At 64.2% G+C, this 230,686-nt stretch carries 193 protein-coding genes, 1 tRNA gene and 2 riboswitches (2 of these 196 running past the window's edge); of the genes, 65 read left to right on the top strand and 129 right to left on the bottom strand.

The genetic code is table 11. From position 1 onward, the window contains the following. Nucleotides 1–369 carry the final stretch of a hypothetical protein gene (locus LVJ94_50520; GenBank protein WXB05118.1) on the top strand. Its footprint begins 381 nt before the window's first position, so the window shows 369 of its 750 coding nt (coding positions 382–750); its start codon lies off the left edge, out of view; the stop codon is at nt 367–369. 17 nt (nt 370–386) lie between these two features. Here the strand turns inward: LVJ94_50520 and LVJ94_50515 are convergent, their stop codons facing one another. Both LVJ94_50515 and LVJ94_50510 read right to left on the bottom strand, forming a co-directional pair. Continuing rightward, nucleotides 387–860 (bottom strand): GyrI-like domain-containing protein, encoded by a 474-nt coding sequence (locus LVJ94_50515; protein WXB05117.1) that lies wholly within the window; start codon nt 858–860, stop codon nt 387–389. A 14-nt stretch (nt 861–874) separates the two neighbouring features. Then, nucleotides 875–1,828: an AraC family transcriptional regulator gene (locus tag LVJ94_50510; GenBank protein ID WXB05116.1), complete on the bottom strand. Its 954-nt coding sequence runs from the start codon at nt 1,826–1,828 to the stop codon at nt 875–877. Nucleotides 1,829–2,004: 176 nt separating this feature from the next. Between LVJ94_50510 and LVJ94_50505 the strand changes: the two genes are divergently transcribed. The 3 genes from LVJ94_50505 to LVJ94_50495 all read left to right on the top strand — a co-directional run bounded on the left by LVJ94_50505 (nt 2,005) and on the right by LVJ94_50495 (nt 7,522). Then, nucleotides 2,005–3,270, top strand: coding sequence for a serine/threonine protein kinase (locus LVJ94_50505; protein ID WXB05115.1), 1,266 nt, complete (start codon nt 2,005–2,007; stop codon nt 3,268–3,270). Nucleotides 3,271–3,347: 77 nt separating this feature from the next. After that, on the top strand, nt 3,348–4,511 hold the full coding sequence (locus LVJ94_50500) for a hypothetical protein (protein ID WXB05114.1): 1,164 nt from the start codon (nt 3,348–3,350) through the stop codon (nt 4,509–4,511). Next, nucleotides 4,508–7,522, top strand: a complete 3,015-nt coding sequence (locus tag LVJ94_50495) for a TonB-dependent receptor (protein WXB05113.1) — start codon at nt 4,508–4,510, stop codon at nt 7,520–7,522. Before LVJ94_50500 ends, LVJ94_50495 begins: the two co-directional genes overlap by 4 nt. On the opposite strand, the gene LVJ94_50490 is transcribed toward LVJ94_50495, so the two are convergent. The 4 genes from LVJ94_50490 to LVJ94_50475 form a co-directional block, all read right to left on the bottom strand. Further along, nucleotides 7,505–9,019 carry an Ig-like domain-containing protein gene (locus LVJ94_50490; protein ID WXB05112.1) on the bottom strand — a complete coding sequence of 505 codons (1,515 nt, stop codon included), beginning with the start codon at nt 9,017–9,019 and terminating at the stop codon, nt 7,505–7,507. The genes LVJ94_50495 and LVJ94_50490 overlap by 18 nt on opposite strands. A 146-nt stretch (nt 9,020–9,165) precedes the next feature. Continuing rightward, nucleotides 9,166–9,894: a hypothetical protein gene (locus LVJ94_50485; GenBank protein WXB05111.1), complete on the bottom strand. Its 729-nt coding sequence runs from the start codon at nt 9,892–9,894 to the stop codon at nt 9,166–9,168. A 63-nt stretch (nt 9,895–9,957) separates the two neighbouring features. Then, entirely contained in the window at nt 9,958–10,584 is a 627-nt protein-coding gene (locus tag LVJ94_50480; protein ID WXB05110.1) for an RraA family protein, read from the bottom strand. A 196-nt stretch (nt 10,585–10,780) separates the two neighbouring features. Beyond that, complete coding sequence (locus tag LVJ94_50475; GenBank protein ID WXB05109.1) at nt 10,781–12,124, bottom strand: DNA polymerase domain-containing protein; 1,344 nt, start codon at nt 12,122–12,124, stop codon at nt 10,781–10,783. Between the two features lie 64 nt (nt 12,125–12,188). Continuing rightward, nucleotides 12,189–12,443, top strand: a riboswitch (cobalamin riboswitch). An 86-nt stretch (nt 12,444–12,529) separates the two neighbouring features. Here LVJ94_50475 and LVJ94_50470 point away from each other — a divergent pair. The 5 genes from LVJ94_50470 to LVJ94_50450 are packed head-to-tail and all read left to right on the top strand — an operon-like array spanning nt 12,530 to nt 18,427. Beyond that, nucleotides 12,530–14,488 carry a TonB-dependent receptor gene (locus tag LVJ94_50470; protein ID WXB05108.1) on the top strand — a complete coding sequence of 653 codons (1,959 nt, stop codon included), beginning with the start codon at nt 12,530–12,532 and terminating at the stop codon, nt 14,486–14,488. Continuing rightward, on the top strand, nt 14,482–15,720 hold the full coding sequence (locus tag LVJ94_50465) for a hypothetical protein (GenBank protein WXB05107.1): 1,239 nt from the start codon (nt 14,482–14,484) through the stop codon (nt 15,718–15,720). Before LVJ94_50470 ends, LVJ94_50465 begins: the two co-directional genes overlap by 7 nt. Nucleotide 15,721: 1 nt before the next feature. Next, the gene (locus LVJ94_50460; GenBank protein ID WXB05106.1) at nt 15,722–16,711 is read left to right on the top strand and encodes an iron ABC transporter permease; all 990 of its coding nucleotides are present in this window, start codon (nt 15,722–15,724) and stop codon (nt 16,709–16,711) included. Next, nucleotides 16,704–17,474 carry an ABC transporter ATP-binding protein gene (locus LVJ94_50455; GenBank protein WXB05105.1) on the top strand — a complete coding sequence of 257 codons (771 nt, stop codon included), beginning with the start codon at nt 16,704–16,706 and terminating at the stop codon, nt 17,472–17,474. The genes LVJ94_50460 and LVJ94_50455 overlap by 8 nt, the downstream gene beginning before the upstream one ends. Then, nucleotides 17,471–18,427 (top strand): ABC transporter substrate-binding protein, encoded by a 957-nt coding sequence (locus tag LVJ94_50450; protein WXB05104.1) that lies wholly within the window; start codon nt 17,471–17,473, stop codon nt 18,425–18,427. Before LVJ94_50455 ends, LVJ94_50450 begins: the two co-directional genes overlap by 4 nt. A gap of 2 nt (nt 18,428–18,429) precedes the next feature. On the opposite strand, the gene LVJ94_50445 is transcribed toward LVJ94_50450, so the two are convergent. Then, nucleotides 18,430–19,527, bottom strand: a complete 1,098-nt coding sequence (locus LVJ94_50445; GenBank protein ID WXB05103.1) for a glutaminyl-peptide cyclotransferase — start codon at nt 19,525–19,527, stop codon at nt 18,430–18,432. 121 nt (nt 19,528–19,648) lie between these two features. Next, a riboswitch (cobalamin riboswitch) is annotated at nt 19,649–19,771 on the bottom strand. Between the two features lie 73 nt (nt 19,772–19,844). On the opposite strand from LVJ94_50445, the gene LVJ94_50440 reads away from it, so the two are divergent. Together LVJ94_50440 and LVJ94_50435 are read left to right on the top strand one after the other, a co-directional pair. Next, nucleotides 19,845–20,657, top strand: coding sequence for a hypothetical protein (locus tag LVJ94_50440; GenBank protein ID WXB05102.1), 813 nt, complete (start codon nt 19,845–19,847; stop codon nt 20,655–20,657). A 158-nt stretch (nt 20,658–20,815) separates the two neighbouring features. Beyond that, nucleotides 20,816–21,277: a hypothetical protein gene (locus tag LVJ94_50435; protein ID WXB05101.1), complete on the top strand. Its 462-nt coding sequence runs from the start codon at nt 20,816–20,818 to the stop codon at nt 21,275–21,277. Between the two features lie 13 nt (nt 21,278–21,290). On the opposite strand, the gene LVJ94_50430 is transcribed toward LVJ94_50435, so the two are convergent. From LVJ94_50430 to tgt, 29 genes are all read right to left on the bottom strand, one after another. Then, entirely contained in the window at nt 21,291–21,932 is a 642-nt protein-coding gene (locus tag LVJ94_50430) for a tetratricopeptide repeat protein (GenBank protein WXB05100.1), read from the bottom strand. Then, nucleotides 21,929–24,073 (bottom strand): urea transporter, encoded by a 2,145-nt coding sequence (locus tag LVJ94_50425; protein ID WXB05099.1) that lies wholly within the window; start codon nt 24,071–24,073, stop codon nt 21,929–21,931. Before LVJ94_50425 ends, LVJ94_50430 begins: the two co-directional genes overlap by 4 nt. Beyond that, entirely contained in the window at nt 24,070–25,437 is a 1,368-nt protein-coding gene (locus LVJ94_50420) for a hypothetical protein (protein WXB05098.1), read from the bottom strand. The genes LVJ94_50425 and LVJ94_50420 overlap by 4 nt, the downstream gene beginning before the upstream one ends. Next, nucleotides 25,434–26,498, bottom strand: coding sequence for an ATP-grasp domain-containing protein (locus tag LVJ94_50415; protein WXB05097.1), 1,065 nt, complete (start codon nt 26,496–26,498; stop codon nt 25,434–25,436). The genes LVJ94_50420 and LVJ94_50415 overlap by 4 nt, the downstream gene beginning before the upstream one ends. Further along, nucleotides 26,495–26,752: a PqqD family protein gene (locus LVJ94_50410; GenBank protein ID WXB05096.1), complete on the bottom strand. Its 258-nt coding sequence runs from the start codon at nt 26,750–26,752 to the stop codon at nt 26,495–26,497. The genes LVJ94_50415 and LVJ94_50410 overlap by 4 nt, the downstream gene beginning before the upstream one ends. 59 nt (nt 26,753–26,811) lie before the next feature. Continuing rightward, on the bottom strand, nt 26,812–27,963 hold the full coding sequence (locus tag LVJ94_50405; protein ID WXB05095.1) for a tetratricopeptide repeat protein: 1,152 nt from the start codon (nt 27,961–27,963) through the stop codon (nt 26,812–26,814). A 47-nt stretch (nt 27,964–28,010) separates the two neighbouring features. Then, complete coding sequence (locus LVJ94_50400) at nt 28,011–28,919, bottom strand: hypothetical protein (GenBank protein ID WXB05094.1); 909 nt, start codon at nt 28,917–28,919, stop codon at nt 28,011–28,013. Further along, nucleotides 28,916–29,536 (bottom strand): RNA polymerase sigma factor, encoded by a 621-nt coding sequence (locus LVJ94_50395; GenBank protein WXB05093.1) that lies wholly within the window; start codon nt 29,534–29,536, stop codon nt 28,916–28,918. Before LVJ94_50395 ends, LVJ94_50400 begins: the two co-directional genes overlap by 4 nt. Before the next feature lie 33 nt (nt 29,537–29,569). Then, nucleotides 29,570–30,769, bottom strand: coding sequence for a hypothetical protein (locus tag LVJ94_50390; protein WXB05092.1), 1,200 nt, complete (start codon nt 30,767–30,769; stop codon nt 29,570–29,572). Between the two features lie 91 nt (nt 30,770–30,860). After that, on the bottom strand, nt 30,861–31,937 hold the full coding sequence (locus LVJ94_50385) for a hypothetical protein (protein ID WXB05091.1): 1,077 nt from the start codon (nt 31,935–31,937) through the stop codon (nt 30,861–30,863). A 192-nt stretch (nt 31,938–32,129) separates the two neighbouring features. After that, on the bottom strand, nt 32,130–32,732 hold the full coding sequence (locus LVJ94_50380) for a hypothetical protein (protein WXB05090.1): 603 nt from the start codon (nt 32,730–32,732) through the stop codon (nt 32,130–32,132). 268 nt (nt 32,733–33,000) lie between these two features. Next, entirely contained in the window at nt 33,001–34,224 is a 1,224-nt protein-coding gene (locus tag LVJ94_50375) for a glycoside hydrolase family 88 protein (protein ID WXB05089.1), read from the bottom strand. An 86-nt stretch (nt 34,225–34,310) separates the two neighbouring features. Continuing rightward, nucleotides 34,311–34,760, bottom strand: a complete 450-nt coding sequence (locus tag LVJ94_50370; protein WXB05088.1) for a GNAT family N-acetyltransferase — start codon at nt 34,758–34,760, stop codon at nt 34,311–34,313. A 29-nt stretch (nt 34,761–34,789) separates the two neighbouring features. Beyond that, the gene (locus LVJ94_50365; protein ID WXB05087.1) at nt 34,790–35,932 is read right to left on the bottom strand and encodes an efflux RND transporter periplasmic adaptor subunit; all 1,143 of its coding nucleotides are present in this window, start codon (nt 35,930–35,932) and stop codon (nt 34,790–34,792) included. Beyond that, nucleotides 35,929–39,036: an efflux RND transporter permease subunit gene (locus tag LVJ94_50360; GenBank protein ID WXB05086.1), complete on the bottom strand. Its 3,108-nt coding sequence runs from the start codon at nt 39,034–39,036 to the stop codon at nt 35,929–35,931. The genes LVJ94_50365 and LVJ94_50360 overlap by 4 nt, the downstream gene beginning before the upstream one ends. Then, nucleotides 39,012–40,391 (bottom strand): amidase, encoded by a 1,380-nt coding sequence (locus tag LVJ94_50355; GenBank protein ID WXB05085.1) that lies wholly within the window; start codon nt 40,389–40,391, stop codon nt 39,012–39,014. Before LVJ94_50355 ends, LVJ94_50360 begins: the two co-directional genes overlap by 25 nt. Next, nucleotides 40,379–41,818, bottom strand: a complete 1,440-nt coding sequence (locus tag LVJ94_50350) for an MFS transporter (GenBank protein WXB05084.1) — start codon at nt 41,816–41,818, stop codon at nt 40,379–40,381. Before LVJ94_50350 ends, LVJ94_50355 begins: the two co-directional genes overlap by 13 nt. After that, nucleotides 41,815–42,282, bottom strand: a complete 468-nt coding sequence (locus tag LVJ94_50345; GenBank protein WXB05083.1) for a hypothetical protein — start codon at nt 42,280–42,282, stop codon at nt 41,815–41,817. Before LVJ94_50345 ends, LVJ94_50350 begins: the two co-directional genes overlap by 4 nt. Continuing rightward, nucleotides 42,279–43,466, bottom strand: coding sequence for an ATP-grasp domain-containing protein (locus LVJ94_50340; protein ID WXB05082.1), 1,188 nt, complete (start codon nt 43,464–43,466; stop codon nt 42,279–42,281). The genes LVJ94_50345 and LVJ94_50340 overlap by 4 nt, the downstream gene beginning before the upstream one ends. A gap of 2 nt (nt 43,467–43,468) precedes the next feature. Further along, nucleotides 43,469–44,473 carry a TauD/TfdA family dioxygenase gene (locus tag LVJ94_50335; GenBank protein ID WXB05081.1) on the bottom strand — a complete coding sequence of 335 codons (1,005 nt, stop codon included), beginning with the start codon at nt 44,471–44,473 and terminating at the stop codon, nt 43,469–43,471. Continuing rightward, nucleotides 44,470–45,588: a ThiF family adenylyltransferase gene (locus tag LVJ94_50330; protein ID WXB05080.1), complete on the bottom strand. Its 1,119-nt coding sequence runs from the start codon at nt 45,586–45,588 to the stop codon at nt 44,470–44,472. The genes LVJ94_50335 and LVJ94_50330 overlap by 4 nt, the downstream gene beginning before the upstream one ends. A gap of 7 nt (nt 45,589–45,595) precedes the next feature. Beyond that, on the bottom strand, nt 45,596–46,963 hold the full coding sequence (locus LVJ94_50325; GenBank protein WXB05079.1) for a hypothetical protein: 1,368 nt from the start codon (nt 46,961–46,963) through the stop codon (nt 45,596–45,598). Between the two features lie 17 nt (nt 46,964–46,980). Continuing rightward, complete coding sequence (gene ectB, locus LVJ94_50320) at nt 46,981–48,288, bottom strand: diaminobutyrate--2-oxoglutarate transaminase (GenBank protein WXB05078.1); 1,308 nt, start codon at nt 48,286–48,288, stop codon at nt 46,981–46,983. Nucleotides 48,289–48,304: 16 nt separating this feature from the next. Beyond that, nucleotides 48,305–48,460, bottom strand: coding sequence for a hypothetical protein (locus LVJ94_50315; GenBank protein WXB05077.1), 156 nt, complete (start codon nt 48,458–48,460; stop codon nt 48,305–48,307). Beyond that, nucleotides 48,457–49,617 (bottom strand): iron-containing redox enzyme family protein, encoded by a 1,161-nt coding sequence (locus LVJ94_50310; protein WXB05076.1) that lies wholly within the window; start codon nt 49,615–49,617, stop codon nt 48,457–48,459. Before LVJ94_50310 ends, LVJ94_50315 begins: the two co-directional genes overlap by 4 nt. A gap of 24 nt (nt 49,618–49,641) precedes the next feature. Beyond that, on the bottom strand, nt 49,642–50,523 hold the full coding sequence (locus LVJ94_50305) for a cupin-like domain-containing protein (GenBank protein ID WXB05075.1): 882 nt from the start codon (nt 50,521–50,523) through the stop codon (nt 49,642–49,644). A gap of 147 nt (nt 50,524–50,670) precedes the next feature. Then, nucleotides 50,671–52,404: a sigma 54-interacting transcriptional regulator gene (locus LVJ94_50300; GenBank protein WXB05074.1), complete on the bottom strand. Its 1,734-nt coding sequence runs from the start codon at nt 52,402–52,404 to the stop codon at nt 50,671–50,673. 39 nt (nt 52,405–52,443) lie between these two features. Continuing rightward, entirely contained in the window at nt 52,444–53,262 is an 819-nt protein-coding gene (locus LVJ94_50295) for a methyltransferase (GenBank protein ID WXB05073.1), read from the bottom strand. After that, entirely contained in the window at nt 53,259–54,431 is a 1,173-nt protein-coding gene (gene tgt / locus LVJ94_50290; protein WXB05072.1) for a tRNA guanosine(34) transglycosylase Tgt, read from the bottom strand. The genes LVJ94_50295 and tgt overlap by 4 nt, the downstream gene beginning before the upstream one ends. A 266-nt stretch (nt 54,432–54,697) precedes the next feature. On the opposite strand from tgt, the gene LVJ94_50285 reads away from it, so the two are divergent. Continuing rightward, complete coding sequence (locus tag LVJ94_50285; GenBank protein ID WXB05071.1) at nt 54,698–55,903, top strand: efflux RND transporter periplasmic adaptor subunit; 1,206 nt, start codon at nt 54,698–54,700, stop codon at nt 55,901–55,903. Between the two features lie 12 nt (nt 55,904–55,915). After that, nucleotides 55,916–59,080, top strand: coding sequence for an efflux RND transporter permease subunit (locus tag LVJ94_50280; GenBank protein ID WXB05070.1), 3,165 nt, complete (start codon nt 55,916–55,918; stop codon nt 59,078–59,080). Between the two features lie 64 nt (nt 59,081–59,144). Here the strand turns inward: LVJ94_50280 and LVJ94_50275 are convergent, their stop codons facing one another. The 13 genes from LVJ94_50275 to LVJ94_50215 form a co-directional block, all read right to left on the bottom strand. Next, nucleotides 59,145–60,719 (bottom strand): long-chain-fatty-acid--CoA ligase, encoded by a 1,575-nt coding sequence (locus tag LVJ94_50275; protein WXB05069.1) that lies wholly within the window; start codon nt 60,717–60,719, stop codon nt 59,145–59,147. Nucleotides 60,720–60,852: 133 nt separating this feature from the next. Further along, on the bottom strand, nt 60,853–61,506 hold the full coding sequence (locus tag LVJ94_50270; protein WXB05068.1) for a hypothetical protein: 654 nt from the start codon (nt 61,504–61,506) through the stop codon (nt 60,853–60,855). Then, complete coding sequence (locus LVJ94_50265; GenBank protein WXB05067.1) at nt 61,503–62,120, bottom strand: hypothetical protein; 618 nt, start codon at nt 62,118–62,120, stop codon at nt 61,503–61,505. The genes LVJ94_50270 and LVJ94_50265 overlap by 4 nt, the downstream gene beginning before the upstream one ends. 58 nt (nt 62,121–62,178) lie before the next feature. Beyond that, nucleotides 62,179–63,084: a hypothetical protein gene (locus LVJ94_50260; protein ID WXB05066.1), complete on the bottom strand. Its 906-nt coding sequence runs from the start codon at nt 63,082–63,084 to the stop codon at nt 62,179–62,181. Nucleotides 63,085–63,276: 192 nt separating this feature from the next. After that, the gene (locus LVJ94_50255; GenBank protein ID WXB05065.1) at nt 63,277–64,164 is read right to left on the bottom strand and encodes a hypothetical protein; all 888 of its coding nucleotides are present in this window, start codon (nt 64,162–64,164) and stop codon (nt 63,277–63,279) included. Nucleotides 64,165–64,766: 602 nt separating this feature from the next. Beyond that, nucleotides 64,767–65,768, bottom strand: coding sequence for a hypothetical protein (locus tag LVJ94_50250; protein ID WXB05064.1), 1,002 nt, complete (start codon nt 65,766–65,768; stop codon nt 64,767–64,769). 73 nt (nt 65,769–65,841) lie between these two features. Continuing rightward, nucleotides 65,842–66,732: a hypothetical protein gene (locus LVJ94_50245; GenBank protein ID WXB05063.1), complete on the bottom strand. Its 891-nt coding sequence runs from the start codon at nt 66,730–66,732 to the stop codon at nt 65,842–65,844. Between the two features lie 103 nt (nt 66,733–66,835). Next, nucleotides 66,836–67,276, bottom strand: a complete 441-nt coding sequence (locus LVJ94_50240) for a hypothetical protein (protein WXB05062.1) — start codon at nt 67,274–67,276, stop codon at nt 66,836–66,838. Beyond that, a complete protein-coding gene (locus tag LVJ94_50235; GenBank protein WXB05061.1) occupies nt 67,273–68,271 on the bottom strand; it encodes a hypothetical protein in 999 nt (332 codons plus the stop codon). Before LVJ94_50235 ends, LVJ94_50240 begins: the two co-directional genes overlap by 4 nt. Further along, nucleotides 68,268–69,257: a hypothetical protein gene (locus tag LVJ94_50230; GenBank protein ID WXB05060.1), complete on the bottom strand. Its 990-nt coding sequence runs from the start codon at nt 69,255–69,257 to the stop codon at nt 68,268–68,270. Before LVJ94_50230 ends, LVJ94_50235 begins: the two co-directional genes overlap by 4 nt. Further along, entirely contained in the window at nt 69,254–69,916 is a 663-nt protein-coding gene (locus LVJ94_50225; protein ID WXB05059.1) for a sigma-70 family RNA polymerase sigma factor, read from the bottom strand. The genes LVJ94_50230 and LVJ94_50225 overlap by 4 nt, the downstream gene beginning before the upstream one ends. Before the next feature lie 13 nt (nt 69,917–69,929). Further along, nucleotides 69,930–70,895, bottom strand: a complete 966-nt coding sequence (locus LVJ94_50220) for a hypothetical protein (GenBank protein ID WXB05058.1) — start codon at nt 70,893–70,895, stop codon at nt 69,930–69,932. 60 nt (nt 70,896–70,955) lie between these two features. Continuing rightward, entirely contained in the window at nt 70,956–72,164 is a 1,209-nt protein-coding gene (locus LVJ94_50215; protein WXB05057.1) for an alginate lyase family protein, read from the bottom strand. 160 nt (nt 72,165–72,324) lie between these two features. Between LVJ94_50215 and LVJ94_50210 the strand changes: the two genes are divergently transcribed. Further along, nucleotides 72,325–73,311 (top strand): Xaa-Pro aminopeptidase, encoded by a 987-nt coding sequence (locus LVJ94_50210; GenBank protein WXB05056.1) that lies wholly within the window; start codon nt 72,325–72,327, stop codon nt 73,309–73,311. 13 nt (nt 73,312–73,324) lie between these two features. Beyond that, nucleotides 73,325–73,909: a CGNR zinc finger domain-containing protein gene (locus LVJ94_50205; protein WXB10823.1), complete on the top strand. Its 585-nt coding sequence runs from the start codon at nt 73,325–73,327 to the stop codon at nt 73,907–73,909. A 172-nt stretch (nt 73,910–74,081) separates the two neighbouring features. Here LVJ94_50205 and LVJ94_50200 read toward each other — a convergent pair whose 3' ends face one another. Both LVJ94_50200 and LVJ94_50195 read right to left on the bottom strand, forming a co-directional pair. Beyond that, entirely contained in the window at nt 74,082–74,672 is a 591-nt protein-coding gene (locus LVJ94_50200; GenBank protein WXB05055.1) for a TetR/AcrR family transcriptional regulator, read from the bottom strand. 98 nt (nt 74,673–74,770) lie between these two features. Next, the gene (locus LVJ94_50195; GenBank protein WXB05054.1) at nt 74,771–76,804 is read right to left on the bottom strand and encodes a neutral/alkaline ceramidase; all 2,034 of its coding nucleotides are present in this window, start codon (nt 76,802–76,804) and stop codon (nt 74,771–74,773) included. Nucleotides 76,805–77,431: 627 nt separating this feature from the next. Here LVJ94_50195 and LVJ94_50190 point away from each other — a divergent pair. Continuing rightward, the gene (locus LVJ94_50190) at nt 77,432–77,707 is read left to right on the top strand and encodes a GNAT family N-acetyltransferase (GenBank protein WXB05053.1); all 276 of its coding nucleotides are present in this window, start codon (nt 77,432–77,434) and stop codon (nt 77,705–77,707) included. A gap of 94 nt (nt 77,708–77,801) precedes the next feature. Here LVJ94_50190 and LVJ94_50185 read toward each other — a convergent pair whose 3' ends face one another. From LVJ94_50185 to LVJ94_50165, 5 genes are all read right to left on the bottom strand, one after another. Further along, nucleotides 77,802–78,395: a TetR/AcrR family transcriptional regulator gene (locus LVJ94_50185; protein ID WXB05052.1), complete on the bottom strand. Its 594-nt coding sequence runs from the start codon at nt 78,393–78,395 to the stop codon at nt 77,802–77,804. Between the two features lie 112 nt (nt 78,396–78,507). Next, nucleotides 78,508–80,934 carry a hypothetical protein gene (locus LVJ94_50180; protein ID WXB05051.1) on the bottom strand — a complete coding sequence of 809 codons (2,427 nt, stop codon included), beginning with the start codon at nt 80,932–80,934 and terminating at the stop codon, nt 78,508–78,510. Nucleotides 80,935–80,982: 48 nt separating this feature from the next. Then, complete coding sequence (locus tag LVJ94_50175) at nt 80,983–83,421, bottom strand: hypothetical protein (GenBank protein WXB05050.1); 2,439 nt, start codon at nt 83,419–83,421, stop codon at nt 80,983–80,985. A gap of 43 nt (nt 83,422–83,464) precedes the next feature. Beyond that, the gene (locus tag LVJ94_50170) at nt 83,465–84,217 is read right to left on the bottom strand and encodes an SDR family oxidoreductase (GenBank protein ID WXB05049.1); all 753 of its coding nucleotides are present in this window, start codon (nt 84,215–84,217) and stop codon (nt 83,465–83,467) included. A 170-nt stretch (nt 84,218–84,387) separates the two neighbouring features. Next, nucleotides 84,388–85,275 carry a LysR family transcriptional regulator gene (locus LVJ94_50165; GenBank protein ID WXB05048.1) on the bottom strand — a complete coding sequence of 296 codons (888 nt, stop codon included), beginning with the start codon at nt 85,273–85,275 and terminating at the stop codon, nt 84,388–84,390. Between the two features lie 98 nt (nt 85,276–85,373). On the opposite strand from LVJ94_50165, the gene dkgB reads away from it, so the two are divergent. Genes dkgB through LVJ94_50150 form a run of 3 tightly spaced genes read left to right on the top strand, consistent with a single transcriptional unit; the run spans nt 85,374 to nt 88,089 of the window. Then, entirely contained in the window at nt 85,374–86,180 is an 807-nt protein-coding gene (gene dkgB / locus LVJ94_50160) for a 2,5-didehydrogluconate reductase DkgB (GenBank protein WXB05047.1), read from the top strand. A gap of 14 nt (nt 86,181–86,194) precedes the next feature. Continuing rightward, entirely contained in the window at nt 86,195–87,091 is an 897-nt protein-coding gene (locus tag LVJ94_50155) for an NAD-dependent epimerase/dehydratase family protein (GenBank protein ID WXB05046.1), read from the top strand. Continuing rightward, a complete protein-coding gene (locus tag LVJ94_50150) occupies nt 87,088–88,089 on the top strand; it encodes a cyclase family protein (GenBank protein ID WXB05045.1) in 1,002 nt (333 codons plus the stop codon). Before LVJ94_50155 ends, LVJ94_50150 begins: the two co-directional genes overlap by 4 nt. On the opposite strand, the gene LVJ94_50145 is transcribed toward LVJ94_50150, so the two are convergent. The 3 genes from LVJ94_50145 to LVJ94_50135 all read right to left on the bottom strand — a co-directional run bounded on the left by LVJ94_50145 (nt 88,086) and on the right by LVJ94_50135 (nt 92,058). After that, nucleotides 88,086–88,466 carry a hypothetical protein gene (locus LVJ94_50145; GenBank protein ID WXB05044.1) on the bottom strand — a complete coding sequence of 127 codons (381 nt, stop codon included), beginning with the start codon at nt 88,464–88,466 and terminating at the stop codon, nt 88,086–88,088. The two genes, LVJ94_50150 and LVJ94_50145, sit on opposite strands and share 4 nt — an antisense overlap. A 229-nt stretch (nt 88,467–88,695) precedes the next feature. Further along, complete coding sequence (locus LVJ94_50140; protein WXB05043.1) at nt 88,696–90,108, bottom strand: hypothetical protein; 1,413 nt, start codon at nt 90,106–90,108, stop codon at nt 88,696–88,698. 42 nt (nt 90,109–90,150) lie between these two features. Then, nucleotides 90,151–92,058: a hypothetical protein gene (locus tag LVJ94_50135; protein WXB05042.1), complete on the bottom strand. Its 1,908-nt coding sequence runs from the start codon at nt 92,056–92,058 to the stop codon at nt 90,151–90,153. A gap of 168 nt (nt 92,059–92,226) precedes the next feature. Between LVJ94_50135 and LVJ94_50130 the strand changes: the two genes are divergently transcribed. The 3 genes from LVJ94_50130 to LVJ94_50120 all read left to right on the top strand — a co-directional run bounded on the left by LVJ94_50130 (nt 92,227) and on the right by LVJ94_50120 (nt 98,103). After that, complete coding sequence (locus LVJ94_50130; protein WXB05041.1) at nt 92,227–93,903, top strand: VCBS repeat-containing protein; 1,677 nt, start codon at nt 92,227–92,229, stop codon at nt 93,901–93,903. 185 nt (nt 93,904–94,088) lie between these two features. Beyond that, a complete protein-coding gene (locus LVJ94_50125) occupies nt 94,089–95,300 on the top strand; it encodes a family 16 glycosylhydrolase (protein WXB05040.1) in 1,212 nt (403 codons plus the stop codon). 79 nt (nt 95,301–95,379) lie between these two features. Then, nucleotides 95,380–98,103, top strand: coding sequence for a serine/threonine-protein kinase (locus LVJ94_50120; GenBank protein ID WXB05039.1), 2,724 nt, complete (start codon nt 95,380–95,382; stop codon nt 98,101–98,103). Here the strand turns inward: LVJ94_50120 and LVJ94_50115 are convergent, their stop codons facing one another. Continuing rightward, nucleotides 98,104–99,012: a glyoxylate/hydroxypyruvate reductase A gene (locus LVJ94_50115; GenBank protein WXB05038.1), complete on the bottom strand. Its 909-nt coding sequence runs from the start codon at nt 99,010–99,012 to the stop codon at nt 98,104–98,106. It lies immediately after the preceding gene. A 212-nt stretch (nt 99,013–99,224) separates the two neighbouring features. On the opposite strand from LVJ94_50115, the gene LVJ94_50110 reads away from it, so the two are divergent. Continuing rightward, a complete protein-coding gene (locus LVJ94_50110; GenBank protein ID WXB05037.1) occupies nt 99,225–101,624 on the top strand; it encodes a hypothetical protein in 2,400 nt (799 codons plus the stop codon). Between the two features lie 7 nt (nt 101,625–101,631). Continuing rightward, entirely contained in the window at nt 101,632–101,985 is a 354-nt protein-coding gene (locus LVJ94_50105; protein WXB05036.1) for an MmcQ/YjbR family DNA-binding protein, read from the top strand. Here the strand turns inward: LVJ94_50105 and LVJ94_50100 are convergent. The 9 genes from LVJ94_50100 to LVJ94_50060 all read right to left on the bottom strand — a co-directional run bounded on the left by LVJ94_50100 (nt 101,982) and on the right by LVJ94_50060 (nt 110,521). Beyond that, entirely contained in the window at nt 101,982–102,296 is a 315-nt protein-coding gene (locus tag LVJ94_50100) for a hypothetical protein (protein WXB05035.1), read from the bottom strand. The genes LVJ94_50105 and LVJ94_50100 overlap by 4 nt on opposite strands. Nucleotides 102,297–102,467: 171 nt before the next feature. After that, nucleotides 102,468–103,214, bottom strand: a complete 747-nt coding sequence (locus LVJ94_50095) for an ABC transporter ATP-binding protein (protein ID WXB05034.1) — start codon at nt 103,212–103,214, stop codon at nt 102,468–102,470. Then, nucleotides 103,211–104,953, bottom strand: coding sequence for a branched-chain amino acid ABC transporter ATP-binding protein/permease (locus tag LVJ94_50090; GenBank protein ID WXB05033.1), 1,743 nt, complete (start codon nt 104,951–104,953; stop codon nt 103,211–103,213). Before LVJ94_50090 ends, LVJ94_50095 begins: the two co-directional genes overlap by 4 nt. Next, nucleotides 104,954–105,853 carry a branched-chain amino acid ABC transporter permease gene (locus tag LVJ94_50085; protein ID WXB05032.1) on the bottom strand — a complete coding sequence of 300 codons (900 nt, stop codon included), beginning with the start codon at nt 105,851–105,853 and terminating at the stop codon, nt 104,954–104,956. Next, on the bottom strand, nt 105,850–106,932 hold the full coding sequence (locus LVJ94_50080) for a branched-chain amino acid ABC transporter substrate-binding protein (protein WXB05031.1): 1,083 nt from the start codon (nt 106,930–106,932) through the stop codon (nt 105,850–105,852). The genes LVJ94_50085 and LVJ94_50080 overlap by 4 nt, the downstream gene beginning before the upstream one ends. Before the next feature lie 225 nt (nt 106,933–107,157). Next, entirely contained in the window at nt 107,158–108,186 is a 1,029-nt protein-coding gene (locus LVJ94_50075; GenBank protein WXB05030.1) for a GNAT family N-acetyltransferase, read from the bottom strand. Beyond that, nucleotides 108,183–109,199, bottom strand: a complete 1,017-nt coding sequence (locus tag LVJ94_50070; GenBank protein WXB05029.1) for an LLM class flavin-dependent oxidoreductase — start codon at nt 109,197–109,199, stop codon at nt 108,183–108,185. Before LVJ94_50070 ends, LVJ94_50075 begins: the two co-directional genes overlap by 4 nt. Before the next feature lie 19 nt (nt 109,200–109,218). Next, on the bottom strand, nt 109,219–109,977 hold the full coding sequence (locus LVJ94_50065; protein ID WXB05028.1) for a metal-dependent hydrolase: 759 nt from the start codon (nt 109,975–109,977) through the stop codon (nt 109,219–109,221). Between the two features lie 67 nt (nt 109,978–110,044). Then, the gene (locus LVJ94_50060; protein WXB05027.1) at nt 110,045–110,521 is read right to left on the bottom strand and encodes an Lrp/AsnC family transcriptional regulator; all 477 of its coding nucleotides are present in this window, start codon (nt 110,519–110,521) and stop codon (nt 110,045–110,047) included. Between the two features lie 102 nt (nt 110,522–110,623). Between LVJ94_50060 and LVJ94_50055 the strand changes: the two genes are divergently transcribed. Then, a complete protein-coding gene (locus LVJ94_50055) occupies nt 110,624–111,241 on the top strand; it encodes a glutathione S-transferase family protein (GenBank protein WXB05026.1) in 618 nt (205 codons plus the stop codon). Between the two features lie 646 nt (nt 111,242–111,887). On the opposite strand, the gene LVJ94_50050 is transcribed toward LVJ94_50055, so the two are convergent. Continuing rightward, nucleotides 111,888–112,682, bottom strand: coding sequence for an AraC family transcriptional regulator (locus LVJ94_50050; protein ID WXB05025.1), 795 nt, complete (start codon nt 112,680–112,682; stop codon nt 111,888–111,890). Between the two features lie 7 nt (nt 112,683–112,689). Further along, nucleotides 112,690–113,907, bottom strand: a complete 1,218-nt coding sequence (locus LVJ94_50045) for a VWA domain-containing protein (GenBank protein WXB05024.1) — start codon at nt 113,905–113,907, stop codon at nt 112,690–112,692. Between the two features lie 281 nt (nt 113,908–114,188). On the opposite strand from LVJ94_50045, the gene secA reads away from it, so the two are divergent. The 5 genes from secA to LVJ94_50020 all read left to right on the top strand — a co-directional run bounded on the left by secA (nt 114,189) and on the right by LVJ94_50020 (nt 120,694). After that, nucleotides 114,189–117,272 (top strand): preprotein translocase subunit SecA, encoded by a 3,084-nt coding sequence (gene secA, locus LVJ94_50040; GenBank protein WXB05023.1) that lies wholly within the window; start codon nt 114,189–114,191, stop codon nt 117,270–117,272. A gap of 146 nt (nt 117,273–117,418) precedes the next feature. Next, entirely contained in the window at nt 117,419–117,889 is a 471-nt protein-coding gene (locus LVJ94_50035; GenBank protein ID WXB05022.1) for a DUF1772 domain-containing protein, read from the top strand. A 48-nt stretch (nt 117,890–117,937) separates the two neighbouring features. After that, nucleotides 117,938–118,465 (top strand): hypothetical protein, encoded by a 528-nt coding sequence (locus LVJ94_50030; GenBank protein ID WXB05021.1) that lies wholly within the window; start codon nt 117,938–117,940, stop codon nt 118,463–118,465. Between the two features lie 22 nt (nt 118,466–118,487). After that, a complete protein-coding gene (locus tag LVJ94_50025) occupies nt 118,488–119,204 on the top strand; it encodes an SDR family oxidoreductase (GenBank protein ID WXB05020.1) in 717 nt (238 codons plus the stop codon). 8 nt (nt 119,205–119,212) lie between these two features. Then, nucleotides 119,213–120,694: a hypothetical protein gene (locus LVJ94_50020; GenBank protein ID WXB05019.1), complete on the top strand. Its 1,482-nt coding sequence runs from the start codon at nt 119,213–119,215 to the stop codon at nt 120,692–120,694. Here the strand turns inward: LVJ94_50020 and LVJ94_50015 are convergent, their stop codons facing one another. Next, entirely contained in the window at nt 120,695–122,020 is a 1,326-nt protein-coding gene (locus LVJ94_50015; GenBank protein WXB05018.1) for a peptidylglycine alpha-amidating monooxygenase, read from the bottom strand. 262 nt (nt 122,021–122,282) lie between these two features. On the opposite strand from LVJ94_50015, the gene LVJ94_50010 reads away from it, so the two are divergent. After that, complete coding sequence (locus tag LVJ94_50010) at nt 122,283–123,620, top strand: family 43 glycosylhydrolase (GenBank protein WXB05017.1); 1,338 nt, start codon at nt 122,283–122,285, stop codon at nt 123,618–123,620. Between the two features lie 5 nt (nt 123,621–123,625). On the opposite strand, the gene LVJ94_50005 is transcribed toward LVJ94_50010, so the two are convergent. Further along, nucleotides 123,626–124,504, bottom strand: a complete 879-nt coding sequence (locus LVJ94_50005) for a hypothetical protein (protein ID WXB05016.1) — start codon at nt 124,502–124,504, stop codon at nt 123,626–123,628. Nucleotides 124,505–124,571: 67 nt separating this feature from the next. Here LVJ94_50005 and LVJ94_50000 point away from each other — a divergent pair. Next, a tRNA-Arg gene (locus LVJ94_50000) sits at nt 124,572–124,645 on the top strand. Between the two features lie 284 nt (nt 124,646–124,929). Here LVJ94_50000 and hemB read toward each other — a convergent pair. Then, nucleotides 124,930–125,928 carry a porphobilinogen synthase gene (hemB, locus tag LVJ94_49995; GenBank protein WXB05015.1) on the bottom strand — a complete coding sequence of 333 codons (999 nt, stop codon included), beginning with the start codon at nt 125,926–125,928 and terminating at the stop codon, nt 124,930–124,932. Nucleotides 125,929–126,599: 671 nt separating this feature from the next. On the opposite strand from hemB, the gene LVJ94_49990 reads away from it, so the two are divergent. Both LVJ94_49990 and LVJ94_49985 read left to right on the top strand, forming a co-directional pair. Then, nucleotides 126,600–130,271 (top strand): protein kinase, encoded by a 3,672-nt coding sequence (locus LVJ94_49990; GenBank protein ID WXB05014.1) that lies wholly within the window; start codon nt 126,600–126,602, stop codon nt 130,269–130,271. Between the two features lie 162 nt (nt 130,272–130,433). Further along, a complete protein-coding gene (locus LVJ94_49985; GenBank protein WXB05013.1) occupies nt 130,434–131,027 on the top strand; it encodes a hypothetical protein in 594 nt (197 codons plus the stop codon). Nucleotides 131,028–131,168: 141 nt separating this feature from the next. Here LVJ94_49985 and LVJ94_49980 read toward each other — a convergent pair whose 3' ends face one another. Continuing rightward, entirely contained in the window at nt 131,169–132,056 is an 888-nt protein-coding gene (locus LVJ94_49980) for a LysR family transcriptional regulator (GenBank protein WXB05012.1), read from the bottom strand. A 238-nt stretch (nt 132,057–132,294) separates the two neighbouring features. Between LVJ94_49980 and LVJ94_49975 the strand changes: the two genes are divergently transcribed. Then, the gene (locus LVJ94_49975) at nt 132,295–132,708 is read left to right on the top strand and encodes an OsmC family peroxiredoxin (protein ID WXB05011.1); all 414 of its coding nucleotides are present in this window, start codon (nt 132,295–132,297) and stop codon (nt 132,706–132,708) included. A 35-nt stretch (nt 132,709–132,743) separates the two neighbouring features. Further along, nucleotides 132,744–133,553 (top strand): alpha/beta hydrolase, encoded by an 810-nt coding sequence (locus LVJ94_49970; protein ID WXB05010.1) that lies wholly within the window; start codon nt 132,744–132,746, stop codon nt 133,551–133,553. Here LVJ94_49970 and LVJ94_49965 read toward each other — a convergent pair. The 3 genes from LVJ94_49965 to LVJ94_49955 form a co-directional block, all read right to left on the bottom strand. Beyond that, entirely contained in the window at nt 133,546–134,334 is a 789-nt protein-coding gene (locus tag LVJ94_49965; GenBank protein WXB05009.1) for a nucleotidyltransferase domain-containing protein, read from the bottom strand. The two genes, LVJ94_49970 and LVJ94_49965, sit on opposite strands and share 8 nt — an antisense overlap. A 141-nt stretch (nt 134,335–134,475) precedes the next feature. After that, nucleotides 134,476–135,447: a zinc-binding dehydrogenase gene (locus LVJ94_49960; protein WXB05008.1), complete on the bottom strand. Its 972-nt coding sequence runs from the start codon at nt 135,445–135,447 to the stop codon at nt 134,476–134,478. A gap of 66 nt (nt 135,448–135,513) precedes the next feature. Beyond that, nucleotides 135,514–136,131: a TetR/AcrR family transcriptional regulator gene (locus LVJ94_49955; protein WXB05007.1), complete on the bottom strand. Its 618-nt coding sequence runs from the start codon at nt 136,129–136,131 to the stop codon at nt 135,514–135,516. A gap of 180 nt (nt 136,132–136,311) precedes the next feature. Here LVJ94_49955 and LVJ94_49950 point away from each other — a divergent pair, with 180 nt between their 5' ends. The 5 genes from LVJ94_49950 (at nt 136,312) to LVJ94_49930 (ending at nt 142,131) form a co-directional block, all read left to right on the top strand. After that, nucleotides 136,312–136,806 (top strand): PaaI family thioesterase, encoded by a 495-nt coding sequence (locus LVJ94_49950; protein WXB05006.1) that lies wholly within the window; start codon nt 136,312–136,314, stop codon nt 136,804–136,806. A 24-nt stretch (nt 136,807–136,830) separates the two neighbouring features. Continuing rightward, complete coding sequence (locus LVJ94_49945) at nt 136,831–137,253, top strand: hypothetical protein (protein WXB05005.1); 423 nt, start codon at nt 136,831–136,833, stop codon at nt 137,251–137,253. A gap of 410 nt (nt 137,254–137,663) precedes the next feature. Beyond that, nucleotides 137,664–138,779: an isocyanide synthase family protein gene (locus LVJ94_49940; protein ID WXB05004.1), complete on the top strand. Its 1,116-nt coding sequence runs from the start codon at nt 137,664–137,666 to the stop codon at nt 138,777–138,779. Next, entirely contained in the window at nt 138,776–141,061 is a 2,286-nt protein-coding gene (locus tag LVJ94_49935) for a hypothetical protein (GenBank protein WXB05003.1), read from the top strand. Before LVJ94_49940 ends, LVJ94_49935 begins: the two co-directional genes overlap by 4 nt. Then, complete coding sequence (locus tag LVJ94_49930) at nt 141,058–142,131, top strand: ketoacyl-ACP synthase III family protein (protein ID WXB05002.1); 1,074 nt, start codon at nt 141,058–141,060, stop codon at nt 142,129–142,131. Before LVJ94_49935 ends, LVJ94_49930 begins: the two co-directional genes overlap by 4 nt. 29 nt (nt 142,132–142,160) lie before the next feature. On the opposite strand, the gene LVJ94_49925 is transcribed toward LVJ94_49930, so the two are convergent. Then, nucleotides 142,161–143,513: a hypothetical protein gene (locus tag LVJ94_49925; protein WXB05001.1), complete on the bottom strand. Its 1,353-nt coding sequence runs from the start codon at nt 143,511–143,513 to the stop codon at nt 142,161–142,163. Nucleotides 143,514–143,864: 351 nt separating this feature from the next. After that, nucleotides 143,865–144,449 (bottom strand): hypothetical protein, encoded by a 585-nt coding sequence (locus LVJ94_49920; GenBank protein WXB05000.1) that lies wholly within the window; start codon nt 144,447–144,449, stop codon nt 143,865–143,867. Between the two features lie 2,215 nt (nt 144,450–146,664). Between LVJ94_49920 and LVJ94_49915 the strand changes: the two genes are divergently transcribed. Together LVJ94_49915 and LVJ94_49910 are read left to right on the top strand one after the other, a co-directional pair. Continuing rightward, entirely contained in the window at nt 146,665–147,282 is a 618-nt protein-coding gene (locus LVJ94_49915; protein WXB04999.1) for a TetR/AcrR family transcriptional regulator, read from the top strand. Nucleotides 147,283–147,357: 75 nt separating this feature from the next. Next, nucleotides 147,358–148,107: an SDR family oxidoreductase gene (locus tag LVJ94_49910; GenBank protein ID WXB04998.1), complete on the top strand. Its 750-nt coding sequence runs from the start codon at nt 147,358–147,360 to the stop codon at nt 148,105–148,107. Nucleotides 148,108–148,138: 31 nt separating this feature from the next. On the opposite strand, the gene LVJ94_49905 is transcribed toward LVJ94_49910, so the two are convergent. Then, nucleotides 148,139–148,840: a class II aldolase/adducin family protein gene (locus tag LVJ94_49905; GenBank protein WXB04997.1), complete on the bottom strand. Its 702-nt coding sequence runs from the start codon at nt 148,838–148,840 to the stop codon at nt 148,139–148,141. Nucleotides 148,841–148,961: 121 nt separating this feature from the next. Between LVJ94_49905 and LVJ94_49900 the strand changes: the two genes are divergently transcribed. Next, nucleotides 148,962–149,891 (top strand): LysR family transcriptional regulator, encoded by a 930-nt coding sequence (locus LVJ94_49900; GenBank protein ID WXB04996.1) that lies wholly within the window; start codon nt 148,962–148,964, stop codon nt 149,889–149,891. On the opposite strand, the gene LVJ94_49895 is transcribed toward LVJ94_49900, so the two are convergent. After that, a complete protein-coding gene (locus tag LVJ94_49895; GenBank protein ID WXB04995.1) occupies nt 149,874–150,410 on the bottom strand; it encodes a hypothetical protein in 537 nt (178 codons plus the stop codon). The two genes, LVJ94_49900 and LVJ94_49895, sit on opposite strands and share 18 nt — an antisense overlap. Continuing rightward, the gene (locus tag LVJ94_49890) at nt 150,407–150,904 is read right to left on the bottom strand and encodes a DinB family protein (GenBank protein WXB04994.1); all 498 of its coding nucleotides are present in this window, start codon (nt 150,902–150,904) and stop codon (nt 150,407–150,409) included. The genes LVJ94_49895 and LVJ94_49890 overlap by 4 nt, the downstream gene beginning before the upstream one ends. A 235-nt stretch (nt 150,905–151,139) precedes the next feature. Between LVJ94_49890 and LVJ94_49885 the strand changes: the two genes are divergently transcribed. Continuing rightward, a complete protein-coding gene (locus tag LVJ94_49885) occupies nt 151,140–153,083 on the top strand; it encodes a peptidoglycan DD-metalloendopeptidase family protein (GenBank protein WXB04993.1) in 1,944 nt (647 codons plus the stop codon). A gap of 70 nt (nt 153,084–153,153) precedes the next feature. Here the strand turns inward: LVJ94_49885 and LVJ94_49880 are convergent, their stop codons facing one another. After that, complete coding sequence (locus LVJ94_49880; protein WXB04992.1) at nt 153,154–154,791, bottom strand: discoidin domain-containing protein; 1,638 nt, start codon at nt 154,789–154,791, stop codon at nt 153,154–153,156. Nucleotides 154,792–155,112: 321 nt separating this feature from the next. Here LVJ94_49880 and LVJ94_49875 point away from each other — a divergent pair, with 321 nt between their 5' ends. The 3 genes from LVJ94_49875 to maiA all read left to right on the top strand — a co-directional run bounded on the left by LVJ94_49875 (nt 155,113) and on the right by maiA (nt 158,982). Then, a complete protein-coding gene (locus tag LVJ94_49875; GenBank protein ID WXB04991.1) occupies nt 155,113–156,537 on the top strand; it encodes a hypothetical protein in 1,425 nt (474 codons plus the stop codon). Nucleotides 156,538–156,645: 108 nt separating this feature from the next. Continuing rightward, on the top strand, nt 156,646–158,235 hold the full coding sequence (locus tag LVJ94_49870) for a carboxylesterase family protein (protein ID WXB04990.1): 1,590 nt from the start codon (nt 156,646–156,648) through the stop codon (nt 158,233–158,235). A gap of 90 nt (nt 158,236–158,325) precedes the next feature. Further along, on the top strand, nt 158,326–158,982 hold the full coding sequence (gene maiA, locus LVJ94_49865; GenBank protein ID WXB04989.1) for a maleylacetoacetate isomerase: 657 nt from the start codon (nt 158,326–158,328) through the stop codon (nt 158,980–158,982). Nucleotides 158,983–158,989: 7 nt separating this feature from the next. On the opposite strand, the gene LVJ94_49860 is transcribed toward maiA, so the two are convergent. The 3 genes from LVJ94_49860 to LVJ94_49850 form a co-directional block, all read right to left on the bottom strand. Then, nucleotides 158,990–160,708, bottom strand: coding sequence for a protein kinase (locus LVJ94_49860; GenBank protein ID WXB04988.1), 1,719 nt, complete (start codon nt 160,706–160,708; stop codon nt 158,990–158,992). Between the two features lie 262 nt (nt 160,709–160,970). Further along, nucleotides 160,971–162,509, bottom strand: a complete 1,539-nt coding sequence (locus tag LVJ94_49855) for an ABC transporter substrate-binding protein (GenBank protein WXB04987.1) — start codon at nt 162,507–162,509, stop codon at nt 160,971–160,973. A gap of 12 nt (nt 162,510–162,521) precedes the next feature. Next, a complete protein-coding gene (locus LVJ94_49850) occupies nt 162,522–163,334 on the bottom strand; it encodes a soluble NSF attachment family protein (GenBank protein WXB04986.1) in 813 nt (270 codons plus the stop codon). An 837-nt stretch (nt 163,335–164,171) separates the two neighbouring features. Between LVJ94_49850 and LVJ94_49845 the strand changes: the two genes are divergently transcribed. Beyond that, nucleotides 164,172–166,613 (top strand): serine/threonine-protein kinase, encoded by a 2,442-nt coding sequence (locus LVJ94_49845; protein WXB04985.1) that lies wholly within the window; start codon nt 164,172–164,174, stop codon nt 166,611–166,613. Nucleotides 166,614–166,697: 84 nt separating this feature from the next. Here LVJ94_49845 and LVJ94_49840 read toward each other — a convergent pair whose 3' ends face one another. Continuing rightward, nucleotides 166,698–168,260, bottom strand: coding sequence for a M28 family peptidase (locus tag LVJ94_49840; protein ID WXB04984.1), 1,563 nt, complete (start codon nt 168,258–168,260; stop codon nt 166,698–166,700). 370 nt (nt 168,261–168,630) lie between these two features. Between LVJ94_49840 and LVJ94_49835 the strand changes: the two genes are divergently transcribed. Then, nucleotides 168,631–170,139 carry a S41 family peptidase gene (locus tag LVJ94_49835; protein WXB04983.1) on the top strand — a complete coding sequence of 503 codons (1,509 nt, stop codon included), beginning with the start codon at nt 168,631–168,633 and terminating at the stop codon, nt 170,137–170,139. 49 nt (nt 170,140–170,188) lie between these two features. On the opposite strand, the gene LVJ94_49830 is transcribed toward LVJ94_49835, so the two are convergent. After that, entirely contained in the window at nt 170,189–170,464 is a 276-nt protein-coding gene (locus LVJ94_49830) for a hypothetical protein (protein ID WXB04982.1), read from the bottom strand. A 491-nt stretch (nt 170,465–170,955) separates the two neighbouring features. Between LVJ94_49830 and LVJ94_49825 the strand changes: the two genes are divergently transcribed. Both LVJ94_49825 and LVJ94_49820 read left to right on the top strand, forming a co-directional pair. Continuing rightward, nucleotides 170,956–172,512, top strand: coding sequence for a hypothetical protein (locus tag LVJ94_49825; protein ID WXB04981.1), 1,557 nt, complete (start codon nt 170,956–170,958; stop codon nt 172,510–172,512). A 5-nt stretch (nt 172,513–172,517) separates the two neighbouring features. Beyond that, nucleotides 172,518–173,939 (top strand): alkaline phosphatase family protein, encoded by a 1,422-nt coding sequence (locus LVJ94_49820; protein ID WXB04980.1) that lies wholly within the window; start codon nt 172,518–172,520, stop codon nt 173,937–173,939. Here LVJ94_49820 and LVJ94_49815 read toward each other — a convergent pair. The 3 genes from LVJ94_49815 to LVJ94_49805 form a co-directional block, all read right to left on the bottom strand. Continuing rightward, the gene (locus LVJ94_49815) at nt 173,907–175,013 is read right to left on the bottom strand and encodes a trypsin-like serine protease (protein WXB04979.1); all 1,107 of its coding nucleotides are present in this window, start codon (nt 175,011–175,013) and stop codon (nt 173,907–173,909) included. The genes LVJ94_49820 and LVJ94_49815 overlap by 33 nt on opposite strands. Before the next feature lie 57 nt (nt 175,014–175,070). After that, nucleotides 175,071–175,802 carry a hypothetical protein gene (locus tag LVJ94_49810; GenBank protein ID WXB04978.1) on the bottom strand — a complete coding sequence of 244 codons (732 nt, stop codon included), beginning with the start codon at nt 175,800–175,802 and terminating at the stop codon, nt 175,071–175,073. A gap of 456 nt (nt 175,803–176,258) precedes the next feature. Beyond that, on the bottom strand, nt 176,259–177,161 hold the full coding sequence (locus tag LVJ94_49805; GenBank protein WXB04977.1) for a DMT family transporter: 903 nt from the start codon (nt 177,159–177,161) through the stop codon (nt 176,259–176,261). 113 nt (nt 177,162–177,274) lie between these two features. Between LVJ94_49805 and LVJ94_49800 the strand changes: the two genes are divergently transcribed. Continuing rightward, nucleotides 177,275–178,711, top strand: a complete 1,437-nt coding sequence (locus LVJ94_49800) for a M20 family metallopeptidase (protein WXB04976.1) — start codon at nt 177,275–177,277, stop codon at nt 178,709–178,711. A 53-nt stretch (nt 178,712–178,764) separates the two neighbouring features. On the opposite strand, the gene LVJ94_49795 is transcribed toward LVJ94_49800, so the two are convergent. After that, nucleotides 178,765–179,283: a zf-TFIIB domain-containing protein gene (locus LVJ94_49795; protein ID WXB04975.1), complete on the bottom strand. Its 519-nt coding sequence runs from the start codon at nt 179,281–179,283 to the stop codon at nt 178,765–178,767. A 168-nt stretch (nt 179,284–179,451) separates the two neighbouring features. On the opposite strand from LVJ94_49795, the gene LVJ94_49790 reads away from it, so the two are divergent. Next, entirely contained in the window at nt 179,452–180,648 is a 1,197-nt protein-coding gene (locus LVJ94_49790) for a beta-lactamase family protein (protein ID WXB04974.1), read from the top strand. 376 nt (nt 180,649–181,024) lie between these two features. Here LVJ94_49790 and LVJ94_49785 read toward each other — a convergent pair whose 3' ends face one another. Then, complete coding sequence (locus tag LVJ94_49785) at nt 181,025–181,441, bottom strand: hypothetical protein (protein WXB04973.1); 417 nt, start codon at nt 181,439–181,441, stop codon at nt 181,025–181,027. Between the two features lie 34 nt (nt 181,442–181,475). Here LVJ94_49785 and LVJ94_49780 point away from each other — a divergent pair, with 34 nt between their 5' ends. Continuing rightward, nucleotides 181,476–182,342 (top strand): hypothetical protein, encoded by an 867-nt coding sequence (locus LVJ94_49780; GenBank protein ID WXB04972.1) that lies wholly within the window; start codon nt 181,476–181,478, stop codon nt 182,340–182,342. 46 nt (nt 182,343–182,388) lie between these two features. Beyond that, nucleotides 182,389–182,814, top strand: a complete 426-nt coding sequence (locus LVJ94_49775; protein ID WXB04971.1) for an ester cyclase — start codon at nt 182,389–182,391, stop codon at nt 182,812–182,814. A 3-nt stretch (nt 182,815–182,817) separates the two neighbouring features. Here LVJ94_49775 and LVJ94_49770 read toward each other — a convergent pair whose 3' ends face one another. From LVJ94_49770 to LVJ94_49755, 4 genes are all read right to left on the bottom strand, one after another. After that, nucleotides 182,818–183,198: a VOC family protein gene (locus LVJ94_49770; protein WXB04970.1), complete on the bottom strand. Its 381-nt coding sequence runs from the start codon at nt 183,196–183,198 to the stop codon at nt 182,818–182,820. Between the two features lie 23 nt (nt 183,199–183,221). Next, nucleotides 183,222–183,755 (bottom strand): DUF1097 domain-containing protein, encoded by a 534-nt coding sequence (locus LVJ94_49765; GenBank protein WXB04969.1) that lies wholly within the window; start codon nt 183,753–183,755, stop codon nt 183,222–183,224. A 158-nt stretch (nt 183,756–183,913) separates the two neighbouring features. Continuing rightward, nucleotides 183,914–184,516, bottom strand: a complete 603-nt coding sequence (locus tag LVJ94_49760; protein ID WXB04968.1) for a TetR/AcrR family transcriptional regulator — start codon at nt 184,514–184,516, stop codon at nt 183,914–183,916. A 90-nt stretch (nt 184,517–184,606) separates the two neighbouring features. After that, complete coding sequence (locus tag LVJ94_49755; GenBank protein WXB04967.1) at nt 184,607–185,113, bottom strand: hypothetical protein; 507 nt, start codon at nt 185,111–185,113, stop codon at nt 184,607–184,609. Between the two features lie 659 nt (nt 185,114–185,772). Between LVJ94_49755 and LVJ94_49750 the strand changes: the two genes are divergently transcribed. Further along, complete coding sequence (locus LVJ94_49750) at nt 185,773–186,555, top strand: hypothetical protein (protein ID WXB04966.1); 783 nt, start codon at nt 185,773–185,775, stop codon at nt 186,553–186,555. A 38-nt stretch (nt 186,556–186,593) separates the two neighbouring features. Here the strand turns inward: LVJ94_49750 and LVJ94_49745 are convergent, their stop codons facing one another. After that, nucleotides 186,594–187,343, bottom strand: coding sequence for an NPP1 family protein (locus LVJ94_49745; GenBank protein WXB04965.1), 750 nt, complete (start codon nt 187,341–187,343; stop codon nt 186,594–186,596). 144 nt (nt 187,344–187,487) lie between these two features. After that, nucleotides 187,488–187,952, bottom strand: a complete 465-nt coding sequence (locus LVJ94_49740) for an Lrp/AsnC family transcriptional regulator (protein WXB04964.1) — start codon at nt 187,950–187,952, stop codon at nt 187,488–187,490. A 77-nt stretch (nt 187,953–188,029) separates the two neighbouring features. Here LVJ94_49740 and LVJ94_49735 point away from each other — a divergent pair, with 77 nt between their 5' ends. Both LVJ94_49735 and LVJ94_49730 read left to right on the top strand, forming a co-directional pair. Further along, nucleotides 188,030–188,977: an EamA family transporter gene (locus tag LVJ94_49735; protein ID WXB04963.1), complete on the top strand. Its 948-nt coding sequence runs from the start codon at nt 188,030–188,032 to the stop codon at nt 188,975–188,977. Nucleotides 188,978–189,038: 61 nt separating this feature from the next. Then, nucleotides 189,039–190,004, top strand: coding sequence for a threonine dehydratase (locus LVJ94_49730; GenBank protein WXB04962.1), 966 nt, complete (start codon nt 189,039–189,041; stop codon nt 190,002–190,004). Between the two features lie 26 nt (nt 190,005–190,030). Here the strand turns inward: LVJ94_49730 and LVJ94_49725 are convergent, their stop codons facing one another. The 5 genes from LVJ94_49725 to LVJ94_49705 form a co-directional block, all read right to left on the bottom strand. After that, complete coding sequence (locus LVJ94_49725; GenBank protein ID WXB04961.1) at nt 190,031–191,029, bottom strand: CHRD domain-containing protein; 999 nt, start codon at nt 191,027–191,029, stop codon at nt 190,031–190,033. Between the two features lie 164 nt (nt 191,030–191,193). Further along, on the bottom strand, nt 191,194–192,255 hold the full coding sequence (locus tag LVJ94_49720) for a hypothetical protein (GenBank protein WXB04960.1): 1,062 nt from the start codon (nt 192,253–192,255) through the stop codon (nt 191,194–191,196). Between the two features lie 99 nt (nt 192,256–192,354). Next, nucleotides 192,355–193,914, bottom strand: a complete 1,560-nt coding sequence (locus LVJ94_49715; GenBank protein WXB04959.1) for a hypothetical protein — start codon at nt 193,912–193,914, stop codon at nt 192,355–192,357. Nucleotides 193,915–194,697: 783 nt separating this feature from the next. Next, nucleotides 194,698–198,342: a protein kinase gene (locus tag LVJ94_49710; protein WXB04958.1), complete on the bottom strand. Its 3,645-nt coding sequence runs from the start codon at nt 198,340–198,342 to the stop codon at nt 194,698–194,700. Between the two features lie 324 nt (nt 198,343–198,666). Further along, complete coding sequence (locus LVJ94_49705) at nt 198,667–198,879, bottom strand: hypothetical protein (GenBank protein WXB04957.1); 213 nt, start codon at nt 198,877–198,879, stop codon at nt 198,667–198,669. Between the two features lie 736 nt (nt 198,880–199,615). Between LVJ94_49705 and LVJ94_49700 the strand changes: the two genes are divergently transcribed. Next, on the top strand, nt 199,616–200,131 hold the full coding sequence (locus tag LVJ94_49700; GenBank protein WXB04956.1) for an EF-hand domain-containing protein: 516 nt from the start codon (nt 199,616–199,618) through the stop codon (nt 200,129–200,131). Between the two features lie 57 nt (nt 200,132–200,188). On the opposite strand, the gene LVJ94_49695 is transcribed toward LVJ94_49700, so the two are convergent. From LVJ94_49695 to LVJ94_49680, 4 genes are all read right to left on the bottom strand, one after another. Further along, entirely contained in the window at nt 200,189–201,220 is a 1,032-nt protein-coding gene (locus LVJ94_49695; GenBank protein WXB04955.1) for an NAD-dependent epimerase/dehydratase family protein, read from the bottom strand. Between the two features lie 122 nt (nt 201,221–201,342). Then, a complete protein-coding gene (locus LVJ94_49690; GenBank protein WXB04954.1) occupies nt 201,343–202,941 on the bottom strand; it encodes an AMP-binding protein in 1,599 nt (532 codons plus the stop codon). After that, the gene (locus LVJ94_49685; protein ID WXB04953.1) at nt 202,941–203,852 is read right to left on the bottom strand and encodes an SDR family NAD(P)-dependent oxidoreductase; all 912 of its coding nucleotides are present in this window, start codon (nt 203,850–203,852) and stop codon (nt 202,941–202,943) included. The genes LVJ94_49690 and LVJ94_49685 overlap by 1 nt, the downstream gene beginning before the upstream one ends. A 38-nt stretch (nt 203,853–203,890) precedes the next feature. Next, nucleotides 203,891–204,535: a TetR/AcrR family transcriptional regulator gene (locus LVJ94_49680; protein WXB04952.1), complete on the bottom strand. Its 645-nt coding sequence runs from the start codon at nt 204,533–204,535 to the stop codon at nt 203,891–203,893. A gap of 232 nt (nt 204,536–204,767) precedes the next feature. Between LVJ94_49680 and LVJ94_49675 the strand changes: the two genes are divergently transcribed. Further along, nucleotides 204,768–206,060, top strand: coding sequence for a lipase family protein (locus LVJ94_49675; protein WXB04951.1), 1,293 nt, complete (start codon nt 204,768–204,770; stop codon nt 206,058–206,060). 25 nt (nt 206,061–206,085) lie between these two features. Here LVJ94_49675 and LVJ94_49670 read toward each other — a convergent pair whose 3' ends face one another. Together LVJ94_49670 and LVJ94_49665 are read right to left on the bottom strand one after the other, a co-directional pair. After that, on the bottom strand, nt 206,086–207,534 hold the full coding sequence (locus LVJ94_49670; protein ID WXB04950.1) for an amidohydrolase family protein: 1,449 nt from the start codon (nt 207,532–207,534) through the stop codon (nt 206,086–206,088). Between the two features lie 63 nt (nt 207,535–207,597). Next, nucleotides 207,598–208,926 carry an epoxide hydrolase 1 gene (locus LVJ94_49665; GenBank protein WXB04949.1) on the bottom strand — a complete coding sequence of 443 codons (1,329 nt, stop codon included), beginning with the start codon at nt 208,924–208,926 and terminating at the stop codon, nt 207,598–207,600. Between the two features lie 241 nt (nt 208,927–209,167). Here LVJ94_49665 and LVJ94_49660 point away from each other — a divergent pair, with 241 nt between their 5' ends. Next, nucleotides 209,168–209,593: a hotdog fold thioesterase gene (locus tag LVJ94_49660; protein WXB04948.1), complete on the top strand. Its 426-nt coding sequence runs from the start codon at nt 209,168–209,170 to the stop codon at nt 209,591–209,593. A gap of 29 nt (nt 209,594–209,622) precedes the next feature. Here the strand turns inward: LVJ94_49660 and LVJ94_49655 are convergent, their stop codons facing one another. Both LVJ94_49655 and LVJ94_49650 read right to left on the bottom strand, forming a co-directional pair. Further along, on the bottom strand, nt 209,623–210,075 hold the full coding sequence (locus LVJ94_49655) for a response regulator (protein WXB04947.1): 453 nt from the start codon (nt 210,073–210,075) through the stop codon (nt 209,623–209,625). Nucleotides 210,076–210,270: 195 nt separating this feature from the next. Then, nucleotides 210,271–211,191, bottom strand: a complete 921-nt coding sequence (locus LVJ94_49650) for a DUF6268 family outer membrane beta-barrel protein (GenBank protein WXB04946.1) — start codon at nt 211,189–211,191, stop codon at nt 210,271–210,273. A gap of 454 nt (nt 211,192–211,645) precedes the next feature. Between LVJ94_49650 and LVJ94_49645 the strand changes: the two genes are divergently transcribed. Beyond that, nucleotides 211,646–213,940, top strand: a complete 2,295-nt coding sequence (locus LVJ94_49645) for a DUF4139 domain-containing protein (GenBank protein ID WXB04945.1) — start codon at nt 211,646–211,648, stop codon at nt 213,938–213,940. A 9-nt stretch (nt 213,941–213,949) separates the two neighbouring features. On the opposite strand, the gene LVJ94_49640 is transcribed toward LVJ94_49645, so the two are convergent. The 10 genes from LVJ94_49640 to LVJ94_49595 form a co-directional block, all read right to left on the bottom strand. After that, nucleotides 213,950–215,245, bottom strand: a complete 1,296-nt coding sequence (locus LVJ94_49640; protein WXB04944.1) for a hypothetical protein — start codon at nt 215,243–215,245, stop codon at nt 213,950–213,952. A 101-nt stretch (nt 215,246–215,346) separates the two neighbouring features. Next, nucleotides 215,347–216,975: a sulfatase-like hydrolase/transferase gene (locus tag LVJ94_49635; protein WXB04943.1), complete on the bottom strand. Its 1,629-nt coding sequence runs from the start codon at nt 216,973–216,975 to the stop codon at nt 215,347–215,349. 197 nt (nt 216,976–217,172) lie between these two features. After that, on the bottom strand, nt 217,173–218,003 hold the full coding sequence (locus LVJ94_49630; GenBank protein WXB04942.1) for a phosphodiester glycosidase family protein: 831 nt from the start codon (nt 218,001–218,003) through the stop codon (nt 217,173–217,175). An 11-nt stretch (nt 218,004–218,014) separates the two neighbouring features. Next, on the bottom strand, nt 218,015–218,521 hold the full coding sequence (locus tag LVJ94_49625) for a DUF1097 domain-containing protein (GenBank protein ID WXB04941.1): 507 nt from the start codon (nt 218,519–218,521) through the stop codon (nt 218,015–218,017). A gap of 152 nt (nt 218,522–218,673) precedes the next feature. Next, nucleotides 218,674–220,080, bottom strand: coding sequence for a tyrosine phenol-lyase (locus LVJ94_49620; protein ID WXB04940.1), 1,407 nt, complete (start codon nt 220,078–220,080; stop codon nt 218,674–218,676). Nucleotides 220,081–220,084: 4 nt separating this feature from the next. Beyond that, nucleotides 220,085–221,584, bottom strand: a complete 1,500-nt coding sequence (locus LVJ94_49615; GenBank protein WXB04939.1) for a tryptophan 7-halogenase — start codon at nt 221,582–221,584, stop codon at nt 220,085–220,087. 29 nt (nt 221,585–221,613) lie between these two features. After that, nucleotides 221,614–223,119 carry a gamma-glutamyltransferase gene (locus LVJ94_49610; protein ID WXB04938.1) on the bottom strand — a complete coding sequence of 502 codons (1,506 nt, stop codon included), beginning with the start codon at nt 223,117–223,119 and terminating at the stop codon, nt 221,614–221,616. Beyond that, the gene (locus tag LVJ94_49605; protein ID WXB04937.1) at nt 223,116–223,766 is read right to left on the bottom strand and encodes a hypothetical protein; all 651 of its coding nucleotides are present in this window, start codon (nt 223,764–223,766) and stop codon (nt 223,116–223,118) included. The genes LVJ94_49610 and LVJ94_49605 overlap by 4 nt, the downstream gene beginning before the upstream one ends. 183 nt (nt 223,767–223,949) lie before the next feature. Next, nucleotides 223,950–224,303: a GFA family protein gene (locus tag LVJ94_49600; protein WXB04936.1), complete on the bottom strand. Its 354-nt coding sequence runs from the start codon at nt 224,301–224,303 to the stop codon at nt 223,950–223,952. An 85-nt stretch (nt 224,304–224,388) separates the two neighbouring features. Further along, nucleotides 224,389–225,279, bottom strand: coding sequence for a LysR substrate-binding domain-containing protein (locus tag LVJ94_49595; GenBank protein WXB04935.1), 891 nt, complete (start codon nt 225,277–225,279; stop codon nt 224,389–224,391). Nucleotides 225,280–225,359: 80 nt separating this feature from the next. On the opposite strand from LVJ94_49595, the gene LVJ94_49590 reads away from it, so the two are divergent. Next, a complete protein-coding gene (locus tag LVJ94_49590; GenBank protein WXB04934.1) occupies nt 225,360–225,803 on the top strand; it encodes a VOC family protein in 444 nt (147 codons plus the stop codon). Nucleotides 225,804–225,817: 14 nt separating this feature from the next. Here LVJ94_49590 and LVJ94_49585 read toward each other — a convergent pair whose 3' ends face one another. Continuing rightward, the gene (locus LVJ94_49585) at nt 225,818–226,132 is read right to left on the bottom strand and encodes a DUF4177 domain-containing protein (GenBank protein WXB04933.1); all 315 of its coding nucleotides are present in this window, start codon (nt 226,130–226,132) and stop codon (nt 225,818–225,820) included. 58 nt (nt 226,133–226,190) lie between these two features. Then, nucleotides 226,191–227,606: an MmgE/PrpD family protein gene (locus LVJ94_49580; protein WXB04932.1), complete on the bottom strand. Its 1,416-nt coding sequence runs from the start codon at nt 227,604–227,606 to the stop codon at nt 226,191–226,193. 115 nt (nt 227,607–227,721) lie between these two features. On the opposite strand from LVJ94_49580, the gene LVJ94_49575 reads away from it, so the two are divergent. Then, nucleotides 227,722–228,015: a hypothetical protein gene (locus LVJ94_49575; protein WXB04931.1), complete on the top strand. Its 294-nt coding sequence runs from the start codon at nt 227,722–227,724 to the stop codon at nt 228,013–228,015. A 61-nt stretch (nt 228,016–228,076) separates the two neighbouring features. On the opposite strand, the gene LVJ94_49570 is transcribed toward LVJ94_49575, so the two are convergent. The 4 genes from LVJ94_49570 to LVJ94_49555 all read right to left on the bottom strand — a co-directional run. Next, nucleotides 228,077–228,616 carry a hemerythrin domain-containing protein gene (locus LVJ94_49570; protein WXB04930.1) on the bottom strand — a complete coding sequence of 180 codons (540 nt, stop codon included), beginning with the start codon at nt 228,614–228,616 and terminating at the stop codon, nt 228,077–228,079. Between the two features lie 61 nt (nt 228,617–228,677). After that, nucleotides 228,678–229,274, bottom strand: a complete 597-nt coding sequence (locus tag LVJ94_49565; GenBank protein WXB04929.1) for a cysteine hydrolase — start codon at nt 229,272–229,274, stop codon at nt 228,678–228,680. A gap of 147 nt (nt 229,275–229,421) precedes the next feature. After that, the gene (locus tag LVJ94_49560) at nt 229,422–229,679 is read right to left on the bottom strand and encodes a hypothetical protein (GenBank protein WXB04928.1); all 258 of its coding nucleotides are present in this window, start codon (nt 229,677–229,679) and stop codon (nt 229,422–229,424) included. A gap of 382 nt (nt 229,680–230,061) precedes the next feature. Further along, nucleotides 230,062–230,686, bottom strand: the end of a protein-coding gene (locus tag LVJ94_49555; protein WXB04927.1) for a beta-lactamase family protein. Its footprint extends 1,262 nt past the window's final position; 625 of the gene's 1,887 nt are visible here — the last part of the coding sequence; the start codon falls outside the window, past its right edge; its stop codon occupies nt 230,062–230,064.

Here is a 230,686-nt window from a genome sequence, read left to right as displayed (position 1 = left end):
GAGGACATGAAGGCCGAATTCCTGAAAATCGGATTCACCCAAGGCGTAAACCTGGTGATCCTCGTCTTCAGGAACAGGTTGTTCGTATCGCGTCGCGCGGCAGGGCATTACCTCGATTGCGGGTCGCTGGGCGAGATGCCGGACGGGAGCCAGGATCATTGGGCACGGGTCGAAATCGTCCTCGAGGCGGGCCCGCCACTCCGGCTGAAGGGCCGTCGGGATCGATCCGACTGGGTCCCGCTGGAGGCGTGTCCCCTGGATTGGCCCCTCACCTCCCCGACACTGCACATCGGCATGCCCTATGCCAAAGAGGGCCCAGGGTCATGGATCGTCCGCTACGACAATGTCGTTTTCGACTTTTCGCCCTAATGGATTTTGGGGTCTGATCAGGGCGCTACGATGGAGATGAACACGTCGACGATCGCGTTCGCGGGGTCGCGCGCGCGCTCGTCGTAGACTTCGAAGTCCGCGACGAAGGCACGGGCACCCTCGTTCCAAGTCCAAATGCGCTTCCACACGTCCGGGACGACGTGGGCGGTCGGGCCTTGGTTCGATTCGAAGATGGCATACTTCGCTTTGGGGACCGCCCGTGCCACGAAGCCTTCGGGGAGACCATCGACCGACGTTACCTCGGTTCCGAGCAAAAGCGAGTAGGCGCCGTGGATGCCATTTTCGTAATTCGAATAGACGGCCAGGATGGGCGCCCCGGGTTTGCGGTGCGGGATCGCTTCCAGGAGGCCCTCGGCGAAGAACCGTTGCCATAGTGCCGGGATTTTCCCGCGGGAGGAAAGCTCGTCGGCGTTGGTCGTGCGGATTTCGATCCCGACGACCTCGAAGGCGTCGCGTTCGGCGTATTTCATATATATTCACCTCTTCACAGGGAGACGACGGGGACACACATCTTGCAACGGAATACACCTTTGCCCGGATCCAGTATGGGTTGCGGAGGATACCATTCGAGGTTCGGTCCGTTGGCGGGCTGGTAGCCACTGTCGAGCAGTGCGCGGTACACGGCGTCCCATGCAGGGTCGACGTCGGACGGCGCGCCCACGAATGGGAATACCAGGAAGTCGCCGCCCGGCAACACCAAGGACGAGGCCTGGGCGTCGGACATGGGTCGCGTGACGATGACGCAGGCGTCGTACCGACAGAGTTCCGGCTCCGTGATGGCCGGGTCGTCATGGAGAATGCCGACGCACTCGGTGTCGGCGTCCACCATGCCCATCGCGTCCGCATGCGCCATGAGTCGCATCCAGAGCTTCGTGATCGCGTCGCTGCCGTAGGTGCCCACGTAATGCATGGCCACGGCGTCGACGCGCGGCAGTCGTTCGATGCGTGGTCGTGCGGGTTCGGCGGCGGGCGGCATGCTCGTTCCTCGAAGGGTGAGTTTCTCCCACACGGGGTCGCTCAGGTCTGTGCCGATCTTGCCATCTTTGCTCCGGGACCTCTCTTTTTCGCCGAGCAACCGCGCACGCCGCGCCGCCGCCGCACTTCGCCGCCACTCGGTCGCACTCGCGCCGAATTGCCTGCGAAAGGCCCGAGAAAACGCGGCCGCATTCTCGTATCCGTACCGATTGGCCACTTCGAGGATCGTCGTGTGCCTCTGCACATGGATCTCGCGCGCCGCATGCTCGAGGCGCCTTCGCTGCACGAACGCGTTCACGCTTTCGTTCATCATGGCGCGAAACACGCGGTGAAAATGAAACGGCGACAGGCACGCCACACGCGCCAGGTTCTCCAGCGCGAGCGCCTCCGCCATGTGCTCTTCGATGTACACGAGCACGCGATGGATACGGGTCCTGTACTCGGCCCGAGAGCTGTCGCGCATTCCGTCAGTGTACCGCGATGGTGGGGAGATGTGTCCAATGGACATCCCACGCAAGGCCCCTTTGTCGCGACGTCGCGAATTGACTTCCACCGGGGTATTGGGAGAAAGGAAGGTTCGGGAATTTTCGGATGCCAACCTACGCGCGCGACTCACTTCATGAAAGAGCCTTGACGCGTGTGGGGACGACGGTTCAGCAGAAGTACCGGATCACCCGGCTGCTCGGCGTCGGAGGGATGGCCGCGGTGTACGCCGCCGTGCATCGGAATGGCCACTCGGTGGCCATCAAGTTTTTGCTTGATTGTCATAGCTACGATTCGGTCGCGTATCGACTTTTCCGGCGCGAAGCGTACGTGGCCAATCGGGTAGGCCACCCGGGTGCCGTTCCCGTATTGGACGACGACGTCGACGAGGACGGCTGCACATTTCTCATCATGCCACTGCTGCAAGGGCAAACGCTCCGCGCGCGTTGGGAGCGGGCGGGCAAGCGCCTGCCCATGGTCGAAAGCATCGTAGGCATGCTCGATGTGCTCGACGTGCTCGCGAGCGCGCACGCCAAGGGCATCGTCCACCGAGACATCAAGCCGGACAACCTGTTCGTCACCGCCAAAGGCGAGGTGTGGGTTCTCGACTTCGGCATCGCCCGTCAGAACGACGCAAGCGTCGCGACGATGACCGGTCGCGTGATGGGGACACCCGCGTTCATGCCGCCCGAGCAGGCCCTCGGAGACCGCGAGGCCGTCGGGCCATCCAGCGACTGTTGGGCGGTGGGGGCGACGCTCTTCGCGTTGTTGTCGGGGCAACTCGTGCACGCGACGAATGGCCCGGGCGTGCAGCTGGCCGCGGCGGCGACGCGACGTGCACGTCGTTTGGCGGACGCCATGCCCGATGTCCCCGCGCCGGTGGCGCGCGTCGTCGACAAGGCGCTGGCCTTCGAGCCGGCCAATCGGTGGGCGTCCGCGCAGGAGATGCGCGATGCACTGGTGAATGCGTTGGAGGAGGTCACGGGCGAGTCGGCCGCACGGATCATCCCGCGCATCCGCGCCGACGTCGCGGTGCAATTGTCTCCCGATGCCGCGGATCAGGAGGAGACGCAATCGCCCGATCGCGATGTTCCCGATGGCGCGACGTTGCAGCCACTGCGGCTCGGTACCGCACCGCCTTCGCGCCAACTAGGTTGGTTGGTGGCCCTTGCCGCCCTCGCATCACTCGCCATGAGCATCCTACTCGCCCGCACGCACCCCGCACCGACGGAACGGAGGCCGAGCGTTTCCGTGGAACAGCCCCAGGTCGAATCGGACTTTGGCCCTCCGGGGGCGGCCGTTCACGTGAAAACGGGACTTCAAAATTGGCGCGATGCTTCGAAGCTCGGTGCGCGCAAAAGCTTCGCCATCAACTCAGCCCACGTGACCGCGCCTTGCTCGATGCATTTACGCCGCTATTGACGATTCCCATCGATCACGAGCTAAGCTTGCAACGCTTGCTCGCGATTCGCGAAAATTTCCCGAACGATTGGCTCGTCATGACGGGTCTGGCACACGTGTACGCGGCGAAGGGTGACACGGCGAAGGCGCTCGAAACTACGGACGACTATCTGCGACACGATCCTTCGCTTGGACTAGCCTGGGTGGAGAAAGGGATCGCGCTCCACAACCTCGACGACGTCGACGGCGCACGGGATTCGTTCAAGGAATGCGTGCGGCTGTCGGCCTATGCCGATCGGTGCCTCGAGCGGCTCATGATCCTCGAGGGAGCACTGGGCCGATGCACGGATGCGGAGCGGTACGCACGCACCCTGATGAGCTTTCCTTCCACGCGGCGCTGGTGGGCGGTGCGTCTCGCCGGGGCCATTCTGGGGCGCGGAGGGTCCATCGAGAGTGCCCGCGAGGCGGTCAAGCACCTTGGTGCCAAATCTCCAATAGAGCCCGAAAACGGGACGCGGTTCCACGTCCTGGAGGGCGCGTTGTCCGAGGCAGAACGCGGCTTCGACGAGATGGCTCGGGCAAGCGTGAATGCGAAATACGAAGATGTGCACGCATCGATCGCAGAGCCATCGTTCAACCTCGCCATGGAGCTCGGGGAGCTCCCACACGCGGTTCGCATGGCATCGGAATACCTCGCCAAACGCGAAGCGTGGATTCCCGTCCCCACCGTCGAAGGGGAAATGCTCGCGCTTCGCGTGCAGTATCTTGCCGGCGGGCTCTCGCGCGAAGCGTTCGCCAAACGACGCGAGGATTGGCTTGGCGGCCAGGGCAAGACGCTGGAGATGTCCACGGACAAGATGTACGTATGGACCGTCGCGTACGCCCAGGCGAGCAAGACACCCGAGGACGCACAGGACGCCCTTCGCGCGCTCCCTCGATTTGGGACCCTCGGGGCCAATGTCGGTGGCGTCGCCGCCCCGAACGCGATCGGCCACATGTACTCGTTGGCCGGCGACGACGAGCGCGCCTTACCCTACCTTCGAGACGCCACCGCGGCGTGCGACATCGTGGACAACCCTTTCGAGCATACGTGGGCTCATTTGCATCTGGGAACCGCCCTCGAGCGGACAGGTGACACGCCGGGAGCCTGCACCGCGTACGGCGTCGTCTTGAAGCGATGGGGCAAGGAGCCCCGCAGCGTATCCGCCAACGCGGCACGCGCGCGCTACCGTGCACTGCGCTGCTCCACCACGCTGCCATGATCCTGCGTTGGGGGCCGTGGGCCATTTCAGCGGTGACCCTTGCCATCTCGGTGCCGGCGCGGGCGCAGCAGGGCGACTCGATGATCGCGGGCAAGATCACCAATGGAGAGTCCCGAGCGGCGGTGCGGGATGCCATCGTCTCCATCACGTCGCCCGAACTCCAGGATGCTCCGGTCGTCGTGACCGATGCAACGGGAACGTACCGCGTGCCATCCCTTCCCCCGGGGATCTATGACATCACGGTGCAGGCGGAGCCGTTTCGAGACTACCGCCGCGAGCACATTCAGGTTCATGCCCATACGACGGTCCGTCTCGACATCGCCCTTCTTCCCGAGAGCTTTTACAATCCGGAAGTCGTCATCCCGTCGCGCACGCCGATCATCGACACGGCGTCGACCATGTCCAGTACAAACGTCGACAGCGAGTTCCTGTCCCGCGTTCCCATCACCAGCCCCGGTGCACACGGTGGTGCGCAGCGCACGTTCGAGTCCGCCGCAGAGGCGGCGCCGGGTGCCGGTGCGGATCTTTACGGAACATCGATTTCCGGCACCTCGTCGCCGGAGAACGCGTACATCGTCGACGGGCTGCGCACGAACAATCCGCGGTATGGCACCAACGGCTCGCCGCTCTCCATCGAATTCGTCAAGGAAGTGAGCGTTCTCTCGGGTGGCTACATGCCGGAATACGGGCGCGCGACCGGGGGCATTCTGGACGTCGTCACCAAGTCCGGTAGCAACCAGTACCACGGCTCCGTCTGGGCCAACTGGACTCCGGGGGCCCTCGAAGGTTCGCGCAGGAACCCCTATTTCGTGAACACGGCCATCCAAACGCGCCGCTCGTTGGGAAATATTTACGATATCGGCTTCGACCAAAGCGGCCCGCTCGTGCGGGACAAATTATGGTACTACGCCGGCTTCGACGTCGCGCGGGCGATGTATGACTTGAATCGCACCATATACCGCGTCGACGGCACGGAAGTCGACGGATCGAGTCGTACGTACCGGGCTTCATTCACGTCGTACCAGGTATTCGCCAAATTGGATTACCGCCTCGACGCGAACGACAAGGTCGCATTGACCTTCGCCGCCACGCCGACCACGTCGGGCGGTGAAGGCGACTACTCGGTGAGTCCCCGCACGGGGCTGGTCGAGAGCGCGCCCCGCGAATTCAACCTCACGGGCGCGTACGGCGCCTTGGCCCACACCCGGCGCTCGGGCGCGTACGACACCGTTTTCAAGTGGACTTCCCATTCCCAGAACAAATCGCGGATCCTCGAGACCACATTGGGTTGGCACCACGAGGTTGGCGGCAGCCTCGGCGCCGACGGCTTCGGCGTGGGGAGCGGCTTGGGACTCGCGGCCTTGCCCGCCATCACCTACGGCCGCATCACCAACATGCGCGGGATCAACGATTTCGAACGGGTCCCCGGCTGTGAGACGGCGGCACTCTGCCCCGTACCGCAATACCGTAGCGGCGGGCCGGGATTCATCGAGCAGCATCTCTACGACACCTATGCCCTCAAAAGTGTTCTCACGCTATTGGGACAGGCGGCGGGCCACCATGTGATCAAAGCAGGGGCGGAACTCGAATGGGCCACGTCGTGGGCCAGTCGGGGGTGGTCCGGTGGCGGCAACCTTGGGGAACACTACACGGGGAAACGCTTCAACGGGACGAGCACCGGCTACTTGAGGGGCCCCGATCAGGCCGTCGTTTTGGATCGCTACGTGACGCGCTCGAATGGCATCAGCGCCGGCGCGTTCCTTCAAGATAGCTGGGCCATCGCCGACCGCGTCACCCTCAATGCCGGTGTGCGCTACGATAGCCAATTCCTCTTCGGCAGCGACGGCAAGATCGCGCTTGCACTGCCCCATCAGCTCTCGCCAAGGGTCGGGCTCGTGTTCGCCCCGTTTCACGACGGGCGCTCGAAGCTTTTTGCGAGCTATGCGCGGTACACGGAGAGCGTACCGCTCAACCTGGCCGATCGCGGAACGGAATCGTCCACGACGACGTCCGTGCGCACCGATGGCTCCCGTTTCATCTTTCCGGCGGCGGGCGGCCGGCTCGGTTACGGGATTCCCGATCGCGCCTACACCCCGGTCGGGGGTGGCAAAATACTCGTCGACCCGGATCTGCGCGCTCCGTCCTCGAGCGAGATCAGCGCGGGCTTCGAGTTCGAGCTCTTCGCCAACGCGCGCATCGGCGCAAGCTACCTTCGGCGCTGGATGAACCAAGCCGTCGAGGACATGAGCAACGACGAGGGCATGACCTACTTCATCGGCAACCCGGGGCGGGGCATCGCCAAAGACTTCCCCGAGGCCCGCCGTGACTACGATGCCGGTACGCTCTATTTCACCAAGCTTTTCGCCCAGGGTTGGTTGGCGCGGGTGAGCTACACGCTGTCCTGGTTGCGCGGAAACATGTCGGGCCTCTATCGAACGGACACGGGCACGCTCGAGCCGCATACCAGTGTCGATTTCGATTTGAAATCGCTGCTTGTGAACCAAACGGGCGATCTGCCAGGCGATCACCGGCATAGCATCAAGGTGTACGGGGCGCGCGATTGGGTGCTGACACGCTCCGGGACACTGCAGCTCGGCGCTTCGTTGCAGGCGCGCTCGGGTGGGCCCACGAATTATCTCGGCGGCCATATCATCTACGGACCCGATTCGGTCTTCATTCTTCCCGGTGGAAGCGGCGAGCGTCTGCCGTGGAGCAGCTCCTTGGGCACGCATACCGCCTACGTTTGGCATTTCGACAACGGAATCTCGCTTTCGTTCACCGTGGACGTCTTCAATTTGCTCGACCTCCACGCCATCCTGGCCCGCGACGAGCAGTACGTGCAGACGGACGTGCTGCCCATCCCGAGGGGTACGGTGGCGGATCTCCCGGGCAAGCTCCAGCGCTCGACCGGGGAGCCATTTTCTCCGTCACAGCTCAATCCCAACTTCGGAAATGCCACCTATTATCAGGAGCCGCGGCAAATCCGATTTGGCCTACGCGGAAGCTTTTGAAGCGCGCCGCTTCTTTCGCAGGACGAGGCCGCCGGCGAGAACGGCGAACGTCAACGTTACGCCCCCCATCGGAACGGTACCCGTCGAACTCTGGCATCCGGATGACTCGGCCTCCGACGGTGTGCTCGGATTGCCCGGACCAGGTGGCGCAGCGTCGGGCGCGCCGTCCGGGCCAGCGTCCAGCGGTGTCTCGCCGGAGCCCGCGTCAGGGCTTTTGCACGCGCCGGTGTAGGGCCCTGCATCGGAATCTCCACCTAGCACCTCGTGATCGAGAAAGACCCAAGGCACCATGGGCTGCACGCCTCCGTCGTGATTTCGATACCGTGCCCTGAGCGAATGCATACCGGGCGAGAGAACGCACGTCGGATACTCACCCCACATGACGGCTACGTGGGTTCCAGGCACGGGCCGTTGAAAGGAATAGCTGGTTCCAAGGAGTTGCTCGCCATCGAAGTACTCGTACGTTCCCTGCGGTACCTGCAAAATCGACTCGCCGGTCCGGAGTCTAACGGACTCGCCATACGAGGTACGGGCAGGCTGATGACCCACACCGGAACCGGGCTCCCTGTCATTCATGACTTCGACGAAGAGAGTGGTCGACAAGGAGCCATGGGTGCTGTCGCCAACGTACTCGACGGAAATGCGATGGGTGCCAGGTGCGAACCCATCAGATACACTGTGCCAGACGAGCCCGGAGGGATTGGGTGGCCCCTCGAACAAGAGACGACCTTCTTCGCTGAATCGAACGGTCCCCGACAAGGTGCCCGCAGACGCCACGATACGGGCCGCGAGTGACACGTATTGCGCACGCGAGGCCAAGACGTGTTCAACGGAAAGGGTCGTTCCGCCTTCGACGACGTTCTGAACGACCGTTGCCGTGCTCGGATTGAAATCGTCCGAGCCAACGTAATTCGCCGCGACGGGGTACGATCCTGGTGAGTTTGGACGACGTACGGGAAAGCGACCATAGGGCCACGAGTCGGGGTATGGCTTGACCTCCGGCGGATTGGCGCCTCCTTGAACCAAAACGTCCCCGGAAACGAATCCGCGCCCGGGGGCTACCGGCTGGACGAAGACCAAAAGGCCCTCGTCCCGATTTGCGGTTGCGGGGTTGGCATCCAGTACGACGGTTGTGATCGTATCGGCTTTGTTGATCACCTGTTCGAGAACGGTGGAGCGAGAGGCTGTGGCCTCCGCGTTGCCAACGAACTCCGCAACGAGCTCGTGACGTCGCGTCGTGAACGTCGACACGTGAAACTCGTGCTCGGCGGGATATGTGGCCGTGTACACGTTGGAGGGGCCATCGTGTATTTTGATGACCCCCGACGGCTCTTTGCCATCCGACGTTTCCACGTGCACCGCGAGAACGACCTCTTCGCCGTGAACGGACGAGGGGTTCGACGATGTCAGGGTGGTGGTGGTCGAGAGAGACGCCGCCGAAGCAGAACTGGAAGCAAGAATGACAATGGACGCGCAAAGAAAGCCAAGTCGGTTCAAACGACCCCCCTTTCAAGGAGGTTCAACGTAGCGGAATACGCGTCATCGCCCAGCACAATACGCGCCTTCGGCAGCACGATTTGCCACGCAACTTCGGGACTCGGCTGGCCGATTGCAGTCGAATCGGGTTCCGGGCAAGCGAGGCCTTACAAATTGCTGCAAAGCGGATCGCCCGGGTGGCACGGAGCCTCTTCCGCAGGACGCGGGGGCGGCGGTTTCTCTTGTTCGTCGGCGGGCGCGGCCGGCGCGATGAGCGCTCGACGCGGTGCGGTCACGACGGCCATCGTGGGTGCATTCGGCATGCGCGCGGGTGGCTCGTGTCGTTCGCGCCGCACCGCCGAGAGCTGGCGTTCGAGCTGCGCATTGTTCGCGTGCACTTTGGCCAGTTCGATCGAGAGTGCGGCCGATTTGGTTCGCTCGTTGGCCATGGCGCGCTCCATTTGCGTCAGTGCGGCACTGCGCTCTTCGAGCATACGATGCGAGGCCTCGGTCCACCGCCCCACGCGCGCGGGTGAGACTAGCCAATAGTAACTCGACCCGAGCAACACCAAGGCGAACACCGCCCCCATCAGCGCAGCCAGCGCCTTGGTGTACGTGTCATTCTCTATTTCGGTTACGTAAGTAGGCGGCGTAGGCGAGGCCCGCGTGCGCTCGAGGCGGGCGGCCTCGGCGCGCTGCCGCCGCCATTCCCATTCGCGTTCATCCGCGGCACGTCGCTCGTTGGCGGCCTGCGCGCGGAGGATCTCGTCCTGCCTCCTACGTTCGCGCTGTTCTGCGCGAACGATGAGCTCCTGCAGGGTGGTCGATTCCGAGTCGTCGTGGATTCCAATGGAGGGGCACGGTGGCGAGCCGTTTTCCTCGTGCACGGGAAACATATCCGTCTCTGATGGCCCGGCCGACGAGCGTCCGTCGCACGAAATCAACAGAGCCGAAAAAGTTTAGCCCGCGAAGCCTTTGCTGCGCAAAATCGCCTCCACGCGGGTGCGGTGGGCGGCTTCCCACGCCTCCAACGTTTCGCTGGCCTCTTTGGCGGCACCCTTTTGGGCGGCGGCGAGAATGGAGTCGGCTTCGCCGAGGGGGATGACGACGATGCCCTCTTCGTCGGCGACCACCACATCGCCAGGGGCCACATGCACGCCGCCGCATCGCACGGGTGCGTTGAGGGGAGCGAGCTTGTCTTTGATCCCGGGAATGGGGATGACGCCGCGGGCGAAAACGGGAAAGCCACATTCCCGCACCTCGGCGAGGTCGCGGATGACTCCGTCCACGACGAAGGCGGCAATCCCGTGCTTTTGGGCAATGGCGCAGACGTTTCCTCCGGCCACGGCGTAGTTCGTGTCACCGCCCGCGTCGACCACCACCACCGAGCCCGGCGGGGCGCGGTAAATGGCAGCGTGCAGCATCAAGTTGTCGCCCGGCTCGCACCGGACCGTGTACGCGGGACCGGCCACGCGCGGCATCCCCGCCCACAAGGGACGGATGGCCATATCCATGACGCACTCGCGGGTCACCACATTGGCGAAATCCGTGGGGGACAGCGTTTGGAACAGCTGGTAGTCGCTCATGCCCCGGCATGTTACCGGCCGGGTCGCCGCTGCGGTATGCCGTCTCGACGCGCCTACGGCTGAAGAGGGATTTGAACAAGGAGATCGGGAGATCGGGAGATTCTGATTTTCATGAAAAACCTCCCGATCTCCCGATCTCCCTGTCAAATCATCTCTGGCCGTCTTCATCCGGCAAGGGGGTACGGCCGATGGCTGTCTAAGACGATTTCCGGCGTGTGGCTTCGCGCCAGGCGCGGGTCGGGTCGTCGTCGGGATCGGGCGTCTCCTGCGGCGGGCGCGCGTCCTCGGGGACGTGGCGGAGGTTGACGCGGATACGCGTCCAGGTGGAGGAGCGGCCGCGCATCGCGTCGATGAGGACGTCGTCGATGGCGAGGTGCGGGACGACGTCGGGGTACTTCGCCTTCCATCGCTCCAGGCCGGCGAGCGCGGCTTCTTTGTCCGGCGAGTGCGCGATGATGAGGAGCGGCATCTTGGGCGCTCGGCTGCGCGGCGCCTTGCTCGTACCTTCGCTGGCGGCCTTGACGCCTTTGGCCCGCGACGGGGCGACACGCGTGGTCTCGCTGTCGCCCTTGCGGAAGTGCGGAGGCCATGGGGCGTCGCCGAGGCCCGCGGCCTCGTCACGCTCGGCGAGCTCCAACAGCGGCTCCAGCGAACCGGGGAACTCGTCCATGCGCGCGTGCGGATCGCCGCGTTCCGCAAATCGTGCCGGCACCGTCAGCACGGTGAAATCGGCCGGATCGCAATCGGGCACCTCGCTCCACTCGAGCGGCGTCGACACGCGTGCATCGGGTACCGGGCGCACCGAATAGGCGGAGCAGGTCGTTCGGTCCTTCGCATTCTGGTTGTAGTCGAGGAAGACGCCGTGGCGCTCCTCCTTCCACCACTTCGACGTCGCGAGTGCCGGCACCCGCCGCTCGATGGCACGGGACAACGCCAGCGCGGCGCGCCGCACGTCGGAGAAGGACCACCGCGGCTCGATGCGCACGTTGATATGGATCCCACGTGAGCCGCTGGTCTTGGGCCAGCCCACGAGGCCGTGCTCCGCCAACAGCGCCCGCACCTCCAGCGCCACCCGGCGCACGTCGTCCCAGACGACGCCGGGGCCCGGATCGAGATCCACGCGCAGCTCGTCGGGATGCTCCATCGCGGTCTCGCGCACCGCATGCGGGTGCAGCTCCAGGCAGCCGAGGTTCACCACCCAGGCGAGCCCCGCGGCGTCGTCCACCACGATCTCCTGCGCGGTGCGCCCGGAGGGAAAGGCCAAGGTCACCGTGCGAACCCACGGCGGCCTCTTCTCGGGGGCGCGCTTTTGGTAGAACGCCTCCCCCTCGGCGCCGTCGACGAAACGCTTCAACACGATGGGCCGCCCGCGGATGCCGCCCAGGGCGCCGGGCGCCACCGACAGGTAGTAGCGCACGATGTCGAGCTTGGAGAGCTTCGTTGCCTTCGTGAAGTAGGGCTTGCTCGGGTGGGTGACGGTCACGTCGTGCCCGCCCACCGAGAGCACCTCCGATTCCTCGTTCTTCGCGTTGGTGGCCACCCTACGACGCTACACGAAACACCGGAAGGAGCAGCCTTCCTTGACGGGCTGAGTCTTCCGGGGTACTAGCCCGTCTGCTTTCGGTGCCGATTCGGGCCATCGCCCGGGCGGCTCAAAAGGGAATCCGGTGAAAATCCGGAACTGCCCCGCAGCGGTAAACGGGAACGAACATCGCCAACGACGCACTGGGCCCTCCCTCTTCAAGTCATACCCCAACAGCGGGGTCTCGGGCCTGGGAAGCGGCGATGCATAGGAAGACGGCTCCACCGAGCCACCACGCCCGTGAGTCCGAAGACCTGCCGAAGGTGGCGCGACGCCGATGTTTGGCCCGCGCTTTGACCTGAGTCTTCGTGGGGAAGGCGGGCAACGTGGATGCGGTTTCGGGCGGTAATCAAAGGCGGAACGATGGCGGCGCTCTCGATGGGCGCGGCGCTGGGCTCCATGCCCGCGTATGCCGAAGAGCCTGTCGCCGAAGTGCACGTGACCGGTGATGCCGTGCGTGATCCCATCGCGCCAAAAGACCGCAGCGTCGCCAGCTCGGTCGTACCGCGCGAGCGGCTCGCCGGACCGGGCCTCGAGGCGCAGGACGTACTGCGCACGCAACCCGGCGTGGCCGTCAGCGAGTCCGGCGGCTTTGGTGCGCCCGCCACCGCCGCCATCCGAGGCGCCACGGCCGCCGCCACGCCCGTGTACCTCGCTGGCGTTCGCCTGAACGATGACGTGGCCGGCACCGCCGACCTGTCCATGGTGCCACTCTGGCTGATCGATCGCATCGAGATCTACCGCGGCAACGCCCCGCTCGAAGCCGATCGGCTCGCGCCCGGCGGGGCCATTTTTTTCGAGCCTCGGCGGCCTCAATCGAACCAAGGCGGCTTTGGCTATTACGCCGGCTCCTGGGGCACGAGCAAAGCGTGGGTGCATCAAGCGCTCCACGCCGGGTCGGTGCAGGCACTGGTCGGGGTGAGCGCGGATCATGCCACGAACCGCTACCCCTTCGTCGATGACCACGGCACGCTGTTGAATGGAAGCGAGGGAACCTCCGCGACCCGCGAGAACGCGGACCAGCGCACCCTCGAAGGCTGGGGCCTCGCCCGCGTGGACCTCGGCAAGGGCGCCTATGTCGACGTGCTTGCCAACGGCATCCGCCGCGAGCAAGGCGTGGCCACCCTCGCCGTGCTCCAATCGAGGCGCGCGCGCGGTCGCACCGAGCGTGCCCTCGGGGCCATCGCCCTGCATGTGCCGCTCGATGCGCGCGATCGCTACGCGCTCGATGCGCGCACCTCGTTTCTCGTCGGCTCCACCTCGTACGACGACCCGTTGCGCGAGCTCTCGTTGCAAACCACGAAGCTCGACATCGTCGGCCGCCGCATCGAGCAGTCCGTCGCCGCGCGGCTCGAGCTCGGCGACCGCTTCACCCTTCGTCCCATGGTGAACGTCGCGCACGAGCGCATCGAACGCGATCCCGACGATGTGCCCATCGGCCGCGCGCACCGCGAATTCGGCCGACTCGCGCTCGGTGCGGAGGCGCGCCTCCTCCCCGGCGTCACCCTGCGCGCGCTCGGCAGCGGTGAGTGCCACCACACCGGTGCGACCGATGCCACGTGCGACGTGCTCGAGCCCACCGGCCGCGTGGGGGTGCAGCTCGGCGATGGGCGGGTGCGCATGCTCGCCAACCTGGGGCGCTACGTGCGCGTGCCGACCTTGGGCGAAGTTTACGGCGTAAACAGCACGGTGCACGGCAACCCGAACCTCCGGCCCGAAGACGGCTACACGGCGGATTTGGGGGTGCGCATCCAAACGAAGCGCGGCGTCTTCCTCGAGGGCGCGTTTCTCGATGCCTTCGTCTTCGCGCACTCGGTGGACGGGCTCATCGCCTACCAGCGCGCCGGCCAGGGCTACGTCGTTCCGTACAACGTCGGCCGCGCGCGCGTGCTCGGCGCGGAGCTTCTCGGCGGTGTTGCGCTCACCAAGATCGTGCGCGCCGAGGTGGCCGCCACCTTCATGGATCCCCGCGACACCTCGCCGGAGCGGACCACGGTGAACGACATTTTGCCATTCCGCTCGCGGCTCATCGCGGTGCCGCGCCTTCGCGCGGATTGGAAGGGCGCGAACCAAAAGGGGCCGAGCGCCATCGGGGGCGAAGCGCGCGCCGTCTACCAGGCGAGCCGCTACGCCGATCCTGCGGGGCTCGGGGTCATCGACGAACAGGTGTCCTTCGATCTGGAGGCGTACGTCGCATGGTTCGACGGCGTGCTCACCACGCGCGCCCGCGTGGCCGATCTCTTCGATGCGCGGCGCACGGACATCATCGGTTATCCGCTCCCCGGACGGAGCGCGTATTTCGGCGTGGAGGCCTCATGGTGAAGCATTCGTTCTTCGCGCTCGTGTTTCTCGCAGCCTGCAACGTCTCGCCCGCGCCTCAGTCCACGGGCGGGATCTCGGTGGGCGATGCCGGCACCCCCGATGCGGGGTCTTCCTGCGAGCGCGCCGTGGCCGTCGTCACCAGCGATTACAAATCGACGAACATCGTCGTCTCCTCGCTCGACGGCGTCACGCAATCGCAGTCGTTCGTCTCGAGCGGCGCGGCCAAGCCGGGCCTCGCCCTCGCGCTTTCCGGCGACGTCGACGTGCCGGCCACCGCGCCAGGCTCGAAGCGCGTGGTCATCCTGGACCGCTACGGCACCAACGTCATCACCTGGATGGACCTCGGCACCGCCCGCGTCCTCGCGCAGCTTCCCGTCGGCACCGGCTTTCAATCGAACCCGCACGATTACCTCGACGTCGACGCGCGCCGCGCCTACGTCTCGCGCTACGGGACCAACCCATCGCCGGGCGCGCTGCCCCTCGACCAAGGCGGCGATCTCCTGATCCTCGACACGGAGAAGTACGCCATCACCGGGCGCATCCCCATGCCGGAAGACGATCCCGGGCTCCAGGCCTGCCCCGACGCGATGACGTGGCTTCGCGGCCAGGTCGTGGTGAGCCTCGGCCGCTGGGCCGCCGACTTTTCGCGCACCGGCGACGGGCGCTTCGCGGCGATTTCCCCCGCTACGAACCGCGTCGTGTGGACCCTGGACATCCTGGGCCTTCAGGCGTGCGGGCGCTTGGCCGTTTCGCCGTCCGGCGATTTTGCCGCGGTGGCGTGCTCCAGCAAGTTGGACATGTCCACGCAGAAGTTCGATCCCAAGGGCAGCGACATCGTCCTCTACGACACGACGGTGCTTCCGCCCAAGGAGATCCGCCGCTTCGACCTGGGTAAGAGGCTCGACGTTGGACTTCAACCGAGCCTCACGTTCGCGAGCGAAGATCGCATCTTGGCGCTCTCCTACGGCGGCAACGGCAAGGTTGGCGATGCCGCCTTCGCGCTGAATACGACCAACGGTGAGGTCACGCCGCTGGCCGAGGCCCCCAAGGCATACGTGCTCGGTGGCATGCACTGCGCGCCCGGTTGCGGCGATGTCTGCCTCCTCGGGGACGCGCAACGCAACCGTCTGCGACGATGGCACGTCTCCGCCGAAGGCCGATTCGAGCCGCTCGACGACGCCGTGCTCGACACGCTGATCGGCCTGCCGCCGCGCTCCATCGGAGGACTGTGACGTGAGGCTCGCCCTCGTATACGGCGTGCTGGCCGTCGCGCTCGTGGGGCTCGTTCTGGCCTCGCTTCTCGTGGGCGCGGGCAACCTCGACGACGCCACGCTTCGTACGACCTTGCTCACCCTTCGTGCATCGCGACTCGGGGCGGCTCTCCTCGTGGGTTCAGCGCTCGCCGTGGCGGGGTTGGTCATCCAGGGGCTGTTTCGCAATCCCTTGGCGGATGCATCGGTGCTGGGCACGTCGGCCGGGGCCACCCTTGGAGGAAGCGCCGCGGTGCTCGGCCTCGAGGTGCTCTTGTCCGGGCGCGGTCCGCGCGGCGTCTCGCCCGATGCGGTGCTCCCCGTGGGGTGCCTGCTCGGCGCGCTCGTGGCGCTGGGCATCATCCTCGCGCTCCTGCGGCGGGCCGGCGATCTGCTGTCGATCATCCTCACCGGTTTTCTCCTGTCGTCGCTTTTTCTCAGCCTGGAAAGCCTGGTCACCAGCCTCGCGCAGGAGCGCTGGGAGCTCGGGCGCGCCGTCGTGGCGTTCACCTTGGGCGGCCTCAGTGCCACGGGGCCGCTGCACCTGGCGCTCGCCGCGCCGTTGGTCGTCGCGGGCATCGGGGCAGCATGGTTCTGGGCGAAGCCGCTCGATCTGCTCCTCTCGGGCGACGAGGAAGCGACGTCGCTGGGCGTGAACGTCGCCGAGGTGCGCCGCTATTGCGTGCTCTGGATCGCGGTGCTCACCGCCGGCGCGGTTTCTCTGGGCGGGAATCTCGCCTTCGTGGGGTTGCTCGTGCCGCACGCGTTGCGGCCGCTCCTCGGCGTGGAGCATCGCCGGCTGGTGCCGGTCACCGCCCTCGCGGGCGCCGTCTTCGTGGCCGCGTGCGATCTGCTCGCGCGATCCCTTCCCGCCCGCGGGGAGATCCCCCTGGGCGTGCTCACCGGGCTGCTGGGCGCGCCCGCGTTCCTGGCGATCCTCGCGCGCCTGCAAAAGGGGGCGCCGCATGCCTGACGCCTTGCGCGTGTCGGATCTCCGCATCGTACGCGGCGCGCGCACCGTGGTGGACGGCGTGACCTTCGCCGCGCAGGCGGGGCGCATCCTCGGCGTGCTCGGGCCGAACGGCGCAGGCAAGTCGTCGCTGGTCAAGGCCATCGCCGGCATTTTGCCCTACGAGGGCGACGTCGCCCTCGAGGGGACCTCCGCCGCGCAACTCGATCGGGCCGGGCGGGCGCGGCGCATGGCGTACGTGCCGCAGCAGTCGGAACTGCGCTCGCCCCTCTCGGTGCGCGAGGTCGTCGCCCACGGTCGCTACGCGCACCACGTGGGCCGCGTGCGTGGAACCGACGGCGATCGCGCGGCCATCGAGCGGGCGCTCCACTTGGGAGAGGCGGCATCGCTCGCCCATCGAGCCTTCACCGCGCTCTCGCAGGGCGAGCGGCAGCGTGTACTCCTCGCACGCGCCCTGGCCACGGAGGCGCGGCTTCTCCTTCTCGACGAGCCCACCGCCGCCCTCGACGTGGGGCATGCGCTGCGCCTCTATCGCTTGCTGCGCACGCTCGCGAAGGCCGGCTACGCCATCCTCGCCGTGCTGCATCCGCTGGAGGAAGCCCTCGACTGGACCGACGACGCCATCCTGCTGGAGCAAGGACGCATCGTTCTCTCGGGCAAAACCCGCGACGTCATCCGTGCGGGCTCACTCGAACGCGTCTACGGCGTGAACCTCGTGCCCAACGGCGCCCTTGGTTTCCGCCTGCCCAACGAGGAGCCGTCATGAGGGCGGTCACCACCTGGAACGTGGCGGCCTTCGTCGCCGCGCTCGCGCTCTCCACGTCGGCCGCGTGGAAGCCGCACCACGATACCGCGGCCACGCCCGAGACGCACGCCGCCGAGACCGCGACGACGTGGACCGATCATGGCGGCACCGCGTTGCCGCGGGCGCACTATGCGCGCATCGCCTCGGCGAGCTTGCTGACCGACCACCTCCTCTTGGCGCTGTGCGAACCGGAGCGCATCGTCGCGTTCACGCAGTACAGCGCCAACGAGCATGCCCGTGGCTTTCGCTTCCAGGGCAAGGCGACCATCGCCGCGACGAACGACATCGAGGCCATCCTGGCACTCCACCCGGACTTGCTCTTGGTGAGCAGCCTCGGCGATCCGCGCCCGGTCGCACGCCTGCGCGAGGCGGGGCTCGCGGTCTACGATTTGGGCGAGATGCACGGGATGTCCACCTTCGTGCCGAACATCCGCGAGGTGGCGGCCATCGTCGGGGCACCGGAGCGCGGCGAACGACTCGTGGAGTCGTTCGTCGCCTCGATGAAAGCCGTCGCCGCCGACGTGCCCCCCGCGTCGCGCAAACGCGGAATGTACCTCGCCGTCTATGGCGGTCGCTTCTTCGGCGGCGCCACCGGCACGAGCTACCACGACGTGATCTCCGCCGCCGGCTTGCTCGATGCGGCGTCGTCGTACCGCGACTGGCCGGATTACTCCTCCGAGCAAGTGCTGGCGCTGGATCCGGACGTCATCCTCACCAACGACGACATGCGCCTGCGCATCTGCGAGCACGCGGGCCTCGAGGGACTCCGCGCCTGCGCGTCCCCCGGCGGGATCGTCGAGCTCGATCGGGATCTCCTGGTCGACCCCGGCCTGGGCATGCTCGAAGCGGCACAACGCGCGCGCCGCGCCGTCTACGGTGACGGCGCGGCGACAGTTACGATGGGTGCGCCGTGAGCTCAGCGAACGAGCAGCGCCGAGGTCACACCGTAGGGCGATGCCGGAACCACGCTCTGGAACGGATGGGTCACGATGGTGGAGAGCTGCGAGGTCGCGACGTTCCACGCGACCACCGACCATGTCGTGGAGCCGCCGCTTCCCTGCGACTGGAGCCCGACGACGCGCCCCGCGCCGTCGTAGACCGGCGCCTGCGGGAAGTTCGCGAGCGCCGACCCGAGCGCGGTTTGCGTGGGGTTCCACGCGTACCAGCTGCTGCCTTTGTTCACGAAGGCGTGCGTTGCATCGGCCCACACGAGGGCGGACAGGCGATCTTGATCCGCGGTCTGATAGAGCCACGTCTTGGCGCCATTGGCGAGCGAAACCGACTCGATGCCGCGCCCGCGCCTCACGTTGCCATCGCGGCAACCCGTGTCGACGACGATGAGGCGATTGGCCGCGAAATCCGCGGTGACGGTTTGCGGATTGTCGCCCAAAAGGTCGATGGCCGCCCCCACGACGGTGTTCGTCGCCACGTTCACGGTGACGATTTGCCCACGCCAGCCGAGGCACTTCCCCACGTAGTCGGGCGCCGGGCCGAAATCGAATTGGTCGATGCGCTCGAGCAGGAAGTACGCGCGGCCGGTGGACGGATTGTACACGGCATCCTGCACTTCCACTTTGCCGTCGGGATCTCCCGGCGCGAGAAACGCCGAAAGGTCGATATTGCCCGATGCGGCACCGGTGGCCACGTCGATGATCTTCACCGTGTTCGTGGCATATCGCGCAACATAGGACTTGGTGCCCGCGGTGACGACCACGGTGCGCGGGTTGGAAGCATAGGATCCCGCGTCGGGCGAGTCGTTGACGTCGAGGGTGCGGCTGGCCGTCCAGGGCTTCGTCCCATCGAGCACGATGGCCTTGCCCTGCGCGCGCTCGAGGACGAAACCGTATCCTCTGTTGGCGGCCGCCACGGAATCTTGGTCGGCAATGGGCAAACGCCCGGCGACCGAATCGGGGGCCAATTTCACCACGGAGAGTTCTGCCTTGGTGAAATCCGTCCCGACGAACAGCGCATACGTCGTGCTCGCTGCGAGCGACTGCTCCTCGACGGGATCCATCGCGCCATCTTGGGCGCACGCTGCGACCGAAATCGCCAAAAGGGTACTACCGAATATCCATGTATGACGCATGACCGGCTCCAATGCCCCGCCGCTCCGCGGGGCTTAGGGGATCGGGGCACGGCAAAGCGACCATCGCCGCCGATCCCGGTTACCGTGGCGGGGGCCGTGCCGGATTCACACCGGCTTCCGATTCCATCGCGCGCGGATATCCGCGCACACAACGGCGACGCGAATATCGACTTCGCTGTTACTTCGCTCTCCCGAACAACGTCAAGCTACGCTTTTCGAATGTCGTAAAAAGGAGTCTTTTCCCCATGCGCGCTCTTTCCATTTGGTTATCCATCGTTGCCGCCAGCACCACGTGCGTCTTTGCCGCGTGCGGCTCGGATGACACGGTGGCGATTCCCCCGCCCGACAGCGGCACCGATGCCCGCACGAGCGATACCGGCACCGGGACGGACTCGGGATCCGATACCGGCACCGACTCCGGCGCCGACACGGGGACGGATTCCGGCTCGGACGCGAGCTTCGATGCGGGGCCGACCGACGGCGGGCCGAGCTCGCGTTTCGTGACCCGCGTCGTCTCATTCAATCCGGGCCCGTGCGCGGGTTACGGCGCGGACAAAATGCCGGGCGAGGTCATGGGCCCCCCGAGGGGCGGTGGCGACGGACAGGGCGGCCTGGAAGTCGTTTCGCTGGGCGTGAAGGGCGAAATCGTCTTGGCCTTCGAACCCAACGCCATCGTCGACGGCCCCGGCACGGACTTCCTGGTGTTCGAGAATCCGTTCAACGTCGCCGGCAATCCACAAAACCCCTACGCCGAGCCTGCAGAGGTCAGCGTGAGCGACGACGGCACCAATTGGAAAACGTATCCGTGCACAGCCACGGCGTACCCCTACGGGCCGTGCGCCGGATGGCACCCCGTGTATTCGACCCCCGACAATGGCATCTCGCCAACCGATCCCTCGAAGGCCGGGGGCGATCCCTTCGACCTCGCCGCCGTGGGCCTCTCCCATGCAAAGTACGTCCGCATCGTCGACAAGAGCACGCAAGCGTGCAGCGGCGGGGCCATCGCGGCGGGGTTCGACCTCGATGCGGTATCCATCGTGAACGCCGAAATCCCATAGAGCTCATTCGCGCGAGGCGCCCAGCGCGTCCGTAGCAAGGCCCATCCGCATCCGTTTATCCTTCGCGGCCAGCAAGCACGCACGCGCATTACGCTCGCAGCTGGATCATCGTTGCCTCATCTCGACATCGGCCATCAATGGCTGCATCCTTTTGGGCAATGAGCCACGTCGATGACTTGCTGGCCCAGGCGTTGGCGCTCCCCGACGAAGAGCGGGTCCAGTTCGTGAGCAAATTGCTCCTCGAACCTGGGCTCGAATCGACGGGGCGAGGCGCAGGCATTTGGGGCCTTCTCACCTTGCTTGAAAGCCTCGTCGATCCGGTCCGGCTTGACGCTTTTCGTTGCAAAGCGACCGCCGCACGCATCGAGCGCATTTTTGGGCAAGATGCCGCGCTGCTGGACATCTATGCCCAACAGCTGGGCCGCTGGAAAGACGAGCCACTGACCGAAAATCAGTTCGCCGAAGTGGAACGACTGACCGGTGTCATTGCCAAGTCCCGCAATGTCGTCTCGGCCATTCTGGAATTGGCACGAGAGCTCGAGACCGGAACCACCGCACAAACCCTCGAGCACATCGACCAAGTCGTGAACGGCGCGGGCTTCGACCCAACTGTCTCCTGAGTCTCGTAAGTCCTCACTCGCTGGCGCCGGCGGCCGAAAGGCCTTCACGGGCCAACGCATGCTTGGGCGCCACCTCGAGGATGCGCCGGAACTCGCGAATCGCATCGCCGGCCTTCGATGCCTTGAGGTACGACCACCCTAGCCCCGAGCGGATCTCGACGTCCGCTGGGTACGCGTCGGTGATCTTTTTGTATACGGCCGCCGCCTCGCCAAAACGACCGAGATTGTAATAAGCATAGGCCAACTTTGCATTGGCCGAGTAATTGTTCGGATCGAGCTTCAACGTTTCGCGCGCCGCACTCTCCACGTCGGACCAGCGGCGCATCGCGATTTGCGGTGCCAATATGCCGAGGCGGGATTCGACGGAGCGGGGCTCGAGTGCACTCGCCTTGGCGTACGCATCGACCGCTTCGGCGTGGCGCCCCAGCTTGTACAGCAGCCACCCGCGCCGAACCTGCGCAACGTAGCCATTGCGGGCCGCGCCCGGAAGTGCGTCCATCGGAGCGAGGGCATCCTGCAATTTGCCAACGGCCTCGGCGTCGTACGATCGCTGGAAAAACTCTTGGGGATTCGGTTGCGGGTCGGCCCCTGCCGGGACGACGCCACTGAACGCGCACCCGAGCAGCATGAGGGCAAACCACTTTTTGGCGCTCATGATGATGTCTCCTTCTTCAATAGAGGTTCTTCGTAGGGGGAAAGGACGCATGCATCGTTCGGCGACACGCGCTCGGCGCGGCGGGTGACGCCGCGAACGGTGAGCTCGATGGCCACGGGCCCCTCACCGCGCGCGAGCCGAACGCGCGTCCGCAATCGCGGAACACCGTGCCGATCCCGGCGCTGCGATTCACCGGCGATGATCCAATCGCGGCCCTCGCGGTGCATGCGGTAAAGCATTTCGATGCCGTCGCGGCGAAGGAATGGCGCCACGAAGTCGGCCAAGATGCGCACGGGAAGCGAACGCCATCGTTGCGCAGGCAACCGATCCGTCCAGAGGAGTGACGCGTTGCACTCGAGCGGCACGCGCGGGAGAGCCGCTCGCAGCAAATGCACCACCGAGTGCGCATCGCCCACGGCATCGAAGGCCGTAAAGAAGTCGTCCGCGCCTTTTCCATAAAAGAGGGTGGCCTCCCGGTCCTTCGATTGAATGCGCAGCCTGCCGTACACGTCGGCGTCGCACACCACCTCCTCGACGTCGCCTCGCGTGCGGAACGACCAACATGCCCCATGGGAAAGTCCGAGGTACGCGGGCATTTCCTCGTCCGGCTCGAGATTGCGCGCGGCCGTGCCTTCGCTGGGAAGGAGCGTGCGCTCCAAGCGGAGCCCGTCGCCTGCTACGGTCACCACGTCGTCGAAGCGGCATGGGAGGGTGGGCGCGCCAAGCTCCGGCTTCGCTTGCAATTGGAAATGCAGGTGCGGCTCTGGAGAGCGCCCCGAATTGCCGGCGAGCCCCACGACTTGGCCGCGCATGACCCATTGCCCCACGACGACCTTGACGCTGCCGCGGGCCAAGTGCCCGACCAGCGAATAGAGCCCCGGCCCATGGTGAACGAGCACGTGATTGCCCCAATTGCGCTCCAGATTCACCTCGCCAATGCCATTGTCGACGATGTTCGACTCGGCCGAGACCACCGTCCCCTCGGCCACTGCGAGGACGGGCAATCGGTGGCAGTGGAAATCCTCCGGTGCCGTTCCCGCGCCCGCATGAAAGCGGCCCTCGTCATCGACGACCTGGAAATCGAAGGCGTGCCGCCACGGCCCCTTGTGGGTGAAGGCACCATCGACACCTTGCGTACACACCCACGTCCCTCGGTAGGGAAGCCGAAACGAGATGGGATGAAGCGAATCGAAGCGCTCGAGCCGCGTACGCACATAGGCGAGGTTCTGCTCCGGAGTGCCTGGCAGAAAGTCCACCGACTTGGGGCTCGCATCGTGGGTGCGCCGGCGCATGGCCAGTAGAAAACCGAGCAACGTCACATTGAACGGCAGAATGAGCGCAGGCACGCCGAGGCGCGCGAGTGGCGCGATCAGCCCCACGGCCACCAATGCCGAGACGGCGGCCCCCAGCAGCGCGAGCCCGAACGACGAGGGCGACGGAACGAAAAACACGCCGCCCAGCGCCATCGCCGTGAGCACGGCATTGTAACCGAGTACGCTCATGGCCACGCCGCCGAGCCACGGCATCGCCCCATGAAGGACGTAGACCATGCCGAACGAGAGCACCGCGAGCAACGCCGCCACGCGGCTGTGAATCAACAGCGCGAGCAGAATGAGCAGCCCTGCATCGAGCCGAGGCAGGAAAAAGAGCCCGCCCAGGCTTCGTGCAAATTGAGCCATCACGGAATCACCGGCGTCCGCCGCGTGGACGGCCGGTGCAAGGCCAATGAAGCCCGCCGAGTTCAAAATGAAATAGAAGACCAGGAGAAACGGGATGGAGAGCGACGGCAAATTGGCCAACCCACCGAGCAGCGACCGCAGTGCGCTCGTGAAGAGCACGCAGGCGGCCGCGGCAATCACCGTGATGAGCCACGCCGGATCGGTCGCCTCGAACGATTGCCCAATTCCGAGGCCGACCAGCAGCGCATTGTACCCATAGGAGCCATCTTCGACGGCGTCCTTCTCCAAATCGAAGAGCAGCGCAAAGCCATTGGCCGCGCACGCGGCGATGCCGCCGAAGACGAACGCGCGCGGACTGACCATCGTTGCCAGCACCACCAGCAGACCCACCACGGGGGACCGTGAAAAGAGGATATGCGCATAGATTCTTGCAAACGATTTGGCCATGTCCTTCGTCGTCATACGATCCAGTCCGGCACGGCTTCGACCGTGGTAAAATCTTCGAGCTTCTCCGCCCGGCGAATGGCGCCCACGCGTCCGCCCTCGCCAATCATGATCACCGCCGGGCGAAGGGCGATGAATTGATGCCACTGGGTCAGGTTGTAAGCCCCCACGTTGCGGAACACGACCTTCTCGCCTACCGATACGGCGGGGAATTGAATGGTGTCGCGCACCACGTCGATGTTCATGCACAATGGGCCGAACATCACGGTGGGCTCCAACATGGCGCCGAAGTCTTGCGCCGGCACGACGTCGTGCTTGTACCAAAACGACGTAAAGAGAAGGTTCACTCCGGCGTCGAGCACCAAGCCGCGGCGGCCGTCGGGTAGGCGCTTTTGCGCCTCCACGCTGGCCACGAGGTAGCCCGCGTCGTCCACCAGGGCGCGCCCCGTTTCCAGCACCAACGTGGGCAGCTCTTTGGCGGGGCCGTCGAGTTCCGCCAGGCCGTCGCAGATCGCGTCGGCGTAACGGGCAAACGACGGGGACGCCTGCTCGCCGTGCAGGTACTGCGCCTTGAGCGTGTTCTTCGAGGCAAACCCGCCGCCGAGGTCGAGAAAGGAAAGGCGAATCCCGTGTTCCGCGCGGATCTCGTTGGCCAGGCGCGCCATTTTCGAGGCCGCTTTGCCATACGCGTCCGGGTCGAGGACGAACGTGCCGATGTGGCAATGCAACCCTACCAAATCGAGCTGGTCACCGCTCACCAGCCGCGCCACGGCCTCCTTCGCCTGGCCGGACTCCAGGTTCAAACCGAATCGGCTCCACGAGGAAATGCCCTCGATGGTCATGTTGACCCGGATGGCCACCTTGGGGCGCAGGTTCATCTTGCGCGCGAGTCGTTCGATGCGTGCCAATTCATCGAAATTGTCGATGTGCACGATGGACTTGCCCGCCAGCGCACGCTCCAGCGCCGCGTCCGGCTTGTAGGGCCCGTTCCAATGGATCCGGTCGGCGGGCACCCCCGATTGAAGGGCCTTGTCGTATTCGAACGGCGAGACGACCTCGGCAAACGCCCCCTCCTTGTGAAACGTGCGGCAGATGGCCTCGAGGTAATTCGTTTTGTACGACCATGCGATGCGCACACGCGCCCAACGCCGCGCGAACGCCTCGTGCAGCTCGCGGTAACGGTTCACCAGGGTTCGCTGGGAAAAGACGAACAACGGCGAACCGTATTCGCGCACCAAGTCGTCGACGTTGACCCCGTCGATGTGGGTGAGCGGGCGCATGCCTTGCGGATGCAGACGTCCGAATTTGTTCATGGCCCCCATTTGGTGGCGCACGATGGCCGGGGGTTCGTAAATGGGCTGCAGCGATGCGGACTGGGTCACGGTACTCCTCCTGAGCGAACGATTTCACCCGTGGTGACGATGCTCTGAAAGTCGCCGATGCGCGCCACCTGGTCGATGGAGATGCGCACGAACATGGTGCCGATTTCATAATCGTGAATGGGATCGACGCGTCGACCGAGCGCGAGCTCCACGGTTTTTCGCGGCAGGTTCATCCCTGCGGCGACGCTGAGGTAAACCCACGCTGGGAAGCGCGGATTGATCTCGATGACATGGTATTGCCCTTTCGCGTCGCGCATGGCCTCGATTTCGAACGGCCCGCGCCACTTCGTCGCACGCACGAACGCGCGACCGATGTCCACCAGATCCGAATCGCCCACGGTGATGCCTGCCCACCCCTTCCCCTTTTCGGTGAGCAGCATTTTCTTCATGGGAACGGCGCCCACCAAGTTGCCCTCACCGTCGCCCACGCCGACGAGGTCGAGCTCCTCCCCCGCCACGTACTCCTGCACCAGCACGGGCACGCCCCACGTGGCCACGGTATGGTAATACGCAGAGAGCGCCTCGTCGAACGTCGTGGCCAGCGACGCTCCGTAGAACGTCCCCTTGACGTAGAAGGGATAGGGCACCCTCTCGTGAATGCGGTAAAGGTCGTCGGGGTCCGAGATCAGCGCCGAACGTGGAACTCGAATGCCCGCACGCTCGCGCAGCGTGGCCAGATTCACCTTGGACCGAAGCTCGAATTGCTCGCGTGTGGGCAGGCACATGGAGATTCCCATCGCACGAAGGCGCGGCTCGAGCGCAATGAACGAGGGCAGCTCTGCGTCGAGCGTGGGGATGATCACGTCCAGCTCGAAGCGCCGGTGCACGTATTCGAGCCGCGACAAGAAAGCTTCGATGCCCTGCGACGGATATGGAATCATGAAAACGTCGCCCACGATGTCGCGCGCATAGGCGCCGGGGTCGAGCGCATCGTAGGCCAAACCGACGAGCCGATCGTGGCCCCCGGCCGCGCGCAGCGATCGGATGACGCCCACCCCGGGCGCGGGATTGTCCGTGGCATTGAGTCCGGTAACGGCGATGGTGAGGGGGCGCGCGCTCATGGTCCATTGCCCTCGGCAGCCAGGCCGTGCTGGAGCAAAAGGGCCATGAAGTCGCCCACGTCGCGGGCGGGGTCGCCCGACCGCACGTCGAAGTTCTCGCTCAGTTGCCGCGCGATCTGCTCGCGCGAGAGCCCGTCCTTCAAGGCGCGCAGCACGCACAATCCCGTTGCATTGACGGTGAACGTCGACCCCGAAACGGGGTCGAATACGAAACCGGTATCGCTCGTGGCAAGCTCTTTGATTCGTGATCCCACGTGATTGATCCTTTCGACCAAAACCCCCTCCCCCTCCGGGGAGGCGGGGCTTGAGGGCCTCAAAACGACTTCGAAAATGACAAAGTGACGAAGTGCGCATCGCTCGAACCGACGTCCACGAGTTGGAGGCGGTTCGTCGCGTATGAAAGGTGGACGCGCAGCCCCCGCCCCGCATTCCACGTTCCTCCAATCCACCATCCCCACGAAATCCGCTCCGGAATGTTCGCGACGATGCGTGCACCCAAATACGCTGGGCGCACCTCGTCTCCATATTTACCTCCAGCCGCGAGGCTTCCCCATGCGCGCTCGAGCATCAGGGTCAGCGAGGGGGTGGCCAGCCACTGTGCATTCGTCCTTTGCAAGGCCGTGCCGGGTTCGACGCTGAATCCCCACAGCAATGGAATCTTCCACGAAGGGGCTGCGCGAAACACGTTCATATCGTGGTAGACGCTCAGCGACGCCTCGAGACGGACGTCCCCGAAAGCACTCCATCGTGCCGAAAGGCCCATATGGTGCGATGTACCGGAGAATCCGCTTCGGTCGAAGACGGCAGCGTAGTGGGCTATCGCGCCCGTGTTTTTTCCGGCATAACCGAAATTGAAGTACGCGTCGTGTTGCTCCCAGGACGCGTAGCTGCGCTGCGCCCCGAAGGTGTACCGGTAGGCTCCCCCCGCCGTCCATCCCGCGCGGTGCGACACGTCGAGCGATGCGATGGCGCTTCCTCCGTAATCCCGAAACGCATGGTTCGGATAGAAATACGCCGAGACCCCGAGGCCGGCCGCGGCGCCGAAGGCCGGCGTTTCCCTGGAGGTGCAATACGAAATACCGTCGCGCGCGGAAGCGTGCTCGGGTTCGAGCTCCAGGGCCACGAGGAACTGTTCGCGGGCGAGGCCGCAAGATCCGAGGTACGCGAGCGCCCAACCGAGTCCCGCCCGCGCCCCCGCCGCACGCGGCGAGCGCTCGAGGGCCATTCGGTAGGCCTCTTTGGCTTTGGTGTAATTTCGAAATCGAAGGGCAAGGTCCCCCATGCGTGCAACGACGGCATAGTCTTGCGGGTACGCCGCCGCTGTGGATTCGAGGGTGCGAAGGGCCGCGTCGAGATCTCCGCTCCGCTCCTGCGCCGTGGAGCGTGCCATGGCCTCGTCGTAGGGGTCGAGGGGGTTCGCTCCGACGGCCATCGCGGAGGCGAGAAAGACGATGCCTGCATTCACGACATGCGAGTGCCAGCGTGGGCGAAAAGCGGGTCAATCGATTTACGTTAATTCGATTTAATATTTTCGAGGCGCGCGCGCAGCGGCTCTGCATGAACGCTGTCGCCGTGGCGCGCGAGAAACTCCATGATGGCCGCGCGCTCGTCGTCGTCGCGCGAGAGCTTTTGCAGCGCGCGGATGCGCCCGTACCGAGCTTCAGCCTCCAGAGAACCGCCGCCGCCCTCGAGGTATCGATCGAATTCACCGAGCGCCGCCGCGGCCTCGTTGCGCGCGAGCGACAATCGACCGAGCGTCACCCGCGACGCACGCGCCTCGACGCTCTGGGGATAGCGCTCGATGAGAACGCGGTATGCGACCATGGCCTCGTCGGTTCGCCCTGCCGCAACCAACATTTGGGCATCGTTCAACAGAGCCTCGGCGCTCCGTTCGGAATGCGCCTCCGCCTTCGCAGGTTGATGACGCGTGCCTTCGCGATGGGATGCAGCGGGCTCCGGTGCCGGTTCGGGAACGAGCTCCGGCGCGGCGCTCGACATCGGCTTTCGAGCCGGCGGTGGAGGCGTGGCGGTCGCGGCGTCCTCAACCTGCGGCACCTGCATGCGCTCGCGGCGATGCATCATCTCGGCCGCGAGCACGACCAACGTCGCGGCAATGGCCACGGCCGCAAGCAAGGTCGCCACCGCGCGCCGCACCGTGGCGCGACTCCAGCGCGGCGACGGACGCGTGTGCTCGTTCATCGACAGGATTCGCTGGGCCATCGCCTCGTCGGACATCTCGCTCGCTTCGCGCGCCGAGCCAAGGCGCCCGAGGTCGGCCCAAAATGCAGCCTCTTCGGCCACCTCGGGGACGTTCGCCGCCTCGTAGCTCCGGCGAAACTCCGCATCGTCGGGACCGATCCGCACCCCGCGCGCCTCCGCCGCGACGATGGAGATCCATCGTTCCTCGTCCATCGTCCTCACGGCTCTTTCCTCCGAACGATGCGCTCGCGCAGCGACGCAATTCCCACACGGATGCGGCTCTTCACGGTATTCGGACTCGCCTCCGTGATTTCGGCAATCTCCTCGACGGTGTACCCCAGCGCATGGTGCAGCGTGATCGCCTCGCGCTGGAGCTCGGGCAGCGAATCGAGGTAGACGCGCACATCGTGCCCGCTCGCTTCGTGCGAGGGCGCGGGTGCGGCCACCGCGGCCCCCTCCAACACGTCACCGCCCAGAACGTGCCCCTCGTGCTGCCGGCGTGCGCGCAGGTACTTGAACACCGTCCGCGCGGTGATGCGGCGAGCCCACGCTTCGAGTTCCGCCTCCCCGCGGTAAGTTCCCGCGCTTCGTAGAATGGCCAACATGGCGAGTTGCGCCGCGTCGTCGGCATCGGCCGCACTCCGCAGCACCGCACGCGCCACACGGCGCACCCCCGGAAGGAGCGCGGAGACCATCCACGCTTGCGCATCGCGATCCCCCGCCCCCGCGCGCCGGACGGCCTGCAGCGGCGTCGATTCGCCCTCGCGCGAATCCCGCGAAGAAAGCTCCTCCGGGATCGAGAAGACCCGGCTGGCCGCGGCTGCGTCGTCGACAATCACCGTCGTGATGTGTCCCTGCGCACCAAAATCGGGTCACTCCATCTTCGAGCGGCGCGGCCCCGCCGCCACGGCCGCGGGGGCTCTCGAGCCCGGCAACGCCAATTGAAAGCCGACGCCACCGAGAAAGCGCACGGCATCCGTCTCCACGGCCATGAAGGGCGCTCCGTTCGAAGGGAGGCGATTCAGCGGAACATCGAGCCCGCCCCAAAGTGCCAATGCGATCTGCTCCGTGAGCCGAAATCGCACACCGGCCGTGGGCGCGACACTCACCAGGAGATTCGTGGCGCTGGTGGACCGCTCGAATCGGCCGGACGGCCCGGGCGCGCCCGGCCCAGCCGCGAACATGGGGCCATTGGGTACATCCGCCGTGCGCGTCACGGCGTCGAAGGTGACGCGCGCACCGACATCGAACGACCCCAGGCCACCGCCGAAGTCGATGCGGTACCCGGTCATGGCAAACACAGGATGCCGCGAAAGTTCCAGCGATGGCTGCTCGCGCAAGGTCTGAATCGGCATGATGTCGTAACCCACGCCGACGTGCAGACGCGGAATCGGCAGCCATGCCGCCGACAGCGAAATGGCATGTTGCCATGGCACCGAACGACCGAAGGTGCCGCCCGCATACCCCGCCGACAGCGAAAAGCGCTCCGCCTCCGGGCCGCGAGGCGACACCACGCCCCGATCCGGCGCACGCGCCTCGCCCCCTGCCGACACGACCGACACGGAAGGTGCCGGCACCACGACTTCCTCGGATTGCGCGGCCACCGGCACGATGTCGGTCGCGGCGGCCTCCACCGGCTCCATGGCCACGGCACGCCCTTCGAGCACGTCCATCGCGCTGGACGCCGCCACATTGGCCACGCTTTCCAGCGCCGCCGCCGTCTGCCCATCCGGGGCCGCCACTTCGCGGCGAAACGTGCGCTCGTTGTCCTGCACCAGCAGGTAAACGACGAGCTTGTCCGCCGCCTCGGGTTGAATCCACAGCACACCGCGGGCCGTCCATTTCCCCAGCAGTGCCCGAGCCTCCGCGCGCCGCGCCTCGAGCGATGGCTGGGCGGATCGAACGACATGGATCGCCGCCCCACCTGCACGGATGTGCGCCGCGGCCAGGGTGGCGGCCCGTGCCTCGAGCGACCCCGTCGCTGCCTCGGGCGCCATCAGCACGAACACGGGGCGCTCTGACGGATTTTTCTGCGCACCGCGAATCGATTCCGCGTGCGGCGCATCGGCCATCGCTATTCGGGAATGAAATGCGATTGTCAAAATGACCATCGCGGGTTGCCCCCAACGACCGAATCGCACCCACGCCATGGGAGGCAGCTTGCTATGTTCCCCCCAGCGTGTCCACCTCCGCCGGTTGGTCGAAAATGCCTTGACCCATGTATCCCATCATGATTGCGAGCGTGCGAAAAGCATTGGCCACTTCGCGTGCGCGGCGGCATCCCGGGATGGGAATCCATCCCAGGCTCTTACATCGGAGAAAGACGTCCTCGCGATCGTTCGAAGCGGGGTGCACCTCGGTCACGTCGGACCAAGGAAACGATCGATGCACGCTGCTGCCATCGGCGAACTCGTAGCGAAGGAAGGCGCGCGTGGTCGTGAGGACGAGGATCTTCGTGCGCGAGAGTGCGCCGGCGCTCCCCAGGACACCGAGGATTGGAGCGTCCGCCCCCGATGCGGGCAAGGCCTCCTCCAAAAGCTTCGCACGCTTCGCGGAAAGCTCACCCAGCGTCACCTCGTTGCCCTGCAGCGAAGATAGGACGCTCTCCAACACGCTGCCCACCTGATGTTCCGTGGAGGAATCGAACCACGGCCCGTCGTCGTGCAGCCGATGGCATGCGCGATCGCCGAACGCCGTCGGATACGCCTCGTACGCGGGAGCGGCGTGGGGAGCTTGGTGCAGCGCCGTCTGAATCGCCCACGCCATGCGGAGAAAGGACGATATCCCCACGATGGTGGCGGCATCGAAGGAGCCACCTTGAAGGCCTCGCACGGCAACGTGGGCCCCGCTCGCAAGCGGGCGCAGTTGAATGCCCCAATCGGCGGGGTAATACTCGCGCCGGCGGCGCGTCGGATACCAATTCCAGTCCAGATGGCATAAGCCCAACGTCGCTTCGAGCTGATCGAGCGTCCACGCAAGCGTCGGATCGCTCGACCACCACGACCCATGCGCAGGGAGAAACGCCGCCGGGGCGGGCACGCCGCACGGCAAAATGCCATGGTGCTCGCCGCGGTGGACGCTCAATCCGCCGGGAGGGTCGTCGCCATGGACTTCGCCATAGAAATGGCGGCCCGTCCCATTGCGGAACAAATATTCCACGGCGTCCGCACGCTCTTCGTCGACCGACACGAGTTCCGCACCAAAACGCTCCGCTTCGGCGATGACTGCGAACTTTCGCACCAATCGTTCTTCGAAATACATGGACTCCGTACGCGCGATTCTTTCTCTTGGAAAGGGATCGTACGCGTTGGATGCCGCGGGTGCTGCATTACTTTTCATCGTGCAGCACCCTTTCGTCCATGAGAAATGTACCTTCTCACACGACAGCGGCGCGCGCTGACCGATAGGATCGAGCGCGCGCCGTTCTTCCCTCTACTTCTTCGGTTTTTTGCCTTTGGCCCACCCCACGTACTTGTTGAAGAAGTCCAGGCTATTTTTGTGACCAATCTTGCCGTTGATGCCCGAGGAGTAGAAGCCTCCGTCGCCGTCCGAGATCCCCACGTGGCCCCATTGGCTGATATTCCAAAAGACGAAGGCGCCGTACGGAGCATTCTTGTTTTTGTGGATCTCCACGCTCTGCCAATGCTCCTTGGCGTCGGCGTACACGTATCGGGTGCCATAGGCAACCTCGACTGCCGTTTCGCACTTGTGCTCATACTCCGTGCTGCCGACGTGGTTCTTCATCCACTTGACCGCTTTCTTCTGCGCGTCGGTGGCGGCGGGCGCGGCCTCGCTATCGACCTCCATCGAGTCTTCGGAGACGAGGGGTTCAGGGTCGTAGTCGCTGGTGTTCGGCTCCTGCGGCGAAAGCCCGAGTTCGGCAAGGGCCTGCTCCATGGCGAGGTCCGACGACTCCGTGTCCTCGTCACCAGTCGCTGCGCAGCCAGGTGCAAAAGCAAGAACACAAGCCCCTGCGAGCATCGTAACGGCCAGCCATTTCGACGTTTGTTGCGTCAGTCTCGTGGGTCGTTTCATGTGCGCCTCTCTCCTGTTTAGGGGGAACGTTGGGGTGTCGTCTTCCGGAGATAGTGCACGCGATATGCCGTTATCCAACTTTCCGATCATCCACCTATTTTCTCGAATATCGTGATTACGCGACGCTATTGCGCAAAATAGCGCTCATGTAGAACTGCACATTTCCGCGTCCACGGGGTGGATCGCCCAAGCGAGAAGGAAAACCGCCAAGACGCCCAACCCTTGGCGGTCTTGGCGTCTTGGCGGCTCCAAATGCCCCGAAATGTCGTCACATGGGCGATGCGCCGTGGGCCAATTGCTCGTTCATGATGAGCACGGCGCCGAGGCCGTGGAGATCGTTCGTCGCCCGCGGTCGGTTGAAATAGTACGACAAGCTGCCACCCGCGCCCGTACCCACACAAATCTGCGTGACGTTGGTCAAGCCATCGCTTCCCACGTTCATGCGCGCCAGCACGCCCTGGTAGCCTTTGCTCGCCACGGTGCCGAAGCGACTGGGCACGTAACCGCGCTGCACCGCGCGCGAGGTCACGTACGTGTACATCGCCGAACACGACGTTTCCGTCCAATTGCCGGAAACACTGCCCTTGTCCACGACTTGGAACCAGCGGCCGCTCGCCGGATCTTGGTAGCGTTCGAACGCGCTCACCAGATTGCTCACGTTGGTGAGCAATGGCGCCCGGCGCGGATGGTCCGCGGGGAGGATCTCCAAAATGTCGATGCTGGCCATCGCATACCAACCCACGGCCCGGCACCACTTTTCCGGGGACAGGCCCGTGGTGGGATTTGCCCAGCTTTGCGCCTTGGCCTCGTCGTAGGCATGATAGAGAATCCCGTCGGCCGCAATGAGGTGCCGGCCGTAGAGGGCGAGCTGGTTCGACGATTCGTCGTTGGCGTAGGTGGATTCACCCACCGTCTGCCCGTACCGCGCCACGAAGGGCGCCACCATGAAGACGCCGTCGGCCCACAATTGATGACGCAGACTCGTCGAGTGCCAAAAGGCAGCATCCGACGTGCGCGGATAGGTCTTCAGTCGATTGCGAATTTGCGTGGCGGCCGTGCGGTATTTCGCCTGGCCCGTCTCCTGGTACAGGGCCAAAACGACATTGCCCGATTCCATGCTGTCCAAGTCGTTGAAGCTGTTGGAGATGTGCCCATTGGCGTCGACGAAGCGATCGACCCACTGCTTGATGTACTCGAGGTAACGCGGATTGTGCGTGCGCTTGTACACCAGGTATTGGCCCCACAAATACAGGCCTTGCGTGTATCCCCATCCGCCGAACGACGATGGGGTGAAGCGCTTCATCGTGGATTCGACGATGGCCACCGACCAGTCTTCCGGCGGCGCGAGATCCTCGGATAACTCGGAAAGCGCGGCGGGCTCCGAAGCGGGGCTCGCCGGCCCTTCTTCCTCCGCAGGAAGCGTACAGGCCGCGACCCCGAACGATGTCCCCAACGATGCAAAGAGCGCGAAGTGACGAAGACGCACGTTCATCGAATACCCTCCCGGTCATGACACCGGGGGCACTATAATGACGCACGTCATCGCAATCAAGACGCTCGCGGCGCGTCGAGCCCTTCCTACCGATTCGCCCCCCGACTGGAGAGCTCCTTCCGCATGAAGAGGCGCGCATTCCCCGGTGGAAGACTCTCGATGCGGCCAAATACCTCGTAGCCGGCATTTTCGTAAAACTCGGGCGCGTGAATCATCATGGTAAACAGAACCGCTTTGGCACAACCCCGCCGAACCGCCTCGGCCTCCGCCATGGCCAATGCGCGCTTTCCATGGCCTTGCCGGCGCAGCGATTCGGGCACGAAGAAGTAATCGACGAAAAACACGCCCAGCGACGTTCGCCCCACGAGGCCGCCGATGACCTCTCCGGTCGCCTCGTCCACGATGTGCACGTCCAACGGCGTCACGTCGGACATTCCCGTGCGCGCATCGTTGTACCGATCGAGCCGGTCGTTGATGAGGGTGCGGGCTTTTTCGTCGGCGACGTCCGTCAGGTTCAGGGAAACAGAGAGACTCATTTCGAAGTTCCTATTCGTTGGGATTCCATTTACGGCACGACTTCCACCACTTCCCCGTCGTGAAGATCGGGCCGGGCGATTTTGACGATGCGTTCACCCCCGTCAAGTCCGCTCGCAACCTCGATGGTAGCACCGGTGTCGCGTTCGATGACGATGGGAATGGACCGGATCGCGTCGTGGGCACAAACGGTGGTCACGCGCACGCCTTTGGCGTCATTGAGAAGGGCCGTGGCAGGGATCTCGAGAACACGGTGGGGCGTGGGCAAGGAGAGGGAGACTTGCGCGTACATTCCCACCAAGAGCTTCCGCGCCGGGTTGGGCACGCGAACCACCGTGGTCATGGTACGCGACGCCGGGTCGAGCGCATGCGCGGAGCGCGCAATGACCCCGTCGAAGGACTGCCCGGGAAACTCGCGCACGGTGACCTTCGCACCGAGGCCCGTCTGCACGCTGAGGGACAGGTCCTGCGGTATTTGAACGAGAACGCGCACCGGATCGGTGGCCGCAATCTTGAAAAGGGGAACCGCATTTCCCGTTGTCACCAAGGCACCGCGTTCCACGGTCCTCGAAACGATGGTGCCGTGGAACGGGGCCACGACGCGCGCAAACGACTTGAGGTGCAGGAGGCGCCGAATGTTCGCCTCGTGCGCGGCCACGTTGGCCCGTGCCACGCCCACGTCTGCCTCGTCGACCAGGGATTGGGCGCGGCGCTGATCGAGATCTTGCTGCGACGCCAATCCCGCCGAGCCGAGCCTCTGGTAGCGATCGAGCGTCGTCTTCGAATAATCGCGGTGCGCGTTCGCCTGCGCGGACGACGCCTTGGCCTGCTCGAGCTGCGCGGCGGCTTGCTCCAGCTCTTGATCGAGCTCCGGCGTATCGATTTCTGCCAAGAGTTGCCCCTCGCGAACGTCGTCGCCAATGTCCGCGAGCCATCGCTTCGTGTATCCGCTCACGCGCGCGTATACCACCGTTTCCTCCAGGGCTTGCACACTGCCCGGAAGGACCATCACCCGCTCGCTGGCGAGGACCTTCGGTGTGACGACCACCACCCGCGGGCGCGTTGGAACCGCGGATTCGGCATGGGCCCGCGTCTTGGGCCCATACCCCGCCGCGAACCCCGCGGCGAGAACGGTCAGCACGCCCAGTGCGATCGGAATCGCGCGCGATCTCATGAGGCCTCCGATTCGGACTGCCGGCGCGGCAAGAGGGTGTACATCACGGGAACGAAGAACAGGGTCGCCAGCGTTGCCAGAACGAGTCCCCCGATGACCGCGCGCCCCAGCGGCGCATTCTGCTCACCGCCCTCCTCGAGGCCGAGCGCCGCCGGCAGCATGCCGAGGACCATGGCCAAGGCGGTCATCAGAACGGGCCGAAGGCGCGTCATGGCCGCCGTCGAGGCAGCCGTCATGGCGTCCAAGCCTTCCTTCCGCAGATCGTTGGCAAAGGTCACCAGCAGGGTGCTGTTGGCCGTCGCCACGCCGATGCACATCATCGCCCCCATGAGGGCGGGCACGCTCAGCGTGGTGTGCGAAAGAAAAAGCATCCACGCGATGCCGGCCACTGCGCCGGGCAAGGCCATCAGAATGACCAACGGGTCCATCCAAGACTGAAAATTGATGACCAAAAGCAGATAGACGAGAATGACCGCAAACACGAGGCCGTAGGTCAAACCTCGGAACGAGGACTCCATGCTCTCGGCTTGCCCTTTGACGACGACCGTGGTGCCTCGCGGATAATCCGGCTTCATGCCCTCGACCACGCGGCCGACGGCCGCCGCGACCGAGCCCAGATCGCGCCCCTCGACATTGACCTGCACGTCGTAGGTGCGCGTTGCATCGACGTGGGTGACATTCTGGGGCCCGGTCGTCCGGGAAACCGAGGCCACGTTGGAAAGGAGCTGCATTGCGCCCTGCGGCGTGGAAAGCGGGGTGCGCTGCAAGGCTGCAATCGAATCGACTTGGTATTGCGGCGTTTGCACCGCAACGGCGTATTGATAGCCGCGCTCGTCGCGCCACCAATTGGGTGAAACCTGCGAGCTCGACGAGAGCGACACCAGAAGATCGCTGGCCACGTCGCGCGCGCTCATGCCCGCCTGGTTGGCCATGGTGCGATCCACGTCGACATGAAGGCGCGGCGCGCGCGCAACCTGGGCCAGGTGCACATCGGCCGTACCGGGAATGTTCGCGATCTCGGTGGCCATCTTTTTCGCGAGGGCCACCGTCGCGTCGTCGTTGCCACCGGCAATTTGCACGTCGATGGGTGCGGCCAGGCCGAAGTTGAGCACCTGGGAGGAAATGTCCGGGGCCAAGAAGAAAAATGTCGAATCGGGGTAGGTCTCGTTCAATGTCTTTCGAAGCTTTCGTACGTAGTCCGCGGTGGGGGCGTGACCCTCTTCCAGTGCAATGAAGATCTGCCCATCGGCCGGCGAAATGAGCGCGCCCTCGCTGAGCGACAGGTTGATTCCGCTGTTGGGCACACCAATGTTGTCGAGCAACGTTCGAATGTCGTCCTTGGGAATGACGGAGCGTATGGTTCGTTCGATTCGGGCAAATTGGATCTCCGTCTCCTCGAGGCGCGTCCCCGGCGCGCCGCGCACGTGAAGCTTGATGAGCCCCGCGTCCACGTTGGGAAAGAAGTCGCGTCCCACCAGCGGAAAAAGCCCGCACGAGAGCGCGACGAACACAGTGAAGCCCCCCACGGCGATTCCGCGGTGCTCGAGCACCCATTCGAGCCACCGGCCATAGCGCGCCCGCAGGCGATCGAAACCGCGCACCTCCGTCCGCGGGAAGTGACGCCTTTCGCGCCGGAGAAAGACATTCATCAACGTGGGCACCAGGGTGCGCGACAAGAAGTACGAGGTCAGCAGCGCGAACACCACGGCCAAGGCCAGCGGCACGAACAGCGATTTGGCGGGCCCGGTGATGAAGCCCACCGGCACGAACACGATGCAAATGCACAGAGTGGAAACGAAGGCGGGGACGGCAACTTCGAAAGCGCCGTCGAGGATGGCCTCGACCAACGGCTTTCCCATGGCGAGGTTGCGGTGCACGTTCTCGATTTCGACGGTCGCATCGTCCACCAAGATGCCCACGGCCAGCGACATGCCGCCCAGGGTCATGATGTTCAGCGTCTGCCCAAGGGCGTAAAGCACGATGATGGACACCAGAATCGACAATGGAATCGAGATGACCGCAATGATCGTGCTTCGCCAGCTCCCCAAGAAGAAGAGAAGCATCGCGGCGGTGAGCCCGGCCGAAATGAGCGCCTCGCGCACGACACCGGTCACGGCCGAGCGCACGAACACGGATTGATCGAAAAGCAGCGCCACCTTCAACTCTTTGGGGACGCGCGCCAAGGTCGCGGGCAAAATTTTTCGAATGCCCGCCACGACGTCGAGCGTGCTGGCCGCGCCCGTTTTCAAGAAGGTGATGAGAACCGAGCGCTTTCCCTCCACGTGCACCACGCTGGTCTGCGGCGCACTCCCATCGCGGACGCTGGCCACGTCGCGCAGGCGAATCGTCGTTCCCTGCACCGCTTTTAGAGGGAGGTCTCCCATGTCGTCCAAGCCGCGCGGGCTGCCGTTGACCGAAATGGGGTATTCACCGTCACCCATTTTGGCGGTTCCCGTCGGCAGAATGACGTTTTGCTGGCTCAACGCGGCATTCACGTCCCGCGGGGAGAGGCCCCAGGCATAGAGGCGCGCGGGGTCGATATCGATCATGATTTGCCGCTGCTTGCCGCCGTAAGGCCAGGGGATCTGCACCCCCGGAACGGTCTCGATGTCGGCGCAAACGAATTTGAGCCCGTAGTCGAGGAGCTGCTGCTCGGTCATGCCCTCACCATCGAGCGCAGCCTGCAGAATGGGAACGTTGGAGGCGCTGTAGCGCAGAACCAGTGGCGGTGTGATTCCCGGAGGCAAACCCGAGAGCGCCGATTGCGACATCGCGGTGATTTGCGCCGTCGCCGCCTCCACGCTCGCACCGGGCTGGAAGTAGACTTTGATCACCGCCACGCCTTGAAGCGACTGGCTCTCGACGTGCTCGATGTCGTTGACCAGGGTGGTGAGCAGGCTCTCGTAATTGCGAACGATGCGTGTCTCCATTTCCTCCGGCGAAAGCCCGCCATAGCGCCAAATGACCGAGATGACCGGAATGTTCACGTCGGGAAAAATGTCGACGGGCATGCGCACGATGGCGATGCCGCCCACGAGCACGATGAACACGGCCATCACCACGAAGGTGTACGAATGCTTCAGGGCCGCTCGAACGAGCCACATGCTTGGCGAGCCTCCATCGATTGGAAATGGCCAGGACGGCACCGATGCCAGGGCGTGGCGCGCTGGTACATGGTGGCGATACGCAGCATCGTCTCTTCGTTTTGCCCGCGGCAGATGATCTGGAGCGAACAGGGCAACCCCTCCGGCGAAAAGCCGCAGGGGAGCGCCATGGCACACAGGCCAAGCAGGTTCACGAACCGCGTAAACAGATTGGGCGGGTTCGCGTCGTCGACCCCGACGACGGGGCGCGCCACCGTCTGCGTGGTGGGCGTCACGATGGCGTCCACCCGATCGAAGAGCCGGTCGAACTGCGCGCGCAAGAGAGGAAGCTCCCAGAGCGCCGCGTCGTAGTCTTCGCGGCTCATCGCGCTTCCGGCCTGCAAGCAGGCGCGCACGCGCTCGTCGAGGGGCACCTGCGGATCGTGCGCCAAACGGCCATAGCGCAAGGCCGCCTCGAACATGGCAATGGTGCTATTTCGCTCGATGTAATAGGCGAGCCGCTTGGGGAATTTTACATCGAGCACCGGGATGCCCAGCTCGGAAAAGACGCCGAGGGCCTCGTCGTACGATTTCAAGAGGGATGGTTCGACGGGTGCGCGCTCGCATTCCGGGAGCCGGCCGATGCGAAACGCGGTCTTCGTGGGGGTGATGCGGCCGCGGCGCATCGCCCGATAGAGCAGCCCCACGTCCTCGACCGTGCGCGCGATCATTCCGACGGAGTCCAATGTCGCACTCAAGGGCACGACTCCGTCGAGGCTCACCCGCCCGAACGTCGGCTTGAGACCAACGACACCGCACCACGCCGCGGGAATCCGGATGGATCCCCCCGTATCGGTTCCTACGGCCCACGGACTGAGTCCCGCGGCCACGGCCACGGCGGCCCCACTGCTCGATCCACCCGGCGCATAGTGGGCATGCTCGACCCAGGGGTTGCGCGGAGCTCCGAAATGCTGATTCGTCCCCGTCGTGCCCAGGCCGAATTCCACGGTGTGCGTCTTGCCGAGCACGATGGCGCCACTGCGCTGCAAATCGGCAATCGCACCCGCGGTGCTCTCCGAGACGCGATGCCGCCAATGCCAGGACCCCGCCGCGGTCGTGCGGCCGGCGATGTGGAAGAGGTCTTTGACCGCGATGGGGAGGCCGTGCAGGGGACCGCGCCACGCACCGCGCGCCGCGAGCGCGAGCTCGGCCTCCCGCCGCGCCTCCTCCTCGTACACCTCGGTGAATGCGCACAATCTGTCGTCCTGCGCGCGTATTTTGGCCAAATAGGCGTCGACCACCTCGACGGGCGACAGCTGCCTCGAGGCGATTCTGCGCCGCAGCTCGCGCACCGTGAGCCAGGTCAGGTCGACCATTTTCTCGCCTCTCCCACAGGAGCCTCCGCACGCCGGTAGGCCATGGCGTGCACGTCACGCACGATGAAACGAATCGTGAGAACGATGGATACGGTGAGCGCCGCGACGATGAAAATCGTGATCGTCATGCGGTCGACGAATGGCACCGTTTCCGAATGGCGCGCCTCCGCGATGAGCGCCCCGAACAATGCGACCCCCACCGCCGAGCCCACCTGCCCCGTGGCCCGTGAGACGCCGGACGCAATTCCGGTGAAGGCCTGACCGACGCTCGACATGAACAGCGACGTGTACATCGGTGCCGCAAGCCCGCCCCCAAGGCCAATGAGGCTGAGCGGAATGATTAAATACATATAATCCGAATGGCTTCGGACCAGCAGCAGGCCGCAAAATCCGGGTATTTTGAGGCTCTCCCCGAGGAGCATCAAGGATCGAGGGCTGAATCGGGAGACGAGCCGCGCGGTGATCTTGTTGCCCACGACCACGCAGCACGAGAGGGGAAACAGCGCGAGCCCGGTTTGCAGCGCGCTAAAGTGACATACCTCTTGGAAATAGAAGCTCAGCACGAAGAGGTTGCCGAAGAATGCCAGGGTGCCGACGAAGAACATGTACGCAATCGCGCTGAAGTTCCGATTGCAAAACAAGGAAAACGGCAGCATCGGCTGCGGGCTGCGCGTCTCGGCCACGCCGAACGCCGTCGCCGACACGAGGAAGACTCCCGCACCGCAAAGGATGGGAAGCGACGTCCACCCCAAAACGGGCCCCTCGATGAGCGACGCAATGAGGGATACCGCGGCCACGTTCGCGGTGATTTGACCGACGAAGTCGATGCGCCGCTGCCGATTGCGAACATCCGCCTGGACGAGCCGCAAGGTCAAACCAATGCCGACGAGGCCAATGGGAACGTTGACCAGGAAGATGCTTCGCCAGCCAAAGAGCTTGATGAACAAGCCGCCCGTGAGGGGCCCCAGCACCATGGCCAGCCCGCCCCAACTGGCCCACGTGGCAATGGCGCGCGAGCGTTCCGTCGCATCTTCGTAGGCGTGAATGATGAGCGCCAGCGAACTCGGGACCAAAAGCGCGGCCCCGTAGCCTTGCAACACGCGGCCGAGCAGCAGCATGTAAATCGACGTGGCGGCGCCGCAGAGAAGCGACGCCCCGACGAAGAGCGAGAGACCCAACATGTAAATGCGACGCGCCCCGAACCGATCGCAAAAGGAGCCCCCCGAGAGGAGAAAGCTCGCAAAAATGACCAGGTACGCATTCACGATCCACTGAAGCCCGGTGATGCTCACACCGATGCTGGCGCCAATGGATGGCAGCGCCACGTTGACGATGGACGAGTCCAAAATCACCAGGATGTAGCTAATGCTCGTTGCCGCCAGCAGCATCGAGCGCTCCTTTTGCGTGACACCATTCATGCTGCTCATGCCGAGCGACGTCCTTTCTCGGCGTTCTCGTTTTCGCGTTCGCCGCCGACGAGGCACATGATGCGTTGCCCCGAGTGGGTGAGACCGTGCATCGCCCGTCCTTGTGCGGCCAGGATTCGAAGTGCCTGGACCACCGCCTGCGCGTGGGAGCGAAACCCCGTACCCAGAATGGTGACGCAGTCCACGTTCGTCTCGTAGGCCGTTTGCCACTGTTTGAATTCTTCGCCCATGGTCTGCACCACGAATTTGACGAGTCCCACATCGCGGCTGGACACCCCGAATGCGATATGGGTGATTCCGCCCTCCTCGTTCACGGTGAGCGCATCGATCGCGACGTCGTTTGCCTCGAGCGACTCGAAAAGCCTCGCGGCCACGCTGCCGTGGGTCAAAACGCCGGCAAGGCGCACCAGCACCCGCCCCGTTTCGAAGCGCACGTCGGTCACCGCCCCATCGTCCTCGATCATGCGGCCTCCCAACGAATCGCGTCGTGCACCCAGGCGCCGAACTCGTCGATCCGGTACTTCAGTTGCTCTTCGCTCGATCCCACGAGCAGCCCACTGAGCACGTCGTCGGTGTAGCTCGTGGCCCGGCGGTATTCTTTGCCCACCACGCCCGTGAGGCAATACGTGGAAACCCATGGAAAAGGGATCATCGTGGGTAGCTTTTTCAAGCGCCCCTCGCGAACCGGAATGCGGACGGACGCGAGATACCGGTGCGGCGTGCGGATCTCGGAGAAGTCGTCGTCCAGCCCGGCCAAGGAGCGAATCCACAGGCGATGAATGTCGATGTCGTACGAATAGCCAATGAGCTCGCCGGTGATCGAACCGGGCGTGCGCGCGGCGATTTCGCAGAGCACCAACTCGTCGTCCTTGGTGTGGAAAATCTCGGCGTGAAATGCCAGCGGGAACGCCGGGGGAAGCGCGGCGATGGCCTTTTTGGTGCATTCGATCAGCCGCTTCGAAAAGGGCGTGCGCGGGTCGATGGCCCGGTCCCCGAAGATGCCGCCGCTCTGAAAATCGAGGCACGTGGTGATGTAGGCGCACGGAACGAAGAAGACCGAACCGTCCTCCTTCAGAACGCCGTTCACGTGGTACATGCGGCCGTCGACGAAGGACTCGATCATGCAATCGCGCCCCGTGGACGTGCGCAGAAACTCGGCGAGCGCCGCGTGATCCTCGATGAGGCACACGTTCTTCGAGCCGCATGCGTCGACGGGCTTGATGACCACCGGAAATCCGTGCTGCTCGACGAAGTGGATCGCATCGAGCGGCGACGTGAGCCGCGCGAAGTTCGCCACCCGGAGGCCCGCGCGGCGGAGGTATTCCTTCATCGTCACTTTGTCCCGGTACGCGATGGCACTCTCCACCGATTGCCCCGGTATCCCGAGGTGGCGCCGGATCCGCGCCGCGCGAATGAGATCGTATTCCGAATGCGGAATGACCGCCTGGAGGGTGACCGACCGTCCGATCTCCACGGCCGCCAATTCGGCCAAGCCGTGCGCGTCCATGTCATCGATGCTCCGCACCAAGCGATACCGATCTTGGTGCGGCATGACATTGGACGTGATGAGGTAAAGGTCGCGTCCCGACTCTTGCAACCACGATGCAAAATCGATCTTGATGCTTCGACCGAGGCACAATAGAGCCATGGCTAACCTCGTTGGCACAAATCCTCGTAATCGGTTCCGCGTGCGAGGAGGGCGGGGACGACGGGCCGGCCATCCGCGACCTTGAGCCACAAACGAAGCAGGTGCCTTCGCTGGGTATCGGAGTCCTCGAATTTGGTTCGAGAGTGCACCGTGGTGAAGTTGTTGAGCAGCAAGATTTCCCCGGGATCCAGGAGAAACTCGAGCAGGAGGTCCTTGCGCGCGCACGTGTCGAAGAAGCGTTGCAGTCCCTCGTCCAAGTCCGGCGGGAAGGTCACCCCCAACTTGTCCGCCGCCATGCGCATGTACGTGTCGACACACATCGAGCTGACCGTCTGGCCCACGCGCGAGAACACCGGTATCGAATAATCCGTCACCGGCCGGCTGCTCACCGTGCGCTCCGCGGTGGCATATGGATATCCCTCGTACAAAGCATCGAGGACGTGCGGGGCATGTTTCAAGAGCTCGTTGTGCACGGCCAGGCTGCTCACGATGTGCGTGAGCCCGCCCGAGGGCGCATTTTGCACGCACATCAAGCCAATGACCTCGAACGCGTCCGAGTGAAACCCGAGCTCGCGATCCGACATGTACCCGCGATTTCTCGGATTCTCCTTTTCGTTCCGCACGTGGCCGATGCGGTTGTGCGCCGCACTCTGCACCGCCGGCGTTCCGAATCGAAGGCCGAACCCCCAAAAGATCCGCTCGAAGTCCGCCGGCTCGAAGGCCTCGGGCGTCACCCCCGAAACGAGCACCACGCCCGTGCCGTGCATGATCTCGTGGCAGATGCTGGCAAAGCACCGCTGCAACTCCGGCGTCTCGAAATCGCTTTTCGCCAGATCGTACGTCGCGCGATGCCGTGTTCGTTCGAGCAACCGTGCGATCGCGGACAATTCGGCGGCATCGAGCGCGTACGTCACCCCCGCCTTGCCGCCGATGGACTCCGCGTTCCACGCCGCACGATCCGTGATGGGACTCCGGAATACCTCGGTTCGATTCTCACCGGTGCTCATTTGCAGGTCCGGCAATCGGGGTGTTGCGGCTTCTCGACGACCTTGGTCGTCAAGGTGGCAAAGTCGATGACCACCAACTTGCCGGCGCTCGCCATGGGCCATCCCACCAGGTGACGGACGATGTCCGACGCCATCATCCCGCTGACCGTCATCGCGCAATGGCTGAACGCCGAGGTGGCCGGAATCAAGTCGTTCTTCTCCCGGTACACGCGCGTGCTGTAGTGATCGGGATTGCGCTCCACCGACCAAAGCTCGTCGCACTTGAAGCACCCGGTTTGGCCGGGCACCTTGGTCCATACGAGCCCGGTCCCCGCGGAGACGCTGTTGAAGACGGCGGGGATCCCGGCGGCGAAGCATGCATCGCTGATCCAGCGGTCGTTGGCGATGACCGGCCTGTCGATGGCCGCAACCACGATGCCGGGCTTGAAGTACTCGATCAAACTGGCAACGTCGGCCGTGCTCTCGAGGCGTTGGAATACCGTATTCACGCGCGTGTCGGGGTTGATGGCCTCGAGCCGCGACTTCAAAATATCGACCTTGCGCTGGCCGACGTCGCCCGAATTGAACAGCTGCCGATTGAGATTCCCCAGTTCGATATGGTCGAAGTCCACCAGCGAAATGGTCCCGCACCCGGCCATGGTGAGCGCCGTGGCCGTGCAGCTCCCCAGACCGCCGCACCCCAGCATCAACACATGGGCACCGAACAATTTGCGCTGCAGGGCCGCCGGCGTCTCGTGGTTCGGGGAGAGCGCGGCGAATCCGTTCAAGTTGCGGGAATAGCGATCCGTCTGGTCCACCCGCAAGGACGACATATCGAAATACTCGGCGTCCTCGACGGCCGCCGCGTCGGCGAGCGCTTCCACGAAGGCGAGCAGCTCCGCCTTGTTGACCGACCGGCCGCGCTCCGTCAACGTGCGATGAATGTCATCTTGGGTATTTTTCCCGGTCAACAGGCCAATCGTCTCGATTTTCCACGAGGCGGGATCTTCGAAGATGAGTCCGGGCTCCGACTGTTTCGTGCCGCGGTGAACCATGAGCCGCTTGTTCGGAAGCGGCGCGACGATGACGGTGGGCTGCAGGATGGGGCGCTGGATGACGGATGAAACGGTATTCATGGTTCGCTCAACCCTTTCTGACGATGACCGGAAGCAAAATTCCTCGTTTTCCGACGTTCATGACCGGGTCGAAGCTGGCACGCGCTTGAAAGCCGGCGAAATTCCCCCCATACACGTACGCATCGACCCCCGACCAGAGTGACGTCACCACGCCGTCCGCGGGATGAACCGCGGATACCTTTCGTCCTTGGACGTATTGCTGCACCACGTACGGCTGCTCGCTCGCGATCGCGGTGGCGATGGTGGCATCCCATTGCGACTGCGGTGTGAACGGCCCCAAGGTCAAACCTTCGCCACGCGTGGCATTGGACGGCTTGAGCACCAGCGACGCACGGTGGCTCGACACGTATTGCAACAGATCCACGCGATGCCCCCCGGGGCTGACCGTCGCGTCCTCCCGGAGCACGCGCGTCCAGGGAATGTGCGCGCGGCAAAATGCCTGCTGCTCCGCCGAAAAGCGCCCGAGCGTCCGCGGATCGCTCAACAGCGCCAAAATGGCTTTGTCCGAGAGAGGCCATTGCCCCACGAGCGGGTTGATCGACGTCACCACACCGTCGGCAATGGCATGGAGGTAATCGCTCACCTCCGGCGCGTCGATCAAATCGCGAACATCGAGCTTGTTGTACACGACGTCCACGCGGCGTCCCTGCCGATCCACCAGGCTTTTCCCATCGCGCCGGAGCTCGCTCGCATCGAGGGTCTCCGCGGCAACGCCCAGGCGATTCAGGCCCTCGACCATCCGGGCCACTTCGTTCTTGAACGAGCCGCGGAACGTCACCACCGCGGCGCGCTGGGGCAACGTGCCCACCCGTTCCCGGTGGGTGGCCAGGATCTCTTGCAGAATGAGATCCGGATCGATGGCAAACGGTTGGAAGAGCGCGTCGTGCGGTACATTTCGCATCAGCGGATTGGGAACTTTCGACCAAATGCGGGCCGCGAGCCCATTCTGAATCACGCCGCCGGGCGCCTCGGTGTTCGTCTCCAGAATGCGGAACGAATCCGTCTCGTCGAACAACCCGTCCAGCCGATACACGCGGATGAGCGGCGAATGCTTGGGCAAGCGCACGATGAGGTGCTCCACGCTCCGGTACGCGGGAAACAGCTTGCGCACATCGGGGTCCTCCACGTAGAGCCTCGCCGCGAAATCGAAGATGGGCGAAAGCTGCTCCGCCGCACGGGCGAGCCACTGCGCGGTCCCCGGCTCCAGAAGCAAAGGCCGAATGGAGACCGGGTAACTCTTTCCTTCGAAGTGCAGACCGGCCGAGGCCAGGTCCTCGAAAAGCCGAGCCTGAGCCTGGGTCAACGCCTGCGCGCTGGCCGAGCTCATTTGTGCGAATTGGGATTCCACGACCGATTCGTCGGCGGCAAAAATCATGGGCGTCTCCTATCGAATCAGGCCGAACACGAGACCGAATCAGGCACGCGTTCGAGCGAGGCATGCAAAACTTTGGAAACAGCGGTGGAGAGCCGAGTCAGTCCTTGCTTGAGGACGATGGGCTCGATGGTGAGCGGGGGAAGAATCTTGACGACGTTTTCCGTCGGCCCGCACAATTCGACGATGAGGCCCTCCCCGAAGGCCGCCTTGGAGACCTCCGCCGCAATGCGCGGATCGTCGAACACGAGCCCCTGGATGAAACCGGCCCCGCGAATGCTGCGCACGTGCGCGGGAAACGACGCACGAATGGCATTCAAGTGGTCGACGATGATGCGCGACTTGAAGGCAACGCCGTGGGAAAACGAGCGGTCCCGCCAGTAATCGAGCGCGCTCGTCGCCGCCTCGAACGCCAAGTTGTTTCCGCGAAACGTCCCATTGTGCTCACCGGGCTCCCACCGATCGAGATCGGGCCGGATCAGCAATAGAGACATGGGCAAGCCGTAACCGGAAATCGATTTGGCCAAACAGACCAGATCGGGCTCGATGCCCGCGCGCTCGAAGCTGAAAAACGTCCCCGTGCGCCCGCAGCCCGCTTGGATATCGTCGACGATGAGGAGCACACCGTACTTGCGTGCCATGGTCGAAAGGCCGCGCAACCACTGCGAGGACGCCACGTTGACCCCGCCCTCGGCCTGCACCGTTTCCAGGATGAACGCCGCGGGAATGTCCACACCGGAGCCGGTTCGAAAGAGCATGGCCTCGATGAAGTCGAGGGTGCTCACACCTTCCCCGAAGTATCCGTCGTAGGGCATGCGCACCACGTCGGGCAGCGAAACGCCGGCAACCGCGCGCTTCGATTGCCGTGCCGAGGTCGCGAGCGCGCCCAGGGTCATCCCGTGAAATGCGTCGGTGAAGGCCACGACGTTGCGCCGCCCGGTGACCTTGCGCGCCAACTTGAGCGCAGCCTCCACCGCATTGGTCCCCGTGGGACCGGTGAATTGAAGACGGTAATTGTATCCGCGCGGCTTGAGGATGACTTCGTCGAAGGCCAGCAAAAATCGCTTCTTCGCCGAGGTATGAAAATCCAGCGAGTGGGTGATGCCGTCGCGAAGAATGTATTCGACGATTTTGCTGCGAATCATCGGATCGTTGTGGCCGTAGTTCAGTGAACCGGCGCCCGACAGAAAATCGATGTATTCGCGCCCTTGTTCATCCTCCAAAATGGCATTCTTCGCGATGGAGAAGACGGCCGGAAATTTCCGGCAGTAGCTGCGCACGACGGACTCGTGTTCTTCGAAGGCGGACGTTTCGGATGAAGATTTCATGACGATCCCTTTCGTGTCAGGCGCCGTCCAGGTAACCGGAGTTCAACGAACCGGAGTCGGTGAAGAAGTCGGTGTGCGACCTCTCGGACTCGTCGTCACGCCCCGGGGGTTCCTCGTGCCCGCCCTCGTCCAGTGCCGCGGGCGAGCGTGATTTGGCCTTGGATTCACTCATCCGAGCTCCTCCCGCAAGGCGATGTTGCCGAGGTTTTGCAAGAGCGGCGCGTTCTCGCATGCCACGTAGGTGCACGAGCCCGTACCGTCGTTGACGTGTTGGTGCGCCGCCCAAACGGGAACGTAAAACGCATCCCCCGCCGTCCAATGAACGACGCGGTCCTCGATGCGAGAGTGCCCCGATCCGGCGATCACGTAAATCACCGTTTCGTAATTGTGCCGGTGCAGGCGCGTCGATTGTCCGGGCTGCAGGCCACCGATGGTGACGCTGAGCGTGTTCGTCGGCAGGTCGATGATATGCACCGCGTGGTTGCGTTCCTCGGTGAACTTCGTCGATTCCGTATCGTGGCCCGACGTCACCCGCGGGTGGTGCAGCCGCTCGGGGACGAACACGCGGGTCTTCGAGCCCACGCGGCCGAAATCGATGGAGGAGAAGCGCGGCGGGGGCTCGGTGATCTTGCGGTGCACGAGCACGTCGTCACCGCCCTGGTCGCGGATCTCCTCGAGGACGGCGTCGAACATGTCGCACCGTTTGGCGATGACGTCCGCCCCGATCGAACGTGCCCGTTCTCGCGCCGATGCGTCCCGAGCGGTGAGCCGCTGGAGAATGTTCAACATGGTGAGCGCGTGGCCTTCGTCCTCCTCGATGTGGATGCGAAAGAACTCCGTCGCGCGATCGCCCACGCCGTGCCCGACCAGGGCATCCAGAATGGGACGGTACACCACGGGCACGATGGCCTCCGCGCCCAGGCAAAGCGCCGCCAGACCCTCCAAGGGGTCCTTTTTGCGGCAATAATCCATGACCGATTGGGTGAGCGCACGCGTGGCTGGAAGGGGGCCTTCGTCGCGCGGATCGGCATTCAACGTATCCAATGTTCGCTGGAACAACTCGGCGTGCGTGACATTCTCGCTGCCGCCGTCCATCCCCATTTCCTCCAGAAGATTCTCCATGATGGCGTGGAGATCGTCGACGTTCGATATATTGCTCATCAGCGCGCACAAATACTGCGTAAAATGCCGCGAATAGTGGCGGTGCTGAATGAGCAATGTTCGTACGCCGTTCAAACCGATGCGCCCCTCGGATAGCTCCGTCAACAGCGGATGCCGCTCGAGTTTGCGCAGGCTATGGGTTTCCAACCACGGTTCCCAGATGGTCATCGTACGTTTGCCCCTTCAAATCAGTCAGACGACGTAACTCAAGTACGGCTTGTAATATCGAAACACCCATTCCTCGGGCACGCGCCCGACAATGCCGAGGGTGGCCAGCGCATTGTAATAGAAGCTCTGGCGCGGCATGCCCCGCAGCGGCCCGAGAAGGCTGCGCAAGGCGCTCCGCCGGGTGTGAAAATCGATGTTGAACGATATCGACGTACCGAGGCCGCGCACGTGATGAAGCGTCCCCGGTGGCAGGTAGAGAATGTCGCCCGGGCCCACCACCACCTCGTAGGGCGTGGCCTGCCGGCTGTGCGGAAGGCTCTGATAATCGGGCTGCTCGGGATCGTGCGTGAACCAGCGCCAGCTCCGTCGCCCGCAATATGCGGCATCGTCGGGCGCGTAAATGGTGAATCGCTTTTTGCCGTACACCTGAAAGAACAGGTTGTGCGTCAACAAGGTGTCGAAATGAAGTGGCGTCAGACTATGCGCCGGCCCCATGAAGAATTGGACGTAGCGCCACCACGCCGGCTGGTAATAACTGGACAGTAATCCCGCCGGAAAGGGCTGGACGTCCTCCACCAGGCGCGGGAGCAACGCGAAGATGGGAATGTCGTGGCAATAGGGCAACGCCTGGCCGCGAGGCCGCGGTGCGCGCTCGTGCTCGCGCAGAAACGCGGCATAGGCCTTCAATGTCATTTTCGATTGGCGAATACCGGATGGCCCATATTCTTTGATGGGCACCGCGAGATCCGGCGCAATGCGACAGAAGTACTCCGGCGACCACAGATCGTAGGCCCTCCCGACGCACGCATCCGCGATGATGACCGGCCGCTCGGGCCGCAAGTACTCGGCGTGGAACCGTGCCGCGGTGAGGCCCGTCTCTTTAGGAACGGACGTAAAGGCTTTCATGTTCGGCCCCACCGCTTCAGCAAGGCGCGCGCCAGGGGTGTGGCTAGGCCATCATTCGAAGAATATCGAGCGGGTCGCTCGCGGTGTTCACTTCATGAACAGTTGCCGTGCTCCCAATCGGAACACTGTTTCAGAAATGAACAGCGGCTACTTCCGATAGAACGTCGTGCGCCCGATTCCGAGAAGCGCCGCCGCGCGGACCTTGTTCCCCCCGGTCACCACCAGGGCGGCTTCTCGATTCTTCGTCTGCAGCGATTCTTCGTTCATCGGCAGCTCGACGACCATCGCGGACGGCGAGGAATTGGCCGTGACGTCGGCGGCGCGCGGCAGGCCGCGAATGGCCTCGGGCAGGTCGCTGGTCGCAATGGTCGGGCCGTCGCCCATCACCAGCGCGTGCTCGATGACGTTGCGCAGCTCCCGCACGTTGCCCGGCCATGGATAGCGCCGGATGGCCTCGAGGACCTCCGGCGAGAAATCGTGCACCCTCCGGCCCGAGCTCGAGGCCAGATCGCTGAGCAGCTTCTTCGCGAGCAGCACCACGTCGTCGCCGCGCTCGCGCAGCGGCGGGATGCTCGCCTTGATCACGGTGATCCGGAAGAACAAGTCACGGCGGAAGGTGCCCGCGGCGACCATTTCGTCGAGATCGCGGTTGGTGGCCACCAGCACGCGCGCCCGCAGCGGAATCGAGCGGGTCGAACCAAGCCGCTCGAACTGCTTGTCCTCGAGCACGCGCAGCAACTTGGCCTGGCTCGCGAGCGGAAGCTCCCCCACCTCGTCCAAGAGCACCGTGCCGCCCTCGGCGGCCTCGAAGACGCCAACTTGATCCGCCGTCGCTCCGGTGAAGGCGCCCCGCGCATGCCCGAACAGCTCGCGCTCGATCAGCGTCTCCGGGATGGCCGCGCAGTTGATCACGCGCAAAGGCTCGTCTTTGCGCGGCCCCGCCTCGTGGATCAACCGCGCGACGAAGGTTTTCCCGACACCGGTTTCCCCGGTGAGGAGCGCGGTGGCTTCCGACGCGGCCAGCCGCGCGATCAGCCGAACCAGTTCCTCGGCCGCGGGCGACGTCCCCAAAAAACGCTGCGCGCTGCCGATGGCCAGCCGTCGAAGCGCGTCGCGGTCGTCGCGCACGATCTGCAACGTGGAAAGGTGCGCGAGTTGCGCGCCCGCCAGCGCGGCGGCGAGCACCAGGAGCCGCCGGAGCGGATCCCCCACGGCGGGCGGAGACACCGTCGTATGAAACGCGAGCCAACCGGTGGGAGCCCCGCGCGAGGGCGCGACGATGGCCGTGCCGCCATCCGGCGTCGCCGTCTCCAGAAGGGGCATCTCGTCCGTCGATCCGAACTGCGCGCGGCCCTCGGCGTGCAAGTCGATCCGTGAGCACTCCGCGTACGTGCGGGCCCACGTTGACAGAATGGTCTCGACCTCCGTCGCCGACGTCGCCGCGCTCAGCGTCTGATTCAGCGCAAAAATGGCCGCAACGCCCACGACGTCCGCCGCCGCGCCGGTGAGCAGCGCCCCGATGGTCGTATTGGCCACCTCCTTCGCGCGGTGCACCTCGCTCGTGCGGCCCCCACTCGCCTCCGTGACCAACAGCAGCGTCTTGCCCACCAAGATGGAGTCGCCCACCTTCACTTCGCCGGCGGTGATCTTCCGATTGGCGTGCACGATGGGCGCAGCGTCCCCGCACACTTGCACGTAGGCCAGCTCGCCGGCCATCGCGTGGATGTGAAAATGACGCCGCGACACGCTCGGATCACTGAGCGACAGATGCGCGTCCCGCGCGCGCCCGACCAACTTGAACTGGCCCCCCACATCGAGCTGGGCACCCGCATCCTGCCCGCTGGTGACCACGAGTCGAATGCTGGGCTGACTCTTCACCACCTCCGCCAAAGTAGCACGTCCGTATGGGGACGCCGGGCCTTACCCGAACTGCGGCAACTCCGAGATGCGTGCCATGGCATCGGCGGGCGCATCACTCGGAAAAGGCGCGGTCGATCGCGAAAGGCGATTCAGCCAGCGCCGGTCGAGCGGGCGCGTGAGATCGCGCGCATCGACGGCGGCCACGGTGGTCCCTTCCTTGTCGCCGATCCCCTCGCCCACGCCGACGGCGAAGCCTGCGAGGAGCAGCGCCGAGCGCGTGGCCGTGGCCGCGCTGTACGTGTGCACGGTGGCCCCGGCACGGCAGGCACGCCGCAGGAGCGCGAACGATGCCACGGTCCACAGCGCCGGGTTCGCGCGCGGCGAAAAGGGATCCCAGAACACGACGTCCGCACGCTCCTCCGGCTCGCGCGCCAGCGTCTCCTGGAGCTCGCCGTAGACGAGCCGCCATAGGGTGCGCGCCGTCGTGAAGCGGCGCGCCGCAAGCATGTTGCGCGCGGCATGCCCTGCATCGCCGTCCAAGCCGAAGTCCGCCGCGTGCTCCTCGGTCAGCGCCAATTCGAGCGCGGCCACGCTTCGATCGAAGCTCACGATCTCGAGACGCCGTGACGACGCCCCCAGCGACTCCGAGAGCTTCCACGCCGCCACGGCATTCGAGCCGGCACCGAGCCCCACCTCGAGCAGCACCAACGGGTCGCCCTCGCCCGACGACAGGCGCGCCGCCAAACGCGATGGCCCCACGTAGAGCCGTTCGGCCTCCACCTGCGGCCCCACCACCGGGTGCATGCACTCGCCCGTCGCGAGGTCGCGCATGGCACGCGCCCCGCTGCGCGTCGTCACCACGTCGCAACGCAACGTCACGATGCCGCCACCGTCCGCTCCGCCGAGAAGCGCTTCGTGCTGTGCTCGTGCCGATCGATCGCCTCGAGCTTCCTCTTCGCGAACGCGGCGTACGCCCCCGCCTCGATGGCCCTGCGCGCCTCGGCCATCAGCGCATGGTAGTGATGCAGATTGTGCAGCGACACCAGCCGCGGCCCGAGAGGCTCGCTGCACTTGAACAGGTGATGCAAGTACGCGCGGCTGTACAACCGGCACGTCGAACAGGGGCACTCCGCATCGAGCGGCACGTCGGCCTGCGCATTCGGCCCGCGCGTCAGACGCACCCGCCCCGTCCCGGTGAACGCCGTCCCTTGCCACGCGAGGTGCGTCGGCAAGATGCAGTCGAACATGTCCACACCCGCCGCAATCGCCTCCAGCAGGTCCGCCGGCGTCCCCACGCCCATCAAGTAACGCGGCCGATCCCGCGGCAAAAGCTCCGCGGAAAAATGTGTCATGTCCTCGCGTTCCGCACGGGCATCCCCCACGGCCAACCCGCCGATGGCGAATCCATCGAACGGCATCGCGGTGAGCACACCGGCGGATTCCTTGCGCAGCTCACGCCGGACGCCGCCCTGCACGATGGCAAACAGTGCCTGCGCGGGGTTCGTGCGTGCAGCCAGGCTGCGCACCGCCCAGCGGTGCGTTCGATCCATCGCATCCCGCAACGTCGCCTCGTCCGAGCGCGAGTCCGCGCACACGTCGAGCACCATCATGATGTCCGACCCGATCGCGGTCTGCACCTCGATGGATCGCTCCGGCGAGAGCATGTGCATGCGCTGATCGGTGTAGCTCCGGAAGTGAGCCCCACGTTCACTCAGGGTGCGATCTTCCGCCAATGAGAAGATCTGGTAGCCCCCCGAGTCGGTGAGCACGGGTCCCGACCACCCCATGAACGTGTGGATACCGCCCACGCGCCGAAACAACTCCGGCCCGGGCCGCAGCATCAAGTGGTACGTGTTTCCGAGCACCACTTGCGCGCCGATGTCCGCCAAATCGGCCGGGGTGAGCCCGGTGACCGTCGCGCGCGTGCCTACCGCCATGAAGGCGGGCGTTTCCACTCTTCCGTGCGCTGTCTGGAGCGTGCCGCGTCGTGCATTCGAAGCCACATCGACCGCGGTGATGTCGAAGGGAAGCCCTGCCGAGAGACTCATCGACCGCCACGCTACTACGGTTTCGGCCTCGTTTTGATATCCACCCAGTTACTTGTGGTCGCGGTTCGGGCCGCAATGTCCAGTTAATTATCGCAAATCGGGCAATGGAACCGATCGTTCTCGGGGATTGTCTCTCGAATACGACTCACCTAGATAGGCCCAGACCCCATCGGAGACCTTTCGATGGGATCGAAAAAGGCCTCTTCGTTCGCCTTGGCGTGGCTTTCGTGCGACGCTGGCGGCCCCTTTTGGAGCGTTGGAACGCGGTGCGCAACAAACCTGGAAGAATAGTTGGGATTCTCGTCTCGATCGTGGGTCTCCTCGCGGTCGTTGGAATCCTTGCCGGCATCAAGGCCGGCCAAATTGGACAGCTCATCAACATGGGCAAGGAAGGCGCAAAAGCAGGTCCGCCCCCTGAGAGCGTCAGCTCCGGGAAGGTCGACGAGCAGACGTGGGAGGGCACGCTGCAGGCAACGGGCAGCGTTACGTCGCTCAAAGGCGTCAGCCTCAGCAACGACGCCGCGGGCATCGTGACCCGCATCAACTTCGAGTCGGGCAAGTCGGTCAAGGCCGGTCAAGTCCTCGTCGAGCTCGATACGAGCGTGGAACGCGGCCAGCTGGCGCAGGCTCGGGCCCGGCAGGAATTGGCCCTTTCGGTCGCCAACCGGACGCGGGCACTCGTTTCGAGCGGCTCGATCGCCCAGGCGCAGCTCGATACGGACGAAGCGGGCCTCAAAGGCTCGAACACCGAAATCGAAACCCTCGAAGCCCAGATCCAGCGCAAGATCGTCAAGGCGCCGTTTTCGGGTCGTCTTGGTATCCGTTTGGTGAACTTGGGGCAGTACCTGAGCCCCGGCACGGCGCTCACCGTTCTGGAAGCCATCGAGCAGGTGTACGTGGACTTCACCTTGCCGCAGCAGCGCCTGCCGGACGTTTCGGTCGGCATGCCGGTCCGTCTCTCGGCAACGGCCTCGCCGAGCGCCGATGCCGACGCGGGCGCAGGTGGCTCTTCGTGGGAAGGGACCATCGCGGCGGTCGATCCCTCGGTCGACTCCAACACCCGCCAGATCAAGCTGCGCGCTTCGTTGAACAACAAGGAGCTCAAGCTCCGCCCCGGTATGTACGTGAACGTCACCGTCGTCCTGCCCAACAAAGGCAAGGTGGTGAGCGTTCCGTCGACGTCGGTCGTGCACGCCTCGTACGGCGAATCGGTCTTCGTCATCGAGGACAAGAAGCCGGACTCTCCCGGCGCGTCGAAGTCGCCGACGGGGCAGCCCATCAAAATTGCTCGACAGCAATTCGTCCGGAAGGGCGAGGCGCGGGGCGATTACGTCGCCATCCTCGACGGCGTGAAACCCGGTCAAGAGGTCGTCACGGCGGGTGCGTTCAAACTCCGCAACGGTGCGCCCATCGTCGTCAACAACGACGTCCAGGCAAAGCCGCAACTGGACCCGCACCCCGAGAATCACTGATCGGGAGACGCCATGAAGTTCACCGACTTATTCATACGCCGGCCCGTTCTGGCGATCGTTCTCAACCTGGTCATCATCGTGGCCGGGCTCCAGGCGATCAAATCGATCAACACGCGGCAGTACCCACGGCTCGATAGCGCCACGATCAGCGTCAAGACCGTGTACGTCGGTGCCAGCTCGGACTTGGTGAGCGGCTTCATCACGACGCCACTCGAGCGCGCCATCGCCGCCGCAGACGGTATCGACTACCTCGAGTCGAGCAGCGTCCAGGGTCTGTCCACGGTCAACGTTCGCCTCAAGCTGAACTTCCCGCAGGGCAACGCCCTCGCCGACATCACGGCGCGCGTCAACCAAGTGCGCGCCGACCTGCCGCCCGAAGCGGAGATCCCCTCGATCAGCATCGAGCCATCGGACTCGCAGTTCGCGGCGATGTATCTGAGCTTCGGCTCGGACATCCTCGAGGACAACCAAGTCACCGACTACCTCGTGCGCATCGTGCAGCCTCGCCTCTCCGCGATTGCCGGCGTGCAGAAGGCCGACATCCTCGGCGGGCGCCAGTTCGCCATCCGCGCGTGGCTCAAGCCCGAGCGCATGGCGGCTCTGAACATCAGCCCGGCGATGGTTCGCGCGGCGATGGGGCAGAACAACTACCTGTCCGCGCTGGGCCAGACGAAGGGCAACCTCGTTCAGCTGAACCTCTCCGCCGACACCGACTTGAAGTCGGTCGAGGAGTTCAAGAAGCTCGTCGTCAAGCAATCGGGCACGACGCTCGTGCGCCTCGAAGACGTGGCCGAGGTGGTGCTCGGCGCCGAGAACTACGACCAAGAAGTGCGCATGAGCGGCGATGCCGCCGTGTTCATGGGCGTCTGGGTTCTGCCGAGCGCCAACTCGCTCGACGTCATCGCCGCCGTCCGCAAGGAGATGGAGGCCATCAAGACGGAGCTGCCCACGGGCATGAACGCCTTCGTGGCCTTCGACACGACGACGTACATCCAGAGCGCCATCGACGACGTTACCCACACGCTCATCGAGACGATCGTCATCGTCATGATCGTCATCTTCTTGTTCCTCGGATCGATAAGAACGGTCATCGTGCCAATCATCGCCATCCCGGTGTCACTCATCGGTGCGATGTTCTTGATGCAGGCCTTCGGCTTCACGCTGAACCTGCTCACGCTGTTGGCCATCGTGCTCTCGGTCGGTCTCGTCGTCGACGACGCCATCGTCGTCGTCGAGAACGTGGACCGGAACATTCAGCTCGGAAAGGGCTCCTTTGAGGCGGCCATTCTCGGCGCCCGCGAGCTCGTCGGGCCGGTCATCGCCATGACGATCACGCTGGCCGCGGTGTACGCGCCCATCGGTTTGCAGGGCGGTTTGACCGGTGCGCTCTTCCGCGAGTTCGCCTTCACCCTCGCCGGTGCGGTGTTCATCTCGGGCATCGTGGCGCTGACGCTTTCGCCGATGATGGCGTCGAAGATGATGTCGTCGGAGCACAGCAACCGCTGGCTCGTGCGGCACGTCGATGCGGTGTTCAACGCCATCCGGCGTGGATACGCGCGCATGCTCGATTCCACGTTGCGCACGCGCGGCGTGGTCTACTTCGCCTGGGGACTTCTGTCGCTCTGCATCGTCCCCTTGTACATGTTCTCGCCGAACGAGCTCGCGCCCAACGAAGACCAGGGCGTCGTGTTCGGAGCGCTCCAGATGCCAGCGAACACCACGCTGGAGCAGGTCATTCCGTACACCGAGCAGGCGAACGAGATCTTCAAGACGACGCCGGAGTTCGAGCACAGCTTCCAGATCACCACGCCACAGCTGGCCATCGGCGGCATGCTGGTGAAGCCCTGGAACGAGCGTCATCGGAGCATCTTCCCCATCCAAACGGAGATCACGCACAAGATGAGCGCCATCACGGGCGTGCGTGCACCGATCTTCGTTCCTCCTTCGCTGCCGAGCCCCGGTCAGCTGCCGATCGAGTTCGTCATCTCGGCGACGGCACCGCACACGGAAATCTTGCGCTTCGCGCAGGACCTCCAGAAGGCGGCGATGGATAGCGGCATCTTCTACTTCCCGCCGATCATCGACGTGCAGATCGACCAAGAGAAGGCGGACGTGATCCTCGACCGCGACAAGATCTCGTCGATGGGTCTGAGCATGCAGAACGTCGGTGCGGATCTCTCGGCGATGCTGGGCGGAAACTTCGTCAACCGCTTCAACATCGACGGGCGCGCGTACAAAGTCATTCCGCAGATGGAGCGCTCTGGGCGCCTGACGCCCGACCAGCTCACGAACATCCAAATCACGGGTCCGAGGGGCGAGCTCATTCCACTGAGCGCCATCGCCACGATCCGCGACGGTGTGGAGCCTCGAACGCTCAATCGCTTCCAGCAGCTGAACTCGATCAAGCTCTCCGGTATGTCCGGGCGTTCGATCGACGAGGCGCTGAAGGTGCTCGAGACGAAGGCGAAGGAAGTTCTCCCGCAGGGCTACCACGTCGACTACACGGGTGAGTCGCGTCAGCTCCGCACGGAGGGCGGCAAGTTCCTCCCGGCCATGGGCCTGGCCTTGCTGCTCATCTTCTTGGTGCTCGCGGCGCAGTTCAACTCGTTCCGCGATCCGTTCGTCATCCTCCTCGGCTCCGTGCCGTTGGCGATGTTCGGAGCGTTGATCTTCACGTTCCTCAAGTACCCCGGCCCGCCGGAGCTGCCGTTCAAGCTCACCGCAGGCTGGACGACGACGCTGAACATCTACTCGCAGGTCGGTCTGGTGACCCTGGTCGGCCTCGTGTCGAAGAACGGCATCCTGATCGTCGAGTTCGCGAACCACAAGCAGCTCGAGGGTCTCAGCAAGCTCGACGCCGTGCGGGAAGCAGCACACACCCGTCTGCGTCCGATCTTGATGACCACGGTCGCCACCATCGCCGGTCACTTCCCGCTGACATTGGTCACGGGCCCCGGCGCCATGGCCCGTAACTCGATCGGTCTCGTGCTCGTCGGCGGCATGTTCATCGGAACGCTGTTCACGCTGTTCGTTGTGCCGGCGGTCTACGTTCTCCTCGCCAAGGATCACAGCAAGGAACGCGCAGAGCGCACCAACGAGTCGGAAGAGCAAGCGCCCCACAGCGGGCCGCATCAAACCGTCATCATCGACGAACCCACCGGCGCCAGCGCCGAATAAGCGCCCCCACCCTCAAGGGCCCCTCCCCCTCCGGGGGAGGCCGGGAGGGGGAGACCGAAACCCGCTACTGCGTGGAGATGCCTGACCGGCCTCCACGCAGTACGTATTTTTGTATCTTGCCCGTGGCCGTCTTGGGCAGCTCCTTCACGAAGTGAAACGCCTGCGGCGCCTTGAAGTGCGCCATGTTGTCCCGTGCGAAGGTGCGCAGCTCGGCCTCCGTCGCGGTCTTGCCCTGCTTGAGCACCACGAACGCGTGCGGCGCCTCGCCCCACTTCTCGTGGGGCATGCCCACCACCGCCACCTCCTGCACCGCCGGATGCCGCAAGAGCACGCCCTCCACCTCGATGCTGGAGATGTTCTCGCCGCCGCTGATGATCACGTCCTTCATGCGGTCGCGGATCTCGACGTAGCCGTCGGGATGGGTCACCGCGGAGTCGCCGCTGTGGAAGAAGCCACCTTGGAAAGCGCGCTCGGTAGCCTCGGGATCGCGGAAGTAGCCGTCCATCACCGCATTGCCACGCACCACGATTTCGCCGATGGTCTGCCCATCGCGCGGCACGTCGTGCATCGCATCGTCGACCACGCGCAGCTCGCCCGACGTGATGAGCTCCACGCCCTGCCGCGCCTTGATGCGCGCCCGCTCCTGCAGCGAAAGACCCGCATCGGTATCGCGCGGCTCGCACACGGTGATGAAGGGCGACGTCTCGGTGAGCCCGTACACGTGCAAGAGCGACCACCCGAGCTCCGACTCGATGCGCTCGATGGTGCTCGCCGCCGGCGGCGCCCCCGCCGTGAGCACGCGCACCCCGCGCGGAGCGCGCTGCCGCAGCTCGTCGGGCGCACTGGCAATCGAGATGAGCACGGTCGGCGCCGCGCACAGCAGCGTGATCTTCTCCCGCTCGAGGTGCTCGAACACCGACGCCGGGTCGACCTTGCGCAGGCAAACGTGCGTCGCCCCCACCGCCGTGTTGATCCACACGAAGGTCCACCCGTTGGCGTGGAACATCGGCAAGGTCCACAGATAATTGTCCGAGCTGGTCATCGGATGGTGAACCAGCGTCCCCACGCAGTTCACCCATGCGTTGCGGTGCGTGATCATCACGCCCTTCGGCCGCGAGGTGGTGCCGCTCGTATAATTGATGGTGAGCAGGTCCTTCTCGTCGATGGTCACCGCCGGGAGAGGCCCCGGGTCGGCCGCCGCCACGAGCGCCTCGTAATCGAGCCACCCCGCACGCGCTCCCTCCAGCGCAACCCAGTGTGTCACCTGCGGACAGCGCGCACGGATCGAGTCGACCGCGTCGAGGTAGTCCGAGTGGACGCACACCACCTTCGAGCCGCTATGCTCGATCATGTACGCGAAGTCGTCGGCGATGAGCCGGTAATTGAGCGGCACCACCACCGCCCCCAGCGCCGGCACCGCGTAGAACGACTCCAGCTGCGCATGCGTGTTCGGCGCGATGTACGCCACGCGATCGCCATGCCGCACGCCGAACCCCGCGAGCACGCGCGACCAGCGATCGCATCGATCGAAGAACTCGGCATACGTGAGCCTCAGCTCACCATCGATCACCGCAATTCTATCGGCGTAGAGCGCCCGCGCGCGGCGCGCGAACTCCATGGGCGAGAGTGACACGTGCATCGGGAAACCTCCGGTGCACCAGCGTAGCTCTTGAATCTGAACAGGGAGATCGGGAGATCGGGAGCAGTGAATTTTTTTCAAAAAACTCCCGATCTCCCGATCTCCCTGTTCAATCCAAATTTCTTCCGACGGTTTAGCGCTTGCGCGTCGAAAGGGCACGATCGCGCGCGGCGCGGTAGGCATCGACATCGACCTCCCCTTCGGGATCGGTCCACGCGGACAGCGCGGGAGCCACCGTGTCGGTCCAGGCCGCGCCGAGCCGCAGCGTGAGAAAGTCGCGGTAAAGCGCCTCGAGGATCTCTTCGACCTCGCGCGTGAGCCGCATCCGTTCGTAGAACGCCTCGTGCCCTTCGTCGCCTTCGGCCTCGGCCTTCCGCCGCCGGCCCTTGGGGCGTGCCTCCGGCGGCGGCGCCTCCTCTTCGTCCTCCCCGCCGAGGACCGTGGGCAGGGTCAGCCCGGAAATGGCCATGGGCTCGGCCTTGAAGATGAAGCCCGCCTGGTGGTCGTGCCACGACAGATGCAGCCCTGCGGTGTCGGGCATCTTGCCGCGCAAAAGGGCCTCTTTCGCCTCGCGCGTGCCGGCGGGGTATGCGCCCTTGATGCGCGTCACTTCCTCTTTGCCGAGCGACAGCGCGATCTGCCGCTCGACCCAAAGCGCAAACTCCCCGTGCGACTTCGTGGAGAGCGTCCCCTCGAAGATCTCCGACTCGAACCACAGCCAGAGCAAAAATTCGCGCCCCACGAAACGGCGCTTTTCGATCCGGTCGACCAGCTGCATCGCGCTCATGGGGTCCCCAAGTTCGTCGCCGACAAATCTTGCCAGGCGCCTTCTTGCGCCTTGCTCAGACCGAGCCTCGCCGCCAGCGTGTACGGCGACTCCGGGATCAACTTCATGCCGAAGGTGCGGTGAAAGAGCTCCATCATGACGCCCGCGGTCTTCGGCGAGTGCGAAAAGAACCGCACCACGCCATCGTTGAGCGACCACGACAGATCCGACATGCGCATCGCCGGCGAGAGCTGCCGCCGCAAACGCCGCGTGACCACCTCTTTCAACTCGTTGCGCTCCTTACGCGAAATGCGCTCGCGGCCCTTCTTCTGCAGGTACGCCGCCTCGGCCTCCCGCATTTTGGCGCGCAAGAGCGAAGGGGGCACGACCCACCGGTCCGTGCGAAACCCGAGGTTCACGAACTCGTTGTAGAATACACTCTCGTAATCGAGCTCGAGCTCGAAGGCCTCCCCGACGCGGCACCATCCGGAGCGCTCCAAATCCTCCTCGTCGGGCTCGAGCGGCTTGAGCGCGCGCAGCCGAATCGAGCGCATGAAACGCTCGCGAAAATCGTCGGGGAGCTCCCCATCGACGAAGAAGCGCGCGTACGTGAGCGATCCTTTGAGTGCCGGCATGTGCCGGCTTTCTCTAAAGGACGGAGCGGGATTGTCAATCCCGCTCCTCCATCCAAGGCTACTCGACGTTCACGGGGCCGGTACTCGCCCGCCCGTTCGCGCGAGATCCACCCGAGTGGAGACGCAGCTTCACGTTCCACGGCGGAGCGGCAGCGATCCCTTCTTCTGCGGTCTGAATGTCGATCCATGCACTCGAGGAGAGCGGGAGATGTTTGAGAACCCGCGCTGAGACCACCCCTTTACCGCTGCTCACCGGAAACGCGCACGTGACGTGGACGCCGCTCTCCATGTATTTGTCCAGTGCTTCGATGCGCACCTTGACGGTTCCGGACGCCACGCCCGACTGCGTCCACGCGAGGTCGAGGTCCTTGGCGCGGTCGAGGGTCAGCCTATCTTGCTCCCACGACGGTGACGACAACGTGATGAGCGATGGGGCCTTCAACGTGGCCTTGATCGCGCCCACCCCATCGCGACTGCCCAAAACGTCGATGCGGATGTCCTCTCCGCCCACCCAGAGGACCGCCGTGTCGCTGAGTTTCGGATAGTAGTTGCTCTTGTCGGGTCGCATCACCGTGTTCGGTGAGATCTTCGCGCCGCTGAAGAAAATGTCACCCGCGCTGACGAAGACCGGGGGACGCTCCGGATCTTTCGCGTCACCGGGCTCGAAAAACGTAGCCGTGCAATTCCCCTCTTCGACGATCTCCCTTTCGTTCCATCCCGGACCGAAAACGCGCCCTTGCCGGAACCAAGCCGCCGAGGAATACCCTTGCGCCTCCTTGTGAATGTAGCTCTGAAGATCGATGGCGGCCTCGCGCACCTCGTCGACGCCTTTGCCATCGCCGTCGTCCGTAGCAAGCGACGACTCTTGCTGCAAACTGCCATCGCCAGCGCTCGCGCCGCAAGCAGCGATGCCGAAAATGCCGACGATGCCTGCTCCCCATCCAACGAAAGTATGAATTTTCATAACTCTCCTTCACGGACAAGTCCGTTACGTCGTGGCAATGTCCGCGAAGGCCAACATGGGATCGAATTTATCTCACTTGCGTTTTTTATACATTTTGGCGTTACACCAACGCCCTTTCGCGTCACGAGTCCATTTCAGAATACAATTCCGCGAAGGACGGAGCGGGATGGCCAGTCCCGCTCGTCGATGCGGCTACAGGAACGTCACGGGGCCGGAGGTGTGTCGTCCGTTCGTCTGAGCTGGCCCCGTACGGAGACGCAGATTCACCTTCCACGACGACGCGGTGATGGTCTGCCGTTCCGCGGCCTCGATGAGGATCGAACCGGACGTGCCAGCCGGAAGCGCTTGGAGGACCGAAGCCGGCACCACAACCGCATCGCGGCTCGCCGGATACGCGCAGAGCACGTCGACACCACTTCGGTGTTTTTCTGCCCATGCGCCAAGTGACACCTCGATCGTTCCCGAAGCCGCCCCCGAGCGGGTCCAGGCCACCTCGAGATCTTTGGAACGGTCGATGGTCGCGCCTTCATCCCAGGAGGGTGTCGTCAAGCTGATGTGCGACGGAGCCTTCAAGGAGGCTTCGAAGGGGCCCACTCCGTTTGGACTGCCCGCGGCCGCGATGCGGACGTCCTCTCCGCCCGTCCACAGCAAATCCGTGCCGTGAAAGTACGGATAGTAGTACGGATGGTAGCTGCCATCGCTATGCCTCATCCCCGAATTGGGCGGTATTTTCCCCCCGCTCAGCGCAATTTCGCCCGCACTCACGAAAACCGGCGGATGCTCGGGATCTTCACGGTCGACGTATTCCCATCTCGTGACCGTGCAGTCCCCCTCCTTGACCTGGGTTTCCCTCCGCCCTGGACCATACGCGCGCCCCCGCATGAACCAGGCCGCCGCGGAATATCCCACGTTCAATTGGCTCCCGTACGTGACGAAATCGATCACCGCGTCGCGCTCCTCATCATCTGTGACGAGCGGCGTTTGCGCCTTCCTGTCGCCATCGTCGCTCGAGCTGCAAGCGGCGATGCCGAAAATGCCAACGATGCCCATTCCCCACCCAATGAAACTATGAATTTTCATATTCTCCCTCACGGACAACAGCGTTATGTCGTGGCAATGTCCGCGAAGGCCGCCTCGGGATCGGATTTATCTCACTTGCGTCTTTTACGCATTTTGGCGTTTTCGCTACGAACAGAATGTCCACGAATAGCGTTTTGGGATCATATTATTTCACGGGTGACCGACATCGTACGCCGTCAGAGGCGTCAAGACACAATCGCCACTTGGTGTCGTCGTGCAGCGAGTTACGTCATGAGCACGACCGCAGGCCGGATCACCTTGGAGCGATTCGATCTGCCATGACGCGGAGCTTGCGCACCCCGCAACGCCGCCGATGCTCGTTGGAGTACATTCGGTGTCGCTCCCGAGGTACGCGCAATACTGATAATCCACGCAAACGGGGGTGCCCACCGTCGAATCGCCTCCCTCGACGAACATGCACCACTCGCCCACCGAGCAATCGCGGCTCGTCACACACGCTTGCCTGCAAAATTCGCTGAAGGGTACACCATCGGGTGCACCGCAACTCCGAAAGTCGAAGATCGGCCGATCCGGGGGCGTGTCCGGTGTGCCGAGACACGCCAGAAGCACGAACGACACGCACGAGGCGAATGCGACCCCCCTCACAACCGCCACCGCATCACCGCGTTCTTTTCGGCAACGTAGAGATGGCATGCATCCGCGGTGAGAAACCGAACCGTACCCGGCAAACGGGCTATCACGGTCGGGGCGGCGTCACCTACCAAGGGCATGCTCATGATGCGCGGCGGTCCCGGATAGCCATCTTTCGGCTCGAAACGAAAGAACACCCGGCCCGCCCCCACCACGAGGTCGAATATCGTACCGGGGGGAAGAACGGCACGGGTCGTGGCCGCTCTCTGCCCCTCCCGCGGGATCCGGTTGATGGCATTCCCATCGACGCAGAGCAGATCCCGCTCGGTGAGGGCGAGCATACGACCGTCGCACCGGCCGGGAAGCGTGACGGTTGGGTCCGAGAACGAGCCCGTCCCTTTGAGGACCGGGCCCTGCCCCCGGCTGACGTAGAGCGATTTTCCATCGTGGGCGATGGACACCGGCAGCAGCGCGCTTTCGAACGTATTGAATCCATTCGAGCCGAAATAGTACTGCCGAACCGCCCCGCCATCGCCCGCCAGCACCCAATACGCCATATTGTCCGATTCCGCCGCAACGAGCGTGTGTACGCCTGGCTGATTGGCCACGAACAGTGTGGTGCTCCCATCCTTCGCGACACGAAACACTTGCGAGCTCTGGGAACAGGCGACGAAAACACTGTCGCGGCCCACCGCGATCGCCTCCGGTCCCACGCCGACGGTGGCCAGGAATTGCACCGAACCGCCGGTCACGCGAAAGAGCGAGCCCGGAATGCCATCGGTCCCCGTCACCACGAAGATTCCGTCATTGTCCGCCTTCATGGCGCGAATGGGACTGCCGTTGGGCTCCACGTTGGCAATTAGCTCGAATTCCTCACTTGCCGGACAGGCGGGAAGCAGGGACGGCGGAGGCCCGTACGACCGAGGATTCCCCAATGAAACCTCGTCACGGCACGCGGGCGCGCCGAGGCTGCAAGCGACGATGGCTGCGATGGCGATGCGGGTCGGCGTCATGTCGATCGGGCGCGCTCCGTGATTCGGGAGTAGCATGAACGTGCGCGCCCTGCCGCTCGTTTGCGCGCCTCCGCTAGTTGAAATTCACTGCGTATTCGCCCGGCTTTTCACCTGCACCGGTACGGGATCCCAGCTCCACTTCCACGTTCCAATCGCCTGCGGTCACCGTCCGCTTTTCGATGGCCGTGATGGACAGCGAAGCCTCCAAGAACGGTTTCAGCCGTTGCAGCACGGACGCGGGGATCGTTCCTCGGTCGCTGCTCGCAGGGAAAGTACACGACGCGACTTGCGAGACGTACTTGATCCCAACATCTGCGGACTGGCCGAAGCGCACGACGGTTTGACCGGAGCCGGCCCCTTCGTGGGTCCAGGTCACTTCGAAATCTTTGGTGGTATCCAAAGCAAATCTCGGCTCCGTGAAGATTGAATTCGTCACCGTGACGAACGATGGAGCCTTCAGCGTGGTCTCGAATCCGGGAACGCCGTCGGGTTGCCCCCCCGCTGCGACGCGGATATCCTCGCCGCCGTCCCAATAGATGGCCGGGTCGCCAGGCAGTACGGAGCTCTGATTTCCGGCAACGCGGTTGATGGCGCGGAACTCGTGAGCCGGCAATCGAGCGCCCGTGAGCGTGATAGGGCCTGCGCCGAGGTAGACATGGGGAACTTCGGGGTTCGGGAGATTGCCTTCTTTGCAAAGGCGGATCGTGCAGGCATCCACGGTGTCGGTCGTGCACTCTTCGCCGTGGGAGCTCACACGCCCCTGGATGAAGGCTGCTTGAAAGCCCCATTTCGGCCCCTCGCCGCCCTTCGTGTTCAGCGCATGAATGGTGGCTTCTTTCACGCCGTCCTTCGGAAGAGCCCCCGTGCCACTCCCGGAGCCTCCGTCGTCACCGTCGCTGCCGCCGCAGGCCACGAGACTCACCACACAAAAAGCCCCCACGCGTACGATATGCTTCGAGCTCATTCCTAATTTACCTCTTCACGATATGCCACGTACGCCATCCAGTCGGCGCAACGTGTACATTCGTGACGATGTCCGGGAATGAGATTCCGGATCGGAATTTATTTCAAGGCGTGCCGATATCGTACGTCGTCATCTCGACCAGGGCGCACCCATCGGGTGTGGGCTGGCAACGACGGACCTGATGGGCTACTCCGCAAGCCGGATCGCCGGACAACAGCCGCTCGCGCCACTGCGCATTGCCCGCGCAACTGGTGGGATCACCGACGACGGCCGGCGCACATTCGGTATCGCTATCGAGGTATCCGCAACGCGGATAGTCGAGGCAAACGCGGTCATAGCGACCCGTGTACGTGCACCATAGATTGATCGGACAATCGTGCGTGACGTTGCACCGCTGGCGGCAACTGTCATCGAAGGGGAGCTCGTTGGGCGCACCGCATTCCCTAGAAGGCCCCATGTACCGGCCCCCGGGGACGTATCCCGGCGGGTCGAGGCACGCTACCAAGAGGAACGAAATGCACGCCACGAACGAGCGAGACGTCATAGCGGCCACCGCATGATGGAGCTTCCCGAGCTCGCATAGAGATGGCATCGATCCATCGCGAGGGATTGACCGCCGCTCGGCAAGGTCGCGAACACCGTGGGCTTGGCGTCACCTTCGATCGGCATGGCCATGATGCGTTGCGATTCAGGCTTTCCGTCGCGCGGCGCCAGACGAAAGAAGACGCGTCCCGCGCCCGCCACGAGGTCGAATACGGTGGCATCCGGAAACGTCGCACGCGTGTTGACCTCGTTGTATCCGCTGCGGGCCATCTGGTTGATCGCGCCGCCGTCGGCGCAAAGGATATCCCACTCCGTGAGGACGAGCATGCGACCATCGCAGCGACCGGGAAGGTTCCCCCTGCGTCGGTAGTATGAAAAATCGTACACGGCGATCGGTCCATCACCGCTGGCGAAGAGCGCCGTACCATCGTAGGCGAGCGAGGTCGGGAACGGCGTGGACATCAGGTCCTGCGGGGGGCTCGAACCGAAGGAGTAATTTCGAACCGATCCCTTCTCGGTGGCCAGGGCCCAATAGACGATGTCAGACGGGCCCGCCGCGATGGCCCGCACGTTCTCCTGACCGGCGAGCGATTCGATTTTGGGCTGGTTCAGAGAGAGCTGAAACACCTGGCCACTCTGGGGACAGGTGACGTAGATGCTGTGTTCGCCTAGGGCCATCTGCGCAGGCCCGATCCCCACCATGCCCATGGGCTCGGCGCGGCCTTCGCGCGCGCGCAAGAGCGTTCCTGGTGCCCCATCGGGCGCCGCAACGACGTACACCCCGTCGTCGGGATTGCCCAGCATGGCGCGGATCGGACCGTAATCCGCGCTCACCTCGGCGAAGAGCCCCGGCTCCGCCGCCCGCACGCACGACCTCGTCGGACTCGGAGGCGGTGGTTCCCCCGGAGGTTGCCCGAGCGACACTTCGTTGCGGCATCCGAGCGCGACGAGACTGCATAGAAGAATCAGCGCGCGGGCAGTGGGGCTCGACGTCATTTCGCCTGGGGCGAGGCCCCCAGGACCCGCTCGCGGGGCCGCTCCTGATCGTTTCGTAAGAGTAGCGCACGAACGCGCGCGGCCTGCGGGCTTTGCGGATGCTGCTCCAAGAACGCGCGGCCCTCGCGTTCGACGGCGTCGCGCTCCCCGAGGCGCACGAGCGCGTCCAGCCGCAAAACCTCGGACTCTTGCATGAGAATGCCCTTCGGAAAGGCGCGCCGGTACCTATCGACGGCATCCAGCGCGTTCGATGCGCGGCCCGCCGCGAGCAAGGAGCGCACGTGATCCAACTCGCTCAACTCCGGTGCGAGCGACCGTGCCGAGGCCATCATCCCGCGCGCCTGCTCCAGAGCGGCGGGGTCTTGCCCCTCCGCCGACGCGGACGGCGCCGCCTCGGCTTGCGCCGTGGCAGGCTTGGGCAACTCGACCATCGGAGCCTCTCGGGGACTCGAGGCAGGACGCGCCGCCGAGCGCACGCGCGGGGGCGTCACCACCGGCGCCGGCAAAGCTTCCTCCACCGCCGGGGGCGCGGGGGCCGGCTCTTCGACCGCGGGCACGACCGGCTCCGCGGTGCGCGGCGGTGACGCCACCTGCACCTTGGGCGATGCCGGGGCAGAGGCCACGGCGGTGGTCGCCGGCGCCTTCTTCGGCGACTCGACCAGCATGGTCCCCACCACCGACGTGGACACGACCAGCACCGAACCCGCGACCCACTTCGCGAGCAGCGAACCGCCGCCCACTTTGGCCAAGAGCCCCGACCCACCCGCCGCACCGGCGGTACCTGCCGCACCGGCAGCCCCCGCGGCCGCCGTCGTCGCGGCTGGCGCGGTGGCGGCGGCCATGGCGATGGCCGAAACACCCACGCCGAGCGCGGCGAGCAGCTTCGTGTCGGCCCCCGTCTCGGGGCCGTCCATATCGGCCGAGCGGAACGCGGCGCCGATGGCGTCGTCCTCGTGCAGTTCACGCAAGCGTCGAAAGTCGCTCATGTTGCACCTCGCCCATCTCGCCCGTTCTGCGCGCGCAGACGCACAATCGTCGCCTCCACCAGCTCGCGGGCGCGCCGCAAACGGGAGGCGACGGTCCCTTCGGGGAGGTCGAGCACGGCTGCAATTTCCTGCTTCGTCATTTGCTCGAGCTCGAAAAGAATGAAAACGCTGCGAAGGTTCAGCGGCAGCGGCGCCAGGATCTTGTCGAGGAGTGCCCGATCGGCGGTGGTTTGTTCAGGACTCGGCCCCTCGCCTCCGTAAACATCGAGATCCTCCGCGCCAGCGTAGCGCTTGCGGCTCTGGGCGCGACGCTCGTTCGCGGCGATGCGCACGGCGGTCGCAAATAGGAAGGAGCGCTCCCGATGCGGCGGTACACCGGCACACTTGCGCGTGACCGCGAGGAACACCTTCTGCGTCGCATCGTCCACGTCACTCGCGATCACCCCGAGCCGGCGGAGCGAGCGCCACACGAAGGCGTGGTGCGCTTGCACGAGGCGGGCGACGCGCACGGGGTCCATGGGCTGGCCCGGCCCATCGCTCGATTCGCCCTCGAAGGCGTCGGGATCGAGCAGGTCGGGATCGAGCGACTCGGAATCCCCTGGATAGTCGGCGTGGAGAACGGCTTGCGACACGGATCTTGAAGACAATGTGTCCGTCATCGACGCCCCCGGATCACGGAAAGAGAAGTCCCGCGAAGATCCCAGCATGACCGATAATCCAAGGTGTTTCGAATATTACATTGCCACCGTACGAGAAGGCTGGACGGGCAATCGGTAGCCCCAGGGCGGCCTCGACCTCGATGAAAAGCGGACGCGTGGGCATCCAGCGGGCGGATGCGCCGGCTTTGAGGACCATCCACAGGCTGGACCCGAGCTCCCCGGACGCCTGCCCTTCCGCGGCGCCTTGCAAGCGCCCGACTTCGAGTGTGCCACAGGGGCGCAGGACCACGGGGGAATGCACCACCTCGGGCGAGGCAAACCGCAGCGGGCAGAACCCGAGTTCGACCGCCTGCAGGGCGTACTTGCCCTTCGACGACATCGACGCGGGGACGGTGAAAATCCCGAAGCGGGCGCGGTAGGCATGCATCCCCTTGTCGCGGCGGAACTCGACGTCGCCGGCCAGGCCGATGGAGATCGCCGCGTTCGGCGTCACGCCGAAATTCACCCGCGTGAGCGCGCCCACATCGAAGAGCAGCTTTTTCTCCGGGGCGGGCACGGGCGCGGGTGGCGGCGGGGGCTCGGGCGCCGGCGGCTTGACCTCCACGGGTGCGTCGGGAAGCTGCGCGAGCGCCAAGGCGAGCGTCAGCGCGAACGAGCTCCACACCTCTTCGCACGACGCCGCGGCGAGGACCCGCACGGCGGGTGCATCGCCTGGCGTCATCAGCACCATGGTTGCTTCGTAGCCAGGTCCCGTGGGACGGGCCTGCACTTTGACATCGGCCCGCGATGTTTCCCCCGGCTCGGCGGGGCGAAGCCCGCGCGCGCGCAGCTCCCGCGCCAGTGCGTCGTCGTCGAGGCATGCGCTGTCCGGCGCGAACTGCACGTGCAACGGGACCTCCGAGCCTGGCGCCGCGTTCGCGTCGAAGGCCAGCAGAACCCCTGCGGCCGCTGTGGCCAATTTCATCCCGAGCCGATGCACGACGTGTCTCCTATCACGTCGCTAGCCCGTGCGGTCGGCCCGCATGCGTCCCCAGGTCGTTCAGTACGGGTTGTTGGCGTGAGTCAACGTTTCCCAACCCACGAAGAGCACATTCGTTCCCGACGGCCTGCGCCCCTCCACATAGCGTTGCGTATTGGGCATGTCGAAGCCAAGCCGGTTGTGCAAGGCATTGAAGCCCACCTCGAAAATGGGCCCCAATCCGCGATGGATCGTGCCGCCGCAGAGCCACGACGGAGGCGCCTCCCCCAAGTCGTACTTGGCATGAAAGCCCATTGCTTGTCGCAAGCGATCCTGGATCTCGGGATAAAGATCTTGCCCTTGGTGGCGCGTCGTTTCGGCAAAGTTGGCAATGGATGCGAGCCCGTAGCCGGTATGGGTGAAATCGCGGCACGTCTCCTGCGACAGGCCATCGACGAACGTCGATTGCCCCTGCCAATAGTTGATGATCTCTTGCCGGGTGTCGATGCCGCTGTTCGGCGGCGCCTTGGGCAAAGCGCCGTCGGAGGCAAGATAGATGTACGCGGGCACGCGCGTGCGGAAGATGCTCACCGCGCGATCGTAGGCCGTGCGATCCTCGAGGAAGACCGCGATGCCGATGGCGGCTTCCATCATGGTCGCTTCCCAATTGCCATTGGTGCTGGGTCGCCCGTTGATGATTTCCGGCAAGTACACGTTGCGCAACATGGTGGCAAATCGGTTGATGCCGGCCTGTGACCAGCCCGCCCCGGTATGCCGGATGATCTCCGCGGCCCGCGACCAGCCTGCCCCGGACCATGCCGTCTGCAGCGGAGCATTGCTGTTCGTATGATCGGTAATCGTGGACGACCAGGCGTCCATGAGGGAGATGGCCTTGTTCGCATATCGGGTGTCACGCGAGACGTACCAAGCGAGGGCATTGGCATAGGCGGCCAATGCGTCCTGGCGTTCGTCCGTGCAGCCGAGGTTCGGGTTGGAATACGGGCCGCATTCCACCACGGACCGCGGGTGCGGCGTCCGCGACTGCGAGGCCAGCGAGTGCGAGAGCATTTGCGAATAGGCGTTCGCCCAGGGCTGCGCGCCTGCGTTCACCTGCTGCCGCACGAAGTCCAGTTGCTGACGACTCACCAAGACACCGGGGTGCGTGAACACGGCCGGTGCGAGCGGAGCCTCGCGGGTTTCCTCGACGGCGCCGTCGTCGCTCTCCGCCGGCGCACAGTTCCAAAACGACGCCGCCACGAGCAGCGCCCCTAGCCACAACGGATTTCGCATCGATGCCTCCTCGGGCGCTCATGGATGCACCGGCCATTCCAATTGACACCGGTATCAATTCGCGCAAACCGCTCATGATCCGTCCGATCGCTGATCATCTGGATCGCGATCGCTGCCGCCCTGCGTTGACAGCGCGGGCCCGATCCCGTACGTCACCAGTATGCGTCGTTTCATAGGTTACGTTGCCCTCCCCTTCTTTCTTGGCGCGTGCCACGCTTCGCCGCCTCCGGGACCGTCATCGGCCCCCGCGAACAAAGGGCCCGAGCTGTACGGAGCGGGGCTCTTCACCACCGGCGCGTGGGACTTCTTCTTGGCCTTCTCCCCGGACCAAACCAACGTTTTTCATTGCCGCGCCGACGACGCCTTCGAAGCCTTCGACATCTTCGAGACCCGTCGCGATCCGGCGGGGCGTTGGTCGTCACCCGTCAAACCGCGTTTCGCCACCCAGGGCAGCAACGCCGACCCGCACATTTCCCCCGACGGCAAAACGGTCTTCTTCATTTCGAACCGGCCGTTGTCCGGCCGCACCGCCGATCCCGTGCGGCCCACCTTCGACATCTGGTTCGCCGAGCGCCAGGCCGACGGCGCGTGGGGCGAGGCCCAGCGCCTCGCGGCGCCGTTCAACGATGCCAAGGTCGATCATTGGTCGCCCATGGTTGCGGCCAATGGCAATCTGTACTTCGGCGGCGAGCGCGCCGGCGGCCGCGGTGGCTCGGATCTCTGGGTCGCGCGGCGTGCCAACGGCAGCTACCTCGAACCGGAGAACCTCGGCGAGGCGATCAACACGCAGGGCCACGAGGTCGAGCCGTGGATCGCACCCGATGAGAGCTACATGATCTTCAGCGCCCTCCGGCGCCCCGACTCCGTCGGCAGCTACGACCTCTACGTGAGCCGCCGCATCGACGGCGCGTGGGAGAAGGCGCGTCCACTCCGTGCGCTGAACACGCCCGCCCGCGAGTTCAATCAAAGCGTCACCCCCGACGGGAAGTGGCTCTATTTCAGCAGCACGCGGCCCTACCAGGGTCCCCTCGGCGAGCGCTTCGACGACCCGCGCGACGAACGCGCCGTGACCGGCATCGGCGATGGCAAGAAGGGCGACATCTACCGCGTGGCGATGAGCGAGCTCGGACTGGCGCCGTCGAAGTAGACTGGCGGGCGTGATGTTTACGTTCGTCGGTGGAGCCCTCTGTCTCGATTTCGTGAACACGTCCTCGTGGAACGGGGACGCGGAGATCAACGACCGGTTGACGGATGCCGGGGCGCTCGCCACCTGGGCACGCGAAGCGAAAATTCCCGAGGCTCGTGCCCTTGCCGCGAGCCCGCCCGCATCGCTGATGAACGACACGAAGCGCCTGCGCCTCGTTTTGCGCCGCGTGCTCGTGCCCCTTGCACACGGGCAGGAGCCGCCCGAGCCCGCGCTTCGCGCCTTCGAGCGCGAGGCCAAGCGCACCCTATCAGCGGCGCAGCTCTCGCCGCGTTCCGCGAGTTCCACGAAACCGCGCCTGGCCCTCGTGTGGCCGGAGGACGCGGCTGGCTGCGGCGTCCTGGAGCGGGTCACGTGGTCGGCGCTCGCCTTCGTGCGCTCGCGGCGACGCCTTCACGCGCTGCGCGAGTGCGAGGGGGATGCCTGCGGCTGGCTCTTCGTCGACACCAGCCGCAACCATCTGCGCCGCTGGTGCGAAATGCGCACCTGCGGCGGTGCCGCGAAAGCCCGCGCCTTCCGCGCCCGCCAACGCGGCGCGTGACAACGCGACTACGTAGAGGAAACGGCTCGAGAAATTTCACAGGAAGACGGGAAGACGGGAAGGGCTATCGGCGCGCGGCAGCGTGGAACGCTTTTTTGTTGGTTGCCAATGGGCCCACTGGGCGGATTGAAAACTCCAAAACTTCCCGTCTTCCTGTGAAGTTCTCGCCTCCTTAAGCCGCGGTTGCCCGCGCCGCGAAGGCGCCGAGTGCTCGGCATGCGCGCAGCACTTCGTCGGAAAGCTCGGTGCTGCGCAGCGCGCGGGCGAGGCTGAGTCCCCCCGTCATGAGGGCCACCAGGGCGATCGCGAGGTGCCGCCGGGAGAGTGGCCCCGCCGGCGGCAGATGCGCCTCCAACTCGCCAACCAACGCCTCCACTTGCTGGCTCAGAATTTCCCCGTGCTCGGGTGCGGTGGTTGCAATTTCTCCGACCACCGCGGGAAACGGGCAGCCCTCCGTCGCCGCATCACGGTGCGCGACCGAGAGGTAGCGCTTGAGCACGACCTCCGCACGGTCCGCCGGAGGCTTGTCCTCCAGCTTCGTGAAGAGGCGCCGCCGCATGCCCGCGGCCGTGCGCCGCAGCGCCGCTTCGATGAGCGCCTCCTTCGAATCGAAGTGAGCATAGAAGCCGCCCACGGTGAGTCCGGCGCCCTTCATGACCTCGGCGACGCGGGCGCCCGCAATCCCCTTTTCCCGCAAGAGCCGGCTGGCCGACTCGAGGATCGTTTCGTGGGACCGTTCCTTTTGCTCTTCTTTGGCGTTCATGCTCCCGACCGTACGCACGAAGTATTGTCGTAATATAACGACAATACTTCGACGGTCAAGGCTCGCGCCCTCGGCAGAACTCCGGGAGAAGCGGCGAGCTAAGGCGAAACGGCGAACTCGCGCGAGGTGCCTGAAATCGGAGTAATGGTTCCACCGATTTCCTTGGCATCGCCTTGGTAGAGAATGCGGTACGTCCCCGCCTCCGCATCGGCCGGTACGTCCCAGGTGATGGTCACGCGCGATGCGGCCACGCCCCACCGCTCCCAATGGTACTTGGTCGACCAATCGCCGTCGTCGGCCACGGTCTGCCAGCCGCTGCCCACCTTGCGCTGCACCTCGAGGAAGGTACCGCCCCGGTGCAGGTTGTTCTTCGGGTGCGCGCCGTCGAAGACCACGCTCACCTGCTGCCCGCGGGCATAGCTCGCATTGGGCTGCGTCACGACGTCGCCGTAGTTGTAGCCAATGGCCGGCGCATCGAACACCACGCCCGCCTGAAACGCCTCGCGCCCCCCCGGCCCGGGCGGATTGGGCCCCGCCACGCTCGGGCGACCGGCCTTCAAATCGTCGGCCAGGCGAGAGACCTCTTGCAGGGCGGCCGGAAGCTGCCAGCGCCCATACATGGTGTGGCCACCTTCGTAGTCCTGCTGATCGTACTCCTCGGGCGTCGTGAGGTACCCGGCATAGTCATTGGCGTATCCGGCAACGACCACGTTCTTCGCGTCGATCCCCAGCCGCTGCGCCACCGTGCGGCGCAAACGCAACCCGGCGACGATGGTGGGCTCGAAGGGCAGCGAGACCACGTAAATCTGCCCAATGCGCACCAATTGAATGGGCAGGATCTTCGCGGTGAAATTCAAAGCGCCGGTGTCGAGCAAAATGTCCTTGGGCGCTTGGCACCGCCGCAGTTCGTCCGAGGCCTTGTAGCGCGCCTTGGTCACCGTCTCGATGAGCGGATTGTTGCCCACGCCCTCCTTGAAGATTTCCGGCCCGGGCCCGTCCTCCGTGCTTCCCGCGGCAAAGGCGGCCCCCAACGTGGCCCCGCACGTGGTGTGCGATTGGCCGTCGCCGGTGAATTCGGGCCCCACCGTCAACTTCTCCATTTCGACGTACGAAAGGCGGTAATCGATGCTTCCGCCAATGGCTTCGGACGGCTGATCGAAGGCCGCGCGCGCCGTTTGGTACTGCCGGGTGCCGATGATGCGCGTGTTGACGAATTGGTCGCTCGTGGGCCCCGTGCCCGGCTTCAAGTCGAGGTTCGGGCTCATGTCGCCGGCGTTCGTCTGCGCAAAGGCGGCCACGAAGCTCGCCCCCCCACTGCGGTAGTTCACCCCATTGACGTCACGCTCCCAGTGGAGAGCGGCGTATCCTTTGTTGTCGCCGGTGATGAAGCCATTGTCGCCGGTCATGCTGGTGCCGTGCGTGGGGAACCAATTGAGCGCGCCCACCGGGCTGCCGCCGCGATCGAACCGCAACACGAGGCTCGTGGGGTCGATCGCATTGGGGAATAGCGATTTTTCACCCGACGGGAGACGATCGAAGGCCAGGCGCGATCGATTGGCGCTGGCGTCGTTGAGCTCCCCGCGCCCCAGGGCCAGGGTCCCCGGCGCCAAGTCGGCATGGGCGCGATCGATCGATTCCACCACACCGTCGACCAGCGCCTGGAACGTCTGCTGGTGAAAGCCGAAGGTCACGATGTTGTACAAACTGTAATCGGCATATCCTCCCGGCGTGCCGTGCGTGTGCGTGACCGCGAGAAGAATATTCCGTTCGTTGTAGGTCGACCCGTATTTGGCATTCAATTTCGCCAGCACGGCCTGACGTACGCTGGCATACATCGACCCGGCATCCGCCGTGACGAGAACCACCCGCTTGCCGGTGGTGCGATCGGCAACGATGAAGGCACGCGACCGCTGGCGAATGTGGATGCCGACCGTCGACTGATCGAGCCGCCCATAATTCGCGCCGTGGCCTTCTGCGGCCTCGCCGGTGATGTCCGCGATACCACGCCCGACCAGGTACGGCTCGTCCAGGGTGGCCGCACTTTCGCTCTTTCCATCGGCCGTCGATGACGCGTCCACCGAACAGCCAAACGCTAGGCTGGCGGGTGCGACCATCAGGGTTGCGAGGACCAATGATCTACCTCGAATGGGATTACGCATCATCATAGTGATTTGCAATATGCTTCCTTCGCAGCCGTTCCAAGCGCGTTCTCTGCTTGAGAAAGCATTTTCTTAGCGAATGCTCGCGCTGCATTTCGGCCGCTGCAACCTTTCCGCGAGCATTACGCGTCCCTACCCTCGGGTAGAAACCAAATGAGTGAACTCGCTATTCGACCTGCCCGACACGACGATGCACCACGATTGTCCACCATCGTGCAGCGCTCGCACGGCTACGAGGCGGAAAAGCGCGACCTCGTTCGGAGTATGACGCTGTCCGTCGAATACCTGGAAGCGCACCCGACCTACGTTGCGCAAATCGAAAATGACGTCGTGGGATTTTACAGTCTTATCGTCGAGCGCCTACGGTATCGGTCGATTGAGCGTACCGGTCTCGAGTCATCCTCGTGCGAGAACCGCGGCAGCGGGACGGAACCGGCGAGACCGGCGCGATGTCCCGGGTCAGAAGGAACGGATCGCCATAACGCCCAGCGATCATCGCACGAAAAGCGGACTAGGGCGCCGGCCCCGCCGGGGTTGTCCCGCTGCCGCTGCACGACTGCACCACAGTGTCGAGACCAGGACGACTCGTCGAATGTTGCGTTGGAGCTCGATCTCTTCTTCGTCGATACGCCCTTCGCGGGTGCTGGAATCGGCAAGAAGCTATTTCTACATATGAAGAGCACGGCGCGCGGGTACGACGCCCCCGGGGTGCTCATCGTCTCGAACCCTGCCGCCGAAGACTTCTACCTGGCCATGGGCGCCGAGCGCACGGGCCTGGTGCCACCCCATGGCAAGATCACATGGGCCCGCCCCCGACTCTGGCTCGCGCTCGGCCAAGAGAATTTCACAGGAAGACGGGAAGGCGGGAAGGTTTAGAGATTTTTCAAAGCGCAAATCTCGGACCGCAGTCCATTCTAAAACCTTCCCGTCTTCCCGCCTTCCTGTGAATCCCCTCTTCGGGAGGGCACAGTTAGGTGCCGAGCTTTTCGCGGCACGATTGAAGGATTTCGTCCGAGAGCGCCGGGTTGGCACCGACCACCGCGCGGGCGAGAACCACGGCGCCGACGATTTCGCTGAGGAGCCGCACGGCGCGTTCGCGGGCGGCGGCGGCGTCGCGCTTTTTGCCCGAGGACGACTTGGAGAGCTGGGCGGCGAAGATGCCGAGCACACCCTCGATGCCGTCGGCGTAGGCGCCTTGCACCTGTTCGCCTTGCCGCCATGCGTCGACCGCGAGGGAGGCCGTGGGGCATCCGCCGTTGGGATCGTCACGGTGCTCGGGCGAGAGGTACTCCTCGAGGTATTGCCAGAACGCGGAACCGGCCGGCCCCGCCTCCATCCTGGCGGTGATCTCGCCGATGACCCCTTCGAATGCGGCCGTGCAAGCTTCCGCCGCCAGCGCCTCCTTCGAGGGGAAATGATTGTAGAACCCGCCGTGCGTAAAGCCGGCCGCTTTCATGAGATCGGCAACGCCCACACCGTCGATTCCGCGCTCGCGAAACAGACGCGCTGCTGCATCGATGATGCTTTGCCGGTTACGGGCAGCCTGTTCCTTCGAAAGTCGCATCTCTTTTGCCGTTCCTCGCCGATTCAGATTCAATGTTAGTCGTCATCAATAGTGTAAGCCGCAGTGCGTGCGAAGGCAAGTCGAGCGGTCGGACCTGATGGTCTCGTGACAATTAGGGGGGTCCGAGCCGAAACACCACGTTCTCCTCATAGGTCGTAAACAGTACCTCGCCGTTCGGTCGAACGGCCAGATAGGCCGGCTTTTTGGGCATGGAAAGGGGTCCCGGGCCGGCAGGCGCCCCGGCGGGGCCGCCCAAAAGGGTGGAAACGGTCCCCGATGGGATGTGGATACGCCGAAGAGCGTTTCCGTCGATGTCCACCAGGTAAAGCAGGTCCCCCTGGAAGGCGAGGCTGCTGGGCGTGAGGAAACGCGCATCGAGAAGGGCCCCGTCGACGTGCTTGGCTTCGCCGCGGTTGCCGGCGAACGTGGTCACCTGCCCGTAGCCACTCGCATCGAGCGCAACGCGCCGAATGACGTGGTTGCCGCTGTCTGCAACGTAGAGGGCGTTGTCGTGGAAGGCGAGCGCGCGCGGCGTGTTGAAGGTCGCCTCGACGTTCGAGCCGTCCGTGTAGCCGAGAGAGCTGCCCGCGACGGGGCTCACGCGGTAGTCCGCCGACGCGAGATCGAGCACGCGAATGCGGTGGCTCAACGTGTCGGCCAAGTAGAGCTTTTGCCCGACGGGATCGAGCGCGATGCCCTGCACGTCCTGAAAGCGGGCGCTCTTCCCAGGACCGTCGATGGTGCCGCGCGACCAGGCCTCACCGGCAATGGTCTTGGTTTCGCCCGTGGCCAGTGCAATTTGGCGCACCAGCTGATCGCCGCTGGCGACGTACGCGAACCCCTTGGCCTCGTCGATGGCAACGGCGTTCGGGTAACCGAAACGCGCGGGCACGCCGTCGATGGGATCGTTTCGTTCGTCGTCGGCACCGGCAAGACGGGTGACGACGTTGGTCTTCAAGTCGACGTGGCGGATGTCGGCGCCAATGGCTTCGGCGATGAGCAGCCTGTCCGAGGCGAGGGCGAGCCCGCGCGGCCAATCGAGAATGGCCTCCTTGCGCGCGTCGCCGTTGGTGGGCACGACGGCCTTGGCCGCGAACGAGGTGACCGGGTAGTTGTCTTTGAGCAGCACACGGCGCACGTCGGTGCCGCCAGCTTCAGTGACATACAACGCCGCGCCCTCGGGGCCCACGACCACCGCCACGTCGTGCGGCTGGAACAAGCGCGCCTCGACTCCATTCACGGCATCGAGCGCACCGAATTTGACACCCGCCGAGGGCGGCGAGCCCACGATCGTGGTCACCGCGCCCGTGTTGGCGTCGACCTTGCGAATGGCGTGGGCCTGGCGATCGGCCACGTAGAGGAAGCCATCGAAATACGTCAGCCCGATGATGGCCGTAAAGCGCGCGGTGGCCGCGTCGCCGTCGACGAACCCGCCCGCGGGCTCGATGCCGGCGGCGCCGGAGACGGTGGACACGGTCTTGGCATCGAGATCGATCTTGCGGATGCGCGCGTTGGCGTTGTCGCTGACATAGAGGGTGCGCCCGTTGTGAGTGATGCCCGTGGGGAACTTGAACGTCGCCGTCGTCAGACTGCCGTCCGCGAAACCCTTGGTGCCGGCGATGCCGGCGAGGGTCGACACCTCACCGGTCACCAGGTTGATCTGCCGAATGACGTGATTGGCATGGTCGGCGACATAGGCCACCTGCCCCGCATCGTCGCAGTCGACGGCGTAGGGCAGATTGAACTGCGCGCCCGCACCCGTACCGTCGACGGCGCCCACCCCGTTTCCTCCCGCGAGAAGACTCACCATCTGTGTGTTGAGGTCCACCCGCTGGATGACCTGACCATTCACGCTCGCCACCAACAACGTGCCGGCGCCTTCGCGCGCCACCCCGAACGGGGTGTTGAACCTGCCCGCGGAACCGATGCCCTGCGTGGTTCCCGAGGCGCCGGTGAAGCCTGCGAGCGTGGTCACCTCGCGCGACACGGGATCGATCTGGCGCACGGTGTGGCCGAGACTGTCGGTGACATACAACTTCCCATTACCGCCGGCGGTGATCCCCAGAACGTCCCCAAAGCGCGCCGCATCGCCGATGCCATCGCGGAACATGCGCCCCACGGGAAGGCCGACGCCCACGGCGAACTGCCAGGGATCCGTCGCGGTGGCGGTGACCGTGGCGGTCACGTCCTCCGACGTGGCACGCAGCTCGTTCAGCGCGGAGGGCCCGAGCACCCAATGGATGCTCGCACGCCCTTGTGCGTCGGTCACCGGAGCGACGGAATCGGTGAAATAGCCGCCGCCGTTGCTGGCCGCAAAGGTCACCTTGCGCTGCGCCACGGGCGCACCCGTCGCATCGCGCACCTCGACGACCACCGGAGCGTCCAGCGCCTTTCCGACGAGCCCCGATTGCCCTGCGCCCGAAACGACGGTGACGGTGTAGCCGGAGCCGGACTGCTCCGGGAGACTATCGATGCCCAAGATGCCAGCGCACCCCACCAAGGAGCCGCATCCAAAGAAGAAGACGAAGCGATGTTTCATCGTCAGGGCGAAACTATACCCTCACGCGAGCGGTCGTGCTCGAAACCGTCACGGACCGAGACGGAAGACGACGTTCTCCACTTCCGACGTAAAAAGCACCTCACCGCCCGGTCGTACCTGGAGAAACGCAGGCTTTTGCGGCATCGTCGCCGGTGAAGGACCGATTCCGCCAGGACCTCCTACCAAGGTGGATACGGTGGCCGATGGAATGTGAATTCGGCGCAACGCGTTGCTGAAGACGTCCGCCACGTAAAGGAGATCTCCATCGAGCGCAATGCTCCATGGCGCTTGGAATTGCGCCTCCGCGGCGCGGCCGTCGATGGTGGCAGCCTTGGTCGGGACCCCGGCGAAGGTGGACACGGTCCCCGAGCCCTTTCCATCGAGCTCGATGCGGCGGATGACGTGGTTGCCTGTATCCGACACGTAGAGCACATTGTCCTTCAACGCGAGCCCACGCGGCAACGAGAAGCGCGCGTCCGCGCCGGGGCCATCGCGGTGGCCGGCGACGCTTCCGGCCACGGTGGTCACCGCGCGCGTGGCCAGATCGAGGACGCGGACGCGGTGGTTGCCCGCGTCGGCGATGTAGAGCTTGCGCGCCTTCGCATCGAGGGCAAAGGCCCCAATGTCGGTGAACCGCGCCGCGATCCCAACACCGTCCGCGAAGCTGCGCTCCCACTCTTTCCCCGCGATGCTGGTCGTATCGCCCGTGTCGACCTTCACCTTGCGAATGCGTTGATCGCCGCCGGACACGTAGACGACGCCCTCGGCCTCGTCGGCGGCCATGGCGACGGGAAACGCGAATTCCGCAACGTTGCCCGCACCATCGCGGGTGCCAAAGTTCTCGTCGGCGCGCCCCGCAATCCGTTGCACGCGGTTGGTGGCGAGAGCGAGCGCGCGGATGTCGTTGCCTTGATCCTCGCCGATGACGAGCTTTCCGCCGATGAGCGCGATACCGCGCGGCGAGGAGAAAATGGCCTCCGTGCGCGCATCGCCGTCGGTGGGAACGACCGCCGTGGCGGCCACGGTCGTCACGTTGTAGGGCGGCTTCAATTCGACGCGCCGCACATCCGTGCCGCCGCTCTCGCCCACGTAGAGCGCGTTGCCGTCGGGGGTGGGCGCGATTCCGTGCGGTCGGAAAAAGAGCGCCTCGGCGCCCGGGCCGTCCTTCGCGCCGAACTTGGGTGCACCGGCGGAGGGCGGCGAGCCCGCGATGGTCGTGACGGCGCCGGTGGCGATGTCGACGCGCCGAATGGAGTGCGCATCGCGATCGGTCACGTACAACGCACCGCCCGCGTAGGTGATGTTGGCCGGCGCCACGAGCCCCGATGTGACCCCGTCGGCCCCATCGACGTAGGTGCACGCCACGCTGCCGCCGCCCGCAAGCGTGGTGACCGTGCGGGAGTCGTGATCGAGCACGCGAATGCGACAGTTGCCGCGATCCGAAATGTAGATCTTTTGATCGTCGTGCGTGATGCCCATGGGGTAATTGAACCGGGCCGCCGTTCCGACGTCGTCGCGGAACTCCGGGGGTGCCCCCGCGTTGCCGGCGAGGGTCGTGACCCGGCTCGTCGTCAGGTCGATCTCGCGAATGTCGTGGTTGCCGTTCTCGAGGACGTAGACGACGTTGCGCTTCGCATCCCAGTCGAGCGCATAGGGCACGTTGAAGTTCGCACGGGACACGTCGGTGTCGCTCGCATTGGTGCCGGCCACCCCCGTGCCCGCGAAATACGTCACCTCGTTGTTGCCCAAGTCGACGCGGGCAATCTTGTTGGCGTACGTGGACGCCACGATCAGCCGGCCGCTGCCGTCGAAGGTCAACCCATAGGGCGACACGAACCGCGCCGCGGAGCCCACGCCATTTTGGGTCGCGCCCACGCCGGGGAGGCCCGCCAAGGTGGTGACCTGCTTGGTCGCAGGATCGAACCGACGGATGGTGTCGCCGAGGATGTCGCCGATGTACACCTTTCCATCGGCCCCCACGGCGAGGGCGCTCGGATCGCCGAAGCGCGCGTCCTCGGCGCTACCATCGCGGAACATGCGCCCCACGGGCCGCCCGGCGAAAATCCCGAGCTGCCATGGATGGGTCGCCGTTGCCGTCGCGGTGGCCTTCGCGCCCTCCGCATCCGCGGTGATCTCGTTGCGTTGCCCCGGGCCCAGCACCCAGCGCGTCTGCGCGCGCCCTTGCGGATCGGTGAGCGCGGTCACCTCGGACAAGAAGTAGCCGCCACCCGCGGTCGCCGTGAACGTCACCGAGCGGCCCGACACAGGGGCACCGTTCGCATCGTGCACCTCCGCGACGAGCGGCTGCGCGAGCTCCTTGCCCACCTCACCCGATTGCGCAGTACCCGATACGAAGGTCACCGTCGTGCCGCTGCCCGACTGCTCCGGCAAGTCGTCGATGCCGAGGATGCCCGCGCACGAAAGAAGCCCTGCGCATGACACCGCGAGCGCCATCCTCACGCGGTACGAACGATGTCCCCTTTTCATTCTGGGGCGGAACTATACGGCCTCTTCCAAGAGGGACGGGGTGCTAATTGAGCGATGGCCCGCCGTCGACGAACACCTCGAGGCCCGTGATGAAGCTGCTCTCGTCCGAGGCCAATACGGCGGCCACGTTGGCGATGCCCATCGAAATGCCGGCCTTGCCCGGAGGCAGTCCGGCCATGAGGCTCGCCTGCTCGGCCAGCACGTCCATTTGGCCGATGCCTTGAAGGCCGTAGGCCTCCGTGGGGCGCGGGCTCACGACGTTCACGCGTATCTGCCGGTGGCTCAGATCCGCGGTCCAACAGCGGGCAAACGAGCGCAACGCCGACTTGACGGCGCCGTACATGCTGAGGGCGGGTACGCCATCGCCGGCGCCGGGCGACGCGTTGAGGATGATGGAGCCCCCATCGCGAAACAGGGGAAGCGCTTTCTCGACGGTAAAGACCAGGCCTTTGACGTTGAGGCCCATGGCCTTGTCGAAGTGCGCCTCGGACACGCCAGACACTGGCGCGAATTCTCCAAGCGCGGCGTTGGCAAAGAGAATATCGATGCGGCCCCTCTCCCGAACGGCTTCGTAGAGCCGATCGAGGTCCGCCACGTTGGCCACGTCCCCCTCGATGCCCGTCACGCTGCCTGGCACGTTGTGGCCGACCTTTCTGACAACGTTGTCAAGTTCGCTCTGACGGCGAACGAGCACGAAGACGTGCGCTCCGTCCGCGGCGAACCGTTGGGCGGTGGCCAAGCCCACGCCACTGTTGCCCCCTGTGACGACCGCGATCTTTCCCTTTAGCTTGTCCATGTGCTCCGCCGCCATTCTCAAAAATACATATTTTGCACAGAACAGTCAGTATCTTGCATAAAAGCATGACCGCTGTCATCCCATTGTCACGCTATTTCGTGGCGCCCACATAACCTGACCCGTTGGAATTTGCGCAAGTGCGGTTCGAACGGAAAATGACGCAGCCGGCCCTAAAGTACGACGCGTGGCGTAATAAAGTCGAGAAAACAGCGGATCCGCGCGATGAACGGGGAGTTCCGATAGTACACGGCGTGAATGGGTTGTCTGTATTTGGCCATCGACGATCGAAGCAGCGGAACCAGGGTTCCTTCTTTGATATCCCGCCACGTCATGAAATTGGATAAGCATGTAATGCCATATCCATTCACAGCCAAGGCCCGAATGGTTTCACCACTCGCCGCTCTGAGGTGCGGTTCGATGGTCATGCGCTCGCTACCTTCGTGAAGGAGCGGCCAATCGTTCAAGGACTTGGGGCTGGTAAATCCAATCAGGCGGTGTTTCTTCAAGTCTTGGGTAGTCTTGGGTGTGCCCTTCGCCTTGAGGTACGACGGGCTCGCCACGATGTTGAGATTGCACGATCCAATGGTCTTCGCGTGCAGTGTGGAGTCGGACAGCGAGGCGATGCGAAAGGCCACGTCGGTGCGCTCCTCCAAAAGATCGACGATGTGATCGTTGCTGGCGACCTCCAGATGGATGTCCGGGTACAGCTCGGCAAACTCGGCGAGGTGGGGTGCGATGCCGTGCAGGATGAAGGGGACGGCCGCGTCGATGCGCAACCTGCCGGCAGGCTTGTTTTTGCGTGAGGCAAGCGCTTCCTCGGCCGCCTCCATCGCCTCGAGGATGGCGCGCGCCCGCTCGAGAAAGATCTCCCCCTCCTCGGTGAGCCCGAGCTTGCGGGTCGTGCGCCGGAGCAGCGTGGTCTCGAGCTTCTCCTCGAGCCGGCTGAGCGCGCGGCTCATACCCGAGGCGGTTTGCCCGAGCCGTTTCGCCGCGGCCGAAAGAGAGCCGGTCTCCACGACGGCAACGAATGCCGCCAATTCTTCGGTGGTGGTCCGCATGCGTGGCCTCATCAGTGGCCGCATCTGTGACTGGCAGTCAAGTATCTTTTACAGATTCAGCGAGTGCGTGCAAGAGTGAAGACCCTTACTACTCCGGCATGACCAACACGATTCCAAGCATGGGTCTCGGCACGTTTCGATTGCAGGGAGAAGTCGTCCGGCAATCCGTGCGCGACGGACTCGAAGTCGGTTATCGCCACATCGATACCGCACAGATTTACGAAAACGAAGCCGACGTGGGCCAAGCCATCGCCGAGAGCGGCGTTTCGCGCAGCGAGCTTTTCGTCACGACGAAGATTTGGCTCGAGAACCTCGGCAAGGAGAAGCTGGTGCCCAGCTTGAAGGCGAGCCTCGATCGCCTTCGCACAGACCACGTCGATCTCACGCTGATTCATTGGCCGTCGTCCGATGGAAAGGTGCCGCTGGCCGAAACGCTCGACGCGCTCGTGCAGGCCAAAGAGGCAGGCTTGACGAAGTTGATCGGGATTTCGAACTTTCCCATTCAGCTCGTCGAAGACACGTTGAAGATCCTCGACCGGAGCCTGGTGGCCACGAATCAAATCGAGGTGCACCCGTTCCTGCAAAACGGCAAACTGCGCGCGTTCAGTGCGCAAAAGGGCATTCATGTAACGGCCTACCTGCCGCTCGCGTATGGGAAGGTGATGAGCGATCCCGTGCTGCAGTCGATTGCGGCAAAACACGGTGTCACACCGGCCCATGTGTCGATTGCCTGGTTGAGGCAGCTCGGAATGGCCGTCATTCCGTCATCGACGAAGAAAGCTCACTTGAAGGCGAACCTCGATGCGCAGAAGCTGGTGCTCGATGCCGGTGATATGGCCCGCATCGCCACGATCGACCGGGGCGAGCGGCTGGTGAGCCCTGATTTTGCTCCCGCTTGGGACTGAAAGGATTTCACATCATGAACATCTTCGTAACTGGAGCATCCGGATTCATCGGCGGCTCGGTCGCTGCAAGCTTGGCCCGCGACGGCCACACGGTTCGCGGGCTCGTGCGCAACGCAGACAAGGTGAAAGCGCTTTCCACCGTGGGAATCCAGGGCGTCGTGGGCAGCCTCGACGATCGCGCATTCCTCATCGAACAGGCGCGCTGGGCCGATGCGGTCATCAATGCGGCGGATAGCGATCACCGGGGCGCGGTCGAGGCACTCATCGAAGGTCTCGAGGGCTCGGGCAAGGTGCTCGTCCACACCAGCGGCTCGTCCATCGTGGGCGATGCATCGGGCGGTGTTTTCTCCGACAAGATCTACGACGAGGACAACCTGCCCGAGCCGACGGCGCACAAAGCCCCGCGCGTGGCCATCGACCGACTGGTTCTCGCGGGCAAGGACAAAGGCATCGCCTCCGCGGTACTTTGCAACACGCTGATTTACGGGCACGGTCTGGGCATCGGGCGCGACAGCGTGCAGCTTCCGCGACTGGTGGAACATGCCAAGAAGGCCGGCGTCGTGCATCACATCGGACCGGGCACCAACATTTGGTCCAACGTGCACATCGAGGACGTGGTCGATGTCTACAAGCGCGTTCTGGAGAAGAAGCCGCGCGGGGCGTTCATGTTCGTCGAGAGCGGCGAGGCTTCGTTCAAGGACATGACCGATGCCATCGGGAGAGCCTTGGGGCTCGGACCGGCGCAGCCTTTCCCCGTCGAGGATGCCATTCGCGAATGGGGCTACGAACACGCCTCGTACGCGCTCGGCTCCAACAGCCGCGTGCGCGGCAAGAGGGCACGCACGGAGCTCGGCTGGCAGCCGAAACACACTTCGGTCATCGATTGGATTTCGAAGGATCTCACCAAATGAACACCGTGACTCGTCCCTTGTTGGGCATGGCCTTGTCGGCGCTTTCGGTGGTGGCCTGCGTGCAAGCGTCGGCCGCGCCGAAATCGCCATCGGGCACCGCGGCGCTGAGCGCGGCCGATCCGAAGTCCGCCGTTCCGGTTTCCAAGTGGGGCGCGGACGACGAGATCGGCGCGGCCAACGAGCTCAAGCCGGCCCTCGTCGTGGCCGCGACCAAGCTGGTCAAAACCGGAAAGACGTACCAACTCGGCATGGAGGTCAACAAGTCGACGCCGGCGTTTCGGCATCGCAACTTCCGCCTCATCACCACCAACCCGGGCCAGGAAGGCGGGAAAACCGAAGGGCCCAACAAGTTCACCTACAACGACGAGCACTTCGAGGGGTGGCTCGGCGTCGGCACGCAGTTGAACGGCCTGGGGCACATTGGAATCGATAGCACGTATTACAATGCCAACCGCGCACGCGACTTCGTGGACATCGAAGGGGTGAAGAAGCTCGGGCTCGAGAAGACGCCACCCATCGTGACGCGGGGGGTACTTCTCGATATGGCCGCTTACTACGGTACGGACGTGGTCAAGGAAGGCACGGCGTTTTCACCGTCGGACATCGAGACGGTGCTCAAGAAAGAGAACGTGACCATTCAGCCGGGCGACGTGGTCATCTTCCACACGGGTTGGCTCGACCTCGCAGGAAAGGACAATGCGCGGTTTCTAGCTGGCGAACCGGGTATCAACCGTGCCGCTGCGCAATACCTTGCAGAAAAGCGGGTGGTGGCCGTGGGCGCGGACAACTGGGCGCTGGAGGCGGTCCCCTTCGAGAAGGGCGCAGGCACGTTCGAGGGGAATCAAACGTTGATTACCAAGAATGGGATTTACGTCTTGGAGAATCTGGTGACCAAAGACTTGGCGCACGACAAAGTGTACGAGTTTCTCTTCGTGCTCGGGCATCCGCGCTACACGGGGACGACCCAATCGATCATCAATCCGGTGGCGATTCACTAGCTGGCGTTGGGGCGGAAGTCGATTTCGACTTCCTCGGTCAGGCCAGGCGCGAGGAATCGACGGTAGAGGCCCTGGCTGCCGTCGTCGCTGACGCTGATCAATTCGCCGGGGGCGATGTCCACGTAAACGACGCGCGGGGCTTCGCCGCTGGGGCCACGAACGAAGACCTTCGTCTGCGCTTCGCCCTGGACGCGGGCGGAGTAGAAGGCGATCTCGCGGTGGTTCTTGGGAACGATCGGCGCGTCGCGGTCGACGGCGGGCGCCATGGCGACGACGGCGTCGCGGCTCTTGGCCTCGTGGTGGCAACCGACGGCTCCCGCCACGAGCGAGACGGGGACGAGGACGGTCGAGAGCAAACGGGCGATGGTGTTGTTCATGATGGTGTTCTTTCGCAGGAGGGGTTGGACAAATTTCAGCGGCCTCTGACGGCGCGTTCGGAAGGGGCTATCGCAACCGCCGTGCCACCGCCCGCGCCCGGGAAAAACCGCGGATTTCTCCGCGCAATCGGTACCGTGGCCGCTCGCCCGTGGGACGGCCATCCCAAATTCGGGAATCGGGACTCAACGAAGGTGCCGCTTCCCACGGTCGAGTTCCCCGGTGGGTGACTCAACGCCAGGTACCGAGCATCGCTTTCTCAGCGTACTCCACCCCGGACGCGGGCAATGGGCCGTCGAAGGTCCCGCCGAAGAACTCGTGATCGAAGGATCGAATCTCGGTGTGGCGCGGACCGCGCAGGCTGAGACGCGCGGTCTCGCGTCCCATGGCGTCGATGCCGTAGAGGAATCCTTGGCCAAGCTCCACCCACATCCCCGTGTCCTGCTGCACGAAGTCGTTCACACCCGAGAAGAGGACGCCGTCGTTCGCGTCGAACTTGCAGTCCAGGGTGTAGTCATTGCGCTTCACATCGATGGCGCCCGACTCGGCGGTGCCGCTCGAAAGGGTGCCGCGCACCCAGCTCAGATCCCACTCCATGCTCTGGTTCGTCGCTTGGAATCGGTCCACGCGCACCGAGCCGCAAAGGGCCACGCGATCGTCGCGCATCGCGATCCCGGAAACCATGGGCGCGGCGCGTGTCTCGCCATGGTGGAACAACTGCATCGTCGCACTCCGTCCGTCGGCCGAGAGGCGTGTGACCATCGTTTGATACGACGGACCGGACCAGGCCCGATCGTCGCGCCCGAAATGCTGCTCGTAGGCTTGGAACACCTCCCCATCGACGGGGAACGCGATGCCAATCCCTCCTGCACCGTCGACCGTAAGGGACTCCTGGCCAAGGCTCACGGTCCACGATCGAACGATGGGCAGGACCTGGCGTGACCAGATCACATGGAGATCCGGCGTCAAGGCATACACCTTGGTACCAAAGCCAAGGGTGCTCAGAATGGCCTCCTCCCCGCGTGCGGCCAACACGAGGTGCCGCAGCGGGCCGGGCACGAAGTCGACATGCACGATCCCGTCGCCCGGCACCGGCAACGGCTGGACCTTGCCAAGCACCGAGGTTCCGTCGGGCTGCAGCTCGAATTCGTACACGAGACGCTCGTGCATCGGCGGTTCGTCGCGCAGCGCCGTTTCGCGAATCAGATGAAGATCGGCGCCGAGACGGCGCAGCCACACCGATTGCAGCACGGGCCCGTCGCGACGAACCTCGACCACCGTGAATTCACCGCTTGGATGCACGACCACGTCGGCCAAAAACGTCATCGGCGGCGAGCCCGCCGACGCCAGCCGGTGCCCTTGCGGGTCGAACGTCTCGAGCGCGCTCGAAACGTAGAAATCGCGCCTGCTTTGTTGCGCGCGACGGATCGCTGCGACGTTCCCCGACGGCGTGACCACGACCCGAGCGATCTCGTCCCGATACGCGTCGCCCACGCGCCGGAGGGGCACACCCGTGTGCCAATCGCCTTCGGCAAACGGCGTATCGTCGCGACCGCCTGGGGGGTCATTCGTGGAATCGCTGGTGTGGTTGCAACCGCAAAGCAAGAAGGTAACGCACGTCAGAACGCGGCGAGTGGCTGTCATGGGGCGGCGCACCCTCGCACAAAGTTCGCGACGGCGCGAACTTCACCAGCCGGAGTTCATTCCGACCTTGCGAAAGAATGAATCGGGGGCGCCGCCGCGGTCCAGACCGCCCTGGCCGCAGCCCGAAACGGAGACGGTGTCGAAGGTGACGGCGCCGCGGTGCGCGCTGTCCACGATTTGAATGCCGTAAGTCGGGGCGTTGGTGACCTTGACGTTCTTCAAGGTCACGTTGCCGAACTTCGCCTGGTCGGCCGCGCTCAGAAGCTCGGGGGAACAGCGATCGCCGTCGGAGACGCAGGCCGTGCCGAAGCCCTGAAGCTGGATACCCGAGTTGGCGGGGGCGTCGACATCGATGTTCTCGAGGGAAACGTCGTTGATATCACCCTCCCGCACGTACAGCTTGATGGCACCATGGCGGAGGGGTTGGCCGTACTTGTCCGTGAACATTTCGCCCCCGGCCCGGGCCAGGGAGATGTTTTTGAATGTCGTCACCGTCGATCCGAAGGGGTACGCGGAGAACTCGTTGGCCATGAGAATCCCTGGGTAGGTGAGCACGTCCTCGCAGGTGCTGTCCTCGAACTGGTTGCCTTGGCCACCGTAGTTGGCAAAACAATTGGCACGCCAGGGCATCTGCACGGACAGATGACGAAACGTATTCCCATGGCCGACACCTTGGTCGGGAGCATTCTTCGCATTGGCCGGGATGTATCCGTCCCCGTAACGGTAGGTCATCTCCTTGACCCATTTCGTCCATTGGATGGACCAGATGGCCGCGGCGTCGTCGCCGGTATTTCGAAAGTGGCAATGCTCGACCAGCGAGTTGGAGGTGCCATTGGCCAGGTTGATGCCATCGGCGTACGTGTTGCGAATGCGCAGGTTGCGGATGGTCAAATTCTGGGTGGGCGCATCCTGGTACGGAGGATCGCTGCCCACCCAGATGGCCGCCACCTCGTGCTCGATCCAGAGATTCTCCAGCAGGGAGCCACTTCCCATCGGCCCGGCGAATGCTTTCTGCGGTCCCGCGGTGTCCTCGCTGCGCGATTTGGTTTCACCGAAAATCGAGAAGTCTCCGTAGGTACACTTCGTGTTCGCGCCGATGCAGAAGAACATCGCCTTTCGCCCGCGCAAGACGGTGTGCCACATGCCCGCGCCGCGTACCTCCACCCCGGGGTTGTCCAGTCCCATGTTGCCGCCGTCGATGCGGTTGGCAAGGTATTCGCCTGCAGGGAACCACAACTTCGTGGTCTGGCGCAGCGCATTCAAAATATCGTTGGCGTGTTCCTTACCGTCGTTCGGCTGAATGCCAAATTCCGTCACCGAGCGGAATCCCGCGGGCATGGGCAACGGCGCGGGTGCCATTTCGAAATCGACCAGATCGATCACGTAAAATGCCGCGGTATCCTGCGCGTCGCGCTGCAGCTTTACCTCCGCACCCGACGGAATTTCGGCAAGCAACGTGCGCGTCTCGTCGAAAAAGGTGTGCGGTTGCTCTGCGGGTGTGTCGGTGCCTGCCCCCATGGCCGACCCCTTGTACGACCACGCGTAGCGCGAGGTGAGTGACAGGGACTTCACCCGTGTCCCATTCACATAGAGGCCGAGCGTCGCATCGATACCGCCACCGTTGGACGCGTCGGGGATGGAAAACCGCACGACAATCGAATTTGCCTTGGCCGTGGTTCGGAAAGACACGTAATCACCTGTCTTTCCAAGGCGCACGGCCTTGCGCCCCACCGCCTCGGCCTCGATGTGATTCGAATCCCACTTGATGCGGCTGGGGCCAAGGATCGTGGCATTCGTCATGCCATCTTCGGCCTGATGCTCGATCCACGGCACCGTCGCGCCGCGGCCCGCGGGAAAGGCCGTTGCACGCGATTCGAGCCGCGCTTCGTCGCCCGGGCGATCGGCGCTGCACGCGGCAAATGCGGCAAATGCGATAGGCGCCACAAGCATACACGAGGTACATCGGAGCTTCGCGCGTTGCGTCCACAACATGGGCTCCCCTTTGGCAAAGAGAACCATTGTGCAGGCAACAATGTCACTTGTCATCAAATTAGTGAGCCCACACCAACCCGGTGTGTCGTTTGGCGATGCGCACGGGACTCATTACGCTTTCGCGGCATGCGCGACATGGCCGTTTCACGCAACGCGGTGTTTTTCCTCGTCGGCGGCAGCATCCTTCACGCCGCGTGCGGCGCGCCCCCCTCGCCGTCTTCTTCATCGCCCTCGCCGTCTCTTTCGTCGTCGTCGTCACCTAGGCCGGCGCAGGAGGGTGGGCAGCCCGCATCGCACGTGAATGGATTGCCCATCGGTCCCCCCCGGGCCGTGACGTTCACCGACGTGGCCACGTCGTCCGGCCTTGCCGCCGTGCGCAAAGACGTTTCGGACTTTTTCGACATTCACTCCGACGATTACGACGCCGACGGCTGGCCCGATATCTTCATATCGGACCACAAGACGCGGCATCGGCTGGCCATGAACGACCGCACGGGCGGCTTCGTCAACCAGCCGCTCCCCGCCTCCGATGCGCAAGTGTGGTCGTTCATGGCGGTCGACTTCAACAACGACGGCCGCCTCGATTTGTCCACCAACTGGGATTCGGCGTCCATCAAAGTCTACCGCAACGACGGGGGTCGCACCTTCACCAACCTATCGGCATCGCAGTCCTACGAGAGCCAAGCCAACGGCATGGCCTGGGCCGATTGGAACGCGGATGGCATTCCCGATTACATGGTCAGCGGTTTCTTTGGGAATCGGCTGTACCTCGGCCGTTCCGGCGGTGGGTTTTCCAAGGTCACGTCGCCGGCCATTCCGACGCAATATGCGCAAGCGTCGCTTTACTTCGCCGATCTGGATGGCGATCACTTTCCCGATGTTCTGATTCAGCCGACGAATGCGGCCGTCGGGGCAGGCATTTTCAAGCCGGAGGTGGAGCACACCACGAAGGTCCTCTTCAACAAGGGCATCGCCGGAGCCGGGGCCGGCTTTCACCCCGGGGTGTCCAATGGACTCGAGGGCTGCCCCGGCCCAGCCATTGCACTCGGGGATTATGACCTCGATGGAGATCTCGATCTCTTTTGCGCAGGCTCGGCCCCCGGTGGCGTCACGCAGCCGCGCAAGACCTTCCGCGTGCGGCTGTTCGAGAATCAGGGCAATGGCACCTTCGTCGACGTCACCGGCGCCGCCGGCCTCCCCACCGGAGACAAGACGGTCAACGAGTACCGCGTTCTCTACGCGCAATCCGTCTTTGCCGATTTCGACAACGATGGGCGCTTGGACATTCTCTGGATCGAGCCCGAACCCGGCGGCATTCGCCTTTTTCAGAACATGGGCGGAGGCTCCTTCCAGAACGTCGGCGCCGCCGCCGGGCTCGATGCGTACCGGCACGATGTACCGCGCTTTATGGTCACCGACTTCGATCGCGACGGGGCGCTCGACATCGTCACCATGGTCGGCACCGCGGCGCCCAAGCTCTCGCTTTTGAAGAACGAGGTGCAAGGCACCTCGTGGCTCGACGTCACGTTGGAGGGGAGTTCGCTCAAGACCGCCGCCAACAGCAAAATCCATATTTACGAAGCAGGACATCTCGGCGACCCTGCCCACCGCGTCGGCTACCGCGAGGTGCTGCTCGCGTACAGCCACCGCGCTCCACTCGCACAGCATTTTGCCGCGCTGCCTGGCACCAAATACGATGTACGCGTTCAATTCTGGCCCGAGCGCACCGTCGTCGACGTGCACGATCTCGCCGGCGGACAGCGCGTGCGCATCCGAGCAACGGGCGGCTGCGACTCGTTCTGAGCGCACTACAAGTTGTCCGAATCGGACAATCTGAATCGAACAACTTGTACGACGGCCGCGTGCCTTCGCGCCGCCAGGCTCCAGTTTCCGCTGTTTTCGCCAGTCGCGCGGACGGCCCGCGCCTTGCTCTATCTCGAGGGCGGCGGGGGCAACGACAAGACAAGACAGCAGAGAAGGAGACTCTCATGGTGAAACGATGGCAGAAGGCGCCCTTTGCGCGGCGTAGCGGAGTGCTGATGCTCCTGGTCCTCGGTGCGGTCGCCGCGTGCAGTGCGGGCGACGACGGTGAGGGCGACACGAAGGCTCAGGTCACCGCCGACGGCGTTGAGGTCACGAATGTCACCATCACCCCCAGCAGTGGCTCGGCGGCGGCTCGCTTCACCGTCAAGACGTCCCAATCGCTTCGTTTCAATCAAATCGTGCTCGCGGTGCGCGATGCCGAGGAGCGCAATTTCGACTTTTCGCGCCAAAACGACGTGACGGTCGATGGCACCCGCACCTTCGAGGGCACCAGCGGCGAGCTGGCCAATGGCGATTACAGCGCGTGGGTTGCCTACACGCTCGATGGCTCGCATTGGAAGAGCGCTTCGGCGCCCATCACCTTCGCCGTCGGCGACACCGGGTCGGAGAAGGACGCGGGCGCAGGCACCGACTCAGGCCCTGGCAAGGATGGGGGCACCCCGACGGTCGACTCCGGTACGACCACGCCACCGCCGCCGCCGCCTCCGGGCAAGAGCCTCGTGTTCGATGCGCCGTTCAATGACACTTCGAACTGGACCGTGGGCCGCAGCTCCTCGTACCCGGGTTCGACGAACCCCGGCGACAACAAGCTCGATTACATCTCGGCGAGCAATGCCCCCGACAGCGATGGGACGTTTCGCGCCACCAAGCGTTCCGACGGCAAGTGGGACGCGGACCTGGTCACCACCGAATACAGCTCCAAGAAATTCGAACTAAAGCCCGGCGATGAACTCGACGCCACCGTCACCCTCGGGCCGGAATTGGGCGCGTGGCCGGCCATTTGGACCTGGGGCAAAGACCTTTCCTCGGGCGTCCAGTCTGGTCACGGAGAGGTGGACCTGTTCGAATACCACCCGGACAACGTGGATCTGCTCGAGCTTTCGAACCACGTTTCCGACGGGCACACGGACTACCGGAACTCGAACAACGTCAAGCCGGGCAAACCCTTCGATTTGAAGGTCATTTTCGGACGTTCTTCGGTGGACTGGTACATCAACGGCGCCTCCATCTTCAAGGACGGCAAGGGTGTTCCCGCCAACTGGACCGCCTACCCGATCGTGAACATCTCGGTCTGCGCGGGGCAATACCACCCGGCGCCGCCGTCGTCCCTCTCGTCGATGTCGTACAAAGTCACGAATTTCCGCGTGTACCGATAATCCGTAATCGTGCAGCGTTGGTGGGGTTCGCTTGATGATCGCATGAGGCGGGATATCATGCGATGGCCGGCGAGCCCCAATGCCATCTGCATGCAACAATTCCGAAGACATCGAAGCTTTTTTGTCGGGCAAGCTCTCAGTGGACGAGGGCCGGCGCCTCGAGCAGCACGTCGACCATTGCAGTGAATGCCGCGTGCTGATCGGGGCGTTGGGCCGCGGCTCGTCGCTCATCACGCAGCCGACGGCCCACGTGAGGCCCGACGCCGCACACGATGCGGCGGCGCCCATTCGAATCGGAGAGCGCGTGGGGCGCTACGTCATCGTCGATTGGCTCGGCGAGGGCGGCATGGGCGTGGTGTACGCCGCACACGATCCGGAGTTGGACCGCACGGTGGCGCTCAAGCTGCTGCGCCAAGGCGCCAGCGACACCGACGTCGATCACGGAGAACGCCTTTTGCGCGAGGCGCGCGCGATGGCGCGGGTGGGACACCCCAACGTGGTGGCGGTGTTCGACACGGGTTTTCACGGAGAGCGCATCTTCATTGCCATGGAGCGGGTCGAGGGGCCGACGCTCCGGGAATGGCTGAAGATGCAGCGGCGAACGTGGCAGGAGATCGTCCGCATGTTCGTGCAAGCGGGGCGCGGGCTTTTGGCGGCGCATGCCGCGGGGTTCGTCCATCGCGATTTCAAGCCGGAAAACGTGCTCATTGGCGCGGATGGACGGGCTCGGGTGACCGACTTCGGGCTGGCGCGGGCCGATGGTCCTTCGCCGCAGTCGCACCGTTCCGGGGCGGACGGCATCGTGGAGTTCGATCGGAGCATCGCGTTCGGAACGCCGGCCTACATGGCCCCGGAGCAACTGCGGTTCGAGCATGCGGATGCGCGCTCGGATCAATTCGCCTTCGCGGTGGCGCTCCACGAGGGGCTCTATGGGAGGCGGCCCTTCGCGGGCACCTCGTTGCCCGAATTGTGCGAGGCCATCATGGCCGGGCGCATCGGCGAGGCCCCAAGGGGCAGCGGTGCGCCGCAGTGGCTGCGCCGCGCCTTGATCCGCGCGCTGCACGGCGATGCGCGCGAGCGCTACGCGTCGATGGAGCCGCTGCTCGATGCGCTGGAGCGCAATCCCTATGCACGATGGCGAGGCCGCGGCATTGCACTCGGGTGCGCGCTGGCCTTGGCCGCGGGCGTTTGGGGCGTCAAAACGACGCGGGCCGCCCCGGAGCCGCGCTGCCAGGATGCGGCGCAAAAGCTGGTCGGCGTTTGGGACGAGGCGCGCAAGCGCACGGTGCACGATGCCTTCGTGGCCACGGGCGCGGATTACGCGGAGCAGAGCTTTCGCACGGTGAGCCAGGCGCTCGATGCCTATGCGCGCGATTGGACGCGCGGGCGCACCGATGCGTGCGAGGCCACGTGGGTGCGTGGCGAGCAATCGGCGGAGCGGCTCGACCGGCGCATGGCCTGCCTCGACGAGCGCCTCAACGAGGCGAGTATGCTCACGGACATTTATGCGCGCGCGGACGTGAGCACCATGCAGAACGCCGTGGTGGCCGCGCAGTCGCTCACGATGCCTGCACTCTGCAGCGATCCGAGCCGGCTCGGGCCGAGCGCCCTTTCGCCGCCGGAACCCGCGAAGGCCCCGCGGGTCGAAGCGTTGCGAAAGCGGCTCGCGGAGATCAAAGAGCTGCGCGACGCCGGCCACCCCAAGGACGCGCTCGGGCCTGCGACCGAGGTGGTGACGGAGGCGCTCGCCGTGGGGTACGCCCCCATCGAGGCGCAGGCGCTTTTCGCGCACGCCGAGCTTCTCGCGCTCACGGGTGCGCCTCCCAAGGAGGCCGAAACGGCGCTTTACGAGGCGGCGTGGGCAGCCGATCGCGCGCACGACGACGAGACCCGCGCGCAAGCGTGGATCAAGCTGGTGTTCGTCGTGGGCACGCGGGAACTGCGCAGCGCCGACGTGCCTCTGCTCAATGCGCAGGCCGTGGCGGCCATCGCCCGGGCGGGTGCACCGCGCGATGCGGAATACGCGCGACGCTTTACGTTGGCCACGGCATACCGCGAACAAGGGCGGTTCGGTGAAGCGCGCACCGAGCTCGAGGCGGCCGTGGAGCTCGCCCGGGGGCACTTCGGCCCCGAAAGCCGGCAGATGGCCAAGGCGGTGGGGGATCTGGGGTGGAGCCACATGATGCTCGGCGAGGATCAGGCCGCGCGCGAACACTTTCAGCGCTCGCTCGAGATGACGGAACGCCTGCTCGGTCCCACCCACCCGGACATGGCCAAAGCGCTGAACGCGCTGGGCGTCCTTGCGGCCAAACAGGAGAATTTCGCGGAGGCGGAGACCTTCGAGCGGCGCGCGGTGAGCATCCTGGAAAAGGCCCACGGCGCCGTTCATCCGGACGTCGCGGCCTACTTCGACAACCTGGCCGACACGCTGCGCGAGGAGAAGAAGTACGCCGAATCCCTCGCCATGCACACGCGCGCTCTCGGCATTTACGAGCAGATCTTCGGGCCGGAGCATGCGGAGCTGGTCTCGTCACTTCTCGGCATCGGGCACACGCAGCTCGACGCCGGTAACCGTCCTGCGGCGATAGCGGCCTTCGAGCGCGCACTCCGGCTCCACGGAGAGGGTGGCGATCCTTTGTGGCGTGCCGATACGCAGCTTCTCTTGGCCGAAGCCCTCGATCGACGCGAACGACGGCGCGCGCGGACCCTGGCCATCGCCGCGCGGGATGTCTACCGCAAAGATGCGACCGGAAACGCGGTGCAGCTCAAAGAAGCGGAAGACTGGCTGGCCAAGAACCCGTAATCACAAGGCGTTCGGCAGCGGAAGACCGGCGCGGAAGGCGAGGATCGTCTCCACGGCACGCTGGGCTGCGCTCGCGGGATCGGTCTGAGCGGCCACGTGGGGAAAGACATCAATCCGCGGGTGGCGCCACGCCGGATGCTCGCGCGGGAGAGGCTCGGTCGCGTGCACGTCGAGCACGGCATGGCGAAGGTGGCCGCGATCGAGCAGCTCGAACAGATCGGCCTCCACGAGGTGCGCACCGCGGGCCAGGTTGATGACCACGGCGCCCTCGGGCAGAAGGCTCAAGGTCTCTTTGCGAAGGATGCCGTGCGTCTCCGGCGTCAGCGCGAGCAGATTGACGAGGATGTCCGCCTCGCGGAGCACGGCGGGCAAGCCTTCGGTGCCGCTTCGAACGACGATGCCCTCCACCTCGCGCGGGGAGCGATTCCATGCGACGACCCGGAAGCCCACGCGCGCAATGGCCTGCGCCACCGCGGTGCCCAAGGTACCCACGCCGAGCACGGCAACCGTGCGCGCGGGCGCGTACGACTGGGGCTGCGGCGACCAATGTTGGTCACCTTGTGCGCGGCGGTAAACATCGTGCTGGCGGTGCGCGGCCAGGACGTGCGCCAGCGCAGCTTCGACCATCGTCGTGGTGAGGTTCTCGTCGACGAGCCGCGTGATGATCGCATCCTTGGGCCGCGTCGGATCGGCCACCAGATGATCGACCCCGGCCCACAGCGAAACGATGAGACGGAGGTTGGAGAATCGCGCCAGCGCGCCGCGTGTCGGTGCGCCCACCACAGCGATGTCCACGTCCGTGGGATCGGCCGCGTCGGCGGCGACTTCGATCCGCTCGCCGGGAAGGCCGGCCACGAGAATGCGCTGCACCGTCGCCAAACTCACGCGTTCGAAAAGGGCAATGCTCATCGTGAGCGGTATTTATGCCTGAATCTGGTCTCCCGTGGGGTCAAAACGCCGGCGCGGCGAGATCGCGTACTTCCCACACGCGCGCGTCATGGATCGTGCGCACGCAAACGCGCCTTTGCAGTGGATCCATGGCGCGCGAAATCGTACCGTACTCTGGATTCCCCTTTATGCCGCCTTGGGGGTCGAGCGGCGCTTACACCAGGAGCTCGACGATGAAGGCTCGTGCCTATTCGCTTTTTCTCGCCACGTGTGGCGCGGTCACCATTTCCCTCGGCGCGTGCGGAGACGACCCTCCCGGAGGACCGACGCAACCCGGAGCAGACTCGGGTTCACCACCCGATGGCGCCGTGGACGCAGGCAACGACGCGTCCGATGGGCGCGATGCGTACACACCGCCCGCCACGTGCCCTCCGCGGTTTACGGCCGCGCATTCGACCTTCCGTGATTGGGATACGGAATTCACACTTGCCGGGCTCACCGGCCAGGATGGATATCGACCTTCGGTCTACGACTTTGCCCGCGACAAAGATGGCAGCCTGCTCGTGGCCGGGTACTTCCGCTGGGCCGGCGCTTTACGCGTCGACGGACTGGCCCGCTGGCGCAATGGCGCGTGGGAGCCGGGGCGCACGAACTGGAACGGGCGCGATCCCGGGTCGGGCGGATTTTACGCGGTCGCGGTGGGTCCTGCGGGCGAACTCGCCCTCGCCGCGAACGCGGGTAAGAGCGGTGAGCTCGACGAGATCTGGGTCGACAAAGGCGCCGGGCTCGAGGTCGTGGGGCGCTATGCGAGGCGCGTTCGCCGTCTGGCGTGGATCGACGGAAAACTCTGGGTCGCGGGCGGAATGGAATTCGAAAACAACGGCCCCAAGAGATTGGCCATCTGGGACGGCATCACATGGATCGGCGCGCCAGGCGGCGATCCCAACGGGTACGTCTTCGACGTGGTGCCCGATGCGGAGGGCCACGTGCTCGTCGCAGGACAATTCGCGACCATCGGCGGCATCTCGGCGCGATTGATCGCCGATTGGGATGGCAAAGTCTGGAGTGCGAAGTACCAAATGCCTACCGACAGCTTCCGCGCGTTGACGCTTGCACGCGACGGCTCGGGCACCCTCCATGCGGGAGGGCTGTTCACGCTCGACGAGGCGCATCGCGCGTCGTCGAGCTTCGCCAAATGGAATGGCACGGCCTGGGAGGTCGTCGGAAACGGGGTGGCTAAAACGTTCGGCACCGGCGTGGTGAGCCACATTCTGGCCCACGACGGAGCACTCTACGTGACGGGTTGCTTCGACCACGTCAACGGCGGCGAGGACGCGCCGAACCGCATCGCATCGGACAACGTCGCCAAATGGAACGGCACCGCGTGGACATCCATCGACGATGGCTCCAAGCCGGTGAGCTCGCACTGGTATTCGCCAAACGTGTGCGGTGTCGAACCGAGCCCGGAGGCCATCTGGGAAATGCCGCGCCATCGGCTCGTCGCCGATGGCACGCGCGTGCTCATGGGCGGCGCCTTCGGCGGCGCCGGGGGCGTGCCGTCGCAGAGCATCGCTGCGTACGACGGCGCATGGCAGGCACTCGGCACAACGCAGGAGGGCATCTCCGGGGAGATCTCCCAGCTCGCATCGTCGCCAAAATCGTGCACGGTCTACGGCCTCGCGCGGGCGAGCCACTCCGGCGGCAAGCCACTCACCTCGCCTGTAACGCGCTACGGAGAGACCGGATGGGTTCCCGCGGCGCCGGCCCTTCCTGCGAACACGCGGTGCGATCGCATGGTCGTCGGCAAGGACGACACCATCGTCCTCGCGTGCAGCGAGCAGGCGCAGCCCGAGCCGGTGGGGCGCGTGCTCGTCCTGAAGAACGGTGCGTGGACGCGCCTCGTGGAAGACCGATTGCCCGAGATCGTCGACGTCGCTTACGCGCCGGATGGCTCGCTCTGGCTCGTGGGCGGAGACGGCGCGCGCGGCTTCCTCGCCCGCTGGGATGGAACGAAGCTCGTCTCGCCGAGCAGCGAGAGCCTCGACGGCGCGGGACTCCGCTTGGCCTTTGCCCCGCATACGGACGACGCGGGCTACGACGTGATCGTGGGCGGCATCTTCGAGCACGTGGGCGCGCTGGCGGCCGATCGCATCGCGCGCTGGAACGGTACCACCTGGAGTGCCCTCGGGAACGGCACCGCTGGCAACGCCGTCTCCGCGATTGCCGCCACCAAGGATGGCATCTACGTCACCACGCAAAAGGAAAACGACGCGTACCGCATTCTGTCACGGTGGGACGGCAAGACATGGATCGAGCTTGCCACGCCGGAAAACGGAATACCCAAGCCCTACGAAGGGACGACGCACACCTTCACGTCGCTGCTGGCGCTGCCCGACGGAAGCCTTATCGCCGCCGGCTACGTGTGGCCGGAAACCGGCGGCCGCAACGTCTTCTACTTCGACGGAAAGAAATTCACATCCGTCGGCGGCGGCGCAGCCGCGATCAGCGTCGACTCGATCGCCCTGGGCGCGGACGCCGTCTACTTTGCCGGGTCCATCGCGGAAGTCGGCGAGGGAGCGAAGCTTCGGGCCTCGGTGGGTGTGGCACGCATTCCGTACGAATCGAGCCTATAGTCACACCATGAAGAAGGCGCCCGTCGAACGGCTGCGGACCATCTGCTTGGCGCTGCCGGAGGCCACCGAAAAAGAGGCGTGGGGCGATCCCACGTGGCGTGTGCGCGATCGCATCTTCGTCATGCAAAAAGGCAATTATGACGGGGGCCGTCCTTCGGCGTGGTTCAAGGCCACGGACGGCGCCCAGCGCATGCTGGTCGAGATGAAACCGGACACCTTTTTCGTCCCACCCTACGTGGGCCACAAAGGGTGGGTGGGCGTTTACCTCGATGGTAAGAAAATCGATTGGAAAGAGGTCGAGGCGCTCGTCGAAGAGGCCTATCGCCTCATCGCGCCAAAACGGCTCGTCGCGAAACTTTAGTACAGGGCCGGCGCGGGGGCGGCCTCCAACTGCACGATGCGCGACATGGTGGGGCTGGTGGCGGCGTCGAACAAGTCGTCTCGCAGCTTCGACAATTTGGAAAGAAGCGTGGTGAGAACGCGCCAGAGATCTTCGGTGATCTCCTCGACGCCGAGCTCGAAGGCGGTAGCCTCCGCGTCGAGCTTCTGCCATTCGACCCACTCTTCCATGCCACCGGCGTTCAGGCGCTCCCGGATGTCGTCACGCAACGCCTGCATGCGCAGGAAGCCTTCACCGATTCTCGTTTGCAACTCGATCAAGCTCACGGACATTGGGCTATCTCCTTCAATCGCCTCCCCCATGCGTTGGATGATTCGCACAATCTGGACCGCTGCCAGCTGAGCCCGTAATGCTGCGAAATTCTCGACGCATCATGGATGAGTACGCATGCAGTGCGTCGCAAAGACGGCAAATTTTGCCTCAGTGTGCGCGCGGGTTTCGCGCTAGCCAGCTTCGTCCGATGGGCGAGGCGGGTCGCCGCCAAGGTAGGCCGCGTGGACCCGCGGATCTTTGGACAAATCCGCGGCGGACCCATGCAGGGTGATCTCGCCGGCCACGAGGACGTAGGCGCGATCGGCCAGGCGCAGGGCGAGGCGCGCGCTCTGTTCGACGAGCAACACGGTGGTGCCGCGGTCGCGGATGTCGCGCACGACGCTCATCATTTGCTTGGCCACGATGGGGGCGAGGCCCATCGTCGGCTCGTCGAGCGCGAGGAGTTTCGGCTGGTTCATGAGGGCGCGGGCAATGGCCAGCATCTGTTGCTCGCCGCCGGACATGAGGCCGGCGAGTTGCTCTTGCCGTTCGCCGAGGCGCGGAAAAAGCTTGTACATGGCCTCGCGCCGCTCTTCGACGGTCGCGCGGTGGCGGCGATCGAGGTAGCCGCCGAGGAGCAGGTTTTCTGCGACGGTGAGCCCCGAGAAGATGCGGCGGCCCTCGGGCACGTGGCCCAGGCCGCGCGCAACGATGTCGTGGGCCTTGGCGCGCGTGATGTCCGCCCCATCGAAGCGCACGGTGCCGGAGAAGGGGCGGTGCAAGCCGGTGATGGTGCGCAGCGTGGTGCTCTTGCCCGCGCCGTTGCTGCCGAGAAGCGCAACGATTTCGCCGGCGCGTACATCGAACGAAACGCCGCGCACGGCATCCGTCTGGCCATAGCGGCTGCCCAGGCCGTTCACTTCGAGGAGTGCGTTCATGAAGGCACCGCCTCGTCCTCGTCGGCACCGAGGTAGGCTTCGACCACGCGCGGATCGCGCTGGACGTCGGCGGGCAACCCGTGGGCGATGGTGCGACCGTACTCCAACACGGTGACCCGATCGGAGGCCGACATGACCAGGGCCATGTCGTGCTCGATGAGGACGACGGCCACACCGAGGGTGCGGATGCGCGTGATGAGGTCCATGAGCGCTTGCTTTTCCCCGGGGCTGGCCCCGGCGGCAGGCTCGTCGAGCAGGACCACGAAGGGCCCACTGGCAAGGGCGCGCGCAATTTCGACGCGGCGTCGCTCGCCGTACGACAAGGTGCCCGCGGTACGGTCCGCGAGGGGGCGCAGGCCGACGAAGTCGAGACACCAACGCACCACCGCGAGCTCCGCGGGGCGCGGCCCGAGCAGGGCGCCCTCGCCAAAGCCGACCAAGGCCGGATGCCGCGCGAAGCCGCCGAGCAATACATTTTCCGCGACGGTCATTTCGTCGAAGAGGCGAATGCCTTGAAAGGTGCGGGCCATCCCCTCTTCGACCACGCGGTGTGGGGGCAGGCCGGTGAGGGCTTTCCCGTGCAACGTCACCTGGCCGCGCGTGGGCGGGACGATGCCGGTGATGCAGTTGAACGTGGTGGTTTTGCCCGCGCCGTTGGGCCCGATCAGGGCAACGATCTCGCCCGCCTTCAAGGTGAGGTCGAAGTTGTCTACCGCGGTGACGCCACCGAACTGCCGCGTGATGCCGCGGACGTCGAGCAGCGGGTCGGTGCCGGCAACGCGCACGGGGGACGCGGTGTCTTTGCTTCGTTCCGGGTCCATGTGGCGAAAGCGCGCGGGCCACAGGCCGCGGGGCCGCACCAGCACGACACCGACCAGGAGCACGGCGAAGACGAGGTTGCGGTAGTCCTGCACCGAGCGAAGCACCTCGGGCAGCGCGACGACGAGCACCGCGCCCAACATGGCCCCGGGCAGGCTTCCCATGCCGCCGATGACGGCGATGAGCAGGATGAAGAGCGAGGTCAGAAAGGTGAAATTCGAAGGGTCGACCGTGCCGAGCTGCGCCGCCGAGAGCGGCCCGGCGATGGAACCAATGCCGGCGGCCATGACGTAGGCGAGCATCTTCGCCCGCACGGTGCGCACGCCCACGGCCTCGGCAGCGTTCTCGTCTTGGCGAATCGCGCGCCAGGCGTAGGCGAGCCGCGATCGCCCGAGGAACAGGCTCAGTGCGAGCACCGCGGCGAAGAAGGCGAGCACCAGGTAGAAGAACTCCTCGGGCCCGCGCAGCTCGTGGGAAAAGACGCTCACGAGCGGCACGCCGGTCAGGCCATTGGGGCCTCCGGTGATGTCCAAGTTGGTGACGGTGATGCGCGTGATTTCGCCGAAGCCCAAGGTCACGATGGCGAGGTAATCGCTGCGCAGACGCAACGTGGGGTATCCGATGATGGCGCCCGCGCCCGCGGCCACCACGACGGAGACGGGCAACGTGCCCCAGAAGCCCCACCCGCACTTCAACATGAGCAGCGCGGACGTGTACGCGCCAATGGCATAAAACGCGGCAAAGCCCAAATCGAGCAGGCCGGCGTATCCGACTACGACGTTGATGCCCAATCCGAGAATGCCGTAAATGAGGATGGTGGCAAAAACGGTGACGGCGTAATCCGATAAGAATTGAACCGAAATGCCGGCCGCCACCAAGAGGGCTGCCCAAACGAGCGCCTGCCGTCGCAGATCTTTCATCTAGACGCGCTCCGCGACGCGTTCCCCGAAGAGGCCGTGCGGCCGCAGCACCAAGGCACCGATGAGCACCCCGAAGATGATGACGTCCGCCCACCGCGAGGAGACATAGCCCGCGGCAAACGACTGCACGAGGCCGATGAGGATGCCGGCCACGGCGGCGCCCACCATGTTGCCGATGCCGCCGAGCACCGCGGCGGTGAAGGCGCGCAGGCCGACCAAGAAGCCCACGGCGAAGTTGATCTGCGTGTAGTAAAGGCCATACATGACGCCCGCCGTGCCGGCGAGGACGGAGCCGATGAAGAAGGTGGTCAGCACTACGCGCTCAACGTCGATGCCCATGAGGCGCGCGGCGTCGGAGTCCATGGCCAGGGCGCGCATGGCGGTGCCGCGCACGGTGCGGGTGATGAAGGCCCAGAGGCCAAACATCAAGCCGAGGGCCAGCACGATGAGCACCACCTGGCTGTAGCTGATACGGACCGGTCCGGAGAGCAGCATGGTCTGCGGGAGCACGTGCGGGTACGAGCGAAAGCCGGCGTGGGTGAGGAGCTTGACGCCTTCCTCGAGCGCGAACGAGACGCCGATGGCGCCGATGAGCAGCGAGATCTTCGGCGCGCGCAAGAGCGGCGCGTAGGCCACGCGCATGATGCCGACACCGAGCACGCCGGAGACGAGCGATCCCGCGAGCACGGCGCCGACGATGGCCAAGGCGGTCATGGGACCGGACGTGGAGGCACCGGTGAGCACGGCGAGGCCGGCGAAGGAGCCGACCATGAAGACGTCGCCGTGGGCGAAGTTGATCAGCCGGAGCACGCCGTACACCATCGAGTACCCCAGGGCGATGAGCGCCAGAAAGGTACCGATGGTGAGGCCGTTGACGAGGTACTGCAGAAAATCGGTCACGGTTTGTACGCCGTGTACTTGCCGGCCTGCACCGTGACGGCGATGAAGGTCAGGGTCTTGCGGTCGCCCTTTTCGTCGAAGGCGATGGATCCCGTAATCCCCTGTTGCTCTTCGAGGCCGTGCAAGGTCTTGATGAGATCCGTCGTGCCGCCCTTCTCGATGGCCTTGGCCAGCACCTTGATGGCATCGTACTCGTAGGCCGAGAACGGTCCCGGCTCGCTGCCGTTGTTCAACGCTTTGTAGCGTCGCACGAAGTCGGCCGCGGCGGGGAGCGTGGTGGGAAGCGGCGCGGTGGTGGCGATGAAGCCTTCCGCAGTATCGCCCGCCGTGCGCAGCGCGCTAGCGTCGGTGGTGGCGTCGCCGCCCACCATTTGGAAGGTCAGCCCGAGTTGCTTTCGCTGCTTGAGCAACAACCCTGCTTCGGCGAAGTAGCCCGTGAAGTAGAGGACGTCCGGCTTCAGGCCGGCAATCTTGGTGAGCACCGGTGTGTAGTCGGATTGGCCGGCGGTGAGGGCATCCAGGTAGGCAACTTCTGCTTGCCCATTTTTCTTGATGGAGGCGTTGGCGGCCTCCGCGAGGCCCTTCGCGTACGTGGTGTTGTCGTGCAGGATGGCCACGCGCTTGGCGTGGAGCGTGTCGACGATGAACTTGGCGGCGAACTCGCCCTGCCGATCGTCACGGCCGCAGGTGCGGAACACTTTGCCCTGGCCGTCGTCGGTCAGCACCGGGTTGGTCGACGCGTCGAGCACGAACGGTACGTTGGCGCGCCCGAAGATGGGGGCCGCAGGAACGGCCGCGCCGGAGCAGTAGCCTCCAGCGGCCGCGACAACACCGGAGTTGACCAATTTCTGGGCGGCCTGTGCGGATTGCTGCGGAGTGCATGCGTCATCCGCCTCCACGATTTCGATCTTGCGTCCTTTGATGCCGCCCGCCTCGTTGATCTCGGCCGCGGCGGTCTTGGCGGCGGCGAGGATGTCCTGTCCGGCCGATGCACTATCGCCGGAAAGTGGCACCGGCACGCCAATCTTGATGGCCCCTCCCTCGTCGCCACCGCTCTTTTTACAGGCGGAAACCGACACGGCCAACAGTGCGACAACACAGTGCGCAACGAGCATTCGACGTGACCACGAAGCCATAACGTCCTCCCGTGAGCAGGGGTAGCAAACGCGCGATCGTACCTTGTGCGTGGTACGCATGGCCAGTCTTTCTTCGAAGCTCGCGTGGATGAAGCTGGAGCTCTGGGAGCGGAAGTACGAAATCGAGTCGCTCCGTTACCCTGAGCGGCCGCACCTTTCGTGAAAGGGCTATAGGGTTTTAGCCATACAAACGCTGGTAAGCGGTGAATGGATGTACTCGCCGAAGAGCGGAATGCGGGAATAGCCCGCGCGTTCGTACAAGGAGAGTGCTTCCTTTTGCCGCGTGCCCGTCTCGAGAAGCATGCGCTTTACGCCGATGCCCGCGGCGTGCTCTTCGAGGGTGTGCAAGATGTGCCTCGAGATGCCGAGGGCGCGCCAGCGTGGGACGACGAACATGCGCTTCAATTCGGCGGTGCCGTCGTCGAAGGCGCGCACGGCGCCGCAGCCGGCAGGTTCGTCCTCGACGTACGCGATGACGTAGGCGCCCCGCGCGCCGGTAACTTGGGCCGGGTCCAAGTGGAAATGGTTCGCCCCCGGCTCGGAGTACATCGACGCGAGCTCGTGGTTGAGGGCGCGGATGAGCGTCGCCGCCTCGTCGGAGGTGAGGTCGGCGCGTCGGACCGAGAGACCCGTGCGCTCGACACGCAACCGCTGCAGCTTGGGCCATACGTCGGCGACGGGACGAATGGGTTCCGGCGGGTGATACACGGGCTGCAGGTGCATGTCCCAATAGCCGACGTCGTGCCAGCGATCGAATTTCCAACCGGCGCGGTGGTACGTGCCGCAGCGGACGAAGCCCATGGACTCGTGCAGGCGCTCGCTCGCGGGGTTGGGCGGGGTGATGCCCGCAAGGAGAGTGACGTAGCCCTGTGCACGGAGGCAGGGAATCAAGGCGCCATACAGCGCGCGGCCGATGCCGCGGCGGTGCGCGTCGGGGTCGACGTAGACGGAAACCTCGGCCGTCCAGCGGTAGGCGCCGCGGGCGCGGTGCATCGATGCCTTGGCAAAACCGAGGAGGCGGTTTTCGTCTCGCGCCACGATCCAGGGATACTTCTCGTGCGATTGCGCGAAGCTCGCCGCCCAATCCGCAAGAGGCTCCGGTTCCGTGGCAAAGTTGGCCGGGGTGTTCACCGCCGCCCAATTGGCCAATGCGAGAATCGCCGGTACGTCGTCCGAGGTGGCGCGCTCGAGGATCATGTGCAAACCTCCGCGATGCGTCGATACGACTCGAGCCGATCCTCGAAGCGCTCCGCGATGGTCACCAATGTCAATTCTCGCACGAGGCCATTCGCGGTAAGCGCGTGCAGCCGCGAGGCGACCTGCGCCGGATTGCCCACGACGACGGCCTGGCGGCGCGCCTCGAGCGCTTGCAACTCGTGTTCACTGCAACTGCCATAGCCGCTTTTGGCTGCGGCCATGGCCTCATCGACCGTTGGAAATGGAATGTTGTTCATTCTCAACAAGCTTTGGACGAACCAAGCCTCCGTGGAGGACGCGAGCTCGAAGGCATGCTCCTCCGTCTCGGCGCATAAGACGAATAGCGCCACATTGATGTAAGGTTCCTTCAGCCATTTGGAAGGGACGAATTCGGATTTATAAACGGCCAATGTTTCATCCATGTTGCGAGATGGAATGAAGGCCCCGAACGCGTAAGGCAGTCCACGCACTGCGGCAAAGCGCGCGCTCTCCGGCGACGTGCCCAAGATCCACGGTTGCGGCGGCGACGGCACGTGCGGAACGGCGTCCACGCGCTCGTGCACCCCGTCGGCCAAGTAGCCGAGTAGCGCATCGACACGCTCGGCGAAGTCGGGTACCGACGAACGGCGTCCGCGGCCCTCCTGCGCCGTGAGCGCCAGCGCCGCACGCGGTGCAGCACCGGTGGTGCGACCGATGCCCAAATCGATCCGGCCGGGGAACATGGCCTCGAGCGCGTGAAACTGCTCGACCACTTTCAGCGCGCTGTAATACCGAAGAAGGACGCCACCCGCGCCCACGCGCAGCCGCGATGTCGCGGATGCAACGCGCGCGGTCATGATCTCCGGTGCTGCCGAGGCGAATGCGTGGGCACCGTGGTGCTCGGACACCCAGAAGCGACGGTACCCGAGTCGCTCCACCTCACAGGCGAGGCGCACGGTATCTCGAATCGCCTCGACGGGCGATTGTCCGGCAAAGACAGGCGACTGGTCCAACACGTTCAGAACGAGGCTCACACCGTTCTTTGTAATCGACTCAGAACGTCACCGCCTGCCCCGGCGTGAGAAATCGGACGCGCGGATCGCCCTCGAAGGTGGCGCGCACCTCGGCTTCGTCGGACAACTCCGGAAAGGTCCCGAAGTGCATGGGCACGATGATCTTCGGGTGAAAGTACTTTTTGACGGCCAGAGCCGCGGTTTTCGGATCGAGCCCCCAGCGCGCACCGCCGGCCTCGAGCAGTACGATGTCCGGGTGGTAAAGCTCCTCGATGAGGGCCATGTCACCGAAGAGCCATGTGTCGCCCGTGTGGTACATCGAGCGGCCGTCGGCGAAGGTGAGGACGTAGCCGAGTGGGCGACCGCCTGGCTCGCTCGAGTGCATCGCCGGCACGGCGTGCACCGTGACGTCGCCGAGCTGGGTCGGCCCGCCCACGTTTACGATGTGCTGCTGCGCCTCGGGGATCTCGAGCGCGCGAACCTGCTCGCCGGTGCCCACGACCTTCGCCCCGCTGGCCTCCGCCAGCGCCGCCACGTCCTGCGCGTGGTCGCCGTGAGCGTGGGTCACCAAGATGGCCATCGGCCGCGCCTCGCGCGAGTAGCGCGCGATGTTCTTCCACTCCGCGGGGGTTTTCGGGTTGTCCTTCACCCATGGGTCGACGAGCAATCTCGTCCCGCCGGGCGAGATGATTTCGAAGCCCGCGTGCCCGAGCCAGGTAACTCGAATCGGCGTCGGCTCGCGGCCCCGCGTGCAGCCCAACATCGATACCGCGCAGAAAATCAGCCATGAACGTCGCATCGTTCGGCTCATCTAGCGCCCGCGGTGGCGGGTTATCTTGGGCGTTGTTGCGGTCTGCGTGGAAATCTTAGTCGTCGGTCTCTTCGGGAATCGGGATGGTGAGTCCTCGCTTGACCACGCTGAGTGCGACGTTCGTCGTGAAGCGACGCACGTGGGGGTTTTCTTGAACCATTCGCGCCATGAGTGCGTCGTACGTTTCGGTGTCGTGCGCGGCGATGATGAGAACGAAGTCGGCCTCGCCCGTGACGTAGAAGGCCTGCTGGACGTGTTCTTGCGCGGCAAGCCATTCGCGAAGCTGGGCCAACAACTCGGGCCGCTCGCGCTCGACTTGTACGGAGACGACGAAGAAGGTCGGGCGGCCCGCCTTCTTCGGGTCGAGCACCGCACAGTCGCGAACGATGACACCTTCTTCGCGCAGGCGGCGCAAGCGGCGCTGGATCGCGGACGGCGAGAGGCCAACCTTTTCGGCCAGGCGCTCGGCCGTTTGGGTCGCGTCCTCTTGAACGAGGTTCAGTAGCTGGCGATCGAATCGATCCAATTTCATGACGGGAGCTTCGTAGGTTGTCCGATGCGCAGAAAAAAGGCGCACCGACGGACCAGATTGCGGCCAAAACGCGCGGGGGCGTTCCTAACCTTCGGGGTGGCCATGAAACTGCTCTATCAAACGCATTCGCCCTATGCCCGCAAAGCCCTGGTGTTCGCGCACGAAGTCGGCATCGCGCACCGTCTCGAGGTCGAGCACCAAGAGACGAGCCCGACACGCCGCAACGAGGATGTTTTCGCCGAAAATCCCTTGGGGAAGGTGCCCGTTCTCCTTCGGCCCGGGTTGCCGGCCATCTTCGATTCCGACGTCATTTGCGCCTATTTCGACACGCTTCATGACGGACGACGGTTGATCCCCTCGGAGGGCGAAGCGCGATGGCACGCGTTGCGCGTCCAGGCGGTGGCTCAGGGAATGGCCGCGGCCGGTATCGCGGTTCGGTGGGAGACGGTCCGGCGGCCGGAGGAACTGCGGTATGCACCGCTGCGCGATGGCAACGTGGAGAAGTTGATCGCGAGTTACGATTGGCTGGAGCGCGAGCTGGATTTCGAGGCGCCGGTGCACGTCGGTCACGTCGCGGTGGCGACGGCGCTCAGCTGGCTCGAGTTTCGTGGGTTGCCCGATTTTCGCGCAAAGCGGCCGCGGTTGGCTGCGTGGCTCGACGGGTTCTCGGGGCGCGCGTCGATGCAGGCGACGCCGTTGGCCGGTGAGACCCACGATTAGGAGGTTCACTGCCCCGCGCAAGCCGAGCGGGAGCTCCACCCGCGCGCGCGGCGCGCAGCGGCGTGGGGCGCGGCGGCGGGACGGGCGGGGCGGGGCGGGGCACAAACGGGTGCGTGATCGCGCGCTCCGCGCAATCTCAGACGTCCTTCTTCTGGCCTTCTCTTTGCCAGACAAAATGAGGGTAGGAAAAGTTCCGGTGGATACGAGCAGTTTTTGCGCTGCATACCCCAACGAGGAATTCGGCCACCGGTCCGCGCCCACAGCGCTTCCCGTCACCGGCCACGTGTTGTTCCCGATAGCTGGACGCCGTTGGGCGTTGGTTCCCTGCCTTCTCGGGCACGCGGACGGCTGTTACCTCCCACTCATACCTTGCGGTAACCCATCATCCTGATCTGCGACCTTGCGGGCGCGGGGTCCGGAGCTCCGCGCACCAAGGTCTGACCCGACGCATTGCCAATCTCGCGCCATCTCCTGTTCAGCGAGAAATGCGCCCTTCCCCACAGCACCGCCCTGTCCCGGACGAATTTGGGCCGTCCCAGGACACCCCGCGACGTGATGACCAGCGTTTCCCGCCGCGCGACGCGCATGCGGGGTTAGACGCGCGCGACGCGCACGCGGGGTTAGACCGCGCGACGCGCATGCGGGGTTAGCGCGGGCGCCCAGCCCCGAGGCCCCGCGCAACCCGCGCAACCCGCGCGTAGCGCGCGGGGGTCGTTCCCGTGATGCGCTTGAAATGCCGGTGCAGCTGGCTCTGATCGTAGAGCCCCACGTCCGTCGCCACCTGTGCGGCGGGCACCCCGGCCTCCAGCAGCAGCCGCGCCTGCGCCACCCGCAAGTGCGTCACATATTCGTACGGCGCCAGCCCGTACTCCTCTCGGAACAACCGCAGCACGTGGTACTTGCTCCGCCCCGCCGCCGCGGCCATCGCCGAAAGGCAAACCTCGCCGCGCCAGTTTGCGTGCAGGTACTCGCGTACTCGACGCGCCACCTTCGCCTCGGCCGGCACCCGCTCCCCGCGCGACTCGCCGTAATCCTCCCAGAGCGCCGCCAAGGTCTCCACCAGCAGCGACTCCTGCGCGAGCCGCGAGCCCGCCGCCAGCGCATCGTGCAGCCGCGACGCCAAAGCCTCCACCCGGCCCCCGCCGCGCGTCACCGCCACGGAAAAATGCGGCACCGTCGCGCGCCCGCATGCCTCCGCCACACGGTCCACATCGGCGGGCGCCACGGTCATACCGGCCGCCGTCACCGGAGCGTGCACCCGCACGTCGCGGTGCACCTCGCCGGGCTCCTTCAATTTGAGGAGCCCGACGGAGTGCGTCGCGATCCGGCGGCGGTACCAAAAGTCGAACGCGCCCGCGAACACCAAGGTAAGCCCGTAGCGTGTCGCGTGCCCCGTCCAGAGACGCGTATCGTTCTCGACCCGCGTCATCTCCACGGCCATGGCCGCGTCAGTTTACCACGGTCTTGCACCCCAGGATGACCCGCAGGTTCGCCTCCCGCGCCGAGCTCACCGCCTGGCACGATTCACCGTGCAACAGCACCCGCGTCGGGTTCTGCGCGTCGTCGTACGTCCAGCCATTCGCAGCATCTTGCACAATCAAATGCTCGCCCGCCGCGTCGGTCCAGGCCACGTTCACCCGCGCCGGGTCCATGTTCGCCGACGTGTCCAGCTTGTAGTCGCACCCCAGGGAAATCTGAATGCGCTTCAACGCTGCCACGAACTCCTGCGTCAGCTGCGGCACGCTTTTCCCACCACCCGGGGTGATCTGAAAGTGGCACAACTTCGCCGCGTCGCTCGTCTCCGGATCGCAGCCGACCGATGCCCGCGTACCGCCCGCAACGGCGAGCTCGGACAAGAAACGGGGCGCGTACACGTGCGTCTCGTCGGGCGTCGGGAAGGGACCGATGCCCACGGAGAACGTATCGATGGGTCCCCCGGCGTTGCTCGCGAGCCGCTGGTGCGTCGCTTCGTCGGTGCACTTCGTTTGCTCGCTGAAAAGCCCACGCGGCACACCGTCGGTCACCAGCACGACGACCTTGTGTCCGCCCGCGCGGAGCGGAGGCTTCGGCACGAACGGCTTCAGCATGCGGTAGCCGCCGTAGAGCGCTTCGTACGTCGGCGTACCGGCCGAGTACGACGTCCCATCGATGCGCGCGCGCAGGGCCTTGTGCTGCGCGCTGTCCACGAACGCTGGCTCCACGTCGGCGGCCGTCGGATACGGACCTTGTCCCTTCGTCGAGTCCTTCGCGTCCGAGAAAATGAGCAGCCCCACGCCCACCTCGGGATCGGCGTTCGCGTAGTACTCATCGAAAATCGCATCGAGCGCCGCGACCGCGGCCTTCCACTTGCCGTCGTCGCCCATACTGCCCGACCCATCGAGCACGATCTCGAGGTAGGTCGCCTCGCGCTTGGCCTCCCCCGTCGCCGTCGCGCAGCTCGTGTCCTGCACGCCGCCGCCATCGTTGGAGCCGCCGCCACCAAAACCGCCGCCGGACCCCGGCCCTTTGTCGGGCTCGAAGCCGTCGCCTCCACCCCCGCCCGTGCCCGGGTCAGGGACGTTCGTGCTTTCCGACGCGGGCGAGCTGCTGCCGCACGCCGGAGCGAAGATCATGGCCACCACGCATGCGCCCGCGTAAAAGCGCGCAACCGAAGAGCGCCTCTTCATGGATTTTGTGCCTCCTAACGGTCTCGAGTCTTCAACAAACCGAAGAGCCCCCCCGAGACAAGCACCGATGATGCACGCAGATTTTGCGCGCTCAAGCTGAGCAGATCATTCTCGTGGGATTCCCGCCGCTTGTGTGCGGACCCCGCCGTGAATGTGGCTGATATATGGTCACATAGTGTCACTAGGCTGAGCTCTACCAGAGCCGCCGTGACAAACTTTGATGCACCTCAACGGCGCCATGTTTGCAGTCGCGTGCGCGGAGGATTATGGGTACGCGTCCGATGTTTGCGTGGGCCCTCAAGAAAATCCTCGGAACCTCCCATGAGCGCGAAGTTAAAAAGCTACGACCCCGCGTCGAAGCCATCAACGCGCTCGAGCCGGCCATCAAGAAGCTGAGCGATGCCGAGTTGCGCGCCAAGACTGTCGAGTTCAAGGAAAAACTCGATAATGGCGCCACCCTCGATGACATCCTCCATGAGGCCTTCGCTGTCGCGCGTGAGGCCGGCTGGCGTGCCCTCAAGATGCGGCACTTCGACGTGCAGCTCATTGGAGGCATGGTCCTGCACAAGGGATCCATCGCCGAAATGCGCACGGGCGAGGGCAAAACGCTCGTCGCCACGCTCCCCTGCTACCTGAATGCGCTCGAAGGGCGCGGCGTGCACGTCGTCACGGTCAACGACTACTTGGCCAAGCGCGACTCGGAGTGGATGGGGCGGCTCTATGGCTTCCTCGGCCTCAGCACCGGCGTCGTGGTCAACTCGCAGTCGGACAGCGACAAGAAGCGCGCGTACCGTAGCGACATCACCTACGGCCAGAACAACGAGTTCGGCTTCGACTACCTGCGCGACAACATGAAGTTCAGCGCGCTGGAATACGCGCAGCGCGAGCTCAACTTCGCCATCGTCGACGAGGTCGACTCGATCCTCATCGACGAGGCGCGCACGCCGCTCATCATCAGCGGTCAGCAAGAAGCCTCGAGCGGGAAGTACCGCACCATCAACGAGGTGATCCCGCGCCTGCGCAAGGACGAGCATTACCTCGTTGACGAGAAGCAGCACAGCGTGACCATGACCGACGAAGGCGTCGAGCAAGCCCAAAAGTTGATGGGCATCTCGAACCTGTACGACCCGGTCAACCTGGAGTCGCTGCACATTCTGAATCAGTGCTTGCGCGCCCACGCGCTCTACAAGCGCGACGTGAACTACCTCGTGGCCGACGACGGCAAGGTGCTCATCATCGACGAGTTCACCGGCCGCGTGCTCCCGGGCCGCCGCTGGTCGGACGGTCTGCACCAAGCCGTCGAAGCCAAAGAGAACGTGCGGATCCAGGAAGAGACCCGCACCATGGCCACCATCACGTTCCAGAACTTGTTCCGCCTCTACAAGAAGCTCGGCGGCATGACCGGAACGGCCGACACCGAAGCGGGCGAGTTCCACTCCACGTACAAGCTCGGGGTCATCCAGATCCCCACGAACAAGCCGGTCAGCCGCGTCGACAGCGAAGACCTGGTCTACAAAACGGAGCGCGAGAAGTTCACCGCCGTCGCCGGTGAAATCGAAGAGCTCTATGCGCAGGGCCAGCCGGTGCTCGTCGGCACGACCAGCGTCGAGAAGAGCAACGCCATCGCGGCCATCTTGAAGAAGAAGAAGATTCCGCACGCCGTCCTCAACGCCAAGCAGCACGAGAAGGAGGCGTACGTCGTCGCGCAGGCCGGACGCAAAGGCGCCATCACGGTCTCCACGAACATGGCCGGTCGCGGCACGGACATCATCTTGGGCGGAAACCCGGAGATGCTGGCGAAGCTCGATTTCAAGGAGCAGGGGCGCGATCCCGAGGCCGAGCCGGAGGAGTTCGCAAAGCTCGTCGCCAAGCTCGAAATCTCGTGCAAGCAAGAGGGTGACGAGGTGCGCGAGGCCGGCGGCCTGCACATCCTCGGCACCGAGCGCCACGAGTCACGCCGCATCGACAACCAGCTCCGCGGACGCGCAGGGCGCCAGGGCGATCCCGGTTCGAGCCGGTTCTACCTGTCGCTCGAAGACGACTTGATGCGCATTTTCGGCGGCGAGCGGGTGAAGGCCCTGATGGAGCGCATGGGCATGCCCGACGACGAACCCATCGAGCACCCGTGGGTGAGCAAGTCGATCAGCGATGCGCAGTCGAAGGTCGAGGGACGCAACTTCGACATTCGTAAGAACCTGCTCGAATACGACGACGTCATGAGCGAGCAGCGCAAGACGGTCTACAAGGTCCGCCAGCAGCTGCTCATCGGCCGCTACACGCCGGAAATGGTGGACGACGACGGCAAGCCCACGGGCAAGCTGCGCGCGATCGACCCGCTCGATCGCCTGCGCGACGACGTCAAAGATGCCATCCGCGACATGGTTCTCCATTACGGAACCTCGGTGGCGCCCGACGGAGGCGGCAAACCCGCGTCCGTGGAGGCGGTCAAAGAGCTCTACGAGATGGGGAGTCTCCAGGAAGATATTTACAATTACTGGGGATACAAACTCGAATACCGCGAGAACGACGCCAAGAAGCCGCAGAAGATCTACGAGCGGCTCATGGACGAGATCCCGCGCAGCCTCACCGAGCAACGCGAGCGCCTTCTCGATTTGGTCGACAGCATCATCGCGGCGATCCTCGAGGAGAGTTGCCCCGGCAACGTCCCGCCGGAAGACTGGAAGTGGGACGACATCGGCGAGGGCTTCCGCGATCACTTCGGCATCAAGCCGAAGGACTACGTGCACGTCACCGACCTGGAGGAGCTCGCGCACCGGCTGTACGACCAGGCCGAGGCCGTGCTTCAGCAGAAGGAAAAAGACCTCGGCACCGAGCTCCTGCTCAAGTTGTTCCGTCACTTCTACCTGACGGAAATCGACCGCGCGTGGGTCGAGCACCTCACGAACATGGAGCACTTGCGCGACGGCATCGGTCTGCGCGGCTACGGCCAGCGCGATCCGAAGCAGGAGTACAAGAAAGAGGGCTACACGATCTTCGTCACGATGATGGCGGAGATCAGCTCCAATGTGGCGACGAACCTGTTCAAGGCGCAGGTCCGCCGCGAGGCCGACGTCGAGCAGATGCAGCACGAAGAGGCCGAGCGCCACGAGGCGCAACTGCGCGCCGCCCAAGCGCGTCACGGCTCCGAGCTCGATCCGGGCGCGGATCAGGATGAGGCCCCGCAGCAGCGCCAGCCCATGCGCAGGCCGCAGCAGCAGGCCCGCATCGTCCAGCCCGCGCAGCGCGCGACCCCGAAGATCGGGCGCAACGACCCCTGCCCCTGCGGCAGCGGGCAGAAGTTCAAGAAGTGCCACGGCGCCGCCCTCGAGGAAGAGGGCGCGGATCAGGACGACGCCAACGCCTGACGCCCCATCCGGATGAAAAGAGGCGGGAACGACGTTCCCGCCTTTTTCTTGGGCAGAACGATGCAATTATGCATCGATGTCATGAAATCATGCCAGTGGCGATGCATCCGTGCACGGCGCATCATCTAGGCATGTCCGAGCAAACGATGCGTGTGTTGACGATGGTGGCGCTCCTCGGGTCCGCGCTGGTGGCCGGGGTGTTCTTCGCGTTCTCGACCTTCGTGATGAAGGGCCTCGGGTACCTGCCCGCCGCACGCGGTGCCGAGGCGATGAACGCGATCAATGTGGCAGCCCCCACGGCGGGGCTGATGGTGGCGATGTTCGGCACGGCGCTCGTGTGCCTCGTGCTGGGCACTGCGTCGTTCGTCCGCTTGGGTGACGACGGCGCGGCCTACCGCGTCCTCGGGTGCGCCCTGTACATGGTGACCATCCTGGTCACGATTTTTTACCATGTGCCCCGCAACGACGCGCTGGCCGCCCTGGATCCGGCGAGCGCCGAGGGCATGGCCTATTGGAAGGAGTACCTGGTCCAGTGGACGACGTGGAACCACGTGCGGACGGTCGCACCGCTCGGCGCGGCGGCGCTCTTGGCCATCGCGCTGCGCAAAGCAGGATAATCGCAACGTATTTTGAAGCCGTGCCGATCGGCGATAGACTCCCCTCCCATGACGAGCGTAAGGCGTTTCGTGTTGGTCGCGGCCATCTCGGGCTTGGCGGCGTTGGGCGCCGGCACACTGACCGCGTGCGAAGGCGGCAGCGGGCCGAATACGGCCAAGATCACGCCGGGCGAAATGCCCGCCGGCGAATCGTGGACCGGGGTCTACTTCCATCCGGTCTTCGGCTACCTCCACCTGGTCGAGACCGACTCGTCCGTGGTCGGGCGTTGGAAGCGCACCGACCAGAGCAAGTGGGGCGAGATGTCCGGAACCAAATCGGGCAACGTTCTGCACTTCACCTGGAAGGAGCACACGTACGGGATGGTTGGCCCCTCGGCGCAAGCCAAGGGCCGCGGGGTGTTCGTCTACAAGATGAACTCGGACAACACGCCCACCCTGCAAGGCCAGTACGGCAACGACGACAACGAGACCGGCAGCCAGTGGGACAACGTGAAGCAAGCGCGCATGCAGCCGGATTTGAAATCCATCGGCGGAACGGCCCCGGAAGAAGCCGTGCGCCCCGGTGGGCTGGAGTGACAAGCGTGACAGGAGTGACACCATGAGCACGGGAGCCATCACCATCGTCACCGGCGGCGCAGGCGCGCTGGGTTCGGCCATCGTTCGGCAGCAGGCGCGGCGCGGCGAACGTGTCGTCGTGCTGGATCGCACCGAGGCGAAAGAGCGCGTGCATGCACTGGAGAAGGAGCTCGCCCCGCGCGTGCTCGGCCTCGTGACCGACGTCGCCCTGGACAGCGATTGGCATGCCACGCTGGAACACGTGAAGGCGAAGTTCGGCGACCCCACGGGCGCCGTGCTCACCGCCGGCGGGTGGACCGGCGGCACGCCGATTCATGCCGCGAAGGACGATTCCGCGTGGCAATCGATGATGCTGGGCAACACGGAAACCGTGTACCGCGCCCTGCGCGCGCTGCTTCCCGGCATGGTGAACCGCGGGCACGGAAGCATCGTCGTCGTGGGCGCGCGGCAGGTGCTGCGGCCCGAGCTGGGCAAGGGCGCCGCCGAATACACCGCCGCGAAGGCCGCCGTGGGTGCGCTCACGCAAGCCGTGGCTGCGGAGGTCCTCTCCGCCGGCGTGCGCGTAAACGCCGTGCTGCCGAGCATCATCGACACCCCCTCGAACCGCGAAGGGATGCCCGACGCCGATCCGCGCCTCTGGGTCGCGCCCGATTCGCTGGGCGACGTCATCGCGTTTCTCCTCTCGGATGCCGCGCGGGACATCTCCGGCGCGCTCATTCCGGTCTACGGCAAAGTCTAGGGGCCTGCGTGCCCGTTTCGGCGGCGCAGGCGCGCGATCCCGCAATCGTGGGGGCGCTGGGCGGCTTGGCCCTCAGCACCGTGCGCGCCGCCTCGCCGATGCTCGTGGTGCGCGCCCTGCGCTGGCACCGCGATCTCGAGCGGCTCGGTGTGCACCTGCCGCTCTTCCTCGTGCACGACGTCGGCCTTCTCTACGCCGCGCCGAAGGAGCAGCTCGCCCTCGGCCCGCGCCATCCGATCGACGCCAAGGTGCCGCAGCTCGGCACCTTGATGCCGACCTACGTGGGCATCGTCGACGAGATCGGCCAGAGCGAGGCCAGCCAGCGCGCCCGCTCGATGCGCCTCGGCGACGAGTTGATCGTCGTGGTGCTGGCGCGCGTGCTCGGATCCATTGCGCTGCGCGTCGGGCGAAAGTCGCCCTACGCCGCCACGGTGCCGCTCGATCCGGAGATGGTGCGCGATCTCGATTCGCAGCTTCCCTCGCTCTTCGCCTCGGTGGCGCGCACCTTCGAGACCGCGACGTTGGAGGCCCTCGCGCGGGCGCGGCTGCACGTGCTCACCATGGCCGATGCGCTCGATCTGGACACCCTGCGCTTGCTCGGGATGCTCGGCCCCGAGTCGACCACGGCCGGCGCCTTGGCCCAGGTGGATCTGCTCGCGGCCATGTCGACGCCCTCGGCGAACGACATCGTGCACTTTTCACTCGAGCTTTTGCCCAGCGTCCTCGAGACCCGCCGCACGCAGTCGACGGGCACGCAAGCCGTGCACGGCTACGCGGGCATCGGCAGCAAAGGCTCGATTGACTCCCTCGTGCTGACGGAGCTCGCCTGGGAGCCGGAAGAGTTCTCGCGCCGCATGCTCGAGAACGAAATATTGTACTTTACACGCGAGCAAGCCTCCGAGGATGCGCGGCGCCTGCACTATCTGCTCATCGACGCCTCGGCCTCGATGCGCGGCGATCGCCAGGTCTTCGCCCGCGGGCTGGCCATCGCCATGGGCAAAAAGCTGCAGCTCGCCGGCGAAGAAGTGTGGATGCGCTTTTTCGACTCGCGCCTCTACGACGTGCAGCGTCCGCGACCGGGGCAGCTGCCCGTGGCGTACCTTCTCGGCTTCAAGGGTGAGCGCGGACGCAACCCGGCACGCGTGTTCGCACAGCTCGCAACGGAGATGGCCCTCCTGCGCGCCCGCGATCAGCGCGATCCGGTCATCCATTTGATCACGCACGCCGCGCTGCACGTGCCGCGGGCCCTGGTCGCGGAGATTGGCCAGCAGGCGCACCTATCGGGCGTATTCATCCTGCCCAGCGGCGGCGTGCTGGATCTCGACTATTTGGATCTTCTCGAAGGCCACACCGTGGTCGACCACGCGACGTTGCAGCAAAAGACCGCCCGCGCCGCCGCGGCCACGAAGATCGTGGACGAAGCGGCACGTTTGAACGAGCGAGTGAGCCTTCCGCCGGCCTCGGAGCGGCCCCCCAAGAGCCATGGCTAATTAGCGCGGTGTGGGCACGCAGCTGGAGGCACCCGCCGGGGTCGCCCAATTGAAGAGTGGCAAGGTGATACGCGGGTAATAGACCGCGAAGGCGTAGCACATTTCATTGTCGGTATTTTCACCGAAGGCCACCGGCTGCTGCGTCGGATTGGTCCACGCGCAACGCGTTTTGACCACGTCCCCGGGTTTGAGCGTGGCGTCGATGGGATACCAAAGTTGATTGTTGAAGTCCCAGGTGAGCTGCGTCCCCATGTCGACGGGTGTCTTCCCCGCCGGGTGCAACGTATTCACCAGCGCCGTGCCGAGCTTGTGCATGTGCGGCATGGCAAAGATGGCGTGCATCTTGGGATAGAGCAGCGGCACGGTCATGCTGCAGGTGATGTCGTAATTGCTTTGTTGCGGAATGGTGAAATTCACCGCACCGAAGGCCATGACGTCGGCATCGTTCGGCCTCAATTTGTCCGTCGTGCACACGTCGAATCCGGACGTATCGGTCTGATGTTCCAGCGCCCCGACGTTGTTGTAATGAATCTGAACCACGTAATGCGTGGTCCCCTCCTGCGGAAACCCTGCCTCGGGCGGCATGATCATGTTTTGCCCGCCCGGCGCCCACGCATACAGCATGCGCCAGCGAAGTGCACCGCCCGGGTTGCACGCGTGCGGCGTCGGATCTTCCGATTGGTCCGATTGCATCAGCAAGGCATGGTGCACGATTTTGCGGTTCTGCACCTTCGGCGCAATGGCCACGACGTGGCGTTTGTCCGTGTTTTTCACGTCGATGCCGTAGCACACGTATTGGTCGTGCAATTCTTTGGGCATGGCCCACGGCGCGCGCGGCATGATTTGCATATCCGGTTTGCAATCGAGCGGCGCCGGATCGCCGTCGCCCCCCGGATGGGCATCGCACAGCTCCGACGAGCGCGGCGCGCCCGCCGCGATGTACCCGTCGAGGGTCTTCATATCGACCGCGCCCAGCAGCCCCTTGGCCGGCATGGGCGCCGCATCGTCGTGGATGCGTTTGCCCACCAGCTCGTAGACACGCTGTCCCGAATCCGTTTTCGCCCGTGCTTGCAAATCATCCCACGTGACCAGCGGCATGGGTGCGCCGTATGCCGGTGGATTCGAGTGGCAGCTTCGACAATTTCGCGCGAGCACCTCGTCGACCGCGCACGGCAGATGGCGACCGCCCGAGACATCATTCGAAACGCCGCCGTCGTTCCCATTCGGCGATGCGGCATTTTGCCCATCGCCGCAACCGCTCGTCCCGTACGTGAATACCAAGGGCAGAAGCAACTTCAGAATCGGTCCTGTCCAATGTCTTGCCATGGTCAGCCCCCCTGGACTCCCCGATGGCCACGGGCGAGCGTGATTGGAAATATTTTGCGCTTCAAATTTCTAATTTTGCGGTTCACATAGGGGCATGCGCTTTTTCGCACGCCCGGGTTTCGTTGCTGCCTCTTTCGTTGCAGTTCTAGGCTGCTCCGGTCACGAGCAAGACGCTCGCGGCACGTCGAACGGTTCGAGCACATCGAGTCCCATCATTCGCGATTTCCTCTCGATCAAAGCGCGTTTTCTATTCGACGGATTCGTGCGTCATGCCAACGGTGTGGGGCGTGTCGACGACATCTACGACACCAGTGCCGACCTCGCGAAAGCCGATGCCACCTGGTCGTTCGTTCCCGGATTGGCCGGCACGGGCGGTGGAGGGTGTGTGTCCATCGAATCACGCAATTACCGCGGCTCGTTCCTTCGCCACCAGAACGGCGAGGTCGTTCTGCAGCCCTTCCAAGACACGGCGCAATACCGCCAAGATGCCACGTTCTGCCGTGTCCCGGGGCTCGCGGACGGTGCCGCAACATCGTTTCGTGCATTCCAGTTTCCGAATGCGTATTTGCGCCATGCCTTGGGTGTGCTGCGTTTGGACGACGACCACGGCGAGGCGCAGTTCCGCCAAGATGCCACGTTCGAGCTGCGGGGCCCGTGGCTGACGGGCAAGTTTTTCAATCCGATCCTCGGCGCCGGCGCCGACCCAACGATGGCCTACGAAAACAGCTCGTATTACCTGGTCTCCTCGGACAACGACCGGGGCGTCGTCATCCGCCAGGCGAGCAGCATCGAGCAGCTCGAGGACGCGGCGCCGAAGTCCCTCTGGCGCGCCCCCGCCTGCCCCGCCCCCGCGTGCGCGGGCATTTGGGCGCCCGAGCTGCAGAAGATCGATGGCCGCTGGTGGATCTACGTCGCGGGCGAGAACGGCGGCGGCAATGCGAGCCATCGCATGTTCGCCCTGCGCGGCTCGAGCGATCCCATGGGGCCATACGAGAACCTGGGCGAAGTGCGGCTCCCCGGCGATGAATGGGCCATCGATGGCGCCTATGTCTCGCACGGCGGCCAGGGATATTTCCTATGGTCCGGCTGGGAAAACGGCGATCCGAACGTGCAGCACATCTTCCTGTCGCGCATGAGCAGCCCGAACGCGGCCACCGGCGGCCGGGTGAAGATCGCGTCGCCGACGGCGCCGTGGGAGACCGTTCCCAATGGGTCACCGAACATCCGGGTGAACGAGGGCCCGCAGCCGATTCACGGGCCGAATGGGCGGCTTTCGGTGACCATCTCGGTGAATGGCAGCTGGACGAACGACTATTGCGTGGGCCTTCTCACCTTGAATGGCAGCGATCCGATGGTGCCCGGTGGCTGGAGCAAGTCGTCGTCGTGCGTCTTTTCGGGGCGCGACACCGCCACGGCGCCCGGGCACAACGGCTTTTTCACGGTGAACGGGCGCCCATGGCTCGCCTACCACGCGCTGATTCAGCCGGGCAGCGGTTGGGGCGGGCGAAGCATCCGCGCGCAGCCGATGGCCTTCAACGGCGATGGCATACCGTCGCTCGGCGTGCCGGTGAGCATCCACGAGCCCGTGGCGCTGCCGTAACGGCGCTATTTTTTGCCGCGCCCGCGCGTCTTGCCCACGTAGGTGCGCGGATCGCGGCGGGCGGGGGCCGTGGCCTCGAACTGCGCGAGCACGCGCGCGACCTCGTCGCGAAAGCGGCCTTTGAGGCGCGGAGCGCGCACGTTCTTCTCGACGATCTCGCGCAGGGCCGGGTCCGTGGTTCGTTCGAGCCAGCCGGCGAGGCCGTCGAAGATGGGCGTCCCGAATCGCACCGCGAGCACGCTCGGGACGGTGGACAGGGACTCGACGAGGGCCTTGAAGCCCGGGTACCGGCTGGACGAGCGGCTCGCATCCCGGGCCAGGTCGAAGGCGCGATCGACGATGGCCATCACGGCCTGTGCATCGTGAAGCTGCGAGAGCCAGCGCATGTCCGCCAGCGCCTCGAGCACCGCGGCGGCGTGAAAATAGCCGTCAAGCCAGGGGTCGAGCTCGTCGACGAGGGCACCGCCGACGGTGGCCCCCACGAGCGCCAGCGAGGAGCTGACCATTTTGCGGACGCGCCAGCGGAGGTCCTCGGCGGAATCGTGAAGCTTGGCGAGAAGCTTCGCCCGACCGGCATGGTCCCGCGCCGCACGCGCTCCAAGCGCCGCCACCCCGCACATCGGCAGGAACTCGAGCTCCTTCCCGCCGGGGGCCTCGTCGGCATCGAGCGCCGCCATGGCGAAAACGACCTTGTCGGCGGCGTTGCCCCTTGAGGCACAGAGCGCCCCAAAGGCCGCGGCAAGCTCGAGGTTGGCCTCCGGCCCAGGCAGCCACGACCCCCGGGTCAACCGGTCGTAAAGCGGCTTGGGGTCGCCTTTTTGGGCCTGATCCAGGGCCGTCGCCAGTGCATCGTCGCCCCCGCTTCGTTTGGTGCTTTGGTTCACGAGGGGCCGGACCTTACTAAAGGTTCTAGCGCAACGCACCGGCCCGGGATAAGGGAAAGGGCTACACGTGCCCGTAGCTCAGTTGGATAGAGCGGCGGCCTTCTAAGCCGTTGGTCGCAGGTTCGAGTCCTGCCGGGCACGCTGCTCGATGAAGTGCTGAAAATTGCCGCAGATCGCGCTGGGACGACGCAGGCGATGGGTCTCTGCGGAGGAGAGAAACGGCGGGCGGGCCGAGCTCAGCAGGGTTCTTTGGACGCGACCGATCGGGATCATGCCCGGCGGGGTAATGTCCAGGTCGTGCCAGACCAGTGCGATGTCGACCGACTCCGCCGGCGTGTAGAGCCAGAAGAAGGCTCCTCCTTCGGTCGAACCCTCTGCGCGTGCGATCTCGTCGAGTCGATGTCCAGCATATCGAGCGCGTACCGTCATCCGTTTTTCAACCAACGCGCCGCATCGACGGCGGAGTAGGTCAATATTCCGTCGGCACCCGCACGCTTGAAGCCCGCGAGTGCCTCGAGCATCGCCGCGCGAAAATCGAGCCTGCCCAGGTCCGCGGTGCTCCGCAGCATCGCGTATTCACCGCTCACTTGGTACACGTAGGTTGGCGCCCTAAGCTCCTCTTTGAGGCGACGTACGATATCCAAGTACGGCATCCCGGGTTTCACCATCAACATATCGGCGCCTTCGTCGAGATCGAGTGCCGCTTCCCGCACCGCCTCGTCGCTGTTGCCGGGATCCATTTGATAGGTACGTTTGTCCGCCGCACCGAGATTCCTCGCCGTATCCATCGCGTGACGGAACGGCCCGTAATACGCCGATGCATATTTCGCCGCATACGACATGATCCGCGTATGGATGAACCCCTCGCGATCGAGTGCATCGCGCACGGCGCCGATGCGCCCGTCCATCATGTCGCTCGGCGCAATGACATCGCACCCCGCCTGTGCCTGTACGACGGCCTGCTTTTGGAGCATGGCGACCGTCTCATCGTTCACGACGTATCCATCGCGAACGAGGCCATCTTGTCCGTGACTGGTAAACGGATCGAGCGCCACATCGCAAATGACGCCAATGTTCTTGACGCGCTCCTTCAGCGCGCGCACCGCACGGCAAACGAGATTCTCGGGATTCGTAGCTTCCCGCGCCTCTTCGGACTTGGTGGCGGGATCGACAATGGGAAAAAGTGCCACCGCCGGTATCCCGAGTTCGGCCGCACGCCCGACCTCTTCGCACAAGATATCAATGGATAGTCGCTCCACCCCAGGCATCGCGGGAATCGGCGTGCGCTGGTTGTCCCCCTCTTGGACGAATACGGGCCAAATGAGATCATCGACACCGAGCGGACGCTCGCGCACGAGCCGCCGCGACCAGTCATCACGACGATTGCGCCGCATCCGCGTTCGGGGAAAGGAGCCGGTATGCATGCGGTGAACCTTAGTGGGCAATCGTGGCGGTGGTAAGGGGAAGCGCGAGAACGGAATCGGGAAGTGCCAAGGGAGCTCGACGGAGGCATCACCGAGCGAGTGCTCATGGCGACACGCCTACGTTCCTCGTGGTGCACTGCGGTGAGCAGCCTGATCTCGTTCGAGTTTCCACTCGGCGACTTCTTAGCCACGCATCACACGAGTGCCGCTTGCAATAGAACCCACTTCGATGCATCCGTCCCCGCAGCGAAGTACCCGCCATGACGAAGGGGGCCCTCGGAGCGTGGAAGCGAGACTGTCAGCTGCAAGATCCACGCCCACCTCACCGCCGCAGGCACCAACGTGAAGAGCTATGCGGTCGTCATATGCGCGATCGTCGACGCGGATAAGACCGGGGGCTCATCACGACGCTCTCGATCATCGGGCCCCACACTCATTTTGCACTCGTGTCCTTTGTTTACATTCGAATCGCAATTACCGCGTTATCCAAATAGACGGGATATTCATAAACACTGCTCGCGTGAGCAGCGCGGCCTCTCGACTGGGAGGACGACCTGGCGAGCGGCCTCGAGGTTCTTGAAACGATTCGCGCGAGCTCTGCACTGACAACTTCGGATGAACGCATGGCATACGACCACGCTGCGTCGAGTATGCAATGATAGAATGCGCGCGTGCCCCCGCGAAGCATCGGTCCTGAACACGTCACGGACGATCCCGCGATGGTCCGCACCGAACGGCTCACCACGCGAAACGACGCGCAGCGTCGCGGCGGAGCGAAGGCCTCCACGTTTCTGCAGCCGGGCAGGGAGGTCGACGGCCGGTACCACATCGAAAAGCTGCTCGGAATCGGAGGGACCTCGCGCGTCTGGCTCGCGCACGACGTCGTCGAAGGACGGCGCTTGGCACTCAAGGAAATCGAGGCGTTCCCGGACGTTCACTACGACGAAGCCGAAGAGAGTGTGCTCATGGTTCGTCGCGAATTCTTCGCGATGAAGAGGCTGCGGCACCCCTTCACCCTCAAAGTGTACGACTGCGGCGTCCTCCCCTCGGGCAATCGATACATCACCATGGAGCGCGTCGATGGCGAGGACGTCAACACACGCGTGCACGATCGCCCTCTTGCCAGCAACGAGGCGTTCGACTTGCTCATGCGCATTGCGCAGACGCTCGCGTTCATCCACGCACGGCTCTTCGTGCACTGCGATATCAAGGCCGACAACATTCGCCTGCTGCCGAACGGCGATATCAAATTGATGGATTTCGGCCTGATGCACCAGCTCGGAACTCCGACGGCGGGACGCCTTTGGGGAACGGCCGCGTACATCGCCCCCGAGTGGCTCGTGGGTAGTGCCATCGATGGCCGCGCCGATCTCTATTCGCTCGGGATCCTCGGGTTCTTCGCCGTGACCGGGCGATACCCCTTCGACGGGACGACGGTCACCGAGATCCTGCGTGCTCAGCGGGACGAACCCCCGCCGGCGCCATCCTCGATCGTCCCCTCGATCGATCCGGAGCTGGAAAGCATCATCCTTCGCCTTTTGGCCAAAGACCCGGCACGGCGATACCCCAACGCAAACGGGTTGATCGTGGCCCTCGCCAAGGCCAGTGATGCGGCGGCGTTCGAAGAGCCACTCGGCTGCCGGGCCAGCTATCTCCATGTGCCGACCGTCGTGGGGCGGAAACACGAATCCGCGTGCTTGATGGATGCGTTGCAGGCCGCGGAGCGAGGTCAGGCTCGCGCGGTGTTCATTGCCGCACCCGCGGGCACCGGCAAGTCGCGCCTTTTGGCCGAGCTGGAGCTTCAGGCCAAACTGGCCGATGTCACGGTGGCCTTCGGCCAATGCCACGCCGAAGGGGTCGCGCCGCTGACGCCGCTCAAACACGCCCTGCGATTCCTTATACCGATCACACCGCCGGAGATGTTCGCGCGCATTTCCGGACCGCTCGCCCCCCTCTTCGCGCCCGAGTACGCGAATAGCGAAGGCTTCGCGCGGGCGCCGCAAGAAGGCAAGCTGATCGTGTTCGAAGCACTCGCCCAGTGGCTCACCGAGCTGGCCAAGGTGCGGCGATTCGTCCTTGCCTTCGAAGACCTCCACTGGGCCGACGATGCCACCATCGAGCATCTGAACGTCATCGTTCATGCACTTCACGGCACGCGCGGGCTGGTGTGCGGGACCCTTCGATCGGACGAGCTCACCTTTTCGCCGCTCTATCACACCGTTTTCGCAGGCGCGGCCGAGATCTTGAAGCTTCCTCCGCTGTCGCACGAGCAACTGCGCGAGTTGGTTTCGCTCGCCCTGCCCGGCTTCGACGTGCCCCGGACATTCATCGACAATCTGTATGGCACGACGGGCGGAAACGTCTTTTTCGCCACCGAGTGCCTGCGCGCCCTGGTCGAGCGAGGTGCGCTGAGCCGACTGCACGGAGAATGGCATGCCCATGCCGATCTGGGAACCATCGCGTTGCCGAGCAGCATCGGGGAAGTGATTCGCCAGCGTCTTTCGACGCTCTCTCAGGACCAACTCGCTTTTCTGCGGCGAGCCGCCCCGGCCGGACGCATCCTCGATATGGCCCTCGTGCGCGCGGCCGGAGAGCTGAGCGAAGAGAAGCTATTTCTATCCTTGGAAGAGGCCGTGGAGCGTCAGTTCCTGCAATACGCGGACGGGACGTACCACTTTGCACACGATACCGTCCACGAGACGATTTACGCGGCCACGCCGGCTCTCGAGCAGCGCCTGTACCACGGACGGATCGCCGAGTACCTCGATCGCACGGTGGGAGGCAGCCCTGCGGGGGCCCGCGCCGTGGGTTACCATTTCGCGCGTTCGCTCGAGCCCGCACGAGCCATTGCTCCCCTGCTGTTCGCCGCGCAGCATCTTCTTGCCAACAGCGGCATGCTCGAAGGATATCGGATCCTCAAAGAGGCCGAGGCACTCCTCGAGAAGCACCCCAATTATCCCAATCGGACCGAGCTCCAAGTCCCCGCTTTGGGAAAGCTCATCGAAACCGGTTACTCCTGCGACACCCCCAAATCATTCGTATTCGCGTCGAAGCTTTTTTCCTATTGGGATAGAACGCTCGATCTCGATGCAGGGCGCGAGATCGCACATCGTCGGATGCTCACGGAGCCGAGAAAGGCGTTCCGCGAAATTCCGGTCCATGCGCACATGAGCGCGGAAGAAGCTTTCCTCAAGAGATCCGAATATCGAATTCTGCAATGCATGGCGCTGGCCATCATGGGTCGCTTGACGGATTTTCAAAGTGCGATCGATCGAGCCGACACGGAGAATGACAAGGGTTCGCCCTTCCGCGCTGCGGCCCACATCGCGGGCGGGGGAGGACTGCTCCACCACGGACATTTCGTGAGCCTCGTCCAAGAGATGAAGGAGCACTTGGCCGTGCTTCGCGCGTTTCGCGTCGAGAAACCAGGCGGACCGACACGGCTTTATTGGGCCCTGGCCATGGGCAGCTATTTCCTGAATCTCATGTCGGCACTCATGGGGAATGACCTCGACCCGCGCGCGACCTCGGACGCGATCGAGATTGCAGACGAATTGGGCATTCCGGAGATTCGCATTTACCATCTCTTGTCGCTGGTGGTGCGCGCAGCGGTCATCGGGGATGCGTCTCAGTTCGACCGCTACCATGCCGAGTTGAACGATCGGATGCGCCGGGTGGGCAATCCGCCCCTTCCCGAGCGCAACCTCGCCATCTTTACGCCGGTTTACTCCTTGGAGCGGTGCGATATCGAGCTAGCCACCGCGATCGTGCAACGTGGCGCGCAAATCAGTGAAAAGGTCATGCCCGGCGACGCCTGGCTCAAGCTCTATGTCGCGGTGTACCGTGGTTGTCTCTTGGTGCTCCGCAAAGAATACGATGCCGCGCGGCCCGCGCTGTCGAAGGCCATCACCGACGCGCATGCGCGCGATTTTCGGCTGGAGACCTTCGCACTCGTCTACATGTCCCGATTGGAGCAGGCGCTGGGCAATGTCGGTGCGGCCCGCGAATCCGCCGAACTCGCACTGGCCCGCGCCACCAGTGCGGTCCACGCCAATCGGTTCGACGAAATTCTGGCTCGACGGGCGCTCGCGGCCGTCCTTCCTGGTCCGGCGGGCGATGAGCAGCTCGAAATCGCACGTGAATTGGCGAGTGACTCGGGCAACGTTCTGCAGCTCGGCATTACCTTGTTGACCCTCTCCGAGCGTCGGGCATCGCGCCATCCCGGGGGCGCGAGTGCACTCCGGGCCTTGGCGCAGAAGCACCTGAAGGCAGCAGGCGCGCGCGTCTGGCTCGAGAAAGCGCTCGCCTCGAACAGCTTCGAAGGCCGGGCGTCGAGGCGCTAGAAGTCCAGGGATCTCGAGTTACTCCTATGACAGCGCGATCCGATACGGCTTCGGGCGCCGTTCACACGCCGAGGGGATCAAGGCTTGGCCACCCGCTCACTCGCTGGCATCTTTGTTGCGACTCGAGCGAGCATGCACCTTCGACGAGCGGCTTTTTTTCTCATGGGACTCTGTGTAACCTCCGTCATCGTCGGCTGCGACGATGACGATGCATCCCATGGAGGCTCGACCAACGACGGCGGCAGCGATTCTGGCCTCGGAAGCGATAGTGCCTCGCTCGTCGATGGTGGCGCCCCACTCACGATGACTGGCTCGGCGGGAGGCGTCACGCTCGCGAACGCAAACGCATTCGGTGTGATCGTCGCGACGAACGCCTCGGGCAGCAAGACGCGCCTCCGCATGATCTTCGAGGACCGAGAGGCCCTTTGCGCCACGGGCTTCATGCGCCAGAACGCAACGTTGTTGAACTTGGACCTCGAGAGCCCCGACGCGACACTCAAGCCGGGGACGTTTCCCATTTGGGACCAAACGCATTCGACGCCACCCTACGCAGACGCGCCATTCGTCAAACTCGATGGCTCTTGCAAGCCAAGTCCCGATCGCGGCGCGAAGTCAGGCAACGTGGTTCTCACGGCCGTTACGGACTCGAGCGTATCGGGAACCTTCGACATTACCTACGCGGATGGACACATCCAGGGCTCGTTCACCGTCCCCCTATCGTGCCCGAGCTACCCGCAAACCACGTGCGTGCCTTAGAGACGGCCGCCGTCGAGGAATTGACCCGAGCCAACTGGGCTATGTCGAGAGAACACGCAAGTTCTTGGTCAAGATTCGTCAGCCGGTGGACCGCGAGAACCTCGGGGGGCCGACCTTCGAACAGCGATTCGAGCGACGAGGTCACCATGGGCGTGAGCGCGCGTCACGTGCCAGAAGATCGACGAACGCGCGCACCTGCGGCGGCAAGTATCGCGATGGCAAGTAGAGCACGTAGATTCGCCTCGTCACTGGCACCGCGCCGGGAAGAACCCCGCGCAGCAATCCGGCCGCGACGTCGTCTCGCACGAGGTAGTCGGGGAGCTCGGCGATGCCGAGTCCCCCGCGGGCGGCTTCGCGCGCGGCGAGAATGCTGTCGGTGGCAAACACGACCCGACCACGTCGCAGGTTGGTGGCCGCGCCGCTGTACGCGATGAGCGCGTGCGAAGCGAGTTCGTCGAGCGTCGTGGGTGCACCCGCGCCACGCAGGTAGGCAGGGCTGGCGTAGAGACCGCGCCGATCCGGGGTGATCTCGCGCGCGACGAATTCGGCGGGTAGCGCCGAGAGCACACGCACGGCAACGTCGATGCGCTCGACGACCATGTCCACGAGCCGATCTTCGCACTTGAGATGCACGTCGAGCGCTGGGTGCTTGCGTGCGAGCGCGGCGAGCAGCGGCGCTACTTTCACCGAGCCGTAGATCATCGGCGCAGATACCCGGAGCGTCCCGCGAATCTTGTCGCCGCGCGACGACGTCTCGCGCTCGAGCCCTTCGAAGTCGGCGATCAGCTGACGCCCGCGCGCGATGTACGCCTCGCCGTCGTCGGTGAACGCCACACGACGCGTCGTTCGTTGGAGCAGCCGAACCCCGAGCCGCTTCTCGACCCGCGTTACCGCCTTGCTCACGGCGGAGGGCGACAGCCCCAGACGCGCACCGGCGGCGGTGAACGAACCGCCGTCGGCAATCGCGACGAGCAACTTGAGTCCGTGCGCCGCGTCCGCGACATCGCCCGCCCTATCCGCCCTGCGCATCGCTCGAGTGTATCCGTCGGCACGTTGATTCGTGAATCAAATTCACAACGGAATCGACGCTGCACGCCGTTGTCCCGCCCCCACGCGAAGGCTATTTCACAACGGCTCACATGAAGGCGGACCGAACCAGCTTCGAATCCATTCCGACGTGGCGTTCGTAGCTCGCTCGGACGACGCGCGCCATCACGAACATCGATTCATCGTCGCAATACAGATTCACTGAAATGGAGAATGAACCATGAAGCGTAGTGCCAATGCCCGATGGGAAGGAAGCCTCAAGCAAGGTAGCGGGACGTTCACGGTCGCCAGCGGCGCGATCAAGGGGACGCCATACAGTTTCAAGACCCGCTTCGAGGGGACGCCGGGGGCGAATCCGGAGGAGCTCATTTCCGCTGCCCACGCGAGCTGCTTCAGCATGGCACTCGGCGCTCAGCTCGGGGAGCGCGGCATCACGCCGGAGTCGATCGAGACGACCTGTGAGATCACCTTCGAGAACAAAACGCTGACGAAGAGCGCACTCACGACGACGGTCACCGCGCGGGGCGCCGACAAGGGAAAGATCGAGGAGGCGGCAGCCGCCGCCAAAGTTGGGTGTCCCATCTCGAAGGTCCTCGAACTCGAGATCTCCCTCGACTTGAACATCGTGAATTAAACTTAGCGAGCCGCGACGAAAAGCAGGAGTCTCCAATGAACAAGAGTATTTATCTCGGTACGGGTGTGGCGCTCGTGTGCGCAGGCCTCGCCGGTTGCGCAAACGCTCACGCGAATCCGGGGTCTGGTGGTCCATCGGAGCCTGCGCCCGCGGGAACGCGGCCCTCCGTCGTGCTCGTGCACGGTGCTTTCGTCGACGGATCGGGTTGGGAAGGCGTCTACAAGATCCTGAAGCGCGACGGATATCCCGTCACCGTGGTGCAGAACCCGACGGTTTCGCTTGCGGATGACGTCGCGGTGACGGGGCGCGCGATTGGAGCCCAGACCGGCCCGGTCATCCTCGTCGGCCACTCGTACGGTGGCGTCGTGATTTCCGAAGCCGGCAACGATCCGAAGGTCGCGGCACTCGTCTACGTCACGGCGTTCGCGCCGGACAAGGGCGAGTCCGTTCAATCCTTGATCGCCAATCCTCCACCGGACGCGCCGGTTCCCCCGATCCTGCCACCTCAGGACGGCTTCCTCTTCTTGGATCAATCGAAATTCGCGGCATCGTTTGCGGCGGACGTCAACGCCGACGAGGCCGCGTTCATGGCCGCATCCCAGGTTCCGTGGGGAGTGGGGGCGATCTCGGCCACCGTGGCCACGCCGGCTTGGCGCACGAAACCGAGCTTTTACCTGGTCGCGACGGCCGACAAGATGATCCCGCCGGCTGCCCAGGAATCGATGGCGAAGCGCGCCGGGGCCACCGTGACCAAGGCGGAAGGGAGCCATGCGATCTTCGTTTCGAGGCCCGACGCCGTGGCCTCCGTCATCGAAAAAGCGGCAGCGGCGGCGCAGATCAGGTAGCCGTCGAACGTGAAACGACGGCGTCGAGGTATTCGACGGCGGCGATCTCCGCGGCATCGCGCACGACGACGCTGCGTCCGCGGCGCAGCTCGCGGTACAAGTCGATGGCCGCTCGCAGCGCCTTTCCACACGAAGCGCGATCGTGATGGCACAGTGTTTTCGCGAGCGCCGCCGACGCTTCGGGCGAAGCCTGCTCGATGCGTCGCACCCCCGTTGGCCGTTTGCCGGCACGCAGGAGCAGGAGCGGGCCGAGCACCTGCTGGCGCAGATAGCCGATGAAATCGATGGCTTCGAACAATTCGCCGCGGCCGATCTTCAGCGCGCCGTAGTGGACCCAGATCCAGAAGCGGTCTTCGATCCATTGCAAATCCGGCTGCGGATACTGGGCGCGCACGCCGCCCATGGCTCGCGACACATCGTCGTTGCGTTGCCAGAGGATCGCAGGATCCTCGACGCGGCTCGCGCCCAGATCCGAGAGCGCCGCGAACTTCAAATCGACGTGCAGCAGGGGCGAGCCGTAAAGGCAAATGAGCAACCGTGGCTCACCGACGTGCTCGCCCGTGAATGCCGTGAGAAGCGGCCCACACCGTTTGGCGATCTCGAACCGCTCTCGGCTCACGGCGGCCTCGCTCTCTGGATAAACGGCGACGACGAGATCGACGTCCGAGTATTCGTCCATTCCCGTAAGCCACGAGCCACCGGCGGCGACGCCGGCGATGCGGGAATCCTTGGAGAGTTCGGCGATGATGCGGTCGGCGACTTGGCGATGGATGGGCAGCATGGTGTTCGTGGATGCGCTCCTTTCGCTAAAAATATGGAGATAGCGTGGCACCACGGGTAGGGCCAGAATAAGGCCACATCATGGTACCAGCCAGCGAGCCCGAGAAGCGCCCACGCGGATTCGCCGTGCGCCTTTACTCCATCAGGCCAACAGCAGCGTCTTGCCCATCACACGGCGAGCCTCGATGTCTGCATGTGCGGCGGCAGCCTCCGCCAGAGGATAGGTTTGACCGATGATCGGGTTGATGCGCCCGAGCGCGGCTTCTTGCAAGACGAGCTTCACGCGACGTGAGGTGTCGGGCCAGAACTCGGGTAGCTGGGACATGTCCACCACGGTCACACGACGCCGATCCGCCTCGCCAATGGCCGTTTGCGCGCCGCTGGTCATGCCATATGCGGAGAAACGGCCGCCATCGGCGAGGAGGGCCAACGAGGATGCACCTATGGCCCCGCCGATTCCGTCGAACACGACATCCAGGCCGCGATGCTTCGTGAGCGCGAGAACCTGCTCGGGCCAATCTCGCTCCGCGTAGTTCACCACCGTAGGCGTTAGACGTCGGGCGACGGCGACCTTTTCTGCGCCGCGAACCGCGGCGATGACGGTGGCGCCTGCCGCTCGTGCGATTTGCACCAACACATGCCCGAGTCCGCCCAACCCCGGCGCCACCAAGACATATTCCCCCTGAATGGCGGGCGTCTTTTCGAAGACGGCGAGGGCGGTGCTGGCGTCATCCATCAACGCCGTGGCCACGGACAAATCGAGCCCCGCGGGCACACGAAACGTCGACTCGGGCGAGGCGATCACCGTATCGGCATATCCTCCGCCGTAGATGCCGCCGCTCGGGCGACTGATGACGCGCGCCCCTATCCATTCCTGGTCGACGCCGTCGCCGACGGCGGCAACCGTGCCTCCGACGGCACTGCCCGGAACGTACGGCGGCGCCACACGGAACACATTCGGTCCTTGGCCCGCCCGAATCCGAGTGTCGAGCCAGCCCACCCCAACGACGTTCACATCCACGCGGAGCTCACCGATTCCGGGCACCGGCGTGGGCCGCTCCACCAGGGTTAGAATATCCGACGCACCAAATCGGGTTGCAACGATCGTTCGCATGCACGCAGTCTCGAACCTCAAGCAAAGTTGAGGTCAAGCAGATCGTGGTACCAGCGCGCCGCCTCGTCACATCTTTGCGGCGCGTCCGGCGGGCCCATGATGGAGACCGTCGATGAGCGCGTTGAGTCCAAGACGCCAGCGACGCTCCACGGACGGCTTCGACGCTCCGAGCCGTTGGGCGCGTTCGGCCGAGGCCAGGCCTTCGACATAGGCAAAGAACACGTGGGCGATATCGGTGGGGTCGCCAGCAAATAAGCCCGCGTCGATGGCCGCCTGAGCGTGCCGGACGAAGACCTTGCGCACCTTGACGCCGGCTTTGGTCTCGTCCGTCGTGGGATCGAAATCTGCGAACGGCTGGGAGAACATGACCTGAGCCAGCACCGGATTTGCGAGGACGAACTGCCGGAAAGCGTCGGCGAGGCGTCGAAGGCCCTCGAGAGGGTCTGCATTCGGCGGCAGCCGCGAGAGGTCGTCCGCAAGCAGCCCGAATCCGTGGAAGAAGACTTCCCGGATGATGCCCGCTTTGTCGCCGAAGACTTCGTAAATGGCCGGAACGGAGGCATTCGCGCGGAGGGCAACGGTCCGCGTGGTCAGCCCTGCCACCCCTTCCTCGGCGAGCACGGCCAGGGCGCTGGCGAGCCCACGCTCACGGAGCGCATCGGTGCGTTGCTTCGGTCGAGGCACGAGGGGACCGTAGCACCCTGCGTCATAAAGATAAACTGACGTTACGGAACGCCGTTACGAAACGATGATACAAAACGTTGGACGACGTGCTATCAGGAAAAAGGTGACGTCGCCGTCCTCCCGCGACTGTGCCGCTGCGCAGCCCGAGAGATTCGATGGTGGCGAATGGAGGAGCTAAAAATGGAAGGATTGCACGACAAGGTTCGGCGGCCCGGCGTGGTCACGAACGAGGTACTGTTGGCTGAAACCGGTCTGACCTTCGTGCGCGGCGTCATGGATGGTCATCATCCATTTCCGCCCGTTCTCGACATGCTCGAGTGTGATCTCGTCGAGGTGGAGGAGGGCAGGGTCGTTTTCACGAGCCGGCCGACGCCGCGCTTTTTGAATCCAATTGGCACGATCCAAGGAGGCTGGGCGGCAACGGTCCTGGATGCCGCCATGGCTTTCGCCATCCATTCCACGTTGAAGAGGGGCGAAGGATATACGACGCTCGAAATGAAGCTCAACTACGTACGCCCCGTCCTACCGTCGAGCGGAATCGTGCGTGGCGAAGGCCAATTGATCCACCGCGGCAGCAGGATCGCGACGGCCGAGGGAAGGCTTCTCGATGCGGGCGGCAAACTGCTCGCACATGGCGGCGAAACCTGCATGATTTTTCCCGCGAAGACAGCTTAGCGCACGCCACGATGGAGACGACCGATGAATACGATTCAGCAACAGTTGTTGGTGTCGGGCACCGTCCTGTTCTTGCTCGGTCTTCTGATCGGCTTTGCTATACCGGCCTTGCCCAACCCACGCATGGGCGTGACCGTCCATCTTACCGGAGTGCAAAGTGGATTGGCGCTCTGGGCGCTGGGACTGATGTGGCAGCGCATGGCGCTGTCGACGGGCATGCAGCGGGCGGCCGAGATCCTAGCCATTCTCGGCCTATATGCGATTTTCGCGAGCCTGCTGCTCGCCGCGCTGTGGGGTACCAGCCGCGCCACGCCCATCGCGGGCGCGGGCCATCACGCCAGCTTCGCGCGTGAGACGATTGTCACGGTTGTCGTGACGGGCGGCTCGCTGGCGATTGCCATCGCCACGGCATTGGTGCTGTGGGGCCTGTGCGCTTGGAAGCCCTGACGTTCGAACCGCGCCTTCCAAGATACAAAGCCCGCTCGTTTTAATTCGCTGTCTGGGCAGGAGTCATTGGCGGGCTCATCGCGTGGCGAATCGACGTGTTTCCTAGTGGGAGAATAGGGATCACATGATCGACCATTTCCCACTTGTGCGCGCCAAAATACTTAACATCCTCTTTCCTCTGCTTCGTTTTCCATTATGTATGCGCGTCGAAAACGGCACTCGTTTCGACTGCCCATTCATTCCGTATGACTGCTCCAAAATCGCACTCGAATTCGCTGGACATCAGCCCACAACCTAACACGCCCCCCGCCCCGCAGGCGGGTACGACTGCACGCGACATCGCAGCCGTCGTGCATGCGCATCGCAACAAATTCCGAGCCATGTGCTCCGAGAATCCATGCGGTGTGTGCATGCGAGACCTCACCGCCATCGTCGGCAAATTCGTCGCGCGGGGCGAGCCCGTCCGGATGGTGCTCCCCGGATACCCGTACAAGTCCTTGTCGGAAAGGAAATGCACGGGAGTCGACCCCGACGATGCCGAGGTGTATTCCCTCCTTTATCTCGATAGCATTCTGAAAGAGATTCGCGCCATCTATGCACCGGGCGCAAAGCTGATCATCTTCAGCGACGGGCGTCCGTACTCGGCCATCGTCGGGGTGCCCGACGAGAACGTCACCCGCTACGTTGCCGGCATTCGACGCATCCTTCGAAGCATCCGAGCCGAGAAACGCATCGAAGCCGTCACCCTCGAAGATCTGAAGAAAAACGAGTACGGCAACGATTTCGACGCCATGCGCCGATGGCTCATGGACACCTATGGGGTGCCGCTGGAGCACATCGATGAGGCCATCAAGTCGGAGCCGGACTTGGAATATCTCTATACGAGCATGAAGCGGTTTCGCTTCGAAGACATGGAGGGCCGCCCTCACACCGTGGTGATCGACCCCAACGATCGCAGCAGGCAGCCGGTTTCGTACAGCTCGTTGGGAATCAAAGCCAAACGACGCGTGGTCGGGGATATGGCCAAGCGGGGCATGCAGCTCGCCATGGCGTGGGACGCGTTTCTCCAAAATGTCGACGGTGAGGCCTTGCGACTCTCCAGCAACCGCAAACGTTGCGGGAGCAAGAAGTTCAGCATCGCGACGATGCCGGGAAGCAACCGCCACACACCCTGGCACGGTGCCGCCGTGACCATTCCCATGGGTCGCGAGGAGGGGACGAGCGGAGCGAGTATTCGCGTGATTCAGCGTCGGGTGGCCGAGGAATACCAATGCCGCGAAGTCGTCGATCCAGCATCGCGACGCCCGGTGGGATACATGTACCCGGCCGTCGATGAGGATCACATTGCCAAGTTCTACGTGAATGCGCTGGGCGAGGTGCCGCCCCACGCCGTGACCCGCGAGTGGCCTCTCGCGCGGAAAATTGCCGAGATCTACGAGCCGCTGAAGATCCCGGTCCCCTCGGAGGCCATGCCCAACGCGGAAAGCGTAAGGTCGTCGTTTCGCCCGACCGAGGCCGCCCGATGACATCGCCCTTTTCCGAGCTACGTGATATTCCACGTTATCCGGTTTGGCTCGCCGCCGACCTCGATGGGACCTACCTGGTCCACTCGGACCATCCAGCCCACGATCGCGCCGAGGCTCACATTGCCGTGGCGATCGCCGCGCAGGCTCGACTCAACGAGGTGGTGCGCCGGCTCAACGAGCAAGGCATCCTGGGCCTCATCGTCACCACGGGCCGCGCATACCCGATGGTCGAGCGCATTCGGGACCGCCTCCCCCCGGTGGATCTGCTCGTCACGGGCGATGGCCGCCACGTGTGCGCCGGCAAAGGTCCGGATGCCGGAAAGCCGATGGCGTCGTGGGAAGTCCTCCACCGCGGATTCGACGCCGGCACGGCCCGCGACGTATTCGCGTCCGTGGGCGAGGAACTCGGAATTCCCTTTCTCGATTACGCGCGCGCATTTCCGGAGCGCCTCGGCGATCCGAGCCTGCGCCCCGCGGACGGGCAAATCAGCCGCTACGTCCCCGTTGCGCGCGTCGTCGCCGTCACGACCGTCGCAGACGCCAAGAATCGGATCCACAACGCGCTGCTCGCGCGCTTGCGGCAACGCGGAAGTGCAGACATCGTCCTTTCCAGCCTGGACGAGTCGCGTACCCGGCTCATTTTCCGGATCAAGCCCCCGTTGGCGACCAAGGAAGGCTCGCTGGCCGTCCTCGTGCGCGAGCTCGGTGTCCACGGCGATCGGTTGATCGTGGCCGGCGACAATTACAACGACGAGGCCATGCTGAAGGAGGCGTCGCGCGCCATTCTCGCGGGAGACGATCCCGCCCTGGACGGCCTGCGCGACGAGCTGAAAGGCCATTTCGAGGATCGCCACGGTGCGCGTTGGGCCGATCATTTGTATCGGCTCGTCGATCGCCCGAGTCCGAGCATTTTGGAGGGGATTCTCTCTCACCTGCAACGCATGGACCTCCCATTCGAGGTGGAGAGCACCCTCGAAGGAGCGACACCCGCGCAGGGACCGCTGGCGTGTGGACTGCAGGTGAGTTCGGGCCAGGTTCGCCGGATGCGGGCGCGGCTCACGGACGCTCTGCACGAGCGCCGTGTCCTTTGGGCGAACAAGCCCCTTCCCACCTTCGTGTTGCCCTATTTCATTCCCGCCCACGTCTTGCAAGGATGGGCGGCGCGCGCGGAAGCCGTGGTCGCCGCGGTGGAGCGTTTGGCGCGCGAAGCGCTCGCGAACCGCGATATCTATGCGCGATTGAGGCTCGATCCGCGCGCCGAGGAGCTGGTGCGAACGCCGCCGGGCTACCCGCGCATCGTGCCGATAGCTCGTCCCGATGCATTGACCGGTGCAACGGACCCGGTATTCATCGAGCTCAATTGCGACTGCCCTGGGCTGGTGGCCTACTCGGATACGCTCACCGAATGCCTGCTCGAGGCCCCCGAGCTCGATGCGTTCCGCCATCGGGCGATTCCCGAGAACCGCACGGAACGGCTGCTTGCCACGTTGCTCGATTGTTACCGGCAATTCGGCGGCACCGCAGCCCCTCCCACCATCGCCATCGCGGGTTGGGACGAATGCGTGGCGCACGCCGAGAACCACGCCATCGCGCGCGGCTTTCGCGCAGCCGGGTATCCCACGGTGGTATGCGATTTACGCCGGATGCGCCGCTCCGGTTCGCACCTCGAAGTGGACGGTCAGCCGGTGCACCTCGTGTACCGGCGCGCACCGTTCCGCGAGCTCCTCGCCCGAAGCGCGGACATCGAGCCATTTCTTCGGGCGTACCGCGACGGCGTCGTCTGCGTGGTCAACCCGCTCTGCGCCTACGTCGCGAGCTCGAAAGCCGCTTTGGCGATCCTTTGCGACGAGGCTTCCGGCCGCGCGGAATCTCTCCTGGCCAAAACAATGTTCGTCGATCCGGCGCGGGACGGCGAGTGGCACCAGCGCGGTTCCTGGGTGCTGAAAAGGGCGGAGAGCGCGGCGGCCGAGCACGTGCTCCTACCCAGCGTGGCGAGCGACGAGCAATGGAGTCAGGCGCTCGCAAAAGCCAAGAATGAAGTCTGGGTAGCGCAGAAAATATGCCCCATTCCCTTTTTGGAAATCCCATCCTGCGAAGAAGGCGCCGCACCAGAGCTGCCGGCCGCGCTCGAGCGATGGTTTTTCAATTGGAATCCCTTCGTATTCGGCGGGCGCTACGCAGGCAGTTTCGTGTGCGCGAGCAACGGCCCCCTCATCAATCAAGTCAAAGGCGGTACCGTGATCCCCGTCGTTCCGTATCACGCGCTCCAGGCCCGAGCATGACACCGACATCGCTCTTCATCGCCGGGCTGGCCTCGTACATTCCGGCGCGGGTGATGACGTCGTATGCGGCCGAACGCGGCTGGTGCGACGCCGACGCGGTGACCCACGATGGATGGTGGAGCGCCGCCGTCGCGGGAGATATGGCGCCGGTCGAAATGGCGCTGCATGCATCGCAGTCGGCCATGCGGCGCTCCGGTTGCTCTCCAGCGGACATCGATATTCTGTTCTATGCGAGCGTACTGCCGCAGGGACCGCACATGTGGTGTCCGCAACATTACGTCGAGCGGCGCGTCGTGGGTCGAGACATTCCCGCCATCGAACTTCGCCAAGGATGCAACGGCCTGCTCAACGCGTTCGACTTGGCGGCTTCCTATCTCGCGGCGCCCGGCCGTCGTGCGGCACTCGTCACGGGCGCGGACAACTTCGGCTGCGATCCGGCGTTTGGCGTCGATCCGTCGTTTCGCTGGCGTTACGCGGAAAATATCCATGGGCGGAAGGCCGGTTCCATCCTCGGCGATTCGGGGGGCGCCGCCGTGCTCTCCAACCAGGGCGGCTTTGCGCGCGTACTTGGCATTTCTTCCCGTTCGGTCACCGATATGGAAGAACTCTTTCGCAGCGATGAACCACTCTTTCCACCCAGCTACCGCCGCGAGCGGCCAACGCGCTTGGGTGCGCGGTTCAACGAGCACGAACGCCGCCATCCAGGTCGCGTGTCGGAGGCCTTGACGTGCCTCAAACGGGCGCGGACGGATCTGGCCCTCGATGTCCTTGCGGAGGCGAAGGTGGAGCCGCACCAAATAACGCGTGTCGCGCACGTCTTCGCAGCCACCGAACGCTACGCCGAGCAGCTTCTCGGTCCTCTCGGCATCGACCCCGCGCGCGGCGTGGTGGACTTCGGACGCGGCCTCGGTCACCTGGGAGTCAACGACCAACTCACGGCGCTCGAGCACCTGATGACGAGCGGGCAACTCGGACGAGGCGACCACGTGCTCATGATGTCCAACGGAATCGGCTCCTCGTTGACGTGCGCGGTGCTCGAGATCCTCGAGCGTCCGAGCTGGGAAGCGTGATTTTCTGGCTCGCCTTCGGCGCGTCACGCTCAGAGCAATCCCGAGACCTCCGACCGCCATGGATCGGGCGTTTCCCGTGAATCGCGAAAGGCGTGCAACGAGGCTTGGCCCTGGCGGGATGCCAGACGATGAGCCCACGACACAGGAAGGCTCCCGCTGCAGAGCAACCCGGTATTGCCGAAGCCTTCCACCAAGACGATGTTCCAGGGCTTGGGTTTTCCGGTTGCCGCAGCCGCGAAAAACACCGGCTTTTGGTCGCCGAATGCCACGTCGTACATCCCGAAGTTGCTCCAATTGGTGACGAGGAGCGTGCTCTCGAGATGGCCGCGGGCGCGGAACGTGCATTGCGCAAGACGCGCATCCGAAAGGTCTCCGAGGAAGCGCGACGAAGTTCGATAATCCATGTGCCGTTCCGCAAAACGCGCGAGTCCATTCCGAATTCGCGCAGCCAATTGCGGCGGCTCCTCCCCGGCCGGCGAGGCCAGGTGCATCCACGTGAGCACGTTTCCGACGAGCGCCGGATCCAGACCGAAACGGGAGCGCAGATTCACGGTGATGGACAAGCGCCGTTCGCGCGGCTCCTCGTCCCAATGACGGACCACGCTCGTTAGGTGCGCGCAGAGCGCGTCATTGGCCGAGATTCGCTCCCCGGTGGCCGCACCGAACGCCTCTCGCATACGCTGAATTTCCGAATTGGAAAAGTGAATATGCACCATCGTGTCGCCGCGCGATGGCTGCGCCGCTTGGTGCGTGAGGGCCGAGATCTCATCGGCCTCCAACATGCGAAACGATGGCCGAACGGCGCCCTCCTCGGGCAGATGCTCGAACAGATACCCCGTGCGATTTTCGACGATGAGCGGCTCCGGCATGGGCAGGCCCGCCACCGCGGCCGACCAGCAGCGCATCAGCGTCATGAACGTGTGCATGTCCCCGACGGCGTGGTGCCAGGAGCAACCGAGCGCCGCACCGCCATCGGTGAATCGACAGAGTCGCACGGTCAAGAGCGGTTCGCGCCCGGCGCACGCGCCCTCGGCGTCGAGCGGTTCGAACAGCCACGGCGCCTCCGTTTTCATCGCGGCCTCCACGGCGGCCGCCCGCGTGAGACGGACGTCGGCCGTGGAAAAGACCACCCCCGCATCGTCGCATACGATGGCGAGCCCGCCCGGGATCGCGCGAAGACGCCCCGCGAAGATGGGCAACCGCGCGAGGGCACGCGAGAGCCCATCGATCAGGGCCGAGGCATCGAGCGGGCGGGAGTAGAAGAAGGCCACCGGAACGGTGAGGCGCCGGAAAAATCGGTCGTGGGGTGTACAGCGTACGAGCGTCGTGCGCGAACTACGCGCGCGGACGAGACGCCACTCGGGCGAAATAAGGTCGTTCATGATTGCGGGGCTCGCGGCCGCGACGGGCTATCCATCATGGGATATGCGAACCGACGGACGGAAAACGATCTTCGCGATTCTTGCACGAGTCTGACCTGCCTGCGGAAATACAACCTTCGTGAACGATACCCAACGAGCGCCACTCGCCCTCCCCAGGCACCGATTCACGGAATGCCCTATAGCGCGAGAAGGGTCTTCGTGCGGGGCGAATGCGCGAAAGGCCGCCCGGTGCGTTGACCCTGAAAATTACTGGCGCTCGTAACCGCAGGCGATCGAGAACTTCACACGGCGCACAACGACCTACACCGCTTCCGCCAAAGCAAATTCTCTATTCTTCCGAAGTTGCCCCGATCACGGGGCCGAGAAAGCTACCGGCTTCGCCATCATCTGAAGCCACTGCGTGAGGTCCGTCGACCGGCCGACGTTGTTTGGTGCGAACGCCGTCGGCACCTTTGCATTCTCAGCCTTGGTTCGCAGTAGGACGAATTGTCGCTCCGCGCGGCACCTTCCCAGCGTCTTCACCACCGACGATGGAATCTTTGCAATGAGCAGCAGTTCTTGCAATTGCCTACCGTCGAGTGAGGAAAGGTCCTGAAGCCCATCGACGGTATCGAGATATAGGAATTTCAACTGCGGTACGCGCTCGAAGGATGGCAGCTTTCGAAGGCGCGCTTGCTGCTCGATTTTCAGCCACTCGAGTGCCTCGAGATCGCCAATCGCGGCAAAGTCTTCCAGTCGCGATACTTTCATGAGCTCGAGCCGGCGAAGATTTCTTTTTCCCCGAAGAGCGTCGAGCGTCTTGCCACCACCGAAGCCAATGTAGACGGACTCGAGAGAGCCTAGCGCAGACAAGAAATCGCACTTCTCCAGATTGTATCCAGTCAATGCCAAATAGCGCAAGTCTTCGAGCGCACCGATGGCGGCGACGTCATTCATGGATCGTACGATACTGAGAGCTCGCACTCGGCGACAACGAGCAACCGGCGAGAACGAGGCCCTCGGCATCTCGCCCAGTGCGAGCGACTCCAGTTCGCCTTCGACGAAACGCAAGTCGTCAAGCGACGTCAGTGAGGGAAGGTGAACACGTAACGCACGTATTCCCCGATAATACGAGAGAAAAGACAAGTCATGCGCACGTGCCCCATCCCACGTAGGCCCGAATGCTCCGCCAAATTGCGAAAGCTCCAAGCCATCGAGACCGTCGTCACGGATGCGAGCCATCGCGGCGCGATGCTGGGCAGGCGTAAGGTTTTCCGGAATCTTGAGATAGCGGGTGGAGTTCATTCCAAACATCGTGGACTCTCGGCCAAGGGGAGGTGCGCCAGCCTAAGTTCTCACGATCAGGAAATGAACGCTAGAAGCACGAGTGAAGCCACGGGCTCGGCGCCAGTACAGCACGCCAGTGCGCCAAGCCCGGTAGCACTCACGTGGCCTGTCCGATGCGACAGGCCAGTCTCACGGCACGAATCGTGGGGCTACTTTTTACAAAAGAATCCGGCGAGGCCGACTTCCGTGCATCGGCCTTGGCTGCACGAAGTAAGGAGCGAAGGATCTTGCTCGCATTCGCCAATGGACTTGGTGCAGCACCTCTCCGCCATGCATTGACCTGACCCGCTGGTGCCCGTGTAGACGCATGACAGTCCAGAGCTACAGGGGTAGTCGGTTCCAGCACAAGTCCCGTCCGCTGCCCCGGAAACATCGGGACAGACACACGCCTCGCCGAACTGCTTTTTGCCGCCACCACTTCCAGGCGGCGGTGCGCCCTTCGGACACGCCGCGCTAAGATCTCGAATCCTTGCAAGCTCGGAGCACGTCTTCGCTTCCAGACAATCGAGCTGACTCTCCGTTGCCGAGCTACACAGTCCGGGGCAAATCTGTTCCACCTGCGCGGGCGAGGCTCCGCAGCCCGTTGCCTTCGATGCGCATCTCGGCTCGCACTCCTGTTTGCCCACCACCGGATCTTCGCCGGGACCGCTTCCAGGCGGCGGCGCACCTTTCGGACACGCTGCGCCAACATCTCTGATGTTTGCAAGCTCGGAGCACGTTTTGGCTTCCAGGCAATCGAGCTGGCGCTCCGTTGCCGAGCCACACAAGCTGGGGCAAATCTGTTCCACCTGCGCGGGCGAAGCTCCGCAGCTCGTTGCCTTCGACGTGCACCTTGGCTCGCACTCGGCTCTCGCCACGGTGGGATCCGCGGTCCCTCCCGGGCCGCCGGGACCGTTGTTGATGGTGGTAGAGCATCCGCCGATCGAGAAGAACACGACCGCCGACGGAACGGCGAGAAGCGCCATAAATTTCTGGGCATTCAATATACGCATCATCAACCTCATTCGAAACGCTTGAGCGAGCGGGTAAATGGTCCAAATATCAAGTGGACGCCAATTGCGATATCCGTCCGACATCGCCGCCCAACTTCAAGTCCGCGGTGTGTATCACAGGAATGTGCCTCGTCAAGGCAGTGACGGACATCGCCTAAACACACTCTTTGCGAGAATCAATACGTCGTTCAATGGACATGGCGGCCACAATGCCCCATTCAGGTCACCCACCGAAGGTGGTTCGAGCAAATCGTTCGCACGTTGAGCAACTATTGCTCACTCGGCGGATGAACCGGCGGTGACGTTGGCTGAAATCGCGGCACGTGTTCGTTGCCTTTCGTGCTCCATTACCGCATTTGAGCCGGTCGGCTGGCGCGTGCCACAACGAAGAGGCTCACTCGTGGATTGTACTCGATTTCGGTGTGGACGTGCCTGGAGATCATTTGATGCCAATGACGAATTGAAACTGGCGCAATCTTCTGAATCATCGACAAACACGTCCGCTGGAACCCGAGCACATAGCTATCGGTGCCGGAACGAATGGCGGCGAACCCAGTTCGTCGCTCGACGAGAACGATATATCTCGAAGGCTAGATCCGTTGGCTCCTCGTTCGGTGCTTTTGACTGCAGATGTCCTACGTCCGCCCTCGTGGCGGGAGCGTTTATCGCGCAAAGGTGCGTTGGATCGAATTCATGGTGCGCGCGATGGGCTTCCGCGCACTCTCCAGGGAATTCGGCCCGCTGCGCGGCACACGGGGTAGAGGTCGTCTGGCGATCTGCAAGGGGTTCATTATTTTTTGGACATCATTGTCTATAATGCTACGGTGTCGAATATGGCTCGACCGAAAGAGTTCGACCGTAGCGTGGCACTCGAAGCGGCAAAGGAGCTCTTCTGGCGGAAAGGCTACAACGCCACGACGACGGAGGACCTCCGTCACGCCATGGGGATCGGGCGTCAGAGCTTTTACGACTCGTTTGCGGGAAAGCGAGAGACGTTCCTCGAGGTGCTGCGGCGCTACAACGACGATGGTGTGGCCCAGTGCGTCGCCAGAGCGAAGAGTGCGCGTTCGCCCCTCGCCGGACTCGAACGCATCCTGTTCGGTTTGGTCGAGGAGCAGCCGCAACGCCACGCATTGGGCTGCCTTGGCGTTTCGACGATCTGCGAGCTGGGAACGGACGATCCCGACGTCGCCGCCATTGGAGCGGAGAGCGGCAAACGCCTCGAGGCGCTGCTCGTGGACCTGGTGCGGCAGGCAAAGGCCGGGGGAGAAATACGCGCATCGGTCGACGAGCGCGCGGGCGCCCTCCAGGTCAACGCCACCATGCTCGGGATGAAGGTGCTTGCGAAGAGCGGTGCCCCCGCCGCTACGCTGCGCGAGGTGGCCATCGCCACGCTCGACGGCCTGGCCGCACACCCCATCGAGCGCGGCCGCCGCGGGCGAACGAACTGACCTGAGGGCAGGCTCCGGCGCCCTCAAAATGCTTTGCGGTAAATTTTGGACAAAAATATCAATAATGGAGAGGCCATGAGGAAGAAACTGGAAGGCAAGATTGCGCTGGTCACCGGGGGTACGACGGGCATCGGGTTGGCCACCGCGAAGCTCTTTCGTGACGAGGGTGCCCGCGTGATCGTCACCGGGCGCACCACGAAGACACTCGAGGAGGCACGCATTCATCTTGGCAGTACGGTCGACGTGCTGTCGTCGGACGCTGGCGACCCCGCGGCCATCGAGGCACTCTTCGTGGATATCGCGCGGCGCTACGAGCGACTCGACGTGCTCTTCTTGAACGCGGGGATCGTCCGCATCGGCACGATCGCAGAGTCACCCCTCTCCACCTTCGAGGACGTCATGCGTGTGAACGTCGTTGGCCCCTGGCTCTCGCTGAAGCACGCAACGCCGCTTTTCCGCTCGGGTGGTGCGGTGGTACTCAACGCGTCGATCAATGCGCGGCTCGGTATGGTGGGTAGCAGTGCCTATGCCGGGTCGAAGGCTGCGCTGCGTTCACTTGGACGTGTCGCGGCGGCGGAACTTGCGGCGCTCGGCGTTCGTGTGAACGTTCTCAGCCCAGGCCCGACGGATTCGGGCATTACCGAGAAGGTCCTCGATCCCGCCACCGCCGCCGCAACCCTCGCGCATTTGGCCGAGCGCATCGTGTTGAAGCGCCTCGGAAACGTGGACGAGATCGCACGGGCCGCCCTCTTTCTGGCGTCGGATGACTCGTCCTTCATGACGGGCGAGGAAATGGTGGTCGACGGAGGCATGACCCGCGTCTAGTGTCCAAGTTTTCAGGGAACCCGAACGTCGTCTACCCGTGCTTCTTCACCCAGTACTCCCAGGGCCGATCCAGCACCGCGTGATGAAGCTCGTCCGCGAGCTTTGCCTCTCCCGTGTTCAGGAACGTCGGCTGTCCGAGCTGCATCGCGACGGTCTGGAGTTGGGCATTCAGCGTCGCATACACGGAGCGGAACACCGCCTCCTTCAAGGACGTCCCGACGACGGTCGCGCCGTGGCCCCGCATGAGGACCATCGCCCGGCGGCCGAGCGACGCCGCCAGCGACTGACCGAGCTCATAGCTGGTGACGAGCATGTTCGTCGTGCCGTGCTCTTTCCGGATATCGAACACCGATGCCCCGTCCTCGAGAAATCCGCACATGTGATAGAGTGGACGAAGCGCGACGTTGCACACGCCGAAAGGGATCAAGGGGGGCGCGTGCGTGTGAACGACGGCCAAGACGTCGGGACGCTGCCGATAGATTTCTCCGTGGATGAATCGCTCGATGGATGGACGAACGTCCCCGGGGCCGATGGGGTTGCTGTCGGCATCGAGCTCGAGAACGCGCGCCTCCGCAGCCGGCCCGTCGACGTTGCGAAGCAACATGAAGTAGCGATCCGGCTGCTCCGGATGACGCGTTGAAACGTGCCCAAAGCCGTCGAGGATCCCCTCGCCAACCAGGATCTGGGTCGCCGCACGAAGCTCCTCGACCGTCCGCTTTACATCGATGCTCATCTCGTGACCTCCATCGGGTGGAAAGATGCGGTCATCGAGCCCTTCGGGAAGGCGCGCCGGACGCAGGTCATTCGTGCATGAGACGCCATGCCAACGCCGTGTACCATGGTGCACGCGAACGATGGCGGAACCGGATTTGAACCTGCTCATCGCGCTCGATGCCCTGCTCACGGATGGCACCGTAGTGGGCGCGGCGCGCAGGCTGGGACTTAGCGCTTCGGCCATGAGCCGCACGCTTTCGCGCCTTCGCGCCGCGACGGGGGATCCTCTTCTGGTCCGCGCGGGCCGTGGATTGGCTCCGACCCCCCGCGCCATGGAACTGCGCGAGCGCGTTCAGCACCTCTCCCAGGAGGCGCGCGCCGTGCTGCGGCCTGCACCGGGTGCGTTGGACGTCGGAAGGGTCGAGCAGACCATCACACTCCGCGCCAACGATGGCTTCGTGGAAGCATTCGCGGCGCGGCTCGTGTCCGCTGTGGCGGCCGCAGCACCGGGTGTGCGCCTGCGTTTCGCCCCGAAGGCAGACAAAGACGTACGCCCCCTGCGGGAGGGACAGATCGATCTCGAGATCGGTGTCCTCGGCGAGACGGGGCCGGAGGTGCGCAGGCAGGCTTTGTTCCGGGACCGCTTCATCGGCGTCGTCCGAGAAGGGCATTCGCTTCTTCTTGCCGAAGGAAAGATGACGCCGGAACGATACGCAGCCTGCAGCCATGTGGTGGTGTCACGCCGGGGGCGCCCAACCGGCCCCGTGGATGATGCGCTGGCCGCGCTGGGGCTCTCACGCACCGTGGTCGCGGTCGTACCGAGCTTCCGCGCCGCACTGTCCATCGCACGCGCTTCCGACCTCGTCGCGCTCATGACCACCGCCTTCATGGGGTCCGTGTGGGAGCACGAGCCCTCCGCGGGCGTCCAAAGCTTCGCGCTTCCCGTTCCTACACCCCCGATCGTCGTATCGCAGATGTGGCACCCGCGCCTCGACGTCGATCCCGTGCACCGCTGGTTGCGCGGCGTGGTCGTTCGCGTCTGCCAAGAGCGGTCATTCGCCCATCGATAAGACGACCGCGAGCTCCTCGTCCGACGCAAACGCGAGGCACCCGCCGGTGTAGCGCTCGTCGCGCGTCACCTCGCGGGCGGTGAACGATGGGCCGGGGAACAGCTCCTCGCCTGGATCCGTTTCGATCTCGAGAAGCACCAAGCCGGAAAGTCGACCCGCGAACACGTCGAGGCCAAACGTTCGCCCGCCACACGCGAGATGGTAGCGGGTCTTGAACAGGTCGGCGCCGGGCAGGCGGCTCATGAGCGCGTGCTCTTCGACGGTGAGGTACATCGTCGTATGCATGACCAGCCGGCCATCGTCGGCGTCGGGCCGGACCTTCTGCCCCAGCTTGTAGACCGGCGGGCCACCCTCGATCGGCACGACGCGACGGAGACGAAGCCTCGTGCCCACCAGGTATCGGTCGTCGATGTGAGAGCCGCGCACGGCAGGCTCCAGGTCGGGCAATCGTCTCACGAGCCAGCGGCGTTCGTATTCGGGGTGCGCGTACTTCGATCGCAAAGGACGGCTCTCGCTCACGGTTCCATCTTCAACAAGTCGGTGTCGCTGGGCCGGGCTCCCGCCGCGGTCAGCATCGCATGCACTTGTCCGCGATGGTGCGTCTGATGGTTGAACATGTGCACCACCAAGAACGCGTGGGGGCGCGGCGGCTTGGTCTTGCTTGCACCCGACCTAGCTGGCGCCTGCGCGAGCCACGCCGGATCGAGTGCCTCCGCCCAGGCCGCGATGTCCGCATCGAGCCCGATGCGCGCCGCACGCAGCTCGTTCCAGTCCTGGTATCGATCGTGGGATCGGTGGATCGGCGTCGCCGGGTGCGGGCGCCCGGAGAATCGCCCCAGCCAGACCTCGTCCGCCCAAAGTATGTGATTGAGCGTGCCCTGAATCGATCCGAAGAACGCGCCGCGGTCCAGCGTGCGTTCGGCCTCGGACAAGGCGTCGGCCGCGCCGTACAGGTTATCGTTCTGCCACCGGTTGTAGGCGGCCATGGTCACAACGTACGTCGTATCGATCACGCGTGAAATGGTAGCGCACGCGCAGCCGTCAGGCACCGACGGGTGCAACAGGGTGCAACACCCGCAACAGGTCCACGCCACGCCCCCGCCGCGGTGAATCGCGGGATTTCGTGCGGCGAGGCCTCGAAAAGCCGCGTCGGATGGCTTGGTCCTGCCTTTGCTAAGGCATCCATCCGCACGAGGGGCGCAGGCTAACGCGAACCGGTGCGCTCAAACCTTCAGGAGAAAAACATCGATGCGATCGATCCGGGTGAATTTGGTCTTCGTTTTGGCATTGGTTGGTTGTGCGGGGGTGGCGGACGAGGAGACACGCGGGGCGGCGCCGGGTGATGGGGTCGATCAGGTCGTCATGCCGCTCGGCGGGGGCAGCGTGGTGGAGCCGCGTGCGGTGGAGGCGGTGGATCCGGAGCCGGCGGTGAGGGCTCCCGATCATGAATGGGGCGCGGACTCCTCGGAAGAGGGCGCGCATCACGATTCTCTGCGGCTCGAAAGCGGTGCCAAGGAGCGCGCGGCCACGAACCGGGCGCGGTTGGCGCCCAGCTGCAACAAGTCCGACCTGAAATTCTCGGTCTGGCCGGTCTCCGGCGCACACGGCAAGCAGTGGATGATCAACAACTACACCGATCTCGATCCCGATGCGTCGCAAACGAGCGATTACAAGGGGAAAACCGGAAGCTTGGCGCGCACATACGATGGCCATCGCGGCGCCGATATCGACATATCCTCCTTTCGCGAGATGGATAACAACACCGCCATCGCCCGCGCCGCCGCCGATGGCGTGGTCGAGTTCATCCGCGAGGATCAGTTCGATCGAAACACGAGCTGCACCGGAACCTGGAACGTGGTGGTGCTTCGGCATGCGAACGGTTACGCAAGTTATTACGGTCACGTGAAGAAGAATTCGGTCGTCGTCAACGTGGGCGACAGTGTCGTCGCCGGGCAGAAGCTCGCGGTGGTCGGCAGTTCCGGCTGTTCCACCCAAGCGCATTTGCACTTCGAGGTGCACGACTGCAGCGACGCTTGGCTCGAGTCGTTCGACGACATGTGGACCGCACCGCCCGCGTACGAGGGGCCGTCCGACATCATGGATGTGATGCTCAAGGAAGGGGCCTTCAGCAGCGCTCAGCAGATCAAGGACCCGGCGCCCAACGACACGCTCTACGCCCCGGGAGCCACGATGGGGGTCGGCTTGTCCGCGGCGATTCGCGGCGGTGACAAAGTGCAAATCAGCATGGTCGCGCCGGACTCGAACGTGTCTTCCTGGACGTGGACCGCGGGCGGCGTGGCCCGTTACGCGCACTGGATGCCCAGCTGGACCTGGAAGGTGGGAAGCACGCCGGGCACCTGGACGATGCGCGTCTTCGTCAACAATTCGCTGAAGACGTCGCGCACCTTCAAGGTGTCGAACTTGGTTCCCGGCTTTGCCGAGGTGGCGCGCCACGGCGTGAGTGCGGCAAACTTCCAGACCGTTTTCGATGACGTCACCGCGGCGGGTTATCGGCCGGTGTGGATCGACGGATTCAACGTTGGCAGCAACTCCTACTTCAACATGCTCTTTCGTCCGGCGGGCAACGTCTGGTGGCTCGCCCGTGCGGGCATGACCTCGGCGCAATATCAGACCGAGTTCGATACGCAATCGCAAGATGGCCACCGACTGCTCCACGTCGACAGCTACCTTTCCGCCGGTGCGGTCCGCTACAATGGCATTTGGACCAACGAGAGCGGCCCCGCACAGACTGCCTATCATGGCGCCTCCGAGGCCCTGCACCAGGCGAATTGGAATACCCTGACCAACCAAGGCTGGCGTCCCGTGAACGTCTCCGTGGTCTCGGTGGGCGGCGCCCGCCAGATCACCGCGCTCTGGGATACCGCTCCCTTCGGCGGCTTCGTCGGCCTGCACGGCATCCCCGCCAGCCAGTACCAATCGACCTTCGATGCCCAAGTGGAAGCGGGCCGCCGCCCGCACTACCTCGACGCGTACGTCCACAACGGCCAGGTGTTCTACTCGGCCATTTTCTCCTCGCAGAGCCTTGGCTCGTGGGTGGCACGCCACGATCGCACCAGTGCGCAGTATCAATCCGATTACAACAGCTTCACCGGCCAGGGATTCCTGACCAAATTCGTGACCGGTGTGGACGACGGCGGCACGGGCAACTACGCCGCCGTGTGGACCCAATAGTTCGCTCTTCGACCTCGCGACGCGCGCCCCCGGATCGGACCGGGCGGCGCGCGTGATCGATCTGACGTCGCTAATGGCACGTGTAGGTCGGGCTGCTGTCGAGCACCACCCCGTCGAGCCCAATGAGTTGGGTCGCGAACGTCGAGTCGGTCAAGTGCAGCTTGATCACACCGAAGTCGGAGACCAGCTTGGCGGTCGTCGCGTGCGCGGGTTTGATCTCGTACAGCGTGATGCCGCCGCTGCCGACGATGATCTCCACGGGCCCTTGTGAACTCGCTTGGCCTGCCGCGTCCTGGGGTAAGAATCGCTCATAGTGATGGTCGTGCCCATTGAGGACGAGATCGACTTTGTTGTCGACCAACGTCGACCAGAGTGCCGCGGTCCCCGGGTTGTCGCCATGGTCGCCGGAGCTGAATCGCGGATGGTGGAAGTACGCGGCGATACAAGGCTTTCTCGTTGCGGCAAGATCCGTCTTGAGCCATGCAAGTTGCGGCGGGTCGGCCGCAACATCCGCCAGATCGTTGGGGACGAAGTCGTTGGAGTCGAGCGCGACGAAATGCCAATTCCCCATGTCCCAGCTGTAATACATCTTGCCCTTCGGCGTGGCGATGGATCCGAAGTACGACTTGTAACCGGCAAACGCCGTATCGTCATACGATTCGTGGTTTCCCGGCACCGGGCGCATGATGCTTTTGAACTTGCCCCAGGTCTTGTCGAAGTAATTCTGAAAGTCCGAGAGGTGCGCATCGTCGTATTGATTGTCCCCCATGGTGATGACGGCCGGCGGGGCGATCGCCGCCACCAACGCCGCCGTCTTCGGGTGAATGCAATTGAGATCGGTGACCTTGCATTGATCGGCGATGTCCCCTGCCCCCGCGAGGACGAACGGGTGAGCATCCGCGCCGGTTCGTGTGCTCACCGGAAGGGCGGAGCTGGGTGCCGAAAGGTTGCCCGCAGCATCGCGCGCGCGCACCGTATACGTGTAGCTCGTTGCGGAGGTCAAACCGCTATCGGTGTAAGGGGAAGTCTGTGTGGTGGCAACCACGGCACCGTTGCGCAACACGTCGTATCCGCTCACGTTGATGTTGTCGGTCGACGCATTCCAACTCAGCTCGATGCCGGTGGAGGTCACCCCGCCGAAGTTCAGGGCGGTGGGCGCGCTGGGCGATTCCGTATCGCCCACGGAATCCGGAACGCCGTACACCTGCAGTTCCCAGAGGGAATATCCATACGAGGTGCCGCGCTCCGTGCCGACGACGCGCAAATACCGCGCGCGCTCGGAGAATCCCGTGAGATCGTCGATATTGCCATCCCCGTTGGTGATGGTTCGTACGGTGGTCCACTGCCAGCCATTGTCGGATATCTCGATGCGGTACTTTTTTGCGTATGCGGCTTCCCACGAGAGCTTCACGCGATGAATGGCCGCGCGATCGATGAGATCGACGCGAATCCACTCGGGGTCGGACGCCTCTTTGCTCGCCCAACGCGTCGACGAATTTCCGTCCAACGCCTTGGGCCCGCCGAACTCCGCGCTTTCGGAGCTCGACACGATGACGCGTTTTCCTTGGGAGAGCAGCACATCGGCCGCCCGCGGCTGGGCGCGAACCGAAGGCGGCACCGCAAACGCGACGCTGCCAGCGGCACCGGCGGCGAGAACGGAAATGGAGAGCAACCTGCTTGGCCGAGACCGACGGGGTCCAGAGTTCATGTCAATTCCCCTCCGCGCCGCGACGCGGCGCATTAGTTAGGAAACTTTCTTAACGAATGGATAATGGCTTCTGGACTAACGGTCAAGCCATCTTGGTGGGTTGCTGGCCATTGCAGAAATACCGCCGATGACAACGATGGCAGTCGCGAAATGAGGGGCGGCGGTGTGTACGGACCCGACCTTTCATCGCGCCGGCGGCGCCGCCACTGCACGGTGCGCACCGTTGGCTGCATGTTCCTGGTGGGATGCCGAAACGACGGCCACAACGGACCCGTGTTCTCGCACCGGTGGCAGCCATTTCTCCTTCTGAGCATTTCGTGTTTGTCCTTCGCACGAACGGGGCACGCCGAAGAACCAAAGCCGCAGGCCATCGTCGCCGGAGCGCTCAACGCGTTCGGTGGGGAGTCCCGCGTGCGCGCGGTTCATGGCGTGCACATGAAGTTCCTCGGGCATTGGAACCTCATCGAAGGGTCCGAGCGGCCCGAGCCACCGTGGGACGTGAGCTACGAGGAGGGCGAAACGTGGTTCGATTTCACACTGCCCGCGTGGCGCGAAAAGGCCACGTCGTGGTACTCGGCGCCGGGTAGCCCCGCGGCCCGGTTTCCGTGGGAGGTCACCGTGGCGGGCCAGGTGGCCATGCGCACCGTCGCTGGCAAAGCGCGCCCCGGTAGCGCGGTGCTGGTCGCCGACGCGGAAGAACGCCTCGCCCATTTGCCCGATCGGCTTTTGCTCGCGGCGCTGGATGCCCCCGACCTGCACCGGGAGCCGGGCGAGTCGCTGGGGGGCAATCCGCAGTATGTACTGTCGTTTCGGTGGAATCGGCAACCGGTTCGCATCTGGATCGATGCGCACACGTGGCGCATCACCGAAGCCGAGCTCGTGCACCCGATGCCCACGGACCATTTTTGGCGGGTCCGCGGCGATGTGCGCGACCGGGTGCACTTTCAGCAATGGCAGCTTCAGCCCGGAGGCTATTGGTACCCGGCGCAAACGGATTTGACGCGCGCTGGAATTCCGTGCCATTCGACGACGCTCACGGCCGTCGAGCGCGATGTGACGCCGCCCGGAGGTTTCGCGATCCCGGACGATGTGCGTGCGGCCTTCCGTGCCGAGGCACGCGGACCGGGCGACACGCCGGCACCGGGTGAAAAGCCGGTGCTGGAAATCGCGCCGGGCATTTGGTTCGCCGCGGCGCGCTGGAATTCGCTGCTGGTGGCCCAGGCCGATGGCACCATTCTCGTGGATGCGCCTATTTCGGACGTGTACTTCGGCCGCACGATCGACGAGGCCCGGCGTCGCTTCGGTACAACGCCCTCCGCGCTGGTCCTGACGGACGCCATCGTGCCGCAGCTTTCCGGCGTACGCGAGGCCGTGGCGCGCGGACTGCCGGTGCACCTGCTCGATGCGAATCGCAACTTCGTCGAGTCGCTGCTCGCGCAGCCGCACACGCTCGCACCCGATGCTCTCGCGCGCTCGGGTCGGGCGCCCGTACTTCGTTCGGTCGCCGCGCGCACGAGCCTCGGCCAGGGTGCAGGTCGCATAGAGCTCGTGCCCATGCGCACATCGCTCGGCGAGCGGGTGCTACTGGTCTGGTTTCCCGCGGCGCGTCTATTGTGGACCGCCAGCGCGCTCGGCACTGCACCCACGCCCAGTCGCAAGGCCGAGCTCGAGGCGGTGATTGCGCGCGAACACCTCGACGTGGGGCGCGTCGTCGGCGCGCAGCTCGGGCCGATGCGCTGGCCGTAACGACTTCGGTCGTGATTTCATTCGCCGAAACGTTTATCCCTATTTGGAATACGATTCTTCGCGAGCGAGTTCGCAGGAACGCGTCGCAAAACGGAGGAATGGTTCCAAATGGAAGAAAGACGCCTGGAGGCGCGATCCGCACGGCGGTTGGCCTTGCTGCTCGCTGTTGTGCTTTTGGCAGCCTGTTCCGACTCGACATCCGCACCGGATGCTCATGGCAACGCGGAGGACACGGTCAACACCGAGGCCGGCTCCGTGCACGGTGTGATGTATGAGCCGTATCGCGTTTTTCATGCGATCCCTTATGCCGCACCGCCAACGGGCGAGCGGCGATGGCGACGGCCGGAACCGGTCGAGCCCTGGCAGGGCGTGCGCGAGGCCACCGAACCCGCCCCCAACTGCCCGCAAACCGAGCCCGGCCCCCAGTCCGAGGATTGCCTGTTTCTGACGGTGACTAGCCCCCGCACGGCAAGTCCGCAGCGACTGCGCCCGGTGCTGGTCTGGCTGCATGGCGGCGATTTCAACGCGGGCGGCAGCCGCGGCTACGATGCGCACCGGCTGGCCACCGAGGGTGACATCGTGGTGGTGACCCCGAACTATCGACTCGGGGTCCTAGGTCTCCTCGCACTACCCGGATTGGAGGATTCGGGCTCGTTCGGCATGCTGGATCAGCAAGCCGCCCTGCGATGGGTCCAGCGCAACATTCGAGCCTTCGGCGGCGATCCCGGCAATGTCACGCTGGCCGGCGAATCCGCGGGTTCGCTGAGCACCTGCGGCCATCTCGCATCACCTGGCGCCGCGGGCCTGTTCCACAAAGCCATCATGGAAAGTGGAACGTGCATGTACACGTGGCCGAAGATGGGCAAGACGCATGTGGTCTTTCAATCGCTCCAAGACGCCACAGCGCTCGGGACGCAGGAGGCGGCCGCGTTGGGCTGCGCCGACCCGGCCAACGCGCTGGCCTGTCTGCGGGCGAAACCGTTCGAAGCGCTGCTGCCGCGAACCCCGCAATTCGCCAATCCGGCGCACGGCAATGCCGCGCTGCCCGAGCACCCGGCCGCCGCCCTGCGCGCCAATCGGTTCCATCACGTGCCGGCACTGGTCGGCAGCAACCGCGACGAAGAGGCGCTCTTCACCGCCTTCAACCATCCGCAGCCTCTGTCGGCCGCCGCGTACCGCACGCGCCTCGACGACGACTTCGGTCCCGCAACCGCCGCCAAGGTCATCGAGCAATACGTGCCCGGAGACGACGACAACCGTCTCCTCCACGCCGCCGTCTTCACCGATCGGATCCGGGCCCGCAGCACCTGGGAAACCGAGCAGGTACTCGCCACGCAGGTGCCGGTCTTCGCCTTCGAGTTCGCCGACCGGAGCGCACCGAAGCTGCCGGGGTTTCCCGAAGTTGGCATTCCGCTCGGCGCCTGTCACGCCTCCGATCTACCGTACCGCTTGGACCTCCCTGGCTTCACCCCGCCGTTCACACCGGCGCAGCAGCAGCTGGCCAGCCACCTGATTCGGTACTGGGCACAGTTCGTCCGAACCGGAGACCCGAATGCCCCCGGCCTGCCAACGTGGCCACGCTTCGAAGGCCATATGGCCACACCGTACGTCCAGTCCTTGGCCCCCGACACCATCGGGCCAGTGGACTATGCGGCCGAGCACCGGCTCTCCTTCTGGGGTGAGGCTGCAGCGCAATAGGGAATTGCCAAATCACAGGCCCGTTCGCGGCGTTACGTGGGTATCATTCCGGAAAATGGCATGGCCCCCTCCACCCATGATGAGGTCCCCATGATTCTCTATGGCTTTTGGCGAAGCAGCGCCACGTGGCGCGCGCGGCTGATGCTCGGGCTGAAAGGCCTCGCGTACGAGTACCGTGCCGTCAATTTGATCGAGAACGGTGGCGAGCAGAATCGGCCAGACTACGTCGAACGCAACCCGATGCGGCAGGTGCCCCTCCTCGAGGTGCACGAGGAGGACGGCTCTCTGGTGCGCATCGGGCAATCGCTGGTCATTGCGGAATACCTCGAGGAGCGATTCCCGTTGCCACGCCTCTTGCCATTGGGCCGCGCCGAGCGCGCACGGGTGCGTCAGGTGGCGGAGACGGTCAACTCGGGCATCCAGCCCCTTGCGAATACCGCCGTGCGGATCTACGTGCACGACGTGCTGGGCAGCGACGACGCCGCGTGGTGTCGGCATTGGGTCGGGCGCGGGCTCACTGCGGTCGAGGCGATGGTGCAATCGAACGCAGGCCCATTTGCCTTTGGCGACGCACCAACGTTGGCCGACGTGTGCATCGTCCCGCAGCTTTTCCATGCGCGCCGCTTCGGGGTCGACACGAACGCGTTCGAGGCGCTCTCGCGCATCGAGAAAGCCTGCTACGAGCTCGACGTCTTCGCGCGCGCCCACGCCGAACTTCAGCCCGACGCACCCCGCGCAGCGCCATGAGGGGTGCCTACGAATCCGTGATGACCACGACCTTCTGACGGGGCCCGCGATCGTCCACGATCTTCACCTTGGGTCGCGGGGCCTCCGCGCTCTGCGTGGCACTCGGAGCCGGCGACGAGGCCACGGCGGAAGGCTCCGCGCTCGAGGCCTGCGGTTTCGACGTCGCGGGCGGCATCGGCCGCGGGCCCGGTAGGAAGCGGGCGCGGGGCGTCGCAGCGTCGGCGCTCGACGCCGATGGCTTCGCGCGAAGTGTGAACATGCGATGAAGCGGTTCCGTCGCGTCGGACGGTACATCGATGTTCAACGTCTCGTCGTAATAGCCGTCACGCGATACGACGAGGGCTTGCGCACCCGGCGGAAGATCGATCGTCAGAGGTGTACGCCCGAGCAGCGTGCCATCCTTTTCGACGTTGGCTTCGGAGGGCTGGCTATCCAGCCTCACCGTGGTGGCGGGGCCGTGCTTGACCGCATGCGCCAGACTCGCGGCGGTCGCGCCGTGAAGATCGGCCCTCAGCGACGATCGGCTCAGAAAGCGACCGCCGAACACGAGCAATGCGGCCAGCCCGAGCACCGCCCCGGAGGCGGCGAACAGGCGACGCGCTTTCTGCTCGACCCTCACGGATAGCCGTTCGCCCTCCGCCGCCGGCACACTGCGCGCCGTGTTGCGCGGCAGCACGGCCGAATGCGACGTAATGGGAAACGAAGGCAAATTCATCGGAGACACGGTGGAGACGGCCGATGCGAGGCGAGCGTCGATCGCATCTCGCGTCTTCTGCGCATGGTCGGCGAAAAGATTCGCGATCAACGTGCCCACTTCGGCGTGCGTTGCGCGCGGAAGCGTCGCCAGGACTTCTTCGAGGGCGGCGCAAAGGTCGGCCGCCGTCTCGTAGCGATCGTCGATCCGAACGGCCGTCGCTCGACGGCAAATGTCCACGAGCTTGTCCGGCGTACCTTCGAGCGGGTAGAGCTCGGGGACGTCCTCGGTCGCGAGTTTGTGAAGGATCTCCACCTCGGAGAGGCCGCTCCACATGCGCTTCCCGGTGACCGCGCGCCAAAGGATGCTCCCGACCGCAAAAATATCGGCACGGCGATCCACTTCGTCCCGCGCCACGATTTGCTCGGGCGCCATGTACGCGACCTTGCCCTTGAACGTGCCGGCTTGCGTCTCCGTATTGGAGTCGTTCGCCTTGGCGATTCCAAAGTCGAGGACCTTGGTGGTCCCGCTGTACGTGATGAAAACGTTCTGCGGGGAAATGTCCCGGTGGACGACGTTGAGCGATGCACCGTCGAAGTCGCGAAGCTCGTGCGCGAATTGGAGCCCCTGGCAAACGTCGCACAGCACGCGAAGGAGGATAGGCAGCGGAATTCCCCCCGAGGGCTGAGCCGCCTTCATGAAGTGATCGAGATTCTGGCCTTCCAGATATTCCATCGCCAGAAAGTAGCGTTCGCCGTCGAATCCCACCTCGTTCGTTTGAACGACGTTCGGGTGGTTGATTCGCGCGGCGAGCCGCGCTTCGTCGAGAAACATGGTGCAAAAGTCGCTGTCCGAGGACAACTCTTTGCGCAGGAGCTTCACGACTTGCAGCTTGTTGAACCCGCCGGGGCCTTGAACCACCGCGAGCACGATGTCTGCCATTCCGCCGCGCCCGAGTTCCAAGATATGTCGATATCGGCCTACGGCCGGCGACATCATCGGCTCGGGAATGGATAGACGGGGTGCGGTCATCGCTGGTTACTCCCTCGCTTCTCCTATGAGGAGTCGCGCGACTCAAAGCCCAACCTTTTCGTCAGCGGAAGCAAACAGGCAAAGCAGCGCCGCGTGGCGCGCAGGTCGGATCTACATCTTGGACGTGAGCACCCGAGCATGCGTTTCGCGGAAGAAGGCGGTTCACCGCGCCTCCACGTGTTTGGCATTCTCCGACCATGGCCGTGGCGCTCCAAGACCGCAAGGTCGACGTCTTGGAGCTCGCCGCGCGCCTCGGAATTCGTCAGTACCCGAGCCATTCGTTGACCAGCGAAATCGAGAGTTTGTCCACGAAGGCCAGCTCGCCCTTGCTGTCGAGTTTGTAGATCGACGCATTCGATTGGGGTCGATGATCCTTCGCCGAGAACGATATGGGCCCTGCGGTCAGACCTCCCATATCGACCAACCGGAACGTCTCCAACGCATTCTTGAGGTCTTCGCCCGTCGGGTTTCGATGCCCGGCGTCCAGCGCGATGCCCATGGCCTTTTCCCAGAGGATGGCCGCCGCGAAGCCTTGCACGTAACGGACGTCGCGAAAGCTCTCGGGCTTGCGGCGCTCGTTCGAGTTCGGAACCATGGTGATGGGCGCAGACGGCGGTGAAGCGCTGTCCTTGTTGGCATAGTTGTCGTGCACGGCGATGAGCTGCACCATCTCCGTCGCATTTTGGATATCACCATAACGCGGCACCGGAAACAGGCCGTAGAACAGGTCACCGTTGCAGCCCGCACCGCACGTCGCGGACGCCGTTTCACCGATACCCCAATTGTTGGCCATGACCCGAAGCTTCCACTTCTTCGTGGGGTTCGCGTCGAGGATTTTGCGCACCTCGGGGTTGTTGTCGATCGTGGTCTGCGCGAGGGCGACGCCTCGTGCGAGCACGGCGGTCGCGAAGACGCTGTTTCCAGACCACACCCAGCTCACGGGCTCGTAGGCCCCATTCGTGCTGATGAAACGGGCGATCTCTTGGTCGAAGTACGTCGCGGTGTTCCGCAAGATGGTGTTGGTATCGGCTTCGCTCGAGGTTTGCGGAATGATGAGATCTCTTCCGAGCGACATGCCCGTGATGGACGGAATGAACGATGCACCCGCCGCCAACGGATCGGTGCAATATGCACAAATGTTGCTGACCTCATGCGCAAAGGCCATGCGCCCCGGTTGAATCGCAAACGCGGCCTTGATGGCGACACGAATGGCCGTCGCGTAGTCCGTGGCCGGGAAAAATACGTAAGGCCAGCCGGTGCTCGTTTTGCTGTCGTTGAATTGCGCCTCTTGGAACCCATCGTTGACCCGCGTATACGACACGGTCTTGTTGATGGGGTCGGGCGAGGCCAGCGACCCTGCGTACGAGCCCGGGATGATGAGCTTTTTCTCGCGCGCGAGTTCGGGTCCAACGGCGGTGGTCGGGCCGGTCCCGAACAAGAACACGGTGTTGACCTCCTTCCAGTGGGCATCGGAGGAGCGCCACCCTTGGACGACTTTTTCCGTCTCGCCGGGCGTGTATTTATTGTCTCCTGTCTGAATATCGATCTGACAACCTCGAATCCCTCCGTTGTCGTTGAGGGTTCTCAGGTAATCGTAGATTCCAAAAAAGTACGGAATCGCAATGTCGGTCGCGGTGCCGGAAAAGTCGGATGCGATGCGAACATAGACGGTTCCCTGGCAGGTCGAGACGGACTGGGTCGTGACCTGGGGATCCGAATCGATCCCCAGGATGCCAGTGCATCCATTTGCGGCCAACATGGCGGCCATCGAAAAAACCAACACGGTGTGATGAGGCCTCATACTCCCCTCCTCTCAAAAGAAACGGCCGGACACGACGAGACCACCGGCGCCACGCGGGTCGACGGATGGGGTCACCAGAACGCCAGCCTTTTTCGATGAAGATCCGCCTCGCGGGGCGAACAAGTACAAAGCGACGCCACCCGCCAGCAAGACACCGCCCGCGATGAAACTCACCGTGGAGATGTTCGCCACCGAAGCCGCATCCCGCTCCGTGCTGGCGGCGCCGGCGTTCGGGCATGCACTCCCCGAGCAACCTTGGTCGGTCGCGTCGCTGTGCTTGGATTTGGCAATCAGCGCCGTGACGACGCCTACGCCCAAGCCGATGGCGCCGACCCCCGCGGTCGCGGCGCCGGCGATCCGAAGGGGCGACCAGGAGCTCGACGCGGGTTGTTCCGCGGGACTTTCGCGTGTGGCCGGCGAGGACGCGGAGCCGTGTGCCGACGATGCGTTCGCGGCCTCCAGCGCAGCGATGCGCTCGTTCGCCTTCGCGATCAGATCGGGTTGCGCATCCGCCGCATCGAGGTAGCGGTGGTAGTATTCGAGCGCCTGCTTCGATGCCTTCAGCTTCTTGTCGTAGATGCTCGCGATGTTGAAGAGAACGTCGGACGCGGCGACGAGCCGATACGAGTCGAGGTACATCCCGATGGCTGTCGGAAAATCTGCACGCTCGTAGGCTTGGTACGCCCGATCCGCGAGCATCTGCGCCTGCTCTTGAGCGGTAGGTTCGCTCGAACCGTGAGAGGTTGCAGGCGGCGGATCCGCAGCTTGCACGGCCGTCGGAATCGACGCGCCGAGTGCTACAACGAGCACCATCGCTTTCTTCATTTGGTCCCCCTATCGTCCAACAGGACACCCCGAGACTCACTCCGTCCACCGCCTACGATGCACGTTGCAGGTGGAGGCGTGAGCGCGACGAAAAAATTTCGGCGATTCTCTCGGCGATTCACACGCGGAGTGAAAAGATCCGCGAGGCTCGCCCCATCGAGCTACCGAGGGGGCTTTGAAAACCGATTGGGATTTAGCCCGCGAACCGCTCCAATATGGGCCGTAAATCGATGGGAATCGGATTGAATCGATGGGACACGGCGCTCGCCCGATGGCGCGCTGAACGAGCCGCCGATGGCGCGATTCGACCGACAAACCCTCCCGCGTCTTGCCCGTCCGAGAGGCTTCGGGCCCTCGATTTTCAGCCATTGCGGAGAAATATGTTCGTCGGCTCCGCTCACGAACACGCCAATGCCGAGATCGGGAGGCATGCCGGGAGGTCGCCCCGCGGCGCGTCGAGTCCGCCGGAAACGATGGGCGGCGTCCCGGTGGTCATGCCTCGTCGCGCATGACGGAGGCCATGGGGGGCCGTTAGGACATTCACGTGAGGCCTGCCGTTCCCCGCATGCGGAAAGCGAGGATCTCACGCGGCCGTTCTCGCGACCCGACAACGGCTCGAAGGAAGATATGGATTGCCATCGCGTACGAAAATCAAAATATGCGTAGAGCGATGACGTCGGAACCTGACCTCGAAAAGCTCATTACCGAACGAGCCACGTAAGCGTAAGGCCAAATGAGCCATGCCGGTGCGGGCGTCGTTGATCGTCGCATTGGCGCGTTTCGTACGTTCGACGCCCCGTTGCGCCGACGCGCGCAAGCTGCAAGAGTCTCGCGCTCGTGGAGCAGTGCATCGATCGGTATGTCGTGCTCGAGACGCTCGGTGAGCGTCGCCTGGGCGTCGTCTACGGTGCGTACGATCCGAAGATCGATCGCCGGGTGGCCATCCAAGTATTCCGCACGGCGAGCGACACGGACGAAGACGGGGCGCGTCTGCTGCGGGAGGTCCAGTCGCTCGCACGCGTGTCCCATCCCAACGTCCTTGCCGTGTACGACGCGGGGGATCACGAAGGGCATATCTTCGTCGCGATGGAGTACGTCCCCGGCGGCGTCACCATGTTCGAGTGGTTGCACCGCGAGAACCCCGCGTGGCGGGCCATTTTGGCGCGCTACCTGGATGCCGCGCGCGGACTCGCCGCGCTGCATGCGGCGGGCCTCGTCCACGGCGACTTCACGTCGAACAACGTCTTGCTCGGCGACGACGGGCGCGTACGCGTGACCGATGTCGGCCTGCCAGGAATGGCCGGCGACGCCGATGCGCACCGCGACCAATACGGCTTCTGCAGTGCGCTCCACGAGGCACTCTGCGGCGGGATCGCCCACGCAGCACCATCTCGCGTCCCCGCGCGGATCCGCAGCGCCCTCGCGCGCGGCCTTTCCACCAATCCGCAGGATCGATTTCCGTCGATGGACGCGCTCGTCGCCGAGCTATCGCACGATCGACGCGCTCGCTGGCTTCGCATGGGCGGCGCGTTGGTGGCGGCGGCCAGCATGGCCTTCGGCGCAATCGCCATCGCCCGATCGGGCACGCCCGGGGCCTTGCCCGCACCATGCGCGGGGGCCGAGCGAAAGCTCACCGGCGTGTGGGACGAGGCACGCAAACAGGCCGTGCGGGCTGCCTTCATGGCAACGGCTTCGAGCTACGCCAAGGACGCCTGGGAGGACGCCGAGCGCGCCCTCGACGCGTACACCGCGCGTTGGGTGGCGAGGCACACGCAGACCTGCGAAGCCACGCGCGTGCACCATGACCAGTCCGAGGAGCTGATGGACGTTCGCATCGCCTGCCTCGAGGGCAAGGCGCGCGAACTCCAGGCGCTGACGGCACTTTTCGCTTCGGGCCATGCGACCAGCCTCGAGCGCTCCGCCCAGGCGATGGCCGCACTGCCCTCCGTCGACGGGTGCACCGCCATGGCGGCGCGGCGCACGCGGGTCTACCAGGTTGCGAGCACCGAGGTGATGGCCAGCGTGGACCACGCCATGGCTCTCTCGCGCGCGGGGGACTATACCGCCTCGGAAAAGACCGCGCGCGATCTGCTTCCGGCCGTAAAAGCTTCGCGCGATCGCGCACTCGAGTCGAACGTCCATTTCATCCTGGCGCGCGCACTCGCCCAGCGCAGTGAATGGCGTCTTGGCGAGGCCGAGCACTTCGATGGCTTGACCGCCGCAGAGGAGGCCGGCGACGAGGTCGCCAAAGCACGGGCACTGGTTGGCCTGGTTTCCGCGCTCAGCCAGCAAGAAAATCGGGTCGCCGATGCTCTGCGTGCCCGCCAGCTCGCCGAGGCCGTGCTCGATCGCTTGCCCGAGGAGAAAGAGACACGGGCCATTTTGGAGAACAACCTGTCCGTGACCGAGCTTCGCGCTGGACGGTACGCGGATAGCCTCGCGCATGGCGAGCGTGCCCTCGCACTGCGGGAGGCGGTCGCGCCCGATAGCTATCTCGTCGCGTCGACGTTGACCAACCTGGGCAACGTGTTCACGGAGATGGGCGAAACGGAACGCGCCCTGGAACAACGCAAGCGCGCCGTCGCGATCCACGAGCGGCGTTTGGGTCCGCACCATCCATTGCTCGCCTTCGCGCTGTCGGGCCTGGGCTATTCGCAGTTCGTCCTGCGTCGATGGGACGAGGCGCTGCAAAGCGAACGTCGCTCGCGGGTCATTTTCACCGAGGCGTTCGGCCACGAGCATCCGCACGTGGCGCGCGCCGGCGGAATCATTGCCGACATTTTGCGCGACATGGGGCGCCTGCCGGAGGCACTGGCGGAAGGCGAAAACACGCTGGCCATGGCCGAGCGCATCTTCCCGAAGGACCGCGACATGCTCAGCGCACTCGCCACGGTCGCCATGATTTACCTGGATCAGGGGCGCACGCGCGAAGCACTTGCCTTGCAGCTTCGCGCGCTCGCGCTTTGCGAGCAACTCGGCAATCCGGCGCAGCAGGTGCCCGAGGTGCTGCGCGTCCTCGGGGAGGCGTACTTGGCGGAGCGGCAGCCGCAGAAGGCCCTCGCTCACCTCGAGCGAAGCCTCACGTACCAGGACCCGAACAAGAAGGTCCCAGACACCGCCAAGACGCATATGCTCCTCGCGCGTGCCCTCTGGGAAACGGGTCGCGATCGCGCCCGCGCGCGCACTCTGGCGGAACGAGCCCGGGATGCGTACGCCGAGCTGCCCGGCTACGAGCCCGAACGCGCGGCGACGGCCACCTGGCTCTCACAACGACGTTAGCGGGCTCGCAGCCATTCGCCGTTTCGAGCGAATGGCTGCAACCCTACGATGCGGAACGACTCGCGATCGGCCCGCGCTAGCGATTCACGGTTTCTGCGTGCAAAGCGTGTAGTCGCCGCTTCCGCTGTACGAGAAGACGCGCCACCGGTACTTCCCTGCGGTACCCGGATAGGAAATGGTCTCGTTCGACGTGGAGCTCTCGGACCTGGCCACCCGAGCCCACGCCGTGCCGTTCCACTTCTCCAAGTCCAGATCGAAGTCCGCACCACCCGGTCCCGCGAGCTTCGCACCATGCGTTCCCGAGACCGTGCTCTCGTAACCCGTGTCGCTCGGTTTGCGGGCCTGCGCGCCGGTACCCGACAAGGTGCCCGTGTACGAAGTCCCCGTGCAAACCGGGCCGCTGGGGATGTCCGCGTTCGAGGCGAGCTTGATGGTGGCGTTCAGCAGATCGCGGACGCGACGCGGCTTGTTGCCGCCGTTCTCGGAGATGATCTTCGAAACGTCGTCCGTGGTCGCATGGTAGTCGGCATTCAGATCGCCGCCGCCAGCCGGATTGCTCAGGCCCTCGAAGACGAAGAGCACGTCCTCGTTCTTGTCGTAGAAGGACGCACCGTCCTGACGACGCGCGTACGCCGCGATATCGTGGTTGACGCGATCGAATGGATCCGGGAGTGCGTTGTTCGCTTGGGTGAGCAACGCGGAGAGATAACTCGTGGACCCGTCCGACTTGGTATCAATCACGCTGATGCGTTGATCGTCCCAGCGCGCGACCATATCCATGTTGACGACGCCGGTGATCTGCGAAAGCCCGATATTCGCAATGGGATGGTCGACGAAATACTTCGACCCTACCAGGCCGTCTTCCTCGGCCGCCGTCCAGATGAACAGGATGGAGCGATTCAATTCGCCGTTGGACTTGGCCTGCGCGAGCAGCGGTACCAAGGAAAGGAGAACGCTGCTTCCCGAGGCGTTGTCGTCGGCGCCGTTGTACACCGCCCCGCTCGAGTTCACACCGATGTGATCGAGGTGCGCCATGGCCACGACGACTTCGCTCTTCTTCGCGCCGGTGCCTTCCAGCAGCGCGAGCACGTTGTGCGTATTGCCCGCGAGCACCGCGTCCGAGCGTCCGGCCAGGGCGCTCGCCTCGGGGGACGACGATTTCGGATCGATGTAGAAGCCATGCTCGAACTGCGAGTTACCGAAGGACTTCGGATCGCTCGTATCGAGGCTATGCACGTGCGCCGCCCGTTTTCCTTCCGGCGTGAGATCCGCCGCCAGCGCACCTAGCTGGAACGACTGCGCGTACGCACCGTTCGAATCCCCCGGGTTGGGGCCGGTCAATCCGTATCTCTTGACCAAGTCCGTCACGTACGTGGCGGCCTTGTCGAAGTCCGCCGACGGCGCATTGCGACCGCGCATTTCATCGGTCGCGAGATAATTGATGTGCGTCATCGGATCGGAATCTTCCGCAACGCCGTCCGCGATGATCCCCGGTTTCGGCGTGCTTCCCGTCCGCGAATCGTCCCCACCCTTGCCATTGGCCAGCTCCGAGGGAGCCAGCTCCGAGACATCGCGCGAATTCCCGTCGCTGCAAGCCCATAGCGCCAAAACGATCAGCGATGTGACGACCACCCCGCGTGTTCTCATTGGAAACCTCCGAGACGAGAGAAAATTGGCTGTGTTTTATTGGCGATAATGTGGGCTTCGCCGATTGAGCAAGTGCGCAATTATCGAGATTCGCGACTCAGGGTCCACCGAAATGAACTCGAGGTTCCGCATTCGGCGCGCCCGAGCCATCGGTCGTATCGCGGAGCCGTATTTCTACAGAGGGAAAGGTCTACGACGATCGGTTGCCCTCCATCCATGAGGATGGCGGACCACCAAGAATCGATGGGCGACGCCGCATTCCACGCCGCACATGGCGCCTCGGTGGCTAGCCTTCGGAAGCGCTTCGCCCATGACGCAGTGCTACATCCTCTTGAAATTTGGAATCGCACTTGCGCGAAGAAGGAAAATCATGGTCGTTGCCTGTCCGGTGGTGGTCCTTCGTCGGGCCATGGGGCTCTTTTCGTTGAGCGCGATGGCCCTTGGGTGCCACCCGACCGAGAAAGCTCCGTCTTCGTCGCCGCCGCCCCAGGCGCCGTACGGTGTGTACCTTTCCTCGAGCGAAGCCGAGGGTGGCGAGCTTTGCTTCGACCCCGACAGCTCGCGGCTTCGCGCCCTGCTGTCTGCGCAGCGGCCAAACGCGGAGGATTCAGTGGACGCGCAGGCGCTCGCTCGGGACCTTCCCTTTCTCGAGAAGACGATGCGGCTGCAGTATGCCGGCTATGCGAACCTCGTTCAGCGCGGGGATTTCGACTTGGCCCAATTCTTCGAGGAATGGCGCCGCGATCTTTCGAGCGCCGGCGCGAAGGTCACCGTCGATCGCGGTCTACTCGCCCCGCTGCGAAAGCTACGCGCAGTTTTCCCCGACAACCATCACACGGTCTGGGGACCTTCCCTGCGGGAGGAGCCTTCCTTCAAGGTTCGCGAATACCAGGCATGGGTCTCGTCGGCCGAAGCCGTGGGGCCGCTCGCATCTTGCCGCATCCAAGGGCCGGGTGCCGCCTTTTCGCATACACTGCGACTTGCGCCCATGGTTGGGCCCGACGGCTCGCGGCTCGTCCTGACCGTAAGCGTTCGTGGCGGTGGTGAGCGCATCTCGGCCCAATGCTCGGGTGGCGCCTTCGAACTCCATCCGCGCCCCGACGTGGCGAAACGAATTCCCCCGACCCAACAAGAGAAGCTTTACACATGGCGCCCCGTGGGCGATGCGGCGGTCATCACCGTGCGCAGACTCTGGGGTACGGGTGTGCAAGAGCAGCAGCTGGAGGAGCTCGCGAAGGACTACGAGGCGCATCGCCACTTTGCGCGCATCATCTTCGATTTTCGTGGCAACGGCGGGGGGAGCGATTCACCGATTTACGCGTGGATTGCAAAAGCGAAAAACGGTCTCTGGGATTCCGGCGCCGAGCGGGTATTGGAAGGCGCACTCACCCCCTGTCCAACGTGGAATACGGTGGTGCAGAGGCAGATTCAAGACCGCACCGTCGACACGCAAGAAGCGCGCGACGAGCGCGCGAAGGTACGCGCCAAGTGGCCGCACGGTCTACACCGTGCGTCCTGGGTCTACCATTCTGGGGTGATCGACGAGCATTCGGATCACCCGTACTCCGGGCGCATTTACGTGCTGACCGATCGCCATGCAGGTTCGTCGGGCGAGAGCGGGCCGCTGGCGTTGAAGCTGGCCCTCGGCGCCCTGCTCGTTGGAGAGCGAACGGACGGAACGCTCGAGTTTGGAAACCAGAGCACATTCATTCTTCCGCATTCCGGAGTTCGCTGGAACCTGCCCATCAAACAGAACTTGTTCGAGCAACCCGTGGAGAGCGTAGGCGTCCCCGTCGATGTGTACTTGGCCGATTCCGCGGCGCCCATCGAACGGATCGTGCCGATGCTGATGGCCGAGCGGCTGCCGCCCGCACGCTGAGATACCGACATCGCACCGAGCAGCGTGCGGGCTCCGAGCCGCGCGTCCGCTACCAGCAGGCGGCCGCGGGCGCGCAGTCCGTCTGCAGGACTTTCGCCGGCGCCGGAACACAACAAGCTTGCTCGTGCCCGCACTCGAGCGTGTTGCTCAGGGCCTCGTTGGCTCGGCATTGCGACTTGCGGCAGGTCCCGCCGCCGCTCGAACACGTATCAATCTCCTGGAGCTCCGATTGGCCTTGCTCCGAACTCTCTCGTGAAGCGCTTTCGTCGTCGCTTGCTCCGCAGGCGAACAGCGACAGGGCCAAGATGAACAGCGCAGTTTTCATGAAGTCCTCCTCGATAGGCTAATTGAACCAATATCCGGCGAGATGGTTGGCACGGACGAAGCCATCCTACGCTTCATCGACGATGAAGACACGATGCTGATTCACCGGCCGGTAGTAACGCAACGCGGTACCGCGCGTTGCCTCCTTCCTGCGATAAATGCAAATCGATGCTCCGTTTTGTGCTTTGACACCGGTATCATTCATGCCATCTTCATTTCGAAGTTTGGGGGATGTTCACCATCCACGCGCCATCTTGGCGCGTATTTTCGATCATGCGATACGCCCCACTCTCCATCGCGCTTCTCTCGTGGACGCTCTCGGCGTGTCGCGCTCGTTCGCACGGAGAAGCCTCGCCGGCAGATGTGCACGCGAATGTTGCCGTCAGTACGGGAAGCGCCAGCCTCGAGCTCGTGCCATCGGTCCCAGGTGGAATGACCGATCGCGGCCCGCTCGAAAACCGATTCGCCTACATCCCACCTCAATGCTACGCGATGCCTCGACTGGCTCCGGGGGCCAGCGCGAAGAACTCGTGCTACGCGTGCCACGCTCGCTCCCAACCTCCGAATTTCGTGGACGACGAAGAGCTCCAACTTCGCTGGACCATCGCGCCGGCGGCGGCGCGAAACCGCTGGACGAATCTCTTCGACCCGCCCGTTTTGCGCGCTCCGAAGTCGAGCGACGAACGGATCCTCGACTACGTGCGCCGAAGCAATTACCTGGACGAACACGGTGAAATCCCTCTCGCGCGAACCTTGGCTTCCCTGCCCGACGCGTGGGATGGCGCAAAGGATGGGCGATGGGACGGATATGTCCCCGATGCAGGATTCGCCTTCGACGAAGATGGCTTCGATCGTCGACCGGATGGTGAACTCTCGGGATGGCGAGCGTTCGGCTACTATCCCCTCGTAGGAGCGTTCCTCCCCGCCAACGGATCGGCGGGAGATGCCCTCATTCGTCTCGATCCATCACTTCGGCAGGACGCGAACGGCTCTCCGAACACCGCCATCTACGCAGTCAATCTCGCCATCGTCGAGGCGCTGATCACGCGAAACGATGTTCCCATCGTTCCCATCGACGAGGGTGAGCTCGGCGTGGATCTCGATTTGAACGGTATTCTTTCGCGCGCGAACCGGGTGGCTTTCGATCGAAGTGCGCCGTGCGGGAGCCACGACGATCCACGTCATGCAGGGCGAATGCACTACGTGGGGCGCGCTCGTGAGGAGGAGCGTGCGGGCCGTCTTCCGATCGTCGTGGGACTCTTCCCACTCAATACCGAATTTCTGCACAGCGTGCGCTACCTTGATGTCGCGTCGGACGGAAAGGTCACCATGGCGGCGCGGATGAAGGAGCTTCGCTATGCCAAAAAGGTCCGGTGGTTCGGGTATGCGGATCTGAAACGACAGGCGGAGAGAGAAGCTTTCGAGCAGGAGGAGTCCATCGACGGAGCGCTGTCATTTCTTTGGCAATGGGATCGGGGCGTGGACAACGACCGCGGATGGCTCTTTTCGGGATTCATCGAGGCGGCCGACGGTTCGCTACGACCGCAATCGTACGAAGAGACGCTCTACTGCGTCGGCTGCCATGGTGGCGTCGGGACGACCACCGACAGCATTTTCTCCTTCCCGCGAAAGGTCGGCGGCGCGCGCGGATGGTCCCACGGGCCCCGGCGAGGTTCGCCCCCATGGCCGGACCCCCTCGGATCCGACGGGCGACATGAATATACGCGCTACCTCATCGAGAATCGCGCCGGCGACGACTTCCACGCGAACACGGAAGTGATCGGGCGCTTCTTCGACGAACGCCATTCCCTGCGCCCGAGCGAGGTCGCGAAACTTCGCCAGGATATCGATCACCTGCTCCTTCCTAGCGCGGCGCGCGCGCTCGACCTCGATCGCGCGTACCGGGCTATCGTCGACGAGCAGAGCTTCACCCGTGGGCGCGACACCGCCCTTGCTCCGGTTCGCCACATCTATGCGCAACTGCCCGAGGGAGAAAAGACCGGCATCGAGAAGCCGCTCGGCAACCTCGCCACCCGACATTCAAGGTGAACATCATGAAGCGTTCTACATGGATTCTATACGGAGTCTTCGCCTCGTTGCCTTTGGGCGCATCCGGTGGCTGCAGTTCGTCCGACGAGGATGTCGACGATGCTCCGCCATCCGCCATCGAGTCCGACTCGCAGAGCGACGCGACCCCACCGAGCGATTCACCGATCGAAGCGGCTCCGCCACCGTTGTCGTCGTTGGGGCACATCGTGGTGATCTTCATGGAGAACCACAGCTTCGACAATCTCTACGGCAGCTACCCCGGGGCGGAAGGTCTCTCTTCGGGCAGCGCAAAGATTCCGCAGCTCGATCCGTCGAGCGGAAATCCCTATTCGACGCTTCCGCAAACGGATTCGAACATCCCCACCAATCTACCGAACGAGCCTTTCGACATTACCAACCATGCGCCCCTCCATCAGGCCACGAAGGACCTAACCCACCGTTATTATCAAGAGATCGCCCAAATCAACGCGGGCGCGATGAACCTGTTCGTGGCGAACAATTCTTCGAAAGGGCTCGCCCTCGGCTACTATCCAACGGACAGTCTTCCGGTCGTCCAATTGATTCGCACGATGTCGGGCAACGTCACCGTATGCGACCACTTCTTTCATGGAGCCTTTGGCGGGTCGTTTCTCAATCATCAGTGGTTGATCGCCGCGGCAACGCCGTATTGGGAAGACTGTCCTGCGGACAAGCGCGCGGTGATCGATTCGTCGGGCAAGGTGACGAAGGATGGAACGTGCACGCCGGATGGATACGCCGTCAACACCACCGTTCCCACCAACGCGCCAACGTCGAGCGGTGGCACCAAGTTGCCCGTGCTGACCGGGACCACCATCGGCGATCAGCTCACCGGCGCGGGGATCGACTGGGCATGGTATTCGGCAGGGTGGAACGATGCCGCGGGTGGCAATCCGCCGTCGGGCTTCACATTCCATCATCAGCCATTCGTCTATTACGCGCCCTACGCCGGTGGGCAACCTGGGCGCGCGCACTTGAAGGACGAAGCGGACTTCCTCGCAGCGGCGAAGAATGGCTCGCTACCGCCGGTATCGTTCGTCAAACCGCTCGGCGGCGTCAATGAGCATCCCGGCGCAAACCTCCAGAAGGGGCAGGAGAAGGCGGTCGAGCTCATCAAAGCCGTCGTCGACGGGCCGAATTGGGACGATGCCGCGGTCATCGTGACGTATGACGAGAACGGCGGCTATTGGGACCATGTGGCCCCGCCGACGAAGGACAAATGGGGGCCGGGGACGCGCATTCCCGCGATCGTCTTTTCCAAACATGCGCGCGGTGGCGTCGACAAGACGGTCTACGACACCACGAGCATCCTTCGTCTCATCGGGAAGCGATGGGGCTTGAAACCGCTCAACGAGCGCGTGGCAGGGCAAAACGATCTATCGAGCCACGCGATGATTTTCACGGATTGATCGGGCGCGCGAGACACGGATGCGCAGGCAAACGACGGCCAAGAAGAGCACGAATGCGAATGCACTGGCGTGCGCAGGGGCGTCGGGTGTGGTGGCGCATCCTCGGTCTTCGCCTTCGTCCGAGCTGCAGGGCTGGTAACACGAGCATCCGTCCGCGGCCGCGCAAAAGCCTCCCGCGCAATCCGCATCCGAGGAGCATTGACCCGTCAAGCGGCCCGGCGGACGCCCCTGGAGACCGCAACGCCCCTCCACGCATTGCCAGGCCGTGGGACAGTCGGCGTCGGCGGTGCACCCGAGTTCGCACTGGTTTGGACTCGCCGAACGCGAAGGGGCCGGAGCGTGGGGCTCTCGGAGTCGTTCGAGTCCATGCGCGATGAACCCCGTGAGCTCGATGTCCACGCGCGCATAGGTGGCGCCCTGATTGCAATTCGGGTCGCCGTACGAGGCGACACCGACGATCTTCCATGCACCGTCGACGTCGGCCAGCGCGGGTCCACCCGAATCCCCTGCACAGCTCAAAGAGGGTTCCGGCCGAACGCGAAAATGTTCGGCCAGCATTTCGGATACCCGCGCCGTACCGGAGCGCCGTGTCCCCGTCTGGCCATGGTCGTCGCGACCGTATCCTACGAGGGTGACGAGTTTGCCGGGGAGCCACGAAGTATCCCCGGGGTCGACGAGCGCCAGCGGCGCAATCTCCAGGGCTTCCGTGAGCTGCACCAATGCCACGTCGTGTGACGGCGAGACCCAATCGGGATGCCGCAGCGTCCGTGCAATCCCGATATGCCGAGCGTCGAGGGCTCGGATGTCGCGACCGACGACCATTTCGGCTTCGCCCGGGGTGAGGTATGCGACGCAATGCGCCGCGGTAAGCACGATGCGTGGGTCGATCAGCGTTCCCGTGCACACCGCGACGGGCGACGCGCCGCACGCCATCGGCACCGTAACGAACGCCACCACGGGAGGGTGGTCGACGTCGTCCGTGCCTCGGGAGATGAACGGCGCGCTCGACGTGGGTGGCAAGGGATCGCGTTCAGCGAGCATGGCTCCGGGATCGTAGGTTCCGTCGAGGGTCACGGGCCATCGGAATGGGCACGAACCGTACCCGTTCCGATGGCCTTCTCGAGGGATAGATCAGAGACAATTATGCGGCGCAAACGTATAATCGTCGAACGCGGATCCCCAGCTCCCGACGCCGTAATCGTGCCGCGCGCAATCCGCCGTGTACGTGCCCGATCCCCACGCAAACCAGAGATTGTCCGGCCCACACCCGACGCCGCAACGCCCGGGACAATGCGGCGACGCACTGCTGCCGCAGGACTCACCCTTTCCCATCCAATTGTGATAACCGTGCGCGTCCTGCCAGCGGCACCCACAGGAAAGGTACGCCCAGCCGTTCTCCGCAACGGACTTGAACGCGGGAAGCGGCGTCGATGAAGGTGCTACGCTGAGGAAGTTCACCGTTCGCGCCAACCCCTCGAGCGACACGGGGCCGTAGTCCGGTATGGCGGCGGCTAGCCCCTCGAGCAACCGAGGCATCGCGTTGATCTGGGCTTGATCGAGCTGCCCCGAGTTGGCATCGAAGTCGCCCTCACCCTGGGCATAGTCGATATGAACTACGAGGTTCGTTTCGCCGGCGCGAATCGTGACCTCCACCTTTTTCGTCTCGTATTCGACGGATTTGAAGCTCAAAGACGTCGAACTGTCGACGAAGGTCCCTTCGATGAGCGTGGGCGTATGCGCGGTAATGGTGACCGGTTTGGCGTCGTTGGCTGGCGGAGCATCGGACGGAGTGGAACTGGAGCTGCACGCTCCAACGCCGATGGCAGACAAAACCAAGAACGTGGCGACGAAGGTCGATTTCATCCATTTCTCCTTTTAGTTTTCAAGTACGCCGGCGGGGCATCGTGAAATTCACACGACGGGACAAAGGCGCCCTCACGTTCACTCGGCGAGTCGTTAATTATCTGTACGCAAACAAAATGCTATCTCTCGATCGTCGGTCACTTTTTTTTCGACGCAACGGCGTATCGAGGCAAAAGTGACCAGACACACGTCATTGCACTTCGCAGACCATCGCATTCCTACCGTAGGAAGAAGGCGTTCTCGAGCTGTCGCGAATCTTCCTGCACGAAGCCAAATGCAATCATTGGGCGGCGAATCGCGCTGATTTTCACGCCACCATGGTGCGCATGGCCTATCGTGTCTTGGTCGACGCGGGACCAAGGTGCACCGCGCGCGGCATCCGCGCCGATCGCCTATTTCGCAATATCGCGCAAAAATACGCGTGTATCATATTTGGTACACGGGTGGTACGGACCCCTAGGTACACTTTTGCAGTCGATTCGGGGCATCGCGCCATTGGTCCCACGCGATCGGACCAATGACCGCGAACAGGACCATGGCGCCGCCGAGCATCGTCGGTCCGCGCGGCGTCTCGCCGAAGGCCAGCCAGACCCAGAGCGGGGCAAGAGGCGTTTCGAGCGCCCCCACCAGTGCCGTCTGCGCTGCAGGGATGAACTTTGCGCCGATGGTGAAGAAGACGAGCGCCAACCCCATATTGGAGACGCCGAAGGCAATGAGCTTGGCGATGTCCTGCCCGTGCGCCGGCCAGGTGGAGACGAATGGCAGGCTGGCCAACGCGGGCAAGAGTGCCGAAACACAGGCCGCCGGCACCAGCGGTACGTCCGGGAAACGACGCCGCAGGACCATGAACGCGGCAACGAACAACGTCATGGCCAAGGCAAGAACGTCACCGAGCAAGCTGCCTTCGCCCATACCGCCGGCGACCGTCACCGCCACACCGACCAGTGCAAGCAGGCTTGCCGCGAGCACGGCGGGGGAGACGCGTTCGCGCATGACCAGCCAGGCCAGACCGGCGGCCGCGAAGGGTACGGCTGCATAGATGCTCGAGACGTGGGCGACGCTCGTCAGCTTGAGGGACGCCACGAAGCAAGCCATGCCGCAGCTCGAAAGCAGGCAAAATAGGAGGCCGATGCGCCCCATCGCGGCGAAGGCGCGCAAGGTGTTGCGGCGCTCCCTCACCAGGACGAAGACGAAACTCGTGATCGCTCCGAACAACCCTCGCCAAAACAGCAGCGCGGCGATATCGAGCGGCACGGCGCGGGTGAAATAGCCCGCGGTGCTCCAAAGGACGGCGGCAGCCGCCACCAGCAGGAGACCAAGGCGGTGCGGGGCAAGCGCCACCGGTATGTGCCGTTCCATTGGCGCCGATGGAAGCAGAACCTGCTGACACGAGGCTGTCAGCTTTGTCGGGACGAATGAAGCGCCGAGCCCGAGCAAGTTGCATCACGGCGTCACGGAGGTCGTGCTATCGCATGTCCATGCTGAACGTCGAACATGCCCGCGTTCTTGCCGAACGCATCTGGGAGGACGAGATCGTCCCGCAATTGACCGAGTACATCCGGATCCCGAACAAGTCGCCCTCGTTCGACCCGGTGTGGAACGAGCATGGCCACATGGAAAAGGCGGTCGTACTCATCGAGCGATGGTGCCGTGCGCAGTCGATTCCGGGGCTCCAGGTGGAGGTGCTGCGCCTGCCGAACCGCACGCCGCTCATCTTCATGGAGATCCCGGCGTCCGGTAGCCAGAGTGGGGCCAAGGCCGATGACACGGTGCTTCTTTACGGGCATCTCGACAAGCAGCCGGAGTTCACGGGCTGGCGCGAGGGACTCGGTCCGTGGACGCCGGTGCGCGAAGGCGACCGCCTCTACGGGCGCGGGGGTGCCGACGACGGGTATTCGAGTTTCGCGGCGCTCACCGCGCTTCGTCTGCTGAGCGAATCGAAGGCGCCGCACGCGCGCTGCGTGGTGCTGATCGAGGCCTCGGAAGAGAGCGGCAGCCCCGACCTGCCCGCGTACATCGAGCAATTGGGCAGCCGCATCGGCCAGCCGAGTCTCGTCATCTGCCTCGACTCGGGCTGCGGGAACTACGAGCAACTCTGGTCCACGACGTCGCTCCGCGGCTTCGTGGGCGGCACATTGACCGTCCGGGTGTTAACCGAAGGCGTCCACTCGGGCAGTGCCAGCGGCATCGTTCCTTCGACCTTCCGCATCGCCCGGCAACTCCTGTCGCGCGTCGAGAACGAGCAGACCGGCCGCGTCTTGCTCGATGCACTCTACACGGAGATCCCGCCGGCCCGACGCACGCAGGCCGAGGCCGTGGCGGAGGTGCTCGGCGACGAGGTGTGGACGCAGTTTCCGTGGACGGAAGGCGCCCACGCGGTGACCAACGACCGCGCCGAGGCGTTGCTGGCGCATACCTGGGCGCCGGCATTGAGCATCACGGGCGCGGCCGGCCTTCCCTCGATCGAAAATGCGGGCAACGTGCTACGGCCGGTCACCCAGCTCAAACTCTCGATGCGCATCCCGCCGCGGGTCGACCCGGCAACGGCGCTGCAAGCGCTGCGCGATGAACTCGAGCGCGATCCGCCGTACGGCGCACACGTGCGGCTCGAGGCCGAACGCGGCGCCTCGGGATGGAGCGCTCCCGATACCGCCCCGTGGCTGGCGCGCGCCATGGACGAGGCCTCGCTGGCGTTCTTCGGCAAGCCCTCCCTTGCCATGGGCGAAGGCGGAACCATTCCGTTCATGGCCATGCTCGGCGAGAAATTCCCCGAGGCCCAATTCGTCATTACGGGCGTGCTCGGCCCGCAATCCAATGCGCACGGCCCGAACGAATTCTTGCATATCCCCACGGCGAAAAAGGTGACCTGCGCCGTGGCGAGCATCTTGGCCGCCCACGCTACGCGCTAGTCTACTTGCACGACACGCCCCGATACCACCGAGGCATCCGCTCGGTGGTATCGTCAATCGGACAGCCAGTCGAGGACGGTCCCAATGTCGATCCCGTCGTTCGAATCGTCACGATTTAGTCGCCACTTGCCCTTCTCCAAGTAGGCGTCGTAATCCCGCTCGTCGTAGCGCATCGGCGGAGGGAAATTCTGCGCGGCAGCCACCTGCGCACGGCGTCGTTCCTCGAAGAAGTGCGAGACACTCTGCAGTTCGTCGCGGTCGAACCACGTCCCGTGGGCGTCGCAGAGATCCAGCTCCGTGCGCGTTCCGTGGACCGTGATCCGCCGCAAATCGACACCGCAAACCGGGCACGCAGGCCGCGCCGATACCTGTGGAAACGGCATGCCATGACCCGCCGCTTGATCGGCCAGCGCGACGGCGTCCGGTTCGAGCTGTTGGAGCAGGCGCGCGGCCAGCTCGTTGCCGATCCAAACACCGCCGCACACGCCGCAACCGTGAAGCTTCACCGTCCCCCGCGCTCCCTCGAAGAGTGGGCGGTTGGGGCAATGCGGACATACGAGAGGGGCTTCCATGGCGTCGATCTTACGCGCGCTCGGTCGGAAGCGAAACGGTGGTTTCGATGGGCTCCCGTCGGTGGCGAACTGGACACGTTTGGACATGACACAAGCATTTAATCGGCTTCGCGTTGAACGGACGCGGAGCGGTTGGGAACTACTTGGCAACCGAATCAAGGAGGTCGCATGAATCTAACCAGGACGTTGTGTTTGGCACTCGCGGGTTGGACGTTCGCGGGTTGCTCGGAAGGCAGCTCTCCCAGCGTCGAGGGGCGCACATCCAGCAGTCTGACGGCCGGCCCGGACATCCAACTACGGACGCCATTGCAACGAGGTCTCGACACGATCCATTCCGGCGGGGTGGTTGGCGTGGTCGCCCGCGTGAGCGACGGCGAAGATCACATCGACGCTCGCAGCGGCCAGGCGCGGCGGGGCAGCGCGGAGCCGGTGCCGTTCGAAAGCCAATTCCGGATGGGGAGCAACACGAAAACGTTCGTTGCCGTGGTCATTCTGCAACTGGTCGACGAGGGCAAGGTTCGCCTGGAGGACACCGTCGATCGGTGGCTGCCCAGTGTGGTGTCCGGGCATGGGAATGACGGCAAGAAGATTACGATTCGCCACCTCCTGCAGCACACGAGCGGCCTTTACAACTACACGCGAGATATACTTTCCGACTTCACGGAGAAGGATTACTACGTGAAGCGATTCCATCGCATCTCTCCGGAGAAGCTCGTCGCGACCGCCATCGCGCACGAGCCGAACTTCGCCCCCGGCGCGGGCTGGAGCTATTCGAATACGAACTACACGCTCGCCGGCATGATCATCGAAAAGGCCACCGGTCACGACTGGAGTACGGAGGTCCGCACGCGCATTTTGGAGCCTCTCCAGATGGTGCACACCTTCGAGCCCGGAGATTGGCCCGGGCTGCCGGCACCGCATCTGCAGGGCTACAACGAGTTCGCTGCGGGAAAGCCGCTGGTCGACGTCACGTTGTTCAACATGAGCTGGGGCGGCGCCGCAGGTAGCCTGATCACCACGACGGCGGACCTGACTCGGTTTTGGCGCGCGCTCCAAAGCGGGGAACTCCTCTCACCGGCGCGCATGGCGGAGATGCACGACACCGTGCCGGCGACCGAGCTCCAAAGCGTGTTTCCCGGCCTGCGCGACGGACTCGGCATCTTCTGGACCCAGACGAAGTGTGGCGGCTACTGGCATCATCCCGGCGACACATTCGGGTTCTCCACCCGCAACGCCGTCGATGAAGAAGGCACCCGTGCGATCACCTTTTCGGAGAATACGACCAGCGACGTGCCCGAGACCTCGGTCGCTCGGATCAAAGCCGATCTGCAACTGCTCGAAGACGTCATGTGCGCAGGGCGGTGAGGCTTCCACGTGGCCACGGGCGGTAGTCCCATGTTCGCGCGCTGGGGCCCGCGCGAACGGCGGCATCGTTTGCCGTGACACCCGTCGTGCGAGTGGCGCGAAAGAATGCGCATCGCCAACTTGGGTATCACCCGACGCGCGACGCGGAAGACGACTTTTGCGGACGCCGGCGCTTCGCGCAGCGAGGACAGTGCGCGCGCGGGAACCTCGGGCGCCACGGCGCTCGTGCTACCGAACAAGAGCAGCGAGGCAAGGATCGCTTTGGTGCGTGTGATCATCGTGTTGATTCATGACGTTCGCCGAGCCCGCCGACAACCTTGAAATGGGAGCGACTGCATAAGCTGCACTTATGCTCGTTCGCGGGGCTCGATGCTGGTCAGCGGGGTGCGCGCTTCTTCTTCTTTTTCGCGCTCGGCACTTTTCCGATTCGCGGATCGCGGCCGCGCACCATGGCACACGCACGAAGAACGCTATCTTCGAAGTCGTCGCTATCGACGGGTATCATTTGCCAATTGGTCTCGCCGGTGCCAAGCACGCTGATGGATCGAAGGCTGGGGAGCTCACGGCGCAAAGAGTCGTGATGCTCTTTGGTGGTCGCGACCCACACGCCGTTGTCGCCGTCGTTCTTCTTGTCGCGGAGGAGGAACATGATCTTCTCCTCGACGTACACGGCGATGCATCCGAACATGGGTCGCGTCCACGGACCGACGCCGTCCAGCTCATCGAGAACGAACTCGAACGGGATCTTCTTCTTTTTCCGAGTTGCGAAAAGCTCGTCGGGGTCGCGCCTCATGCACCTTCGAGCCTAACATGTCGCGTGCACGCCCATGAGTTACGATCTCTACTTTCGCGCCCGCAGCTCCTCGCCCCCGTCCATGAACCACATGCGCACATGGTTCGAGGGACGTGCCCGCTATCGCTTCCACGGCACGGCCGACGGTGGCCAAGCCGCCTACGAAAACGAAGCTACGGGCATCCATTTTCAATTCGACTTCGAGGCGGTCGACCACGAGCCCGACGCACCGCCCGTGCTGCCCATCGCATTCAACATGAACTACCTTCGCCCGCACGTGTTCGCCCTCGAGGCCGAGCCCGAGGTCGCGGCCTTCGTGCGGCACTTCGACCTGGGCGTCGAGGATCCGCAAGGCGCCATACCCGGCACGGACTACGACACGGCAGGCTTCCTTCGCGGCTGGGATGAAGGAAACCGCGCCGCGTGCCGCCTTTCGTTCGCGGGGGACGACGACGCACCGTGGACATTGCCCTCGGCCGACATCGCGCGCACCTGGCGCTGGAACTTCGCCGTGAACGCGCTGGCCGAGCGCATGGAGGCGCAGCTCCTTGCGTGCTTCGTCCCGACGATTCTGCTTCTTCGCTCGGACCTGGCGCCCCGCCGTGTGCTGCGCGCGGTGGTGTGGGACGGAACCTGCGGCATCCTCCTGCCCGAGGTGGACTTGGTCGTCTGCCGCGGCGGCGAAGACCGCCTGAATGGCATCGAGATGCAGGATCTCACCGCGTTGCTTCCGCCCTCGAACGACTGGCCCGATCCGCCGGCCCGCATGCTTCCAAAGGAGCAGCTCGGCGACACCTTGCCCGCGCGAATGAAGAGCTTATTTCGCCCTTTCCAGGCCACGCGGCTCGAGCCGAGCCAGGTACTCGATGCCGAGTTCGTCGCATCGTCCGGCGAAGCCTGACCGGCAAGCCCTCGCCTTCGCCCCGAGCCAACCCCACAGCCTATCCATGCAATCCCCCCCGACGCGCGGCGAAGAGCTTCTCTCGGAGCTCTGGGCCAAGGTCTACAACCCTCCGCAAGATCTCGACGCCATCGATCGCCTCTGCACCGAGGACTTCATCCTCTCCAACCCCGATGGCGATGTGGTGGGCCGCGTGGCGTTCAAGGAGTGGGCACGCACGTTCTCCTCGAAAATCCGCGACATGCGCCTCACGAGCCTCGACATGTTCACCAGCGCCGATGGTACGCGGGTCGTGTCGCGCTGGGTGGTGACGGGATACAACCGAGGCGTGCTCGGATCGTCCCCTGACGACCGCCCCATTCGATTCAGCGGGATTGCAGTGTGGGAGGTCCGCGACGGCAAGCTCGCCCACAACTGGGTGGAGCGCAGCGCGTACGAACTATCGCGCGAGCTCGCGCAACCGGTGACGTGAGGCTCACGGCCAGGTCGTGGCGCGTTCGATCAACGGTCCGCGATTCCGGTTTACCACGCAGAAGCGCTGCCCGGTGGGTGCCTCCATGACCCACCATTTTTGTTTGACGAATGCAATTCGCTTTGCACCGAGAGCCTCCAGCCGCCGGACCTCGGCGTCGAGATCGTCGGTCTCGATATCGAGATGAATTCGACTTTCGTGCTGCACCTTCTGGAGCACGATGCTGGGCTCCAGCGGGAGCGTCGTCAGATCGCGAAAGTCTCCACTGTTGCTCCGCAGGGGCGCAACGGAGCGCCCCAACGCTTGGCCCCAAAAGCGGGCCGCCTCGTCGATGTCATCCACGCGGCAATCGAGAACCAATGTCGATAGGCGGCTACGGTGCATGAGATTTCTCCATGCGCCGTAGTCTACACGGCCGGCGTCGCGCGAACCTTCGCGCTCCAATGCTTTTGAACCAGGCTTGCCAACCAGCCCGCGATGCTCCCTACGGCCGCGGCCACGCCGAGTTTGACGAAGGTCATACCCGAGGGCGGAAGGTGCGATGCAAAATACGAGACCAGCCCGAGAAAGAATCCGAGCAAGTTGTTGAAGACTGGAACGAGCCGCAGGGACACGACCACCATCGCCACGGAAAAGACGACCACGGTAATCGTCCACGCGCCCAGATGGGGACCGAGCGCATGAAGCCCCAAGGCGGCGGCCATGCCGCACGCGAGGCCCACCAGCACGCACGCGAAGTTGATCGCACCGTGCCGGAAATCGATTCCACGCGTGAAGTACGCGATCCAACCGATGAACATGGCCCACACGGGCAGGTCGAGAAGCACGAAGCTCACCGTCGCCGCCCCCGATGCGACCAATGATTCGCCCACGGTGATCTTCCACTGAGCCGAAGTCGATTCACGCGCATGAGACACCCCCGCCGCCATGATACGTTCCACGAGATTCTCCTTTTGTCGTGCGTCCGCGGTTTCATCCGCGTCGCAAGGAGAGAATGGGCTCTCGTGCAACATGCGGCCAATGCACATTGGCGATATCGATCATGTCCGCGACGCAAGTCGTCGGACGGAGCTCAGGGTGGCATGCCGCGAGATCGTCCTTACGCGGCGGCCTTTTGAATGCCGCCAAATACGAGGGTGACGACAGCTTCGGCGCTCGCGTTGTCGAGCGGCCCGCGGCCGTAAAGCATGCGAGCAATCATGGGGCCGAAGATCATGTCCATGCCGATGTCTGGGTCGACTTCGCTGCGTATCTCGCCGCGGTTTACCCCGCGCTCCCAGATGACCCGCACGTCGTTCCGCCGTGAGGCCAGAAATCGCACGCGAAAGAGCTCGAGGAACTCGGGGTCGCTTTGCCCCTCTGCGATGAAATCGCGAAACAGCCGTCCTCGTTGGCTGGTGTAAAACCGTAGAATCGATTGAAGCTCCAGCTTGAAATCCTGAAACGCGGAGCCGGTATTCGGAATATCGACGTTCTGCCGCATCATCAACAAGAATGCATCCAGCGCGATGAGATTCTTGTTGGGCCACCACTTGTACAGGGTGGCCTTGCTGACGCCCGCGCGCTGCGCAATGGCCTCCGCCGTGACGTCTCGGAGCGATTTCGTCGCCAGAAGCTCCGTGGTGGCGGTCAGAATGGCCGCCTCGATCTCCGCGCTACGCTGGCGTCCTCGCGGTTTTGATTCGATCTTGAGAGGGTTCATGATGATTCGGGTCCGTGAAAAGGGCCGATTCGGTCCCGTAGGTTCGTTTCATGCGGTATTCGTCGTGGCCGTTCGTGGGCTTCGCATCGATTAGCGCAGGTTGGGGCTGACGCCGGGCAAACCTTCCGAAGCCGAAACCCGAAGGGCCGCGGTGCGCTGCTGCGCCGTCTGCGTGGCGCTCTGGACCGGCTTGATGTAGTTCGGCGAAGGCTGGTAGGCCGTCGACGCCGTGTAGTTGAGCGCCATCGCCGGTTGCACCGTCTCGATGTGCGCGGGTGCCGGCATCGCGGGCGCCGTCAGGATTACGGTGCGCTCGTTCGGCGAGGGATTGTAAAACGTCGCCGACGTGGTGGTGGCCGTCGCCACCTTGGGGGCGACCTTGGCCGTCTGCGCCGGAGCAACGCGCGCCGGGCTACCCACGACGCCGGTCACGCCCACGGGAGGTTGCACGGCCAGCGGACGCGAATTCGGGGAAGGCTGATAGATGCTGGAAGGATCGACGCTGCCAACGGGCGACTCCGCGAGCGCCTCCGAAGCGTACCCAACGAGGCCAAACGCAAACGCACCAACCACCGAGGCAAGACGAATTGAGTTCATGATCGCAGCTCCCATTTTCTAAACTGTTCGTTCAGTTTCTTATGTCTGAGAATCTAAACTGCACGTTTAGTTTTTCAAGGCCCCTCGTCCCTTTTGTTCGACTAGGCCGAATGCCCAGAGAACGTGACCGAAATAAACTGAGGAGCTCGGTTCATTTCAGCGCTCGCATTCGCCGCGCACGAAGCCAACGGTCCGCTCATCTGGACTCGCTTCTCGGTGCCGCGATGCTTCATGCCCTTGAGTACTGACGGGCCGCGGGCTGGTTTCGGGGTACTCGAAAAACAGCGCGCAGGGTGTGGGCGCGGGTCGCCGAGGGGCACGAGCGAAGACGTTGCCTCGAATGCCCGTACAAACGATCGATGGCCCGCTTCGTTCGACTCGCCGCACGGATCCCGGATCCGGAGCTTCGAGACGAGCTCGCCTATTCCATTTTTGCCGTATGGCAAATACGACACACTTCTTGAGGGGGCTCTTCGTGCATCTTTCGGCGGAGACGCTTTCCGCGGCCGCGCTGCCTTGCCGCGCAGCCGTGCTCGAGGCTTTGACGGCGTCTTGATTCCAAGACACGTACAATTCGCATCGGCGCTGTGCGCCCCCGCAACGGGCAAGTCCATCACCCAAGACGCACAACCTCGTTTTGCTTGGTATATCGTGGCACGATGCGCACACTTTCGGCGTTGGCGGTCGTGACCCTCTTCGTGGCCTGCGGTTCGAGCAATGACACGTCGCCCGATGGCGGAGGGCAAGGCGATGGCGGAGGGCAAGGCGATGCAGGAGGCGGCAAGGACGCGGTGGCCGACGCCAACCCCGAAGTCGATGCTGGCGCTGATGCTGCCAGCGATGCCGATGCCGCATCCGATGCCTCGACGTGCCCGAAGACACTGCTCGTGGGTGGAAAGGACGTCGTCCAGCAGGGCTGGAGCGTCATCTCCCAAGGGCAGGCCTCACTGACGTACGTCGATGACGACACGTACCTCAAGACGTCGACGGCGACGGGCGCGACAACGGGTGGGCAGCTGCTCCTGCGCCTCGACGGCGCGTTCGAAGACTCACGCCCCTTTCGGGTCCAGGTGGTGATGCGCGTCGAATCGGTGAATCCGCACAATCCGCTCGACAGCGCCGCGGCCATCCTGGGGTCTTTCACGCCACCGGCTGGCACCACCAGCGAGCGCACTCAAATGATCTACCTCGATGCCAACCAGATCGGATGGGCAGGCGACGACACCGCACCGTTTCCGATGTCGGTGGTGGACGGCGCGTACCACACGTACGAGTTATCCCTCGACGACACCGGCGTCGCACGCGTGCGCGTCGACGGTGTGGTCGCGCTCACCCGCTCCGGGTACGCCACCAACGGTCGATTCGCCATTGGCGACCAGACGAACGACCGCAACGTCGACAGCGCGATTCGCATTCGTTCCATCACGCAACTCTGCCCCTGAAGCCGCGCTACACCATGGCGAGTCCCTCGCGAGAGGGTTTAGCCGTTGGGGTCGAACGGAATGTTGGCCGGCTTCGCTTTGGCGAGCTCCCCGTTGAAGCTGCCGTCCCGCAATCCGAATTGGGCACTGCCGAAATCGTATTGGGTCAGCTTGTCGCGAAAGCCGGATGGGTAATTGTCCCAGCCAATGAGGGGTGGATATTGCCATCCGCCTTTCAGATTTTCCGGTTGTTCGCCAAAGCCGGCGATGCGGAAGCAATGCGTGCCAATGCCATCCTTGTGGTAGATGACCTTGGGGTGCGTGCCCGAGTCGTCCCAGGGGACGTCGTTGCGGGCATATGTGTTGTAATTGCCGTGGGCGGACACCGAAACGTAGGCCGGCCAACCGCCGTCGGGCACCCACACCACGACGTGCTCCCAATCATTCTTGTGACCGCCGAGGCCCGACCCCGCAACGGCTTGGTCTTTCTCGAAGTAGAGGCCATAGATGTAGGCGCACCAGCCGTTGTTGCATTTGGAGCGCGAATAGCCATTCGTATTGTCGAGGTCCGACATGTCATGGCATTGCCCATTGACCGCGCCGCTCGGATTCAATCCGGGCGCGATCGTCCCGTCCCGGCCAATGGCGGGCGTCGGGTAGCATCCGTCGCCATCGTAGTCGAACGCGGGCTCGTAACTCCGGTCCGACCATGGTGCATTCCAATCCAGTGCTTTCGGCGGATCGGCCAATGCAACACCTGCCAATAGCGTCAAGCCAGCTGCCGTCAGGACTCGCAGCGCCTTTTTCATTTGGCCATGCACGATGCTCCTGATTTCTACACAAGGCAACAATCGTCACGACCCGTTGCACAATCGAAGCACGACCGCCGCACACCTGCGACGGTGTGGAGCACACTGGCCGTCATCGACGGATAATGCAGTGCAGTAAACGCATTACACGTCCGGCGCAGGATTCAATGGTCGCTCGAAGATCGTCCGCAGCACGATGGTCGTGCGCGTATCCACCGTGGGAAGCTTGCGCAGCCGGTCCAACATTTCGGCGAGTGCTTGCGTCGACTCCACGCGCACCTTGAGCAGGTAGCAGTCTTCCCCCGCGACCTCGTGCGCCTCGAGCACGCACGGTTCGGCGAGGAGCGCTTCGTTCATCGTCTTCTTGGCGATCTCGCTGGGTTGAAAGCGGAGCGCCACGAAGGCCGCCGTGCCTCCTCCCACCGCAGCGGGGTCGACGGTGGCGTGGTAGCCGGTGATCACTCCCTCCCGCTCGAGCCGGAGGAGGCGATCGCGCACCGACGGCTCCGAAAGACTGACCTCTTGAGCAAGCGCCCGCACGGTCTGCCGGCCGTTTGCGCCCAGCATCCTCAACAACGTTGCATCGATCTCGTCCAGTTTGCGCGACATCTTGCCTTCGTAGCCTCTGTTCCTAATGTATGGAGGTCGATAGGTCAATCCACCTAATAAACAGAGGCTACACAGTTATGGAAGCTCATTTGCTTCGCCAAGGGGTGTCTCGGAAGCCCATTTTGCCGTGGGTTGCGTTGATCACGGTCTGGTTTCTCTGGGGTTCGACGTACCTCGGCATTCGCGCGGCCGTGGAGACCATTCCGCCGTTCACCATGGCGGGCGCCCGTTACGGTTTCGCCGGTGCGGCCATGTTCGCGGCGCTCGGGCCGAAGCATGCGCGCGGGGAGAATCGCCTGACGTGGCCGCAGGTCCGCTCATCGATCCTCATTGGAGCGCTGCTGCTCATGGGTGGCAACGGGCTGCTGAGCCTCAGCGAAAAGAAATTGCACTCGGGTTTGGCCGCGCTGATCGTGGCGACCGTTCCGGCGTGGATGGTCATCATCCATGCGGCGCTCACCAAGACCCGCATTCCGGGCCCCCTCCTCCTTGCGCTGGTGCTCGGCACCGCGGGCGTCGCCGTTCTCGTGGGTGGTCCCGGCAGCGCGATCGACATGGGCGCCGCCGCCATCGTGCTCATCGCTTCGGTGTTCTGGGCCGCAGGCTCCGTGCTCTCGCGCACGGTGACCCTGCCGAAGCATCCGCTCGTGGCCACCTCGCTCCAGATGCTCTCGGGCGGCGTGCTCCTCCTGATCCTCGGGACCGTGCGGGGCGAGCTCGCGACATTTCACATCGCCGACGTGTCCACCCGCTCCGCGTTGGCCATGGTGTGGCTCACACTCCTCGGGTCGATGGTGGCGTTCAGCGCCTACGTCTACGCCATCCGCACACTCCCCAACGACGTCGTGGCCACGTACGCCTACGTGAATCCCATCGTCGCCGTGGCGCTCGGCGCGGTCCTCGACGGCGAACCCGTCACGCGCAATCTGCTGCTCGGCGGCGCGATCATCGTCGGCTCGGTGGTGCTCATCGTGACCGATCGGGCAAAGCGCCACGCGGCGGAACAGCGGCGGGCCACAGTGTGATTGGACCAGGGGCGATTCGCACGTTGACCCCTATGCCGTCCCGTGTTGAACCCTATCCTCGATGTCCATGCTCCCCGACGTGACCTCGCTGCGTGATGCCTCCGAGATCGTTTACCAGACGATGAAACCCACGCCGCAGTACCGCTGGCCGCTGCTCGGCGAAGCGGTGGGCGCGGAGGTGTGGGTCAAGCACGAGAATCACACACCGGTTGGAGCGTTCAAGATGCGCGGCGGGTTGGTCTACTTCCGCGAGCTCTCCGCGCGGCACCCCAAGGGCGTGCACGTGGTCAGTGCCACACGCGGGAACCATGGGCAGTCGATCGGGGTCGCCGCCGGCCGCCATGGAATCAAGGCAACCATTTTCGTGCCCCACGGCAACAGCCGCGAGAAAAACGCGGCGATGCGGGCGCTGGGCGTCCAGCTGGTGGAACACGGCGAAGACTTCCAGGCGGCACGCGAAGAAGCGGCTCGCTACGCCGCGCGCGAGGGCTCGCACTTCATGCCGTCGTTTCACACGGACTTGGTGCGGGGCGTGGCCTCGTACTGGCTCGAGTTCTTCGACGCCTTGCCGAATCTGGACGTGGTCTACGTGCCCATCGGGCAGGGCTCGGGCATCTGCGCCGCCGTGGCAGCCCGGCAAGCGCGCGGCGTTCGGACGAAAATCGTGGGCGTCACCTCCGCACACGCCCCTGCGTACGCGCTCTCGTTTGCCGCGCGCAAAAGCATCGAGGCCCCCGTCTCGACGCAGCTGGCCGACGGCATGGCCTGCCGAATCCCCGACGCCGATTCGCTCGAGATCGTGCTGAAGCACGTCGACGACGTGATCACGGTGACCGATTCCGAGATTGCCGCGTCGATGCGCCTTTACTTCACGGCGACCCACAATGTCGCGGAGGGCGCAGGCGCCGCCGCGCTCGCAGGTGCACTGCAACAGCGCGCGAACCTGAAAGGACGTCGCGTGGGCGTCGTCCTTTCAGGCGGAAATGTCGACGCCGACGTGTTCGCCGGCGTACTCACGCAGCCGTAGCCCAGATTACTCGTACCGCTCGGGAATCACGGGTCGCTGTGCGGGCCCGTGGCATCGATGAAGACGTAGTCCGCTTGGTACGGTGCCGCGTGCGTGGGCTGCTTGATGGGATCGCAGCTGCCCGATGGGGCGACCCCGCCTACTGTGTTCAAGCGCAGAATCTCGTCGATGCCGGCAAGCCGGCCGCGGGATTCGCCGACCTGGGTGGCGGCCAGATGGAGTTCGGCGATGTTTCCGGCACCGTTCGGGATTCTGGCGGTCACCCTGCCGGTAACCGCGGAGCCATCGCGTGCGCGCCATTCGGGCGGACCGGCCGGGCCCGGGTTGACGAAGAAGTGCGAAATACCGCCCTCGAGGGTGGCCCGCACGTTGTCTTGGGTGAAGGCGAAGGTTCCATCGGCTTGCACGGTGCATGCGTAGATCTGCGCGCCGCGGATCACGGACGCGCGGAAGTTTTGCTTGAGCGCCCGCTTCATGTCGATGGCGCTGCTCAATGCGTGGACCTGACCGCGGACGGCGCCATCCGGGAATGGTTCGGTGTGAAGATTGAAATAGAAATTGCCCGGATTCGATCGGATGTCGTCGAGGAGCTGCGGGTCGTCGACGCGAACGGTGCCGCTTACCGAGGTTTGTCCGCACGGTACGGGCGTGGTGAAGAAGGGAATCTTGACGGGGCCGTTGGTACCTTTGGCGCCCTGGTGAAGATGGCCCGCCGTGAGGCCTTCGATGCCGCGAAATTCAATGGCGAACGATACGTCGTTGCCTCGGATTTCCATGAAGGCGATGGCGCGGCGGTCTTCGTCGCCGGCTGCCGCCCCATTCGGCACCTCGTTGGCGCCATTGAGACTGCCCGCAAAGAAGGCCGGTTCGCCGGGCGCGGCAACGTCGAGCGGAGCCGCGGTCGACGCGGACTCCACCTGTTCTGGCGCCGAATCGCTCATCGATGGTGCGGCGCCGCACGCAACGAGGATCAGCGCGAAGGCGGTGCTAATGACTTGGTATTTCGTTTCTGCGAATGGATGCATCTTGGTACTCCTGTCGATGCATTCTGCAGTTTGCAACCGCAGTGCCGAAACGCGAACACGGCCATACCACGGTGATTTCGCCACGAAATGAATTCGAGTCGCGTTGCACCCGTGCGACGGCAACGCCCGCGCGAAACACCGTAGATCACACTTTTCGAGATGAATTAATGCGCCTGTTTGACGATGTACGTGTCGTTGCCGCGCCTCACCACGAAATAGACGTCGGTGTCGTCGAGCGCGATGCGGGAGATCTCGCTGCCTGCGGCGCTCCAGACCGGCGGTTTGGTGGGCTCGCAGCGGGCGGAAAGGTCGGTGCACCTTCGCAGAACGGCGACTCCCTGTTCGTTTGCGGCCCAATAGAGCTTGCCGTTGCGCACCGCGAGGGACGCGACCCCTGCCGCCGGAGTGACGATTTCCTTGGCCTCGCAGCCGGCGGCACACTTGGAAGAAATGGTCGTACGCGTGTTCGTGACGACAGCCCAGTACAGCACGCCGTTGTCGAACGAAAGGAACGAAGGCGGTGAGGAAAAGCCCTCGGCGAACCTGCCCGCGATCCATGTGCCGCGTACGGTAGGTATCGTGAGGATCACGCGATCCTCCTGCAAGGTCCAATACAGGTCCGAGCTCGAGGTGCCCATGCTCACGACGTTCCCGCCGCTGTATCGGTCGTGGGTCTCGCCGTCTTCCGGCGAGTCGTAGAAAATGCTCCCCTTGTGCGTGCCGGTGATGAGGATTCCGTTCGCGACGGTGATGGGTCCCGCGTATTCGCGCTTGATGAACTGCGCCGTTGGCGGCTGGCCTCCCTGTTTCTCGGCACGCCAGACCCCGCCGGAGTGCTGGGCATCTTGGCTAATGCTCCAAAATGCATGCTTGTCCGACAGCGCGAGCCCTTCGGGGCGGGTGGGCACGGTGGCAATCGTCCGAGCGTCCCCGCCGTTCTTCGGGCATGCCTTCACCGCAAACCCTTGTTCTCCCGAGGGTGGGCCCTGAAGCCAAAAAACGCTCGTCCCGTCGATGGCCATATCGAGAACGACACCGTTCTCGATACGCCAGATCTCGACGGCCGGCTCGGGCGCGCTCGTTTCCGCATCGTCTCCAATGGACGCATCGTCTCGGATGGACGCATCCTCGCCAACCGCGCGGCCCTCGGGCACATCACCCAGAATGGCCCCGCATGCCGCGCTTCCCAGTGCGACCGCGATGGAAAGAGTTCTTCGGAGGGTCATACGTATACGCCGAGTATACATCGTTCCGGCTGGCCCATGGTCCGTTTCGGCCAGTTGAATGAGGCCAGCCGATTTGTCTCCGCCGGCCAACGGGGACGCTCACTCCGTCGAACTGGCCGTCTCCGCCCGGTGGCGCGGTACACACGGGCCCTCGTCTTCGGTGTCCCAGTCGGAAAAGGTTTCGCCCTTTACCTTTTCGAAGAGAACGAACCGCGGTGTTTCGGCAACCTTGCGGAATACGGGCCCCGGGGGTTCGTCGGCGAAGGGGTCGATGTCTTTTCCTTGAACGATGACGTAATCGAAATAAACCCCATCGGCGCGATTGCGGTAGACGCATGGCGCGTGGATGAAAAACGACAGAGGCTTACGCGGCGGCTTCTGCGACTCGACGTAGTGAATGGGCCAGTGATGGAGCTCGGCAAAGGAGTACGACGCCACACCGCCGCCGCGCGCACGGTGGTAGGATCCGGCATACAGGCTGGGCCAGTGCCGGCGCGTCGACGACGCGTCGAAGTTCAATGTCATGACATTGGTTCCAGGCTTCATTCGGTCGAGCAATGCATCGAAGCCGGCCATATCGACATGCGAATACGTCCAAACTTCGTACCCGGCCCACCCACTCGTGATCAGACTCGCCCCCACCACGAGCGGCAAGAGCCGCAGGTTGATACGCGAGGCATCGAGCTCGAGTGGCAAAAGAGCACTGAGTGCAATCAGCGGTGCCAACCGCACGTTGAGCATCGACCCGGCACCCACGCGAAACGGCGTCAACAGATACGCGATCATCGCGCATGCAAAGGGCACGAAAAGTGGGACCCACGCTATCTGCGACGGCTCGCGTTTCATGTCGCGCCGTAAGGTCGTCACGGCCAGGACGAAGAAGGCCCCCCACCAGATGCCGGCACAGACTTCGTCGACGTGCGACAACCAGATGTCGAATGACCATAGCGGAAGCGCGTGCATGGCCCGCATGAAGCTCATCGAGCCGATTTCACCCGCGTCCGCAAGCGAGTCGCCGTGAATGGTCATCTTGCCGAAGACGAACCACACGAGCGCCGTCACCCCGCTCGGAACCATCCACAGTATGCGCTGGATGGCGTCGGCCAAACGCCGGCCTGCCTCGCGTCGGAGACTCGGAACAACGCTCCAAATGAAGGCGGTGACCGAAAAGAAGAGGTATGAACTCAAATGCAAATAAAACAGCGCTACGGCTAAGAACGCGAGCAGAATGGCCCGTGAGCGCTGCGGTGCTCGAACTTGGTGTGAGACCAGGCCGAGAGAGAAGAAAGCCAGGGGGATCGATGCGATGAACGGGAGGAATCCGATCAGCAGTGCCCGATTCCAAAACACCATCGGTGCGAACAGCGCAAGTCGCTCGTCACGTCCCAACGCGCGAAGCAAGCTGCGAAAGGATACGGGAAGTGCCACACCGATCAGAACGAGCAAAAGCAGATTTGCGCGTTCGGCGTTGCCCACGATCGGTGCAAGAAGCGCCCCAACGGCATGATAGAGAACGTACGGACTGCGGGCGATGGCCAGGACGTAATATCGTGATGCAATGGATTGCGGATCGGCCAGATCCTGCATCGTCGCAATCGACGCAACGTGCTCGGGAAGATCGAGGAACGGAAGATAAGGTCCCGCAAAAAGCGGGGCCACCGCGAGAAGCGTGGTGCACCAAAATGCGGTGCACCACGCTTTCGAAACGCGGGTGGCCGGAGCCACTATCACTTTACTTGCCCTGATACCCGTAGCAGTGGCCGTAGCCATAGCCGCAACGACCAAGGCCATCTTCCGTGACGCCCGTATCTTCAGAACCGGCCAAGGAGCACCCTACCTGGACGGTGGTCAACAATCCCAGCAACGCAAGCATGACGAGTGAAAGGTGCTTTGCGGAACGCAAAGAATGAATAACCATCGACGATCTCCATGTATCCTTGGGTGAGCCACCCAAATAAGCAATCTACGTACCGCTGACCCGAGACATACCATCCTCGAGCCAGCCGGTATTGTATCTTCCAAAAATCGTAAGTCGAGAATAACCAGCACGTTTCAAGTGCCATGGTGTGCCATCTCTGATCTCCGTGTCCGGCGTCGTTCGTTCCGCGCCAGCACGCCACTTGCCCCACGAAGCGAGCGGTCGTCCACGACGAGAAAGAAAATAAAGTGATCTACGAGGATCGGGAGCCATTTGCGATCGGCGTTGGGTCATGGGTGCATTTCGTGGGGTGGGTTCGTCATGAAATCGTCTTTATTGCGAATACCGCGAACCACGCGGCCCGAATGCGCGGCAGGCACGAGGGTGCGAAGAGACGGCCATGGCCCCGATGAGTGCGCGCCGCGGCTGCGTTCCATTAAGGAAAATGCACCTCACCGTGCTCGATGACGGATTGGTCGCGTGATGTCAGTCGGACTCCGACAGCTCGGCGCGGAATGTCGGATTCAACGCCACCGGTCGCGAAGTTGCGCAGCATGCTCGAGCCACACGTTGGCCTCTGCGGCGAGCAAATGCTTCTGAGCCAGAACGAGAAGAGCACGTGCTCCTCCGGCATGGGAGGACGCGCGTCGTTCGGCAAGCGTCAGCAGCGAAATGCCAAGTTGGAGCACGTTGCCCGACTCGTAGGCCACCTCGCGGGCTTGCTCGAGCTCGCGCTCACCCGCCGCGCGGGGGAGGGTCGCGGCGAGGGCACGCCGGGCCAGAATTTCATCGAAAGGATTGGCCCGAAGCGGATCGGTCGCCCGCGCGAAGGCCTGCTCGGCGGCCTCACGGGCCGCATCGCCATGGCCCCGCATGGCATTCAATCGGGACAGATAGACCCACGCGAACGTCTCCATGCGAAAGTCACGAGCATGCGCCGCCGCGATCGCCTTGGTGAGCATCTCGTGGGCAGCGTCGTACTTCTTGCAAAGCACCAAAAGGCCACCGCGGTAGACGCTGACGTAGAGCTGAAGCCAGATATCGCCGGGCATCACATTTTCGCTGAGATGGGTGCCGCGCCGGACCATGGCACTCGCGAGTTCGACCTCGCCGCGTTCCAGGTAATACGGCGGCGTGCTGAGAACGAGATTGCGCTCGGGAAGGGATGGATTGCCCAGGCGCCGCATCCAATCGTTCATCTCCGCGTAGTGCGGCACGAACTGCCTCGCATTCCCCGTGAAGGCGCCGCGCGCGAGCCGTGCGAGAAGATGATAAATACGGAGTTCGACGAATCCGAACTCCGTAGCGATCGACATCCCGTCTTCGCTGGCGCACGGATCGAGTTCCTTGCCCATGGCCGCCAAATTGATGTTCAGGAAATACGTCCCCACGGCGAGGGCCCACGATAGTCGGGCCGGCCCGCTCCTTTTCGCGGCATGGAACGCACGGAGCGTGGCCAGATGTTCTTGCAACTCGGCCACGATGCTGGCGAAATGCCCGGTGTGGACGGTCAATGCCCCTTTGGCCAGGTAGGCCGCGGCGCGAAAGGGCGAGTCTTCGTCGCTGTCGGCATCCGCCTTTTCGAGCACCTGTCGAACGTCCGCCGGGCGCCCCATGATGGCGAATCCGAAGTTTTGCAGAATTCGATATTCGGCTCGCTTGAGAAAAGCATCGTCCGCGCTCATGTGCGCATGAACCGGGATCTCCCGGTAGACTTCGTCGGGCGCGGTTCGGGCCCTGGCTTCGACAATTTTGCGTCCGGCCTCCAGATCGACGCTATGTTCCCAATGCGAAAATAGTCTCTCGGAAAAGAGATAACAGGCTGGCGTGTCGCTGCTGTAGCCTACTTCGATGAGTTTTCCCCAAGCCGTCACCTGAAGCTCGGCCCGATCGGGGTAGTTGGGATGCTTTTCGAGCAGCGCCTCGGCTTCTTTCAGAATGCGATATCCCTCCTGCATCGCACTGTGGGCCAAAAGGTGTTTCGAGGCGAGGAGGAGCGGAGCAATGGCACGCGACGGTTCGAGGGAGCGGGCAAAATGGTAACCGGCAGCCCGCGCTCCTTCGGGCGTATCCCCCACCGTGCGCTCGATGTGTTCGGCGATGCGGCCGTGGTAGCAGCGCCGATCCAACTCGGGAATCGCGTCGTAGATCGTGCGGCGAACGGTGTCGTGCGTAAAGTGGTAATGGCCACCCGAATACTGCAAAAACTGACGCTCGACGGCCCCATCGAGCGCCGCAAACAGCTTTTCATCGTCGAGCTTCGCCGCCGCGCGCAAAAGCGTCATATCGAGCACCAAGCCGGCCGGCGCGATGCACCGCAGAAAGTCGAGGGACTCGGGCGTCAGCGTGGAAAGGCGAAGGCGAATCGCCTCGCCGATGCTGCTGGGCAAGTCGATGTGGGCGAGATCCCCGGAGGCAAACCACCGCCCAGCGAGTCGGTGCAGCGCCCCCTGTTCGACCAGAGCGCGCAAGCACTCGGTGGCGAAAAACACGTTCCCGTAGGTCGCCGAATGCAAGTTGGCGACGAAGGCTCGCGGAACCTCGAAACCGGGTAGGGCCAGGGCCACCAATTCGCGCAAATGCGAGGGCGACAAGGGGCGAAGCTTCATGATCGTCGCCGCGCCCGCAAATACCGTGTGATAGAGCGGCGAGATGTCGGGCAGCTCGTCGGAGCGAAACGTGCCGCAGACCAGCCCGTGCGTGCCGTGAAGCGCGCGGATGATGACGTTGAGGTGCTCGATGGTCGCGTCGTCCGCCCAGTGCAGATCCTCCAAGCAAATGACGAATCGGCGCACCTTGGCCAGGGCCACGAGCCACTGCGAAAGGGCCTCGAAGACGATAATCTTCTCCTCGGACGGTGCCCGCGCCGACGCCGTCGCCGTCACCTGGCGCGGCTGCGCATACTCCGGGGGCAGCAGCGTGGCCAAAGGCGTGCGGATACGCTCGATTTCCTCCGCCGGGGTAACCGGCAAAAGAGCACGCAGCGCACGCTTCAACGGGGCGAGCGGCGCAAGTCCTTCCGCGTGGCACTGCCCAAATGCGAATGGGACGTCGGAAAGCTTGGCGTGAAGCTCCAACTCGGACAGCAGTCGCGATTTGCCCACGCCGGCGGGCGCTGCGACGAACAGGGCGCGGGCATCGCCTCGTTCGGCTTCGGCGAGGACCTCTTCGAGCCGAGCGGTTTCGCGCTTCCGCCCGACGACGGTCGGCACATGGAGGTAGCTGGCACGTGCCGCGAGCGGCTCCTCGGAGGGAATGCTCTCGCTGACTTGCGAGAGAGCGGCCATCAACGCGTTGGCGGTGGGAAAGCGATCGGCGGGCTCCTTGGCCAAAAGGCGCAGAAGAATGGCCTCGAGCTCCGGATGGATCGATGGCACGAGCGACGAAGGGGCGGGCGGTGCCTCCTCGCGATGCGCGCGCAGAATCTCTTGGACGGTGGCGCCGTGGAACGGATGCTGCCCGGTCGCCGCGAAGAAGCCCAACACACCGAGCGAGTACAGATCGGCCCGTCCGTCGATGGCGCCGCCCGCGAGCCATTCGGGAGCGATGTACGCGGCCGTTCCCCAAAGACGCCCGCGCGTTGGGGTTCCGAGTTGGTGCATCAGGCCGAAGTCCATCAGCTTGATGTTCCCGTTCGAGAGCATGCGAACGTTGTCCGCCTTGATATCGCAATGCACGAAAAGGCGCGCGTGGATGAAAGCGAGGGTCTGAGCAAGGCGCATCAGGAGATTGAACGCCTCGTCGGAATCGAGCGGCCGCTCTCGAACCGCCGCGTGGACGTCGACGCCGTCGACCCTCTCCATGGTGATGTAGCGATTGCCCGAAGGGAGGATTCCGCAGTCGTAGACCTTCAGCGTGAACGGATGCTGAAGTTTCCTCATCGCGAAGAATTCGCGACGGAACATGAGCGCACTTTCTTCGATATCGTCCGGGCGGGAGCCGGGGATGACCTCGATTTCCTTGAAGGCGATGGGCCGCCCTTCGACGGCATCGTGCGCCGACCAGACACGGGCGGTGCCACCAATCCCCAAGAGCTCCTCGATGCGGTAGCGCTCCTCGACCACGTCGCCCACTTTGAGAAACATCGGCGTGGCGGCCGCACGCGCGCGTGTGGCGCTCTCCGTGGCCCCGGGTAGCGTGTCCTTGAGGTCTGTCGCGCGCTGGCTCATGGCATCTTTCCGAATCGCAGCGCGCTCGAACGATGTCCGTGCCCGATGCAAGGGGCGCCTGCCCCCCTGTATCGTACGATATCGTCGAGCGCGACGCGCGCTCGAGCTCGACGGGCGCGCGCAACGCGTGTTCCATTCGAATTTTCCCTCACGAGTGGATGGCAGCAACACTGCCGTTGCGCGCGCCAGCCGATCGGAATTCGATGCCCCCGGTCGTAACGAACGTCTCGCGACGCCCGAGCAACCGGCCTCACTAACAATTACCGCGAATACGAGTCGATTCGAGCGCCCCCCTCGTCGAGGCCCGTGCCGAACGTCAGTTCTTCACTTTGCGAAGAACGTGGTCGAGCGCTTCTCGCCGGTGCTGTAGATCAAATCCGTATCGAATCCTGCTTTTACGAGCGCGCGGAATGGGATCTTCTCGATGCTCAAGGCCTCGCGGAGCTGCTCGGAACGCAGGCCATTGGGGGCCTCGCTCAAAAGGTCCAACATGGCGTCGAATTTCGTATCGGCGTCATCGGCCACTGCGCTACGCACCGCACGTTTGGGCGCGCGTCGCGGCGGCGCCGGGCGGGTCCGTGGAGCCCCCCGACGCGACGGGGCGGCACCCTTCCCTTGTTCCAGGTGCTCGATCGAAGCCCTGCGCAGAGCCTCGAGCACGTGCTCGGTAAGGTCTTCGACGAGGTCATGAATAGCAGCTCGCAGGCCGGCGGTAGGCATCAGCGCTTGCAGTACTGCATTCGCGAGCGAGCGTCTACGAGCAAGTCGTGGCGCCGATGCTGCCCAAGGCGATAGGGCTCGTCAAGCCCGACGAGCTTTCTCGGGCAAATGGCTGCGCGCAGCCTGTCCGGCTTTCGTACGCGGCGGTCAGTCGATGGTGGAACGTCGTGCTCCGCGAACACCCGCCGTTCGCCCGGATCGCATGGCGGGAGCCGTCCTGCCGCGCCTTCTTCCGCCAATGCCGCGTCTGCGAGCCCCTTGTCCTACCCCACCCTCGCTCGAACATGAAGCACCAAGCTACGTTTGGAATGAACCAACGAACGGTTTCTTGGAAATCGATTTATCGAGTTTCTCGCGTTCGCAGTTCGAAATAGTCGATGGCTGGAGCTGGGCCGACGTACTCCCACTTTCCAATTGTTCGGACGGCAGCTCTACGCAAAATCGGATATCGATTCGGATGTTCGAGCGACTCCATATTCGTTCTTGCTATCCACGCTCGTCGTAGTTCGATATAAGCCTCCCAACTCGATATCCAACCGGGAGAAATACTCCGATGAACTACACGACCGCCAAGGGACGCGTCTTCGCCATGCTCGATGCGGATGGCGATGGGATCATTTCGAAGCAAGAATACCTCGCGCGGACCGATCACGTGACCCACGCTACGGGACGCCAAAAGGATGATCCGCTCGCCGTCGTCGCACGCGCAGCGGCCGAGCGGGTTTGGGACTCGATGGATGCAAACCGTGACGGCGGGGTGACCTTCGACGAATACGATGCATGGGCAGGCGGCCCTGCATTCGACAGCGTGTGCAGAGACGCGCTGGGAGCCCTGTTCGACCTCGCCGATACCGACCGCGACGGCAAATTGAATCGCGCGGAGTTCACCATGTTGCGAGAAACGCTTCGCAACCCGGTCAGCTACGCGGACGCCGCCTTCGATGCATTGGACGCCGACCGCGATGGCCGCATTGGCCGTGATGAATACCTCGCATCGATTCGCGCGCACGTCACCGGGGAGAGATCTCGCATGGGCGACGTTTTGTACGGCGCGGCGGCCGGCGCCTGACGCGAGGGGGTGCAGGGCGAGCCGTATGGGCTCGCCCCCCTCGTGTTCGGCGGGTGGCTACGCCAGCTGCCGCTTGCTGTACAGCGAACGGATCGTGGGGATTAGGTACTGATCGAACGACCGCTGGAAGTCGTATTTGGGGCTGAATCCCCAATCGTTGCGGGCGAGGGAATCGTCGACGTCCTCAGGCCACGAATCGACGATCTTGGAGCGGACCGGATCGAGCTCGTACGAAAGATCGGCATTGGGGAAGTGCTTGCGGACCGCGCCTGCAATCTCTTCGGCGGAGGCGCTGAAGCCGGAAACATTGTACACGGCTTGCGAGAGGTTCTCGCGATCGGCTTCCAGCAATTGAATGAGCGCGTCCGTGGCATCGGGCATCGTCATGAAGGGGATCCGGGCCTCCGGTCCGACGAAGCACTTGTACGGCTGACCCTGCGCGGCGGCGTGGATCATCTCGGGGCCGAAATCGCTCGTACCGCCGGTGGGGATGGTCTCGGCCGAGATCAAGCCCGGGAAACGGATGGCGCGGAAGTCCATACGGGTTGCCGAGGCCAGCGCGCCCAATTGCCGTGAGTAATTCGTGAAGTACCGGCCCAGATGCTCGCAATACAGCTTGTTGCAGCCGTACATCGTAATGGGCAAGTTCCAGTGTTCCTCGGAGATGCGGCCCACGGTCTTCTTCGTACCGAGATCCGGAATGCCGTATACGGCGATGGAGCTGGGGAAAAGAAAGCGGACCGATTCCCCCAATCGGCTCGATTGGTTTTGGCTCATACGAAGAAGGTTGAGGGTACCCTCGACGTTGACCTGATGAGCAAGCTCCGGATCGCGCTCGCCGCGGGTGGAGAGCAGCGCCGCGAGGTGGAACACCACCTTGATTTCGTGGTGGGCGGCAATTTGATCGAGCAAGTACCTATCCATGATGTTGCCGGAGTAGGCTTCGTGGGTGAGCTCGCGGTACGTTTCCGGGAGCGGCGACAGGTCCAGGGACACGACCTTGTAGCGATCTTGTTGGCTCAATCGCCGCAACAGGGACCGTCCGATTTCACCGTTGACACCAGTAATCAGCACGACAGACTTGCTCATGGCGCGGGAGCTTGGCGAAAAGGCACGCCCGTGTCCAGATGAAGCTGCGCGCGGATCTGACGCACGCCGTCGTCCCCGCGGAGACGGGCACGGCCGTAGGGCCGGCGGGTGACAGGTCCGCGTCAATTCATCGCGCGAAGCCGGGACCGAAGCACCTTGCCCGTGGGGTTGCGGGGCAGTTCGTCGAGGAGGACGATGTCACGCGGCACTTCGTAACGTGCGACGCGGCCGCGCACGTACTCTTTGAGCTCCTCGACGGAGGTCTTGCGGCTGCGCAGCACGACGAATGCGCGAAGCCTCTGGCCAAACTCCGCGTCCGGAACCCCGATGACGGCCGCTTCGAGAACGTCGTCGTGTGCGCCGAGAACGTTTTCGACCCCTTGGGGAAATACGTTTTCGCCGCCGGAGAGGATCATGTCGTCCGCCCGGCCATCGATGAACAAGCGACCCCGTTCGTCGAAGTGCCCCACATCGCCCGTGCTCATGAGGCCCGCCCGCACATCCTTGCTGCCGCCACCGGAATATCCGTCGAACACCATGTCGCCCCCGACAAAGATCCGGCCCGTTCGACCGACTGCCACGGGCGTGCCTCGGTCATCGACGATTCGTATCGGAGTCGCGAGCACCGGGCGGCCGACGGTACCGGGTGCGGCACGCAAATCCGCGGGCGTGGCCAGCGCGGCGATACCGACCTCGGAGGAGCCATATCCGTTGTAAAGAACGTCGCCCACGGCATCCATGAACGCGGTGGCAAGCGATGGAGTGAGCGGCGCACCGCCCGAGAGAACGGCGCGAAGGGCCGTACCGCGCCCGAGGACCGACGCGGCGAGAAGGCGCTGAAGCATCACGGGTACGACGCCAAGGCTCGTCACACGATGGCGCGCGATCGCCGCAGCGACATCTTCGGCCACGAATCGACGCCGCAGAACCAGCGTGGACCCGAGCATCAGCCCCATGATCATCATCACGGTCCCGAAGCCGTGAAACAGCGGGACCGCGATGAACGTGGGCTCACGGGTGCGAAGACCAAGGCGCGCGAGCGCGGTGACACCTGCGCCCGCAATGGCTCCCAACGAGGGTCTGCGTGGCACGCCCTTGGGCGCACCCGTGGTGCCCGACGTGAGCAGGACCAGGGCCCCCGCTTGGCTTGCCCGCGCCATGCATCGTCCTCCGCGGCCGATGAGATCGTCGAGACTCGTTCCGGCGCCGCCTTCGTGCCAGGCGAGCACGCGGGGACCGCGGTAGCCGGCAGCCGCGATCGACGGGCCAAATTCGTCATCGTGCACGAGCGCACCGAGCGTGTGGCGCTCCAAGGCACCGGCGAGCTGTGTCCCGGGGATCTCCGTATTCAGAAGAACGACGTCGGCGCCGAGCCGCGCGCCTGCGAGCATCGACTCGATGAAGCCGCGGTGATTGCGGCACATGACCGCGAGCGCCCGCCCGGGACCGACGCCGAAGTCGCGCGCGAGCGACGAAGCCAGCGCCTCGACGCGGCGTTCGAGCTCGGCATAGGTCAAGGCGCCGCGCTCGTCGAGGATGGCCAGTTGGCCCGGCCATCGCGCGGCGGACACCGCGGCGAGCATCGCGGGCGACGTCCCGCAACGGCGCACAGCAAGGCCCATTTTGATGGCGCGCCATGGAGCCACCGGCCCAAGAACGCGGGATTGCACGAGCGCGAGGCTTCCAACGGCGCAGAGGCGCGCGGCATCGAGGGCATGCATCACGTTCCTCCTCGGGCCCGCGGGTGATCGGCGGGTGGCGCCTGGATGCCCAGCGCGCTTTCCGAATCGTGGGAGCGCCGATGCAGAAAGGCCAAACCTTGGGAAAGCGGACCGCGGGCGATCAAGCTTCCGAATTCGGCGGGCCATACCCACCAGGGGGTGATCTCACGGGGCCTGCGCACGAGGGCACGGGCAACCACGTCGGCCGCCTCGTCGGGATGAAGACCGGGAAGCACGCGCATGATGGGCGTGGGCGCACTCATGCGCGTGTAGATCAGCCCCATGTAAATGGTGCTGACCGCGATACCGTCGGCCTGAATCTCCGGGGTTACGCTGCGCAACCAGATATCGAATGCGCCTTTCGAAGATTGATAAACACCCCACCGCGGACCGGGAACGATGCGCACTCCGACCGTGGAAACATTGATGATGTGCCCATTTCCGCGGGCACGCATATGCGGAAGAAGCCCGAGCAGCAGACGCACGGGACCGAGGTAGTTCACCCCGAGCGACCGCGTGAAATCATGGAAACGATCGTACTGAAGGTGCAGCGATCGCCGGATGGACTTGCCCGCGTTGTTGATCACCGTGTCGACGCGGCCATGGTCGGCCAATATTCGGCGAACGAGTTCGTCCACGGCCGTTTCGTCGCCCAGGTTGGCCGCGTAGGCCTGGGCCTTGCCGCCGTGCGATGCGATTTCCGAGGCCAGTGCTTCGAGCCGATCTGTGGTGCGCGCCACGAGGAGGACCGTGGCCCCCGCAGCCCCGAGCTTGCGCGCGGTGGCCTCGCCCAGGCCGTACGAGGCGCCCGTCACAAGGACGATTTTGGCGTGGGCCGCAGCACGCAACGCGCCGTCGTCGTCGAGCCCGGAAGGATGGACGAGTCGTTTGATCAACCCCGCAGCGTTCATTTTGAACAACGTTCATATTAGAACGCGTCGCGGGTCTGTCAACCGCGGCGCACGGATTCGAGTCCGGCCACGAGGACCCGGGCTGCGAATTCCGTGAGCTCCCGGCGTGTTCCCGCGTGGAGCCGTTGGCGAACGCCCGATACGTGATCGGCCAGCCCCACCATCGTGGCCCACACGAGCCGCACGGCGAGTAGCCGCTGCGCTTCGGAAAAATCGGCAATGCTCGGATCCAGCCGAGCTACGGCCGTCCATGCCGTGGCGAACACTTGCCTCGCCGCGCTGACCAGCCGCCCCACGACCGCGGGCGCGATTTCCGCCTCGAGTTCTTCACCGGCCACCAGGGATACGATGTTGAGTTCACGGCCGAAAACGGCATAAACCTCGAAGTACCGTTCGGCCACGATCACCAGCACCTCTTGGGGCGTCTTGGCCCCCGCACACGACAGGGCCATCTCCGCGACGAGGTGCTCCAACCTGTCGGCGTAGAGCACGGCGAAGAGCTCTTCCTTCGACGTGAAGTAGGTGTACAAAGTTCCGAGGCTCACACGCGCCCCCTCCGCAACCGTGCGCATGTTCAGGTTTGCGTACCCCTCTTTCGCGAGGGCCTCCGCCCCCGCTCGGCAGATGTCGCGGAGCCGGGCCTCGCGATCGCCCCATTTCGTTTTCGGTCGTCGGCTGGCCATGTTTCCTTTCGAAAATGAACAACGTTCATATTATCTCACCTGCGTGCCTCTGCGTAAACGAATCCCCCGTTGCCGACACGGCATTTGACTCGTCGCGTTATCAAAATAGCGATCGGTTCCCCGATCGGTAGCCGTTTCGTACAAGCCATGGTGTTCGACGATAACCTATCGTTGAACATGCGTCGGGGTGTTGCCCCGCGCTCCACATCCGCCCACACCATGGGGAGGTCGCATGAGGCCAGCGTCGTTTTCGCTCATTGGAATTGCTATCAGCGCAGCCGTGTCGGCGGCGTGCGGTGTGACCGCCGATGCATCGCACGAGAACACGGGCGCGGTGGGCCAAACCGCGGCCACCGAATCGAGCGCGCCCGCGGGAATCGTTCCCCCGAGCCAGGACCCCTTCTACGAAGTCCCGTCCGACGTGGCGAACTACGCGCCCGGCGCCGTCCTACGGTCCCGCGAGATCGTAGCCAAATGGGCCATCGGTGATATTCCGGCCGTGCACGCATGGCAGGTGGCGTACCGCACCAACGACGGCATCGATGCCCCCACCGCCACGGTGGCGACCATCGTCGTTCCGGACGCCCCTTGGCGCGGTGAGGGCACGCGCCCGCTCGTGTCGTATCAGAGCGCGGAGGACTCGGTGGGCATCGACTGTGCACCATCCTATTCATGGCGAAATGGGATCTTCGCGGGGCTGGGCGAACCGCTGGCGGATCCCTTCGCGGTTGCGCCTGCCCTGCTTGCAGGATGGGCGGTCGTGGTGCCCGATTACGAAGGTCCCCAAGGGATGTTCGGCGTGGGGCGAATGGCCGGTCACGGTGTGCTGGACGGGCTCCGCGCGGCGCTAAGCTTCGCGCCCGCCGGGCTGGACAAGCAGACCAAGGTAGCCACCCTCGGGTACTCGGGTGGCGGCCTTGCAACGGGATGGGCCGCGGAGCTGCAAGGTAGCTATGCCCCCGAATTGAATTACGTCGGCTCGGCAACCGGCGGCACCCCCGCCAAGCTTCTCGACGTCGTCAAATGGCTTTCGGGCACGGGACGCTATGCGGCCGGCCTCGCGGCCGGTGGAATCATCGGCATCCTGAAACAGTACCCCGAGCTGAAAAGGTTCCTCAACGACAAGGGCCGCGCGATGTATCAGAAGTACGAAAACGCCTGCGCCCTCGAGTTGGTCGCGGGGCTGCCGTTCGCCGATATCAACCAACTCACCACGTCGCCGGATCTGTTCAGCGAGCCCGACGTCGTCGCGGCGACCGAACAGCAGAGCATGGGCGGACAAGCGCCAAAAGCCCCCATGGCGAACTACCACGGAATCATCGATGAAGTGGTCCCGTTCGCGCAGAACAAGAGGACCGTGCAGGAGTGGTGCGCGGGCGGAGCGGCCATCAAAGTCGATTGGCCCCTGCTCGCCGAACACGGTTTGGGCATCGTCCCCTGGTACTTGGATGGCTACAAGTTCCTGAATGAGCGCTTCGCGGGCAAGACAGCGCGCAACGACTGCTGGTGGGCCGGCGCGCGGTAACGATACAAAGGAAGAAGAATCGCCACTACCTCGGCGTCTCCGATGACGGGCGCTTGTAAACATGGCCGGAGCGCATCACGAAGGTGACGCGCTCGGTCTGCGTGATGTCTTTCAGCGGATTGCCCGGCACGGCCACGACATCCGCGAGTTTGCCTTTTTCGAGCGTTCCCGTTTGTGCGGAAATGCCCAACAAGGCGGCGTTCGTCGAGGTGCCCGCGCGTAGAGCGGCCGCGGGCGACATCCCGGCGTTCGTCATCAGGGCGAACTCGCGAGCGTTGTCACCGTGCCGATAGACGCCGGCGTCGGTGCCGAAGCCTATCGTCACCCCCGAGCGCAAGGCATTCTTGAACATCTGCGCGTGCGCGGCGATCGCGGCGCGCGCCTTTTCCTGGATGGGAGGAGGCATCTTGTCGATCCTCTTCGAGATGTAGTCGCCCGCCATGAACGTCGGGACCAACACCGTGCCATTGGACTTCATCATGGCCAGCGTGTCCGGCTTCAAGAACGAGCCGTGCTCCACCGAATCCACCCCGGCGGTGATGGCGGCCTTGGCCGCCGTGTCGCCATGGCAATGCGTCGCCACCCTCTTTCCGAGCCGGTGCGCTTCGTCGACGATGGCCTTCAACTCGTCGGGCGTGAGCTGCGGCGCATCCACGGCATCGGCGAGCGAAAGAACGCCGCCCGACGACATCACCTTGATGACATCGGCCCCATACTTCACTTGCTCGCGCACCGCCCTGCGGCATGCGTCCGCCCCATTGCAGATGCCGTCGGTGGGGCCGGGCTCCTTGATGATGTCGGGTGGAAACGGATCTTCGTCGGCATGACCCCCGGTGGCTCCGAGCGCATGAACGGCCACGAGCATCCGCGGGCCTTCGATCGTGCCCGCCTTGATGGCATTGCGGAGTCCTACATCGATGTAATAAAACGAGCCAACGTCGCGCACGGTGGTAAAGCCCGCGTCGAGCGTCTTCTTGGCAAATGGCACCGCGAGAAGAGCATTCTCGGCGCTGGATCGGAGAAGGCGCTCCTGTTGAAAGCGGTAGTAATCGTCGCCCAATTCGACGGCAAGGTGCGTATGCGCATCGATGAATCCCGGCAAGAGCGTGCTGTCGCCCAGATCGATCACCTCCGCATCGGCGGGCGCCGTGATCGATTTCCCGACCTGGGCGATGAGCCCGTTTTCCACCAAGACCGAGACTCGCCCGCCTTGCGCATCGAGAACGTCGTTCCCTTTTCCATCGAAGAGACGCGCCGCGCGCAAGACCACCGGCTTCTGTTTCGGCATGCTCGATGGATCGATGGGCGGCGCCGGCGGCACCGAATGGGTATTCGGCGCCGCCTTGACCCCTTCGGCCGACGTGGCGTGCGCGACCGGCGCAGCGGACGCGTGCGACGCACAGCCGATCATCCCCGCCGACATCGCGAGCGGTACGAACCATGAACCTGCCCACGATCGTTCGATATTGGCCATGAATGGTAATGGTGGGGACAAGGCGGCTCTTTCGACAAGAGGCCGTGCGGTCGGCTGGCTGCGTTAGCGCAAAGACCGGAACGCCGCGCGGATCTCTTCGGCGAAAAGCTGCGGTTGTTCCCATGCCGCGAAGTGACCGCCCTTGTCGACTTCGTTCCAATAAATGAGATTGTGATAATTGCGCTCGCCCCAACTCTTTGGAGCGCGGTAAATCTCGCCCGGAAACACGGTCACCGCCACGGGAATCGAGATATCGACGGCATTGAACACGTTGCCGTTGTTCTCCCAGTACAGGCGCGACGACGAGGTCCCCGTGTTCGTGAGCCAGTAAAGCGAAATATCGTCGAGCATCTCGTCCAGCGTGAGCGCGCGCTCCGGTTCACCGCCGCTGTCCGTCCACGCGGCGAACTTGTCGTAGGCCCAAGCCGCCAGACCTGCGGGCGAATCCGACAGTGAATATCCGATGGTTTGCGGGCGGGTCACCATCATCGCCGAATAGCCGGTCCCCCGCTTGTAGAAGGTATCCAACGTGGTGAACGCGAGCTTCTCCTTCTCGGAAAGGCCGGGCGGCGCCGGATCCCCGTCGTTGAGGGCCTTGGCAACGTCCTTCGGTACGGTTGCGGGCATATTGACGTGAATGCCGAGCAGCCCTGGCGTGGGGTTGCGCGCCCACGCGTGCGAAACGATGGCCCCCCAATCGCCGCCTTGCGACACGTAATGCTTGTACCCCAGACGATCCATCAGCTCCGCCCAAGCCCGCGCAATGCGGTCGGGCCCCCAGCCGACGCCCGTCGGCTTTCCCGAAAAGCCGTAACCGGGGAGCGACGGCAACACGAGGTCGAAGGCATCTTCGGCCCGCCCGCCGTAGGCCGTGGGATCGGTGAGCGGCCCGATGACCTTGGTCATTTCGAAGAGAGATCCGGGCCAGCCGTGGGTCATGATCAACGGCATCGCATTCGGGTGACGCGAGCGGACGTAGATGAATTGGATATCGAGCCCATCGATCTTCGTCACGAACTGCGGCCACGCATTCAGCTTCGCCTCCGCTTTTCGCCAATCGTAGTTCGCTCCCCAATAGCGGACGAGCCGCTGGATCTTCTCCAGCCGCACGCCCTGGGATTGATCCGGCACCGTCTCCCGATCGGGCCAGCGTGTCGCCAAGACGCGCCGGCGCATGTCGATGATTTCACTTTCTGGAATGTGAACGCGAAACGGACGAATCGACGATCCGTGCGCCGACGTATCGCTGACCAACGTGGCAGCATTGACGTGGGCTTCGCCCGAATTGGCCTCACCGTCGGACTTGGCCGCCGCGTCGTTTCCGCAGGCGGTACCGGCTAGAAAAAGCGTAAGCAGGATGGCGGTGTACGGCACCTTTTCGAATGGGATCATAGCGGCTCCTTGGTAAAGACGACGCCCACACAACGGAATCGACGCAATCGCATGCGACACAAAAGCGTTCGAAACGATGTTGGTGACCGGGTCGTGTTCTTCAAGGGAGCGACCGCGTGGGTAAAACACGATTAACGGGCGCGATCGGGATTTACGGAGATTTTACCGGGCCCTCGACGGATCGCTCTTGACGGCGAAATTTCGTCCGCGCTCCCCGCGTGTCCAGGCTATGGCATGAAGGATGGACGCCAACGCGATGCGCGATTTGATCGAGGAGCTGATTCCCTTCAATCGCTTTCTGGGGATGCGCTGCGCCGAGATTCGACCCTCGTTTGCGCGGCTGGAGTTGCCGTTCCGCGAGGACTTCATCGGAGACCCGCTCCGTCGCGCGCTCCACGGTGGCCTTTTGAGCACGCTGGCCGACACCACCGGCGGCATGGCCGTTTGGTCCGAGTTGCGCGACGCGCGAAGCCGTCTCTCCACCATCGACTTGCGCGTCGACTACCTTCGCCCGGGGAAGCCAGAGCTCGTCGCCTGCGAGGCCACGGTGGTGCGCCAGGGCAACCGCGTGGGGGTGACCGACATGCGATTGTTCCATCCCTCCTCGCCCGAGGAGACGATTGCCACGGGCAAGGGCGTGTACAACATCACCATCGTAAAATCTTGATGTGCGCGTGCGCCCGTCGTGCCCCTTTGTCACGCGGCCATGCGGGCCAGCGAGGTCACCACGGCGACCAATTCGGCGCGATCGATCGGCTTTGGAACGTGCTTGGTGAAGCCTGCACGCAGGGCGTTCTCCCGGTCTTGCACATCCGCGCACGCGGTGAGCGCGGCCGCCGGTATGGCGCCACCTTGCTCTTTCGGAAGGGCTCGAACGCGGCGGATCAAATCGTACCCATCTTCACCCGGCATGCAGATATCGGATAGGAGCACGTCCGGCGCTTCCCGTTCGAACACCGCCATCGCATCCGCAACGCTGCCCGCCGTGGTGATGCGGGAACCTCCGCGTTCGAGCACCTTTTGCAAAAGGCACCGATTGTCGACATCGTCATCCACGACGAGAATGTGAAGCCCGCGCAGAGGCGGCGGCGGTATCGCGCCCTTCTCCGCACCGGGAGCATGTCTTTGGAGGGGTTGTTTTCGAGGCATATGGGATCCTCTTCGTAGCAGGGGTGGTGCATGTTCCCCTTCCTTGGATCCCTTGCAGGTCCGGCGCCAAACGAGGCCTTTCGAGCTCGCCTCGAAAGCCGTGCATGACGCGCCCCGATGCGCACCGCGCCATGGGTCAAAATGGGGCCTTTCGAGGCGCCGGCGCACGGCTAAAGCGCCGAATGGCCTTTTGGCTCACTTCGCAATGGGGGCCCAAGGATCGCTGCGCCAGCCGGCGGATCCGAACCAGAGTCGGGCACCGAAGGTCACGACAGCGGGCAAAGTCCCGTCGCGCTGGGAGTGGGCATCGACGAAGTATTCGTATCGACGCAGCGCACTGACCGAGGCATAGAGGTCGAGGTGCGTCGAGTCCGAGAAGTTCAGCGTTGCCTTGGGCCCCACGTTGACGGTGATATACGAGAGTTGCATGTCTTGTTGGCCGTACTTGCGGCCGCTCAAATGGAAGAAGTTGACGTCCATCGCTTCGCGGATGCCCAACGTCAACCAGGGCGTCGCGCGAAACTCCACGTTCAGCGAGGCGGGAACCGCGCCGCGGATGCGAAAGCGGTCGCTCAGCTCCCAATTGAGCGCGATGGCGGGCCCTGGAAAGACCCTCCGAATCTGGTGAAAGTAGGAGACGCCGAGACCCAGCGAGAAGGAGTCGCTGAATTTGTACATGCCCATGACCGAGGCCGTCAGCGACAGGTCGTCGATGGAGGCACGCTCCTCGAAGTCCGACGCAAGCCCCGCGCTGACCATGCCTCCAACCATGATGCGGTTGCTGAGCATCTGCATGAGGCCGACGCTCACCGACGCGGCGTGCAGCCTCCCGGTGGGCAACTTCTCGCTCGTACTCTCCGGAATGTCGAGCATGTCGTACGCGACGCCGGGTATGAACATCGTCTTCGGTCCGAGCGGGATGGGCGTTCCGGCGCGGAAGCGCAACGTCTGTATCCCAAGCGAATCTTTCGTGTCGCGCGACTCGGGCTTCTTCACCCCGAACGCGGACCCCTCGTAGCTCACGGAAAACATCGAATCAGCCGCTTGGGCCCGCGCGCTCTTCGTTCCACAGATCACGGCGAGCACCGCCAGGACGGCAAAAGAAGTCTTTAGCATTGGCGATTATTTCGATATGCAATACGCAATATCTCGACACGTGATCGGGACATGCGCGATGGGACCAGCACGAAGGGTGCTGACGAAACGGCTCGAAACGGCCTTTTCGGAGAGTGAAGTGCCCGGGTGCGGGGCTTTCGTTCAACGCCCCTTGCCGAAGCTTCGTCCGGGGTTCTTCCTCTGCAGAAAAAGCCGCGAATCCGTGGATGAGACCCCTTGAGGCGGGAGGCGACCTGCGCCGCGGAGGGTTCCATCCGCGCCCGGGACGACCCACGGGCCGTCGTTCGTCGGAGGCGCGCCCGGTACCGGCGCGCATGGATCCTCCCCGTAGTGTCCTACGCACCTCGATTCGGGCTTCTTCCTCGCACGAACGAGAAGATCCGTTTGGTGAGAATACCCTTCGTGCGGCCTCGTCCATGCGTCATCGGATGCACGAAGCCGAGGAGGCTCGCACATGAGGCAATTGGCGCCATTTTCCCTCATCGCGCTGTTGGTCGGTTGCGGTGGCGGGTCCAGTTATGTCCACAGCGACACAACCCTGGGACGGGTCGTCGTTTATCGAAATGGGGTCGCTTATTTCGAGCGCTACGCGAAGGTCGACGACGAGGCCCTCCGGCTCTCCGTTCCGGCCGACAAAGTGGACGACTTTCTCAAGTCGCTCACCGTCGTGGACGCGAAGACCGGGCAACCGGCCCCCGTCGCATACCCGACGGGCGGCTCCACCGACGACTCGGGCTTCGTCGACATGAAGATTGGGCTTCCCGGTTCGCGTCCACACCAGGTGCGCCTGTCGTACGTCACCGACGCCCCTGCGTGGAAACCGAGTTATCGCGTTCTCCTCGGGCAAAAAGGGCAGGTGGAGCTTCAGGCCTGGGCCATCGTGGACAATACGTCGGGGGAAGATTGGCACAATGTGCAGCTCGGCGTGGGCTCGAGCTCGGCCATGTCCTTTCGCTTCGACTTGCGCTCCCTCCGGATGGTCCAGCGCGAGACGCTGCAGTCCGATGCCCTCTTCGCGGCGGCGCCTCCGTCGGGGGCCTCGGTCTATGGCGGCACACCGGCGCCCGACGGTCAGAAGAATGTCGCCGTTCTGACCGACGATGCCATCGCGACGACCGCACCCGCGAACTCCAATGCGGCCGCTTCGCCGGATGAAGTCGTCGTCGCGGCCCGTGCGCCAACCGTCGACGTCGGCTCGACGAGTAGCGGGTCGAACAGCAACGCCGACTATACGAGCCGCATTCCGCTGACCAACCCCGGAGCGCGTGGCGGTGCGCAGCGGTCGTTCGAGTCGGTGGGCGGAGGAGGGAAGAAAAGGCCCCCGACGTCGTCGGGCATGCCGGGAAGCCCCAACGGATCGGGTGAGGCCCCAAAGCGACCGTCGCGCGAATCGGAGGAAAAGACGGCGAGCGCCCCGCCGCCGCCGCCACCCGCCCCGCCGCCGAATCCGTTCGACGCGCTCCTGCGGCGAATCCGGCAGCCCGGGAACACGAATGCCTTCGTCATCGAGGGCTTCGCCGATCCGAAAGACGGCGATCGAAACCGCGCCGCGTTGGATCGTGCCAACCGCGTGCGCGAGCAGCTGATACGCCAAGGCGCGGACCCCAATCGCATTACGGCCGTCGGGAAAGGCGAGGTCGAAGGGACCAAGGGCGGTGTTCGCGTGCTCGAGGCGCCAAAGGTCAGCGCCCCAGGAGACGCCGCCACCGCCGCGGCCGCCGATCCCATTGGCACCTCGCATTTCGAGTCCGGGGTGACCATGAGCATCCCGCGCGGCAGCAGTGCCATGGTGTCCATTCTGAACAAGAAGGCCGAAGGCGAGGTCGTCTACCTCTATGATCCCGAGAGCGCGCGCGGCAATGGCTCCTTCGCCTTCAAATCGGTGCGCATCAAGAATCCGACCGACTCCGCACTCGAGAGCGGGCCGGTCAGCGTCTTCGGCGAAGGGCGCTTCATCGGCGAAGGCATCGCCGAGCCGATCCCGGCCAAGTCCACCGCGTTCGTGCCCTTCGCGCTCGATCGGCAGATTGTCGTCGAAGCCAAGAACGAAGACCGCGATCAGATCGCGCGCGTCTTGACCGTGCAACGAGGTGTCTTCTCGGCCGAGGTGCAGCACACGAAACGCTCCACGTGGACGCTCCACAACCGCCTGCGCGAGCGCGTCACGGTTTACGTTCGCCACACGTCGCCCGAAGGCTACAAGCTCTCCCCGAGCTCGGCGCCCTCCGTGGAACGCATTGGAGGCGCCAACCTCTTTCGCGTCATCCTCGAGGGTGGCGCCAAGAAGGATATCGTCGTCGAGGAACAAGCGCCGCAATTCCGAACGGTCGATCTCCGCTCACCGGATGGCATGTCCCTCGTCCGATCGTTCCTTTCGACGTCGGCCTTGGAAAGCCCTCTGAGGTCGGAGGTCACGACCTTGCTCAACCTTCAACAGGAGATCGGCAACATCGAGCAGCGCATCACCACGGTGCGCGATCAAATGCAGGAATACCGCAGTCGAATGGACGAGCTCCACGCCCAAATCGTCACGCTCCGCGCGGTAAAGACGGCGGGACCGCTCATGCAGAACCTCCAGAACAAGCTGCAAGACGTGAGCGACCATATGTCGAAGAGCACCATCGAGGTGGTTGCCCTGCAGGAGAAGCTGATGGTCTCGCGCATACGCTTCCAAGACGGGGTCGCCGATTTGAGCCTCGGGAAAAAGTCCGAGGGGATCAAATCGAGCGAAAACGCCAAAACGAAATAAAGGTCTCCACTACGGGCCGGGGACGTCGACGGGGGTTGCGCTGCGCAGCCCCGCGTCGAGACTGCCCAGTTGCCCGATATGGTTCTCGCCCCAGCAGGAGACGCGACCCGAAGCGCGAAGGGCGCACGATGTTTCGGCCCCCGTGCTGACGGCAATGGCATCTCGAATGGTGGGCACCTCCAGGGGCGTCGGCGTGCGCATGGGCGTGGTGGCGCCAAGTTGACCTTGCGAGTTGTCGCCCCAGCACACCACTTTGTAATCGTCGCGGATCGCGCACGCGTGGTAGGCGCCCGCCGCGATGCCTTTCGCCTTGGGAAGTCCTGGCACCGGCGTGGGGGCGGTGAAACATTCGCCGCCCCCGTTGTTGCAGCCCCAGCACCGAACGATTCCCGCGTCATCCATGGCACAGGTCATATTCACCGCCGCCGCCACCATGACGGTGTTGGTGACATTGGCCACTTTGACGGGTGTGGCCAACATTGGCCCGCTCGATGCCGGAGCGCCGAGCTGGCCGCCGATGTTGCCTCCCCAACACGAGACACTTCGATCGGCTTTGACGACGCACGCGTGCGTCGACCCCACCGACAATCCGATACTCCCTTCGCTTCCTGGCACGTGCACCGGCGTGGGCGAAGACGCACGAGCCTCCGCCGCAGGACCGAGTTGCTTGTAGCTGTTGGAGCCCCAACAGGAAACGGAACCGGATCGCCGCAATGCGCACGCGTAGCGGTAGCCCGCCTGCACGTACATCGCATCGTCGAGGCCATCGACCTCCACCAATGTATTGGATTGGCCGGGTGCACCCGCACGACCTAGTTCACCCGAATCGTTGGCACCGATGCACTGCACTTTTCCGTTGCTCAGACTGACGCAGGTAAAGTCGATTCCTGAGCCGACACTGACCGCGGTCGAGATACCGGGCATCGTGGCGGGGCCGGTTCCGGCGTCGAGGACACCAAATTGACCGCTGCCGCCCCAGCCCCAACAGACGACGGTCCCCGCGGGCCTTACGCGGCATATGGTGTGGTAATTCCCGGCCAAGGTGCCACGCGGCATCCAGGCCGCCGCATCGGGAAACTCCACGGGCGGTTCGTCCACGGCGGCGTCGGGGGCTGCCTGATCGGCATACCCTGCATCGGGATTGGGCCGTTCGGCATCGGGACCGGGCATGGCATCGCGGCCCGGCGTTTTGTCGTCGATCGGAGATGGGGGCTCGTCGCTCGCGCCACCGCAGGCGGACGTAGCAAGGTTTGCGAAGCAGAGCGCGATGAGCACAAAGACGCCGACACGCGGCAGACCAGCCATGATGGGTTGGATGCTGCGAGCGGGTAAGCCCGCCTCCCACCAACGCCTCACCTCGAGAAAATAAGGACGCGCGATAGCCTTGGCCGTCGCGCGCTCTGGCTTTAGCGGACCGGCGGGAATGGTGTCTGGCCCGCCTCGATCAGCTTTCCGTTCAGCAGCTCCTGCAGCTTGCGCCAAAGCACCTTCACCGGCTCGGTGGCCTGGTGCGGCTGGAACAGCAAGTTGTTCATCTGCGGGGTGTCCTTCTCCAGATCGTACAGCTCGTACTGGTATTGGCCTGGTAGATTCGGGGAGAAATAGACCGCATATGTAAATTGCCCGTAACGGATCGCCCGAATATGGGAGAGGTACTGCAGATCGCTGATGTTCCCCGACTCGTCGTCGTAGCAAAACAGCACCGAGTCCTGCACCCCGACGCTGTTATGGAAAATGACCGGTGTCAGGCTCTTCCCCTTCATCAGCGGGTACACGCCCGAGCCGCCCGCCAAGTCCAGCAACGTCGGCAAAAAGTCGACGTGGGCGTAGAGCGCCTCGGTATTCTGCGGCCCCTCGAACAGCCTCGGATTCGAGATCACCAGGGGAATGTGAATAGTCTCCTCGTAGACGTTGTAACACTTTTCGCGCATGCCGTGCGATAGCCCCATTTCGCCGTGGTCCGAGGTGCGGATGATCAGCGCGTCCTTGGTGAAGCGACAGGCCTCCACCACGTCCAGGAACTCGTTGACGCGGTCATTCGCGTACTTGGTCATGTAGGCGTAGAAGTTGATGTAGTTGTGAATGTTGTTGATCGGATCCAGCTGGATCCCATGAGGATCCCCCGGTAGTCCGTGCGCACCTCCGGTCAGCGTCTCCTGGCCGATGATCGCTTGGCACGCGTTCAGGACGTCGCGGATATGCGTCTGGATCGTAGGTTTGGTGAGCAGGGTATCCACGGCGTTGTCCGGCAGCTTGATGCCCAGCTCGATGTCGTTTTTGGTGTAGCCGAAGCTCTGCCAGCCCCAGGGAAAGAAATTGATGTCGTGCGGATTCACGAACGACATGAACATCAGGAACGGCCGAAGGGCGGCGGGGTCCTTTCTCTGCCGGCCCGCGGCACGCGCTTCCAGGAACTCGAGGGCGCCCTCGCCGAAGCCGTGGGCTTCTACCCCCTCGCCGTCTTTGCGCAGGTAACGCCTGTCGTTGGCGGCATTGACGTGTCCCGGCTTGCCGGAACCCGCCGTGGCCCAAGAATCGTACGTGGACAAGCCGGTCACGGTGCCAGCATCCGGCGGGTTCCAACCGGAGAAGCCGTATTGCTCCTGCAGGTTGGCAACATCCAATTGCGTCCATTGCATGATGTCGGCCGGCTGCGACAGATGCCATTTGCCTTTCCAAACCGTGTCGTAGCCCTGCGCTTGCATCAACGCGGCGATCTTCGGGATTCGCGGATTGGCATACGACAGCGTGCTAGGCGTCATCGTCAGCCCGGTGAGGTTGCTGTAGTTGCTGGTCAGCATCACACCGCGCGAGGGCGTGCACATGCAAGCCGAGGTGTAGGCCCGATCGAAGGTCAGGCCGTGTTTCTGAAGCCGCTTCCAACTCGTGAGCGAGTCCACCAATTCAGCTGGCCAATGGGTCGGGTAACGTTCCTGATCCGTAAGAATAACGATGATGTCGGGTTTCTCCGGCAATCCCTTCTGTTGGTACAGATCCTTCAGTTCAGCCAATGCCGCGGCGGATGGCTTTCCCATATTGCACCTCCCGGCGGGGTGGTCGCGCCGTGCGAATCCGCAAATCAGTGAAGCGGTCCCCGACGTCCCCCCGCGACCGAAATAGGAATTGCTCTCCGCGCCCTCATTCGTCAAGCGATTGGAACCAATGAAATCGCATCCACCGATGATTTCGCATTATGCGATCGTCGCGTCAGTTTTCGACGCGAACCTCCGCGTCAGTTTTCGACGCCGAGGGTCGACGCGTCGTTCATCCTTCCTTGCCGCGCGCGTACGACGATCGCGTGACGGATGGGTCCCCGCGGCGGAAGGTGTTGAACTTTGCCGTCTTGCCAGAAGGCTGCGCCCGTCGAGGGACCACCATCGAGGTTGAGCGCTTCTTCGCAGCCGAATTCCGCCAGATGTTGCGCGAGTGCAAAAAGCGAGGGGCCAAGCATGTGGTCCGTCTGGTCGCTGCGCACGATGAAAAAGTCGAGGACCGTGCCGTGTTCGCGCAAGCAGATGGCGGTCCGCTCGGCGCGCTTTCCGTCGTCACTTCGAATATTGACTTTGCCATCTACGACGAGCCGGGGGCGACACTGAACGGCGAAATCGACCTTGGACGGTGCGACGAACGACTCCGTTTCCGAGAGCCACCCGCGCTCGCCCTCGATGCCGAACACGCCACCCGAAAGCCGCGGAGCAAACGGCGCGAGCGAATGCCCCTGCGAGATGGCGAGCCCCAATGCCTTCCCGTTCGAGTCGAAAAAGCCGCCGTTGACGGCCAGCAAGGCATCGGGCCGTTCGAGCATCGGCGCAAGGGATGGGCGCATCCCAGCGTCCTCGATGCTCACGTTCACGTCTGCGAGCGCATACGAAAAATGCCGAACCGGGTAAGCCTCGACCCCCGCGCGCACGACGTTCTGGGCGGGGTGCGACGCGGCGTCGTGTGCCGCCTCCACCGGCGGCTCGCTCGCCCGCGGCACCTCGGCCTCGGCCGGGTGCGTACCTCCACAGGTGCAAGCGGGACAGGCGATCAAGAACGTTGCAAGGGAGAGATTCCGCAACACCGTGCGGCAGCTTACACGGCCTCGCGGGAGGGGAACACGCGGGACTGGATGCAGCTCGCGGTTCCCGCGCCGAGAGCGCCAATCACTCCTGCGATGGCCAGAACGCCCAACGTCGAAGCGGACGGCGCCAGCATGGAGGCAAAGAAGCTGATGAGACCCAGGAAGTACGCGAGCGGGTTGTTGACATGGGGCACCGCGCGGAGGCTCAGCACGACGACCACGTCGCCGAAGATCGCCACCGGCGTGGCGGCATCGCCGAGCCACGGGGTCAGGAATGCGATCAGCAACGCGGTTCCTACTCCGAAGACGACGCCCAACAGAAACGAAACGAGGTTGGCGATTCCTTCGCGGACCGTTTGGCCGCTGGTGCTGTACCCTACCCAGCCAAGGAACATCGCCCAAGCTGGCAATGCGGCGGTGAGGGTGACGAACGTGGTGACGGCGGCCACCACGGCACTGATGACCGTGATCGAATGGAACTGGAACGGCTTGGGGACGTTGGAAACCGCTTGGCTCATTTCACACCTCGATGGAGCATCCGAAGAACGAATCGACGCGCACCGTGCGCGCTTTCGTATCGGATACGATTCCATCGCATGCGAGTTTCACTCGAAGCGACGTTTCCGGCCGGTCCCATCCGTGGTCGACGGAACCGGCCGGACGCGGCCGCTTACAGCAACTCGAAGCGGGCCTGAAAGAAGCGCAGGAACTTGGGTTCGTGCGTAAGGCGCAGGCCGCGCAGCTCCTTTCGGCGGCGATGGACGCTAGCGATCGCTTCCACCGCGAAGTCGAAGTGTGATTGCGTGTAGACCCGACGCGGAATGGCCAGGCGCACCAGCTCCAACGTGGGACGATTCGGCTCACCCGTGGTCACGTTGCGTCCGGCGGAAAGGGTGCCCCGTTCCACCGAGCGAATGCCCGACGCGAGGTAGAGTTCGACGGCCAGCCGCTGCGCCGGGAATTCTTCCAAGGGCACGTGGTCGAGGAAACGCTTCGCATCGAGGTACACGGCGTGCCCGCCCACCGGCAAAATAACGGGCACCCCGCACGCAGCGAGTCGGTGCCCGAAGTACTCCACCTGCTTCACGCGCGCCTGAATGTGCTCTTGCTGCACCGATTCCTCGATGCCCACCGCCATGGCCTCCATGTCGCGCCCGGCCATGCCGCCGTAGGTATGGAGCCCTTCGTACACCAGCACCAAGTTGCTTGCCTGCTCGTAAAGCGACGCCTCATTGAGCGCGAGCCATCCACCAATGTTGACCAGTGCGTCTTTCTTGCCGCTCATGGTGCACGCATCGGTGAGGGAGCACATTTCGAGCAAGATCTCCGCGATGCTCTTGCTCGCGTATCCTTCTTCGCGCTGCTGGACGAAATACGCATTTTCCACCGAGCGGCACGCGTCGAGCACGACGCGGATCCCGTGCTGCTGCGCGAGGGTGCGCACCGCCCTCATGTTGGCCATCGAAATCGGCTGCCCGCCCGCCATGTTCACCGTGGCGCCCAGGCTGATGTACGGAATGCGCTCCGCCCCCACCCGCTCGATCAGGGCGGACAACTTGGCGATATCCACATTGCCTTTGAAGAGGCCGGGCGCCTGGGCATCATGCGCCTCGTCGACGATGATGTCCACGAAGGTCCCCCCCGCGAGCTCCTGATGCAGGCGCGTGCTCGGGAAGTACATATTGCCCGGCACGAAGTCGCCCTGTTTGATGAGCATCTTCGACATGATGTTCTCGGCGCCGCGCCCCTGGTGCGCGGGCACCACGTGGCGGTAGCCGTAATACCGGCGAACCGTGTTCTCCAGCCGATAGAAGTTGCGGCTTCCGGCATAGGCCTCGTCGCCCATCATCAGAGCAGCCCACTGGCGATCGCTCATCGCGCCCGTGCCGCTGTCCGTGAAGAAATCGAGATACACGTCTTCGGATTTGAGCAATACGGGGTTGTACCCCGCCTGCTCGATGGCGCCCTTGCGTTGCTCGACCGTCAGCCTCTTGATGGGCTCCACCGCCTTGATGCGATAAGGCTCCGCCTCGTACGAAATGGGAGCAAGTGTGTCATTCCGTGTCGTATCGTTCATGGTCTCACGTTCCTTTCTTCGGCGGCGCCACCCAATGAAAACCGTCGCGCGAAGGCACCAGCCCCCCGTCGCGCAGCGGCGGGTCTTCGGTTCGCGCCTCGCCCTGCGTCGCCTGGGCGAGGACCTCTGCCCTGCCCCGCCGCAGGTTCCGAGTAAATGATTTGGCATCGAAGGACGTATTGGAATACCGCGCGAAAAACTCCTCGGCCGTCTCCTGACGTGTTCGCGAGGTGACGTACTCTTTGAGGAACTCGCGTTTGGCCCCGCTCATTTCGAGAAAGTCCTCCGCCGCGGTCGCACCGCCGGCCACGAGCCGCACGAACGCCTCCTGGTCGGCTTCGTTCGTGCCGAGCACTTTGCGCGCGCTCCAGAAGTACGATTTCTCGTCCTGCAGCATGTCGTAAAAGCCGACGAGAAAGTCGTAGAACGCCGCGTACTCGTTTCGATACCGCGTCTCGAACTCGGTCATGCAGGTGTGCGCATCGAGTGTGCCGCGGAGAACGGTGTTCACCGTTCGTGCGCCGAGGAGCGCCGCGTAGGTGGTCAAGTGCACGCCGGACGAGAACACCGGATCGATGAAGCAGGCCGCATCCCCCACGAGCAAAAGCCCCGGCGCCCAAAATTGCGTATTGCAATACGAGTAGTCCTTGCGCACGCGGAAGATGCCATACGGGCCTTCGGTCACGCGACGAGCGCCGTCCAAGTACTCTTTGATGAGCGGGCACGCGTCCACGAAGGATTGAAACGCACGTTCGTAGCCCTGCTTGAAGGTCTCGGCGTGCTGCTCTTTGGAGACCACGGCACCGACACTGGTCAAGGTCGGCGAAAGCGGAATGTACCAGAACCACCCTTCGTCGAAGGCCGCACAAAGGATGTTTCCCTCGTCGGGCGAGGGCATACGCTTCCCATGTTCGAAGTAGCCATAGAGGGCGATATTTTGGAAGAACTTCGCAAAAACGCGCTCGCCCGCGTATTGATGCAACTTGCTCTGGTGCCCGCCCGCGTCGATGACGAAGGGCGCGCGGGCACGCCGCTCTTTGCCGGCTGCGTCGACGAAGCGCACGCCCACCGTGCGACCGGCTTCACGGAGCGTATCGATGACCGTGTGGCCTTCGCGAACGTCGACACCTTTGCGGCCTGCATTGCGCAAAAGAATCTCGTCGAAGCGCGAACGCTCGACTTGAAATGCGTAGTCGAGACCTTGGCCGGAGAGCATCCAGGTATTCGCGAAGGAAAACGTCCATGGCTCCTGGCTTTTTCCCCAGCGGAATGTCCCGCCGTGCTTGCGCATGAAGTTCGCGCGCTCGATCTCGCCATCGACGCCGAGCATGCGGCAAATACCGTGAATGGTCACCGGCAAAAGGGACTCGCCGATTTGATGGCGCGGAAACCATTCGCGCTCCAGAAGCAGGACTCGGTGTCCTGCCATGGCCACGAACGACGCGGCCGTCGACCCACCGGGGCCGCCTCCGATCACGATAAGATCGTACTCCTCTTCCGACATTCCTATTTACCTCTCTCGATGATGCGTTGTCAGATCGCGCGGTATCCCGCGCCGGGTTCGCCCGGGTCGATGCCCGCACGAAGCTTGGGCGTGGGCCCGCGGCGATCGATCTCGATGGCGTAGACACGGCCCACTTGACCGAAAGGCTTGATGCTCCGCTGCGCTCTCCAGCCGCGCGACGCGAGCTCGAGGATCGTCTGGGACGGGAAACGCGACTCGAGCTCGAGACGGCGCTCACCAAAGGGAAAAAAGCGCGGCTGGACCACGGCCTCGGCGATGCCGACGTCGAACTCGAGAACGGCCAGCAACACTTGCGCGAGCGCGGCGGTGATGCGCGCGGCACCGGGCGAGCCCATGACGAGACGGAGCCCGTCATCGTCCCAGACCAGAGTCTCGGCGATCGCGGTGGTGCGGGCGCGGCCGGGGGCGATGGATCCAGGGCGCCCGGGGCGCGGATCGAACCCGCTCATGCAATTGTTGTGGACGAAGCCCAAGCTGGGTGTGACGACGCCGGAGCCGAATCCGAGCGAATGCGAAAAGGAAATGGCATTTTCGTCGCGGTCGACGATCGTCAATTGCGTGGTGCACGGCGAGTCGGCGCCGAGTCGCTCGCGCCCCACCGCATGCAGCACGTGGGCAACGCGGTCGATGCACGCGGCGGAGTGCTGCCCGAGTGCGGGCACGTCGTCGCCCTCGAGAAGGGAAAGCGCCTGCAGCAAGGCGGCGCCTCCGCCGGGAGGTGGCGTGGTGACGATGCGGGCACCGCGGAAGGTGCCCGTGAGCGGCGCCTGCACGGTAGGCCGGTAGCGCGCGAGGTCCGCGCGCGTGACATTGGCACCATGCTCTTCCCAATCGCGCACGATGCGATCGGCGAGGGCGCCGACGTAGAGGCACGCGGGATCGTCGGCGATGCTGCGGTAGGTTCGTGCGAGATCCGGCTGGCGCAAGACGTCGCCCGCGCGCAGCGTACGACCGGCGACGTCGAGAAAAAGGCGGCGGCCCTCCGAACCGAATGCGAGGCGCTCCTGTGTGGACGCGCGGCCATACGCACCCGGGCGCGCCCAATAGTCCGCGAGGTGCGGGCCGACGACGAAGCCGTGTTCCGCGTAGGGAACCGCACGCAACGCCAGCTCGCGCCAGGGCATCGAGCCAAAGCGCGAATGGATTTCGTGCAGCCCCGCGAGCATGCCGGGCACGGTGATGGAGCCGTAGCCGAGATCGTTCGCGCGATGGCGGAGCACGTAGCCGAATCCGTCTTCGGCCACCGACTCGAAGGCGCCGACCCACATGTTCTCATGGCAGCGTTCCCCCGCATGGCCGTGAAAGTCGATGGCCACGGGATCGCCGCGCGAGGGAAAGCTCACCGTGGCGCAGCCGAAACCGCCGATGCCGCAGCGATGCGGATCGACGACGCCCTGAACGAGCGCACCGGTGACCAGCGCATCGGCGGCATTGCCGCCTTCCTCGAGCACGCGGGCCGCCTCCCACGCCGCCTCGGCCTGCGGTGCCGCCGCGAGTCCTTCCGGGAGCCTCATGGCACGAGCTCGTTCGCCACACCGACGAAGACCAGCGCATCGCCGCAATCGGGATCGATGAGATCCATGAGGCGCGCCGTTTGGGCGTCGTGCGGCTCGTTCGGTGGGCTTACGCGCGTGGGGTACACTGCGCGGTGCACCCGCTCGGGACCACCGAACCGATTCACGACCACGTCGTGAACGATGTCCGGTACGTCGGCATCGAGTGGAGAATACAGATGAAAATCGTTGGCATGGCAGAGGCGGCGAAACGCGGCCATGGGAAGAGGACTCTGCGTCCGCAGCACGAGAATTTGTTCGTCGCCCGCCAGCCGCATCGGCCCGAGCATGCGATAAAGCGAATAGCGCCGACGGATTTCGCGGAGGAGAAATGCGCTACAAAAATAATTAACCTTCACGGCGCCACACGATAAAGTGTCTGCGACGTAGGTCTCGTTGAGCGCGTAGCCTACGAGGTCGTCGCAGCCGCCCAACTCTCGATGAATATAGTGCGCGCGATTGGCCCGACCGAGCCGTGCCACCGTTTCCCCGAGCGGGAGGCGGCTTTCCATCGCGCGCTCCGTCATGTCATGAACGCGCTGGACGAACGAATCGCCGAGAGACTGCGCGCCCACGACACGACGAATCGTGAGGGTATCGAAATGCACGAGAGATGCCTCGAAAATGGAGTTTCAAATGAAAATGGACCGGCCTGTTCGCTCGAATGAACGCAGGTGATTCGTTCATACGTGCGTTCTATGGCCGTTCATTTGAAACTCGTCACTTTTATGCATTCATCGAATTAATTCGACGCGAGACCCGATAAGTAAATGGCGCCTGCCTGGCGCCATTTACCAGAGCATCTTCTCGTCGGAGCCGCCGAAGATGGCGGGGAACTGCTTGAAGTGCGGTAGATCGTCCTGGATGGGACGCACCGCGTGCTGGCACTGCATGTGAAACGCGGGCCGGAATACCCCTTCCGGCAAAAGCGACGCGGTAATGCTACGAACGCCAAACCCCGGCGGCTCGGCAAAGAGTCGAGTTCCGCACGAGCGACACGTCGCACGCTCCGTGGTTCTGAGCTTCCAGAGGATCGGATCGCCGGCAACGATGCTCGTTTGCGACGTCAGGTACATCGCGGCCGGAAGGTAAGCACCGCCGTGCACCCGTTGGCAGTCATCGCAATGGCAATACAGACATTGCATGGGCTCACCAACGAGTTTCATCTTTACGGCCCCACAAAGGCACTGAATCGTATATTCCATGTTTCCCCTCGGGTTCGTGATGGCTTCAATATTCGCCACGTCGCGACGACGGAACATCATAGATCGCCCGCAGCATTCGCACGATGTGCTGCGCGGGTTTGCTCAAGCCGCTCGCGCGGTGGAGCAAGCCGATTTCGCGGTGGAACGTGTGGTGCCCCAGGTCCACCACGCGGACCGCGGCGGGCCATTTGCGGTGACCGGCCGTCTCGGGAACGAGCGCGATCCCCACGCCGTTGGCCACGAGCCGGACGATCGCTTCCAGCTCGTCGAGCTCGCAGACCTCGTGCACGGCCAGGTGCGTACGGCGCAGGAAGCGGTCCACCTGTCGGCCGCCGAACGAGACGCGGTCGTAGCGCACGAATGGCTCACGGGACAGGAGCTCGCCCCAATCATCGCCCGCGGTATGGCGCGGCACGAGCAGGCGAAATGGCTCGCGCGCCAAGGTGGTCCAACGAAGGTCGCCCTGCGGTGGCAACGGCGGGCGGATGATGGCGGCCATGTCGATGTCGCCGGCATCGACCTGATCGGCCAGCCCCATGGAGACGCCGGGCAGGACGCGCGTGCGGCAGTCTGGATGCTCCCGATGAAAGCGCGCCAGCACATCGGGCAACCGCGAACGCTGCACGGAGGCGATCGCCCCGATGGTGACGAGCGTCGTGGTGGCGTGCCCCACCTGACGCGCACCCAAGTCGTCGTAGAGGCGAACGAGCTCCTGCGCACGCCCAAGGGTCTGTTGCCCCATCTCGTTCAGGCGTGCCGAGCGCCCGGTCCGCATGAACAAGGCGAAGCCAAGCTCCGCCTCCAACCGCTGCATCTGGGCGCTGACCGCTGCCTGCGTCAGGCCGACCTTTTTACCGGCGGCGGCAAAGGTGCCCTCGCGCGCGACGGCGAGGAAGGTCTTGAGCTCGCGGATCATTCATAGATTCTCGTGATGCTCATCTCAAAGTAATATTGATTTTCTTTTCTGTCGAGCGACACCACCATCGGAGGTACGCCATGCATGCTCCCACGACGAATCCCGCTCTGCTGTCGCCATTTCATCTCGCGTTCCCGGTGCACGACCTGGCGCAGGCCCGCGCATTCTACGGCGAGCTCCTCGGCTGCCCCGAAGGCCGCAGCAGCGAGGAGTGGGTGGACTTCAATTTCTATGGCCACCAAATCGTGGCCCACCTAGCCCCCGAGGAGACCGGCCTCGTGCAACGCAACGCCGTCGATGGCGAGGCCGTGCCCGTGCGCCACTTCGGCATCGTGCTGCCCATGGCCGAGTGGGAAGCGCTCGCGGGCCGCCTGAAGGCCAATGGGGTTCGCTTTCTCATCGAACCCCATACCCGCTTCCAAGGTCAACGGGGGGAACAGGCCACCATGTTCTTTCTCGATCCCTCGGGCAACGCACTCGAGATCAAAGCTTTTGCCGATATTCACTTACTTTTCGCAAAGTGAATAGGAGTCCCGGTTCATAGGGACGAGGTTGGGGCCGTGGGGGCGGCCGCCGGGGCTTGTGGCTTCGCCGAAGCCGCCTTGGGGCGCTTGAAGCACACAAGACCGGTGTGGGTCATCCCAACCAACTCCCATCCTTGCTCTCCCGCTTCGTTGAGAAAATCGCTGTACGTGGATTCGCCCCAGCCCCCCATGCAGAGATGCTCCCACCGCGGAAGGTTGGCCCCCGCGGGCATTTTCGGAACCGTTCCTTCGCTGCTCGCGCCGATGGTTTGCGTTCCGCATGCCGGCAGTGAGAGGAGAAACAACAGGCTGACGAGGAATGTGCGCATAGGGCGGCACCTTTATCAGCCTCCAACGGGCCGCGAAACTCGCAGCCGGCCATTTGCATCATGAAGCCCGCCGCACGCCGCTTCGCTCGGACACGCTGCGGCGCGCACCCGCGAGCAATGCGGTCAGCGTTCGCACATCATGCACTTCGAGCCCGTCGACGAGCTCGACGATGCGAGCGGCGAGCTCGAGGCCCGCGTTTTGTTCGGCCAGGTCCGTAAATTTCGATACGACCTCGTTCCACGACAGCGGGCGCGTGAAGTATCCAAGGTAGTCGACCTTCTCGAGCGCGAGCTTGGCACCGTTCGCGAGTCGGATGCGCACGCGGCACGGGAGCTCGTCCGGATAGCGTCGCGTGAGCCGGCGGGCGTCGTCGACGTGGACGCGGTGGAGAAGCTCCTGCACGTCGGCCCGCGCGATGCGCTCGGGCTCGTATTGGGCGGGCCCCACCTGCCCGTCGAGAAGCGCCACCGCCACGATGTAAGGGATGCTGTGGTCCGCCTGCTCTTTGGAGTGCACGTCGTCTTTGTCGCCCGCCTCTTTGCCCCCAGGCGCAACGATGTTGTAGGCCTGCTCGAACACATCGATCTCTACCTGGGCGATGGACGCAGGATTCTCCCCGAGCACGCGATGCTCGCGGCGCAGATCGAGCACGGCCTCGACGATGGACTGCGTGTGCGCCTCCGCGTTGTACCGTTTCACCGAGGATCGCAGAACGCGCTCCAGGTCCTCGTTCTCCCAATCAATGTAGAAGCGACCCGCAAGAGCCTCCTCGAGCCCGAGACGGCCTTCGATGATGCCGAGCGGCCCGGTCACACCGCGCGACGCCAGGTAGGTGCAGCTCAAAGCAGCGGCCCCATGATGTGCCGAAGCAATGCCTTTCCATTGGGAAAGGTGACCCTCGCGAACCGCAATCATCCCCTGCTGAGCCACACCGCTCAAGGCCATGGCATGCGCGGTTTGCGCGCCCGAAAGCCCGAGTGCCTTGGAAACGCCAGCGGCAACGGAATAAGCCTGCTGCACGGTGTGATCGAAGCCCTTCGACTGCACCGGCGCCTCCTCCAGCAAACGCGCTTGAATCTGGTAACTGATGGCCGTGGCCACTAGCAAATCGCGACCGCTGCGTCCGCGATCTTCGGCGGCGGCGAGCACCGCGGCGACGTTGTCGCTGGGGTGGCACGTCTGCTTCCGCGCCGTGTAGAAGTCCATGAAATCGAGGTACCGAATCAATGTTCCATTGTAGAACGCCGCGCGATCGGGCGCCGTCTTTCCACCTCCGATGAGGGTCACCTCGCCGGTGCCACCAAAGGCGTTTACCTGCTCGCGCACCGCACGCACGGGCCTTCCCTGCAACGCACCAATGGCACAACCGATACTATCGAGCAAACGGATCTTCAGGGCCCTGCGGGCCTCTTCGGAGAGCATTTCCCAGTGAGCGCGTTCGACGAACGCTGCGATTCGTTCGATCTCGTGCATGACGCCGCATCGTGCAATTGTAAGGCCGGAGACGAATTACCAAGGCCATGATGAATCCGGGCACCCTCGATGCATCGCGTCCACGTGGCGGAGGTCTCTCCGCCAGAAAGGGCCGATGATGGGCACACTAGGAAAAGAGCAAGCGGAGGGCTTCCCGCTCGACAACCTCACGTACGACCTTCTCACCATCGTGCATGCGAAGTCGAAGGCACTCGAAGCCTATGGTCGCTATTGTGACGATGCGCGGCAAGATTCGGATATTTTGCGAATTCTCGAGCAGATCAAGCGGGACGATGCCAACCACGTCCGGCAATTGTCACAGCATCTTGCGCGATGCCTCGGGGGTCCACAGCAGGGGACGACTGCCGAATCGCGATCGCCAACGACGAGAACCACGCAAGGCTCGTAGTCATCGGATGGAGACGAGGGCGGAGGGGTTTTCCCCTCCGCCTTCGTCTCGTTCTGGGCGGTCAACGACGTTGCGCGGTCGCCCCGTTCGGGGTCGGCGCCTTCATCTGGCTCGCAACCTTTCGCGACTCGTCGGCGGACGTCTGCGCGAGGCCTTGCGGCACGAGCGCATTGAAGCCTTCGGCCTTGGCCTGCGTGAACGCTTTCTCCATCTGCCCGCCCAGCGTATCCAATTTGTCCGCGTCGAGTTTCTTTTCGACCTCGGGGAAGAGCTCATCCTCTTCCTCTTCGACATGGTGCTCGATGAGTTCCTCGAGCGCGGTCAATTTCGCCTGGAACGAAGGGTCCGTCTGCGGAGTACGCAAGAGGCGTTTGAGGGCGATTTCGGCCAGTGAATGCTCTTCGAGACTCTCCTCCACCGTATCGGAGTCCACCTCGCGAATGGCCGGATAGAAAATGTTCTGCTCGATGGCCATGTGCGCCGACAGATCGTTGGCGAGTTCCTCCAATAATGTGGATGCATTCGATTTGCTGTTCTTGAGTTTGTCGAAGATATCTTCGACTTTGCGATGCTGTTGTTCCAAAAGGTCCGTGGCTTTCATGACCTTCCTTCGAAGCAAAGGCCGCACCGACGCGGCGTTGGGGCAATATTGCCCGGTGTGCTCATAACGCATGCCCGGTAGGCTTTTTTCGTCGGGGCCCGATCGCCAAGGGGTCCCATTCCTTGCTGGATCGAACGTCGGCGCGGAGGGCTTCGCGAACCTGGGCCAGCGCCGCGCGCGTGAGGCCGGCCGTGTTGGAGGCCGTGCAATCCGCGGGAATACGCACGTGGTAGCCGAGCATGTGCGCGTCGTTGGCGGTGAAGAGCACGCAAAGGTTCGTGGCGAACCCAGTGAGCACCAAGGTGTCGACGCCCAGGTGCTCCAGCAACAACGGCAGCGGTGTGTAGAAGAAACCAGAATGCCTCGGCTTCAGCACGAAATAATCGCCGCGGCGTGGCCGCAAGCGCGCCACCACCGCATGCCCCGGTTGCGTGCGCTTGGTGCATTCCTGCACCGTCGCCTCGAAGTTCGAGCGCCACTGACCGAAATTGTCATTCACGTACACAACGGGCACACCGAGGCGACGTGCCCTCCGGGCCAACGCTTCGATGCAGAGTGCCGCGGGAATGGCCGCCGCCACGAGCCCTTCCGAGCCCTCGAAGTCGAAGCCATTGATGACGTCGATGAGAAGCAACGCCACACCGCGTTTCGTCCGCATGACCTACGCGGCGTGCGCATCCCGTATGCCAGCTTACGCCACGAGCGCGGTCACGGCATTGGGGGCACTTGCCCAAAGTACACAGCCCCGGCACCGTACGGTATACGTACAGCACCAGGGCAGCGTGCTACTCTTCGAACTTCGACGTTACTTGACGGGAATCGTGATCGGCCCCTTGCACTGATCGCCATTGCAGACGAAGGCCTTGATGGTGCCCTCGCACTTGTCGCCCTTGAACTTGGCGGCGTCGTCGTCGACCGAAACCTTCGCACCCTTGTCCCACTTCCAGGGAGCGGCCTTGTTGGCGTGCCACGGCTTGACTGCCGTGACGGTGACCGCGCCGCCGCTGCAGGACGCCGCAACGAGGGACTCGTCGCCGGCCTGTGATGGAGAGCTGGTCGTCATCGCAACAATGGCAGCAGCGACCGCAAAAACGGACCCAATAGCCTTCTTGGACACTCGCATCATCCACTCTCCTTCAATCAATGTCTCTGTCGGTATCAAACGTTCGTGGGTTGGACGGGCGACTCTCGATTTGCATCAACGAAAAATCGGGATGATTCACTTGGGATCCACCCGCCGTCGACCTTACACGGACCTGTATACGCAACAGTCTTGCCAGCGCCGGAAGGGGGGGTCGACCGCTTCCTTTGCCGGATATTTGCGGGATTTCCTGAGGCCCTGGTCCCGCAGCACCATGGATCGCGCGTACACCGCTCCCTGGGTACACGCCGGGTCGCCCGCCGAAAGTTTCGCTGCATTGGCAAAACTACAGAGCAGCGCAGGATCACGGGCGACGGATTCGCGCGCCCATCCGGGTCGCATACGCCGCCTTCGTTTCTGCCGAGGCTTTCGGATTGCGATTCATCGCGGCCATGGCGGCGCGGTATTCGACGATGGCGTCGGGATGTCGTCCCATGCAATCGTAAACGTAGGCCAGGTCCTCGTGCGCATCGGTTGATTCCGGGTGAAGCGCAACATCGAGGCGCATGATGCGCAGAGCCCCCTCGTCCTGCCGAAGGCGTAGCAGGTTCGAGGCCATGCCCCCCAAGTGGGATTCGCTGGCGGCCGGCTCGTTCGCGTCCACCGCAAGGAGCTTGCGGTACGCGCCAATGGCCTCGTCGACGCGATTCGCTTCGAGTAGGAAGATGGGCGCGGCCGCGTCGCTCGCGAGGCGTACGGCATGCTCCACGCGTCCGCCTTCGCTCGTCATCACGGCTTCGTGGTCGTTCGGAAATGTGATCCGCACTCCGGTATCGCGGCCCACGAAAATGTCGCCATCGATGGGGACGAGCTCCTCCGAGTCTTCGAACGGGCGCCGAAGCGCCATGCGCCCTCCACTCAGGTCGAGATCGAATCCATCCCGTGCTCCGAAGGTCCAACGCCCCGCGAAGGGTGCCAAGCGTGTTGCA

It is taken from the genome of Sorangiineae bacterium MSr11367 (genome assembly GCA_037157805.1).
GTDB lineage: Bacteria > Myxococcota_A > Polyangia > Polyangiales > Polyangiaceae > Pendulispora > Pendulispora rubella.
Note: the sequence above shows the minus strand (reverse complement) of the source record. Positions and strands in the feature narration are given on the sequence as shown.

Bases quoted from the DNA above. Each gene is read 5' to 3' on its own strand.
- LVJ94_50515 (WXB05117.1), bottom strand. From the start codon at position 860: ATGAAATACGCCGAACGCGACGCCTTCGAGGTCGTCGGGATCGAAATC.
- LVJ94_50510 (WXB05116.1), bottom strand. From the start codon at position 1,828: ATGCGCGACAGCTCTCGGGCCGAGTACAGGACCCGTATCCATCGCGTG.
- LVJ94_50500 (WXB05114.1), top strand. From the start codon at position 3,348: ATGACGGGTCTGGCACACGTGTACGCGGCGAAGGGTGACACGGCGAAG.
- LVJ94_50495 (WXB05113.1), top strand. From the start codon at position 4,508: ATGATCCTGCGTTGGGGGCCGTGGGCCATTTCAGCGGTGACCCTTGCC.
- LVJ94_50485 (WXB05111.1), bottom strand. From the start codon at position 9,894: ATGTTTCCCGTGCACGAGGAAAACGGCTCGCCACCGTGCCCCTCCATT.
- LVJ94_50480 (WXB05110.1), bottom strand. From the start codon at position 10,584: ATGAGCGACTACCAGCTGTTCCAAACGCTGTCCCCCACGGATTTCGCC.
- LVJ94_50470 (WXB05108.1), top strand. From the start codon at position 12,530: ATGGCGGCGCTCTCGATGGGCGCGGCGCTGGGCTCCATGCCCGCGTAT.
- LVJ94_50465 (WXB05107.1), top strand. From the start codon at position 14,482: ATGGTGAAGCATTCGTTCTTCGCGCTCGTGTTTCTCGCAGCCTGCAAC.
- LVJ94_50455 (WXB05105.1), top strand. From the start codon at position 16,704: ATGCCTGACGCCTTGCGCGTGTCGGATCTCCGCATCGTACGCGGCGCG.
- LVJ94_50450 (WXB05104.1), top strand. From the start codon at position 17,471: ATGAGGGCGGTCACCACCTGGAACGTGGCGGCCTTCGTCGCCGCGCTC.
- LVJ94_50445 (WXB05103.1), bottom strand. From the start codon at position 19,527: ATGGATCCCGTCGAGGAGCAGTCGCTCGCAGCGAGCACGACGTATGCG.
- LVJ94_50440 (WXB05102.1), top strand. From the start codon at position 19,845: ATGCGCGCTCTTTCCATTTGGTTATCCATCGTTGCCGCCAGCACCACG.
- LVJ94_50435 (WXB05101.1), top strand. From the start codon at position 20,816: ATGAGCCACGTCGATGACTTGCTGGCCCAGGCGTTGGCGCTCCCCGAC.
- LVJ94_50430 (WXB05100.1), bottom strand. From the start codon at position 21,932: ATGAGCGCCAAAAAGTGGTTTGCCCTCATGCTGCTCGGGTGCGCGTTC.
- LVJ94_50425 (WXB05099.1), bottom strand. From the start codon at position 24,073: ATGACGACGAAGGACATGGCCAAATCGTTTGCAAGAATCTATGCGCAT.
- LVJ94_50415 (WXB05097.1), bottom strand. From the start codon at position 26,498: ATGAGCGCGCGCCCCCTCACCATCGCCGTTACCGGACTCAATGCCACG.
- LVJ94_50390 (WXB05092.1), bottom strand. From the start codon at position 30,769: ATGGCCGATGCGCCGCACGCGGAATCGATTCGCGGTGCGCAGAAAAAT.
- LVJ94_50380 (WXB05090.1), bottom strand. From the start codon at position 32,732: ATGAAACGACCCACGAGACTGACGCAACAAACGTCGAAATGGCTGGCC.
- LVJ94_50375 (WXB05089.1), bottom strand. From the start codon at position 34,224: ATGAACGTGCGTCTTCGTCACTTCGCGCTCTTTGCATCGTTGGGGACA.
- LVJ94_50370 (WXB05088.1), bottom strand. From the start codon at position 34,760: ATGAGTCTCTCTGTTTCCCTGAACCTGACGGACGTCGCCGACGAAAAA.
- LVJ94_50365 (WXB05087.1), bottom strand. From the start codon at position 35,932: ATGAGATCGCGCGCGATTCCGATCGCACTGGGCGTGCTGACCGTTCTC.
- LVJ94_50360 (WXB05086.1), bottom strand. From the start codon at position 39,036: ATGTGGCTCGTTCGAGCGGCCCTGAAGCATTCGTACACCTTCGTGGTG.
- LVJ94_50355 (WXB05085.1), bottom strand. From the start codon at position 40,391: ATGGTCGACCTGACCTGGCTCACGGTGCGCGAGCTGCGGCGCAGAATC.
- LVJ94_50350 (WXB05084.1), bottom strand. From the start codon at position 41,818: ATGAGCAGCATGAATGGTGTCACGCAAAAGGAGCGCTCGATGCTGCTG.
- LVJ94_50345 (WXB05083.1), bottom strand. From the start codon at position 42,282: ATGATCGAGGACGATGGGGCGGTGACCGACGTGCGCTTCGAAACGGGG.
- LVJ94_50340 (WXB05082.1), bottom strand. From the start codon at position 43,466: ATGGCTCTATTGTGCCTCGGTCGAAGCATCAAGATCGATTTTGCATCG.
- LVJ94_50335 (WXB05081.1), bottom strand. From the start codon at position 44,473: ATGAGCACCGGTGAGAATCGAACCGAGGTATTCCGGAGTCCCATCACG.
- LVJ94_50330 (WXB05080.1), bottom strand. From the start codon at position 45,588: ATGAATACCGTTTCATCCGTCATCCAGCGCCCCATCCTGCAGCCCACC.
- LVJ94_50325 (WXB05079.1), bottom strand. From the start codon at position 46,963: ATGATTTTTGCCGCCGACGAATCGGTCGTGGAATCCCAATTCGCACAA.
- ectB (WXB05078.1), bottom strand. From the start codon at position 48,288: ATGAAATCTTCATCCGAAACGTCCGCCTTCGAAGAACACGAGTCCGTC.
- LVJ94_50315 (WXB05077.1), bottom strand. From the start codon at position 48,460: ATGAGTGAATCCAAGGCCAAATCACGCTCGCCCGCGGCACTGGACGAG.
- LVJ94_50310 (WXB05076.1), bottom strand. From the start codon at position 49,617: ATGACCATCTGGGAACCGTGGTTGGAAACCCATAGCCTGCGCAAACTC.
- LVJ94_50305 (WXB05075.1), bottom strand. From the start codon at position 50,523: ATGAAAGCCTTTACGTCCGTTCCTAAAGAGACGGGCCTCACCGCGGCA.
- tgt (WXB05072.1), bottom strand. From the start codon at position 54,431: ATGAGTCTCTCGGCAGGGCTTCCCTTCGACATCACCGCGGTCGATGTG.
- LVJ94_50280 (WXB05070.1), top strand. From the start codon at position 55,916: ATGAAGTTCACCGACTTATTCATACGCCGGCCCGTTCTGGCGATCGTT.
- LVJ94_50275 (WXB05069.1), bottom strand. From the start codon at position 60,719: ATGCACGTGTCACTCTCGCCCATGGAGTTCGCGCGCCGCGCGCGGGCG.
- LVJ94_50270 (WXB05068.1), bottom strand. From the start codon at position 61,506: ATGAGCGCGATGCAGCTGGTCGACCGGATCGAAAAGCGCCGTTTCGTG.
- LVJ94_50265 (WXB05067.1), bottom strand. From the start codon at position 62,120: ATGCCGGCACTCAAAGGATCGCTCACGTACGCGCGCTTCTTCGTCGAT.
- LVJ94_50260 (WXB05066.1), bottom strand. From the start codon at position 63,084: ATGAAAATTCATACTTTCGTTGGATGGGGAGCAGGCATCGTCGGCATT.
- LVJ94_50255 (WXB05065.1), bottom strand. From the start codon at position 64,164: ATGAAAATTCATAGTTTCATTGGGTGGGGAATGGGCATCGTTGGCATT.
- LVJ94_50250 (WXB05064.1), bottom strand. From the start codon at position 65,768: ATGACGCCGACCCGCATCGCCATCGCAGCCATCGTCGCTTGCAGCCTC.
- LVJ94_50245 (WXB05063.1), bottom strand. From the start codon at position 66,732: ATGAGCTCGAAGCATATCGTACGCGTGGGGGCTTTTTGTGTGGTGAGT.
- LVJ94_50240 (WXB05062.1), bottom strand. From the start codon at position 67,276: ATGACGTCTCGCTCGTTCGTGGCGTGCATTTCGTTCCTCTTGGTAGCG.
- LVJ94_50235 (WXB05061.1), bottom strand. From the start codon at position 68,271: ATGACGTCGAGCCCCACTGCCCGCGCGCTGATTCTTCTATGCAGTCTC.
- LVJ94_50230 (WXB05060.1), bottom strand. From the start codon at position 69,257: ATGAGCGACTTTCGACGCTTGCGTGAACTGCACGAGGACGACGCCATC.
- LVJ94_50225 (WXB05059.1), bottom strand. From the start codon at position 69,916: ATGACGGACACATTGTCTTCAAGATCCGTGTCGCAAGCCGTTCTCCAC.
- LVJ94_50215 (WXB05057.1), bottom strand. From the start codon at position 72,164: ATGCGAAATCCGTTGTGGCTAGGGGCGCTGCTCGTGGCGGCGTCGTTT.
- LVJ94_50210 (WXB05056.1), top strand. From the start codon at position 72,325: ATGCGTCGTTTCATAGGTTACGTTGCCCTCCCCTTCTTTCTTGGCGCG.
- LVJ94_50205 (WXB10823.1), top strand. From the start codon at position 73,325: ATGTTTACGTTCGTCGGTGGAGCCCTCTGTCTCGATTTCGTGAACACG.
- LVJ94_50200 (WXB05055.1), bottom strand. From the start codon at position 74,672: ATGAACGCCAAAGAAGAGCAAAAGGAACGGTCCCACGAAACGATCCTC.
- LVJ94_50185 (WXB05052.1), bottom strand. From the start codon at position 78,395: ATGCGACTTTCGAAGGAACAGGCTGCCCGTAACCGGCAAAGCATCATC.
- LVJ94_50180 (WXB05051.1), bottom strand. From the start codon at position 80,934: ATGAAACATCGCTTCGTCTTCTTCTTTGGATGCGGCTCCTTGGTGGGG.
- LVJ94_50175 (WXB05050.1), bottom strand. From the start codon at position 83,421: ATGAAAAGGGGACATCGTTCGTACCGCGTGAGGATGGCGCTCGCGGTG.
- LVJ94_50170 (WXB05049.1), bottom strand. From the start codon at position 84,217: ATGGACAAGCTAAAGGGAAAGATCGCGGTCGTCACAGGGGGCAACAGT.
- LVJ94_50165 (WXB05048.1), bottom strand. From the start codon at position 85,275: ATGCGGACCACCACCGAAGAATTGGCGGCATTCGTTGCCGTCGTGGAG.
- dkgB (WXB05047.1), top strand. From the start codon at position 85,374: ATGACCAACACGATTCCAAGCATGGGTCTCGGCACGTTTCGATTGCAG.
- LVJ94_50155 (WXB05046.1), top strand. From the start codon at position 86,195: ATGAACATCTTCGTAACTGGAGCATCCGGATTCATCGGCGGCTCGGTC.
- LVJ94_50150 (WXB05045.1), top strand. From the start codon at position 87,088: ATGAACACCGTGACTCGTCCCTTGTTGGGCATGGCCTTGTCGGCGCTT.
- LVJ94_50145 (WXB05044.1), bottom strand. From the start codon at position 88,466: ATGAACAACACCATCGCCCGTTTGCTCTCGACCGTCCTCGTCCCCGTC.
- LVJ94_50140 (WXB05043.1), bottom strand. From the start codon at position 90,108: ATGACAGCCACTCGCCGCGTTCTGACGTGCGTTACCTTCTTGCTTTGC.
- LVJ94_50135 (WXB05042.1), bottom strand. From the start codon at position 92,058: ATGCTTGTGGCGCCTATCGCATTTGCCGCATTTGCCGCGTGCAGCGCC.
- LVJ94_50130 (WXB05041.1), top strand. From the start codon at position 92,227: ATGCGCGACATGGCCGTTTCACGCAACGCGGTGTTTTTCCTCGTCGGC.
- LVJ94_50125 (WXB05040.1), top strand. From the start codon at position 94,089: ATGGTGAAACGATGGCAGAAGGCGCCCTTTGCGCGGCGTAGCGGAGTG.
- LVJ94_50120 (WXB05039.1), top strand. From the start codon at position 95,380: ATGCCATCTGCATGCAACAATTCCGAAGACATCGAAGCTTTTTTGTCG.
- LVJ94_50115 (WXB05038.1), bottom strand. From the start codon at position 99,012: ATGAGCATTGCCCTTTTCGAACGCGTGAGTTTGGCGACGGTGCAGCGC.
- LVJ94_50110 (WXB05037.1), top strand. From the start codon at position 99,225: ATGAAGGCTCGTGCCTATTCGCTTTTTCTCGCCACGTGTGGCGCGGTC.
- LVJ94_50105 (WXB05036.1), top strand. From the start codon at position 101,632: ATGAAGAAGGCGCCCGTCGAACGGCTGCGGACCATCTGCTTGGCGCTG.
- LVJ94_50100 (WXB05035.1), bottom strand. From the start codon at position 102,296: ATGTCCGTGAGCTTGATCGAGTTGCAAACGAGAATCGGTGAAGGCTTC.
- LVJ94_50095 (WXB05034.1), bottom strand. From the start codon at position 103,214: ATGAACGCACTCCTCGAAGTGAACGGCCTGGGCAGCCGCTATGGCCAG.
- LVJ94_50090 (WXB05033.1), bottom strand. From the start codon at position 104,953: ATGAAAGATCTGCGACGGCAGGCGCTCGTTTGGGCAGCCCTCTTGGTG.
- LVJ94_50075 (WXB05030.1), bottom strand. From the start codon at position 108,186: ATGATCCTCGAGCGCGCCACCTCGGACGACGTACCGGCGATTCTCGCA.
- LVJ94_50065 (WXB05028.1), bottom strand. From the start codon at position 109,977: ATGCGACGTTCATGGCTGATTTTCTGCGCGGTATCGATGTTGGGCTGC.
- LVJ94_50060 (WXB05027.1), bottom strand. From the start codon at position 110,521: ATGAAATTGGATCGATTCGATCGCCAGCTACTGAACCTCGTTCAAGAG.
- LVJ94_50055 (WXB05026.1), top strand. From the start codon at position 110,624: ATGAAACTGCTCTATCAAACGCATTCGCCCTATGCCCGCAAAGCCCTG.
- LVJ94_50050 (WXB05025.1), bottom strand. From the start codon at position 112,682: ATGGCCGTGGAGATGACGCGGGTCGAGAACGATACGCGTCTCTGGACG.
- LVJ94_50045 (WXB05024.1), bottom strand. From the start codon at position 113,907: ATGAAGAGGCGCTCTTCGGTTGCGCGCTTTTACGCGGGCGCATGCGTG.
- secA (WXB05023.1), top strand. From the start codon at position 114,189: ATGTTTGCGTGGGCCCTCAAGAAAATCCTCGGAACCTCCCATGAGCGC.
- LVJ94_50035 (WXB05022.1), top strand. From the start codon at position 117,419: ATGCGTGTGTTGACGATGGTGGCGCTCCTCGGGTCCGCGCTGGTGGCC.
- LVJ94_50030 (WXB05021.1), top strand. From the start codon at position 117,938: ATGACGAGCGTAAGGCGTTTCGTGTTGGTCGCGGCCATCTCGGGCTTG.
- LVJ94_50025 (WXB05020.1), top strand. From the start codon at position 118,488: ATGAGCACGGGAGCCATCACCATCGTCACCGGCGGCGCAGGCGCGCTG.
- LVJ94_50015 (WXB05018.1), bottom strand. From the start codon at position 122,020: ATGGCAAGACATTGGACAGGACCGATTCTGAAGTTGCTTCTGCCCTTG.
- hemB (WXB05015.1), bottom strand. From the start codon at position 125,928: ATGCATACCGGCTCCTTTCCCCGAACGCGGATGCGGCGCAATCGTCGT.
- LVJ94_49985 (WXB05013.1), top strand. From the start codon at position 130,434: ATGGGACTCTGTGTAACCTCCGTCATCGTCGGCTGCGACGATGACGAT.
- LVJ94_49980 (WXB05012.1), bottom strand. From the start codon at position 132,056: ATGCGCAGGGCGGATAGGGCGGGCGATGTCGCGGACGCGGCGCACGGA.
- LVJ94_49975 (WXB05011.1), top strand. From the start codon at position 132,295: ATGAAGCGTAGTGCCAATGCCCGATGGGAAGGAAGCCTCAAGCAAGGT.
- LVJ94_49970 (WXB05010.1), top strand. From the start codon at position 132,744: ATGAACAAGAGTATTTATCTCGGTACGGGTGTGGCGCTCGTGTGCGCA.
- LVJ94_49965 (WXB05009.1), bottom strand. From the start codon at position 134,334: ATGCTGCCCATCCATCGCCAAGTCGCCGACCGCATCATCGCCGAACTC.
- LVJ94_49960 (WXB05008.1), bottom strand. From the start codon at position 135,447: ATGCGAACGATCGTTGCAACCCGATTTGGTGCGTCGGATATTCTAACC.
- LVJ94_49950 (WXB05006.1), top strand. From the start codon at position 136,312: ATGGAAGGATTGCACGACAAGGTTCGGCGGCCCGGCGTGGTCACGAAC.
- LVJ94_49945 (WXB05005.1), top strand. From the start codon at position 136,831: ATGAATACGATTCAGCAACAGTTGTTGGTGTCGGGCACCGTCCTGTTC.
- LVJ94_49940 (WXB05004.1), top strand. From the start codon at position 137,664: ATGCGAGACCTCACCGCCATCGTCGGCAAATTCGTCGCGCGGGGCGAG.
- LVJ94_49935 (WXB05003.1), top strand. From the start codon at position 138,776: ATGACATCGCCCTTTTCCGAGCTACGTGATATTCCACGTTATCCGGTT.
- LVJ94_49930 (WXB05002.1), top strand. From the start codon at position 141,058: ATGACACCGACATCGCTCTTCATCGCCGGGCTGGCCTCGTACATTCCG.
- LVJ94_49925 (WXB05001.1), bottom strand. From the start codon at position 143,513: ATGAACGACCTTATTTCGCCCGAGTGGCGTCTCGTCCGCGCGCGTAGT.
- LVJ94_49920 (WXB05000.1), bottom strand. From the start codon at position 144,449: ATGAATGACGTCGCCGCCATCGGTGCGCTCGAAGACTTGCGCTATTTG.
- LVJ94_49915 (WXB04999.1), top strand. From the start codon at position 146,665: ATGGCTCGACCGAAAGAGTTCGACCGTAGCGTGGCACTCGAAGCGGCA.
- LVJ94_49910 (WXB04998.1), top strand. From the start codon at position 147,358: ATGAGGAAGAAACTGGAAGGCAAGATTGCGCTGGTCACCGGGGGTACG.
- LVJ94_49905 (WXB04997.1), bottom strand. From the start codon at position 148,840: ATGAGCATCGATGTAAAGCGGACGGTCGAGGAGCTTCGTGCGGCGACC.
- LVJ94_49900 (WXB04996.1), top strand. From the start codon at position 148,962: ATGGCGGAACCGGATTTGAACCTGCTCATCGCGCTCGATGCCCTGCTC.
- LVJ94_49885 (WXB04993.1), top strand. From the start codon at position 151,140: ATGCGATCGATCCGGGTGAATTTGGTCTTCGTTTTGGCATTGGTTGGT.
- LVJ94_49880 (WXB04992.1), bottom strand. From the start codon at position 154,791: ATGAACTCTGGACCCCGTCGGTCTCGGCCAAGCAGGTTGCTCTCCATT.
- LVJ94_49870 (WXB04990.1), top strand. From the start codon at position 156,646: ATGGAAGAAAGACGCCTGGAGGCGCGATCCGCACGGCGGTTGGCCTTG.
- maiA (WXB04989.1), top strand. From the start codon at position 158,326: ATGATTCTCTATGGCTTTTGGCGAAGCAGCGCCACGTGGCGCGCGCGG.
- LVJ94_49860 (WXB04988.1), bottom strand. From the start codon at position 160,708: ATGACCGCACCCCGTCTATCCATTCCCGAGCCGATGATGTCGCCGGCC.
- LVJ94_49855 (WXB04987.1), bottom strand. From the start codon at position 162,509: ATGAGGCCTCATCACACCGTGTTGGTTTTTTCGATGGCCGCCATGTTG.
- LVJ94_49850 (WXB04986.1), bottom strand. From the start codon at position 163,334: ATGAAGAAAGCGATGGTGCTCGTTGTAGCACTCGGCGCGTCGATTCCG.
- LVJ94_49840 (WXB04984.1), bottom strand. From the start codon at position 168,260: ATGAGAACACGCGGGGTGGTCGTCACATCGCTGATCGTTTTGGCGCTA.
- LVJ94_49835 (WXB04983.1), top strand. From the start codon at position 168,631: ATGGTCGTTGCCTGTCCGGTGGTGGTCCTTCGTCGGGCCATGGGGCTC.
- LVJ94_49830 (WXB04982.1), bottom strand. From the start codon at position 170,464: ATGAAAACTGCGCTGTTCATCTTGGCCCTGTCGCTGTTCGCCTGCGGA.
- LVJ94_49825 (WXB04981.1), top strand. From the start codon at position 170,956: ATGCCTCGACTGGCTCCGGGGGCCAGCGCGAAGAACTCGTGCTACGCG.
- LVJ94_49820 (WXB04980.1), top strand. From the start codon at position 172,518: ATGAAGCGTTCTACATGGATTCTATACGGAGTCTTCGCCTCGTTGCCT.
- LVJ94_49810 (WXB04978.1), bottom strand. From the start codon at position 175,802: ATGAAATCGACCTTCGTCGCCACGTTCTTGGTTTTGTCTGCCATCGGC.
- LVJ94_49805 (WXB04977.1), bottom strand. From the start codon at position 177,161: ATGGAACGGCACATACCGGTGGCGCTTGCCCCGCACCGCCTTGGTCTC.
- LVJ94_49800 (WXB04976.1), top strand. From the start codon at position 177,275: ATGTCCATGCTGAACGTCGAACATGCCCGCGTTCTTGCCGAACGCATC.
- LVJ94_49795 (WXB04975.1), bottom strand. From the start codon at position 179,283: ATGGAAGCCCCTCTCGTATGTCCGCATTGCCCCAACCGCCCACTCTTC.
- LVJ94_49790 (WXB04974.1), top strand. From the start codon at position 179,452: ATGAATCTAACCAGGACGTTGTGTTTGGCACTCGCGGGTTGGACGTTC.
- LVJ94_49785 (WXB04973.1), bottom strand. From the start codon at position 181,441: ATGAGGCGCGACCCCGACGAGCTTTTCGCAACTCGGAAAAAGAAGAAG.
- LVJ94_49780 (WXB04972.1), top strand. From the start codon at position 181,476: ATGAGTTACGATCTCTACTTTCGCGCCCGCAGCTCCTCGCCCCCGTCC.
- LVJ94_49775 (WXB04971.1), top strand. From the start codon at position 182,389: ATGCAATCCCCCCCGACGCGCGGCGAAGAGCTTCTCTCGGAGCTCTGG.
- LVJ94_49770 (WXB04970.1), bottom strand. From the start codon at position 183,198: ATGCACCGTAGCCGCCTATCGACATTGGTTCTCGATTGCCGCGTGGAT.
- LVJ94_49760 (WXB04968.1), bottom strand. From the start codon at position 184,516: ATGAACCCTCTCAAGATCGAATCAAAACCGCGAGGACGCCAGCGTAGC.
- LVJ94_49755 (WXB04967.1), bottom strand. From the start codon at position 185,113: ATGAACTCAATTCGTCTTGCCTCGGTGGTTGGTGCGTTTGCGTTTGGC.
- LVJ94_49750 (WXB04966.1), top strand. From the start codon at position 185,773: ATGCGCACACTTTCGGCGTTGGCGGTCGTGACCCTCTTCGTGGCCTGC.
- LVJ94_49745 (WXB04965.1), bottom strand. From the start codon at position 187,343: ATGAAAAAGGCGCTGCGAGTCCTGACGGCAGCTGGCTTGACGCTATTG.
- LVJ94_49740 (WXB04964.1), bottom strand. From the start codon at position 187,952: ATGTCGCGCAAACTGGACGAGATCGATGCAACGTTGTTGAGGATGCTG.
- LVJ94_49735 (WXB04963.1), top strand. From the start codon at position 188,030: ATGGAAGCTCATTTGCTTCGCCAAGGGGTGTCTCGGAAGCCCATTTTG.
- LVJ94_49730 (WXB04962.1), top strand. From the start codon at position 189,039: ATGTCCATGCTCCCCGACGTGACCTCGCTGCGTGATGCCTCCGAGATC.
- LVJ94_49725 (WXB04961.1), bottom strand. From the start codon at position 191,029: ATGCATCCATTCGCAGAAACGAAATACCAAGTCATTAGCACCGCCTTC.
- LVJ94_49720 (WXB04960.1), bottom strand. From the start codon at position 192,255: ATGACCCTCCGAAGAACTCTTTCCATCGCGGTCGCACTGGGAAGCGCG.
- LVJ94_49710 (WXB04958.1), bottom strand. From the start codon at position 198,342: ATGAGCCAGCGCGCGACAGACCTCAAGGACACGCTACCCGGGGCCACG.
- LVJ94_49700 (WXB04956.1), top strand. From the start codon at position 199,616: ATGAACTACACGACCGCCAAGGGACGCGTCTTCGCCATGCTCGATGCG.
- LVJ94_49695 (WXB04955.1), bottom strand. From the start codon at position 201,220: ATGAGCAAGTCTGTCGTGCTGATTACTGGTGTCAACGGTGAAATCGGA.
- LVJ94_49690 (WXB04954.1), bottom strand. From the start codon at position 202,941: ATGCATGCCCTCGATGCCGCGCGCCTCTGCGCCGTTGGAAGCCTCGCG.
- LVJ94_49685 (WXB04953.1), bottom strand. From the start codon at position 203,852: ATGAACGCTGCGGGGTTGATCAAACGACTCGTCCATCCTTCCGGGCTC.
- LVJ94_49680 (WXB04952.1), bottom strand. From the start codon at position 204,535: ATGGCCAGCCGACGACCGAAAACGAAATGGGGCGATCGCGAGGCCCGG.
- LVJ94_49675 (WXB04951.1), top strand. From the start codon at position 204,768: ATGAGGCCAGCGTCGTTTTCGCTCATTGGAATTGCTATCAGCGCAGCC.
- LVJ94_49670 (WXB04950.1), bottom strand. From the start codon at position 207,534: ATGGCCAATATCGAACGATCGTGGGCAGGTTCATGGTTCGTACCGCTC.
- LVJ94_49665 (WXB04949.1), bottom strand. From the start codon at position 208,926: ATGATCCCATTCGAAAAGGTGCCGTACACCGCCATCCTGCTTACGCTT.
- LVJ94_49660 (WXB04948.1), top strand. From the start codon at position 209,168: ATGGACGCCAACGCGATGCGCGATTTGATCGAGGAGCTGATTCCCTTC.
- LVJ94_49655 (WXB04947.1), bottom strand. From the start codon at position 210,075: ATGCCTCGAAAACAACCCCTCCAAAGACATGCTCCCGGTGCGGAGAAG.
- LVJ94_49650 (WXB04946.1), bottom strand. From the start codon at position 211,191: ATGCTAAAGACTTCTTTTGCCGTCCTGGCGGTGCTCGCCGTGATCTGT.
- LVJ94_49645 (WXB04945.1), top strand. From the start codon at position 211,646: ATGAGGCAATTGGCGCCATTTTCCCTCATCGCGCTGTTGGTCGGTTGC.
- LVJ94_49640 (WXB04944.1), bottom strand. From the start codon at position 215,245: ATGGCTGGTCTGCCGCGTGTCGGCGTCTTTGTGCTCATCGCGCTCTGC.
- LVJ94_49635 (WXB04943.1), bottom strand. From the start codon at position 216,975: ATGGGAAAGCCATCCGCCGCGGCATTGGCTGAACTGAAGGATCTGTAC.
- LVJ94_49625 (WXB04941.1), bottom strand. From the start codon at position 218,521: ATGAGCCAAGCGGTTTCCAACGTCCCCAAGCCGTTCCAGTTCCATTCG.
- LVJ94_49620 (WXB04940.1), bottom strand. From the start codon at position 220,080: ATGAACGATACGACACGGAATGACACACTTGCTCCCATTTCGTACGAG.
- LVJ94_49615 (WXB04939.1), bottom strand. From the start codon at position 221,584: ATGTCGGAAGAGGAGTACGATCTTATCGTGATCGGAGGCGGCCCCGGT.
- LVJ94_49610 (WXB04938.1), bottom strand. From the start codon at position 223,119: ATGAGGCTCCCGGAAGGACTCGCGGCGGCACCGCAGGCCGAGGCGGCG.
- LVJ94_49600 (WXB04936.1), bottom strand. From the start codon at position 224,303: ATGCAATGTCTGTATTGCCATTGCGATGACTGCCAACGGGTGCACGGC.
- LVJ94_49595 (WXB04935.1), bottom strand. From the start codon at position 225,279: ATGATCCGCGAGCTCAAGACCTTCCTCGCCGTCGCGCGCGAGGGCACC.
- LVJ94_49590 (WXB04934.1), top strand. From the start codon at position 225,360: ATGCATGCTCCCACGACGAATCCCGCTCTGCTGTCGCCATTTCATCTC.
- LVJ94_49585 (WXB04933.1), bottom strand. From the start codon at position 226,132: ATGCGCACATTCCTCGTCAGCCTGTTGTTTCTCCTCTCACTGCCGGCA.
- LVJ94_49580 (WXB04932.1), bottom strand. From the start codon at position 227,606: ATGCACGAGATCGAACGAATCGCAGCGTTCGTCGAACGCGCTCACTGG.
- LVJ94_49575 (WXB04931.1), top strand. From the start codon at position 227,722: ATGATGGGCACACTAGGAAAAGAGCAAGCGGAGGGCTTCCCGCTCGAC.
- LVJ94_49570 (WXB04930.1), bottom strand. From the start codon at position 228,616: ATGAAAGCCACGGACCTTTTGGAACAACAGCATCGCAAAGTCGAAGAT.
- LVJ94_49565 (WXB04929.1), bottom strand. From the start codon at position 229,274: ATGCGGACGAAACGCGGTGTGGCGTTGCTTCTCATCGACGTCATCAAT.
- LVJ94_49560 (WXB04928.1), bottom strand. From the start codon at position 229,679: ATGACGACCAGCTCTCCATCACAGGCCGGCGACGAGTCCCTCGTTGCG.